This window comes from Arthrobacter sp. zg-Y916 (genome assembly GCF_020907385.1).
GTDB lineage: Bacteria > Actinomycetota > Actinomycetes > Actinomycetales > Micrococcaceae > Arthrobacter_B > Arthrobacter_B caoxuetaonis.
In genome coordinates this window covers 115,199-339,408 of the sequence record NZ_JAJJOD010000001.1, presented here as the reverse complement: position 1 = coordinate 339,408, position 224,210 = coordinate 115,199, and the positions used below count along the sequence as shown (strand labels likewise).

Here is a 224,210-nt window from a genome sequence, read left to right as displayed (position 1 = left end):
AGATCGGCCAGGTGAACTCAATGATGGCGCTCTGCAGGACCTGGCCGCCGAAGAACAGCGGGGCTGCTGCGGAGAGTGCCGCCAGGCCCAATCCGCCGCCAAGCAGCATGCCTGCGCTGACGGGGGTGGCTTCGGCCAGTTCGAAGCGGCCGCCGGCAAGGTATCGGATGGTCAGCGCCAGGCCTGCCATCAGGCCGCCGGCAAAACCGCCGCCCGGTGAGTTGTGGCCTGCGATGAGCAGGTAGATGGAGAAGATAATCACCGAGTGGAACAACAGCCGGGTGACGACTTCAAAGATGATGGAACGGCGCTCGGGAGCCAGCGTGCGGCCGGCCACCAGCCACGCTTCGCGGGCCACGGAGGAGAACTTCCGGGCCAGGGCCAGGGTGGCAGCTTCCCGCTCGGAAGAGGCAAAGTGTTCACGCCCGCGGTCCACGGAACCGGTGGCTACCTCGTCGGCACGGCGGCGTTTGTCGCCGCGGCCGCGGACGAAGATCAGGGAGGCAACGCCGGTGGCGGCCATGGCCAGGACGGAGATTTCGCCGAAGGTATCCCAGGCGCGGATGTCCACCAGCGTCACGTTGACGATGTTCAGGCCGCCGCCGCCCTTGTAGGCGAGTTCGGGATAGGACAGGGAGATGGGTTCGGCCACCCGGGATGCCATCGCCGTCATGGCGAAGACCACCATGGCAGCGCCGAAGGCTATGCCCAGTCCGGCCCGCAGCAGGCGCTGGCCGGTGGGTTCGCGCTTCCAGAGCCGGGCCGGCAGGGACCGCAGCGCCAGCACAAAGGCCACCAGCACGATGGTCTCCACCAGCATCTGGGTCAGGGCGAGGTCCGGCGCACCCTGCAGCGCAAAGAGCAGGGCAATGCCGTAGCCGCTGACGCTGACCATCAGCACGGCCAGGAAGCGCTTGTTGGCGCGGGCTGCACCGACGGCGCCGATCACCACGGCTGCACCGATCACGGCCTGCAGCGGGGAATCGAACCAATGGAACTGTTCCGGAATCGGCGCGTTCCGGAGGAGGACGGCGCACAGCGGCGTCACAATCGCCATGCTCAGGATGACAAAGAGGTAGAAGGTCAGTGAACCGCGCTGCGTGCGTCCGGTGACCCAGACCGCGACGTCGTCCAGGATGCCGATCAGGCCGCGGTAGGACCGCTCGGCGTCGAGCGGGCTGGCCATGCGGGCCTGGAGTTTCTCCACCCGGGTGCGCTGGAAGAACAGCAGGGTTCCGGCCGCGATCGTCAGCGCCGTCAGGCCCAGCGCAAGGGTAAAGCCGTGCCAGAGCGCCAGGTGCGTGGCTTCGCCTTCCAGCGGGTACAGGTCCGCGTACGGGGTGATGATCGTGTCCAGCGGCTTCGGCCACAGGCCAAAGAAGACGGTGGCGGCAGCAAGGATGGCGGGCGGGGCGAGGAACGGCCACGGAATCGCTTTGAACGCCGTCGGCTTGCAGGATTCCTTGGACGCGAAGCCGCCCCAGACGAACCGGCAGCTGTACGCGAAGGTCAGGATGGCGCCGGCCACGACGCCAATCAGCAGCACGATCGCCGTGGGCGTGCCCTGCTTTTCGGCAAAGTGGACGTAGGTCTCGTAGACCGATTCCTTCGCCACGAATCCGAGCAGCGGCGGCAGGCCGGCCATGGAGGCAGCGCCGATCGCGGCGACAACGGCCAGCAGCGGGGCTGAGCGTCCGACGCCGGACAGCTTGCGGATGTCGCGGGTGCCTGCCTGGTGGTCGATGATCCCCACTACCAGGAACAACGTGGCCTTGAAGAAGCCATGTGCCACCAGCAGGCCCAGACCCGCCAGCGCCGCTTCCCGGTTGCCCAGTCCCACCACAAGGGTCAGGAAACCGAGCTGGCTGACAGTTCCGTAGGCCAGCATCAGCTTGAGGTCGTGCTGCCGCAGCGCACGCCAGCCGCCCAGGAGCAGGGTCGCCAGGCCAAGGATGGAGACGACGGCAGACCAGTACATGGTGTCCGAGAACCCCGGAGCCAGGCGTGCCACCAGGTAGATGCCGGCCTTCACCATGGCCGCGGCGTGCAGGTACGCGCTGACCGGGGTCGGGGCAGCCATGGCGGCCGGAAGCCAGAAATGGAAGGGGAACAGGGCCGACTTGGAAACTGCGCCAAGGAGCAGCAGGACCACAGCGATGTCGACAATCACGCCGCTCGCAGCCAGCTGCGGTGCCTGCGCCATGATCTCGGAGATCCGGTAGGTGCCGGCCGCCGAGCCGAGCATGATCATGCCTACGAGCATGGCCAGCCCGCCGAACGTCGTAACAATCAGTGCCTGCAGGGCTGCACGGCGGGCCGAGAGGCGGTGCGCCGCATAGCCGATCAGCAGGTAGGAGAGGATGGTGGTCAGTTCCCAGAAGATGAACAGCAGGATCAGGTCATCAGCTGTGACCAGACCGAACATGGCCGCGGCGAAGGCCAGCAGCTGGGCGCCGAAGCTGCCCATCTTCGGATCTTCGGGACGGAAGTACCGGGCGCAGTAGAACAGCACCAGCGAACCGACGCCCAGGATAAGGATGGAGAGGACGGCTGAGAGCGCGTCCATGCGGAAAGCCAGCTCCACCCGGAGATCGGGAATCCAGGGGATGATGACCGACGGCGGCGCGTTGGGAGCGCCGGAAGCGAGGGTCTGGTCCGCCCCGGTATAGCGGGTGAACGTTGCCATCAGCCACAGGAACGCCGGTGCGGGAACCGCGGCCAGGATGTAAAAGGCGGACCTGCCGAACCACCGGAAGAATAACGGCGCCACCAATGCCACCGTAAACAAGACGGTGAGCACAAGTAGCACGTAGATCTCCCGGGTTCTCTTGGGGTTTGCAGGTCAGAACACAGCTTTAGTTATCAACGTTGCGGGCGAAGGGTCCTGTTTATTCTACCCATGGCATACGCCCTCAGCCCATTCGGGGGTGTGTCATGGTTACGCCTTTCGACCGCGTCTGTCCGTCTCACACCGCCTTGGCGGGCTAGCATCTGGACCATGGCATCAACGACCGTACACACCACACCGGGGCATCCCGGTCCCTCTGCCCGCCTTCGACGGCGGGAGGTTTGGGCCTGGGCCTCATGGGACTGGGGATCGGCAGCCTTCAACGCTGTGATGACGACCTTCGTCTTTACCGTGTACCTGACGTCGGACCCGTTCGGCGGCGAAGATCACGCGTCGGCAGTCCTGGGCACAGGCCTTGCCGTCGCGGGCATCGTGGTGGCTGTCCTTGCTCCGGTGACCGGGCAGCGCTCCGACGCCGGCGGACGGCGGAAGCTGTGGCTGGGACTCAACACCCTTGCTGTGTGTGTGGCGACAGGACTGTGCTTCTTCGTCTACCCGAGTGAAAACTTCCTGCTCGTTGGCGTGGCCCTCATCGCCCTGGCCAACGTCTTCTTCGAATTCGCGAACGTGAACTACTTCGCCATGCTCAAGCAGGTGTCCACACCGGCCACGATTGGCAAGGTCAGCGGCTTCGGATGGGCCATGGGGTACGTAGGCGGCATCGCCGCGCTGGCCCTGGTCCTGGTCGGCTTCATCAATCCGGACATCGGATGGTTTGGCGTCACGTCCGAGAACGGCCAGAACGTCCGGGCCGTCGCCGTGTTCTCGGCTGTGTGGTTCCTGCTGTTCTCCCTGCCGATCTTCTTCACCGTGCCGGAGGTGCCCCGCACCAAGGCCGCCAAGATTGGGTTCATCGCGTCCTACGGACTGCTCTTCCGCCGGATCAAGGCCATCTACAAGACCAGCCCCCACACGATTTTCTTCCTCCTAGCCTCGGCCGTTTTCCGTGACGGGCTGGCAGCGGTATTCACCTTCGGCGGCGTCATCGCGTCCGGAACGTTCGGCTGGGAACTGCCCCAGGTCATCATGTTCGCCATCTTCGGCAACATCGTGGCCGCGGCCGGTTCCTTTGCGGGCGGTTTCCTGGATGACCGCATTGGTCCCAAACCGGTGATCGTCGGTTCCCTGACCGGCCTCCTGCTGGCCGGATCCGCCATCGCCGTGCTGGGCCCGGACGATGTCAGCATGTTCGGACTCGACTGGACCGGCGACACCACGTTCTGGATCTTCGGACTGGCCCTGTGCCTGTTCGTTGGCCCGGCGCAGTCGGCGTCCCGGGCGTTCCTGGCACGGCTGGCCCCCGACGGCGAGGAGGGCGAACTCTTTGGCCTCTACGCCACCACGGGCAGGGCAGTGAGCTTCCTGGCGCCCTCGCTCTTTGCGCTGTTCATCACCATCTTCGGGGCGCAGCGGTACGGCATCATCGGAATCCTGCTGGTCCTGCTGCTGGGCCTGCTGGCACTGCTGCCGGTCCGCGCCCCGGGCCGCACGCCGAAAGCGGTGGTTCCGGAGGTCTAAGTCCTATTCCAGCTGCGAAACCCACTGCCTGACGACGTCGGTGAAGTCCTCCAGTCCCGCGTCCGCCGCAGCGCGGCTGGGGAAGGTAATGACTCCGCGGTTCCGTCCGGCCCAGCGGAGCACCTTCCGCGGATCGGCCACGGTGATCTCGCGGTGCTCAGGCTTGGGTTTGGCTCCCGTGTGCAAAACGACCTGCACGGCCTGGGGCCGATTGAGGTTGAACGTGGCGAAGTCGTCGCGCAGGAAGAAGTTCGGCGAATGCCATTTGACGTTTTCCCGGATCCGCGGGTCCACGGACAGGATAGCTTCGCGCAGCTTCTGGACCGACGAGCGCATCGGGTGGTTCAGGGAAGCCAGATAGTCCGTCAGTGCGGATGGTTCGGCGGGTTCCATGCGCCCAATCTGGCACCGTGCAGGGCAGGTGTCCACAGTAGGAGCGGCCAGGGACGGTGCAGGCCTTCAGATGCTGGTGCGGTGGAAGTTCAGGTGGCTGCGCGACGCCGTCGGGCCCGCTGGCCCTGGCCCCGTCAGAGTTATTCGTCAGGCAGTGTTTCGGCCTCCGCTGAGGTCCAGTGTCTGCCCGGTCATGTAGCTGCATTCGGGAGAGAGCAGCCAGGCTGCCAAGGCCGCGAATTCCGCCGGGTACCCCACCCTGCGCATTGGCACCCTGTTGAGCAGCGCCGCATTGCGTTCGGGGCTCAGGTCCTTTAGCAGCGGCGTCGCGAACATCGAGGGCGCAACACAGTTGATGGAGATGCCTGCGGAGGCGGTTTCCTTGGCCGCCGACTTGGCCAGGGCGATCAGGCCCGCTTTGGAGACGGAATAGGCCGACATGTTCTCGTTTCCTTCCCTCCCTGCGATCGAAGCCAGCATGGCGATCCGGCCGTATCCGGCGGCGTGCATGTGAGGGATCACCGCCTGCAGCCCGTAAAAGCAGCCCGTCAGGTTGATCTCCAGTGTGCGGTTCCATCCCTCGAGAGGCACGTCCTTCACCGGCACTTCCGGGCCCTGGACTCCGTGGCAGAAAAGGGCGCCGTCCAGCCGGCCGAACCGGTTCATGGCGTGCCGGATCACCCGCTCCCACTGGTCCGGGTCCGTGACATCCAGCCCGAGGAACTCTCCAGTGTCAGGCGGACCCCCGGCCGGTGCGGTGACATCCGTGGCCACGACGCACGCTCCCTCGGCCCGCAGCCTGGCGGCCGCCTCTGATCCCAGCCCTCCCCCGGCACCGGTCACCAGGACAACCCTGCCGGCGAAGCGGCCAGGCCATATCTGCAGCTGGCCCGGCGGGGCCACCTGCTCCGGAATCATGCTGTGTCTCCGCAGAGGTGGCGGGCTGCGGCATAGGCGCGGGTAACGGCAGATCCCAGCGTCGCCCCGCCGCCCGGATAGTGGTTGCGGAAAATCCCGGCTGCTGCATTGCCCGCCGCGTACAGGCCTGTGATGGGACCGCCGTCCCAACCCAGAACCTGTCCCTGCTGATTCACAGCCAGCCCGCCGGAGGTTCCCAGCATCCCTGCGTGCACGGGAACTGCATAGAACGGAGGCCTGTCCAGGGGGGAAAGGCAGGGGTTGGGCAGGTTCGACTGGTCACCCAGGTGCCGGTCCTGTTCGCTTGCCCCGCGGCCGTACAGGGTATCGGTGCCCTTCCGGGCATCACTGTTGAAGAACAGCACCGTTTCCGCCAGCCCGGCGGCGTCGATTCCTGTCTTTTCCGCCAGTTCCTGCAGGCTGGACGACTCGTTCATCCAGTCCTGCGCCACACCCGGCACAGAACCTGCCACCGGGTACTTCGCGTGGAAATCCGCGTCGAAGACGAGCCACGCCGGATTGTTTTGCTGGCGCGTGCTCTCCGGATCGGTATTGGCGAAGACGCGCGCGGCGTCGTGGTAGTTCAGCGCTTCGTTGACGAAGCGCCGGCCGGCGGCATTGACGGTGATGGAGCCCGGCAGCGTCATTTCCACGTTCGCCATCCGCCCCGTGGGCCGGCCGTCGTACCGCGCGCCCGGCGGAGTTATCACCGGGACTCCCCACATCGCCGTCATATCCCGGACGGCGGCACCGGCAGCGAGTGCCAGTTCCAGTCCGTCGCCCTCATTTGAAGGGGCACCGATCGGCGTGACCGGCAATGGAAGGAAAGCTGCGCGCATGTCCGCGTTGAACTCGAACCCGCCGGAGGCCACGACGACGGCACCGGCCCGGATTGTCTCCGTCCGGCCGGCAATCTCCACGTTCCATCCGCTGCCGGAACGGGACAGGCCCGTCACCGGCGCCTGGACCGCAAGGCGCACTCCCAGATCAATCGCGGTGGCGGCCAGGGACCCTGCCAGGGCCCCGCCCATGGTGCGGATGCCTTCATCGGCACGGCTGCGCAGCAGCTGCGGGTCCGGTGCCCGGCCGTTGAGGTTGTCCCGTTCAATCATGGTGAGCAGCGGAAAGTAAGTTGACGGCCGCAGCATCGCTGCAAGCCCCGGGTGGTCTTCGTCGGAGAACGGCAGGTTATCCAGGCTGCGGCCTCCGGCTGCGGCGCCGTCCCATTCCAGGTGGTAGTCCGGACGGGCCAGCGGAGCCAGACGCACACGGGTGTGGCGGTCCAGGAACCCAATGACGTCCGCTGCGGTCTCAACGAACCACTCAATGTCTTCCGTCGGCATGGCGTGGCCGGCCGCTGCCCGCAGATAGCTGATGCCCGCCGCCCGGGAATCCTCGAATCCTGCGCTCATTGATAAATGGTTGTTGGGCGCCCAGATGACGCCGCCGCCTGCAGAAGTAGTCCCGCCCAGCAGGGCTGCCTTCTCCAGCACCAGCACGGAGGCACCGCCGTGGGCAGCCCGGACAGCGGAGGTAAGGCCCGCGGCACCGGAACCCATCACCACGACGTCGTAGGAGGTTGCCAGGTCGGCTGCGTTCGCGGTGACAGGAGCTTCCATACGTCCCATAAGTCAGTTCTCCGTCCGTGAGCCGGCGTGTACACCGGGCTGGGCCGCGGGCTCACGGACGGGCATGCTGATGACGATCTTTCCTGCACCCTGGGCCGGATCAAGCATGGTTTCGAAGGCTTCCTGGATTGCGGCCAGTTCGAAGCTATGGGTGATCAGCTTTTCGGCCAGGTCCTGATGCCGGTTGAGGGCAGCCAGGGCCGCGGGGATGAGGTTGACGCTGTTCCTGCTGCCGAGGATGTCCAGTTCCTTGAACGGGACCGTCCGCATGGACAGTGCCGCTGTTGCAGTGGAGATGCCCACCTGGACAATGCGCGCCGTAGGTGCTGCAAGGGAAAGCGCGTTCTCGAACGACGCCGGCGCACCGGTTGCTTCGATGAGCAGGGTGGGGCCGGACATCCGGCACCAGGATTCGAGCTCCTTGCGCTGAGCGGCATCCGGAAAGGGGCCGGAGCCAGCCAGCAGCGTACCCACTGCTCCGAATTCCCGGGACATTTCGAGCTTGGACGGAACAAGGTCAGAAGTAAGAACGTTGACGCCCAGCTCGGTCAGGAAGAGCGTCGTCAGCAGCCCGATTGGCCCGCAGCCGAATACCAGGGCCGTCTCCCCTGCCTCTGGCCTGCCGCGGTTCACAGCCTGCATGGCAATGGATCCCGGCTCGCCCAGCACCGCCAGCCGCAGCGGCATGCCCTCAGGAACGGGGTGAAGCTTCGATACTGGAACGCTGATGACCTCAGCCAGGGCGCCGTCTTCGTAGCAGCCCAGGCAGGAGATGGATTCGCAGACGTTCGGGCGCCCGCCGAGGCACGGCCCGCACGTGCCGCAGTACACCATGGGGCTGACCGCTACCGCGTTCCCCACCTCCAGCCCCGGGCCGGCCGCCTGGTCAATGGCTTCGATCCGCCCGGTGAACTCGTGTCCCTGGACCAGAGGCAGTTCCGTCGGATAGTCGTCGTCCCAGATGTGCAGGTCGGTCCCGCACAGGGCCACCTGGTGTACCCGGACCAGCGCGTGCCCCGGCATAAGCGCCGGTGGGTCCTCGTCCCGCAGCTCGATCGTCCGCCGGCTGACAGTATGGGCTCGCAGCATGCCCGGCCCTATCCCTGGGCGCCCGCCGGGACCTGAAGCTTGTCCCTTCCGAAAAAGATGTTCCACTGGCTGATCGTGCGCTCCGTAATCAGTCCGGCCTGGGCAAACGGGTCGCCGTCCATCACCGCAGCTGCCTCAGCCTCGTCGGGCGCCTGGATCACCAGGAGGGCACCGGTGCCTGCATCCAGCGGTCCGCTGACCAGCAGCCTGCCCGAGTCGAACAGTGCCTGCAGGAACTCGACATGGTTCGGACGAACGGCGTCACGCTGAACCGCGGATTCGACTGAGTAGGTGTAGGTGACGGCATATGTGTTCATGGCTGGAACTCCTGGGAATCTGTTGATGGTGTGCTGGCACTGACCGGGACGGGGGTCCCGTCGTCTTCGTAAACTATGGCCCCGGCAAGGTCGCGTCCCGCGACGTAGCCGGAGGTGAGGGCGGGGCCGAGGTTGATGCCGCCGGCGGGATAGTGCCCGCCCATCACGCTGGCCTGGTCGTTGCCCGCTGCGTAGAGGCCCTTGATGGGTGTCCCGGCTTCGGTAAGCACTCGGGCGGAAGTGTCCACGGCCAGGCCGGCGAAGGTACCGAAACTGCCCGGCACCACCCTTACTGCGTAGAAGGGGCCCCGCTCCAAGGGGGCGAGCGTGGGGTTTGGGCGGGTTTTCGGATCTCCCCCGGAACGGTTGAACGGAGTTTCACCGCGTCCGAACTCAGGATCGACGCCCCGGCGGGCGTTTTTGTTGAACTCCGCCACCGTCTTGGCCAGGGCATCAGGGTCAATGCCGCATTTAGCCGCCAGCTCCTGGAGCGTCCTGCCCCGGACGAGGTAACCGCTGCGCAGGTAAGGGAACAACGGCACGGGCAGCGGCTTGGCCATGCCAAGCGGGTATCGGCGCACGAAGCGTGAATCGGCTATCTGCCAGGACTGGACGGTTTCGCCCTCATCGGCCGCCTTGATCATCGCGTCGACGTAGTCCCAGTAACCGTTCGCCTCATTGACGAACCGCTTCCCAGAAGCCAGCACCCCAATGCTGCCGGGTTTGGCACGGTCCATGATGTGCGGGAACACACCCTGCTTGCCGTTGGGATACTTGACCAGGGAGACCGGGCACCAGGCCGCCGGTGAAGCAACCTCGGTTATGAACCGTGCACCGGCATCCAGCGCCAGGTCCAGGCCCGAGCCGTCTGCCTCCGGGGGTGCCAGCGTCCAGTGTTCAACCCCGGTAGGGGTTTTGGGGAAGAGCTTGGCGCGGTACGCGGTGTTGCTGGGAAACCCTCCTGTTGCAAGGACGACACCCCGGCGGGCAGTGATCGTGTAGCTGCCGTCCGGGCCGCCTACCCGGAGGCCGGTAACCCCGCCGGCGCTGTCCGTCAGCAGTTTTTCCGCGGTCGTGGCGACGCGGATGTCCACCCCAAGGTCGTCCGCGGATTTGAGGAGCCGGGCGGTCAGCGCCGTCCCGTTGACCAGCTGCATGTTCCTGCGGTGCAGGGCGAGGCCCGCCAGGTGGGCCGTCACCCGCTTTGCCGCATGGAGCAGGCCGGCGGGGTTGCCGCGGGACGCCGAGAGAAACCTGGTCAGGTCCGGACCGGCCATGATCCCCATACCCAGGAAGCTGGTCGCGTAAAGCTGGTGCCGCATCCTGGCGCGCAGCTCAGGCTTCACGTTCCGGGCGTTGAAGGGTGCCGGAGCGACAGAGCGGTGTCCGGTGCCCGCTCCGGGCACCGATCCGTAAATGTCATTGATCCGGGTGCCCGGCGTGAACTGGAGCGAGGTGCGGTTATGGAAAAAGCCCACCATGTGCGGCGCCGCCTCCAGAAACGCGTCGATCCGCTCGGCGTCGTAGTCCTTTCCCAGGACGTTGCGCAGGTAGGTGCGGAATTCTTCGCGGTCCTCCTGGACGCCGTCGGCCTTCGCCAAAGGGTTGCCCGGGGCCCATGCCCAGCCGCCGGAATGGGAGGTGGCGCCCCCGATGACCTCTGCCCGCTCCACCACCACCACCTTCAGTCCGTGGTAGGCGCTGGTGACTGCGGCGGACATTCCGCCTGCGCCGGACCCGACGACGACGACGTCTGCTTCGGTGTCCCTGCTAACTGTGGTGCTCATCTGTTATTCCGTTCGTTCCGTGGGTGTGCAGTTCCGGGTGTTCGGAGCACCCGGACAAGGGTGGCGGCTCAGGGAAGGCCCGGGCGGATGCCCTCAGTCGCCCGGCGGAGGCGATCACCGAGTCAGCCGCCTGCTTCAGACGGTTCGCCCAGGCCTGTTCACCGAGGCGGGCGAGAGCTGAATCGGAAGGGGTTTCCACACTCACCGGGGTCCCTTCGGGCAGCGCGGCGATCATTTCCGCGAGCCGGAATCCGCCTTCTCCGGGTACCTGGCGCTCGGACCGGGATTCGAGCACGAGGCCGTCCCGGTCGGCCGGGGCGTCCACCGGACCGTCGCACAGCTGCAGCAGCGGGACCAGCCCGCCATACGTTTGGAGTTCCGCGTCTGTGGTGCCCACCCTGCTGAGGTGCAGTGTGTCGGCCACGATCCTGCAGCCGGAGTCCCGTGCCAGTTCCGCGGCCAGCGGGAGTGAATTCACTGATTGATAGGAGATAACTTCCAGGGTGGGAACGATGCCGAAGTCAGCGCCGTCCTTCACCATCTGCGCGAGGATCCCGGCCAGCTGCCCGTGATCCGTGAGCGACGCGGCCACCGTGAGGGTGGCAGCTCGCAGCGCCTCCCCCGCTTCCATCATCTGGAGCCAGGCGGACCGCTGGTCACTGCCGTCGAGCAGCAGGAACTCAATGTCCCGGATGCCCACCCCCGTCTCCTCGACGGCGAGCATTGTTTCACGGAACATCGGCGACCCCGGGGCAAGGTCGTACGCCCGCTCCGCGGCCGTCACCTGTCGCACCCGGGCGCCGACGAAGTCGAAACCAGCGGCAGCTGCGATCCGCACCAGCCGCGGAGGTTCGGTACGGAGCAGGGACAGCTGGGCAAGACCAATCTTCGGTGTGTGGGTTGTCATTTGTTCGCTCGAATCTCAGGTCGGACTTCTGCGGGCGGAGATGGCTCGTTAGTCTCGGCGGCCGTGCCGGAACGTGCCGGAGGAACCGCCACCCCGGCGGGGAACGGCGCAAACCGGACCGGCTGCCCGGTGCGGGCGGACTCGTAGACCGCCAGCAGGATGCGGAGGGCATTCGTACCATCCCGGCCGGTAACAGCAGGGATGCCCCCGCCCCTCACTGCGTCCACGAAGTCCTCGATCTGTGCCCGGTGATGCGGGATCAGCGCTTCGTTGATGGCCGCCAGGTCCACGTTGGCCCCCGCGGTGATGCGGGCAGGCGCTTCAGCCGCGGATGCCCCGTCTGCGGCGATGGTGAGGCGCCCGTCCGTGCCTTCAGGGAATTCGCTGAGTTCAGCCGTCGCCCCGGTCGAACCCGTGATACGGATTTGCACCCCGAGCGACGGGCTGGCGGCGGTGGAAGCGTTCAGCGTGGCCAGCGCTCCGCTGGTGAACTTCAGGACAGCGCTTGCTGAGTCCTCGACCTCGATATAGTCCCCGTGCTTGAAGGTGTTGACCGCTCCGTAGACTTCCGCCACCTCCCCCAGATACCACTGCAGCAGGTCGATGTAGTGGATCGCCTGCGTCATCAGCACACCGCCGCCGTCGTTCGCCCAGGTTCCGCGCCACGCGTCTGCACGGTAATACTCAGGGTCCCTCTGCAGGAGTACCGAAACCTGGCCCATCACCGGCCGGCCCAGGGTGCCGTCATCGATGGCTGCCCGGAGAGCGGCCGCTGCCGGCCAGAACCGACGCTGGAAAAGCACGCCCAGTGCAACGCCGTGGTTCTCGCAGGCCTCAACCATGTTCCGGGCAGCGGCGAGATCCACCGAGATTGGCTTCTCGCACAGCACGTGCACGCCGGCTGCCGCAGCCTGCAGGACAACTGCTTCATGCGTCGGATGCGGAGTGCAGACCGAAATGATGTCCAGTCCGAGGTCCAGGAGTGCCGCTGCCGAGTCCACCGCGTGGGGTATCTGCCAGGTTGCGGCGGTCTGCCGTGCACGGGCGGTGTCGACGTCGCAGACCCCCACAACCTCCGTTCCCTCAATTGCGGCGTAGGCCTCAATGTGGTTGCGGCTGATGTTGCCGCAGCCCACGATTCCGACGCGCAGGCGGGGTGCTTGTGTACGTGCCGTGTCAGTCATCGTCCTCTTTCGGGGGGGGGTAGTTACCGCACGGCAGGTGCAAGGAGCCGGGCGAGGTGTGAACGCATCCTTGTCCTCACCGGCTCAATGCCCGTGAGGAGTGCGAAGGTGTCTGCTGCCTGTTCTACGAGCATGGTCGTGCCGTCGACCACAGGGCAGCCCCGCTGTGATGCTTCAGCCAACAGCGCTGTCCTCACCGGACGGTAGACGACGTCCGCCACCCAGTGACCGGGCCTGAGCCACGCTGTGTCAAAGGGCGTACCGGGAATGTGCTCCATCCCGATCGGCGTAGCGTTGACCACCCCGTCGGCAGTGCTGACCCACTCGCGGGCCAGTTCTTCGCCGCCGGCTTGGATGCTGGTACCGCTCCGTGCCGGGTAAGCCAGCTGCAGCGCAGCCTTCAGCTGTTCCCGCCGTTCCGGAACCGGATCAATGATCCTCAGATTCTGCACGCCAAAATCCAGCAGCGCAGCTGCAACAGCAGACCCTGCGCCCCCGGCGCCAAAGAGGGCTGCGGTTTGGTGCCGGGGGCCGGCGGGGAGCACGCGGCGGAGCCCGGCGAGGAAGCCGCTGCGGTCTGTGTTGTAACCGGTCAGCCCGGCCTCCGACACCACGATCGTATTTACGGCGCCGAGGACGGCGGCGTCAGGAGCAATTGAATCCAGGCAGGGCAGGATGGCCTGCTTGTGGGGATAGGTGACGTTGAAACCCGTAAACCCTTCGTGCAGTGCTTCCTTCAGCACCTCCGCCAGATCCACTGCGGCAATGCCGGAGAGGTCAAGGCGCTCATAGCTGTAACCGGACAAGCCCAGTGCCCTGGCTTCTTCCTCATGGATCAGCGGGGAGAGAGACGTTGCCAAGCCGTTGCCAATTAGCCCAATCCGCAGCGGGCCGCTGCCAGTGCTCACTGCTGCTTTATCGCTTCGCGCTCGGCCCGTGTCAGCCCCAGCTGGGCAGTGGGGATCCGGTAGGTTTCCGGACCCGTGGCAAAAGCAACCGCAGCGATCACCGTGAATCCGAAGCACATAAGCGCCACGGGCATCCAGTTGGTGAGGTCACCGGCGGTCATGAGGGTGCCGATCGCCGGGGTGAAACCTGAAACCAGCAGTCCGAGCATAAGGCCGATCGCCATGCCGGAGTAACGCACCTTTGCGGGGAACTGTTCCGGGAAGGAGGCCATGTACGAACCGTTTGGCGCGGCATACAGGCCACCCATGAGGATGATTGAGGAGATAAATATCAGAGTGACGTTGCCGGTGCTGATGGCGTTGAAGAACGCGAACATCATGGCGCCTGCGCCCAGGGCGCCGCCGATGAACACCGGTTTGCGGCCGATCTTATCCGCCAGCAATCCGTACAGCGGCTGGGTCAGGACGGCGGAGAAATTCGCAACTGCAATAACCGTGAGCATGGTGGTGCGTTCAATGCCGTTGTGCTCCACTGCGTAGGCCAGCGCGAAGACGTTGACGATGGTGTTGATCATGGCAAATGTCGATGAGAACATCACACGGATCACAGCGGCCCAGTGGTATTTGAAGAGCTCCACCAGCGGAACCTTGGCCACCTGGTTGGACTCTTTGGTTTCCTCGAAGACCTCCGGCTCTTCCAAATGGCGCCGGATCCAGAAGGCCACCCCTGTCAGGAAAATACTGATCCAGAACGGGATCCGCCACCCCCAGGTCAGCAGCTGCTCATCCGGCAGCGAAGCTACGGGAATGAATACCAGGGTGGCCAGCACAATTCCGAACATGATGCCGCTCATGGTGAAGCTGGCAAAGAAGGAACGGCGGTGGTCGGGCGCGTGCTCCATGGACAGGGACGCGGCACCCGGCGATTCCCCGCCGGCGGACAGGCCCTGCAGCAGCCTCAGGACCACGAGTGCCAGCGGCGCCAGCAACCCTGCCTGGTCATAGGTGGGCAGGCAGCCGATCAGGAACGTCGAGATTCCCATCAGCAGAAGGCAGGCCATCAGAGTGGAACGGCGGCCAAATTTATCCCCGAGGTGTCCCCAGATGACGGCACCCAAGGGCCGTGCCACGTACGCGACGCCCAGCGTGGAGATGGAAAGCAGTACGGAGTTCCCCTCCGATGAAAAGAACACGTGGGAGAAGACAAGTGCGGCTGCTGAACCATAGATGAAGAAGTCGTAGTACTCAAGTGTGCTCCCCAGGAAACCTGAGAGCGCGGCACGGCGGGCCTGCGGCGTAGCTTTCCCGGCAACTACCGGAGCGGTGGAAGAAGTGGCAGTCATGATGATCCTTTCTCCCCCGACGGAGGAACATCATCCAGTGTGATCCACCACACTTATTATGTCTACGACCTAATTACACATAGACTATGTAGTCTTTTTACATGATTGGAGAAGCGGTCGGCAGCACTGTTTCACTGAGCTCCAGGACAGCATCACGCGCCTTGGAACCCGGGCGGATCGACCAGGCAAGCCCGTGGTTCATGTACTGGGGTTTGCCCGCCAAAGGAACGTAGACGGCACCCGGCGGCAGCATGGAGGCCACCCCCTCCGTTAGCACCGCAACGCCGATCCCGGCGGCCACGAGCATCATGACCATGTACGGATCCGTGATGGCCTGCGCCGCCTTGGGATAAAAGCCCGCCTCTGAACAGGCGCGCATGGTGCCCTCATACAGGACCGATCCAGCACTGCGGGGAGGCAGGATAAAGGATTCGTCAGCGAGCGCCGCCAGGTCAACGGCTTCCATTCCGGCCAGCCGATGCCCCTCAGGCAGAATCACTCCGAACGGTTCCTGCGCCAGCAGGCGGGCGTTGATGCGGGAGGAATCCACCGGCAGCCCAACGAAGGCGAGGTCCAGCGTGCCCGATTCCAGCTGCTGGACCGCATCCTGGGTCATCACCCGGCCTACCAGCGTCAATGCAATTTCCGGATAGGCCTGCTGTACCGCTCGCGCCAGCGGCGGCAATGAGAAATGGTTCAGGACCCCGGTAAATCCCAGGGTGAGGTTTCCGTAAACCTCACCCTGTGGCAGCTTGACGGCCTTGGCAGCGACGTCCAGCTGCGCCAGCACCTCACGGGCGTAGGGCAGCAGGGCATGGCCCGGCGCGGTTAACTCCACCGAGCGGGTGCTGCGGTGGAACAGCTCAACACCCAGCGAACGTTCGAGCTTGCGTATGGTCTGGCTCAGCGGAGACTGCGCCATGCGCAGCCGGACCGCTGCATTGCCGAAGTGGAGCTCCTCTGCAACAGCTACGAATGCTTCCAGCCAACGGATTTCCACGAATACTCAAACCTAACGCTAAACGGTCCCGGATTCCTTCACCCTACCCAGTGACCCTGCCCCAGCGGCCGCGTGGCGGGCAGCTGCCCATCCGAACGTCAGGGCAGAACCAACCTGCACGCCGGCACCGGGGTACTCCGAACCCATCACCGAGGCAGCATCATTTCCGACGGCATAGAGACCGGCCACCGGGTTTCCCTGGGAATCAAGGGCCTGCCCGTTGCCGTCCGTCAGGATCCCGTAGGCGGTAGCGAGGGGCGTCGGCACTACTGCCATGGCATAGAACGGAGGCTTTTCGACGGGACCGATGTTCGGGTTGGGTCCGTGCTCAGGGTCCCCTGCCGCCCTGCCAAAAGCCAGTTCACCCTTATGGAATTCTTCATCCACGCCGGTGGCTGCGAAGCCGTTGTACCGCTTGACGGTCGCTTCAAGGCCCGCCGGGTCGACGCCGATCCGTCCGGCGAGGCCGGCAAGGGTGTCCGCTTCATACAAGTACCCGTCCTTCACATACCTCTTCAGCGCGGCCCGGGGCAGGTGGGGCATCGTAATCATGCCCAGTCCGTACTTGCCGAGGGTCCGTGAGTCCACCACCAGCCACGCGGGAATGGCGTTGCTTCCAGGAGACGCAAACATCGCCCGCACAAAGCGGTGATAGGAGCAGGACTCGTCAGTGAACCGCCTGCCGTCGGCTCCCACAGCAATCACGCCCGGCCTGGCACGGTCCCAGATATGCGGGAAGACCACCCTGGATCCGTCGGCGCGGCGGCCGATCGAACTGGGGAACCACAATGCATTTTCCCCGTTGTCACGGCCAAGTGCGGCCCCTGCGGCCTCGGCAAGGGCAAGGGTGTCTCCGGTGGCTCCTTCCCCGGCCCGCGAGTACTGCGGGGTTGGTTCGGGCATCAGCTCAGCACGCATCCGTGTGCTGTGGGCAAAACCGCCGCCCGCAAGCACGACCCCGCGCCGTGCCCGGATCCGAAGGCGCCTGCCTTCGTGCGTTACAAGAGCACCTGCGGCGCGGTTGTCCTGAACGATCAGCTCGCCGGTGTGCGCACCAAACCGGAATTCAACCCCGCGCCGGCGTGATTCATAAAACAGCCTGGCCACCAGGCCGTTGCCCATCACCAGCCGGGTGCCCCGGGGACGCGTGACGCGGTCCCGTGCCCACCCGGCACCAAGCCTGGCTGCAAGGGCGACTGCTTTGGCCCGCTCTGCCAGCGAACCATTAAAGAGCTTGAGCAGGGCGGCAACCTCTGCACGCCGGAGCATGAGGGTTCCGCCCATCAGCGCGAACTCCGGCACCGGTGGACGGACGCGACGAAAATCAGACTTATCCAGCAGCCGGCCGTCGAAAGGATCGGGCTCCAGCGCACGGCCGGTAGCACCCGCCTCGGGCAGCTCGGAGTGGTAGTCCACTACCGCGGGAGAATGCCGGAAGGTCACTCCCAGCTGCTGAAACTCTTCCAGCATCCGGGGCGCCGCCTCCAAATAGGCCAGCCAGCCGTCGCGGGGAGCCTTGTCTGCGACGACGGCGTCCAGATAGCGCACAGCACGCTCCTGGTCATCAAGGATTCCCATCTGCTGCTGGAACCGGTTGTTCGGCACCCAGCAGGTCCCGGCGGAGTAAGCGGTGGTGCCGCCCAGGTACTCGGTTTTTTCAAGGACCAGAACCGATGCGCCCTCGGCTGCTGCAGTCAGCGCTGCGGACAAACCGCCCGCCCCGGACCCCAAGACCAGGAGGTCGACTTCCTGGTCCCAATGTTCTGCTGAGGTGGACGGTTCCATGGTTCTCCTTCGAGCACGCCGCAGCGTGCGTCGCCTGCGCTCTGTTGTCCCAGTATGAGCGCGAAACCATGTAGCGTCCATGACTAATTAGGTCATGGATTATGTGAAGTTCGAAAATAATCCGGAACGAGCGGAGTTCCGGCGCACCTGCCTGCTAGATGCTGGTGCGGTGGAAGTTCAGGTGGCTGCGTGACGCCGTCGGGCCCCGCTGGCCCTGATAGCGGTTGCCGTAGGCGCCGGTTCCGTAGGCATACTCGGCGGGCGATGTGAGCTTGAAGAAGCAGAGCTGGCCGATCTTCGACCCGGGCCAGAGCTTGATCGGCAGGGTAGCCATGTTCGAGAGTTCGAGGGTCACGTGGCCGGAAAAGCCCGGGTCGATGAAGCCGGCCGTGGAGTGTGTCAGCAGCCCGAGCCGCCCCAGGGACGACTTGCCCTCCAGCCGTGCCGCGACGTCGTCGGGCAGCGTGACGGATTCGTACGTGGATCCCAGCACAAACTCACCCGGGTGCAGGATGAACGGCTCGTCCGGAGCCACTTCCACCAGGCGGGTCAGGTCCGGCTGGTCCAGGGACGGATCAATGTGCGCGTACTTGTGGTTGTCGAACAGCCGGAAGTACCGGTCAATCCGGACATCCACGCTGGAGGGCTGGACCATTGCGGGGTCGTAGGGGTCCAGGACGATCCGCTCGTCAGCAATTTCGGCTCGAATGTCGCGGTCAGATATCAGCACCTTCTAAAAATAGCGCATCGTCAGCGCTGTCCAATTTCGGTCCGCACCGCGTAAAGCTCAGGGAAAAACGTGAGGTCCAGTGCACGTTTCAGGAACCCCGCCCCCGAGGAGCCGCCGGTCCCGCGTTTCATGCCGATGGTGCGCTGCACGGTGAGCAGGTGCCGGAAGCGCCAGAGCTGGAAATTGTCTTCCAGGTCAACGAGTTCCTCACATGCCTCGTAGATGTCCCAGTTCTCGGCGGGATTCTCGTAGACGTGCCGGAAGACCTGCATCAGGGATTCGTCAAAGACATGCGCCTGGGTGACGTCCCGTTCGAGCAGGTCCGGCGCGAGCGTGTAACCCATCCGGTGAAGGGCGCGGATGAACTCGTCGTAGATGCTGGTCTGCCCGAGCAGCTCCTCCAGCAGCGCCTGTGCCTGCGGATCCGCCGCAAAGACCTCGATCATGCCGGCGTTCTTGTTGCCCAGCAGGAACTCCACGGCGCGGTACTGATAGGACTGGAAACCGGAGGACGCGCCGAGATCCCCGCGGAACTCCGCGTATTCCGACGGCGTCAGGGTGGCCAGGACCGACCACTGTTCGGTCAGCGAGCGCTGGATGTGCTTGATCCGGGCAATGCCCTTCATGGCTGCACGCAGGTCGTCAGCCATCAGCCGTGCCCGGACGGCCCGCAGTTCGTGCAGCACCAGTTTCAGCCACAGCTCCGAGGTCTGGTGCTGGATGATGAAGAGCATTTCGTCGTGGTGCTCCGGCTTGCTGACCGGATGCTGGGCTGCGAGCAGGTCCTCAAGTCCCAGATAGGATCCATAGCTCATCTTCTGGCTGAAGTCCCGCTCGATTTCGGGTTCCAGGTCGCGGGTGTTCTTGTCCATGAATTCACGGTAGCTTCAGGCTCCCGGGATCTGCTTCTGCGCCACGGCAGGGCTGTGGAAGACTGGCCGTTTATGCAACCGACCCTCCAAGGAGGCCCCATGGATCACGAAGCCGATAACGAATCCACCGAATCCAACGACGCCGCGAGCAGCACGCCGGAAGCCGGCAGTTCCGGAGCGGCAGGCACCCTGGAGCCCTCCACCGGCCTGGAACAGGCTATCCAGGAAGGCCAGGAGGGCAAGATCAGCAACCAGGACGTTATTACGGCGATCTGGAACTCCGACCTTTTGAGCGTCGGGCGCCTGACGGTCGAAGACGACCCCGCCAGCTTCCAGGCACTGGTCCTCCAGTCCCCCGAAGGAGCTGCACCGGTGGCCGCCACGTTTACGGATGCGCAGCGCATCCCGCAGCGCATCCGGGACGCCGCCCCCATCATGGTCAAGGCCTCCGGGGAAGCCACCCTCCGCAGCATCGCCCCGGGGTACGGGCTTGCCATCAACCCTGGCAACTCGCTGGGACTGGAACTCGGGCCCGAAGGCGTAGAGGCCGTCGTGGCGGCCTTCGGCGGCCAGGCACGTCCCCAAAGCGGGGAAACCGCAGCGGAATAGCACACCAAACCGGCAAAACCGCAGATTTCCGGTGCTTTTTGTTTCCTTATGGACAAGCGTCAGCGGTTTTGCCGGTACTGCCTTGCAGTGTCGGTAGCGGGGTCTAGTCTGGGGAAACTCACTACAGATGGAGGGCTGTAAGGTGACCCGCACAGTAGATCCACTCAGAGATTCCGCCAAGCATGTCTACCGGCATGTCCACCGCCATGTTCATGAAGGTCCCGCTGGACACTGCTCCATAGTGCCGCCCTACCTGCTTTCGCGCATTGCGGAGCGGCCGGACCGCATGGCTGGGGCCGCCGTGGCCGCACGCCGGACCCTGCTTGAATTTGATGCAGTCGCTGAAGCCGGCCAGCTGGGCCGCTCCGCCCCCGCACCCGGTTCAGGTACCGCACTCACGCCCAAGCTGCGCCGCACGGTCTTCGACGCCCAGCAGCGCCAGGGCCTTCCCGGGGTCCCGGTCCGGGCGGAGGGCGCTCCGCCCACATCAGACCCGGCGGCCGACGAAGCCTACGACGGGCTGGGAGCTACCTACGCACTCTTCAGCGATGTGTACGGCCGTTCCTCGCTTGACGGCGCCGGGCAGCCGCTGCAGGCCACCGTGCATTACGGGATCGACTACGACAACGCTTTCTGGAACGGTGCGCAGATTGTCCTTGGCGACGGCGACGGAGAGGTCTTCGAACGGTTCAGCAAATCCCTGACGGTCATCGGCCACGAACTGGCCCACGGGATCATCCAGTACACGGCTAAGCTCATTTACCAGGGACAGGCCGGGGCTTTGAACGAATCGGTCTCGGACGTTTTTGGTGCCTTGACGGAGCAGTATTTCCTGCGCCAGACGGCGTCCGGGGCGTCCTGGATCATCGGTGAGGGGCTGTTCACTCCCGAGGTCAACGGACGCGGCCTGCGTTCCATGTCGGAGCCGGGATCCGCCTACGACGACGACGTGCTCGGCAAGGACCCGCAGCCCGCCGACATGACGGGATATGTGGAGACCACGTCCGACAACGGCGGCGTGCACCTGAATTCGGGCATCCCGAACCGGGCCTTCTATCTCACGGCAGCCGGGCTCGGCGGTTACGCCTGGGAACGGGCAGGCCAGATCTGGTACGACACGATTACCGAGCCGAATTTTCCGGCCGACTGCACCTTCAGTCTCTTTGCCGCAGCCACCATCACCGCCGCGGAAAAGCGTTACGGAGCCGGAACCGAAGAAAGTTCTGCTGTGCAGGCAGCATGGCGAGAGGTTAATGTCATGGTATGAGACTGGTTGTGGTGCGTACGGGCGGGCTTGCTGGCATGCGGCGTACCTGGAGCAGTGAGGTGAGTTCCGAGGAAGCCGAGGAACGCTGGCTTCCTCTGCTGCAGGACCCGCCCGAATCCCACGAGGACGGCAATGACCGGTTCACGTACGAAATCAGTGTCGGCAAGAAGGCCGTCACCATCCCGGAACAGTCCCTTCAGGGGAGCTGGCGGGAACTGGTCGACCGCGCCCGTGAGGGATCCCGCCAGACGCGCCGCCGGGCCTAGGCCCCCGACCCGCTGGATTTCTACCGCCGCCGTGTTACTGCCGGCGCGTCGGCGTGAACGCCATTTGCGCCCATGATGCAAATGGCATGTAAAGTAGTTTCCTGTGCCGGTGCTCCACCGGCCATGCGGGCGTAGCTCAATGGTAGAGCGCTAGCTTCCCAAGCTCGATACGCGGGTTCGATTCCCGTCGCCCGCTCCAATGCAACCGCCTTCCGGCCTGTGACCGGGGCGTACACTTGGACACGCTATGAACCGGAAAATGTTTAAGTCCAAGATCCACCGTGCCACCGTTACCCATTCGAATCTCCATTACGTCGGCTCCGTCACCGTGGACCTGGACCTTCTGGAAGCCGCTGACATTCTTCCCGGCGAACTCGTCTCAATCGTCGATGTGAACAACGGTTCCCGGCTGGAGACCTACACCATCGCCGGCGAACGCGGTTCCGGTGTCATCGGAATCAACGGCGCCGCAGCCCACCTGGTCGACGTCGGCGATCTGGTTATCCTCATTACCTATGCCGATATGACCACAGAGGAAGCGCTTTCCTACACCCCCGCCGTCGTTCACGTTGACGAAGCGAACCGCATCCTCAAGCTCGGCACTGATCCGGCAGAGGCAGTGACCGCCGGAACGGCACGGCCTCCGCTGTCCGTTCCCGCACTCTAAGGCCCCCTCCCGCCGCCCTCCCGACCGGGATTTCCCGACTCTCCCCACCTCGAAAAAACAAGGGCGTCTTCCGCCGCCACTAGTCGTTCTGCCTGTTTCCCCGCCCAACTGTGGCGCAATACGCGCCAAGGGCTTAGGGTCGATCGAAAGGTTGCTGAGCTTTCAGCCTTTCGCGGAAAATCACTCTGTCCGTGCCTACGACGAGGTGGAGGCATACACCAATGCCAAGAGACGCAAGACTTCCCGGCAGGGCCCGCAGGAAGAAGTTCGCAGCCGCGGGGTTCGCCGCTGCGGTGGCCGCCACCGTGCTGGCCGGCTGCAGCTCAGACGCCGGGGCCACACCGACCTTGACCTGGTATATCAACCCTGATGACGGTGGACAGGCAGAACTTGCCAAGCGGTGTACTGATGCCTCCGGAGGCAAGTACACCATCGAGACCTCCCTGCTCCCTAATGATGCCGCTTCACAGCGCGAACAGCTGGCCCGGCGCCTGGCAGCCGGTGATACGAGCATGGACATCATGAGCCTGGACCCGCCAAACGTGCCGGAGTACGCCGAACCGGGATACCTCGCTCCCATACCTGATGATGTCCGCGAACGCACCACGGCCAACGTCGTGGAAGGCGCCCTTGCCGGCGCGACGTGGAAAGACGAAGTGGTTGCGGTGCCGTTCTGGGCCAACACGCAGATCCTCTGGTACCGCAAGTCCGTAGCTGAGGCTGCCGGACTGGACATGAGCCAGCCGGTGACATGGGACCAGCTGATCGAGGCAGTCAGCAGCCAGGACAAGTACTTGAGCGTGCAGGGCGCCCGCGCCGAGTCCATGACTGTGTGGGTAAACGCCCTAGTCGAATCCGCCGGCGGGCACATCGTGGAAAACCCGGACGCCCCGGCAGACGAAATCCAAATGGGACTGGACTCCGAGGCCGGTACACAGGCCGCTGAGATCGTGTCGACCATCGGCAAGGAAGGGCTGGGCGGCCCCGGACTTCCGACCCAAACCGAGAACTTCTCAATGATCCAGTTCCAAGGGGACAAGGGTGCGTTCATGGTGAACTACCCCTTCGTCTGGCCTGCAACCAATGCCGCTGTTGAGGAAGGCACCCTGCCGGCAACCCTGATTGATGACATTGGCTGGGCGCTTTACCCCCAGGTCAACGCCGGTGAGGATACTGCACCCCCGCTGGGCGGCATCGATCTTGGTGTTGGTTCCAAGAGCAAGAACCCGGATCTGGCCTTCGAGGCCATCGAGTGCATCGTCAGCCCCGAGAACCAGGCATACTACTTCGCAACCAACGGCAATCCGCCCTCCAACCCTGACGCCTACAACGACCCCGAGGTCATTGACACGTTCCCCATGGCGGGAACCATCCGCGAATCGCTGGAGCTGTCGAAACCCCGCCCGCAGACTCCGTACTACAACGAAATCTCCACCGGCATCCAGCAAACCTGGACGCCGCCGCAGGATGTCGATCCGGAGACCACCCCGGAAACGAGCCAGCAGTTCATTCTTGAGGTCCTGAAGGGAGAGAGGCTGCTATGAGTACGTCTGTCGAGACACGTGCCTCCGCTGGCGGCAGTCCCAAGCCGCGAAAGGCAGGGCTCAGCGACCGCGCCAAGGCCGAACGCAGGCTGGGCTTCTGGCTTGCGGGCCCCGCGTTCATCATCATGCTGGCTGTCACGGCGTACCCAATCCTCCTGGCCCTCTGGGATTCTCTGTTCAAGTACCGGCTCACCGCGCCGGATGACCGGGAGTTTGTCTTCCTCAGCAACTACGTCACTATCCTGACCGACGAAGTCTTCTGGAGGGACCTGGGCGTAACTCTCCTCATTACCGTTGTCACGGTCGTCATCGAGCTGGTTCTCGGTTTCGCCCTCGCCATGGTTATGAACAGCGCTTTGAAAGCGGTCCGGGGCTGGCTCCGGACCGCAATCCTGGTTCCCTACGGCATCATTACCGTGGTTTCGGCTTTCGCCTGGTTCTACGCTTTCGATATCAACTCCGGTTACGTGAACCACTGGTTCGGCTGGGTACCCGGGATTAGCCCCGACCTGAACTGGTTTGCCGATTTCGGCACCGCCATCACGGTGATCATGGCTTCTGAAATCTGGAAGACGACGCCGTTCATCTCGCTGCTGCTGCTGGCCGGCCTGGCACAGGTTCCCGGTGAGCTGACCGAGGCAGCCGAAGTCGACGGCGCCACCTGGTGGCAGCGGTTCAGCAGGGTGATCGTGCCAAACATGAAGGCGGCCATCATGGTGGCAGTCCTTTTCCGTGCACTGGATGCGTTCCGCATCTTCGACAATGTCTACATCATGACCAGAGGCGCCTACGGCACGGAGACCTTGTCGCTGCTCGCGTACCGGACCTCCATCACCCGGCTGGAGATCGGTATGGGCTCAGCGGTTTCCGTACTGCTCTTCCTCTGCGTGATCCTCATATGTTTCGTAGCAATAAAACTCTTCAAGGTGGACCTGACCGGCGCACGAGGGGGCAATTAAATGAAGTCGTCACCGATCCGCAGGCGCGTCACATGGACCATCATTTCAATTGTCGTGATCATTTACGCGTTGTTTCCGGTCGCCTCAATTTTCGCGACGTCGTTCAAGCTTCCCAGTGACCTGACCTCGGGGTCCTTCCTCCCCACCAACTGGTCCACGGTGAATTACGAACAGATCCTGGTCGGGGACGCCCAGGAACTCTTCCTCTCCGCCCTCCGCAACTCGATCGGCATCTCGCTGATCGCCACCGTGATCGCCGTGGTGCTTGCCACCCTCTGTGCCTACGCAATCGCCCGGCTGGATTTCCCCGGCAAACGGCTGGTGCTGACAACTGCCCTGGGTGTTTCCATCTTCCCGGTGATCTCGATCGTGACCCCGTTGTTCAACCTGTGGCGCAACATCGGCCTGTACGACACCTGGCCGGGGCTCATCATCCCGTACCTCTCCCTGACCCTGCCGATTTCGATTTGGACGCTGGCGGCGTTCTTCCGGCAGATTCCTTGGGAGCTGGAGCAGGCAGCACAGGTGGACGGAGCCACCACCTGGCAGGCGTTCCGCAAGGCAATCGTTCCGCTTGCAGCCCCCGGCGTCTTCACGACGGCGATCATTGCCTTCTTCATCGCGTGGAACGACTTCGTCTATGGCATTTCCCTAACCTCGACCTCAGCTGCCCGCCCCGTGCCGGCAGCCCTGGCTTTCTTTACCGGAGCATCCCAGTTCGAAGCGCCGACTGGAGCAATTTCCGCAGCCGCGATCATTGTGACCATCCCGGTCGTTGTACTTGTACTGCTGTTCCAGCGACAGATCGTTTCCGGACTAACCCAGGGCGCCGTCAAGGGCTAGCCCCAGACGCACGGTACTAGAAAAGGAGCCATGAGCATGGCATCGATTACGCTCAAGAACCTCGTCAAGAAGTACGGCGACGGTTTCCCAGCCGTCAATGACATCAGCCTGGACATCGCGGACGGGGAGTTCATCATTCTCGTTGGTCCGTCCGGCTGCGGAAAGTCGACGCTGCTGCGGATGATTGTGGGGCTGGAAGACATTACCTCCGGCGACCTGCTGATCAACGGCGAGCGCGTCAACGACAAGGCACCCAGGGACCGGAACCTGGCCATGGTGTTCCAGAACTATGCCCTGTATCCGCACCTCACGGTCTTTGAGAATATCGCCTTCCCGCTCCGTCTGAACAAGGGCAAGTACAGCGATGAGCAGGTCAAGAAGCTGGTGAACGATGCAGCCGCCACGCTGGAGCTGACCGAACACCTCGACCGCAAGCCTGCGAACCTCTCCGGCGGCCAGCGGCAGCGTGTGGCCATGGGACGTGCGATTGTCCGCCAGGCCGACGCTTTCCTGTTCGATGAGCCGCTCTCCAACCTGGACGCCAAGCTCCGCGGACAAATGCGTTCCGAAATTTCCCAGATGCAGCGCAGGCTGGGCGTCACCAGTGTCTACGTCACACACGACCAGACGGAAGCCATGACACTCGGAGACAGGGTGGCCGTCTTGAAGAAGGGCATCCTTCAGCAGGTCGCCTCCCCGCGGGAACTTTACGAGCAGCCGGTTAACCTGTTTGTCGCAGGCTTCATCGGATCGCCTTCGATGAACTTCCTCCCGGCGACCTTCAAGGACGGCAACATCCTCGAAACTGCAGTCGGCGATATCCGCATCCCCGAAGACAAGGCGGCCAAGGCCGCAGGCAAAAAGGTCGTTCTGGTGGGGATCCGGCCTGAATTCTTCGAAGACGCCTCCCTGGTCGAAGAACACAAGAAAGCCCACGGCTCCACCTTCACGGCACCCATCACGCACACCGAGTGGCTGGGCAACGAACAATACGGCTACATCCACTTCGACCCGACCCCGGAGGTCCGTGAGCTGCTGGACAACCTGGCCAGGGACATGGACGCCGACGAGCTGCGGCCGCAGGTCGTTGTCACCCTCGATGCGGCCAGCCGGGTGCGTGGCGGACGGGACGCTGAACTGTGGCTGGATACCCGGCGAATCCACCTCTTCGACCCCGAGTCCGGCGAGAACCTCACCCGCGATCCGGAAGCGGGCGCGGAATTGACTGAAGAGGCCAACGAGCGGCGTGCCGAGGAGATTGCCATGGCTCACGACCATCAGGAGGCCGCCGCAACCACGTCTGAGTAGCAGGATGGGTGCCCCGGAGGAACACGGGCGCACCCGCCAGATCGGCGTGCACGCCTACTGCGGGTAACGTAAGAGCGTGCAGGGAACATCACCGGTAATCAAAGCCGTCGCCACATGGCTGACGGCTCTCATGCTCACTATCGCGGCCGCCGTCGTCGTTATTTGGCTTGTCAACGCCAAGGTTTACGGCCCGGGCAAGCAGGTGGAGGACTACCTGCAGGCCCTGCAGGACGGCGATGGAGCCCGCGCGCTGGGCCTGCTGAACGCCGAAGTCCCTGAGGCGAATGCCGCGCTGCTGGATGGAGAGGCCCTGCGTGCTTCAACGGACGGGCTCGAAGTGCTGGAGATCACCGAGGCCGGCACAACGGTGGACGACCGCACGAACGTCGAGGTCACGTACCGCCTGGATGGCATCGAAGAGCGGTCGACCTTTGAACTGGAGAAGACCGGCAGCCGGTGGATGTTCTTCGACCAGTGGAGTTTCCGCCCCGACTCGCTGCCCAGCGTCAGGATTACGGCGGCCAACCAGAATGAGGCAGTCCTCAACGGCACACCCGTCGTGCTGCCGGAGGGCACCAACACCTTCGCTGCCTTCTACCCGTCGCGCGTTGCCGCCTCGTTTAGCAGCGGCTACTTCGAGGCTCCTGAGCAGAGCGGCGTCCTGACCACTGCATCTGGGGCACTGGACCTGACGCTCCAGAGCCAGGCCACCCCCGAACTGGTCGACGCCGTCGACGCTCGGGTACGCGAGTTCCTGGACAACTGCGCCGGCGAGCAAAACCGGCTGGCGCCTCCGGGATGTCCCTTCTACCACCTCACCGACAACCGGGTGGAGCCGCCTATCACGTGGGAAATCGTAGAGTACCCCACAGTGGAGATCTCGCCCGCGGAGGGTCACTGGGGCCTGGCACCCCTGAATGGGATTGCCCGCGTCACGGCAACCCAGACCGATCTTTTCTCCGGTGCCCAAAGTCCCCTGGTGGAGGACAAGGAGTTCTCCTTCGGAGCCCGGCTGTCCGTCACGGACGGCGGGATCAGCCTCACCGCCGTGATCGAATAGCTCCGCCGGCTCCTAGTCCAGGCCGGCTGCTAGTCCAGGCCGCGCAGGTCCAGCGTTAGTTCCGTTTCGCCGCCGGGCTGCAGAACGACGGGGATTCCCCAGTCCTGCTGGTACAGGTGGCAGGCAGCGTGGTCAGGGATCTCTCCCCCGGGTTCGCCGTCGCACGCCGCGGCACGGGCGGTAATGTGCAGGACGCCTTCGGGAACAGTGTCCGAGAGCACCAGCTCACGGACCAGCCCGACGGCGGTCCCGCCTCCGGAAACCAGGAGCTCCTCCGGAGAGGAAGAGATCTTCAGCTGCGTGGGGTCTCCCCAGCGGTCGTCGAGCTTCTGCCCCTTCGGAGCAGAGAATCGGATGGTGAGCCCCAGCGGCCCGGCAGCGATGGCTGTCTTGGGCCGCTGTGTCTGGCGGGCGCCTTCATCCACGGACTGCGCTTCCTTGGGGATGGGCAGGCGGATGAGCTGGTGCTGGTTAGCCTCTACAACGATCAGGAGCGGCTCGCCGGCGGTTGAGTCGATAAGGACCCCGGAAGGTTCCGCCAGGCCGCGTGCGAGCGTCGAGACGGCTTGTGCAGCCGGGTCGTAGCGCCGCACTGCTCCGTTGTAGGTGTCGGCGATGGCTATGGAACCGTCCGGAAGGACTGCCACGCCCAGGGGGTGCTGCAGCCTCGCCTCGGCGGCAGCACCGTCGCGGTAGCCGAAATCGAACAGTCCCGCACCGACGGCGGTTTCCACCGTGACAACCGGCTTGTCCCCGGAAACGTCGAAGGCCAGCTTCCGCAGGGCGGAGGTCTCGGAGTCTGCCACCCAGATGTTTCCATCCGCATCCTGCGCCAACCCCGAAGACTGGGCGAACCAGGCTGCGTCTGCGGCGCCGTCGAGCAGGCCTTCCAGCCCGGTTCCAGCGAGGATGGAGAGCGCGCCAGTCGCGGGGTCGAAGGCGAAGATCTGGTGTGTGCCGGCCATCGCAACGACAGCCTGGCCCAACGCGGTGGACCACAAGACGTCCCACGGCGAGGACAGGGAGGTGCCCAGCGGATCGGTACCGAGATCCGTGGAAACGGGTGCGGACTGGTTCTCGGCATCGAGCAGGCGCTGCACGCCGTTGCCGGCCAGGGTCGTGACGGCGCCGGTGGCTAGGTTGACGCCGCGCAGCCGGTGGTTGACGGTGTCCGCCACGATGACGTCGTACTCCAGGGTCTCAGCGACCGCTGCCGGAAGTACGGCCAGGCCCTGCGGTTCGTTGAAGCGTGCGGTCCCGGCGTCACCGTCGCGCCAGCCCTTGGTGCCGTCACCGATCACGCGGCGGACGGTGGCGAGGTCGGCTTCAAGTTCAACGAGCCGGTGATGCCCGGTGTCCGCCACCAGGAAGGTGCCCTCGGGCAGGGCAACTGCCTTGCCCGGGAAACGCAGGTCTCCCGACGTCGCCTCCGCGGGCACGTACGGTCCGTCGCCGCGGTGCAGCGTACCCTTCTCCTCATGCTCGGCCACCAGTTCGGCGACAAGCGACTCAAGGCCGGCAGCATGGCCCTCCCCGGACAGGTGCGCGACGATGTAGCCCTCAGGGTCGATGACGACCAGCGTCGGCCAGGCACGCGCTGTGTAGGCCTGCCAGGTCTCCAGCTCCGGGTCATCCAGCACCGGGTGGTGGATCTCGTAGCGTTCGACGGCGGCGGCCAGCGCCACCGGATCAGCTTCGTGCTCGAACTTGGGCGAGTGCACCCCGACCGTCACGAGGACGTCGGAGTACTTGGCTTCAAGCGGGCGGAGCTCGTCCAGGACATGCAGGCAGTTGATGCAGCAGAAGGTCCAGAAATCCAGCAGGACAATCTTTCCCCGGAGATCTTCGAGACCCAGCTGCCTGCCACCCGTGTTCAACCAGTTGCGGCCCACAAGCTCGGAGGCCCGGACGCGGTATCCGGCGCGCACCGTTTCAGTCATCTAACGTTCTCCTTGGTCTGACTTTGCATCGCGTTCGGCCAGCTGGGCGAACATATTGTTGTAAGCCGTAAGTTCAGCATCATTATTCCGCTCGGCCGCACGGTCTTTGCGTTTTGTTTCACGTGCATCCGTGCGTGACCACTGCAGGGCCACGCCAATGGCCACCAGGACGGTGGGAATTTCGCCGATGCCCCACATGATGGATCCGCCCAGCTGCTGGTCCTGAAGCGCGCTGAGGCCCCACTCCCGGCCCATGTTCCCGAAGTAGGAAGCCTGGATCAGGGAGGTCTGCCCCATCACCGCGACGCCAAAGAAAGCATGGAACGCCATGGTGGCCAGCAGGATGACCAGCCGCAGCGGGTAGGGCGCCCGGGTGGGCAGCGGATCGATGCCGATCATGGTCAGGATAAAGATGTAGCCGGTGAGCAGGAAGTGCAGCACCATCAGTTCGTGGCCCACATGCTCGCGGAGGGCAAAACCGAACAGGTCGGAGTAGTAGAAGATCACGATCGAACCGGCGAAGTTCACCGCCGCAAAGATTGGGTTGGTGATGACCTTCGAATAGCGCGAGTGCACGCCGATCAGGATCCATTCGCGCAGGCCCCGGCTCCCGTCCCCGCGCGGGGTGAGTGCCTTGAGCGCCAGCGTCAGAGGCGCACCGAGCACCAGGAAGAGCGGCACCACCATGGTCAGTGCCATGTGTCCGAGCATGTGGGTGGAGAACAGCACCATGCCGTAGACGGCCGGCGCCCCGGAGGTCACGTAGGTCAGGGCGATCAGGCCCACAAACCAGGACAGTGTCCGGACAACCGGCCATTTGTCGCCGCGCCGCCGGAGCTTGCGCAGCCCCAGGATGTAGGCGGCACCGATGGTCACCACGATGGCAACCCACAGCCAGTCGAAGCGCCATTCCGTGAGGTAGCGCTCGGGGGTCAGCTCCGGAGGAAGGTCGTAGCCGGTGATGATCCGGGCGGGAGAGGCATTTGGCGGCAGCTCTTCGGGCCGCGGCGGAGCAGTACGGGCCAAGGCTGCGGCCACGCCGGAAATTGCTGCCATGATGAGCAGCTCCACCCCGATGAACTGCCACAGGACCCGCTTGGCTCCCAGGGGTCCGGCTGAGGCGGCAGCGCCCTTGCTGCCGGGCTCGGAGAGCCGGGGAATGAGCCACCGGCGGTGGAGGACTCCGAAGATGCCCAGCACCAGCGTGGCAGCGACCTTGAACAGGACCAGCGCGCCCCAGCGGGAGTTCAGCTGGTCCAGCGACGTGATCCGCAGCGAAGCATTAACGATGCCGGACGCCGCCACGAGCACGAACCCGAAGCCGGCAAGCGCGGAGAACCGCCTCAGCACCGTTTCGGTGATGTCGCCCAGGTTCTTGGAGATCACGGCCAGGACGATGATGCCGCCGATCCAGAGACACACGCCGAGCAGGTGGAGTCCGATGGAGTTCACGGCCGCACTGTGGTCATCGCCGCCGGCGGCGTGGCCGACCAGTGCCATGGGCAGCAGCCCGCCGACGGCCAGCGCCGTCGTCAGCGCCAGCCCGGTCAGGGAGCGCACTCCGAACGTCAGCGTGGTGACGACTGCGGCAATAATGCTGACCGCCAGCCAAGCCCGGCCGGTGGAGAAGTCAGTGAGGAAGGATGCGAGCCCTTCCGTATAGGAAGGTGCGGGGCTGAGCGGCAGCCCGGAGACATCAGAGTAGGTGAACAGCATCACCGCGATGGCGGCGAGGGTCCACACTGCCGCTGCGACGGACGCGAGGGACAGCGCCTGGGTGAAGGCAGGATGTTCCGGGCGTGTCTCCCGCTCCCCTTTGCCGCGCCGTGCGCCGGTGTGTTTGGGCAGGATAAAGACTGCGAACACGAGGGACCCGATGACGGCAGCCACCGCCCCGTTTTGAACGGCCTTGGCGATCGGAAGACCCCAGCGGGTCAGCGCACCGGGATCGGAGAGCTGTGAGGCTGCGGCTGCACCGGTGAAAAGCAGGGCGACGCCGAGCGCCAGGATCATGACAGCGATGCCGGCAGCTACCCAACCGCTGCGGACCGGGCTTCCCGTTCCGTCCGCGGCACCGGAGGAGCGGTCCGGCAGGGTGTTCTGGGTCTTGGCAGAGTTTGGCACGCTACCTATTCTCTACCCGCCGCAAATAATGGACCAACTCCCGCTCCGCCCCGGCGCATCCCGGACATCCCGGAATGCGTCCCGGCGCAGACAAACGGAGGGCCGGTGCCAATGGCACCGGCCCTCCGCTGAAATGCGAAAGTACTACTTCTTGGCGACAGCAGCCTTCAGCTTCGAGCCAGCCGTCAGCTTGACGCTGTGGCCGGCCGGGATCTGGAGGGTTTCGCCGGTCTGCGGGTTGCGGCCCTGGCGAGCGGCGCGGTCGGTGCGCTCAACAGCGAGCCAGCCCGGGATGGTGATCTTCTCGCCGTTGGCAACGGAAGTGGCGAAGATGTCGAAGACAGCATCGAGCACGCCGTTGACGGCGGTCTGGCTGTTGCCGGACTTCTCTGCGACAGCGGCAACAAGTTCACTGCGGTTCATAGCCAATTTATGTCCTCCTGGACTCAGGTGTTTAGCGCGAGCGGTTCACGGATGCGAAACCGCCTCTGTTCGAAAACTTACCAGCTACGACACCCATCGCAGGGAGAAAACCGCGGGTTTTCGGGCTTTTTTCGGGATTTTTCGGCCAGAAGGGCAACTTTGGGCGGCTCACTTGGCCCGACAAACGCAAAAAGGGCGGCAACCGGGAAGGTTGCCGCCCTTTTCAGGCGTGGAAAGCAGTGCTTACCAGCTGGACTTCTTGATGCCGGGCAGTTCGCCGGCGTGAGCCATATTGCGGAAACGCACGCGGGAGATACCGAACTTCTGGAGGGTACCCCGGGGGCGGCCGTCGATCTGGTCGCGGTTGCGCAGGCGGACCGGGGAAGCGTTGCGGGGCAGCTTCTGCAGGCCGAGGCGTGCAGCTTCCCGCGCTTCGTCGGTCGCGTTGGGATCGACCAGGGTCTTCTTCAGTTCGAGGCGCTTGGCAGCGTAGCGCTCAACAACAACCTTGCGCTGCTCGTTGCGGGCAATCTTGGACTTCTTTGCCATTCTTAGCGCTCCTCACGGAATTCGACGTGCTGGCGGATCTTCGGGTCGTACTTCTTCAGGACCATGCGGTCCGGGTCGTTACGACGGTTCTTGCGGGTCACGTAGGTGTACCCGGTGCCGGCGGTCGACTTGAGCTTGATGATCGGACGAACGTCCTTATCCTTAGCCACTAGAGCTTCACACCCTTCGCGAGGAGTTCGGTGACGACTGCGTCAATGCCGCGGACGTCGATCGTCTTGATGCCGCGGGCCGAAACCTGCAGCGTCACGTTACGGCGCAGGGACGGAACCCAGTAGCGCTTCTTCTGAATATTCGGGTCGAACCGGCGCTTGTTGCGACGGTGCGAGTGCGAAATGCTGTGACCAAAGCCGGGAACAGCTCCGGTTACCTGGCAGTAAGCTGCCATGATCTCTCCTCCAGTTGTAGTAAATATGACGGTCCTCAGAAAACAAGCACCAGGCGATGCCGCCATGGCACCTGCAATAAAGAGCGTCCCGCCACCAGTTTTGACACCGTTATTACTGCGACTTTCCGGAGGTTGACCTGGCGGGGTGAGATCCAGCCGAAGTGCCTCGCCGCGGGGAAGACGGTGAAGTTCGGGCAGCCATAGCAGTAATCCGCTGTGACAGCCTTCAATTCTAGGTTTATACGGGCGGCCACGCAAATGCCCTGGTCCGTACCCTTGCGGGGCCAAACCAGATCATGGGCGCGGCTTAACGCCTTCCTATCCTAGACGTTTCGCGCCCCTGATCCAAACCGGGGCAGGGACCATTCTCAGTCCGAGGGCTTCTCCAGCGCACCTGCCGAAGTGACGACGGCAATCCCCGTCTCCGGGTCCTCTTCCGCGCCGTCCAAATTGGTGGCGCCACCAATGACGGCCCCCGAATCCACGACCATGTTCCGCAGCCGGGCACCGCTGCTGACGTGCACGCCGTCGAGCAGGACACACCCGTGCACCTCGGCACCGGCCTCAATCCGGCAGTCGGGCCCGACGACGGACCGGGACACAGTGCCTTCCACCCGTGAGCCGGGGGCCAGGAGGCTGGTCTCCACGCTGGCAGCGGCTCCGACGAAGGCAGGAAGCCGGCGGGGAGTCGCGGTGAGGATCGGCCACGCCGGATCGTCGAAGACCATGCCGTGCCCGTCCAGCAGGTCCATGTGGGCCTGGTGGTAGCTTTGCGGCGTTCCCATGTCCCGCCAGTACCCGGGCAGCCGGTGCTCCACGACCTTTTGTGTTTCCACGAGGTACGGAAGCAGCTGGTCTCCGTAGTCCTCCAGCTGCCCGTCCCGTTCGACCAGCTCATCCAGGCTGCGCAGCAGCACTTCGGCGTCGTAGAGGAAGATCTCCGCCGCGATCAGATCGCTCTTGGGATTCTCCGGCTTGTACTGGAACCCGGTGACCACACCGCCGCTGGTTTCCACCACACCATGCTCAGTGGGATCATGGCGGATCTGGTGTGTCACCACTGTCAGGGCCGCATCCGCTTCGGTGTGGGTTGCCACGACGTCCCGGTAGTCCAGCCGGTAGAGATGGTCGGCGCTTAGCACCAGGACCAGGTCCGGGTTGTACTCGCGGATGTAGTCCGCCTGGCGGTAGAGGGCGTCGGCATTGCCCTCCGCGAAGCCTTCACCCTCCGATCCCTGGTACGGAGGCAGCACCCGCATCCCGCCGTTGGTCCTGTCCAGGTCCCACGGCCTGCCGCTGACCAGATGGTCATTCAGCGACTTGGGTTCGTACTGTTCCACGATCCAGACATCGGGAAACCCGGAATTGTGCAGGTTGGAGAGCGGGATGTCGATTAGCCGGTAGGATCCGCCGACCGGCATGGCGGGCTTGGCGCGGGTCTCAGTGAGGCTGCCGAGCCGGCCGCCGGAACCTCCGGCAAGGATGATGGTCAGTATCCTGGGCTGGCGCATTCAGGCTCCTTCGGTCGGGGCGCCCGGACGAGCCGCGGCGGGGTCGAGCAGGGTCAGGATTTTGTTGCCGACCCGGGCGAGGTCGGCCACGTCTTGATCGTCCAGGACATCGAACACAGCCTTCCGGACGGATTCCACATGCCCGGGCGCCAGGTCCACGAGGGCGGCCATGCCTTCGTCGGTGATCGCCGCCGTCGTGACCCGTGCGTCCGTGGTTGACGGGGACCGGCGCATCCAGCCCCGCTGTTCCAGTTTCTTCACCACATGCGAGAGCCTTGAGAGCGAGGCATTCGAATAGGCTGCCAGTTCGCTCATGGCCAGCTGCCGGTCCGGAGACTCCGAGGTCATGGCGAGCACGTGGTAGTCGAACAGGGTGATCCGCGCCCGGCGGAACAGGTCCGCGTCAAGGGTCCCCGGCAGCCGGGTGGCGACGGCGTAAAGCGCCAGCCATGCCTGCCGCTCTTCGGGAGTGAGCCAGCGGACGGAATCAGACTGCGGTTCGGTCATGGGCGCAATTCTCTCACGATGCTTGAGCCTTCAAGCCGGTCCCCCGGGGACAGATGCGGTTCGTCTCGGCGGAAACGAACCTCAGCTGTCCCCTCGGCGGCTGGGGACAGGGTCAGCGCACCGGTTCCGGATCGCCCGCCGGGTCCGGAGCCTGGTCGAACGGGAGGGCGTCCAGATCGAGCAGCGGATTCTCGTCCTGGGTCTCCACGAGTTCCCGGGCTTCCGCTTCCGTGGCGACGCTCGGCATGGAGCCCGGCATGGGCCGGTTCGCCGATTCCTTCATGATGCCGACGGCGACCGCTCCGATGGCCGACGTGGCCATCAGGTAGTACGCGGGCATCATGTCGTCGCCGCTGATTTCGATCAGGCCCTGCATGATCAGGGGTGCCGTGCCGCCGAAGATCGCCACGGCGAAGTTGTACGCGATACCCATCGCTCCATAGCGGCTGGCGGTGGGGAACAGGGCCGGAAGCGACGACGCCAGGTTAGCCACGTAGAACGTGACCGGGACAGCCAGCAGCGCCAGGCCAAGCAGGGTCGTCCAAATGGGTCCCTGGTCGATCAGCAGGAACGACGGGATGGCAAAGACAATGGTTGTTCCCGCTCCCATCCACAACACAGGACGGCGTCCGATCCGGTCCGAGAGACGTCCGGTCAGCGGAATGCACAGGGCCATGGCGACCAGCACGGGGATAGTCAGGAGGGTTCCGTGCACCGGGTCGTATCCCTTGGAATCCGTCAGGTACGACGGCATGTAGGAGGTCAGCGCGTAGCCGACGGTGTTGGCTGCGGCCACCAGGACCATGGCCAGCACGATAGGCCGCCAGTAGGCGCGGAAGATCCCGAAGGTGCCCAGTGCGGCGGCGTCCTTGTCCGCCTCTTTCCCCGCGGCGGAAGCAGCCTGCTCCTCTTGGGCATCGAGGGTGGCCTGGAACGCCGGCGATTCTTCAATCTTGAGACGGAAGTAAATGGCGATGGCCCCCAGCGGACCAGCAATGAGGAACGGGATGCGCCAGCCCCATTCGAGCATCGTTTCTTCGCTCAGGGTCAGCTGCAGCGTGGAAACGGTCAGGGCGCCCAGCGCGAATCCCATATAGCTGCCCAGGTCCAGGATGCTGGCGAGGAACCCGCGCCGCTTATCCGGCGCGTACTCCGAGACGAATGTGGTGGCGCCGGCATACTCGCCGCCGGTGCTGAAGCCCTGCAGCAGCTTCATGACGACCAGCAGCACGGGTGCGGCCATGCCGATCTGCGCGTAACCGGGCAGCAGGCCGATGGCAAAGGTTGAGGCGGCCATCAGGATCAGCGTTGCGGCGAGGGTCTTTTGGCGGCCCACACGGTCACCGATGCGGCCGAAGATCACACCGCCCAGTGGGCGGGCGAGGAACGTGGCAGCGAAGACGCCAAGGCTGAACAGCAGCTGCGACGCCGGGTCCGCGTCAGAAAGGAAGACGGCTCCCATGGTGACGGCCAGGTAGCCGTAAACACCAATATCGAACCATTCCATGGTGTTTCCGACTACGGTTCCGCCGACGGCCTTTTTCATCATTGAATGGTCGACGACGTTTACGTCTTCAACTTTCAGGCGGCGCTTCGTCAGTGGTTTACGCCTCGGCTTGCCGTGCGCCGACGGCGTTCCAGGCGCTGCCGTACCGGGCGGTGCAGCGCTGTGATCAGGTGCTTCTTGCGGCATTTGGGCCTTCTTCTCTAGAGGTCATCTGCTGTGGGCAATTGCATCCGATGCCAGGACTGGGCCCCGGCAGACCAACAAGTCTAGAAAAGAAGGACTGAAACTCCGAATCATAAGGGAGCTTATGGGGGGAATTGGGAAATGCGGAGCCCGCCCTTTCCCTGCAAATCCAGGGAAAGGTACTTTAGTGTGAAACCGGTCACATGTCCGGTCCGGGTGCCGCCGCTCCCCGCGGTTTAGGTCTCTGGAGTGATCTGCACCGGTGCGGGATACCTGGCGCTGAGGTTGTCCCCGGATGACACGCCCCGGAGCCTGCGTCCCACCCACGGACCGAGGTATTCCCGTGCCCAGCGGGCGTCATGCTTCAGCCGCTGGATCCGGTCACGTGCAGGAAGGGTATCCAGCTCCGGCACGTCCAGTCCGTCGCTGGCCCGGAGGACCTCAAGGACCTTCTTCGCCGTGAGGATGTGCCCAGCCGGAGACATGTGGAGGCGGTCCACGTCCCAGTACCTTTCGTCCTGCAGCACCTTCATGCGCCAGTAGTCCACCAGGATTGCCCCGTGGGCGTCCGCTGCCTCACGCACCAGCTCGTTGTACAGGGCCGTCCGCCCCCTGGTCCGGCCGAAGATCGGAGACTGGCCGGAATCGAAGCCGGTGAAGACGAGCACGGCGGCGCCTCCGGAACGAAGGCGTCCTATGGCGCTGTCATATGCCTGGACGATCGCGTCGATGTCGACCTTGGGCCGAAGGATGTCGTTGCCGCCCGCATAGATGCTCACCAAGGACGGTTCCAGCGCCAGGGCCGGTTCGATCTGCTCATCGATGACCTGCCGCAGCTTTTTTCCGCGGATAGCCAGGTTGGCATAGCTCCAGCCCGGATCCGCAAGCGTCAGCTGTTCAGCCACACGGTCCGCCCACCCCCGGACCCCGTTGGGCCGGGAGGGATCCCAGTCACCCACGCCTTCGGTAAAGGAATCGCCAAGTGCCACATATAGCCCGTTGTTAGTCACCAGCCCAGCCTACAAGCCGCTGCGCCCCGGGTTTTCGCCCGGGATGCCGCATCGCAGTTTAGACTCGGAGCCGGAACACTCCCGTCAATCGAAGGGCATCATGTCCAGCCACCCCGAGGCAGAAACGGCCCAGGCCCCATCAGCCGCTCTGCGCCGCGCCGCCGTCGTCATCAATCCCACGAAGAAGACCGAGGTGGATATCCGCGCCCTGGTGGAGCAAACCTGCCGTGATGAAGGCTGGGCGGAGCCGCTGTGGCTGGAAACCGAGGAAGACGACCCCGGGCACGGCATGGCCCGCCAGGCAATGGCGGAGGGGGCCGACGTCGTCATCGCCGCCGGAGGCGACGGCACCGTGCGCTGCGTGGCAGCCGAACTTGCCGGCACTGACACTCCCCTGGGCCTGCTTCCGATGGGCACCGGCAACCTGCTGGCACGCAACCTGGACGTCCCGGTCGATGATCCGGCCGGTGCCATCCGGACCGCGCTGACCGGGACCGAACGCCGGATCGACGTCGTCCATGTCAACGTTGACAAAGCCGTGGACAGCGACATCTTCCTGGTCATGGCCGGGCTGGGTTATGACGCCGTGATGATGGGAGACACCAACACCGCGTTGAAGGACCGCGTGGGATGGCTCGCCTACGTGGACGCGGGGATCCGCAACCTTCCGGGCAAGCCGGTGAAGACAATGATCTCCATTGACGGCGGCAAGCCTTTTGCCCGCCGGCTCCGCAGCATCATGGGCGGCAACTGCGGCAAGATCATGGGCGGCCTGGAGGTTTTTCCCGGGGCACGGATTGACGACGGGCTGCTCGACATCATGACCATGGCGCCCAAGGGCAGCTTCGGCTGGCTCTCCGTGGTTGCCGGACTCCTGCGCCGCGGAAAGGGGCGTGGAACAGCAGTCGAATACTTCCAGTGCAAGAGCGCCGAGATCTGGGCCGATGTTCCGCAGGACTTCGAGATGGACGGCGACCATCTGGGCAACGCGACCCATCTGGCGCTGCGCGTCGACCCGCGGGCACTGCGCATCCGCATGCCCTATGGCAAGAAGGACCCGGCTATCCTGACGAACCCCACGCCGTAACGGCTCGTCCCGTCCTCGGGTGGAAAGAGAGCACGGGAAAGAAAAGGAGCGCGGAGTTTCCCGAACTCCGCGCTCTTATCGCTCGTGCCGCAGCTCCCGGTGTCAGAGCCAGGCCATGGGATCCACGAACTCGCCGTGGATCATCACCTCGAAATGCAGGTGCGGACCGGTCGAGTTCCCGGTGCTTCCGATGCCGCCGATCACCTGCGCTTCATCCACCCACTGCCCGGGCTCCACCCAGATGTCGTTGAGGTGGTTGTAGGTCGTCTGGACGCCGTCTCCGTGGTCCACGACAATCCGCAGTCCACCGCCGCCGGTGGTGTGCCACCCGGCTTCCGTAACCGTGCCTCCGCGGGCAGATTTCACGGGGGTTCCGGTGACGCCGCTGAAGTCCGTACCGGTATGCCATTCCTGGCCGTAGCCGGTCATGGGATTGATCCTCCAGCCGAAGGGCGAGGTAACGATCAGCTCATCCACGGGCACGGGCTGCTTTTGGGGAGCCTCGCCTTCCACGGGTGCCGTCGAGCCGACCCCTTCGCCCTGTTCTCCGTTACCCCCGCCCTCGCCGGAGGACGGTTCCTCGGCCGGGACGGTGCTCACCAGCTGGCGCTCCACTGCCCCTTCCGGCGCAGTGACGACGGCTGCCTCCGCCACTCCGAAAACCATGCCGCTGAGCAGCAGGGAAGCGCCCGCGCCCAGGGCGGCCGTCTTTTGGGTCGGGGAGTCAATGTTGTTGGCTTTTACCCGCAGTTCCTCCGCCCGCCGCACAACGTCAGCCCAAAGGCTGTCCCAGACAGGGCGGACGTGCTTCCCCTTTGCCCGGGAATGGGCCACGGCGTCTTCAAGTCTCCGGCGGACAGAGTCAGCGAGGTTCCGAACGGTCTCGTTGACGTGCAAAGTCATTCAGTTCTCCACTGTGAATAGGCAACAGTTCTGTCGGTGCTTTGCTGCTGGAGAAGGGTGCGTCTATTGCGCTGCATACGAGTGACTTCATCCAGTTTAAGCGACAGGCTATTGACAGTGGGGGTTTAGTGTGAGAGTCAACAGAGGCAGGTGTTCCGGCTTACGTCCGGGATGCGGCGACACGGGCCACAAGGGCACCGGCCGCTATGGCCGGGCCACAACGGCACACTCCCCCCAACGGCACACGCCAGCAGAGACCGTCTGGTTTTGACCTGTTCCGGTCGTTCAGGTCAGGACAGCTCGGCGCGGCCCTGCCTCCAATAACCCATGAACGCCACCTGCTTGCGGTCGATTCCGGCGTCCTTGACCAGATAGCGCCGCAGGCCGCGGACAACCGCTGCTTCTCCGGCGATCCAGGCGTAGAACGGCAGGGCACCGGCAGGCGTATTGGGGCTCGGCGAATTCTCGAGTACCTCAGGTGCCAGCCGTGCAGGCGTCTCCCACAGGATGGCCGAATCGATGTCCACGTCCTCAGGTTCGAGTCCGCGGCCCGGGACCGCAGACGCCTGCGGGGCGCCGTCCGTTCCGCCGACACTCAGGTACCCGGGGACGGCAACGGCTTCCCTCACTGCTGTGTCGAGGAGCTCACCGTGCGGCCTGGTGCCGCGCGGGAGCCAGCTGACCTGGACCTTCGATGCGGTCCGGAGCGGCTGGATATCCGCGCCGTCCGGAACCTCGAGCAGCGCGTGGCCGGTGATGTCCTCAGGGAGATTTTCCAGGATCGAGGCAATGGCCGGCACAGCTGTCTCATCACCGGCCAGCAGCACGTGCTGGGCCAGTCCGGGCCGCCATTCGATCCCGCCGTAGGACTCAGCCGTGATGCAGTGCACGGCATGGGGGCCGATAACTGTCACACGGTCACCCGGCTTCGCGGCTGCCGCCCAGGAGGACGCCGGCCCTCCAACCCCCGCTTCGTCGAAATGCAGGACGAAGTCGACGTCGATCTGGGGGTCGGCTGCAGCGCACCGCGAGGCGCGGACCGTGTACGTCCGCATCGAGCCGCGCCGGCGGGGGTCCATGGCGAGCCAGCGCTGGTACCAGCCGGCGTCGTCGCAGCCGAATTCGGGCAGGTCCTGCCGTGTCCCGTCCTCCGCCAGCGGAGGAATGACGACTTTGATCCGCAGATCGTCGGCCGGTCCCTGCACGCCAAATTCCCGAAGGCATTCCCCGCCAAAGGTGATGCGCTGGAAGTTGGCGCTGATCCGCTGGACGGCACGGACCTCGACGTCGAAGGCCATGACCGCTGCATTCGCACCCTGGCGGCGGGGACGGACAGCGGTGCTGCCGTGGCTGGGACGGGTAACGCTCATGAAGCTGCCTCCAGGGGATTGCGGGTTGCCGGGCGTAAATCGTGCGGATTGGGCAGGTAACCGGCAGCCGGTGCCTTCGGAGCCGGTTCGCGGTACCGAAGGGAGTGGTGCCTGCCTACAGGGACCACCATGGGCGTGCCGGACACCGGGTCAGGAATGACCGAGGCTTCCAGCCCGAAAACGTTTCTAACCAGGTCGGCAGTGACGATGTCGGCCGGGTTGCCCTGCGCCGCGATCGTTCCATCCTTCATGGCGATGAGATGGTCTGCGTAGCGGGCGGCCAGGTTGAGGTCGTGCAGCACGATCACCACGGTGGTGCCGGCCCGCCTGTTCAAGTCCGTCACGACGTCCAGGACTTCGATTTGGTGCGTGACGTCAAGGAATGTTGTCGGCTCGTCAAGCAGGAGGATGTCCGTCTGCTGGGCCAGCGCCATGGCAATCCAGACCCGCTGGCGCTGCCCGCCGGACAATTCGTCCACGTTCCGGCCCGCCAGCCCGAGCGTTCCGGTGGCTTCGAGCGCTGCCGCAACGGCGTCGTCGTCTTCCTTGCTCCACTGCCGGAACCATCCCTGGTGCGGATAGCGGCCGCGGCCGACGAGGTCCGTAACCGTGATGCCCTCCGGGGCGTTGGGGGTCTGCGGCAGCAGGCCCACGGTGCGGGCAACTTCCTTGGTGGGAATCGTGCCGATATCGCGGCCGTTGAGGTGGACGACGCCGGAGGCGGGCTTGAGCAGGCGCGCGAGGCCGCGCAGCAGCGTCGACTTGCCGCAGGCATTGGCACCGACGATCACCGTGATCTGACCGGGCGGCAGTTCGACGGTCAGTCCGTCGACCACCAGCCGGTCCCCATAGGAGAGCACCAGGTCCTGTGCTCCCAGCTTGTTCTGCATTTTTAGCCTCCTCGGCCAACACGGTTGGAGCTGACCAGCAGCCACAGCAGGAAGGGTGCGCCCAGCGCACCGGTGATCACGCCCACGGGGAGGACGGTCCCCGGGATGAGGTTGTGGCCCGCGAAGTCTGCGGCCAGGAGGATCACGGCTCCGGTCAGCCCGGCGGCTGCCAGCGAAGCCCTGCCGCCGATGAGCCGGCGGGAGATCGGTCCGGCCAGGAACGCCACGAAGGCCACCGGGCCAGCTGCCGCGGTGGCTGCGGCGGCAAGGGCAACACCGGTGAAGAGCAGTCCGGCGCGGGTGCGTTCCACGGGCAGACCGAGCCCGGCGGCAAAGTCGTCGCCGAGTTCCAGGACCCGCAGGCGCCTGCCGAGCAGGGCAGCAGCCGGCAGCAGCACCACAAGGGCAAGCGCAACGATGCCGGCGCGTTCCCATGTAGCGGAGTTCAGCGAACCGGTCAGCCAGACCAGTGACTCAGCTGCGGTGCGTACATCGGTGCGGGTCAGCAGGAAGTTCACAACAGCTTGGAGCACAGCGGCGAACCCGATGCCGATCAGGACCAGCCGGGCCCCGGATGCGCCTCCGCTCCGGGTCAGCAGGTGCAGGGCCAGCGCAATGGCGGCGGCACCCAGCAGGGCGGCCAGCGAGACCGCTCCCCCGGTGGCGCCGAACGCCACCATGGCCGTCACCGCCGCGGCGGAGGCGCCGTAGCTGATGCCGATGATGTCCGGGCTGGCCAGCGGATTGCGCAGCATGGTCTGGAACAGGTGCCCCGAGACGCCGAATGCGGCGCCGATCAGGACGGCGGTCACGGCGCGCGGCAGCTTGCTTTCCAGCACGATGAAGGAAGCTCCGGGAATCCTCTCACCGCCCAGGATCCGCAGGAAGTCCGGGATGGTGACGGTGTAGCTGCCCAGCAGGACGCTGACGAAGAACAGCACCACGACGGCGCCGGCAAGGGCGGCGAGGACGGTGTTGCGGCGGCGTCCCGTGTGCCGGCGGGTGCGGCGGACCAGGTCGGCCCCTTCGCGGCGCTCCTCGGCGAGGACTGCGGGGTTCACAGTTCCGCCAGCTTCCGCCGCCGGATGATGGCAATGAAGACGGGGGCCCCGATGACCGCGGTCATGATGCCGACCGGGATTTCACCGGGAGGCAGGACCAGGCGGCCAACGACGTCGGAAACCAGCAGCAGCACCGGTGCCAGCACAGCCGAGAGCACGAGGATCCACCGGTAGTCGGGACCAACCAGGCCGCGGACCAGGTGCGGGATGACCAGGCCAAGGAAGGCAATGGGCCCTGCGGCGGCCGTTGCCGCGCCGCAGAGCAGGACCACGCCGACGGCCATGATGCCGCGTGAGGCATTGACTCGCTGGCCCAGGCCGCGTGCTACATCGTCGCCCAGGCTCAGTCCGTTGAGCGCCCGTCCGGACGCCAGCAGGATCACGGCACCGGCGGCAAGGAAGGGAGTCAGCGGAACGAGCACGTCCCAGCCGCGGCCGGAAACCGTGCCGACCTGCCAGAAGCGGAAGGTATCCAGGGTCTGCCGGCTGGTCACGAGGATCGCGGAGAGCAAACTGGTGAGTCCGGCGGTCAGGGCTGCACCCGCCAGCGCCAGTTTCACCGGGGTGGCACCTTCCCTGCCCAGCGCGGCGACGGAGTACACCACCAGGGCTGCCAGTGCCGTGCCGGCCAGCGCGAACCAGACATACCCGGTAAAAGAGGTGACGCCAAAAACGTAGATCGCGGTAACGACGGCGAAGGCAGCCCCTGCGTTCAGGCCCATGATGCCGGGGTCTGCCAGTGGATTGCGGGTCATCCCCTGCAGTGCGGTGCCCGCGAGCCCCAGCGCAGCGCCGACGAGCAGCGCCATGACGGTGCGCGGGAGTCGGCTCAGCACCACGGCATGGTCTCCGTTCGCTGCGTCCGGGCTGGTCAGTGCCTGCCAGACGGTGTCCAGGGACAGCGGCCGGGCGCCCAGGGCAACGGAGGCGAAGCACGCCAGGACCAGGACGAAGACACCGGCTGCAAGGAGTGCTGCGGGGCTGACCCGCCTGCTGTTTCGTGCCGGGGGCGCAGGAACGCTGACGGAGGTGCGGCTGACTGCCGTTGAGGTCACGGCGGCACCTCCTGGGGCGTGTGGAATCGGGCTAAAGTAAGGCTAGCCTACGGTGGGACATATTAAGAAACACTTGTATGCCGTATTAGCCCCGAAGACCTTCCGCTTGCCTACGCGGCCCCGTGGCCCGGGGTGACTTCCTCACCGGGACGAACCGGCCCCGGGGCGGTGCCGTTCCCGAAAGGGCGGCCGCCGAGCTCCTCGCGGCCGTGCGGCGTCAGCCAGACGGAGTTATCGGGTCCCGCCGGGACGATCTTCGTCGGATTGATGTCCTCATGCACGATGTAGTAGTGCTGCTTGATCTGCACGAAGTCCACGGTGTCGCCGAAGCCGGGCGTCTGGAACAGGTCCCTGGCATACCCCCACAGGGCGGGCATCTCGGTGAGCTTGTTCCGGTTGCACTTGAAGTGTCCGTGGTAGACGGCATCGAAGCGGACCAGCGTGGTAAACAGCCGGACATCGGCTTCGGTTATGGTGTCCCCCACCAGGTAGCGCTGCTTGGACAGGCGCTCTTCCAGCCAGTCCATGGCAGTCCACAGCCGCTCGTAGGCGGCGTCGTACGCTTCCTGCGAGCCGGCGAAACCGCAGCGGTAGACGCCGTTGTTCACCTCGGTGAAGACCCGCTTGTTGGTTTCGCGCATCTCCTCAAGGTGCTCGGCCGGCCACAGGTCCGGGGCGCCGTCACGGTGGAACTCGGTCCACTCGCTGCTGAAGTCCTCGGTGATCTGCGGGAAGTTGTTGGTGACGACGGCGCCGGTCGGGATATCAACGATGGCCGGAACGGTGATGCCCCGTGAGTACCCGGGAGTCCGGCGGAAGAAGGCTTCCTGCAGCCGCTCGATGCCGAGCACCGGGTCCTTGCCGTCCGGATCCAGGTCGAAAGTCCAGCTGCGCGAATCGTGGGTGGGGCCGGGCGTGCCGAGGGAGATGGCGTCTTCGAGGCCGAGGAGGCGGCGCACAATGATGGTGCGGTTCGCCCAGGGGCACGCGCGGGCTGCGATCAGCCGGTAGCGTCCAGCTTCGACCGGGTACCCGTCACGGCCGTCGCGGGTAATGCGCGTTTCGATGTAGTTGGTGTCCCGGGTGTACTCCTGCCCGCCGGACACGTAGGAGCCCTTGGTGCTGTAGTCGGCGCCGGTTTCAGCCTTCTGGGTTACATCCGCCATGATCGTTCCGTCCTCAAGCCGTGTGGTCGTCCTTCCACCCTAGCGCCCTGCCCGCGGCCGCTGCTTCGGCGGTAGAGTCGTGGACCAGACCCAAAACAGCACGCTGAGCTTGTGGAAGAAGGGAACTCTCCCGATGCGCGTAGCCGTCCTCGGAGCAACCGGAAATGTAGGCACCGCCGTCCTGCGCCGCCTGCAGGCCGCCCGCACGGAGCGGGGTGACGGATTGGAGATCGTCGGCGTCGCGCGCCGTACTCCGCTGCAGGCAACCGGTCCATACGAAGGCGTCGAGTGGCACAGCATCGATGTCGCTTCCAAAACCGGACGCGATGAACTGGCTGAGGCCCTGGCCGGCGTCGATTCGGTGGTCCATCTTGTCTGGGCCATCCAGCCCAACCGTGACGAAGCCGAACTGCACCGGATCAACGTCCGGGGCACGGAGAACATGCTCTCCGCCGTTGCCGAGGCGGGCGTGCACCAGGTGGTCTGCGCCTCCTCCGTCGGAGCCTACTCCCCCGCCCCGAAGGACAGGCTCACCGATGAGAGCTGGCCTGCGCGCGGCATTGCCACCTCGCATTACAGCCGGCACAAGGGCGAGCAGGAGGAGCTGCTCGACGAATTTGAGCGGCAGTACCCGGAGATCCGCGTTGCCCGGCTGCGCCCGGGCCTGATCTTCCAGTCCGACGCCGGCAGCGAGATTGGCCGCTACTTCCTGGGTCCGCTGATTCCGCGGTCCATCCTCAACAAGCTGAGCCTGCCGCTGATCCCGCTTCCGGAAGAGTTCTCCTTCCAGATAGTCCACGCCGACGACATTGCCGATGCGTACTGGCGCGTCATCGACCAGCGGGCTGAAGGTGCCTTCAACATTGCCGCGGATCCGGTCATCACCCCCGAACTCCTCGCGGGCATGCTCGGGGCGCGGCGGATCATCAATGTCCCGGTGCGCGTGATCCGGGCCTTGGTGGGAATCACCTGGGCAGCCGGGCTGCAGGCCACGGATCCGGGCTGGATCGACATGGCAGCGGGCGCTCCGCTGATGGATACCAGCCGGGCACGGGATCTCCTTGGCTGGGAGCCCAAGCGGTCTTCGCTGCGGGCCTTTCAGGATGTCCTGGACGGACTCAGTGAGCAGGCCGGGGTTCCGGCCTCACCGCTGCTGGGCCCCGGGAGGTAGCAGCGGCGCCTTCCGTCCTTCTCCGGCGGTCAAGGACGGGAGGCTGCACTACAGCTCGTCGTCGAAATCCTTGCCCGCATGCTGCTGGCGAAGCTCGCGTCCCTTTTCGACGTCTTTCACTTCCTGTTCGGCACGCTTGTCGATCTGGCGTGTGTCGCGCGGCGGCAGCTGGATGGAGTGCTCCGCCTGGATGCCGGCCTGGAGCTCCCGGCCGCGTTCCACCTCGGCGTCGAACTCCGCGCCGAACAGCAACGAAATGTTGGCGAGCCAGATCCACAGCAGGAGCACGATCACGCCGCCGATCGCTCCGTAGGTTGCGTTGTAGCTGCCGAAGTTTCCTACGTAGAACGCGAAGCCCAGCGTGGAAATAGCCAGGACGACCAGGGCCAGGAAGCCGCCCATGCTCATCCAGCGGAACTTGGGCTGCTTCACGTTAGGGGTGGCGTAGTACAGAAGCGCGATGAGCACGACCGCGAAGATGACCATCACCGGCCATTTGGCGATGTTCCAGACGAGCACGGCTTCGCTGCCCATTCCGATGAAGTTGCCGATCGTCTCCGCTACCGGACCGCTCACCACCAGCATGATCAGCAGGCTGGCCGCCAGGAGGATCATGATCAGGGTTACGAGCAGCTGCAGCGGGCGCAGCTTCCAGATCGGGCGCCCCTCTTCGACCTCGTAGATCCGGTTCATGGACCGGCCGAAAGCACCAACGTAACCGGACGCGGACCACAGGGCGCCGGCAATGCCGACGAAGAGCGCCAGGCCCGCACCCCGGGAAGAAGTCAGCTGCTCGATCGGGCCCTTCAGCACTTCCACGGCTTCCTCCGGGGCGAAACCGCCCAGGTACTCCAGCATCGCGTCGGTGGTGGTCTCTGCCTGGCCCACCAGCCCGAGGATCGAGACCATGGCCAGCAGCCCCGGGAAAAGGGACAGGACTGTGTAATAGGTCAGCGCCGCAGCCAGGTCGGTGCACTGGTCCTTGGAGAACTCGCGCACGGTCTTGCGGAAGATGAACTTCCAGCTGGGCTTGGTGACCTCGGTCGGATTGTCCGGCTTGGACGCCGTACTCAGTGATCCGCCCTCCTGGCGGTCCGCGTCGTTGTCCTGCTGAGCCATGGGCCCTCCTGGCTGGTTGAATCCCGGATGTCCATCGTATTGCTAAGCAGGCTTACGTCCAACCCGGCCCGCCGGGTCACCAGGACTTGTAATAGTCCTCCAGCTGCGCTTCTTCTTCCGGTGTCAGCGCGCCGCCGTGGTCCATGTCGGGGGAATCCTCGATGGCCTTGCGGGAGTAGTTCACGTACAGATCGTCATCATCCCGCCGCGAGCCGGTGAGCGGCACGAAGTACTGCCGGCCCTCAAACAACCCCAGCGCCACCGTGATCCAGGCCGGCTGGCCCGTGGCGCGGTCCAGGTGGACGTTGCCCACCAGGCCCAGCCGCTCGCCGTCCTTCGCCCAAACGTTCGAGCCCTGCAATTCGTGGATCACGTACTGGTCGGCCATGGTCCTGGTTCCTTCCATCGTGGTGCGTGGCTTCTGCTCGTCCGGCGCCTTGGCGGGCGGCGGAGTGGATATCATTCCAGCCTGAATGCCCCCCGGCTTGTCAACACCTAGCGTTCCACCCGCTCGTCGCGGTCCTCCCACGCCTCCTGCCCGGGGCCGGCAAAGCTGCGGTTCCGTTCCACGGCGTCGATACTGCCAGTGAACAGCTGCGATGTGCTGGTATCTTCCGGGGCTCCGCTGCGGCGGCGCCGCCGCTGGTGTCCGGAAAGCTCCCGCACGCCGCCCTCCAGCGCCTCGAAGCGCTGGCGCGGAAGGGCGGCCGGATGGTTCTGCTGCAGGAAGGAAACCATTGATTCCCGCACCAGGCAGCGCAGGTCGAACAGCGTTCCGCTGTCCGGCGCGGAAACCAGGATCCGGACCCGGACCAGCCCCTTGATGGCGTCGGTGATCTGCAGCACCCCGGTCCGTCCGTCCCACAGGTCCGTCCCGGCCAGGACACGCTTGAGCTCGGAGCGGAGTTCTCCGATTGGCGCATCCCAGTCCAGATCGAGTTCCACGGTGCCCAGGATCGCCGACTGCGTGCGCGTCCAGTTTTCGAAGGGGGTCGACGTGAAGTAGGTCGAGGGCAGGATGAGCCGGCGGTCATCCCAGATATGCACCACGACGTAGGTCATGGTGATTTCTTCGATGGTCCCCCACTGGCCTTCCACGACCACCACGTCATCCACCCGGATAGCGTCGGTGAAGGCAAGCTGCAGGCCTGCGAAGACGTTGCCGAGGGTGCTCTGCACTGCAAGGCCGGCAACGATTGAGAGGAGACCGGCGGAGGCCAGCAGGCCGGCACCGAGCGCGCGGACTTCCTCGATGGTGAGCAGGACGCACGCGACGGCAACGGTGATGACCAGCGCGACGGCGACGCGGCGGCCCAGGATCACCTGGGTCTTCAGGCGGCGCACGCGGCGGTTGTCCTTGGTGTCAGTGTCGTACTTGGTCAGGATGATCGCCTCGACGATCAGCAGGGTGACGACGGCGAGCCACGCCAGGGCAGCGATCAGCCCGATCACCAGCACGTAATCCACCGTCTTGTACCAGGACTCTGCCCGTGCGGTGGCGCCGAGGGCGATCCGGGTACCGATCAGTGCCAGGACCAAACGCAGCGGGTTCCGCCCGAGGGCAGTCACATCCCGGATATGGGGGACTTTGCGGAACAGCCGCGTTGCAGAGCCGCGGACAATCCGAGCCGCGATCAGCGCGGCGGCCACTGCAATGACGACGGCGATCAGCGGGCGAATCGGTTCAAGGGCGTCGAAGAATTCCTGCATGGAGCCGATCATGGCAAACCTCCCCGGGGTCCTGTCCAATTCTGTGATCTGGGTCTTTAACGCCGAAGTGCCCCTCCGGTACGGCGTGGAGGGGCACTTGGAAACGTGCAGCGGCCTACTTGACCTGTGCTGCAGCCTCCCCGAGCAGGGGAACGAAGTTATCCAGGGCGTAGGGGATGCTCAGCACGTTGGCTGCCGAGATGGACAGCGTCAGCGTGTTGTCAGAATCAGCGACAAGCCCTCCGTTTTTGAGCGCAGGAATCTGGCTCAGCAGCGGATCGGCGGTGATGGCTTCCTTGGCGGCGTCATCGGCAACCCAGCTCACGAAGAGGTCCGCCTCCAGCTCATTGGCGCGCTCCGGCGACCAGGTCAGGTAGAAGGCATCCTCAGGGGCGTTTTCATCCACGATCGGCGCCTGGACCATGCCCAGCTCCTTCAGGAACTTGGGCCGGTTATCACCCGAGGTGTAGATGGAAATCTGGTCGGCACCGGCGGTCGTGTCCAAGTTGCCGTAAATGAAGCTGGTCCCGGCGAGATCGGGGTACTCGGCGGCCTTGTCGGCAATCGCCTTTTCGGTGTCCTCCACCAGCTGGGCTGCTTCGTCGCTCTTGCCGAGCGCTTTCCCGATCATCGCTGCCGAATCCTGCCAGGACGTGTAGTACGGCGTCTCGGGGTAGGCGACGACGGGCGCAATCGCAGTGAGCTTCTCGTACTCTTCTTCGGTGATGCCTGAGTATGCGGCCAGGATCACGTCCGGAGTGGTGGCAGCGATCTCGTCGAAGTTGATGCCGTCGGTCTCGGAGTACTGGACGGGTGCGTCTTCAGAGCCAATGGGAGCGCCGAGCTCCTCGAGCGCGTCGTCGATCCACGGCGTCGTGCCGTTTTCATTCCCGCCCCACTCGTACAGCGGCATGCCAACGGGCACGACGCCGAGTGCCAGGGCCGTGTCCGTGTTCACCCAGGAAACGGTTGCCACGCGCTCCGGAGCGGATTCGATGGTCGTTTCACCGAAAGCGTGCTCGATGGTGACCGGGAACTGGTCACTGGAGCCGGCGGTGCTTTCGGTGCCCGTCTCCGACGTGGAACCGGTGGAGCAGGCAGACAGGGACAGCACGGCGACGGCGGCGGCGGCCGCCAAGCTGCGCATGCGGGACAGGGCCATTTGGGCTCCTTGATGTTGCAGTATTGGACGGGAAGTGCCGGACTTTTTCCCGGCAAAGTAAGGCTAACCTACGGGCGCCCTAAATACGCAACGCAGATGTGCCCTAATCCACGTATGACGTCTGCCATGGCGTGCTGGTCAGCGGCGGGACCGGGCCAGGCGCCGCAGGTCGGTGGCCGGGTCGGCGAGTTCGAGCGGATCCACGGGTGTGCCAAGCGCAATCAGGCGGCGTGCGGCGCGAAGGGCCTGGCCGGCGTCGATCCCTGCAGCGCCGGCCAGTGCGCCGGCCGGTGAGATCTGGAAGACAACGTAACCCGGGCCGGGGATTCCGCGGCGCACGGTTGTGCCTTTCCCGTTCAGGCTGCCCACGGCTTCAGCGTGCACACCATAGCGGTCGGTCCAGAACCACGGCACGGCATCAGCTTCCGGCTCCTGCCCCAGGATGCCTGCGGCGGCAGCCTGGCCCGAACGGACGGCCGCATCCCAGTGCTCGTTCCTGCGTTCCGGCATTCCGGCAGTCGTCCGGCGGACAGCGTCCCCGGCGGCGAAAACGCGCGGATGGCTGGTGCGGCCGCGGGCGTCGACGAGCACGCCGCCGTCTACCCTGATCCCGGCGGCCTCGGCGAGCGCAGTATCGGGTTCCATGCCGACGGCGGCAAGGACAGCGTCGGCCGCTGTCAGCGACCCGTCGTCCATGAGCACGGCCAGGCCCTCGTCCTCTTCCACGACGTCCACGGGGAGTCCTGTCCGGGTTTCGACCCCGGCGGCGGCATGCATTCCATGCAGGTGTGCGGCCAGTTCAGGGCCGAATGCCGGCACCAGCGGAACGGGCACCGGATCGATCAGCACGACGGCGGAACCCAGGGACACGGCGGTGGAGGCCACTTCCGCGCCGATCAGTCCTGCGCCGATGACGGCCAGCCGCTTGCCGGGGCCGAGCGTGGCCCGGAGGGCATCGGCGTCGTCCCGGTTACGCAGCGTTTGGACCAGCGAGGCGCCGGGGAAAAGCGGCTTGCGCGCTGTGCCTCCGGTGGCGAGCAGCAGGGCGTCGGCGTGCAGCAGGCCGCCTCCGGCCAAAGTGACGGTGCCGCTGTCCGGGGCAATCCGCTCGGCCGTGCCTGCAGTGATGCGCACGGAGTTCTCCTGGAACCAGTCCGGCCCGGCGAGGGCAAGGGCACCGCGGTCCAGGCTGCCGGCAAGGTACGCCTTGCTGAGCGGGGGCCTGTCGTAGGCCTCCCCCGATGGATCGATGAGGTCAATCGTCCCGTCAAAGCCCCGGCGGCGCAGTTCCGCGGCAGCGCTGAACCCAGCAGGGCCGGCGCCGATAATCAGCACGGACCGGGCGGCACCGGAACCCGAAGTGAAGTCCTCCACCGCTAGGAACCGGCGGGAGCGTCACCCGGGTGCAGGATGACGTCTCCATCAACGACTTCCACCCGGTGCGCCACCGCGTTCACGGTGGCCGGAAGGCACAGCGCCTGCCCCGTCTTGAGGCAGAAGCGGGCCGAATGCACCGGGCATTCCACCTCGCCGTCTTCAATCCAGCCTTCGGCCAGCGAAGCCTCTTCATGGGTGCAGGTGTCATTCAGGGCGTAGAAGTTGCCGTCGTCGCTGTGGAAGACGGCGATGTCGTCTGCCGTCCCCGCAACACGTGCGTCGACGGTAACTGCCTCGCCCTCACCGATTTCGTCTGCTGCCGCTACCCGGATGCCTTCACTCATGGATTCAACGTTACCGCGCAGCCGTGCACCTGCCGGCCGGCGGATTTCCTAGGAGGCTCCGGCCGTCCCGGCGATGCCGTACTGGCGGTTGCTCTCGAGTTCGGTGATCAGCATGATCAGTTCCTTCCGCAGGGCTGGACGGAGCTCGGCGGTGAGGCTTTGGCCCTCCAGCTTGATCGCGTTATCCAGAGCCACGCGGCCGCGCTCAGAGATCTCCACAGCGCGGCGGGGAGCATCTCCGGCCCCGTCGCCAAGTTCCTTCACGAGCCCCTGTTCGCGCATGCTCACGAGCGTCGTACCCAGTGTCTGCGCCGTAACGCGCAATCTTCGGGCCAGCTCCGCCCGCCGCATCGGCCCCGCATCGCGCAGGACCTTCAGCGCTGTGACACGCTCCTGGGTCAACCCCATGGCGCGCAGGCTGTTATCCATTTCGCGGCGCAGCATCCTCGCCGCCGTGGACAACAAGCGGATGGCTTCCCAGTCCCCCTCGTTCTGCATTTCCCTGGTCCCCCTGAGATAGCTTTACTTTGGCGTCTGAATACTCAGTATACTTACAATCCAAACCGCCACCGGGGGGAAGGTGTCAACCCTGGGGTCTGTTAGGGCTGGTGAAGCGTGCAAATGCCCGCTGTGCCTCGAAATCTCCAGCGATATCCACCCGGGCGTTTTTCCTGCGCCCCAGAGTGTGGAGGACCAGTTCAACGATCCCGCCGGAGACCGTCACGTACTTCTCTCCTGACCGGACCCGTGCCTGTTCCCCTGTTGGCAGTTCCAGGACGACGCCGACGGGGCTGCGCAGATAAAGGAGCTTAGCCATCACGGGAAGCCGGCGCCGCAGCTCGGCTTCCTCTCCGCGCGGCAGTTCACGGGGCGGAACGTCCCCGGCGCCGCGGCGGATGTCTTCGTGGTGCACCACGTATTCGATGAGGTTGGCTGCATCCCCGCCCCAGCCCACCGGCGACCAGGCCGCCGGTCCGGCCGCGAAGCGGTCAACCAGTGCACGGTACCCGGCGTCGGTGCGTGCTTCTTCGGCCAGGACCCCCAGTGCCTTCTCCCGGCCCGGAGGATCGCGCCGGAGGATATCCCCGACGAGCTTCCAGGGTTCCTGGTCCCGCAGGACCAGGTGGGCCAGCAGCCGCGAGACGTTCCATCCCCCGCACAGGGTGGGCGCGTCCGGGTCGGTGCCGTGAAGCGTCTGCACGAGTGCCTGCCGTTCGGTCTCCATCCAAGCCATGCCGGGTACCCTACCCGTTTCGGCGGCTGCGTCCACCCGCAGCTGAGTCTGCACTGCGTTCCGCTGCGCTGCGTTCCGCGGACGGCGCCGCTCCGGCGCCGGAAAGGTGTTTCATCCCGGCGTACTCCGGTTCTTCCGCTTCCCCTTTACCGGCCAGTAGGAACGCGTAGCATGGTCGGCACAGCCAGCCGAGGCTGCAGGGGGAGCGGCCCTGACCTAGGGGAAACACATGAGTTCCACGAACTTGCAGGATGCCCAAAACACCGGAGAAGACGATTCAGTCCGCAGGCTGCGTGAACGCAGCGTGAGTGAAAAGGACGCGCGCGACGTCGCCGAAGCGTCCCGGATTACCGATGAGGCACGGCCGAGTTTCGCCAAGGGAATCTACATGGGCGATTTCGACCTCTCCCTGATCCGCCCGCATCCGCCCCTCCCTCCCGCCGAGGTGGAGCGGGCTGAAAAGTTCCTGGCGGACCTGACCGCCTACTGCACCACCATGGACGGCCAGCTCATTGAACAAACCGGCGTCATTCCGGATGACTACCTCGCGGGACTCGCCGAGCTGGGCGTCTTCGGGATCAAGATCCCGCAAAAGTACGGCGGGCTGGGCCTTTCACTGCTCTACTACGGGCGCGCCCTGATGATCCTGGGCAGCGTCCATCCCAGTCTCGGCGCTCTCGTTTCTGCGGATCTTTCCATCGGTGTTCCGGAACCGGTGAAGGTTTTCGGCACTGAGGAACAGCGCCGGGAGTACCTGCCGCGCTGCGCCGCCGGCGCCATCACCGCCTTCCTGCTCACTGAGCCCGACGTCGGTTCGGACCCGGCGAGGATGCGCACCACGGCGGTGCCCTCGGAAGACGGCAGCGAATATGTGCTGGACGGTGTGAAGCTCTGGACCACCAACGGCGTGATCGCTGAACTGGTGGTAGTCATGGCGGCGGTCCCGCCGCACGACGGCCAGAAGGGCGGCATCAGCGCCTTCATCGTGGAAATGGATGCTCCGGGAATCACCGTAGAGAACCGCAACAACTTCATGGGCCTGCGCGGCATTGAAAACGGTGTCACCCGGCTGCGCGGCGTGCGGGTCCCGGCCGCGAACCGGGTGGGCAGGGAGGGCCAGGGACTGAAGATCGCCCTGACGACGCTGAACACCGGGCGGCTTTCCATCCCGGCCATGTGTACTGCAGGAGCCAAATGGTCACTGAAGATCGCCCGCGGCTGGTCCGGCGCCCGCGAGCAGTGGGGCCGGCCCATTGGCAGGCATGAGGCCGTGGGCAAGAAACTGGCCTTCATCGCCGCCACCACGTTCGCCCTGGAGGCGGTGTTCGAGCTCTCGGCGGAAATGGCCGACGCCGGAACCAAGGACATCCGCATTGAAGCAGCGCTGGCGAAGCTGTGGGCCAGCGAAATGGCCTACAACATTGCCGATGAGCTGGTCCAGGTCCGCGGCGGACGCGGGTTCGAGACAGCGGCCTCCCTCGCTGCCCGCGGCGAACGTGCCGTAGCGGCCGAGCAGCAGCTGCGCGACCAGCGCATCAACCGCGTCTTCGAAGGTTCCACGGAGATCATGCACCTGCTGATTGCCCGGGAAGCAGTGGACGCCCACCTGAAAGCCGCCGGCGACCTGGCCGTCGCGGACGCATCCCTGACCAGCAAGGTGAAGGCAGGCGCCAAAGCCAGCGGCTTCTATGGCAAGTGGCTGCCCACCCTGGCCGTCGGCCACGGCAACGTGCCGACGTCGTACGCCGACTTCGGGCCGTTGGCCAAGCACCTGCGCTTTGCCGAGCGCGCCTCCCGGAGGCTCGCCCGCTCCACCTTCTACGGCATGGCACGCTGGCAGGCCGGGCTGGAACACCACCAGGCGTTCCTCGGACGGATCGTGGACATCGGTGCGGAACTGTTCGCCATGTCCGCGTCCTGCATGAGGGCCGAGACCATCCGGCAGAATGATCCGGCTGAAGGCGCCTCAGCCTACGAGCTGGCAGACACCTTCTGCACCCAGTCCCGGGTGCGGGTGGACGCCCTGTTCACCGAACTCTGGAACAACTCGGATCCCGAGGACCACCGGCTGTCCAAGAAGGTCCTCGACGGAAACTACACGTGGCTGGAAGAAGGCGTGCTGGACCAATCCGAGGGCACCGGCCCCTGGATCTCGACCACGGCCACGGACGGCACTCCGAAGGAGAACCTGCACCGGAACTACCGGTAGCCTCCTGCGGTCCTCCCCTGCCCCGAATCGCCGGGTCCGGGGAGGAAGGCGCAGTGGAATTCTCAGACCTGACCGCCCTGCAGGTCTACACCCCAGTGGAGTTTGAACGCCGCTGCACCGTGAGGGGTAATCGTGAGGCCCCGGCTCCTGGCGGCGGGCCTGACCCACTCGCGGGTGAGGGCGTGGCCGGCCAGCAGCGCACCCAGGCGCCCGGCAACGTGGGGGCGTCTTTCCGTCCAGTCGGGACAGGAACGGCACAGCGGACGCCTGCTCGGCTGGTCGCTGAGCAGCACGATTCCCAAGGAAGCCAGCCCATCCATGCCGGTTTCCGTAACCCAGAGGCTTCCCTCCTCAGCGGACAACCAGAGCATTGCCGTCATCGAGTCCGTGAGGGCGACTCCCAGGCGCCCGGCGAGGTGGTCATAGCAGAGGCGGGCCTGGGCGAGCCGACGCGCATCAGTGCTCTGCCGGTAGGAGACAACGGGTGTCTCGGCGCATAAAGTGCCCAGATGCTCCAAGGCCTGGGCAACTGCAGGGTCCTTCACCCGGTAGAACCGCTGGCGGCCCCTCGAAGCGGCAGAGACCAATCCTGCGTCGACCAGTATTCTGAGATGCTCGCTGGCGGTTGAGGGGCTGACGCGGGCGGCCGCAGCAAGCTCAGAGGCAGGACGACTGCTCCCGTCCATCAGCAGATTCAGTATCGTTGACCGCGCCGCCGCGGAAAGCGCGTGTCCCAGCGCCGTGAAATCCCTGCCCACGGCATCACTGTACGTCCGGCATTCTTCGGCGTATACCGAACAGTTGCGGCAGTACGGTCCATCCATGACACAGCACACATACAGTGCCCACATTGCATGGAACGGAACGACAGCCGGAGGCTATCGTTCCTACTCCCGAGACCACTCTGCCGCTGCTCCGCCTGCTGCACAGGAACTTCGCCTCAGCGCCGACCCTGTTTTCCGGGGAGATCAGGAATTGCTCAATCCTGAACAGCTTCTGACCGCAGCAGCGAGTTCCTGTCTGCTTCTGTCCTTCCTGGCGCTGGCCAGTCGGACCGGGCTCGATATCCGCTCCTACGAGGACAGGGCGGCTTCCGTCCTGGACACCGGCACCGAACCAGTTCGGATGACGGAAGTTGTCCTGAGCCCTACCATCCGGGTCCCGGCAGGAACGGACCACAAGAGTGTGCGGACCGCCCTCGAACAGGCACACCGCGGGTGCTACATCGGGAACACCCTAAATTGCCGGGTTCGGTTGCAGCCCACGGTGGCCGAAGCATGAATAGCCCGCGGGACATCGGTCTCACCCTGCCGAACCGACCGGGAGCACTGGGAGAGTTCGGCGAGGTGCTCGGCCGCGCTGGAGTGAGCCTTGAGGGCGGCGGTGTGTTCACCCACCATGGGTCTGGCGTCGCCCATTTCCTGGTCAATGATGCGGCTACGGCCCAGGCAGCACTGGAATCCGCCGGGATGGGGCAGGTGACCGTCAGCCCCGTCGTTACGGTGAAGCTGGATCAGGGCACGCCCGGACAGCTTGGAGCACTGGCCAAACAGCTCGGAGACTGCGGGGTCAACATTCTGGTCCAATACAGTGACCATGCAAACAGGCTCGTCCTTGTGCCGGAACCTGGCCACTACGGCACCGCATGCCGGCTTGCCCAGGAATGGGCGGCAGAAAGGGCCCAGGCACCAGGCTGCCTGCCCCGGACGGGCTCCGGGGCAGGCAGTTCGTCGGGTTGACTGCTCAGCGGTTCGAGGCGTGCGGTGCTCCGATGCCGGGATCAATCTGGGACGGCCCGGAGGCCGACGGGCGCACATCGAAGTCAAAGATCGACGTCGGGATGTACACCGTGGAACATGAGTTCGGGATGTCCACGACGCCGGAAAGCCGGCCCTCGATCGGTGCGGCTCCGAGCAGCAGGTACGCCTGCTCCGGGCTGTAGCCGAACTTGGTCAGGTAGTCGATCGCATGCAGGCAGGCCCGCTGGTAGGACAGGTGCGAATCGAGGTACCGCTGCTCGCCGTCGAGCGTCACCGAGGTGCCGGAAAACGCTATCCACTCGCTGAACTGCGGGTCCACGTTGCCCGGCATGAAGATCGCATTCTCGTGGACGCCGTACGTGTCCATCCCGCCCTTGATGATGTCCACGCGCAGGTCGATGAACCCGCCCATCTCGATGGCACCGCAGAAGGTGATCTCGCCGTCGCCCTGGGAGAAGTGCAGGTCCCCCACGGACAGGTTGGCGCCGTCCACGAAGACCGGATAAAAGATCCGGGATCCCTTGGAGAGGTTCTTGATGTCCTGGTTGCCGCCGTTCTCCCGCGGAGGTGCGGTGCGCGCAGCTTCGCCGCCCACCCGGGCCCAGTCATCCCGTGGCACACCGCCCAGTACGGCATGTTCAGCTTCAGGCGGCAGCGCGAGCGGCGGGACCCGCTGGGGATCGGTGGCGATCAGGTCTCCCTCGCGCTTGTTCCACTTCGCGAGCAGGGCGGCCGACGGCGCGGTGCCCATCAGGCCCGGGTGGATCAGGCCGGTAAAGGAGACGCCGGGAACGTGGCGGGAGGTTGCGGTCTGGCCGTTGAAGTCCCAGATCGCCTTGTAGGCGTCCGGGAACTGATCAGTGAGGAACCCGCCGCCGTTCTCTTTTGCGAAGATCCCGGTGTAGCCCCAGCCCTGCCCTGCCAGCGGACCGGAGTCCTCCTGCGGAATCGGCCCGACATCCAGGATGTCCACCACCAGCAGGTCTCCGGGTTTGGCTCCTTCCACACCGAAGGGTCCGCTGAGTTTGTGTACGGTAAGCAGCGGTGCGTTCAGGATGTCCTCGGCGGAATCGTCGTTGACGATCGCACCGTCGAACCATTCCCGGCAGTCAACGCGGAAGGACTCCCCGGGCTTTACCACCGCCACCGGCGGGATTTCCGGGTGCCACCGGTTATGGCCCGGTTTTTCCTGGTCCTCGAACTTTTTCGAAGAATCCAGCGGGAAGACGACTTTCGGCATAATTTCTCCTTCGAGGGGATACTGCGTCCTTAGTCAGACATATGGAGCCGAACAGGTCCGGGAGCTAGTCAGGCCTGGGGAGCTTTTGGTGCAGCGGATTGGAGGTTGTCCCGCTGCTTCGGCGGGGCCATGCCCCGGGCGAAGTCACCACTGCTGGTTCAGCGGCAGTGCGTGCGGTGCCTTCGATCAGCTTGTAGGCACTCGACGAGGCCCTGGAAAGGTACGGTGCGGTGATGAGCCGCTTCGACGCCCCGCCGCAGTCCGGGCAGGGGACTTCATCGCGAACCTGCTGCATGGGTGAGTGGAGCTCGAAATCGCTGCAGTGGGAACAGCGGTAGGCGTAGAGCGGCATGGTGGGCCTCCCCTGGCTGGGTCCAGTGGCGCCATCGCCGCTGAGGTTGTGCTCGACCCTAATGACACGCTGTCTTGGGCGTCAATGGAACGTGGGTGCTTTGACCCGTCCGGATCCGGTGCTTCCGGCCACCGTATGCCTTGACACGCCAGCGGGCCCTGGACCAGACTCACCCCAGCCAGACGGCTGCCAGTTGGGAGGGACCTTCGTGAACAGCTCCGCCGGACATCAGTCCGGCCGCCTCCGCCGGCTGGAAGGCCGCACCGCCGTCGTAACCGGAGCAAGCCGCGGTATTGGCCTTGCCATTGCCCGGCGCTTCGTGGACGAAGGTGCCCGCGTGCTCCTGACCGCCCGCGAGGAGCCTCCCTCCTGGACGCGGCTGCGGGTTTCCCGGAGGGGACGGTCCTGACTGCCGCGGGGAACTCAGCAGATCCGATCCATCAGCGCGAGGTCCTCGACCTGGTGGCCCGGGAGTTCGGCCGGCTGGATGTCCTCGTGAACAATGCGGGCACTAATCCGGTCTACGGTCCGCTGCTGGACCTGGACCTGGATGCGGCGCGGAAGATCATGGAAGTGAATGTCCTGGCTGCCCTGGGCTGGGTGCAGGCGGCCTGCCGGCATCCCCGGGCCGGTTTCCTGGACGGAGGCGGGTCGGTGATCAATATGTCCTCCGTGAGCGCCCAAACACCAGCCAAGGGCATCGCCTGGTACTGGATCAGCAAGGCCGCGCTGGAGCAGCTCACCCGTTCCCTCGCCGTCGAACTCGCACCGGCGGTGCGCGTGAACGCGCTGGCACCCGCCGTCGTCAGGACCCGCTTCTCCCGGGCCCTTTATGAGGGCCGAGAGGAGAAGGTTGCCCGGTCCTATCCCCTGGGCCGGCTGGGCAGCCCGGAAGATGTCGCGGCCGGAGCAGCCTTCCTCGCGTCCGACGACGCCGCCTGGGTCACCGGGCAGATCCTTACGTTCGACGGCGGGCTCCTGGTCGCCGGCGGCTCGGCCTGAGCCTGCCGGCGATGCCTACGGAACTACAACCGCTCGGCCCACAAGCTGGTTGCTCTTCAGCTTCTCGTAGGCCGCCGGAGCATCCTCGAGGGAGAAGACTTCGGTGTGCACGTTGAGGCCTTCGTCGCGGGCCAGGTCCAGCACTTCGAACAGCTCAGTCCGCGAGCCCCAGTAGGGAGCACGGATGGAGGTCTCCCACGAGGCTGTCGCGGTGAGGCCCACCTTCAGCGTGCCGGAGCCGACTCCCACCAGTACCTGGTCACCCTGCGACCGGACCATCGCCTGGCCCATGTCCAGCGTTGCCTGGTTCGTCACGAAGTCGAAGACGGCGTCCACCCCCAGCCCCCGGGTGAGGTCCTTGATGATGTCCACCGTCCCGTGTTCGGACGGGAAGGCGTACTGGGCGCCCACAGAGGTCGCCAGGTCCAGCTTCGCCGGGTCGATGTCCAGGGCGACGACGGTCGCCGCGGTGAGCGAGCGGAGGATCTGGATCGCCACGTGCCCCAGGCCGCCCACTCCGATGACGACTGCGGTGGAACCCGAGGGCAGCTTTTCCAGGGATCCCTTGATCGCGTGGTAGGGAGTCAGGCCTGCGTCCGTCAGGGAGACGTTCTGAACCGGGTCCAGGTCGCCGAGCGGAACCAGGTGCCGGGCGCTGTCCACAATGATGTACTCGGCCATGGCTCCGGGGGCACCGAGCCCGGGAGGGGCAATGCCGTATTTGGCTGCATTCCGGCAGTAGTTTTCCCGGCCCGAGGAGCATTCGTAGCAGAGACCGCAGCCCCAGGGCCCGTAGATGGCCATCGACTGTCCTTCTTCGATGTGCTTCACGCCCTCGCCGATCATGTCCACCGTTCCGGCGCCTTCATGGCCCAGCGTCAGGGGCAGCCCGTAGATGTACTGGTCCTCAGGCAGGGACATGATGTATTCGTCCGAATGACACACCCCGGCCGCGGTCACCTTCAAGCGGATCTGCCCGGGTCCGGGCTCCGGAGTGTCGATCTCCACGATTTCCGGGGCGGAGCCGATGCTGCGGTACTGAAGAGCCTTCATGGCGTACTCCTATCTCCGCGCAGGCAGACCCCGCCCGCACGGGTGAATGGATTTGCCCTTCAAGCGTTGCACCGATCCCCGGATTACACAGCCCGCGGCGCCTGCTGGAGCGCCGCGGGCTGTGCATTCCTTCAGCCGAAGAGTGCTGCGGCCTTGGTAAGCGTCTGGAAAACACCGTAGGCCAGCGGGATGCCTACCAGCAGCCAGCTGATGGTCAGTTGAACCTTGCTCATCGGTTTCCTTCCTGTGGGGCAGCCTCGGGCTGCTGCTCGTCTGCGGGCGCATCCGATTCTGCGGCCCGTGCCTTGCCCGTGGACTCGTGGTATTTGTCGGCCACTGGTTTGACCAGCAGGTTGGCGATGAAGCCGATGATGAGCAGTCCCACCATGGTTAGCAGTGCAGGCTGATAGGCCTCGGCTGTCAGTTCACCTGGTGTTCCCTGCGCATCGAGGAATGAATTCACGATCAGCGGTCCGGCTATTCCGGCCGCGGACCACGCGGTAAGGAGCCGGCCGTGGATGGCCCCCACCTGGAACGTCCCGAAAAGGTCCCGCAGGTAGGCCGGAACGGTAGCGAATCCTCCTCCGTAGAAGGAGAGGATCACGAAGGCCAGCAGCACGTACAGGATGGTGGACGTGGATCCGAAGAGCGCCAGCAGCACGTAGCAGACAGCGCCCACCCCGAGGTAGACCATGTAGATCCGTTTGCGGCCGATGACGTCGGAGGTGGAGGACCACACGAACCGGCCGCCCATGTTGCCGATGGAGAGCAGTCCAACGAAGCCGCCGGCCACCGCAGCGGTGACCAGGGAGGCGCCGTCGGGCTGGCGGAAGAAATCCTGGATCATCGGCGCCGCTTGTTCCAGAATGCCGATGCCCGCCGTGACATTGCAGAACAGCACGATCCAGACCAGCCAGAACTGCTTCGTCTTGATGGCGTTCGACGCCGACACGTTGGCCGTGGTGACCAGCGGCTTCTTTGCCACTGTGGCCGGGTCGAAACCCTTCGGCTTCCAGTCGTCCGCGGGGACCCTGATAGTCCATGCCCCGTAGAGCATATAGACCAGGTAGACAACGCCGAGCGTGAGAAAAAGCTTGCCGACGGCGTCGCCGCTGGCCACCCATCCGGGGGATCCGGAGTCCGGATCGTAGAAGGCCAGCAGAGCCGATGAGACGGGGCTGGCGATCAGTGCACCGCCGCCGAAGCCCATGATTGCCATGCCTGTGGCGAGGCCCGGCCGGTCAGGAAACCACTTGATCAGTGTGGAGACCGGCGAGATATAACCGATGCCCAGCCCGATGCCGCCGAGGAATCCGTAGCCCACGTAGACGAGCCAGAGCTGCTGGGTAAAGATACCCAGTGCCCCGACCATAAAGCCGCCGGACCAGAAGACTGCCGAGACGAACATGGCTTTGCGGGGACCGTTCCGGTCGACCCAGGTACCCATGATGGCTGCCGAGAGGCCCAGCATCACGATTGCGACGGAGAAGATCACGCCGATCTGCGTGAGGCTGGCATCGAAGTACTCCACCAATGCGGTCTTGTACACGCTGGTGGCGTAAGCCTGGCCGATGCAGAGATGAACGGCCAGCGCTGCCGGAGGGATCAACCATCGGTTGAACCCCGGCGGGGCGATGATGCGGTCACGGTCCAGCCAGCTCATATTGCACTCCCAGTTTCACCCAGCACGTCAATTGGCTGGCCGGTGCCGCCAGGGCGGCACCGGCCTGTGCGCCCCAGCATGGTGCATTCCGTTCCGCCGGGAGTATCCGACACGCCGCCTGACGTCAGATCACACTCGTGCGGGAACTGCAACCTACCGGCCGGTAACTATTTTTCCGAAACCCTTGCGTTGTTACCGAAGAGTAAGTTAGATGTAACCGACATCACATTCCTACCCGTCGGTAACCCCTGCAGAAGACACCACATGACGCAGGGCAGACCTGGACGGCGCACCAAGAAGGCGGGGGCCAGCACGGCACTGCCCGCAGTCCGAGCGGTCTCAAGACCGAAGTTGAACCAGAAAAGGGATATTCAATGACGAGTTCCACGTCCGGCCGGTCCACTAACCGGCCGCACACCATTCTGACCGGCCTCTTGGCCCTGTTCCTGGTCTTGTTGCTGACCTTCTTTGTGCTCTTTACGAACCAGGTCTCCAACGGTGCTGCCCAGCTGTCCGAAGGAGCGGAGCGCGCCTCTGCCGGTGCCGGCGACCTGAAGGACGGCGCTGCTGCTGCGAAGGAGGGTGCCGACAAGGTTGCTGCCGGCAGCGCGAAGCTTGACGACGGCGCTGACACCCTGGCCAAGGGCATCGGCACCGCCAAGACCGGCGCCACGTCACTGAACGAGGGCGCGGCCACCCTGAACGACGGCGCCGCTGCCGCTTCTGAGGGTGCCAACAAGCTCGCCACCGGTGCTACGAATGCCTACACCGGCGCATCGACGCTCACCAACGGTGCGTTCTCCGCTTCGGAGGGTGCGAACAAGCTGGCTGAGGGTGCCGAGCGCCTGTCCCAGGGCATGACCCAGCTCAACGATCCGGCGACCGGCGTTCCCTACCTCGCCGGCGGCGCCCAGACTCTCGCTGCCGGCACCGACCGTGCAGTAAAGGGAACCCAGGACCTTGAGGCTGGAGCACTCCGCCTGAAGAACGGCGCTCTGGAACTTCAGGCAGGCGTGGACCAGCTCGCAGACAAGGATCTGGGCGCTCCCGCTTTGGCTAAGGGAGCCGCGGACGTGAGCGACGGCGTCAAAGCGGTCCGCGCTGCTTCTGGGCCCCTCACTGTTGGTGCAACGGAACTCAAGGCTGGTGCCGACGGCCTGACCGCCGGTGCGGCGGAACTGACGCCTGGTTTGACCAGTTTCGCCACAGGTGCCGCTGGTGTTGGCAAAGCACTCGATCTGACCGCTGGTGCGTCCAAGCGAGCCGTTGACGAACTCACCGCAATTAGCGGGCAAGCCGGGACCCTCTCCGATGCGGATGTGAACGCCGCAATTGATCGTGCCTTGGCAAACGTTCGTGCGGTGCAGGCCGCATCACTGGCAGTCTCGCCCACTGCCGCGGCACTCGCGGAGGGCAACACTAAGCTCCAGCCGGGGATTACGGGCTTCGTAGCAGGAGCGAGCGGCTTTGCCACAGGAGCACGCGGATTCTCTGACGGTGCGAGTACCCTGGCGGGGTCGCTTCCAGTACTTGAAGCAGGTGCCGAAAAGGTTGCCGCTGGCGCAGCCGAGGTCAACGGCGGTATCCAGCAGGTCAAGATCGGCATCGACAAGGGTGAGGGTACGCCGCTCAAGCCAGGGCTCGTGCCGGGTGCGACCAAACTGCACGCCGGAACACAGGAGCTCGCGGCAGGGTCGAAGGAACTCCAGGGCGGCGCTTACCAGGTCGCCGGAGGTACCAACAAGGTGAAGGCTGGCGTAAGCGAACTTGCCGCCGGTATCGAAACTCTCCGCAACGGCGCCTACAGCCTCTCCGAAGGCAACGCGAAGCTCGCCAACGGTGCAGGAACCCTCACCACCGGCCTCGGCACGCTGGAAGCCGGCGCCTACTCGCTCTCCGAGGGCAACGCCAAGCTGGCCGACGGCTCCGGCCGCCTGCTCTCCGGTTCGGATTCGCTGAATGAAGGCATGCTCAAGCTGGACGACGGTGCCAAGACGCTCAAGGACGGCACCACCACGCTGAAGACCGGCGCGGCGGACCTGGCTGAAGGCAACGGCAAGCTGGCCGACGGCACCGTCACGCTCGCCGACGGCAACGGTGAAATCTCCGCCGGCGCCGGAACCATGCTGGAACGCACCTCCGCCATGACACCGGGAGAAATCCTCACCTCCCCGGCCATCCTGGCGGTCCTGATCCCGGTGGTCCTGCTGCTGATCCCGCTGGCCCTGTTGATCTCGGCCCGCAGCCGCCGCTCGCAGCACTAAGAGCGGCGCGGACAGAGCGCCCCACCGACGATGAAAGGCCGGCACCGCAGCCCCAGGGGGCGGTGCCGGCCTTTCTATTTGTCCACGGGACCTGGGGGGTCTGCACCCGGGGACAAACCAGACTAAAATTCACGTCATGCATCACCACGACGACGCACCCCCGCCGCAGGACCCGGACGCATTCTGGGACGGCTTCTACCGCGAGAAGGACCAGGTTTGGAGCGGTAACCCCAATGCCCTGTTTGTCCGGGAAATCGAGAACCTGAATCCGGGCACGGCCTTGGAGCTCGGCTGCGGCGAAGGAGCCGATGCCGTCTGGCTGGCGAGACAGGGCTGGCAGGTTACCGGTATGGACATCTCCTCCGTGGCACTGGAACGCGCTGCTTCCCACGCCCGGGACGCCGGCGTCGGCGATTTGGTCACCTGGATCCAGGCCGACCTCGCGGACTGGGCCCTAAATACTCCGGAATCCGGCCCCGGCTACGATCTGGTCTGCGCCCAGTACCTGCACTCCCCCGCCGAACTGCCCCGGGACGCCATCCTGCAGCGCGCCGTGGCCGCAGTGGCACCCCGCGGACGCCTGCTCGTCGTCGGGCACCAGGACTTTCCGCCGTGGGGCCGCCATCCGGCCCCCGATCCGGCGCTGCCGACGGCAATCGAACTCGCCGCGGCCCTGGGACTTGACGCTCTGGGCTGGGAGATTGAAACGGCCGAGGCCATCCCGCGCACTGTGGAGGGGCCGGAAGGACAGCAGGCAGTCGTGCACGACAACGTGCTGCTGGCCCGCCGCGGGGTCTGAAACCCCGGCCTACATCTCCGCGACGGTAAACGGCCGGGGCAGCAGGGACAGCGATACTGCGCCGGAATTGGTTATCTGCGATCCGGTAACCAGGAAGGATGACGGCAGGCACCCGTCTTCGAACAGGCGTTTACCTGAGCCAACCACCACCGGGAAGATCAGCAGCCGGTATTCGTCCACGAGCCCAGCGGCATAGAGGGCCTGGGCCAGCTTATGGCTGCCGTGCACCTGCAGTTCTCCATGCCCCTGGTCCTTGAGCTCGGCCACGGCCCGCACCACATCCCCGGAGATCACCGTGGTGTTGCGCCAGCTGGGCTCGGTGACCGTGCTGGATACCAGGTACTTGGGCAGGTGGTTCAGTGCCTCGGCAACAACATCGGTCGGGTCCTCGACCGGTTCCCAGTACGGCTGCATCATCTGATACGTCGAACGTCCGAGCAGCAGCGCATCGGCCTGCCGGAACCAGCCGGTAACGACTTCTTCCATACCTTCGTCCGCCATCGGAACCAGCCATCCGCCGCGGTCGAACCCGTTGGACCGGTCTTCATCCGCCCCGCCGGGCCCCTGCATAACGCCGTCCATGCTCAGGAAGGAATTGACGGTCAGCCTCACGACGGACACCTCCGCACCTGAAAACGCCGGTCACCGCTGGTTGCGGTCTGTCTAGGCTCGGTCAGCTGCAGCGGGCAGTCAAGGGTTAGTCAGGCAGCCCAGGCGTGAGGTGCCGGCCGGCGTGCCCCGGGAAGGGCGACGTTGGCCCGCCATTCGGCAATCCACTCCGGCAGCACCAGGTCTTCCGGCGGCCGCCGGCCGGCGGCAGCGAAGATTTCCTCATTCGTGACCGGCCCCTTCTTTGAGACCATGCGGGTGGCGATGACGGCGCTGGCGTAGATCTCGCCGTCGGCAACCATGCGCTGCTCGAAGTAGATCGCCCGCTCGTCGAAACCGACGATCTTCGTTTCGATGCTGTACCGCTGCCACGGCCCCAGCGACTTGCGGAAGCTGATGGTCTCGTTGCTGACCACGGGCCCCCAGCCCTGGCGCCGCATCTCCGCCCAGAAGCCGCTGCGGATCATCAGGTCGAACCGGCCCAGGTCCATGAGGGAGAGGTACATGCCATTGTTGACGTGGTTGGCGAAGTCCAGATCGGTAGGCAGGACCCGCATGGGCAGCGACGAAGTATCGAAAATGTCCAGCCGCGGCCTGCGGCGGCGTGCGGTCAACAGGAGCAGCAGGGTGCGAAAGATCAGGTGCATGCCGTTATATTACCCGTCAGTAACATAGCTGCCTAGGGTGCACTCGCCGTGAAGTTCGCCGCTGGGTCCACTTGAGGGCCAGCTACCCGTTACATGGAGCCGTTGCGGTGCTATGAATCTGGGCATGAGTGAGCAATTCAAAGTTGGCGACCGGGTGCGGTGGAACTCGCGCACGGGTTCCGTCACGGGGGAAATCACTGAGGTTCACACCGCTGATTTCGAGTTCATGGGACGCCGGCGGCTGTGTTCGGAGGATGAGCCGCAGTACAAGGTGCGCAGTGACGCCACCGATCTGCACGCTGTTCACCGTGCAGATGCGTTGAAACGGCTCGGCTGAACCGAAAACGCGACGGCGGCCGCCCGGGTGGGCGACCGCCGTCGTACGTTTGCTGCCTGGGCTATTAAGGCGTTAGCGGCGGGAGGCGTCCCGCTCGCGGAGCTTTGCCAGGACGTGCTCTTCTGCGTCAGGGCCGGGCTTGATGCCGCCGGGGATCCGGAAGAACATCGCCAGGCCGATGACCCACCAGAGACCGAACAGCAGCCATGGCTGGATGCCCAGGGCCGCAGGCATGCCGGGCATGTAGAGGCTGAACAGCGCGGTGCCCAGAATGGCAGCCGCGATGCCGATGGCGATTCCGCCCTTGCCCTTGCCTCCGACGCGCAGCGGCCGGTCCATTTCGGGTTCGCGCTTGCGCAGAATCAGGAAGGACACAGCAACCAGAGTGTAGGCGAGGACGATGCTCGGGGCACCGGAGTCCACCAGCCAGCCGAGCATCTGCGCACCGCCGAAGGGAGCCAGGACACTGAGTCCGCCGATGAACAGCAGGGCGTTGTGCGGCGTGTGGTACTTCGGATGCAGGCGGCCGAACCAGGCCGGAAGCATGCCCGAGCGTGCCAGCGAATACATCAATCGCGAGGCACCCATGAGCAGGGAGTTCCAAGACGTCAGGATGCCTGCGATGCCGCCGGCGATCAGGACCTTGGCCATCAAATCGGAGTTGAACATGGCGCCGACGGCGTCGGCTGTGGCGATGTCTGTGCCGGCCAGGTCACCCGCGGACATGGCGGAGGACGTCGTGAGGATGACCATCACGTACCAAATGGTCGCGAGGATGACGGCAATGACCACGAGGCGGCCGATCTGCCGTGCGGGGATGTTTACTTCCTCGGCGGACTGCGGAATGACGTCGAAGCCGATGAACAGGAACGGCACCACGACCAGCACGGCAAAGAAACCGTTCATGCCCCCGGTGAACCAGGGATCCATGTTCGCGGCGCTGCCGCCGGTGAAGGATCCGGCGATCATGACCAGCCCGATGGCCAGCAGGAACAGCACGACGAACGTCTGCACGATGCCGGCTTCCTTTACGCCCCGGATATTGATCCAGGTAATGGCGACGGCGGCCACTGCACCGACCAGCGCCCAGGTCAGGTGCACCTCGAAGCCGGCAACTGTCCAGAGGGGAATCTGGCTGAGGTTGGGGAAGATGTACTGCACCGTGCGCGGCAGCGCCACCGCTTCGAAGGCCACGATCGTGACGTAACCGCCGATGATGGCCCACGAGCCGATGAAGGACGTGCGTGGACCCATGGCCCGCAGGATGTAATTGTGCTCCCCGCCTGCCTTGGGCATGGCTGCGCACAGTTCGGCGTAGGTCAGGCCCACGATCGCCATGATGGCACCGCCGGTGAGCATGGCCAGGATCGCTCCGCCGGTCCCTGCATTGGAGAGCCAGTCTCCCGTGAGGACAACCCAGCCGAAGCCGATCATGGCGCCGAACCCCAGCGCCAGCACGTCGATGCGGCCCAGGACCTTCTTGAGTGAGGGTTCGGTTCCGGTTTCTGCTGCGGACACGCCGACACCCCCTTTCTGTAGAGCTGTGCCACTAAGGGCACCGAAACGAAATTGCCCACTTACGTTACTGGTGTGGTCCGGCCACACCTAATGTTTCACTCCGTTAGGGGGTGGGGGCGTAACGCGCTATACGTCTTCGGGTTCCATTGCCGTGCCGCCGTGCCGCCCGCGGTCCACTGCAGAAGAACCGGATCAGTCCACCGTATAGATTTCCAGCCGCACCTCATTCGGGAGGCGGATACCAGTGCCGATCAGTATCCGGCTGGAGAGCCATGCCCAGGCACCGGAGTCGGGCGCTTCAATCTTCGGGGTACAGCGGAAATAGATTCTCTCCGGGGCTACAGCCTCACCGCGCAGCAGGGCGGCAATATCCTCCTCGCTGCCCGAGCGCAGTCCGAAGTTGTTCACGTAGAGACGTTCGCCGTCGTCCGTTTCTATGGCGTATTTGGCTTCCAGCTCGGTGAGCGTGGAGGTGCGCAGGAGCTGGAAATCAGCGCCGACGGGGAGAACAGTGCCTCGCAGTGCTGGGCCTTCCACCTTTCCTCCGAGGATGGGGATGATGCGCCGCAGTCCGGCTGCAGTTTGGCCAACCTCGACGGGTTCGCCCACTTCAACGGAAACAGTGGCCAGATACGAAAGAGCAGGAGCGGCGGGAGACATGTCCATGAGGCTATCGCGTGCAGCCGCAGCTGCGCGATGACTCTTTTCCCAACATCAGAGGCCGGTTTTATACCGTTGACCTTCTCAACTATTGCTCTGATAGTTAGTCCATGGATGCCTGCCGGCTGCAGGCTCAGGCCACGCTGCAATGGAGGAGCAATGAGTCCCACGGTTACGCATACCGGAACATCCGGAGTCAGCACCGGCAAGCGGCGGCGCGATCTCGTTGCCGTCAATATCGGCAACACCCTTGAATGGTTCGACTGGAACATCTATGCGATCTTCGCGCCGTTCTTTGCCGCGCAGTTCTTCAAAACGGATAATCCAGTTTCAGCTCTCCTCTCCACACTTGCCATTTTTGCCGTCGGCTTCCTCATGCGGCCCATTGGCGGCTGGCTCTTTGGACGAATCGCTGATGAAAGAGGCCGGCGCTTTAGCCTGACGCTCGCCATTGCCCTGGCTGCCCTCGGCAGCCTCGTGATTGCCGTAGCACCGAATTTCGATGCCATTGGGGTCTTTGCTTCCATTCTTCTTTTGCTTGCCCGGCTGGTTCAGGGCCTTTCCCACGGCGGTGAAACCGGCTCAGCATTCACCTACCTCGCTGAAGTCGCACCGGAAGGGCGGCGCGGTCTCTGGGCTTCCAGCCCGTGGATCGGCGTTGGGATCGGTTCCATGCTGGCCACCGGCCTGGGTGCCGTCCTCACCGCCGTGCTTTCGGAAGAGGACATGGCCAGCTACGGATGGCGCATACCCTTCGCAATCGGTGCGCTGCTGGGCCTCTACGCCATCTACATCCGCCGCACCATGAGCGAGTCCTCCGTCTATGAAGCCAACTCCGCATCCAAGACCGATCATGAGACCGGCATCCGCTGGACCCTCAGGCAGCTCGCAGCCAACCGCCGCGGCACCCTGCAGATTGTGGGACTGACCATCAGCGGCGTAGTGGCCTTCTACACCTGGTTCATTTTTGCCCCCGGTTATGCGGTGTCCGTGCACGGCATGGATCCGACGTCGGCACTGGTTGCAGGACTCTGCGGGCAGGCGGTGTTCCTGCTGGCTATTCCGCTTATGGGCGCAGCGTCGGACCGCTGGGGACGTCGTCCGGTCCTGCTGGTCTTCAGCATCGGCTTTATCGTCGCCGCCATTCCGTTGGAGTTTGGCCTGGGCTCCAGCCCGTTCTCACTGTTCGGAACCGTCGCTATGGCTTCCATCCTCCTGGCCGCGAACTGCGCCCCGCTGGGTGCGGTGTTCGCCGAACTGGTTCCTACCCGGCTGCGGGCAACCCTGATCGGCATTGCCTACGCGACCTCCGCCGCGATCTTCGGAGGCACGGCCCCCTACCTGAATACGTGGCTCTCGAGCATCGGCCTGCATGTGATATTTGTTGTCTACATCATGGTCCTTTGCGCCGTCAGCACGGTGGTGATCCTGACTATGCCCGAGACCCGGAACCGCCGCCTGGACTAGCTAATGGTCCCGGCCGGGCCACCGGGCCCCAGTTTCCAGGCGGTACCGATGAGCCAGTTCACCCTTCGCCAGCTGCGCTACTTCTGTGCCATCGCTTCCACCGGAAGCATCAGTGCTGCTGCCGCCAGGGAACATGTGTCCCGGTCGGCCATGGCAGCTGCCCTGGACGAGCTGGAGCGGATCCTGAAATCGCAGCTGTGCACCCGGCACAAATCCCACGGAGTGGTGCTGACTGCCAGCGGACAGTACGTGTTTGAACAGGCGCTTTCACTTCTCCGGTCGGCGGACAACCTCGAGGCGACGGCCGGTGCGCGTGAACTGGCGGGTCCACTCGCCGTCGGCTGCTATCCGTCCTTGGCCCCCACGATCCTGCCGCAGCTGGTGAAGCTGTTCGAACGGCTGCACCCGGAGGTGGAACTGAGCATTCATCCCACCGACCAGGAGACCCTGCTGCAGCAGCTCAAAGCCGGAGACCTGGAACTGGCGATCATGTACAACATGCATCTGGACCGCAGGGTGGAAACCGCATGGCTGTATGACACCGCAATGCATGTGATCCTTGCTGCCGGGCATCCGCTCGCTGACTGCGACGTCGTAAGGGCCAAGGATCTGGAAAACGAACCCCTGATCCTGCTCGACGCGCCGCCCAGTGCTGACGACATCCTGTCCTACTTCACGGCCCAGGGCCTCTCCCCCACCATCCGGCACCGGACCCGCCACTTCGAACTGGCCCGCTCGCTGGTGGCACAGGGACTGGGTTACTCACTGTTCATCCAGCGCCCGCGGAACCCTTCAAGCTACGAAGGCCTGCCGGTCCTGGCCCGCGCACTGGACCCGCAGCCCCACCTGGAAAGGGTATCCGTTGTCTGGCCGGCAGGACGGACGTTGTCTGCCAAAGCCCTGCGGTTCATCGAGCTGGCGCAGCAGAACGTTGCCTCCTACGCTCCCGAAGCCCTGTATCCCAGCCCTCGTTAGCACTGTTGCTGGTGTGACCACAGAGGGCCACACCAGCAACGAGGGTTGGGAAGGCGTGCGGGCCAAGCCCCGAAAACTACGTCAGCCGGTTGAATGCCAGCTGTGCCAGGGCCGCGGCCTGGTCAGCCAGGACCGAATCGTCGAAGAGCACCCGCGGCGAGTGGTTCCAGGCAGCGGTGGCGGGATCAACGTCCGGCGGAGTCGCCCCCAGGAACAGGAACGTGCCGGGGATCTTCTGCAGCACCAGGGAAAAGTCCTCCGAGCCCATCAGCGGATCACGGGACTGGATCACGCGTTCTTCGCCGAAGAGCTCGCGCAGCTCCCGCATGGCTTCAAACGTTCGGGAGGGATCGTTCTCGGTCATCGGATAGAGGATCTCGAAGCTGACCTCCGCGGTGCAGCCATGGGCGGCCGCGATGCCGTCGGCTAGCGCCTTGGTCTCGATAATCAGCCGATCCACCGATTCCGCCGAGAGCGTGCGCACACTGGCGCCCAGGCTCGCGCTGTCGGGGATGACGTTGATGGCGCGGCCGGCCTCCAGCTGGGTCACAGTCAGGACGATCGGATCGAAGACAGAGAACTTCCGGGTGGCCATGACCTGCAGGGCAGCTGCAATCTCGACCAGGGCCGGAACGGGATCAAGCGCGTTGTGCGGCTGGGAGCCGTGCCCGCCGGAGCCGTGGACGGTAATCCGCAGCTCGTTGGCTCCTGCCATCAGGGTGTTGGGCTTGGTGCGGAAAACACCGAGCGGACCGGGACGGACATGGATGCCGTAGGCCGCCACGGGGCGCTCCCCTGCGGCCTCGAGGACGCCCTCGTCTATCATCAGGCCGGCACCGCCGTCGCCCTCTTCTCCCGGCTGGAACATAAAGACGACGCTCCCGGAGATGTCCCGCTGCTGCGCGGCAAGCAGCCTCGCTGCTCCGACCAGGCCGGCCACGTGCAGGTCATGCCCGCAGGCGTGCATCGCGCCGTTTGTGGAGGCGTACTCGAGGTCGGTCAGTTCTTCGACCGGCAGGGCGTCCATGTCTCCGCGCAGCAGGACAGCGGGTCCGTCCTCGCCGCCGCGCAGCACTGCCGTTACTGAGCTCAGCGACTTGCCGGTGGTGATCTCCAACCCCAGGCCGTCCAGGGCGTCCAGGATCTTCGCCTGGGTCCGCGGCAGATGGAGGCCAACCTCGGGTTCCCGGTGGATGTCCCGCCGAAGGGACACCAGCCCCGGCAGCAGCGCCTGTCCTTCGGAAGCAAACATGTCCATCCTTACGGTTCGTCCGGCCGTGCGTTTCAGGGGATCTCCCCCTGAGGAAGTAAACCACCCCGTGAACACAAACACACTTGCCACAAGGCACGGAGCCTGCCATGGGCCGTCAATTCCCAACCCCCGGGTTCCCCCGTAAGGCGGATCCGCTGCGGCCGTCCCGAATTTAGACTGTTGGCCATGATCGAAACGCAGGCGTCTGGCACAGACACGGCCGGCCCGGCTTCGCAGGAGCAGGAAACGACGGTGCCCGGGCCAACCCTCAGGGGACCTGCCGGCAGACTGCGCAGTTTCCGGCTCAGTCTCCCCTGGAACTCGGAAGACGACTGGGAACGCCCCGCACCCGGCCCCGAGGGGTACCGCCGCGACGTGATCGGTGTGCTCATCGCACTGTTCCTCAGTGCGGTGATGCTCGAATTCATGCGGGGATTCGCTTTTGGCGAAGGTGATTCCGCGAGTCCCTGGGTCCAGCACCTGGTGCAGGCGTCTATTTTCGTGTTTTTGGTTTTTCGCCGCCGCTTCCCCGTTACGGTGATGCTGCTCAGTTCCGCCACATTCGTCATAGTCGGCATCACCATGCCGCCGATCAGCCAGACGCTGGGCTTCCAGGCGGCCTACTTCGCGTCCCTCTACAGTGCCGTGGCGTGGGCGCGGAACCGGCGGGCCCTCTGGCTCGCGGTCACCGTGGTGGTCGCCGCCATGTTCCTGTGGATCGTTCTGGGCTTCACCCTCTCCAGCAGCTACGACGAAATCCTGAAGACGTTCAACATTGAGTCCAATGACCCCGTGGGACTGTTCCCGCCGCTGACTTCCTACGTGCTCTACTCGTTTATGCTCAACGCGGCCTATTTCGGCGGAGCAATCATGTTCGGCTGGAACTCCTGGCGCAGCGCCCACCAGCGCGAACAGCTGGCCGAACAGGCCGTCCAGCTCGAAGCCCAGGCAGCGGATCTAGCCCGCAAAGCCGTCATCGAAGAACGTCTGCGCATCGCACGGGAACTGCACGACGTCGTCGCGCACCACATCTCCGTGATCGGCATCCAGGCCGGAGCAGCCCGCCGGGTATTGGAGAAGAAGCCCGACGCCGCCGCCGGTGCGCTGCAGACGATCGAGTCCTCCAGCCGCGATGCCGTGGCGGAGATGCGGTCCCTGCTCGGTGTCCTGCGCTCTTCCGACGCGGAGCCGGACGGCCCGGACGGAGCCGCCCACCGCCGGCCGGAGCCCGGATTGGACGAGCTTCCGGGCCTGATTGCGGACTACCGCAGCAACGGCCTGGACGTGAAGTTCCAACGGGCCGAGCACGAACCCGGTGCGCTGGGCAATCTCTCCGCCCCGCTTGCCCTCTCGATTTACCGCACCATCCAGGAGTCCCTGGCGAACGTGCGGCGCCATTCGACGGCCGGGGGCGCCGTCGTGGTCCTGCGCACCGGCGGCACACCGGCAGGCGCCGATCATGCCGCCCAGCGCTGGGTGGAAGTGGAAACGGTCGACGACGGCCGTCCACGCCACGGCACCAGCGGCACAGGCTACGGACTGCGCGGGATCCGCGAGCGCGCAGCGCTCCACGGCGGACTGACGGACATTGGTTCGCGCGACGGCGGCGGGTGGCGGGTACGCGTCCGTTTTCCGCTGCGCTGAGAGCGGCTGGTGCATGTGTGACACCCGTTCCGCTGATGCCGATAGTTTTAGAGGGGGGCGGCAACGGGCTGCCGAGAGAACTGTGAAGGATATCCATGGAACCGATCCGTTTGCTGCTCGCTGACGACCAGGCGCTGGTACGGGCAGGCTTCGCCATGATGCTCTCGGTCGAAGAGGAAATCGAGGTGGTCGGCGAAGTCGCCAACGGGCAGGAAGCAGTCGACTTCGCCGCAGCCCACCCCGTGGACATCATCCTCATGGACGTCCAGATGCCCGTACTCGACGGCATCCGGGCGACGGAACAAATCGTGGGCGCCGGCCGCGCCAAGGTCATCATCCTGACAACGTTCGAACGCGATGACTATCTCTTCGACGCCATCCGCGCCGGGGCGAGCGGCTTCCTGCTCAAGAATGCCGACCCTGACGACCTCGTGGATGCCGTGCACGCTGTGGCCGGGGGCCACGCGCTGCTGGCGCCGGAAGTGACCGTGCGGGTCATCGAACGGTTCGCCCGCCACCTTGATGCGGAACAGCAACCCTCCAGCATTCCGGTGCCGCAGGCCGCCGCTGTCCAGCACCCTGATCCGGAACAGCAGAAACTGCTGGCATCCCTGACTGCCCGCGAGCGCGAGGTCCTGGAACTCGTGGCCACCGGGCTGAGCAACGCCGAAATCGCGTCCCGCATGTTCGTCGCAGAGGCGACCGTCAAGACCCACGTATCGAACCTCTTGGGCAAGATCCAGGTCAGGGACAGGGTCCAGGCCGTGGTCTTCGCGTACGAGTCCGGGCTCATTCTTGCGGGTGACACCGGCCGCGGAGCCTCGGACTGATCTTCACCCGCACGGCCGATCCGGCGAACCGGGGACTTTCCTAGGATTATGGGAAGCAGTCATCCCAACTCTTCCGGTCCGCCGGGCAAAGGAGCAGTCCCCCATGCTGCAGGTCCGCAGTCTCACCCGCCGGTTCGGTGAGAAAACCGCCGTCGACGCGGTGACGTTCGATATCCCCTCCGGCCAGATGACGGGGTTCGTCGGTGCCAACGGTGCCGGCAAGACGACCACGATGCGCATGATCATGGGCGTCCTCAAGGCGACGTCCGGCGACGTCCTGCTCGACGGCGAGCCGCTGACCGCTCAGGCCCGCTCCACCTTCGGCTACATGCCGGAGGAGCGCGGCCTCTACCCCAAGCAGCCGATCCTGGACCAGCTGGTCTATCTTGGCCAGCTGCACCGGATGAGCCAGGCGGACGCCAAAAAGGGTGCCATTGACCTGCTGGACCGCTTCGGGCTGGCCGGAAGGACCAAGGACAAGCTGGAATCGCTGTCCCTGGGCAACCAGCAGCGTGTGCAGATTGCTGCTTCCCTGCTGCACAAGCCCAGCGTCCTGATCCTGGATGAGCCCTTCTCCGGCCTGGACCCTGTCGCCGTCGATTCCATGGTGGAACTGCTGCGGGAGCGCACCTCCGCCGGCGTGCCCGTGCTCTTCTCCAGCCATCAGCTGGACCTCGTGGACCGGCTCTGCGACAACATGGTGGTGCTGCAGCAGGGCAAGGTCATCGCTTCCGGCACCGGAGACGACCTGCGGGCCAAAGCGGTCAACCGGCACCGCCTCACCGTTTTCCCGGATGCAGGCTGGGTCCGGGACGAACCCGGCGTGCGGGTCCTCGACGTCGCCGGCCCCACCGCCGTCCTGGAGTTCGACGACGTCGACGCGCGGCAGCGCGTGCTGGCCGCTGCCCTTACCCGCGGCTCCGTGGAGGAGTTCGCCCCCATCCGACCGTCCCTGAGCGAAATCTACCGTGAGGTCACCGCAGCATGAGCACCGTTTCCCGGCCTACCCCGGCGTGGGCCATCGTCACCCTCCGTGAGGTCACCGTCAAGGCCAAGGACCGCAGCTACCTGATCTCCACCCTGGTCACGCTGGTGCTGATTGTCGGCGTCGTGGTCTTCAACGCTTACATGAGCACCAAGGCGGACGATTACACGGTTGCCGTCAATGATTCCGCCGGCACTGCCGTCGTGGACCTGGCCCACGAAGCGGGGCAGGCCGACGGCGGGAATACCAGCTATGAGGCACGCTCCGCTGATTCGGCGGAGCAGGCCGAAGAGCTGGTCCGTTCGGGGGAGGCTGACGCGGCGCTCATCCTCAGTGATGACGGCACCTGGACCCTGACCGGCAACGAGGAGCTTTCCGGCGGACTCCAGCAGGGAGTAGCCGAGGCCCTGCGTGCCTACACCCTGGGCAACAATGCCGGCCAGGCCGGGACCACGCCGGAAGCCCTGCTGGAAGGCAGCGAGTTCGAGACGGCGCTGCTCAACGGCAATGCCGAGAATCAGTTCCTGGCCCAGTTCACCGGCTATGTTTTCGGGTTCCTCTTTTATATGGCCGCGATTGTGTTCGGCATGGCGATCGCCACCTCCGTGCTGGAAGAAAAGCAGAACCGGGTGGTGGAGATCCTTGCGACGGCGATTCCGATCCGGCAGCTGCTCTACGGCAAGGTTGCCGGCAACACTGTCCTGGCCATGATCCAGCTGGCGCTGTACGCCGGCGCGGCCCTGCTTGCCCTGACCTTTACCGGGACGGCAGATTCGGTGAGCACGATCATTCCGGCGTCGGGCTGGTTCCTGGTCTTCTTCCTGGTCGGCTTCCTGATCCTGGCTTCCCTGTGGGCCATGATCGGCTCCATGGCCTCACGCTCCGAGGACCTCAACAACAGCTCCGGTCCGGTGCTTACCGTGATCATCGTCGCCTTGTTCGCGGGCCTGTTTGCCAAAGGCCAGCTGCTGGTTCTCGCATCCTTTGTTCCGGTGCTCTCCACCGTTGCGATGCCGGTGCGGATGCTCAGCGGCGAAGTTCCCCTGTGGCAGACATTTGCATCGCTGGCCATCGCGCTGGCCGCTGCATATGCGCTTCTGCGGTTCGGCGAGAAGATCTACCGGCGGGCCGTCATGCAGGGCGGCGGGGCCCTGACCCTGCGCAAGGCCATGAAGCTGGAGCAGTAGCCGCTCGCAGACCACCGAGATTGCAGAAACTGCCCGTGAGAGCTCACGGGCAGTTTCTGCTGTCTGGGGGAAAGGCTCAGGCGTGCGCCGGCGAGTGGGCGGCCGGCAGGCGTGCGGTCGCGTGTGAGATCTCAGCGTGTGAGATCTCAGCGCGTGATGTCTAAGCAGACCCCTGAGGATAGAGCTCATCGAGCAGGGCAAGTCCACGTTCGGCCCAGGCGACTTCGGATTCAGCCCGCGAAGTCAGTCCCTCATACGTGAACCGTTTGAAGGCCGACACCTTCCCGTGGTCTTCTTCGGGTACGGTCGCCAGGCGGCGGTTGAGCATGTCCGAGGATCCGCCGTCGATCTCCTGGATTTTCTGCCGCCACTGCAGGAGAAGGGCACCGTAGTGCTCAATGTGGGCTTCAAGCTGCCGGCGGGCAGAATCGGGTTCAGCCCATTCCAAATAGGCAGCTTTCAAGTGCATGGGGTCCCGTTCCCGGGGGTAGTCCAGCTGGCTGTTGACCCAGGTCCGGAAGGCATCACGTCCGGCATCCGTGACGTGGTACTGCCGTTTGCGCCCCTTGGAGCCCCACCGGACTTCTTCTCCCTCCAGCAGTCCGTCCCGTTCCATCCGGCGAAGTTCGGGGTAGATCTGGGAGTCCGGGGCATGCCAGACGTACCCGACCGAGGACTGGAACTGCTTGTACAGGTCGTAACCAGTCATTGGCTCGACGTTCAGCAGTGCCAGCAGCGCGTATCGAAGGCTCACTGGTGCCTTTCCGGAGAAGAATCCTTGCCCGCACCACTATAGGCATAGCTAGTGGGCCGGCTCTTGGCTGGACCGGCCGTTTAGCTGGAGGGCGTCGGGGAATTGCCGCTGTCTTGCCGGATATGCCCTAAAGGGCATCTGTGATACGTCTTACGGTGAAGCAACAATGCCGTACCCGAAGAAGCATGAAATCGCCTGTTCGTATAGATTGAACTGAGCATTCCGCATAACGGAGTGGTCGGTGAGTCACCGAATTACCTTGAGGGGACCCCGCCCTCAACCGAGAGGCTGCATATGAGCGTCAGTGAAGACAGAACGGACATCCTCAGCGGGCTGACAAGCCAGCTGCCGGATCGTGACCCGGAAGAAACCGCGGAATGGATTGAATCCCTCGACGAGCTGATCCGCTCGCAGGGTACAGAGCGTGCGCAGTTCATCATGCGCTCCCTGCTCCAGCGGGCAGGTTCCCGCTCCGTCGGCGTCCCCATGGTGACCACCACCGACTACGTCAACACCATCCCCGTTGACCAGGAACCTGAGTTCCCGGGAGACGAGGAAATCGAACGCCGCTACCGCGCCTGGCTGCGCTGGAATGCCGCGATCATGGTGCACCGCGCCCAGCGACCCGGCATCGGCGTCGGCGGCCACATCTCCACTTACGCAGGTGCTGCCACCCTGTACGAAGTGGGCATGAACCACTTCTTCCGCGGCAAGGACCACCCCGGCGGCGGCGACCAGATCTTTTTCCAGGGCCACGCCTCCCCCGGTGTGTACGCCCGCGCCTTCCTTGAAGGCCGCCTGAGCGAGGAAGACCTCGACGGCTTCCGCCAGGAGAAGTCCCGCGAGGGACACGCCCTGTCCTCGTACCCGCACCCGCGTTCCATGCCGGACTTCTGGGAATTCCCGACCGTGTCCATGGGCATTGGCCCCATGAACGCGATCTACCAGGCACAGTCCAACCGCTACCTGGAAAACCGCGGCCTGAAGGACACCTCAGACCAGCATGTCTGGGCGTTCCTTGGCGACGGCGAAATGGACGAGCCGGAATCGCGCGGCCTGCTGCAGCTTGCCGCCAATGACAAGCTCGACAACCTGACCTTCGTGGTGAACTGCAACCTGCAGCGCCTCGACGGTCCGGTGCGCGGCAACGGCAAGATCATGCAGGAGCTCGAAGCCTTCTTCCGCGGCGCCGGCTGGAACGTCATCAAGGTTGTCTGGGGCCGCGAGTGGGACTCGCTGCTCGAGAAGGACAACGACGGCGCACTCGTGGACATCATGAACTCCACGCTCGACGGCGATTACCAGACCTACAAGGCCGAGTCCGGCGGATTCGTCCGCGAGCACTTCTTCGGCAAGACCCCGCAGACCAAGGACATGGTTGCCGATCTCTCGGACCAGGACATCTGGAACCTGAAGCGCGGCGGCCACGACTACCGCAAGGTCTACGCCGCCTACAAGGCCGCCACTGAGTTCAAGGGCAAGCCGACCGTCATCCTGGCGCACACCGTCAAGGGCTACGGCCTGGGCACGCACTTCGAGGGCCGCAACGCGACCCATCAGATGAAGAAGCTGACGCTGGAGGACCTCAAGGCCTTCCGCGACCACCTTCGGATTCCGATCAGCGATGAGCAGCTTGAAGCCGACCCCTACCAGCCGCCGTACTACCACCCGGGTGCCGACGCACCGGAGATCAAGTACCTGCTGGAACGCCGCAGGGAACTCGGCGGCAACGTCCCGGAACGCCGCGAGAAGCACGCACCGGTGAAGCTGCCGGACGAGTCCGCCTACGAAGTCGCCAACCGCGGTTCGGGCAAGCAGATGGCCGCCACCACCATGGCGTTCGTCCGCCTGCTCAAGGACCTCATGCGGGACAAGGAGTTCGGCAAGCGGATTGTGCCGATCATCCCGGACGAGGCCCGCACCTTCGGCATGGACTCGTTCTTCCCGACGGCGAAGATCTACAACCCCAAGGGCCAGAACTATCTGTCCGTGGACCGGGACCTCGTCCTGGCCTACAAGGAGTCCCCGCAGGGCCAGATTGTGCACGTCGGCATCAACGAGGCCGGTTCCATCGCTGCGTTCACCGCTGCCGGTTCGGCCTACGCCACCCACGGCGAACCGCTGATCCCGGTCTACGTGTTCTACTCGATGTTCGGTTTCCAGCGCACCGCCGACTACATCTGGGCAGCTGCTGACCAGATGGCCCGCGGCTTCCTAATCTCCGCGACTGCCGGCCGCACCACCCTGACGGGCGAAGGCCTGCAGCACGCCGACGGGCACTCGCCGATCCTGGCCTCGACCAACCCCGCGGTGAAGACTTACGATCCGGCCTACGGCTACGAGATCGGGCACATCATGCGCCGCGGCCTCGAGGAGATGTACGGCGAAGGCTCCGAGGACCGGAACCTGATCTACAACATCATGGTTTACAACGAGCCGATCCTGCAGCCCAAGGCTCCGGAGAACCTCGACGTGGAAGGTGTCCTCAAGGGCATTTACCGTGTCTCGGCGTCGGACGCCCAAGGGCCGAAGGCCCAGCTGCTGGCTTCCGGCGTCGCGGTTCCGTGGGCCCTCGAAGCCCAGAAGCTGCTCGCTGACGACTGGGGAGTTTCGGCTGATGTCTGGTCGGTGACGTCCTGGAACGAGCTGCGCCGTGACGGTTTGGCTGCCGAGGAAGAAGCCTTCCTGAACCCCGGCTCCGAGCCCCGCGTGCCGTTCGTGACGCAGCAGCTTGCCGGTGCCGAAGGCCCGATCGTGGCGTCCACGGACTACATGAAGGCTGTTCCGGACCAGATCCGCCAGTTCCTGCCGAACGACTTCGCCACCCTGGGTGCGGATGACTTCGGTTTCGCGGACACCCGGGCCGCAGCACGCCGTTACTTCAAGATCGACAGCCACTCCATGGTGGTCCGCACCCTGCAGCTGCTCGCCAAGCGCGGCGAGGTGGATGCTGACGCACCGCGTATGGCGCTGGAGAAGTACGACCTGCTGAACGTCAACGCAGGGACCAGCGGCAATGCGGGCGGCGACGCCTAACCGCTGACCAGCTAAGTAAGGGCCGGAAACCGTGCGCGGTTCCGGCCCTTACTTGTTTCAGCGTGCCTGGTTTAAGCGTGCTGCAGGCTCAGGCGTGCTGCAGCGCCAGATCCCCGGAGATCTCCCGTGCAGCAGCCTGGAGCAGCGGAACAGCCCGTTCACCGAAGGCCTCATCAACACGGGAGACCGGGCCGGAGACGGAGATGGCAGTCGGTGTAGGGGCATCCGGAACCGCAGCAGCGAAGCAGCGGACTCCGAGTTCCTGTTCCTGCTCATCAATGGCGTAGCCGAGTTCACGGATGATGGCCAGGTCGGCGAGCAGGCCTTCGATGCTGGGAATGCTGGCCGGCGTGGCTGCGGGCAGGCCGGTCCGGGCCACGATGCCGCGCACCTGCTCATCGGTGAGCTGCGCCAGGATGGCCTTCCCGACGCCGGTCGCATGGCTGTGGGCGCGGCGTCCCACTTCCGTGAAGGTCCGCATGGAGTGCCGGGACGGAGCCTGGGCGATGTAGAGCACCTGGTCCGAGTCGAGTACTGCCATGTTGGCTGTTTCCCCGACTTCGTCCGCCAATTTCCGCAACACAGGTGTCGCCAGCGCTCCGAGCTGCTTTCCGGCGCCCTCGCCGAGCCTGATGAGCCGGGGGCCAAGGACATAGCGCCGGGTCGGCAGCTGCCGGGCGTAGCCCAGCTTTACCAAGGTGCGCAGCAGGCGGTGAATCGTCGGGAGCGGAAGGCCTGCCGTTGCAGCCAGCTCGCTCAGCGTCGCGGATCCTCCGGCGTCAGTGATCAATTCCAGCAGTTCGAACACGCGCTCGACGGACTGCACACCGCCTCCGGCGCTTCGCTCGGCCATCTCGTTGGATCCTTCCGGGGCGGTTCGAACTCAGAAGTGGTTTTGTTATCGTCATGCGGAAAAGCAGTTTCGGATTCCCCACCGTAACCGCGGTTGGGAGGGAAGACCAGCTATTTCTTCCCCTGGATCACAATCCGAACAAATCTCTTGTCATTCCATATGGCAAACAATATTATCCATAATACGGAAATCGTTCGGCTGGGAGGTAGAGAAAATGGCAGTTCCCGGCCCAGGCAATTCGATGACCTTCCGCGTCCACGTGCCCTCGGATTTCAGTGCCGCCAGTGACCTGGCCGCGGCGGTCGGCCACGCCGGAGCCGCCCTGACCGGACTGGACGTCGTGGAATCAAGCAACCGCGTCCTGCACATCGACCTTACCTGCAACACCATTGATGACGCCCACGCCGCACTTGTGAGCGAGCAGCTCGAAGCCCTAAGCGGCGTCACGGTCGAGAGCGTCACCGACGGCACCTTCGCGATGCACCTTGGCGGCAAGATCGCCGTCGCGCCTACCGTACCGCTGGATAACCGTGACGATCTCGCCCGTGCCTACACTCCCGGCGTCGCCCGCGTGTGCAATGCCATTGCCGCCGATCCAGCCGAGGCCCGCCGGCTGACCATCAAGGGCAACACGGTTGCCGTGGTCACGGACGGTTCCGCGGTGCTGGGGCTGGGCAACATTGGTCCGGCTGCTGCCCTGCCGGTCATGGAGGGCAAGGCGGCGCTGTTCAAGCAGTTCGGCGGGGTGGATGCCTGGCCGGTCTGCCTGGACACGCAGGACACGGAGGAGATCATCCGGACCGTCCAGGCCATCGCTCCGACCTATGGGGGCATCAACCTGGAGGACATCGCTGCGCCGCGCTGCTTCGAGATCGAACGCAGGCTGCGCGAAGACCTGGATATTCCTGTGTTCCACGATGATCAGCACGGTACCGCGGTTGTGGTGCTGGCGGCCCTGACGAATGCCCTGCGCGTAGTGGATAAGCCGCTGGATGAAGTGCGGATCGTGGTTTCCGGAGTGGGCGCGGCGGGATCGGCGATCATCCGCCTGCTCCTGGCCGACGGTGCCGCACGGATTATCGCCTTCGGCCGGGAAGGGGTCCTCCGCTCTGCTGATGAGCAGCCCGATCCCACCCGTGCCTGGCTCGCGGCCAACACGAACCATGACCAGTTTGCCGGGAGCCTGTCCGAAGCCCTTGCCGGTGCTGATGTCTTTATCGGGGTCAGTGCACCCAATATCCTCAGCGAGGCTGATATCGCCTCGATGGCTCCGGACGCCGTCGTTTTTGCGTTGGCCAACCCCGATCCGGAAGTGGATCCGGCCGCCGCTGCACGCCATGCCGCCGTCGTTGCCACCGGGCGAAGCGACTTTCCGAACCAGATCAACAATGTCCTGGTGTTCCCGGGCTTGTTCCGCGGGCTGCTCGACGCCGGCGCCTCCGAGATCACCACGCCCATGCTGGTAGCGGCTGCGCGTGCGATTGCGGAGCGTGTTTCTCCGGAGGAACTCTCTGCTGCGTACATCGTGCCCAGCGTGTTCGACCCGATGGTTGCTCCGTCCGTGGCCTCCGCTGTGGAGTCTGAGGCCCTTTCAGAAGGAAATCGATGAACCCGCCCGATACCGCGAAACTCGCCCTGAGTGCGGAGGATTACGCACGAATCGGAGAGTCGCTTCGCGCCACAGATGAACTGCTGGCCGCTGGCTATCCCGGCGATGACGGCTCCCGCCAACCGGTGCATACCGTGTATGTTCCGGCGGATAAGTTCACGCCGGCCCTGGCATCCGAATGGGGACAGCAGGCCCTGGCGGCAGCGGATGCGCAGGGCGGCCTCGAACGCCTGGCGTCCTGGCTTGATCTGGAGAACCCCGGTGTCCTTGCGGGCCTTGTGGAGGCGAAGCTGGCCTCGGAACCCATCGAAGACCTGCGCCTGGACTTCGAAGACGGCTACGGCTCACGTCCCGACGACGAGGAAGACGCCCACGCCGTGGCGGCCGGAACCAACGTGGCATGTGCTGTCGCTGCCGGGACCGCTCCTCCCTTCATCGGCATCCGCTTCAAGTGCTTCGAGGCTGCGACCCGGGACCGCGGCCTGCGGACCCTGGACCTGTTTCTCGGGTCCTTGCTGGACTCGACGGCGAACCGGACCCTGCCTGACGGCCTGGTGCTCACGCTTCCCAAGGTGAGCACGGTGGCGCAGGTGCAGGCCATGGCCTACGCCTGCGAGCGGCTTGAGGACGCGCATGGCCTTCCCTCCGGACGGCTGCGCTTTGAAGTGCAGATGGAGACGCCGCAGCTGATCCTCGGGGCCGACGGCACGGTTCCGGTTGCTGCCGTGCTGCATGCTGCCGGCGGTCGGGTCAGCGGGCTGCATTACGGCACGTATGACTACAGCGCCTCGCTCGGCATAGCCGCAGCGCATCAGTCCATGGAACACCCGGCTGCGGATTACGCGAAGGCTGTCATGCAGGTGGCGGCTGCAGGTACCGGTGTCCGGCTCTCTGATGGCTCAACCAACATCCTTCCCATCGGCGACCCGGAAAACGTTGACCGGGCCTGGGCCCTGCATGCCCGGCTGGTCGCCCGGTCGCTGGCTGCCGGTTACTACCAGGGCTGGGACCTCCACGCAGCGCAGCTGCCTACCCGGTTCCTTGCCACCTACGATTTCTACCGCAGCGGATTCGCGGCAGCTGCTTTCCGGCTGCGGAACTACGTCCACCGGCTCGAGAGCACAATCCTGGACGAACCTGCCACAGCCCGGGCGCTGGCCCGCTACATCCACCGTGGCCTGGCCTGCGGTGCCGTGACCGCAGCAGAAGTCGCCGATGCAGCCGGGGTTTCCACGGAAGACCTGGCTGCCCTTGCCCACCCGAACGCCCCCAAGAGAACCGGATCCTGAGTGAACACCTACTACGCACCCGAGGCCGGACTTCCGGCACAAACCGCACTGCTTTCGGACCGCGCCGTCGTCACAGAGGCCTACACGGTGATCCCGCGCGGCGTGCTCCGGGACATCGTCACGAGCGTCCTTCCGGACTGGGACGGTACCCGCGCCTGGACTTTGAACCGGCCGGTTGCCGGAGGTGCCACCACATTCGCGCAGTACCTGATGGAGGTCGCGCCGGGCGGAGGTTCACGCAAACCCGAACCGCAGGAAACCGTGGAGTCGTTTGTGTTCGTGCTCGACGGCGGTCCGCTCACCGTGACGATCGACGGCGAGCGGCACGAATTGACGCCCGGCGGCTTCGCCTACCTTCCGCCGAAGATAATCTGGACTGTTGCCAACGAAGGCACCGAACCGGCGCGGTTCCAGTGGATCCGGAAAGCCTACGAACCTCTGGCGGGGCACCTGCCCAAGGTCGTCGTCGGGCACGAAAGCGACCTTGAACCGGCGGGGATGCCCGGCACGGATAACAAGTGGCGCACCACGCGGATGCTTCCGGTGGACGACCTTGCCTACGACATGCACGTCAACGTCGTGACGTTCGAACCCGGCGCCTCGATCCCGTTTGCCGAAACCCACGTCATGGAACACGGCCTCTACGTCCTGGAGGGCAAGGCCGTGTACCGGCTGAACGAGGACTGGGTGGAGGTCCAGGAGGGCGATTACATGTCCCTGCGGGCGTTCTGTCCGCAGGCCTGTTACGCCGGGGGCCCGTCGAATTTCAGATATCTGCTGTACAAGGACGTAAACCGTCAGATCATGCTCTGAGCACGCCCATGAGCGATAGTCCCCTGGCTGCTGTACCTGGTACATGCTGGACCGTGAATTGTTCGATCATGCTGACGGATCTGCCTCTGCTGGAGCGTACGGCCGCAGCAGCTGCCGCCGGGTTCGAGGCGGTCGAATTCTGGTGGCCGTTCGATTCGGCTGTTCCGGACGATCTTGAGGTCGATGCGTTCCTGCGCTCGCTGAATGAGGCCGGGGTCCGGTTGACCGGATTGAACTTCTTTGCCGGGAACATGCCTGCCGGTGAGCGGGGTGTACTGTCGTCGCCGTCCCGCAGCCAGGAGTTCCGGGCCAGCCTGGAAACGGCCGTCGGGATCGCGAGGCTGACCGGATGCCGGGGCTTCAACGCGCTCTACGGGCTTCGCGAGGACGGCGTTCCGCTGGCCGAGCAGGACGAGACGGCGGTGGAGAACCTGATGATCGCTGCCGACGCCGTCGCTCACTTGGGCGGCACGGTCCTCCTGGAACCGCTTAGCGGTGCTCCGGGGTACCCGCTGCTGACGGCGTCGGACTGTTTTGCTGTCATCGACCGTGTGCGGAATGGCGGGATGCCGAACATTGCCCTGCTGGCCGATTTCTACCACCTGGCGGTGAATGGGGTGAATGTGCCGGCGCTGATTGCGTCGCATGCTGCGGAGTTTGGCCACATCCAGATCGCTGACGCCCCGGGACGAGGAGTGCCGGGAAGCGGGAACCTTCCGCTGGCCCAGTGGGTTGCCGAGTCTGTGGCCGCGGGTTACACGGGGTTGGTTAGCTTGGAATACCAGAGTCTGGCGGCTGATGCCTTTGGCTGGCTGCAACTGCCGGGTGCAGAAACTAAGGAGTGCGACGTATGACCCACGCTGATTTCGATCTGGTCGTGCGCGGCCGGAAGATTTACGCCGCTGCCGGGACTGGTGCCTGGGAGATCGGCGTCCGCGGGGGCACCGTGTCCGCCGTCGTGCCCCTGGGGACGGGGCTGAGCGGAGCGCGGGAGATTGAGCTCGCTGATGACGAGGTTCTGCTGCCCGGCTTGGTGGACACGCATGTGCATGTGAATGAACCCGGCCGGACGGAATGGGAGGGGTTCGCGTCGGCCACTCGGGCTGCTGCTGCCGGCGGCGTCACGACGATCATCGATATGCCGCTGAATTCGATTCCTCCCACCGTGTCGGTGGAAGCTCTCCACGCCAAGCAGGAAGCGGCGGCTGGCCAGGCTTTTGTGGATGTGGGGTTTTGGGGTGGTGCCGTTCCGGGCAACACTGCTGACCTGCGTCCGCTGCATGATGCCGGCGTCTTCGGATTCAAATGCTTCCTGGTTCATTCGGGGGTGGATGAGTTCCCTCACCTGGAGCCGGCGGAGATGGAGAAGGACCTTGCGGAGCTGGCGTCTTTTGACTCGCTGCTAATCGTGCACGCGGAAGACCCGGCCGTGATTGAGGCCGCACCGGAACCGTCTGGAAGGGACTATGCAGGGTTCCTGGCTTCCCGGCCGCCGTCTGCGGAGAACAATGCGATCGCACAGGTCATTGAAGCGGCGCGGCGGACACGGGGACGTGCGCACATTCTGCACCTGTCCTCTGCCGAAGCCCTGCCTATGATCGCGGAGGCCAAGCGCGACGGAGTCCGGCTGACCGTGGAGACCTGCCCGCATTACCTGACACTGCTGGCGGAGGACATCCCCGACGGAGCGACAGCGTTCAAGTGCTGCCCTCCGATTCGGGAGGACGCCAACCGGGAGCAGCTGTGGCAAGGGCTGCTTGACGGGACCATCGATCTCATCGTCTCAGACCACTCCCCCAGCACCCTGGACCTGAAGGACCTGGAAGCCGGCAATTTCGGTGTGGCCTGGGGAGGGGTCTCTTCGCTTCAACTGGGACTGTCCCTGATCTGGACGGAGGCACAGCGTAGAGACATTGAGTTGGAAAAGGTCCTGGAGTGGATGAGCCACCGACCGGCTGAACTGGCACGGCTGGGACGAAAGGGCCGGATTGAGGTGGGTGCTGACGCCGACTTCGCCGTGTTTGCTCCAGAAAGGACCTTCGTCGTCGACGCAACCAGACTGCACCACAAAAATCCCATCACTCCCTACGCCGGCAAGGAACTGTCAGGCATTGTTCAGCAGACGTTCCTGAGGGGTGTAGAGATCAGCCCCGCACCAAACCGTGACACTGAGGTACCGCCAACAGGTCGTCTGCTGCGACGTGACTGAGCGACGTCAGTTCACCGAAACGTAATCCGAGCCACCTATCCTGCCCGGGTTTCCGGCCCTTCCCCGGCCGCAGGATAGGTCGGCCGCCCATAGTCCAGTACAGGTTTGACCTGGTAGGTGCGACCAAGAGTCGATCTCCACTTCAAGACCCCGGGAACCGGCTGGTCGGCCGACCAGAATCCCAGTGTCTTGTATCTGTGGTGCTTCGGGCACAGGTTGGCCAGATTTCCGTGCTCGGTCGGACCGCCATGGGACCACGGGATCGTGTGGTCGATTTCGGTCCGCGGCGTACTGACCGAACATCCCGGAAAGCGGCATGTGCCATCCCGCGCCTGCAGCCAGCGTTTGAGTCCGGCGGGAACCCGGCGACGCCGGCCCACTGCCAGGATCTCCCCGGTAGCCGGATCCTGGACCAGCCCTGTCCAGTGGAGCGCTTGTCTTGCCAATCTCCGGGCAGCCTCTGAGCTGATCGGGCCGTAGCCGTTTAGTTCGGCAACTTTGTCGTCGCCGCCAAAGAGCGTGTCCGCGGGGATCAGCACCATGATTTCGGCGGCGATTCCGGGGACTTCATGAACCGTGTCCCCGTTGCCCGCAACCTGCGGCACGGCCGGATCGTCGGGACCTGCTCCAAGCATTAGGGAGCTGAAGATGTCTGCGCGCAGTTGGTCCACGGTTCGCGTGTCCCCTGCCTGTTGCTGCCCCCGAGCAGCCGCCGTCAGCTTCGAGAGGATTGCCTGTCCTGTCTCCGCTGCCACAAAAGCAGTGAACTGGCCCATACCGTCGGGAAGAGGGTCAAAGCCCACTCTGCGTTTCTCCAAGGCGGCACGGTGACGCTCAATCATGGTCTCCGGCCAGCGCCGTTCCCTGAGCCGCCGAGCCGCACGCATCAGGTGGGCGCAGGTCTGTCCCTCCGCCAAAGCCAGCAGCTCGGACTGGAACCCCCGCCGTTCCTCCTCCGGGACACTGTCAGCCTGGTCGATAACTGCCTGCGCGTGCCGGTAGCTGATACTGCCGTGGGAAAGGCTCGCCAGTGTCTCCGGATACCGGTCGCACAGTGCTTCCGAATCGCTGACCAAATGCATCGCCGTCATATGCGGCAACCGCAGCACGGAACCAGCCTCGGCTGCAGTCAGCGACATGGCCATCACCGGATCAGGCTTCTGCAGCATCTCCTCAACCTCACGGTTGATGAGTTCCTCCATGCGGTGCACCACCCTGGCTTGCAGCGCCTGGGCCCAGGCAGTCAGCGACGCAACCGCCTCCAGCATTTCGACGGCTTCGGCAGCATCAAGGGCGTCAACATCCGAAACGGTCAAGGACCCGCTGAAGCGTCTGGAGATTCCTTCCGCCAGAGTGAAGTCGTTGAGCAGACCTCGCCCGGACATGGCCGAAGCGGCATCTGTCCGAACTCCTTCTGAAGCACCCCTTTTTTCCATAGGCCCAAAAGTGCCAGCCCTGCTAAAGGGAACGTCCTTCCGCAGGCCCCTTTGTGGAAAACATCTGGCACGAACCGCCACGTGGCGACGTTGTGGATAATCCTCAGGGAACCGGCCCGGCCTGCACCCGCAACCCGCGCAGCGGCAACCGCCGCAGGTCAGCCTCGACCGTCCGGCCATCCACGGTAACGACCATGTACGTGCAGAACGGCTGCCTGCGCCGGTCTGTGGGTGAACCTGGATTCAGCAGCCGCAGGCCGCCCGGCGCGGCGGTATCCCACGGAATGTGGCTGTGCCCGAAGACCAGCAGGTCTGTCCCGGGATAGGCCTCAGCCATGCGCGCTTCACGCCCGCGGGCGGCGCCTGTCTCATGTACGACGGCGATTCTCACGTCCTCGACGACGGCGCGGGCGACTTCGGGGAGCCTGGCACGCAGGCCCGGCCCGTCATTGTTTCCCCAGCAGGCCAGCAGCGCGCGGGACCGGTCCTCGAGCTCGTCCAGCAGATCCTCGTTCACCCAGTCGCCGGCATGTACCACCAGGTCTGCAGCTTCAACCGCGGCCCAGACCTCGTCCGGCAGGGCTTTGGCCCGCAACGGCAGGTGGGTGTCTGCAAGCAGCAGCAGGCTCGTTGTCATGTTGGCGTTCCTCCCCAACGGCGTATCGGCCGGCGCATCGGCGGGCGGCCGATGCGCCGGCCGCTGACCTGGCCCCTGACTAAGCAGCGTACCCGGGAAGCGGTGCCTGCCGGCGCCCGGCGCCGGCGGCAACGGCAACGGCAACGGCGGCAGTCATCACGGGGCAGCGACGGGCCCGCGCGTCACCGTACCTCCCCAGGCACTCCCTTCGCCATGCGCGCAAACAGGCCAGGGGGCCATCCGGTAGCCGCTCGGAAATCCCGGGAGAAGTGGGACTGATCGGTGTACCCGAGCCGCGTGGAAAGATCTGCAAGGGACCCTCCGTTCCTGAGCTGCTCCCCTGCTTCCTGCAGCCGCCGCTGCCGGATCAGCCAGCGTGGACTCACACCGAGGAAGCCGGAACACAGCCGCTGGAGTTTTCGCTCCGGCAAATCAAGCGCTTCACAAAGATCGGCAACGGAAGCAATCAGCGGATCCTCCACCATGGAGACCACCCTGCCGGCGAGGACTGCACCGTCATCCGGGTGGCCAAGTGACGCAACCCGCCCTTCCACGACGTCCTGTGCCGCTCGATGTGCATCCGCACTTCGGGGGTCGGCCTGCATGAGATTCCGTATCTCCTCCGCAAGGCCGTGAAGGAGCGCTATCTCCGAGAGATCCGCGTGTCCGTCGGTTATCGCCGAAACATCGCGGCCCAGCAAGCGCCGTCCAACGCCGGGACGGAACATCACCCCAAACGCCCAGCCGTCGCCGCGGAGCACCTGCCGTGCCGCAACGCTGGCCGGTCCGACCAGACGTGCGTACGAATCCGTAATGCTCAGCAAACACACCGGGTGGGTGAGGACCCGCTGCTCACGAAACCCGGACTCAGGAACCGACCACACGGGAATCCAGAAAACCTGAAGCCAGTTCCGGAGGGAAGCGGAGGGGTCACGGCGGTAGATCGTAACGGAACCGTCCTCCGGGTCATTGAGGTGTCCCCTGCTGATTTCGTCCACGGCTTCACCTGCCCTCCACACTGACGGATTCGTACAAGACAGGCAGCGGGGCGCGGCCCTAGCCTCAGATAACCCAAACCTGGCGGAAATGACAAGGAGAAGAATATGACGGAAGCACTGCGAATGTGGCGTGAACGGGCAGACCCATTTACCGCCGTCGTGATGGCAGCCGCTGACTGGGACGCGCCGACACCCTGCGCCCAGTGGCGGGCACGGGACATCGTGGCACACATAGTGTCGACGGAGCGGGAGTTCCTGGAGCAGCATAATCTCCTGGGAGGCGATGCCGCAGCGGACACCGGGCCGGTCCGGCAATGGACCAAACACGAGAAAACGGTGGCCGGCCTGCTGGCAGATCCCGACGTCGCCCGCCGGAGTTTCGCGGGCTACTTCGGCCCCAGCACCATCGGGGAAACCCTTGCGGGGTTTTACGGCGGCGATCTTCTGGTGCACCGGTGGGACCTTGCCGTGTCCCAGGGACTGGATGCGCTGCTGACCGAAAAGGACCTCAATGACATCGGGGCAGCCATGGACGGGTTCGGCGACCTTGCCTACGCGCCCGGCCTCTTTGACCGGCCGGTGGACGTTCCCGACGGAGCGGACCTGGAACAACGGGTGCTGGCGCGAACGGGCAGGACGGTCCCGTTCATCGCCGTCGAATGAGCCGTTGAATGAGCCGCCCTTAACCAGCCGCCGGATCAGCCGGATCAGCTAGCCGGCATGCTCCCGCCGCAGGTCGGCCTTCCGGATCTTTCCGCTGGCCGTCCGCGGGAAATCCGGCACGATTTCAACCGTCTTGGGGATCTTGTACCTGGCCACTCGTCCGTCCAGGTGCGCCGGAACCTCAGCAGGGTCAAGGGCGTACCCGTCACGCAGGGTGATGATGGCCTTTGGCACTTCGCCCCACTTCTCGTCGGGTATCCCAATCACAGCCACACCGCTGACAGCCTCGAGTTCGCTGATGATCTGCTCCACCTCGGCCGGATAAATGTTCTCCCCGCCGGAAATGATCATGTCCTTGAGCCGGTCGGAGATGAAGAGGAAGCCGTCGCCGTCGAAATAGCCCATATCGCCGGAACGGAACCAGGACCCGTCGGTGAAGGATTCCTCCGTGGCCTCAGGCCGGTTCCAATAGGACTTGATGACGTTCGGCCCGCTGATCTGGACCTCGCCGACCTCTCCCGCAGCGGCAACCGCGCCATCAGGACGCGTGACCCGAACCGACGTGAAAAAGTGCGGGATTCCGGCGGAGCCGGCCTTCTCCCGGGAGCGCGACGGCGGCAGGGCAGTCGCTCCGGGAGCCGTTTCGGTCATGCCGTAGCCGTTGGAGAATCCGAGACCCCGTTCTTCGTAGGCGTCGATCACCCGCAGCGGAACGGCGGAACCGCCGCAGGTCAGTTTGCGCAGCGAGCTGATGTCGCGCTTGGGCCAGTCCGGATGTTCACACAGCAACTGGTAGGTGGTGGGCACACCGCTGATAAAGGTGGCGCGGTACTTTTCGATCAGCTCCAGCGTCCGGCCCGGTTCAAACCGGGTTTCCAGAATGACGGTTGCACCCTTGAGCAGGTTGGGAAGAACCCCCATGTCCAGCGAGGCAACATGGAAGAGCGGCGAGATCATGAGCGCCACGTCGTCCCCGGCGACGTCGTAATCCACCAGCACGTTGAAGCAGTTCCAGGCGAGATTGGCGTGTGTCAGCAGCGCACCCTTGGGTCGTCCAGTTGTCCCTGAGGTGTAGAGGATGATGGCGCCGTCCTCAAGCGAGACTTCAGCGTCAGCAAACGGGGCATCAGTGGAGAAGCAGTCCTCGTACGCCTGGACCGGCAGGCTGCCGGCCTCCGCGGAGGCCGCACCGCTGCCGTCATCCACGAGCAGGCGGAGTTCGACGCCGGTCTCCCGGGCGCCGCGGACCGCAAGTTCGTCCAGGGCCAGGGTATTCACCAGGATGATGCTCCCGGAGTCCTGCAGCGCGTACTGGATCTCCGGTGGGGCCAGCCTGGTATTAAGCGGAACAAACACTGCCCCAAGAGATCCGGCAGCGAAGAAGGTCTCCAAGAACGCCGGGTGGTTGTCGCCCAGGAAAGCGACCCTGGATCCGTGTTCCACGCCGTTGGCTCGGAGCACGGAAGCCAGCCGGTTGATCCGGGCGTCCAACTCGGCGTAGGAAATGCTGCTGTCCCGGAAAATCAGTGCAGTCTTGGATCCAGACTTAACCCGCTGGCGGTGGATCCATGAGCCCAGGCCCTGGTTCTGCATTGCTCGAAATCCTTCATCGGTGGGTGAGTTGCCGGAGGTAGTGCCGGGGCCAGCCGGAGGAAGCAGGCCCCGGCACGGCTCTATTCGACCGTCATGGAGCCCAGGTCAGGGGCCTTTTCGACGAACTTGTACTTGAGCATCAGTTCGCCCATGTCGGTGAGCTCTTCAGTGCGAAGTTCGGCCTCGTACTGCTCCATCTTGAGGTTCGCGGCAACTTCGGGAGGCATGGTCATGAAGTCGGGCAGGGTTGCCTTGACGTCGTCGATGTTCTCCTCCGCCTGGACCAGGAGTTCCTCCATGGCGTCCTTGAACTTGGCCACGGTTTCCGGGTTTTCAGACGCATACTTGCCGGAGGTGAAGGACACCATGGTGGGCATTCCGGGAACGGCTTCCTGGTTGGAGTAGCCGACCAGGACGTTGTCCGGGTTGGAGAGTGCCTTGCTCAGGAACGGCTCGGGAAGCCAGACGGCATCTGTGTTGCCCAGCTCGAGCTGCGCTTCCATGTCCGCGAACGGCATTTCGGAGAAGTTGATGGCGCTGGGATCGGCACCGGCCAGTGAGGCGGCTTCCATGATGGTCAGGTCGCCCTGGGTGTTGATGGCGTTGACCGTGGCGGTCTTGCCCTCCAGGTCGGCAAAGGAGGTGATGCCGGAGTCTGCCCGGGCGACCACGCCGTTGATGTCCTCCCCCTCCGCGTAGGAGTTGGAGTAACCCGTGACGATCTTCATGTCCAGGCCCTTGTCCTTGGCCACCATCACTGTCAGCGGGTTGCCTACGGCGAAGTTCATGCTGCCGGTGGAGACGGCCGGAAGCATCGCCGCGCCTCCCTGGCCCGTCTCGAGCGTGACGTCGAGTCCGTGCTTCTCGAAGACGCCTTCCTCGATGCCGTAGTGCATGGCAGCCGACGGCGCGATCGCCAGGACACCGACTACTACCTTCTCGAGTTCACCGCTTCCGGCGGACTCGGAAGCGGCAGGTGATCCGGACTCGCTGCCGGACAGGCTGCCGCCGCCGCAGCCTGCCAGTGCCAGCGTCGCAACGGCGCCGAGCGCAAATACCTTCGCGGACCGGCGGGTAATGAAGTGCCTCATAACTTTCCTCTTCCTTGAGGGGAGAAACGGATACTGCGGTGATGGTGCTTGGTACAGCTTTTCCTTCCCGGCCCGCGGAGGGAGCCGGAAGTCAGGGACGCCAGGGGAATCAGGCGTAGAAACGGGCCAGGAATTCAGCGACGACGGCGGGACGTTCCTCGCCTTCGATCTCGATGGTGTTGGACGTCTTGATCTGCACGCCGCCCTTCACCTCGGTGACCTCTGCGATCACAGAGTGCAGCCGGACCTTGGAGCCCACCTTCACCGGGTTCGTGAACCGGACCCGGTCCAGGCCGTAGTTGACCTTGGTCTTCACGCCGTCCACGTCGAACAGGGCGCTCCACAGCGGAATGATCAGGGACAGGGTCAGGAACCCGTGGGCAATCGGAGCTCCGAAGGGCCCGTCCTTGGCCTTTTCCGGATCGGTGTGGATCCACTGATGGTCATCGGTCGCGTCGGCAAAGGTGTTGATCTGGTCCTGGGTGATCTCGATGTAATCGGTGTAGCCCAGGTCCTTGCCGACCAGTGAGGGAAGTTCTTCGAGGGTGACAACGGTAGCGCTCATAGGGTTTTCCTGTTTCTTCGTCGTAGCTAGTTGGAAGCGGTCTGCGGCTGGAGCTCTTCGGGCAGCGGCGGGAACTTCTCCCCCACACTCTGCTGCTGTCCGGCGAACGGGAACGCCGACGCAAGATCCGCATAAGACCAGCCGCCGTCACGGTACTCAGTGGCCACAGCCTCAGGATGGGACCACAGCTGCAAACGGTCCCCGCCCACACCAATCGCCTGGCCAGTGATCCCGGCAGCTTCCTCCGACGCCAGGAACGCCACCAGCCCGGCAACATCCTCCGCCGTACCAAAACCCAGGTCCTTGCGGAAGAAATCAGGCATCGCCTCACCGCGCTCGTCCGCTTCCACGGACGGGACCGTCTTCGTCATCGCCGTCGCGGCCACCGGAATCACCGCATTGGCAGTCACACCGGCCTTCTTCATCTCCATCGCCCAGGTCCGCACCATGCCCACGATCCCGGCCTTCGCCGCAGCGTAGTTGGTCTGTCCGAAGTTTCCTTGTGTTCCTTGAAGTAGGCGTAGGCCTCCCGCACACAGGTGAACGTCCCGCGCAGGTGCACGTTGATCACCAGGTCAAAGTCCTCATCGGTCATCTTCAGCAGCGACTTATCGCGCAGTACCCCGGCATTGGTCACCAGGATGTCCAGGCCGCCGAAGTTCTCCACCGCAGCATCCACCAGGGCCTTCGCCGTCTCGGTGGACCCCACCGGGGCAACAACGGCCACGGCACGCCCGCCGTCGGCCGTGATCACCGCGACTGCCTCTTCAGCCACAGAAGCATCGACGTCGTTCACCACCACAGCCGCACCCTGCCGGGCCAGCTCCCGGGCGTAAGCGAGGCCCAGCCCCCGCCCGCTGCCGGTAACAATCGCGACTTTGCCGTCCAGGGACATGATGACTCCTCATTATTGTGTCCTACCTCACACCATAACAACCGAGATGATTGAGAATGTCAACAGTTGTGATTGGGCGTACTCTGGACCCATGACTCAGACCGCCCGACAGGACAACGCTGCCGCAGCTACCGCTCCCGAGACCGGGATTGAACGGCTGTATTCCTCCGAACTGGCGAATGAAACGGAGTTCCTGGCCGCCCGGGCCCGCTCTGTGGGTTCGCGGCGTGCGAACGAGGATCTGGCCGCCCTGGACCTCAAAGTGCGTTCGTATTCGGTGCTCTCCCTGGCCTGCAGCGGATTGAAACCCTCGCAGCGCGAACTGGCCGAGTTCCTCTTCCTGGACCCGAGCCAGATCGTGGCCCTGGTGGACGCACTGGAGAAGCGCGGCGCAGTGAAACGCAAGGCCGATCCGCGGGACCGCCGGTCCAACATCATCACACCGACTGCCGCAGGCAAGCGCCTCTATGCGGAGGCGGCGGCAATTGTCCAGAATGCAGGAAACAGTGCCCTCGGGGCCCTCTCCCCCGCCGAAAGGGACCAGCTCCGGTCCCTGCTTCGCCGGGTGGCCTTCGCTGACCAGCAGCCCGCTTAGCTCCTGCTCCGGCTAACGCGGGCCGGCAGGCACCCCGCGCCGGCCGGCCCGTAACCGGTCACCCGGCCGGAGGCGATCCCCGCAGTGACTCGTTCATGACCTCGGCGAGGGAACGGAACCGCTGATTTCCGGCAAGGTCTTCCAGCAGGACAGGCGCCCCGTCCGGGCCGGCCAGCGGAATCCGCCAGTTCGGATATTCATTTGATGTCCCCGGCTGGTTCTGGATGCGGGATTCCCCCACGGCATCGACAAGGCCGACGCCGATGAGCACTGACGGCGTCTCGGCGATAAAGCGGTGCAGCGCTTCGACAGTCTCTTGTTCTCCCGCCTCTTCGGAGAGCAGTCCGTGTTCCTTGACCAGGTCCAGGATTGCCGACGTCGCTTCCCGGTCCAGGGCGCGTTCTTCCTCCAGCGGGCGGTTCAGCAGCCCCAGGGAGTCCCTCAGCCTGACATGCTCTCCGGCAAGGTAGCCGGCGGCAGGCGGAAGGTCATGGGTCCCGATCGTGGCGAGTGCCCCCGCGCGGTAGTCCGCAGGCTGGCGCGGCCCGTCAGCGGTGTGCTCAAACCAGAGGATCGACGTTCCCAGGACACCCCGTTCGGCAAGGTATTCCTGGACCCAGGGCTCGAAGACCCCAAGGTCCTCACCGATCACGACAGCCCCGGCGCGCTGCGCTTCGAGGGCCAGGATTCCGACGAGCGCCTCGTGGTCGTAGTACACGTACGCGCCGTGGCCCGGTGCCTCGCCGCGCGGGATCCACCAGAGCCGGAACAGGCCGAGGATATGGTCCACGCGGACTCCGCCTGCATGCCGCAGGACGGTGCGGAGCATGTCCCGGTAGGCCCCGTAACCGCTTTCAGCCAGCCGGTCCGGGTCCCAGGGCGGCTGGCTCCAATCCTGCCCCACCTGGTTGAACATGTCCGGCGGTGCCCCCACCGAAACCTCGGGAACCAGCACATCCCGCAGGGTCCAGGCATCCGCACCGCCGGGATGGACACCAACTGCCAAGTCGTGCACGATTCCGATGCCCATGCCGGCTCTCCTGGCCGCACGCTGCGCGTATTCAAGCTGCTCGTCGCAGATCCACTGGAGCCACTGGTAGAACCGTATCTCCGCGGAAAGTTCAACCGCCTTCGCCCGGGCATAGTCGCTGTGCAGCCCTGCTTCCCATTCCGGGGCCCCCGCCGGGGCCTGCGCGGCGAGGGCACACCACAGGGCGAAACTCTCCAGTCCGGCGCCTTCGCCGCTGACAAAGGCCTGGAACTGCTGCTCGCGCGAGGGGCTGCGCGGCACCTGGTACACCTCTCGCAGGCTCTGGAGTTTGGCCGCAAAGGCGGTGTCCCGGTCAAGCAGCCTGGCGTCATGGTTCAGCGCCTGCTGGCCGGCGGCCCGGGCTTCGATTCCGGCGCGGGTCGCGGACGGAAGATAGCTGTACTCCGGGATAGCCTCCACCCTGATGTAGAGCGGGTTGAAGAACCGCCGCGTTGCGGGAAGATAGGGCGAGTCCTCGACATGAGGCACCGGTTCCGCCGCATGGAGCGGATTGATCAGAACGAATCCGGCACCCGCTTCGCCGGAGATGGCGGAAAGATCGGCCAGGTCCGCCAAGTCACCGACCGCCCAGGAACGTTCGGAGCGGACTGAATACAGCTGGGCCATAATTCCCCAGCTCCGTTCCTGTCCTCCGTGTCCGGGACCGGGCAGCCGATCCGGTGTAACCACCAGCACGGAGTCGGCCTGCACGCCGCCGGCATCAACGTGCAGCCGGTGCCAGCCCAGCGGAAGCTCCGCCGGCAGCGCCAGCTGCGTGCGCTGGATTTCGGTTCCGTCGACGACGGCGGATTCCTCCGGCTCGCCGGGCCAGGAAAGCTGCGCCGTGCCCCCGTCCTCAAGGTCGATCCATGCCCGCACCGTGCTTCCCGGTGGCAGGTGGACGGCCACGGATACGGAGTGTCCCTCCCGTGCCACCACTGTCGGAGGCAGGACCCTGCGCCAGGGCCCGGCCAGGGCCTCGCGCAGCGATTCCTCAGCCTGCGCCGGGGTATCCGCTGGAGCTCCCCGTGCCGCGAGGATCGTCCGCAGGGTTGTGTCCGAAACATCCTGCCGCCCGCCGTTCCAGCCGGTGAACGTCGTCGCCACCCGCTTGGCTTGCGCGAGCTGTTCCAGGACGGCGCGGCCGGCGGATGTCCCACCGGTAACTTCACTAACGGCGTTCATGCGGTCTCCACAGTCATGTCTGCCAATGTAGGCGTTTGCGGTTCATCCCAACAGGCCAGCGGACGGTCAGCGGGATCTCCCGGAGGACGGTGGAAATCAGGGCCGCTTTTCCACCAGCCGCCAGACATCCTGGTATTCGGAATGGTCGGCATAGGGAGCAGCCAAAGCTGCCAGGGCCAGCGTGGTCCATTCCAGTTCGTCTGCGTAGGCACGGCTGCCGTCCTCCGTGTCCTGAAGCATCCTGGACAGGGCATTGCGGCGTGCACCGCCGATGATGTCGATCAGCATCAGTTTCGCTTCGCATTCCCGCAGGAGCCGTTCCTCATACCAGCGGTCCGAGAGCGAAATCTCGGAACCGCCCAGCAGCTTGCGGGACTCCGCGGCGTCTTCGTGAAAGCGCGTCAGCAGGAAATCCACGATGTCCATGGCCCAGACTTTACCCTTCGGACAACCCTGCGTCAGGGGGTGGATAACGCTTTGGGAATATTTGGGGGCAGTTGATCCGTTGACATAACTAGGCCCCCTTAGGAACTGTCCAGGAGTACAAGCTTGCCCTCAGCCACCCCGTCCCCATCTACCCCCAATACCTTTGCCCGCCGCATCCGCAATGTCAGTTCGATCCACCGCGGAGACCATGTTGAAGTCCGCAGCGGCGGCCACGTCTACTATCGGGGAGAGGTGCGGGATACAGCCCCGGGGCTGGCTACGTTGTGGCTGCGCGACGAAGAGTCCGGAGCACACACGGCGGTAAGCACCGAAGATTACACCATCTGGCGGACCCTCGCCTAAAGCCGTTCCCTGCCCCGGAACGGGCGCTGCTACCAGTCGATCAGCGCGCCTGCGCTGATGTTGATCGTTGCTGCCGTCACGCTCGCTGCCATGTCCGACGCCGCGAAGACCGCCGCATTGCCGACGTCCTCGAGCGTCGCGGCGCGGCCCAGCATCGTGGCGTCCTGAATCGCGGAGGCAATGTCCTCCCGCCCCTGAAGGTCCGCCGGCAGCGACTCCGGTATGCCGCCGGAACGCAGGGTCACCACACGGATGCCGTGCGGTCCCAGTTCGACGGCGAGCTGGCGGCGCATTGCCTCAATCGCTTCCAGGGCTGTGATCAGGCCGCCCAGGTACTGCCCCGCGCTCTGGGTTCCTGATCCGCCGAAGGCCAGGAGAACGCCGGAGCCCTGTTCCATCATGTGCCGGGCAGCAGCCTGGGCCGTGGTGAGGGTTGCCTGGACGGCGGTGGACACCGGTCGCAGATAGTCCTCCACATACATGGCGGCCATCGGAGTTCCCTGAACATCACCGTGCTGGATGACGTTGACGGAGATATCCAGGCTTCCGGCGCTGGAGGCGACGTCGTCGGCGTGCGCGTTGACCGCCTCCTGGTTCAACGCGTCCAGGACGGCGGTTTCCGCCAGGCCGCCGGCCTCCCGGATCTGCTCCGCGACGGCCTGCAGCGGTTCGGCGTGCCTGCCGGCCAGGAAAACCCGTGCACCTTCACGCGCGAAGGCCCGGCCGACCGCACCGCCGATCGAGCCGCCGCCGCCGTAAATGATTGCATTCCTGCCGTTGAGCAGCATGAGGTGTCCTTTGCCCGAACCTGTGCGGGCCACCATCATGGCACCGGTCCGGCGGCGGGACCAGCGTCCCTCCGCCAACCGCGGCCGGCGATGCTGCTAAAGAGCCAGCGTCCACGCGACGTCTTCGGCAGACACATCCTCCAGCCGCCCCGGCATCCATACCGGAGCGTCCCGGTCAATCAGCCGGGCCCGGACTCCTTCACGGAAATCCGGCCGGCTGATCATCCGGTCCGCCATGGTCAGGTCCCGGGCCAGCACCTTCTCCAGCACAGGGTCCTGCGCTGCCGCGCGCAGCCCGGCCAGGGCAACGGCCAGGGAGAAAGGTGCCATACCCCGGATCGCTTTCGCAGCTTCGGCAGCTGCCGGTGCCTCATGGCCGTCCAGGCGTTCGAGAATGAGCTGCAGGTCAGTTCCGGCATAGCATTCGTCGATCCATTCCTGCTCCGCTGCCAGCGGCGCTTCGGGCGGCTCGACGGCGAAACCCGCCACCACGGCGGCGGCGTCGGAAGGCGATTCCTCCAGTTCGGCTGCCAGCGCCCGAAGTGAGCGGGAGGGGACGTAGTAGTCCGCAAAACCGCACAGGATGGCATCAGCCCCGGTCATGGTGCCGGCGGTCAGGGCCAGATGCGTGCCCAGTTCGCCGGGCGCCTGGGCCAGGAGCAGTGCCCCGGCGCAGTCCGGGCTGAAACCGATCCGCACTTCCGGCATGGCCGCCTGGGTCCGTTCGGTGACGATCCGGATGCCCGCATGGCCGGACACGCCGACGCCGCCGCCCATCACGACGCCGTCCATCACAGCGACGTATGGCTTCGGGAAGGACGCTACCGTGGCGTTGAGGGCATATTCCGCGCTCCAAAACTCCATTGCTTCGGCGTCTGTTCCGGCGGCAATGGCACGGATGTCCCCGCCGGCGCACAAGCCGCGGTCACCGGCACCCATGAGCAGGACGGCGCGGACGGCGTCGTCCGCTGCCCAGTCCTGCAGCACCCGGTCCATGGCCTTCACCATGTCCACGTTCATTGCGTTCAAGGCCCGCGGCCGGTTCAGGCGGATGGTTCCCAGGCCACCGGAAATCCACGCGAGAAGTTCTTCGGTAGCGTGGGCGGAAGACCGGGGCAAAGTGGCGGGGGGTGTTAAATCCATGATGTTTAGCATCCCAAAGAATCCGGCCCGGCCCCAACTCCGCAGAGTCCTCCCCGCAACAGCGAACCGGCTGCAGGCGGGCAGCCTGCAGCCGGTTCACCAGGGATTCCTACCAGCGGACCTTACGTTCCCGCGGGCCCTGGCGGCCGTTGGCGTGGTTCGGTTTGCCTCCTTTGCCAAGGCTCTGCCAGCCCGGCAGGTTCGCCTCCTCCGCGGACTTGGCGGAAGCCAGGCGGCGCAGGCCTTCCTCACTGAGCCTGCGGGCGGCTGCGGGCGCGATGTTGACCTGCAGTTCCGGATCGGCGGACATCTGGTTGGACACTTCAGTAGGTTTCTTGATCGGCTTCGTCATGGTTTTTAGCTCCAGATCTTCTGAGGCTTGCCGGGGCCGGGCTGTGCCCTTCCGGGCGCGCTGAGGCGTTGCGCCACCAGCGGTTTTCGAGGTGCAGACGGAAGGACTCGGAGGCCGCAGCCTCAACAAGCTGTGTACTGTGCGGTCTGCTTAGAGCGATGCGGACCGGCGGGGGGAAACCCAGGGCTTCCCGGCCGGCGCGCAGTTCGCTACTCGAAAATGAGCATGTCCATGCCGAGGACCGTAACAGCCGAGGGCAGCGAAGACCAGAGGAAGCACAAAACCCGTTCCGGCGCTGGGCACATTCCGGCGCTGGGCACATTCCGGCTTAGGGCACATTTCGGCTTAGGGCACCCCGGGGGTCACATCGGCGATAGGGCTCGGCGTACCGAAGCGGTGCGCCGTGATGCTGATGGCCTGTTCGTGCAGGAACGGCAGCAGTTCCACCCGCCCCGACTCGGTCACGGGCTGGTCATACACCGCGACGTCGGGACGGCCTCCAACAGCAGCGGCGACGGCAAGCCGGTTCCCTCCGAGCAGCCGGATGCGGGCCGGCAGCCCGCCGTCGAACCCCGTTCCGGAGCCCAGCCGGGCGAGCCAGCCGGCGTCGTCCTCCACACTCACCCTGTAGCCGCGGCCCGCAAGCAGTGCGCAGATCCCCGAAGGCAGCGGGAACGGAACCGAGATTGTCACCGGTGCGCCCGCGCGAAGGCCTGCAGACAGCACGCGCAGCAGGCCCGCCTCCGGCTCTCCCTCCGCAAGCCGGACATGGACGGCGACCGGAAGGTAGCGCAGCAGGTTCCGCTCCGCGAGCAGGCCGGAGACGTCACGGACCTCGCCGTACCCGGCACGCCAGGCGGCTTCGTCACTGGCCGCCGAGCGGGCCAGGAAATCCATCTCTGCCGCGGAGTAGCTTCCGCAGAGGTCCGCTTCGGCGAGCAGGGCAACCGCGTCCTGTCCTGGTTGTGCGTCCGCTGTGGAGGGGCGGGATGTCCAGCCGCCCAGGCCCAGCAGGTAATTGGGTCCACCGGCCTTGGTGCCTGCGCCTACAGAGGACTTCTTCCAGCCGCCGAAAGGCTGCCGCCGCACAATCGCCCCGGTGATTCCCCGGTTCACGTACAGGTTTCCGGCCTGCACCTTCCCGGTCCAGAAGCGGATTTCCTCCGGATCCAGTGAATGCAGTCCTGCCGTCAAGCCGTACTCCACCTGGCTCTGCAGTTTCACGGCTTCCTCGAGGGTCGATGCCCGCATGACTCCAAGCACGGGTCCGAAATACTCGGTGAGGTGGAACTCGGAGCCCGGGCGGACCCCGGCCCGGATCCCGGGGCTCCAGAGCCGGCCTTCGACGTCGAGTTTCTGCGGCTGAAGGACCCAGGACTCCCCCGCGCCCAGTTCCGTCAGGCCGCGCAGCAGTTTGCCCGTTGCCGGCTCGACCACCGGGCCCATCTGAGTTTCAGGATCCTCCGGACGCCCCACCACCAGTGATTGCACAGCGTCCAGGAGCTGGTGGTGGAAACGCCGGGATTCAGCCACGGAACCCACCAGGATCACCAGCGAGGCAGCCGAACACTTCTGCCCGGCGTGCCCGAAGGCAGACGCGGCGACGTCCCGGGCAGCGAGGTCAAAGTCGGCGCTGGGAGTCACCACAATGGCGTTCTTGCCCGAGGTCTCTGCCAGCAGCTGCAGTTCGGGGCGGAAGGACCGGAAGAGTTCAGCGGTCTCATAGGCTCCCGTGAGGATGACGCGGTCCACCAGCGGGTGGGAGATGAGCTGGCGGCCAAGCTCAGACTCCCCCAGCTGCACGAACCGCAGGACGTCCCGGGGCACACCGGCCTCCCAGAGCGTTTCGGCCAGCACTGCCCCGCAGCGGCTGGCCGGACCGGCAGGCTTCAGCACCACGGCCGAACCGGCGGCCAGCGCCGCGAGGGTGGAGCCGGCCGGGATTGCGACCGGGAAGTTCCAGGGCGGGGTAACCACGGTAAGGCGGGACGGGTGGAAGACCGCACCGTCGACGTCGTCGAGCTCCTCGGCACGCGCGGCGTACCAGCGTGCGAAGTCGATGGCCTCGGATACCTCGGGGTCACCTTGGTCCAGCGTCTTGCCGGCCTCCGCAGCCATGACTTCCAGCAGCTGGGCGCGCCGGGTTTCCAGTCCTTCGGCGGCCCGGCGGAGGACAGCTGCACGGCCGCTGCCGCCCAGAGCGGCCCATCCGGCCTGTGCCGCGGCAGCTCCAGCCAGGATCTCCTCGAGTTCCTCCTCGCTTTCGATCCGGGCCGCGGCCAGAGGCAGCAGCCCGAGCTCGGAGCCTGGAACCCGGGCCAGGATTTCCCTCCCCCACATCCGGTTGGCCGGAAGGGAGGGGTCCGTGTCCGGGGTGTTCTCGAATCCTTCTTCCGCCGGGACGGGCGGCAGGGTGCGGTCCTGACGGCGGTTCGGTTCCGGGACCGAGCTGTCCAGCGCGTCCAGGGAGGAGAGGAAACGCTGCCGTTCCCGCTCAAACAGAGCGTCATCGGAGGCGAGGTCGAACACGGCGGACATGAAGTTCTCACTGCTGGCCCCCTCCTCGAGCCGGCGCACCAGGTAGGCGATGGCGACGTCGAACTCTGCCGGGTGCACCACCGGGGTGTAGAGGAGCAGGTGCCCGACGTCTGCCTTGACCACCTCGGCCTGGGCGGCTGCCATGCCCAGGAGCATCTCGACGTCGATACCTTCCCGCACCCCGCGGCGTCCGGCCAGCAGCCAGGCGTAGGCGATGTCGAAGAGGTTGTGTCCGGCAACTCCGAGCCGGACGCTGGCAATCCGTTCGGGCTGCAGGGCGTAGTCCAGGACACGCTTGTAGTTGGTATCCGTTTCCTGCTTGCTGCCCCACGTGGCAAGGGGCCAGCCGTGCAGCGAGGCCTCAACGGCTTCCATCGGGAGGTTGGCCCCCTTGACCAGCCGCACCTTGATTCCGGCGCCGCCGCCGGCACGGCGTTCGGCGGCGAAAGCCTGGAGCCGCTGCATGGCGCCGAGGGCGTCCGGCAGGTACGCCTGGAGCACCAAACCGGCTTCGAGCCGGTGGAACTCGGGACGGGCGAGCAGCTCCATGAACACCGCCATGGTCAGCTCCAGGTCCTTGTACTCCTCCATGTCCAGGTTGATGAACTTGGGCCGGGCAGCGCCGGCCGCGAGCCGATAGAGGGGCGTGAGTGTCTCGACGACGTCGGCAACGGCCTCGTCGAAGGCCCAGGGCGCATGCGGTGCAACGGTGGAGGAAACCTTGATCGAGACGTAGTCCACGTCCTCGCGTTCGAGCAGGCGCCGGGTTCCCTCAAGCCGGCGTGCCGCTTCCGTGCGGCCAAGCACCGCTTCACCCAGGAGGTTCATGTTCAGGCGGACACCATCGCGGCGGATGTGCCTGATGCTCTTTCCCAGCCGGGCATCGGTTGCATCGATGATCAGGTGCCCGACCATTCGCCTCAGCACCGCCCGGGCGGCGGGGACGACGACGCCGGGCAGCACCGGCGCCAGGACTCCGCCGGTACGGACGGCTGCGCGCATATACCAGGGCAGGAAGTCCGGGACCTTCGGTGCCAGCGCGGCAAGGTTCCGGGCTGCAACCGTGAGGTCTTCGGGACGCACGACCCCGTCCACGAATCCGACCGTGAATTCGAGTCCTCCCGGGTCCTTCAGGATTCCTGCGAGCTGGGCTGCGGAGGCATCCACGCGGATGGTGGATGCCTCCGAGAGCCAGCGGCGGACCAGCTGGACTGATTCCTCTGCCAGATCAGCCGAGCGTGCGTCGGAAGCGTTTCCGGCGTCGCTGCCGGGAGATGACGAAATAGCGTGGGTCATACCCCCAGTATTGAAGCCATGGCCCTGTTCCGGAAGGGGTTGGACTCCCACCTGCGGTTATACCGGCCGGGGTGGGAGCCGGGACATACCCTCGGTTATGCCTGCGGGTAGGCTGCGTACTGCTGCTGGGCTCCGGCGTCGAAGCGTGCGCCTTCGGGCTTGCTGGGCAGGATCGCGAAGACCAGGATGATGAGGCCACCCACAAACGGCACCAGCCCCAGGAGTGCCATCCAGCCCGAGAAGCCGCCGTCATGCAGGCGGCGGACCAGGATGGCAATGCCGGGAACCAGGACGGCGAGTGAGAAGGCCAGCAGCAGCAGTGCCGCAATGATGCCGAGACCTGTCGGTTCTCCATAGGAATTTACGCCGAGGTTCACGATGACGCCGAGTGCGGTGTAGACCACGAAGTTGAACAGCATGTACCACCAGTATTCGCTGCGGCTAGCACGGCCGGAAAAGGTGGCGTATTTCTTGAAGAACCGCTTGATGGCTTCACCGAAGCTGGCGCCGTAGAGCGGCTGGGACAGGTCCGCCGGTCCAGGCTGGGCCGGGGCATACGGGTTGTGGGCATACGGGTTGTGGGCAGACTGATGAGACATGATTCCCCCCTGGGTAGTACGCAGCGCTAAGTCTGCTTAGGACTTTGACCAAGGGAGCTTATCCCAAATCCTCCAATGCGTCGACTTGGCGGGCATCATTCCCGCAGGTCAGAGCAGGATTTCATGGGGACGCATGGGGTTCTGGCCGGGACAGGAAAAGACCCCGCAGCCTGGTCAGCTGCGGGGTCTGTTCCTGTTCCTGTTCCTGTTCCTTGGAGCCTGGCCCCTAAAAGGCCGGATCGGGAATCAGCGCGAGCCGCCTGACCCGGAATCGCGGCCCGATCCGGAACCGCCCGATCCGGAACCGCCCGATCCTGAGTCGTGGCCGGATCCGGAGCTGTGGTGTCCGGAATCGTGGCCTGATCCCGTGGACATGTTGCGCTTGGAGGCATCATCCACTTCGGTGTCGATCTTCTCCTTCTGCACTTCTTCGCTCACGGTTTCCGACCCGCTTACGGTTTCGGTGCCCAGCCGGATGCGCTCCACCGGTTCGGTGTGTTTCTCGACAACAGGCTCCTCGCTGTGCAGGGTGACTTCGTACTCATCCTCGCGCAGCTCCGGACCGCGCATCGCCGCTTCCCGGTTGGCGTCAGTGATCGGCTCACGCTCGATCACGACCTCTTCGTGGCTCACCGGCACTTCGGTGGTTACGTTTTCCGTCACCGTGTACTTGCGCAGCCGGGCCTTGCCGGTCTCGCGGCGCTGGGTGCCGACGTCGAGCCGCTCTTCCGAGCGGGTCATTGCATCGTCCACATTCGAACCGCTGCGCTCCGAAAGGTTCGAAGTACCGGTGCCCGAGCCGCTGCCCATTCCGGACCCGCTTCCCGAGCCCATACCTGAGCCGGACCCCATGCCCGACGAGTGTCCTTCCGTGCCCGAAATGGTGTCCGTTTCGGACTCGATCAGGGTGTCCGTTCCCCCGCCCGCTTCCATCGAGTCAGTGCCGGAGCTGCCGTCGTCGTACGTAAAGCCGTAGTAACGGTAGAGAGTGACTTCCTCCTCGGCGCTGATGGAGCCGTCGCTTTCGATTTGGGGAGCGTTCTTCACTTCTTCCTTGGAGTAGGGCACCAGCACATCCATGCCCTCCACGGTTGCCTCACTGAGGGGGACAAAGGTCTCGTTGGAACCGAACAGCCCGGTGTTTACCGTCACCCAGGCGGGCTCGTTCGTCTGGTCATCGAGGTAGAACGTTCCCACGGATCCGATTTTGTCTCCGTTGGGACCGAGCACGTTTCCCGAAGAGGCCATGAGTCCTTCGACTTGCTGATTGCTGATCATCGTGTTGTTCTCCTTCGGCAGCGAATGTACGCCGGGAACCCCCGGCGCTTGGAATTCACGATCAGTTTCAGCCACGTCCACCCCTGCCGCTTCCGCCCGCAGCGGCCTGGTTACCGGGTCATCGGTGCATGTCCATGGCTTTGTCGCGGCCTTCGTGATCGGGCCGGGCCTGCACTACCAAGCCTACTTATTATTCCACTGCCTGTGTATAGGCCCGTCAAGATGAACCCCGCACGGCAAAGGGACGGCCACCATGCGGCGGCCGTCCCTGTAGCGTTTTTCCAGGCTGGAGCTGGAGTGCTTAGATGGTGCCCTCCAGCGAGTCTCGGACCTGCTTGCGCAGCACCTTCCCCAGCATCGACTTGGGCAGCTCCTCGATCGCCACGATGCGGCGGGGAACCTTGTAGGGCGTGAGCCGTTCACGGCAGAAGGCACGCAGTGCCTGTTCGTCCAATTCGGTGTCCGGCTGCATCACGACGGCGGCGACCACCTGCTCGCCGCTGGCGCCCCGCTGCAGGCCCACCACGGCGACGTCGGAGACGTCCTGGTTGCTGCGGATGACTTCCTCGACTTCGGAGGGAGACACATTGAACCCTCCAGTGATGATGAGCTCCTTGCGGCGGTCCACCACCTTCACAAAACCGTCTTCATCCACCGTGACGATGTCCCCGGTGCGCAGCCACCCGTCCTCGGTCAGGACTTCTTCGGTTTCCTCGGGATTGTTCCAGTAACCGGAGAACACCTGCGGCCCGCTGATCAGCAGTTCGCCGGGCTCGCCGGTCGGTACGTCCCGGGAAACATCGTCCGGATCTGCCACCCGCATGCGCGTGCTGGGGAACGGCACGCCGATGGTTCCGTTGCGGCGGCTCTCCGCGAAGGGATTGCCCAGGGCCACCGGGGAGGACTCGGTCAGCCCGTAGCCTTCCACCAGCAGTCCGCCGGAGACCTCTTCCCACAGCTCAACAGTCTTTGAAGAGAGGGTCATAGCCCCGGAAATCGCGTAGCGGATGGTGGAGATGTCAATGCCGCGCTTCTTGGACTCGATGGCCACCTTTTCGTAGATCGGCGGCACGGCACAGAAAACGGTGGGCTTGGATTTCTTCGCCGCATCCAGGACCAAGTCGACGTCGAACTTCGGGAACAGCACCAGCCGGGAACCCGTGAGCATGGCAAACGTCAGGTACAGGGTCAGGCCAAAGGCGTGGAACATGGGCAGCACGCCGTAGATGACCTCCTCCCCTTCCTTGGCTCCGTGCATCCAGGCCTGCCCCTGCAGGGCGTTGGCGCGCAGGTTGTAGTGGCTGAGCATCACGCCCTTGGGCATGCCGGTAGTTCCCGAGGTGTACTGCAGGGCGGCGAGGTCGTTGACCGTCGGCTTGGGGTGCAGCGGGTCGATCGGATCGTTGGCGAGCAGCTTTTCCCAGGGGATGGTGTGCTCGGTCTTGGTGGTGAGGCCCGCACGGGTCCGGCGGATCGAGGGAATCGGCAGGCGCAGGCCAATACGCTTCAGCCGCGGCATGGCCTTGGTGATGTCCACGGCGATGATGTTGGGAACCGTGACGTCGTCGGGGAAGTCCTGGATTTTCTCGACGGCCTTGTCCCAGACAATCGCGACCTGCGCGCCGTGGTTCTCGAACTGGTGGCGCAGCTCGCGCTCGGTGTACAGCGGGTTGTGTCCGACGACGACGCCGCCCAGCCGCAGGACCGCATAGAACGCGACGAGGTACTGGGGACAGTTGGGCAGGATGATCGCGACCCGGTGTCCGTGGCGGACCCCGAGCTTCCGCAGGCCTTCCGCTGCACGGTTGATCTGGTCGCCCAGCTGCTCGTACGTGGTCTCGGCGCCGAAGAACTCCAGGGCTACCTTGGGGCCGAACCGGGCGACGGCGTCTTCCACCATTGCGGTCAGCGATTCCGTCGGCAGTTCGATTTCTGCCGGCACGCCGGGCTGGTAGTGCCTAACCCACAGCGGTTCCTGGGCAGCGGTCATGTGAAGGAGCTCCTTAGTTCGGTACTTTCCGACTATATTCCAGTTCGCGCATAGGCGGAGAAAACTCCCGCTGATGGGTGGGCCGGAGCTACGCTTCTGCGGCGAGCGCCCCGAGATAGGCGGCCAGTGTCCGGGGAGCGGAGACGGGTGCTGCAGCCTCAACCACGGCGTTGTAGTTCGTATTGGTGTTCACGTCATAGGTCAGCAGCCGGCCGTCCGCGGCCTCGATGAATTCAATGCCGCACACCTCCAGGTCCATCCGGCGGGCGAACTCCTCATAGGCGGCGATGATGGGGTGGTCGAATCCCTCCCGCAGGCTGAAGAGCTGGGTGTCGGGCTCCGGCGCGATCGATGCCCCCGGCGGCATGATCGGCCTGCCGGTGGAGGGGTCGATCGCACAGGCATCGGCAGGGCACAGCTGGAAGCCTCCGCGGGCGGTGTCTGCCTGGATGGCGTAGACGAACTTCCCTCCGACCAGCTCTACCCGGCTGATGAACGGTTCCGCCGCCTGGATGAACTCCTGCACCAGCGTGATGCCGTCGGCCGGTTCCTCGAACTCCTCCGAGGCCACGTAGTCGGCCAGCTCACCGTGGGATTCGAACTTGCGGACGCCCAGGCCCTTGCCGCCCTGGTTGTGCTTCAGGATGAACGGCACCGGGAATTCCTTGGCGGCAGCGAGGATCTGGCTGCGGCCGATCGCCGCTACAGTGCGGGGCGTCTCAATGCCTGCGGCACGCAGGGCGGTGAGCTGGTCCACCTTGCTCATTTCCAGCTCCAGGACACGCCGGCCGTTGACCGTACGGCGGCCGTGGGCTTCCAGCCAGGCCAGCACCGCGCGGGCGTAGTCCTTGGAGAGACCGTGTCCGCGGGTGTGGGATGAGGCGCTGATCCGTGACCAGAAGATTCCCTCCGGAGGTGCGGCATCAAGGTCCAGGACGCCGTCCGTCAGCAGCCATTCGTGCACCTCGACTCCCTCAGCCTCGAATGCCTTGGCGAAGGGCGGGAACCACTCGGGATTCTCGTGCAGGGCGTATACGGGCAGTGCCATGGTGAGACCTTTCAACAGCGTTGGAGCGTGCTTGGAAGCCTACTGGAAAACCAGGTGTACCCGCCTCTTAGCGCCCGCGGCCGGCGATCCTGGCTACCAGCGCCTGGGGTCCCCTGCTGCCGATCGCGGCCAGGACCCGGTAACGGGTTGACGGCACGGATACGCCCTTCCCGGCGAACGCGTCCTTGAGTCCCTCGCGCACCACGCGGTCTGCGTCAAGCCACATCCAGGTCGGATAGAGAGTCTTGTCCATGTCCATCCGCTGATGGAATTCGGTATGCACGAAACCGGGGCAGACCGCCGTTACCGTGATCCCGCGGGAGTTGTAGTGCAGGTTGGCCCAGCGGCTGAAGTTAATGACCCAGGACTTTGCAGCACTGTACGTACCGCGCGGAATGAATCCGGCCACGGAGGCGACGTTGATGATCCGGCCGCCGCCCCGGCTCAGCATCGAATTGACCGCAGCGTGGCTGAGCAGCAGGGGTGCGGTGACCAGCACGTTCAAATGGTCGAGCTCCGCCTGGGCCGGGTTGGCATGGAAGTCGTTCTTGAGTCCGTAGCCGGCGTTGTTGACTAGGAGCGCGACGTCGGGCTGCGCCACCCTGGCAGCCACGGCGTCCACCCCCTGCGTGGTGGACAGGTCCGCGGGAAGCACGGATGCCTCCACTTTGTAGCGGGATGCGAGTTCGCCCGCCTTGGCTTCCAGCCGCTCCTTATCCCGGGCGGTGAGCACAACGTTGTAGCCGCGCTCAGCCAACTGGCGTGCGAATTCAGCACCCAGGCCCGAGGTTGCACCGGTAATTACTGCCGTTTCAGTCATGGGGCCAGCCTGCTACGCCGCAGTGCCCTTTGCAACGCACCGCTCCGGCACCGGAACTCATTGCCGCTGCCCCTCCGCCGTCCTACCGTGGAAGGAACGGCCCCGCTCCCCGGGCGCCACCTCAGGCAGGAGGCCAACAGGGCAGGAGCACCTGTGAATGAGAGGCCAGTGCACCCCTTTCCCTATTCCGACCGGTCCGAAGCCGGGCGGGTGCTTGGCGCTGCGCTGAGGAAGTACCGTGGCACCCCCGGGCTGCTGGTCCTCGGCCTGCCGCGCGGCGGTGTTCCGGTAGCTGCGGAAGTGGCAACCGCACTGGAAGCAGCGCTTGACGTGGTCGTGGTTCGGAAAGTGGGCCATCCCCGGCAGGCGGAACTTGCGGCGGGCGCGGTGGCTGAGGCGGCGGGCGAGAGCGTTGCCGTCTGGAACGACGACGTCGTCCGGCACTGGCTGGACACGGAACCGGCGAGCGCCCAGGCGGAACTGGACGCCGTTGCCGCTGCGGAACGGGCAGAGCTGCTTCGCCGGTCCGAAAATTACCGGCCCCGGCTGCCGCCGCAGCAGGTCTCCGGCAAGACGGTCCTTGTGGTCGACGACGGGCTCGCCACCGGGGCGACCATGCGTGCTGCACTGGCCGCGGTTCGAGGACTGGACCCGGCGTGGCTGGTGGCCGCCGCACCCATGAGCTGCGGCCCCGCTTCCCTGGCGGCCTGGCCCGCAGACGACGTCGTGGTGCCCTGGGATAACAGCCGGCTCGCCTCGGTGGGTCAGGCTTACCGGGTCTTTGGCCAGACCAGCGATGCGGAGGTGCGGAAGACACTGGGGCTGAACTGAGCGGCTGAACTGAGCGGCTGAACTGAGTCTTGTGCCAACGGTGGTCGACGCAGGTATTCCTTTTCCAGCGGCACCGAGGCGTCCTCCCCACTGGTTTGGTGCTCACCGCCGGAGGATAATCCAAAGAGCTTGGGGACGGATTCCGAGATCTCGGGAGGCAGGACCATGTCCATGACCCACGGAAGCGCTTACGGCTGGGGAGGACTCTCCCTCGACACCAGCGAGCTCTCCTCACGGACCATATCGGCGGTGCGGACCGGCTTCGGCATAGCAGGCGGTGTTGCACTCGTCATCGGACTGCTGATCCTCTTTTGGCCCCAGGCCACACTGTCCGTCATCGCCTTTTTCTTTGGCCTGTACTTCCTCATTTCGGGCATAGTGCGCGTCGTCAGCGGAATCACCGCCCCCATGTCATCCGGCCTGCGGGTACTGAACATCATTTTGGGTGTGCTGCTCTTCATCCTCGGCATCGCTGCCATCCGGAATCCGCTGTCCTCACTCGAGGTGCTTGGCATGGTGGTGGGAATTGCGTGGATCATCGAGGGGATCATGGCGCTGACGGAGATCGAAACCGGAGGGTCGCGCTGGTACGCCATAACCTTCGGGGTGCTGAGCATCATTGCCGGAGTCGTGGTGCTGTTCCTGCCGGTCGAGTCCCTGGCCGCACTGGTCATCTTCGGTGGAATCTTCCTGGTCGTGCTGGGAATCGTGCAGCTGGTGCGGGCCATCACCTTCGGCCGCGGCAGCGTGCGCGCCGCCTAGCGGCAACTCTTCCGGGAACCAGGCTCGACCGGACACACCGTAACATCAGCCCCGGAAACCTCATCAGCCGCATGGTCCACGCATACTTCTGGGATGGCTCCTACAACCGCCGGCCGAAGGCGTCTCCGGATTCTCGCTGCCGCGCTGCTGGCCCTGACCGCCGCTGGAAGCGGCGCTGTGCAGGCTTCCCCGGCTGCACAGCTGCCTTCAGCACCAGCTCCTGCGCATGTCACCGGGCAGGACGTCGGGCAGTGGCTGGACGGTCTAGTGCCCGGTGCCCTCGATTCGACGGGAATTCCGGGCGCTGTCATTTCCGTGGTCGCGGGGGACGAGGTCATCGCCGCCCGGGGCTACGGTCAGGCGCAGACCGGCACCCCGGGGAAGGCAGCGGCTGCCGAAGACACGCTCTTCCGGATCGCTTCAGTGTCCAAGACCATCACCGCCACGGCGGTGATGCAGCTGGTCGAGCGCGGCGAGTTGAATCTTGACACAGGCATCTCCGCGTACCTGGACTTCGATCTGCCGCAGCCCAAGGGCGAGGTGACCCTTCGGCATCTGCTGACGCATACCGCCGGCTTCGAGGAGCGTATCCGCGGGCTCGTCTCCCCGGATGCTGCTCCGCCGCTGCGGGACACCGTGGCCATCGATCCCCCGGCACAGGTATTCCGGCCCGGCACGGTGCCCGCATACTCCAATTACGGCAATGCCCTGGCCGGTTACATCGTCGAACGTACTGCTGACCAGCCGTTCGCAGACTACGTTGAGCAGCACATCTTTGACCCCCTGGATATGGACTCCACCAGCTTCGCGCAGCCGCTGCCGCCGCACCTGGCTGACCGTTTGGCCTTCGGATATCCGGATGAAGCCGGACCGCCCCTCCCCTTTGAGTACGTGGCCGCGGCTCCCGCAGGTGCCGCCTCGGGAACGGCCACCGACATGGGCCGATTTATGCTGGCTCTCCTGGGCGCTGGACCACAGCCTGAACGGGTGCTGCACCCTGCGACCCTGGCACAGATGCTCTCGCCCGGACTCACGGATGGGGACAGCCTGGAACCGCGTATGACCCTGGGGTTTTTCGACCACAGCCGCAGCGGCCACCGCGCCCTGGGCCACGACGGCGACAGCCAGGTCTTTCACACCGCCATGCGGCTGTATCCCGACGCCGGTCTGGGCATCTTTGTCGCCTTCAACGGGAATGGCCGTTCGCCCAGCGATCCAACTGCTCTGCGGCAGGCCCTGACGGAAGGTTTCGCTGACCGCTATCTGCCCGGCGGCCCCGGCGGTTTGGAGAACTCAGGAACTGTTCCCTCCGAGGGCACGGACACGCCTTCCCCTGCCTCCGGTGACGCCTTCCATCGGGCTGAAACAATAGCCGGCGTCTACCAGCAATCCCGGGCTCCGTTCAGCTCCTTTGCCGGGCTGATCAGCCTGACGGGCCAGACTGTGTTGACTGCCCAGCCGGACGGCACCCTGCTCGCTTCCCCGGACCCCGCTGGCTTTGCTCCGGCAGTGTACGAAGAAATAGGGCCCTGGGTGTGGCGGCAGGCTGATGGCCAGGAGATCCTGGCTGCCCATGCGCCGGACGGCCGTGTCGAGGCCATAAGGTTCAGCTCCGCTTTCGCGCTTCTTCCGGTAGCCGCGTGGCAGGACGCCAGGGTGGTACTTCCGCTGCTCACCGGTTGCCTGGGGGTTTTGGCGCTGACTGTCATCGCCTGGCCGCTCCGCTATGCCCTCCATCGCCGGCACCGCATTCCCGGCGCTTCGCCTCGGCGTCTTAGCGGCATTCTGACCGGGGCTGGTGTAGGAGCAGGGCTGGCCGCTGCAGCCGGCTGGATAGCCGTCCTGGTCTCCATAGCGTCTTACCGGGACGTTCCGGACGCTCCGCTGCGTGTCCTGCAGCTGCTCCAGGCCATGGCCCTGGCGGCAGTAGTTCCGGCCGGTGCCTGGGTCATCGAGGCCATCCGTCTCCGTCCCGGGGCAGCCGCTCTCGCCGGCCGCGTCCTTATCCTGCTGGCATTGGCCGGCTGGGGGTGGTTCGCGCTGTCCTTCGGGTTGTTGGCCGCCGACGTGAGTTACTAGTGCCTTCAGGCAACGTCCAGCGGCCTCACAGCAGCTGTTAACACGGACCTAACCTGCAGGCGCTGCCCCCTGTAACACGCCGGCTCCTACTCTTGGAGGGCGGCGCGCTTCCACCGGACGGACACCTGGGAACGCGGCTGCACAGGTCTCGTGTAAACACCAGTTCCCGACCAGCCCATGCGGCTGGTCCGTCCCGGAATGGAGCCGCACATGGACTCTGGAAACACCGCCTGGCTGCTCGCCAGCGCCGCGCTCGTCTGCCTGATGATTCCCGGAATTGCCTTCTTCTACGGCGGAATGGTGGGGTCGCGGCGGATCCTGAACATGATGATGATGTGTTTCGGCAGCGCGAGCCTGGTTGCCATCCTCTGGGTGCTTTTCGGATACTCCGCGGCTTTCGGCAACTCGCTCGGCTCCCTGGGCCTGCTGGGGAACCCGGTGGAGTTCTTCGGACTGGAGCAGCTTCTCACCGAAGATCCGGCGGCTGCGCTTCCGGGAGCCCTCTTTGCCGTCTTCCAGCTGATGTTCGCCTGCGTCACTACTGCCCTGGTGGCAGGGGCAGCAGCGGGCCGGATGAAGTTCGGGGCCTGGATGGTTTTCGCCGGTCTCTGGGCTGCACTGGTCTACTTTCCGGTCGCGCACTGGGTCTTCGCCTTCGACAATGAGGACGGCACCGTGGTGGGCGGGTGGATCGCCAACACGCTCGGAGCCATTGACTTCGCCGGCGGTACCGCCGTCCATATGAACGCAGGTGTTGCGGCACTGGCGCTGGCGCTGGTCCTGGGCCGGAGCCGGGGCTGGCCGCAGGTGGTCAGCCGGCCGCACAACCGTCCACTCGTGATCCTGGGCGCCAGCCTGCTGTGGGTGGGGTGGTACGGCTTCAACGCCGGCTCCGCCCTAAGCGCAGGACACACTGCCGCCGTCGTCTTCCTGAATACGGCCGTGGCTGCTGCCGCCGGCCTGCTGGGGTGGGCCCTCATGGAGCGGCTGCGCCTTGGCCGGTCCTCCACCCTGGGTGCTGCCTCCGGGCTGATCGCCGGGCTCGTGGCCATCACTCCGGCCTGCGGGGCCGTCAGTCCGCTCGGAGCCGTGTCCATCGGCGCCATCGCCGGGCTGGTCTGTTCCCTCGCCATCGAGTGGAAGTTCCGCCTGGGATATGACGATTCCCTCGACGTCGTGGGCGTGCACCTGGTGGGCGGCATCATCGGCACCCTCCTGATCGGCTTCTTCGCCACGGATGCCGCCCCGAACGGGGTCAGTGGAGTCTTCTACGGCGGCGGATGGAGCCAGCTGGGGATCCAGGCGGTTGCGACCGTCGCGGTGCTGGCCTACTCCTTCATCCTGACCTGGGCGATTGCCAAGGCCCTGGACCTGGTGATGGGCCTTCGCGTTCCGGAGGAACATGAGCTGAAGGGCATCGACCTTGCGGCCCATTCGGAATCGGCGTACTTCAACGATGACGAGCCGGCGGAACTGGGGGCACCTGCACGCCAATAGCCCGCAGCTGGTAAAGATGTTGAACATAACGTCCCCTGCCCGGGGGACGTGATGTTCAACATCTTTCCGCTGCCGCGGACACAATCGTCAGGAAGCGCAAAGATGTTGAACATAACCGGCGAAAACGGAAAGCTGGGGAGCTCCCAGCTTCTTCGACAAAGGAAACCGACATGGCCACGATCGACCTGAATGCCGACGTCGGGGAATCTTTTGGCCGCTGGTCCCTTGGGGATGACATGGCAATGATCGGCGCCGTTTCCAGTGTGAACGTCGCCTGCGGTTTTCACGCGGGGGACGCCGGCACCATGTACGCAGCCTGCATCGCTGCCGCCGGGGCCGGGACCGCCGTCGGCGCCCATCCCGGCTACCGCGACCTCTCGGGTTTCGGACGGCGTGCCCTGGACGTGGAGCCGGCTGAGCTGACCGGAGAGATCATCTACCAGATCGGTGCGCTGCAGTCCCTGGCCCTGGCGGCCGGGACGAGGGTCAGCTACGTCAAGCCGCACGGCGCCCTCTACAACACCATCGCCGTGGACCCGCGCCAGGCCGGCGCCGTGATCGACGCGGTCGGCGCAGTGGACCCCGGCCTGCCGCTGGTGGTCCTCCCGGGCTCCGTGGTTGAACGTCTGGCCGCCGAGGCCGGATTGCGCACCATTGCCGAAGTGTTTGCGGACCGCGCCTACAACCCTGACGGCACGCTGGTCTCCAGGACGGTTCCCGGAGCCGTGCTCCAAGACCTCGGCGAAATCACCGACCATGTCCTGCGGCTCGCGCTGGACGGCAAGATCCAGGCCGTGGACGGCACCGTCATCGATGTCGCTGCCGAGAGCATCTGCGTCCACGGTGACACCCCCGGCGCGGTAGCCATGGGCCGGGCTGTCCGGGTTGCCCTGGAAGAAAACGGCGTCGATGTTGCCAGCTTCATCTGAACCCGGGATCTCCCACCCGGTCCTGTTCGTGCGGCGGGCCGGGGAACGGGCCCTGCTGGTGGAGCTCGCCGGACCCGCAGGGGCCGCTGCCTTGCACTCCCGCCTGCAGGCAGACCCGCTTCCCGGGCAGACCGGGCTTGTTCCGGCGGCCTGCACCGTGCTGGTCCGCCTGGCGACCCCGGCGCACGCCCGGCAGGCGGCAGGCCTGCTTGCCGAGCTGGAGCTCCGTGCCGCCGACCGTGCCGGCCAGGCGGGGCTGGTGGAACTGGACACCGTGTACGACGGCGAGGACCTGGCTGAGGTTGCCCGCCTCACCGGCCTCGGGTCCGCCGATGCCGTCGCCGAGGCACACAGCGCCGCCGTCTGGACCGCTGCCTTCTGCGGGTTCGCTCCGGGCTTCGCGTACCTGACCGGAGGCGACCCGCGGCTGGACGTCCCCCGGCGGGCCGAGCCGCGAACCGCCGTCCCGGCCGGAGCCGTTGCACTTGCCGGCGCTTACTCCGCCGCGTACCCCGGCTCGTCCCCGGGCGGTTGGCAGCTGATTGGCCGGACGTCGGCGCCGCTGTGGGATCTTGACCGTGAGCAACCCGCCCTGATCAGTCCGGGAGCGACGGTACGGTTCCGGCCGGTGCGCGAGCAGCTTGCCCTCCGGCAGCGCCCTGCCGCAGCCCTGCACACGGCAGCTGCGCCCATATCCGGGGAACGCACCATACCGGGGGAACACACCGTCGCCGGGACTCCCGGCCCGCCGCCCGCCGCCGTCGTTCTTGATCCGGGCCTGCAATCCACCATCCAGGACCTGGGCAGGCCCGGCTACAGCCATGTTGGCGTCGGCCGCTCCGGCGCTGCCGACCGCTCCGCCCTGGTCCGCGCGAACCGGATGGTGGGCAATCCTGCCGGAGCCGCCGGCCTGGAAGTCCTGTTCGGCGGGCTGCGGCTCCGGGCAGAGCGGGATCTGGTCGTTGCCGCCACCGGAGCCTCAACTCCACTGGCACTGCAGGCCGCTGACAGGCCGGAGCGTCCGGCTCCGTTCGATGCTCCCTTCCTGCTGCGGGCTGACGAGGTCCTTTCGCTGGGCCCGCCGGCCGCCGGGCTGCGCACTTACCTCGCCGTCCGCGGCGGCCTGGCCGGAGAGCCGGTGCTGGGCAGCCAGTCGACGGACACACTGGCGGGCCTGGGACCGGAGCCACTCACGGCAGGACGCGGACTCGGTGTGGGGCCGGAACCCGGAACCGCCGTCGGCCTGCCCGAGCCCGCTCCGCCGCTGCCGGGGACGGAGGCCGGGACGGAGGCCGGGACGGAGGCCGGGACGGAGGCCGGGGCGGGGACGGAGACGGACGTCCAGCTGCGCTACATTCCCGGGCCGCGTGAGGACTGGTTCGACGCCGCAGGACTGGACGGGTTCGCCTCCCGGACCTGGACGGCGGCGCAGGACTCGAACCGCGTCGGCATCCGATTCTCCGGTGAGCCGCTGACCGGGCGGCGTTCCGGGGAACTGGAGAGCGAAGCTGTGCTGCCCGGCGCGGTCCAGGTCCCTCCCTCGGGCCTGCCGATCCTCTTCCTTGCCGATGCTCCGGTGACGGGCGGGTATCCCGTGATCGGCGTCGTCGTGCAGGCGGACCTGGACCTGGCTGCCCAGCTTCGGCCGGGCACGTCGGTGCGGTTCACCCCTGTCCTTCCTCCTGAGGAGCTACGGGGCTAGGTCTTCCTCCTGGCCCAGGTAGGTCTCAAGAAGCTCGCGGGCGTGCTGCGTGGCGGGCCCCTCCTTCACCAGTGCGTCCATCATCGACTGGCCCTGTTCCTTTCCTCCGGGGAACGGGGGCAGCAGGGGAACGTCCGGATCGGACATCACTTCGATCAGCACCGGCCGGTCCGCGTCCAGCGCCGCATCCCACGCGGCCCCGATCTTCGCGGGATCATCCACCCGGATCCCCTGCAGGCCGAGCAGCTCGGCGTACCGCGCGTAGGAGAAGTCCGGCAGCGCCTGGCTCTGGTCGAACCGGGGATCCCCTTCCATCTCACGCTGTTCCCAGGTGACCTCGGCGAGTTCGCCGTTATTGAGCACCATCACCACGAAGCGCGGATCCGCCCAGTCCGGCCACAGCCTGCTGACAGTGATCAGCTCCGCCACACCGGCCATTTGCATGGCACCGTCACCGGACAGTGCAATGACCGGACGCTCCGGGTCTGCCAGTTTCGCCGCCAGCCCGTACGGGATGGAGCAGCCCATGCTGGCAAGGGTGCTGGAGAGGTGTGCCGGGACTCCCGCGGGAAGGCGCAGCTGCCGCGCGTACCAGTACACAACGCTGCCGACGTCGACGGCCACCTGCGCGTTGCCGGGCAGCCGGCCGCTGAGCTCACGCACGGCGAGTTCCGGGTTCACCGGCCGGGCGGGGGTTCCGGCGCGCTCGGCCGCGAGCCGGTGCCAGTCCTGGACAGCCCCTTCGACCCGGGTCCGCCACGCTGATTCCGGGCGTGGCTCCACCAGCGGCAGCAGCGACTCAAGGCTGGCGGCCGCCTCTCCCGTGACCGCGGCTTCCACCGGATACCGGTTGCCGATCGCCGCAGCGTCGATGTCGATCTGGACGGCCCGCGCGGCCCCGGGCGGCGGATAGAACTCCGTCCACGGGTCATTCGAGCCCACGATCAGCAGGGTGTCGCACTCCCCCATCACGACGCCGCTGGCGCTGGTGCCCAGATGCCCCATCACGCCTGCGGCCAGCGGATGCGACTCATCGACATAGGGCTTCCCCATCAGGGACGTGGTGATGCCGGCGCCGATTTTCTCTGCCAGTGCCTTGACCTGCGGCCAGGCTTCGCGCGCACCCTGACCGACCAGGAAGGCGACCCGGGCGCCGTCGTTGATCACCGCTGCTGCGGCTTCCAGGTCTGCCTGCCCCGGCACCAGGTTGGGCGGGCTCCAGACGGGAGCGGTGGTGATGATGCCGTGTTCGTGCTCCAGCTCCGGCGCAGGCGCCTGCTGGACATCATGCGGGATGATGACGACGGCGGGTCCCCGGTCCGCGAGCGCGGACTTGAACGCCCGGTCCAGCACCAGCGGTATCTGCTCGGGACTGTTGACCTGCTGGCGGAACGACGACGCGACGTCGCGGGTGAGGTTCAGCAGGTCGATTTCCTGCATGTACGCAGAGCCCAGGACCGTCCGGGACTGCTGGCCGATGATGGCGACCACGGGAACGCTGTCCATCTTTGCGTCATAGAGCCCGTTGAGCAGGTGCACGGCACCGGGGCCCTGGGTGGAGAGCATGACGCCCACCCCGCCGGTGTACTTGGCGTGCCCAACAGCCATGAAAGCGGCGTTTTCCTCATGCCGCACCTGCACGAACCGCGGTGCCCCTGCGCGCCGGAGGGCCCCAAGGACCGTGTTGATTCCGTCTCCGCTGTAGCCGAAGATGCGCTGCACCCCCCAGGCCTGGAGCCGGTCAACAATGACATCAGCGACGAGCCGTTCTCCCATGGAAGCCTCCTGCAATCAGCATGCTTACGGTTAGGCACCACTATTCCATTGAGTCCTGCGGCGTAAAAGCCCGGACGCCCCCGCGGCTAGTCACAGTGAGTGGCACCCGTCACATGTGGCTTACTCTGGAGGCACTGCCCAATCCGGAACCATGACACCTGCCTGGAGGTGCCGGCCATGCCTGTTTCCACACCGCTGACCCACGGCGGACCAGTTCACCGTGCCCCTGCCGGAGACTGCCGCACCAGCCGCTTCTCCACAGCCCAGGCACCACTGGCTCAGCGGCTGGACCTCTGGGAGGAGTACAACGAGCAGGCCCTCTTCGGACTGCGGTGCAGCACGCTCTCCGAGCGGAGCCTGCTGGCCACCCAGACGAACCTCGAGCTGCCCCGGATCCGCCTGACCCACATCAGCGGCAACGACCATGTGATCGAACGGGCACCGGAGAACATCCGCAGGAATCCAGTGGACGCGGTAATGCTCTGCCTGCTGCTCGAAGGGAAGGCATTTTTCTACCACGATGCCGGGTGTGAGACCCTGACCGCCGGCGAAGCCGTTGTCTACGACGCCAACCGTCCCTTTATGTACGGTTTTTCCACGGACATGCGGCAGGTCATCGTGGAGGTCCCCCGCGCTGTCCTGCGGGAACTGGAGGTCCGCGAAGACTATTTCAAGCCCCGCGTGCTGCACATCGCAGGTTCTCCCGCCGCCACGCACGCTGCGGCCACCGCCACCGCGGTGCTCGGTGCCTTCCGGAACCCGGTCGCGGATTCCGCCGAACTCGAAACGAATGTCCTGGAGCTGTTTTCCCTCGTCACGGGCGATCCCGGAGCGGCGCCGTCCCTGGCCTATCTGGCCGCCGCACGCGACTACATCCGGGCCAATCTGGGCAGCCCGGACCTGTCGCTGGCACGGGTGGCACGAGCCGTCGGCATCAGCGAACGGCACCTGACCCGGGTCTTCACTGACGCTGGAACCACACCGGCGAAGTACGTTTTGGAAAGCCGGCTGGCCCGTGCCCGTGAGCTCCTGGCGGTTCCCGGCCTCGCCGCCGCATCCATCACCGAAGTGGCGGCTTCGGTCGGGTTCGTCTCCGCCGCGCACTTCTCCCGCACTTTCCGCCACCAGTACGGCTGCACACCCCGGGAAGCGCGGCAGTTTCCCCCGGCCTCCCCCGATGCCGGGCCAGCCTAGCTGCCACACCGGGATGGTCCCGGCTACCGGGAAACCTGCCGAAGCCGGCGCCCTTGCCGGTTCCGGACATCGGCTTGCCTGATCCGGACAATGCCTTCAGCCGAAGCCTGAGCCGCGGACACAGTGGGATCTACATCACACCCAGTGTCATTCCGAAAGGCTCCCGACACCATGAAAACCTCTTCCCGCCACCTGCTGGGACTGCTCGCAGTTCCCGCGCTGGCTCTTTCCCTCGCCGCCTGCGGCGGCTCCGGCGACGCCGCTTCCACCTCCGAAGCCACGGCCGGTTCCGCTGCAGTGGATACTGCGGCCCTTGAGACCATGCTCGCCGACTTCCAGAAGCCCCTCGAAGAAGAGGTGCCCACGGAATCAGCTCCCATCGCCAAGGGGAAGAGCATCGTCGTGATCCCCTGCACCTATTCGTCCGAGGCCTGTGCCCGCGGTGCGGATGCAGCTATGGAAGCTGCCGGTTCCCTCGGCTGGGAGACCCGCATGATCGACCCCGCCGGCAACCCGGAAAAGGCACGCCAGGCGGTCGAGCAGGCAATCCAGCTCGACGCTGACGGCATTATTTTCACCGCGGCAGTCGGCGACCAGATCGAAGGCGCCCTGCAGCAGGCCCGCGACGCCGGGATCTTCCTGGTCAACAGCATGTCCCCGGCCGATGACCGCTTCGACGTCGAAGTTGTCCCGGACGAAGACGTCTCCGGCAAGATGATGGCCGCCGCCATTGCCAACGACAGCAACGGAGAGGCCAAGATCCTCGTCACCACGGATCCGGCTTTCCCCTCCATCACCGCCCGGACCGAGGCGTTCACCAAGTGGCTTCCCGAGCTCTGCCCGGGCTGCGAGATCGTTGAAACCCTCGAGACCCAGATGTCCCAGCTGCAGTCGGGCCTGCCGCCGCAGATCCAGGCGACCCTGACGGCGAACCCGAACATCAACTACATCTGGACCCACACCGGAGCTGCTGTGGTCTCAAGCCAGGCAACCGTGGCACGCAGTGCCAACGGCGACACGATCAAAATGGTTTCCTACGACGGCAACTCTGCCAACCTGGCGCTGATCAAGGACGGCAAGAGCCAGTTTGCCGACGTCATCAAGCCCATGGAACACACCGGCTACCTCTCCGTGCACGAGATGAACAAGCTGTTCGCCAACGGTGCCAGCGGCCACCAGATCATCGAGATGCCCAAGCGCCTGGTTGTGGCAGACACGCTGCCCGAACTCCCGTGGACCGGTGACTCCGACTGGAAGTCATCCTTCACCAAGATGTGGGAGAACGCGGGATAGATCCCGCGGCACCCACCGCGGCCGGCCCTTTCCGGGGCCGGCCGCACCCATTCACCCCCTCCCCGACTTCCAGGAGCATCCATGGAGCAGCCCGTTGCCCTGAGCATCCGCGGCATCAGCAAGACCTTCACGGGACAACTGGCCCTCGACGACGTCAGCCTGGACATACCGGCCGGTGCCATCACGGCGCTGCTGGGCATGAACGGTTCCGGCAAGTCGACGCTGATCAAGATCCTTGCCGGCGTCTACACGCCTGACCCGGGCGGATCACTGTCGGTCCGGAACCAGGACCTGGCGCTGCCGCTTACACCCGGTGCCGCCCACGCGGCCGGGCTCCGCTTCCTGCACCAGGACCTGGGGCTCGTGGATGCCCTGACGATCGCGGATAACTTCGCCCTGTCCGACGGCTTCTTTGCCCGCAGCTCCCTGTCCCGCGTGAAACTGCGCAGGGAGCACGCCCATGTGGCATCCACCCTGGAACTCCTCGGCATTGACGAGCATCCCGGACGGCTCGTCGGGGATCTTTCCCCCTCCGTCCGCACGATGGTCGGCATCGCGCGCGCCTTCCAGCACCGCTCCGGGAATGAAGCAGGGGACGACGCCGGCACCGGCGGCGCCGACGTCGATGCGCTTCGCCGCAACATCCTGATCCTGGACGAACCTACGGCTTCGCTGCCCGCCCACGAGGCTGACCGGGTGCTGGCGCTGCTGGACATGCTGCGCAGCCATGGCGGAACCGCCGTCTATGTGAGCCACCGGATCGAGGAAGTGCGGCGAATCGCGGACCACGTTGCCGTGCTGCGCGACGGACGGCTGGTTGCCCAGGAGCCTTTGGGCGAGCGCGACGCCGCAGCGATCGTCTCGCTGGTCATTGGCCGCGAGCTTGAAGCGCCCGCAATCCGTCCGGCGGAAGAACGCGAAGGCGCCGTGCTGCTGCGTACCCGTGGCCTGAGCGGACCGCGGCTGGACGGAGTGGACCTGGACGTCCGTGCCGGGGAAATCCTGGGTATTACCGGCCTCGTGGGCTGCGGCCGCAGCGAACTGGTGCGGCTCCTCGCAGGCGTGCAGCAGCCGTCGGCGGGAACCATGACAGTGGCGGGCAAGCCCTATGCTCCCGGCTCTGCAGCCGCTGCCATCACGGCCGGCGTCGCCTGCGTCCCGCAAAACCGCCGGCGGGACGGCGTTGTCCTGGACCTGGGCGTCGGGGAGAACCTGACGCTGGGACGGCTGGGCAGTTATACCCGCGGACCGATAATCAACCGTGCCGCCGAGAAGGCCGCAGCGCAGGACCTTGCCAAGCGCTTCCTGGTCAAGACAGCATCCCTGGCCGCCCCGGTCCGCAGCCTCTCCGGCGGAAACCAGCAGAAGGTCGTCGTCGCGCGAGCCGCCAGCGGCTCTCCGCTGATGCTGCTGCTGGATGAACCGTCCCAGGGCGTGGATGCCCTGGCCCGCCAGGAGATCAGCCGGCTCCTGAAGGAACTTGCCGACGAAGGGGTGGCAGTCCTGGTCGCAAGCACCGACTATGACGATTTCGTCGGCCTGGCCGACCGCGTCGTCGTCCTGGACCGCGGGCGCATTGCCGCCGAACTCTCCGGCAGCGACATCACCGAAGACGCGGTCGCCCTGGCCTGCCAGACAGGCGCCCCGGCGTGATGGCCGCCCTTCCTCCTACCCACGAACATTCCTCCAAGGAGCCCCTACAGTGAACCTCCGCTTCAGCCCCGGCGCCCTGATGAAGAACTACGGCATCGTGGTCTTCCTCGTCCTGATGATCGTTGTATTCTCGGCGCTCATGCCCGATACCTTCGCAACGTCGGGCAACTTCCGCCAGATCCTGGCCGACCAGGCGGTGCCCGGCATCCTGGCGCTCGCCGTGATCCTGCCCTTGGCAGCCGGTGAATTCGACCTGTCCGTGGGGGCCAACCTGGGCATCTGCACCATTACCGGCATAGTGCTCGCCGGGAACGGCCTGCCGCTGCCCCTGATCATGCTCGCCACCCTGGCCCTGGGCATGCTCATCGGTGCCATTAATGCCTTCATGACGATTGTCGTAGGAGTCAATGCCTTCATTGCGACGCTGGGCATGGCCACCATCCTCGCCGGCCTGAACCTGCTGCTGACCAATTCCACGCTCATCACCCACTCCTCCGACGCGTTCTCCGCGCTGACCGGTATCCGGCTTCCGGGCGGCCTGCAGGTTGTCATCTTCTATTTCCTGGCCGCGGCACTGGCGCTCTGGTTCATCCTGGAACGCACTCCGTTTGGGCGGTACCTGCGGGCGACCGGCATGGGCCGTGACGCCGCCGAACTCTCCGGCGTACGCACCAAGCGCTACCTGGCTGCCGCTTTCATTGGCGCCGGCCTGCTCGGCGGACTCGCCGGAACGCTGCAGGCTTCCCGCGCCGGCAACGCGACACCGGACCTCGGACCGGAGTTCCTGCTGCCGGCCTACGCGGCTGCCTTCCTCGGAGCCACTGCCATCCGGGCGGGCTACTTCAACGTGTGGGGAACCGTGGCGGGCGTGTACCTGCTGGCAGTCGGTGCCAACGGCCTCGTGATTCTCGGTGCCAAAACCTGGGTTACCAACGTCTTCAACGGTGTCGCCCTGCTCATCGCCGTCTCTGCCGCCACACTGGTGCAGCGCCGTAAAACCCGGGCCGTACGCCCTGCTCCGGCAGCACCGGCTACACCGTCTGCTGAAACCAGCGAGGCCCCGCAAAGCACAGGAACCACAGCCTAAGCCCCGACCCCGAACAGGCACCGGACAAAGAGTACAGGCCCTCCGCATCCGGTTGGCCTCCAGCATCCATCGTTTTGACCCCTTCCCCTTCCGAATTTAGGAGCAGCAATGACCCTCCTCGCCACTTCCATCTGGCACGGCAAGATCTACACCGATTCCTGGACCGCCGGGTCCGCAGGCGTCCTTGATGCCATCGAACCCGCCACCGGCAACGTCCTCGGGTCGGTGGGCGCCGCCAACCGTGCCGACGCGCTCAGTGCGGCTTCCCGGGCAGCTGCCGCCCAGCAGGAATGGGCAAAGAAAAAGCCGGAAGAACGCGCTGCCGTGCTCCGGCGGGCGGGGTTGCTTTTCGAAGACCACGCCGAGGAAATCCAGGGCTGGATCATCCGCGAAACGGGTGCCATCGCCGCCAAGGCCGGACTGGAAACCCACATCGCCGCGAACGAATGCTACGAAGCCGCTGCCCTTCCGGCGCACCCTGCCGGAGACGTCCTGACCAGCAACGAAGAGCGCTGGTCCTTCGCCCGGCGCCGGGCAGCCGGCGTCGTCTCGGTCATTTCCCCGTTCAACTTTCCGCTGATCCTCTCCATCCGGTCCGTGGCCCCGGCTCTGGCCCTGGGCAACGCCGTGCTGCTGAAACCCGACCCCCGCACGAGCATCTCCGGCGGCGTCTCGATCATGCGGGTATTTGAAGAAGCCGGCCTGCCGGCAGGCCTGCTGCAGCTCCTCCCTGGCGGTGCCGACGTCGGCCAGGCACTGGTTGAGGCACCCGAAGTGCGGATTGTCTCCTTCACCGGCTCGACGGCGGCCGGCCGCAAGGTCGGTGAAACGGCCGGGCGGCTGCTCAAGCGTGCGCACCTGGAACTCGGCGGGAACAACGCCCTGATCGTCCTCCCGGGCGCGGACCTGGACTTGGCGGCGTCGGCCGGAGCCTTCGGTTCCTTCATGCACCAGGGCCAGATCTGCATGACCACCGGACGCCATCTGGTCCACGAATCGCTGCTCGAAGAGTACGTTGAGCGGCTCAGCGCCAAGGCCAAGGCCCTTCCCATCGGGGATCCGTGCACCGGGCAGGTGGCCCTGGGCCCGATCATCGACGAGCGGCAGCGGGACAACATCGACCGCTTGGTCCGGGCTGCGAAGGACGCCGGCGCCGAGGTTACTGCCGGCGGAACCTACGAGAACCTCTTCTACCAGCCCACTGTGCTGACCGGCGTGACTCCGGACAACCCCGCCTGGACGGAGGAGATCTTCGGACCGGTGGCTCCGGTGATGGGTTTCTCCACCATCGACGAAGCCATCGAGCTGGCCAATGCCTCAGAGTACGGTCTTTCCGTAGGCGTGCTGGGTGACGTGGGAATGGCGATGGAGGTCGCCGACCGGGTGGTATCCGGCAAGGTCCACATCAACGAGCAGACCGTCTCCGACGAGGCCAACTCACCGTTCGGAGGAATGGGCGCTTCCGGTACCGGTTCCCGCTTCGGCGGCGCAGCTGCGAACATCGAGGCCTTTACCGAGACGCAGTGGCTGACCATGCGCCCGGAAATCGCCAGCTACCCGTTCTAGCGGCCAGCTGGGGAACAGTCCCGCTGCGCCGGCATCTGCCGGCTCAGCGGGGCTTGACCGGGTGTCCGCTGATGATGGAAACCCGGTTGAAGGCGTTCATCGTGACGATTGCCCAGCTCAGGACCGAAAACTGCTCGGGGCTCAGCAGGGCCTGGTACTTCTCGAAGATTTCCCCGCGCTGCTCCCCGTCGGGCAGGTGCGTCAGCGCTTCAGCCAGTCCCAGGGCGGCACGTTCTGTGTCGTCGAAAACCGCGGTGTCCCGCCAGGCGGGCAGGACGGCGAGGCGCTGCGGAGTCTCACCTTCTTCCAGTGCCTGGCGGGTATGCAGGTCCAGGCAATAGGCGCAGCCGTTGAGCTGGGAGACGCGGAGGTTGACGAGTTCCATCACGATCCGGCCGAGCCCGGCTTCCGCTGCCGCGGCCCGTACGGCAGCCGCGGTGGAGGCGAGCGCCGAATAGACCGCGCGGTGCTGCTTGTCGATGAATACCTTTGTACCGCTCATGCCGTACCCGCCTCCGCACGTTCCGCATCCGCACGTTCCGCATCCGCCGCAGCCTGGGGCCAGTCCACGATCTCCTCGTATTCAGGATGCCGCTTGAGCCATTTCGCAATAAAGGGGCACAGCGGAATAATCCGCAGGCCGGCATCGCGTACGTGCTCGATCGCGTAGCGCGCGAGTTCGCCCGCCAGCCCCAACCCCGCGTAGGCCTCGGACACCTCGGTGTGGGTAAAGACCCGGCGGCCCTCCCGGTTCCGGTAGGCCGCGAACCCGGCAACCACACCGCCGTCGTCGTCGATGATTTCGTAGCGCTGCTGCGCGGGATTGTCCTGGAGATGCATGGAGTGCCTTTCGGTTAGCTGCGCGGACTCGGTTAGCTGCGCGGGCGGAGCCGGACGCCGGGCAGGACCGGCGCGGGAAGCGGGGGCAGGGGATCGTTGGGAACCACGGAGAACCGGGTGGCCGGTTCAGCGCCGGGATGCGCCTCGGCACCGATGTGCTGCTGCCAATCGCGGCGGTACTGCACGATTTCCTCATGGCTGCGGCCAATGAAGTTCCACCACATGACGATGGTCTCGCCCAGCGGCTCCCCGCCGATCAGGACAGCACGCACCGGACTGCCCGGCGGGGCCGTGATCCGCAGCGCCGCAGCTCCCGGGGCACGGTACGCCAGCTCACCGGGCGCGACGGCGGTGCCCTGGAACTCCAGATCCGTCCCGTCTGCCAGTACCCCGTATTCGAAGCGCGGATCGGCCTCGAGTTCCAGTGTGGTTCCGGGTTCCAGCAGCAGCTCGGCACCGACGATGGGCGAATGCATGCGCACCGGGGAGGACGATCCGGCCAGGTCCCCCACGAAGACGCGCAGCTGCCAGCCGGGGCCGGTCACAGGCTCCGGGGCATAGTGTTCAAACCGCGGTTCCGTTCCGCGGGCCCGGTCCGGAAGGGCAATCCAGAGCTGGACGCCGTGCAGGACCCCAGTGGCCGGCGTGGAGACTTCGGAGTGCGCAATCCCGCGTCCGGCAGTCATCAGGTTGACTTCCCCGGGGCGGACCATGGCGTGCGCTCCGGCGCTGTCACGGTGTTCGATTTCCCCGGTGAACAGCCAGCTGACTGTCTGCAGGCCTGTGTGCGGGTGCGGCGGCACCACCATCCCGCCGGTTCGTGCGACGTCGTCCGGCCCATAATGATCCACGAAGCACCAGGCGCCGATCAGGCTCCGGCTGCGCTGCGGCAGTGTGCGGCGCACGGGCATGGCGCGGGGGCCGCCCAGCGGCACATCCCGGGGAACATGGATTTCGACGCCGGGCCCTGCGGGACGAGCCGCACATTCCACCTCTGCCGGTGCACTCTCGACGTTGCTCATGATGTCCATTCCCTTCGGCCGCCTGCGCCAAGGCTACATGCATATGCATCTATTTACAGCAGTGCCCGGCAAACTCTGCCCCATTTGCCACATCGCGCCAGTCTGGACGGGTGCATCCTAACGCCCGGGCTGCCCGGAACCTATGCTCGATCCATGGCAAAAGTCATCTATTACGTGGCGTCATCACTGGATGGCTACATTGCCACCGAAGACAACCAGCTCGACTGGCTGCTGGGATTCGGCTTCGAATCGTTCCAGGACCACTACGACCGCTTCATGGCCGGCGTTGGGGCGATCGTCATGGGATCCGAAACCTATGACTGGATCCGCGCCGAGCAGCCGGACGCCTGGGACTACGGGAGGCTTCCGTGCCTTGTCCTGACGCACCGGGAGCTTGTTGCGCCCGCTGAAACCGGCGTCAGCTTCGTTCAGGGCAACATTCAGCCCGTCCTGGAGCTGGCCACGGCCCTGGCCGGCGGAGGGAACGTATGGGTGGTGGGCGGAGGAAATGTCGCCGCACAGTTTGCCGACGCCGGACTGCTGGACGAGCTCTGGATCACCTATATGCCTGTTGCGCTGGGACGGGGCCGGCCCCTGCTGCCGGTCGCGGCTCCCACCGGGCGGATGCGCCTGATCGGGACAACGCAGTTCAACGGCGGAGCGGCAGAACTTCGGTTTGCGGCCGGCTAGCCAACCGGATACTCAGGCGGCTTGGTTTTCCTGCGTGTCGCAGCCGCTGGTTTGCCTGTCGGGCGGACGTGATGCCGGTACAGTTCACTTTTGCACCACTTCCCCACACGCTGCTCCAGTACAAAGGCCGCCGCCCTCATGACGACTGACGTTTCGACGCGCAATAATGTCCAGATTCTTGGCAACGCAGCGGGTCCGGTGGTGATGTTTGCCCACGGTTTCGGATGCGACCAGGGCATGTGGCACCGGATGATTCCGTACTTCACGGACCAGTTCCGGGTAGTGGTGTTCGACCACGTGGGTTCCGGCGGCTCGGACCTGAACGCCTATGACCCGGCCAAGTACGCCACCTTGGACGGATATGTCAGCGACCTGCTCGAAATCTGCGACGTTCTCGACCTGCAGGACGTGACCTTCGTGGGGCACAGCGTCGGCGCGATGATGGCGGTGGCAGCAGCAGCCTCCGAGCCTTCGCGCTTTTCCCGGCTCGTCCTCGTGGCTTCCTCGCCCAGCTACATGGACCGCCCCGGCGACGGGTATACGGGAGGCTTTTCCGAGGCGGATATCGACGAACTGCTTGTCTCCCTCGATTCGAACTACATTGTGTGGGCAGCGGCCATGGCGCCGATGATCATGGGCAACCCGGACAGCCCCGAACTGCACAGCGAACTCGAAGGCAGCTTCTGCCGCCTCGATCCGGCTGTTGCCCGGGGGTTCGCCCGGGTCTCCTTCCGTTCCGATGTCCGTGACCAGCTGGCTGAGGTGCAGGTTCCCACCCTGATCCTGCAGTGCTCCAATGACCTGCTGGCACCTCCGCACATCGGCGCCTATACCCGGGAAAGGATGCCGGCGAGCACGTTGGTCCAGCTGAAAGCGACCGGCCATCTGCCCCATGTAAGCGCGCCGGACGAGACCGCCGAGGCCATTCTGGCCTACCTGTCTCCGCGCCCTCTTTTCCCGGTTCCAGCAGCGTGACCACCCCCTTCCAAGGCCCCGCGTTGAGCGCACCCGCGGTGGACCTGGACTATCGGGAGCTGTTCCACCACTCGCCGTCGGGCTACCTCGTGACCCTCGAGGACGGGACGATCGTCGAGGCCAACGACACATTCGCCCGGTGGATCGGCCGCTCCCGCAGCGAGCTGCTCGGAACCAGCCTGCTGGCCCTGCTCCCTGTTGGGGACCGGATCGTGTATTCCACGCATGCGCTGCCGCAGCTCGGCGTCGGCCATTCGCTGGCCGAACTTGCCGTGGATTTCATCAACGCGGACGGAGCCCGCCTGCCTGCCCTGCTCTCGGCTGCCCGCAAGCCCGCTGAGGGATCCCGTCCGGCCCTCGACCGCATTGTGGTCTTCAACGCCCATGAGCGCCGCCTCTACGAACGCGAGCTTGTCGGAGCCCTTCATACTGCGGAAAAGGCCGAGGCGGCCCGGGCCAGCGCAGAAGCAGACGTGCAGGAAAAGCAGCAGGCGCTGCGCGAAAAGGACCGCGTCCTCCAGGAGAGCCTGGCCGAGAGCCGGCGCAAGGAGTCGCTGCTGCAAACGGTGCTGGACACGGTGGAGGTTGGCGTCTCCGTTGTCGATGAGGACGGCTTCGTGGTCCTCACCAATTCCCGGCAGCGCTTCATCCACCGCCGCGCCCTGCCGCCGGGCCTCACCGAAGCCAATGAGTGCGAACTGCTCATCTTCGGGCCGGACCGCGTCACCCCGCTGCCGCCGGAACAGCGTCCCGTCCGGCGAGCAGTGGCGGGCCAGTCCTTTTCCGACCAGCTGGTGTGGTTTGGCGCCGGGGACCAGCAGCGTGCGTTCAGTGTTACGGCTCGTTCCGTGCAGCGCCAAGGCGGATTCTGCGGCTCCGTCCTCGCCTTCAGCGACGTCACCGGACTGGTCAACGCCGTCGCGGCCAAAGAAGACTTCGTGGCCAACGTCTCGCACGAGCTGCGTACGCCGCTCACCTCGATCATGGGCTACCTCGATCTGGCACTGGAAGACGAAGCGGAGATTCCGGCACACGTCGCGTCATCCCTGAGGGTCGCGCTGCGCAATTCGGAAAAGCTGCTAGAACTGGTCTCTGACCTGCTTTCGGCCGCGGCGGGACCCAGCAGCATTGAACAGCGTCCTGCCGACCTGGCCGAGCTCCTGCGCGGCGCCATGACCTCCGCGGCCCCCAGGGCCGAAATCAACAAGGTCAAGCTCATTGCCGACTTCCCGTCCAGCATGCCCGTTGTCCTGGATCCGCAGCGAATCGGCCAGGTCATCGACAACCTCCTCTCCAACGCCGTGAAATATTCGCCCGACGGCGGCCGCGTCACGGTGAGCGCGTGGGCTTCGAGCGGGAGCGTTTCGTTCCAAGTTTCGGATACCGGCATCGGGATGAACACTGCCGAGCAGTCTGAGGTCTTTACCAAGTTCTTCCGCTCGGGGACGAGCCGCAAGGCCGCCATTCCCGGCATCGGGCTTGGCCTGGTCATCAGCAAGAACATTGTGGAGGCGCACCGCGGCACCATCACGCTTCGGAGCGCTGCGGGCCAGGGAACAGTTTTCACGGTGCGTCTTCCCGCACCTCCGGCTGCCGGCGCGTGATTTTGTGGCCTCCGAGTGCATGTGAAAACATCAACAAAGGGCCCCTTGGCAGCGGTCCCGAGTCCTGCCACGGACTGAATCGTGAGGTAGGGACCCGCTTGCGGCGTTCGCTGGAGAGAACTGGTAGCTGAATGGACGGCATTTCTACAGCCCGGAGGGTATTCCGAAGGCTTGGCTCCTTCTCCCTTGTGGGCACCATTGCCTTCCTCGTGGACATCGGACTCTTCAACCTGCTCGTGGCCACGGTCCTCGATGACAATCCCATTTCAGCCAAAATTGTCTCCGTGGTGGTCGCCACCACTATCTCGTGGCTGGGCAGCCGCTACCTCACGTTCCGCCGGACGCGGGGCCGGAGCGTGCGTTCAGAAACCATCCTGTTTGCGCTGACGAACCTCGTGGGCCTTGGTATCGCCACCGGCTGCCTGTTCGTCTCCCACTATCTGCTCGGCTTCACCAGCCAGTTCGCCGACAATATTTCCGGCAACGTCGTCGGCGTCCTCCTCGGCAACGTTTTCCGTTACTTCGCCTACCGGTACATCGTGTTTACCGAGCCCAAGGGCAAGGCGGACAGTCCCGCACCGGAGAACGCGGAGCTGTCCCGCTAGCCTCACATAGCCGGCGGTTCAGGCGCCGCGGGTGCCTGGCCGGGCTCGGGCGGCACTGCTGGCGCGGACGGCGCCTGGGCCGGTTCTGAGCTCAGCACCGCCACCTCATACCGTGCCAGCCCTGCCGTCTCTCCGCCGTCGGCCACGAACTCGGCACCGGTGGAGAAACTGGACTCATCGCTGGCGAGGAACAGGACCAGGCCGGCAATCTCCTCCGGCTCACCCCTGCGGTGCAGCGCCACATGTTCCTGCCCTCCTTCCAGCCCCTCGGTCATGGGCGTCCGCACCGCACCCGGATGGACCGAGTTGACCCGGATGCCGTAGGGACCTAGGTCAATCGCAACAGACTTGGTAAGGCCGCGCACGCCGTACTTGGTGGCGGTGTAACCGGGAAGATCCTTGTAGCCCTGAAGTCCCGCTGTGGAGGAAATGTTGATGATGGAAGCACCGGCCGAACGCTTCATCGGTTCCACCACCGCCTTGATGCCCAGGAACACCCCGGTCAGGTTGACCGCGATGATGGTGTTCCACTGCTCCAGGGTGTAGTCCTCAATGCTGCCGAAGTTCGCGATCCCGGCGTTGTTGACCAGGACATCCACTCCGCCAAACCGCTCCTCGGCCTCACGGACAGCCGCTGCCCAGTCCTGTGGGCTGGTGACGTCCAGATGCACGAATACGGCAGCATCCCCCAGGGAGTCAGCCAGAGCCCGGCCCTCGTCGTCAAGCACGTCTCCAATGACCACCCGGGCGCCTTCGCCGGCGAGGCGGCGGACCACCGCGCCTCCAATCCCGCGCGATCCTCCGCTGACCAGAACCGTCTTGCCGCTGACCCGTCCCATAATGCCTCCTTGGTGCGGCTGCAGGTGCCTGGAGCTCCTGGTCGACAGCCGTGACTGCCCATCCAACTACCCCTCGCGAAGGAAGTCACGGTTTTGGGCCTTGGCGGCAGAACCGGCACGCGGCCACGGAGGGCTTAAAAAGACTGTGCCCCGGCCTTTCGAGACGGGGCACAGCCAAGTGGAGATGGGGGGAATCGAACCCCCGTCCGACGCCGACGAGCCAGGACTTCTCCGGGCGCAGCCTGCTGCGGATTTTCTCGGCCCCGGCCATCGCGCAGGCGCGTGGCTGATCCGGGCCCAGCCGTTCAAAAAGTCCCGGACACCTGAACGGCAGCAGTGTCCGGCAGTGGCTTCCTTAACGACGCCAGCATCCGGAACGGAAGCGTTTCCGAAGCTGACGGACTCACTCTGGCCTAGGCGGCGAGAGCGAAGTCAGTGCGCATAGGTTTGGCACTTATTGGTTTACAGGGGGCGTTAGCGAGATAACCCTGCGTCCTCGGCCCGCTTCTCCTCGCGCGACAAACATCGTCGATACCGATCATCCCCGTATTCAGTTACACCCCCATTAACCCACCGGCACCCCGGAACATTCCAGCCCCTGCGCAAAGATGGTGCCCATGCAGATTCTTGAACGCAGCCTCGACGGCCTCGCTGCCGTTGCCAGCCGGTTGGCCACCGGCGGAGAACGGCGCATCCTGGGCATCGCAGGCCCTCCCGGGGCCGGAAAATCCACCCTCGCGGAAGCACTGTCGGCGGCGCTGGGACCGGATACCGCCGTCGTCGTTGCCATGGACGGTTTCCACTTGGCGAACCGGGTGCTGGACATGCTGGGGTACCGGGAACGCAAGGGGGCGCCGGAAACGTTCGACGACGGCGGCTATGCGGCGCTGCTGCGCCGGCTGCGGCTGCAGGGACCGGGCGAGCCCATCATCTACGCCCCGGAGTTTCGCCGTGACCTGGAAGAACCGGTCGGGTCCGCAGTGCCGGTGCGCTGCGATGTTCCGCTTCTCATCACGGAGGGCAACTACCTCCTGCTGCCCACCCGAGCGTGGCCGCAGGCACGATCCCAGCTCGACACCGTCTGGTACGAGGAACTGGAGGAGGCCGAACGGATCCGGCGGCTGACGGACCGGCATGCGGCGTACGGAAAATCTCCGGCGGACGCTGCTGCCTGGGCGGCCGGCAGCGACCAGGCCAATGCGGAACTCGTGGCCGCGTACGCGTCGAAGGCCGACGCCGTCGTGCGGCTGGTTCCCTAGCGTTACGCCGGTATTACCCGGGACCGGTTCCGCCGGGCAGCGGATTTGGAAACCCGGACCGGGAGGGTTTGGGTGGGAGCATGTCCTGGATATTCTTCCGCCGTGCGGCCCAGCTGCTTGCCGGTCTCTTTTGCTACGGTTTCTCGATCGGCATGATGATCCGTGCCGGACTGGGAGTCTCCCCGTGGGATGTCCTGGGGCAGGGCACCAGCCTGCAGACCGGCATCGCTTTCGGGCTGGTCACCAACCTCATCGGGCTGGCCGTACTGCTGTTGTGGATTCCGCTGCGCCAGAAACCCGGGCCCGGCACCGTGCTCAACGTGCTGCTCGTCGGTCCCAGCGCCGAGGTGGGCCTGGCGGTCGTAAGCGAACCCTCCGGGATATGGGGCCAAATCCTGCTGTTTACCGCGGGCCTGGTGCTGCTGGCCGTAGCTACCGGACTGTATATCGGTGCCCGCATGGGGCCGGGACCCCGTGACGGGCTTATGACCGGGCTCCATGCCCGCTTCGGCTGGCCCATCTGGGCCGTGCGCACCGGCATTGAAGTGAGCGTGCTGGCTGCCGGGTGGGCGCTGGGCGGCACTGTCGGCCTGGGCACCGTGGCTTTCGCACTGATGATCGGCCCCATGGTCAACCGAACCATGCCGTTCTTCCATATTCCGGTCCGGACAGCTTCCGCCTAATGCCCCCTCGTCTGCAACGGGACGGCTACAGCAAGCGGAAGCGTTCCGCAGGGGTGCACCGCGGCCCGGCGTCCGCCGTACTCGGCTCCACGCAGTTCCATCCGCAACGGATCCCCGGCCTGCCGCCAATCCCCCACGAGGAGCCGGCCCGCTGCCAGCTGCGGATCGGCCGACACCACAACACGGCCAACGCGGTTCACCAGGGACGCTTCCGGGTGCACTCGACGCAGGTCCGGGAGCAGCGCTTCCTCCAGTGACTCGACGAAGACATCGGCACCCACGACCCCCACCACGCGCCCTCCGACGATCACCGGCGACGTCAGGGTCACGGTGTACTCATCGGTGCAGATGAAGTCCACGTAGGGACCGGTCACATGGCTGAGGCCGGTTTCCACGGGTACGGTGAACCATTCCCGCCGGGAGTAGGCTTCTCCCATGCTTTCCAGCGACGAGAGCAGCTGGTTCTCCTTGCTCCGAACCTGCCACCACGCCATATGCCAGGGCGCGTCGCTCACCGCCCCGTGTGCGGCCACGAAACCGCCGCCGGCCAGCGGATAGTCCTCCCGCCCCAGCAGGACGGCGCTCAGGGGCTCGACGGCAGCGTCCACTTCGCGGCGCGAGGGTGCTGCAGAGGAGTCGCTGAACAGGGCCTCCAGCGGGGGCTTCCATAATTCCAGAACGTCCAGCAGGTCCTGGAAAAACGTGCCCACGTCCACGGGCTGCGCTGCCGTTGACGGTTGGGAATCACTGCGGGAAATGCTCATGCTTTCCTCCTTGCGGGTGCGGGGGTAGGGGCTCCGCCGTAGTGAGGCCGGCGGAGTGCAGGCGGGTGTGTTCATCGATAAGCCAGGCCACGGAGGCCTGGACGTATTGGCGCACCAGCAAGCGTGCCGCCGAAGGATCGGCCCCGGCGACGGCGGAGCAGATCCCCCGGCAGAGGCTAACCATGGCGGAATCGAAGGAAGGGTCCGCGTGGGCAAGACCCAGCAGTGATCCGTAATCAGTGTGGAGGCGCACGTATTCACGTGTCAGTCGGGCTGACTGGCTAAGTGCCGCCAGCTCGAGGAAGAAATCGCCCACGGCACGGTTGCCGCTAGTGGGTGCTTCCAGCACGTTCCTGAGCGCCTCGACGTCCTCATTCTCGGCGGTCTCAGCGGCGAGCTCCGCCGCCGTGGCCGCGATAGCCGCATAGTGGATGGCCAGATCACGCAGTTCCACGCGGCTCATCGAGGTGAGCCGGCGCCGGACGAGGGCCGAACGGTCGCCGGAGGGCAGCGTAACAAAAGTGCCCCCTTCGCGTCCCCGCCTGGTTTCCACCAGGCCCCTGGAGCGCAGCCCGGCGAGGGCTTCGCGGGCTGTCACGGTGGCAACGCCCATCGAAGCGGCAAGTTCCAGCTCCGATGGCAAGCGGTCCCCATCGAGCAGCGCGCCGGCAGAAATCCCCTGAACTATGCGCTCCTCCACCCGGCTGGCCTTTCCGGCATCGCCGAGCGGAGCGAAAACGGCGGTGAGGAGACGCTTCTGCGGATGAGTGGTGTGGGGCATGTTCACGATCTTCCCAGCTTGGCGGAGCGGACGGCGCCAGGGCAGCGGGCCGCGCATCCGTAACAAGAAATTTACTTGAAGTGACGCAAATTACATATAACATCTGGTTTCATAGCTTTACTACCTGACGCGCTTCGGCGCTTCCAGCTGAAGTGAAAGGACCACCCCGTGCGAGCCAGTGCAGCACCCATCTCCCCCGCCGAGGAACAGGCTGCCTCCGGCAACGCCATCAGCCTCTCCGCGGTGACGAAGAGCTTCGGTGATTTCACCGCAGTCAAGGACCTGGATCTGGACATCCGCTCCGGCGAGTTCTTCTCCCTGCTGGGTCCTTCCGGTTCCGGCAAGACGACGGTGCTGCGCATGGTGGCCGGATTCGAGCCCGTTACCAGCGGCACCATCCAGCTGCACGGCACCGACGTCACTGCCAAGGCGCCGTTTGAACGCGACGTCAACACGGTGTTCCAGGACTACGCGCTCTTCCCGCACCTGACCGTCGCCCAGAACGTGGGCTACGGCCTCAAGCTGCGCAAGACGCCCAGGGCCGAGCGTGAACGGCGCGTTGCCGAGGCCCTGGAGATGGTCCGGCTGCCGCACGTCGCCGGACGGCTGCCCTCCCAGCTCTCGGGCGGACAAAGGCAGCGCATCGCCTTGGCCCGTGCCTTGATCCTGCGCCCGCAGGTGCTGCTGCTCGACGAGCCGCTCGGAGCCCTGGACAAGCAGCTGCGTGAGCAGATGCAGATTGAGCTGAAGCAGATCCAGCGCGAAGTGGGAATCACCTTTATCTTCGTCACCCACGATCAGGAAGAGGCACTCACTCTCTCGGACCGGATCGCAGTCTTCAATGACGGCGGAATCGAGCAGGTGGGAACCCCTGAAGACCTCTACGAACGGCCCGCCACCCGCTTCGTCGCCACCTTCCTCGGCAGCACCAACCTGGTGGAGGGGGAACTCTCCCGCAAACTCACGGGCGTCGACGGCTTGGTCAGCATCCGGCCCGAGCGCATTCACCTCGCCGCTCCCGGCGCCACACTGCCTGATGGCTTCTCGTCGGTCCCGGCGGTCATCGAGGAAATCGTCTACACCGGCCCCACCACGCGCTACGTCGCCCTCACGGACACGGGCGACCGGCTGATCGTTCAGGAGCAGAACGATTCCCGTGCCACCCAGGCCTCCCGCGGCGACACCGTCGAACTCCAGTGGCCGTCCCGCTTCAACTTCCACGTTTCCTGACCGTCCACTCGCCCGAACCCGCCAGCCACCACCGGCCCAGCTACACCGCACCCACTATGAAAGGCTCTCCCATGAAGATCACCAAGGCACTGCCGCTGGCAGCGCTCGCTTCGCTCTCGCTGGTCCTGGCCGGCTGCGGCGGCGGCGCCGCGTCTGACACGTCCTCCACCGGAATCCAGGTTCCTGACCTCCCCATGGCCACCGAAGTCGGCGAAAGTGAAGGCCAGGTGAACATCATCGCCTGGGCTGGCTTCGTGGAAGACGGCTCCACCAACCCCGATGCAGACTGGGTTTCAGCGTTCGAGGAAGAGACCAAGTGCGAGGTCAACCGCAAGGTCGGCGCCACCTCGGACGAAATGGTCCAGCTGATGCGCAGCGGCGAATACGACCTCGTATCCGCGTCCGGCGACGCGTCGCTCCGCCTGATCGCCGGCGGCGACGTCGCCCCGATCAACACCGAGCTGATCCCGAACTTCGGCAACCTCGTCGAGGGACTGAAGGGCCAGGTCTATGACACCCTGAACGGCCAGAGCTACGGTGTCCCGATCGGCCGCGGCGCCAACGTGCTGATGTACAACACCGAACACGTCACGGATGCCCCCGATTCCTGGGCACCGCTGTGGGAAGAAGACAGCGAACTCGCCGGCAAGACCATGGCCTACGATTCCCCGATCTATATCGCCGACGCCGCCGTCTACCTGATGGCGACCCAGCCTGATCTCGGCATCACCAACCCCTACGCCCTCGACGCCGACCAGCTGGCTGCCGCCGTCGAACTGCTAAAGACGCAGAACGGGATGGTCGGCGAATACTGGAACGATGCGCTCAAGGCCGTCAGCTCCATTTCCTCCGGCACCACTCACATGGGCACCGGCTGGCAGGTCATCGTGAACCTGGCGCAGGGCGACGGCGGCACTGTTGAGTCCGTACTGCCCAAGGAAGGCGCCACCGGATGGTCCGACACCTGGATGATCGCCGCCGAGTCAAAGAACCCGAACTGCGCCTACAAGTGGATGGACTACGCATCCTCCGCCGAGGTGAATGCCCAGATCTCGCAGAACTTCGGCATGGCCCCGGCCAACGCCCTGGCCTGCGAAGGGTCGGAAGCCAATGCAGCCCACTGCGAGACCTTCCACGCCACCGACGAGGAGTACTACAAGCAGGTCTGGATGTGGACCACTCCGGTTGAGCAGTGCGTTGACGGCCGAACGGACGTGACCTGCACCAACTACCAGGAATGGACCAAGGCCTGGACTGAGATCAAAGGCTAGTTCCACCCCGAAATGACCGCTGGTGGGCGACGGAGAAAACTTCGCCGCCCACCAGCTCCACTGCTCCACCCTTCCGCCGCGCACCGCGGCTCTACGTCCCCGCAGGCCCGGCCCAAGAGGAGAATCGGCGGCATCCCGCCGGAAAAGCGCCATGGCAGTAATCCAAGAAACCCCGCCCACGCCCACCGCGCCGGTGCACCCCCGCAACAGCCTGGGCGACCGGCTCTCCCGCATGCTCTACGCCCGGCCCAAGGCCCGGCTCACCGGCCTGCTCCTGCTCCCGCTAGGCTGGCTCGGCGTGCTGTACATCGGCTCCCTGGTCCTGCTTTTCATCACCGCGTTCTGGACCACGGATAGCTTTACGTCCAAGGTCATTCCGGCGTTCACGCTGGAAAACTTCATCGAGATCATCACGGTCCCGGCCTATCAGCAGACCGCCCTTCGAACCATCGGAATCGCTCTGGCTGTCACCGTCCTGTGTGCCGCTTTGGCCCTGCCGCTGGGGCTGTACATGGCCAAGGTTGCTTCCCCGAAAATGCGGGCGGCCCTGGCCATCGGCATCACGCTTCCGCTCTGGGCCGGCTACCTGGTGAAGGTCTTTTCCTGGCGCATTACCTTCTCTTCCGGCGGCCCCCTGGACTGGCTGCTCGCGCCGCTGGGCATGACGGGACCCGGTTACGGAACGGCAGCACTGATCATCACCCTGGCATACCTGTGGTTCCCCTACATGGCAGTGCCGGTCTACAACGCGTTCCGGCAGATCCCCGACAGCCTTTTCGACGCGTCCTCGGACCTGGGCGCCAAGGCCTGGTCCACTGTCTGGACGGTAGCGGTTCCGCTGCTCAAGCCGGCCTTCGTGGCCGGGTCCATCTTCACCTTCTCGCTGAGCCTGGGCGACTACATCGCCGCCCAGTTCGTCGGCGGCAAGACGCAGGTGATCGGAACCGTGATCGCCTCGAACATCAACCTCAACCCGCCGCTCGCCGCAGCCTTCGGCACCGTGCCGATCATCGTCGTCGTGCTTTACCTGTTCCTGGCCCGCAAGTCCGGCGCCCTGAAGCAACTGTAGGAGACTGCCATGAGGCTTTCAGCTTCCGCCAAGATCACCCTGCGCGTTTTCGCGGGGCTGGTGATGGCCGCGATCTACCTGCCGCTGCTGCTGGTCATCGCCAACTCGTTCAACGCCACTACCTCCGGCGCTTTCCCCATCAAGGAGTTCACCACCCGCTGGTGGGTGGCTGCCTGGCACAACGAAGGCGTCCGGGAGGCACTGTGGACTTCGCTCAAGGTGGCATCGGTCGCCACCGTGATCGCCCTGCTGCTGGGTTCAATGGTGGCATTTGCGCTCTCCCGTTATGACTTCTTCGGGAAGAACACCATCAACCTGCTGGTGGTGCTGCCCATCGCGCTGCCCGGCATCGTCACCGGCGTCGCCCTGAACAACACGTTCAAGACCGTGCTGGAGCCGCTGGGCATCGGGCTGGGGCTGTTCTCCGTGATCGTGGGCCACGCGACGTTCTGCATTGTGATGGTGTTCAACAACGTGCAGGCCCGGCTGGGGCGGATGAACCGCGGCCTGGAAGAGGCAGCGATGGACATGGGCGCCAACGTGGTCAAGACCTTCTTCGGCGTCACGTTCCCGGGCTTCCGCTCCGCGTTCGTAGCCGGCGGCCTGCTCGCCTTTGCGCTCAGCTTCGACGAGGTGGTGGTCACCACCTTCACCGCACCGCCGGGCACCGAAACCCTGCCGATCTGGATCTTCAACAACATGGCCCGACCCAACCAGGCACCGGTGGTCAACGTGATCGCCGCCGTGCTGATCGTGGCATCGATGATCCCGGTCTACCTCTCCCAGAGGCTCACCGGGGACGACAAGAAGTAGCGCGGCTCAGCGGGCGGCGGCGCACTCCGGAAGCAGTTCCGCCATCCGTTCATCGCTCAGCCGTGACAGGGCGGTGAGCAGCGTGGTGATCCGTTCCCGCTCGGCCTTGGTGAACCGGCTGGAGTCCAGGATGTCGCTGACCCACAGTCCGTCCATCGCCAGGCGGATGACGACGCCGATGATTCCGGCCGGATCCCGCGGGCCCAGGTTCGCTTCATCCAGCCGCCGGTTCAGGTACAGCAGGGACTCGGCAAGGTTCGGACGGCTGACCGCCGTTTCCAGCAGGGCGGCTTGGTCCATCGAGCTGTTGGCCCGGACGTCGGAAAAAGCCTGGATGTAGGCCCGTTCCTGGGCGCCCACCGGGTCCGGGTCCGCATCGGCCAGGTCTCCCAGCCGGTGAACCAGACCAACGATCATTTCCTCGACGTCCTGCTCAATCTCGGTAATGGACGCTCCAGCGGCGAACATTGCACTCTCTTTTCTTTGCTTTGGTGCCTCTGCCTCCCGGCACTGACTCCGGCAGGGTGACCGGCCAGTCTAGCCCGTTTCGCGGGACTTTTCAGCTTTGCCCAGCCCGGCTGAACAGCCCGCAGCCACAACCCCGAAAGCCGGTATCGTTTGCCCATGCCCATCGACATCCGTCCTGCGACCGTCTTTGAGGACACCGCCGCCGTCCTTGGTCCGAAGAATCCCGACGCCAATGCATGCTGGTGCCTGAGCTACCGGCTCCTGCCGAAGGAAAACCGGGACCTCCAGCGCACCGCCAGAGGCGAACGAGTCCGCGGGCTGGTCCAGGAGGATCCGGCTCCCGGTGTCCTTGCCTACGACGACGGCGTTCCGGCCGGGTGGGCGGGAATCCACCCCCGCGCGGACACCTCTTTCGCGGCGACCCGGAAGATCCCGCACCTGGACGAAACGCCTGTGTGGTCCCTGTGGTGTGTTCGGGTCCGTCCCGGGCACCGTGGAAAGGGCATCTCCCACGCGCTGGTCAACGGTGCGGTGGAGTTCGCCAGGAGCCACGGCGCTCCGGCAGTAGAGGCCTACCCGGTGGACAACCGGGGAGCGAAGGTTGATCTGACCATGGCCTACGTGGGCACCCGGTCCCTCTTCGAAGCGGCTGGCTTCACCATGGCAGCGACGACGGATTCAGTCCTCAACGGATTCCCGCGGGTGCTCATGCGACTGGACCTTACGCCCTGACATCACCCCGGCGCCGCGGCGTAGACTTCCCGCACCGCCTGTGAGAGGAAGCCAGCCATGAGCAATCCGCACCAGCCCGCGTGGTGGACCAGCGCCGTCGTCTACCAGATCTATCCACGCAGCTTCGCGGATGGAACCGGGGACGGCATTGGTGACCTCAGGGGCATCCTGGCGCATGTGGACTATCTGCAGGATCTCGGCGTGGACGTCATCTGGCTCTCCCCCGTCCATGAATCACCGCAGCGGGACAACGGCTATGACATCTCCAACTACCGGCGGATCGACCGCCTCTTTGGCACCGAAGAGGACTTCGACGAACTGCTGGGGCAGCTGCACGTCCGCGGCATGAAGCTGGTGATGGACCTGGTCGTCAACCACACCTCAAGCGAACACCCTGCGTTCAAGGAAGCGCGGTCCTCCCGTGAGAACCCGCTCCGGGACTACTTCTGGTGGCGGGATGCGCGCCCGGGTTTCGAGCCGGGGGAACCCGGGGCCGAACCGAACAACTGGGGAGCGCACTTCGGCGGATCGGCCTGGACCTTCGAACCCGCGACCCAGCAGTACTACCTGCACCTGTTCACCCCGCACCAGCCGGACCTGAACTGGGAGAACCCGAAGGTGCGGCACGAGGTGTACGAGACGATGCGCTGGTGGCTGGACCGCGGGGTGGACGGCTTCCGGATGGACGTCATCAACTTCATCTCAAAGGACCTCGCCCTGCCGGACGGCCTGATGGAACGGGGCAGCATCTGGGGCGACGGATCGCCCTATTTCACGAATGGCCCCCGCATCCACGAATTCCTCCAGGAAATGCGCCGCGAGGTTTTCGGCGGGCGTGACGGCGATTTCCTCACCGTGGGTGAAACCCCGGGAGCCACTGTGGACCAGGCGCTGCTGTACACGGATCCGTACCGAGCGGAGCTGGACATGGTGTTCCAGTTTGAACATGTAAGCCTGGACCAGGACCCGGGACGCAAGTGGAACTACCGTCCGCTGAGCCTGCCGGACCTGAAGACGTCCTGGAACCGGTGGCAGCGCGGGCTGGCCGACAGGGGCTGGAACAGCCTGTACCTCAGCAACCATGACCAGCCCCGGCACGTCTCGCGCTTTGGCAACGACGGCGCCTACCGCTACGAATCTGCCACCTTGTGGGCCACCCTGCTGCATCTGCAGCGCGGCACGCCCTACGTGTACCAGGGCGAGGAAATCGGCATGACCAACGCCGGGTTCACCTCGATCGACCAGTACCGCGACGTCGAATCGCTCAACTTCTACGCTGAGGCCACGGCCGGGGGAATGAGTTCCGAGGATGCGCTGGAGGCGCTGCGGGCAATGAGCAGGGACAACCCGCGCACCCCCATGCAGTGGACCGCCGGACCCAACGCAGGCTTCAGCGACGGTGAGCCCTGGATACAGGTCAATCCAAACTACGTGGACGTCAACGCCGAATCGGACCGGGCAGCCGGGAAGTCGGTGTTCGGCTACTACCGCAGCCTTATCCAGCTCCGCCACACCCAGGACGTGGTGGCCCTGGGCGACTTCCATATGGAAGCCCCTGAACACCCGCACCTGTTTGCCTTCCGCCGCCGGCTGGATGAAACGGAATGGCTCGTCGTCGCCAATGTCTCCGACGCGGATCTGGAACTGCCCCTTGGAATGGCCTCCTCCGGCCCGCTGATCCTGGGAAATTACGCCGACGCCGGGGACCCGGAGGTGCTCCGCCCGTGGGAAGCCCGTGTGCTGGACGCTTCCTCGACCGAGAGCTGGGTTGGCTAGAAGCCCTCAGAACCCACCCGATGAACCATTGACAATATCAACAATTATTGGTCGAATGTGACGTGCGCCACCTGATCATCCGGGTTTTATCGCACGATAATAGGCCACACATTTTATGGCGTCCGCAGTATTAAGTGTTGCCCAGTTACCGGTGCCGGACATTGTCGTTCGTCATCGCCAGTCAAGACGCGACTAGAGGAGTCAGAGCTGACTATGAACAAGAACATCAAGGCCATGGCCGCACTGGCCGCCGCCGGCATCATGCTCACTGCCTGCGGCGCCAGCCCCAATGCCAGGTCTGAAGGCAACAGCTCGGCTGACTCAGCCGGCGACGGCCCTCAGTCCCTCGTATTCGCCGTTGTGCCGACGGATGACAGCAAAGAGCTGGAGAACAGTTTCAAGCCCATCGTGGCCGCAATTGAGAAGGAAACCGGGCTTCCCACCAGCATCGAGGCTGTGAGCAGCAACGCCGGCGTCATCGAGGCCCAGGCGGCTCAGCGGGTGGACGTGGCCACCTACGGAGCGTTTTCCTATTACCTCGCTCAGGATGTCGCAGATATAACCCCCGTGGCGATGGACCAGCGGACCCCCGAGGCAGGATCAGGCGCGGTGCAGTCCCTTGGCGTCGTAGCCGCAGGCTCCGGCATCAAAACCCTCGAGGATGTCCAGGGCAAGGACGTCTGCTTCACGGACCCTGCCTCCAGCACGGGATATTTGGCGGCAGCAGCCGGTTTGATCGGCATCGGGCTGGACCCAAAGACGGACATCAACCCGATTTTCGCGGGATCACATGATGTCGCCGTGACCCAGATGCTCGCCGGGGACTGCGAGGTAGCCTTCGTAGCGGGCACCTTCATCACGGACATCCTCCCGGCACGCGGGGTCATCAAGGACGGCGATGTGGAGACGCTTTGGACATCCCCTGACATTCCCGCAACCCCGATGGTCATTGGCAACTGGCTGCCGGAGGAACTCCAGAAAAAGATCACGGATGCCGTACTGAAGTACAACGCCGTAACGGCCGCCGAGGCAGGCCTTTGCCCGGAGGACCAGCGCGAGGCCCATCCCTCCTGGGGCGATGACTATGCCGGGAAAATGGCCTGCGAGTGGGGCGGCACAGGAGCCTTCGCTTTCGAACCAGCCACCGATGATGACTTCGCAACAATCCGCGAGATCTGCGACACCACGCAGGCTGAAGTCTGCCGCAACGAGTAAGAGGCGAAGAACATGAGCACCGCCCATCCAACCCAAGACTCAGGACAGCCAGCTGTGACAAACGGTTCGCCCACGGCATCCAGCCTGCTCCTGCAGGACCTTGGAATGAGCTTTGGAGCCAAAACAGTGCTCAAGGGCATAAACCTGGACGTGAAGCCTGGACAGTTCGTGGCCCTCGTGGGGCCCTCCGGTGCCGGCAAATCAACGCTGCTGCGCTTGATTAATGGAAGCCATAGACCGACCGAAGGAACCGTGAATGTTCTCGGCGTGAATCCTGGAACGTGCGGGCGCAAGAATCTGCAGAAGCTGCGGACACAGGTGGGGTTTGTTTTCCAGCAATTTGGCCTGGTAGGGCGCCTCAGTGCCATGGAGAACGTGCTGATGGGTGCCCTCGGATCGTTGAGGATGCCCAGGTACGGCATCTCCACATATCCAGCAGCACTGAGGGAGAAGGCTGTTTCGAACCTGGAAAGGGTTGGGTTGGCGGATCATCGTTTCCAGCGGTGCGACACCCTTTCGGGTGGCCAGCAGCAGCGGGTTGCGATCGCTCGGACGCTTATGCAGGATGCCCGAATCGTCCTGGCCGATGAACCAGTGGCGTCGTTGGATCCCAGTGCTTCTCTCTCTGTCCTGAACACCTTGAAGAAAGTAAGCGCTGAGGACGGGTTTACTGTCGTCTGTTCCCTGCACCAGGTGGACCTGGCTCTCCAGGTATCTGACCGGGTGGTCGCAGTCCGAGACGGGTCACTGATCCTGGATACTCCCACGAGGGAGACGTCGGAAGCCTCACTCCGGGGAATATACGAAAAGGCGAAGGGCGCCGGTTCATGAGCCCGTCGGCGGAACGCACAGATCCCGCCGTCCACCCTGCGGCCGGCAACAGTGACAGTGCCAGTGGCAGTAACCGCGGGAATATGCCAAAGGTGAAGGCTCCGCTCCTGCTTTCCGGCCGGCCGCGGGTTTCTGCCGCGACTCTCGGCATCCCGTTGGCCTATCTGGCGGTTACCCTTTTCGGAATCTGGTGGATTGATATCCGTCCCGCCGCCGTGGCAGCGGGACTCGGCGATATTGCCCGGCTGCTGGAAAGGATGGTCCCCCCGACCACCGGCCCGCTGCCGGACCTGCTCACGTTGACGCTAGAGACCCTGTGGATCGCAGTGGCGGGGACAGGCTTGGCGGCAATAGCTTCCGTATTCCTCGCGGCTGCGGCGTCCCGGCACTTCACCGGCCCGCGGGTACTGAGATGGCTCGCCCAGGCAATCATCATCGTCACGAGGGCAATTCCCTCTCTCATATTCGCCATCATTTTTGTGCGCATTTTTGGCCTGGGACCATTGGCCGGCGCGCTGGCTATCGCGTTTCATTCCGTAGGCATGATCGGCAAAATGATGTCCGATGTCTTTGAGGAACAGGTCCCTGCGCCCCGTGAAGCAATCGCGGCGGTTGGAGCCAATCGCATGCAGAACTTCGTATCCACCACCCTGACGCGTGCCCTCCCGGCCGTCACCTCCCTGGTGATCTACCGGCTGGACATCAATGTCCGGGCCTCAGCCGTCCTCGGCCTGGTGGGGGCGGGCGGAATCGGCGTTGCGCTGCAGACGGCCATTGGCTCGCTCAACTACCGCAGGGCAGCGGGCATCATCCTGGTGATCATTGCCCTTCTCCTCATCTTGGAGCTGGTTGCCTACCTCGTACAGCGGGCGGTTGCCGAACATGCTGACGAACACACACAGTCCCAGCTTTTCGTGCCCGGACCTGCTGCGGCTACCCCCGGCTGGAACCGCGCACGGATCCTGCGCACCGGCGGAACAGCGGCAGTCGCATGCTTGTTCCTCTATTCTTTGAGCCAGTTGTCACTAAATCCCGCCCGGCTGGGACAAGCGTGGAACAACGCCACGGCCCTGTTGTCCGGATTCGTCCCGCCCATGGTCACCCGTGACATCCTTCTAGGCATTTTCGAGAGCGTCATCATGGCGTTCACGGCCACTTTCTTCGGGGTGGTTATTGGTCTGGTCATAGCCGTTTTGTCCACCCGGCATCTGGTTCGGTTCGCGCCGCTGGCTTTTGTCCTGCGCGGCCTTGTTGTCTTTATGCGAGGCATCCCCGACATTATCTACGCGCTGATATTCGTCGCAGCCCTGGGCCTCGGACCCTTCGCAGGATTCCTTGCCCTGACGATCTCGTGCACGGCCCTGGCATCCAAGTTCTTCACCGACTCATTGCAAAACGTAGACCCGGCACCCATCAGGGCGCTGGAAGCCACCGGGGCAAACCGGCTCCAGGTTTTCGTCAGCGGGGTGTGGCCCCAGTTTGTGCCGAGCTTCATTGGCAACAGCCTCTTCACGTCTGACCTCGCCCTGCGTGAGTCAGCCGTGCTCGGCATTGTTGGAGCAGGCGGGGTGGGTTTCCTGCTGGACGAATCCGTGGCAACCCTCCACTACCAGCAGACCGCCGGGATCCTCATTGGACTCGTCGTCGTGGTGGTCGCATTGGAATCCGTGGCCCGTTGGGCCCGCAGAAAGGTTATCTGAAATGGGTCAGTGCCCCTATGGTTTCGCTGCCTCCGGTGAGCGTCCCACACGCACCGGTGCGCCGGACGGAACGCGGCCTTCTGAGTGGTCGCCCGCGTTGGATGAGAGCTTCGGGAGCGCCCACCGAGACTATGCAGAACTCCGGCAGACTAATCCGTTTCCCTGGAGTGAAGATTTCGGAGGTTTTTGGTCCGCTACAACCTACGAAGACATTGTTCGCATCACGCAGGATGATGACCTGTTCATCACCTCTGTGCAGAACGTCGTGCCCCACGTTCCGCGTTCCTCCCGCCGACCTCCGCTGCACTTCGATCCGCCGGAGCACACGGCCTACCGCGAAGCCATCGATCCGGTACTGCGCCGCTCGATCGTACGCTCACATGAGGCCGTTTTCCGGGCCAGTGCCACCGAACTGGTACAGGGGCTGCTGGCAAAAGACAGCGACGCCGACGGTGTCCGCGATTTCGCAGCACCTTTCGTCATGGACTGTTTCGCGTCCTTCCTTGGTGTCCCTGCCTCGTTGACTCGGCACATCAGGGATATTGGGGTGCGTTATTCCTTTGCCATTCAGGACATGGACGAGGCCGTCATCGGCGAATGCAGTGCGGAGCTGTACCGGATTGCCGAAGCCGTTTACCGGGAACGGCTGGCCGCCGGTGCTGACTCAGCACAGGACCTCGTTACCAGTCTTCACGAGGCTGCACTCAACCCGGACAATCACATCACTGAGAAGACCGCGATCGCCACGATCCGGCAGATGATCGTGGCGGGCATGGGTGCTCCACAGGCAGTGCTCGGCAGCTGCCTGGTGCATCTGGCGCAGGACCAGGACCTGCAGCAGCACCTGCGGCAGAATCCAGCAGATCTGCCGGCCGCCATCGAGGAATTCCTCCGGCTTCACGCCCCCTACCGGGTTTTTGCCCGGACGGCGAAACGGGACACGGTGGTACACGGACGCACGGTCCGGGAGGCAGAACCCGTGGCCCTTTTGTTCCCTTCCGGCAACAGGGATGAGACGGTATTCCCCGAGCCGGACAAATTTGTGCTGCGTCGGCCAAACAACTCCCATTTGGCTTTTGGCAGGGGCGCCCACAAGTGCCCGGCGGCCACTCTGGGCAGATTGGAGCTGCTTGTAGCCCTGGAAGTACTGCTGGAACGCACCGAGCGTTTTGAGCTTGCCGGCGATGTCGCAATGATGAACTGGCTTGAATACGGACCCCGCGCCGTCCCGCTGCACCTGGTTGGAAGAACGGCTGCGGGTGCGTCCCGCGCGCTCAATCCGGGCATCGGGCAATGACAGAATCGACCCATGCCTACGCCCACTCTGCCGCGTTTTCAGTCCGGCGCACGCCCACAGCAGCTGCTGGCCGTACTGCTGGGCGACTACTGGCATACCCGCAGCGAGCCGATCCCCTCCGCCGCCCTCGTGGACTTGCTGCAGGTCTTTGGTGTGACTGCCAGCGGGGCACGCGCGGCCGTCCAAAGACTGGCACAGCGCGGTTTCCTGGTCGGGACAAAAGCCGGACGGCAGACTTCCTACGCCGTGTCGCCCATGAGCCGGGACCGGGTCAACACACATGTCCGCGCACTGTTCATGAGCCACCTGCCCCAGGCCTGGGACGGGTCTTGGACCTTGGTTGGATATTCTCTCCCCGAGGACGCGAAAGGAACCCGGAGGGTTCTGCGCGATCAACTGCGGCAGCTCGGATTTGGCAATCTCTACGATGCCCTTTGGGTGCGCCCGGGCAACCACCTGGAGTCTGTGGACAACCTCAGGACGCATCTGGCGGGGCTGCTGAGTCCGGATCAGCTAACGGTATTCACCGGTGCCCGGCTCCCGGGCGGGGAAGGGCTGGATGCTGTCCGGGCGGCGTTTGGTTTGCCGGCACTGGCCACAGGCTACGCGGACTTTATAGAACGCTGGGAGCCGTTTGCCGCCGCTCTGAAAACTGGAGCAGACGTTGCCCTGCACGCCGATCCGGGCTCAGGGCTCCGCCCGGGGGACGCGGTCCTCCAGCTTCGGACCTCGATTATGGCCGACTGGCGCACCCTGCGCAGAGAGGACCCCTGCCTCCCCCACGAACTACTTGGCCGGGACTTTCCCATGCACCGCGCCGTGGCAATTTGTTCGGCCCTGTACGACGCTCTGGGCCCGGCAGCGGAATCAGGTTTCCGCAGGATCCTGCGCGCACATGATGAGTCGTTGGCCGCTCTGGCCACACATCACACATTTGAGGCATCAGCCTCGCTGCTTCGCTCGAAGGACTGAGCCCCCCCTTCGAATTCCACCCGTGCCGCCTTTCGGCGCATAGCGCACCACGGACAGGAACTCCCATGCCACACGTAAAACGCCCATCGAAACTTGCCTCCAAGGTGCGGCCGTCGGTTCTTTCCGCCGCACTTATCGTTGCCGCTGTCACCGCTGCATCGGCGGCGATTGCCCCTGCTCACGCGGTTCCTGTCTCGGAGAAGCGGGCTGCCGCAGCGTTCGAGGAACCGGCTTCAGAGGTGCGGGGTACCCTTCCCGGCGGCGGACGCTATGTCCTGCACGAACCCGCACGGTGGAACGGAACGGTCCTGATGTGGAATCCCGGGTACGGCGGAGCACCCGAAGCTTCTGCTGCCCCCAATCCCACCGTCCGAGGGTGGCTGCTGTCCAATGGATATGCACTCGCCGGCAGCACTGCCGCAGCTGGCGGCTGGGGAGTTGAGGGGCTCATCGGCAATCAGCCCGCGCTCCTCGACGCGGTGGAGTCCGAACTGGGCAAGCCCGAGTTCGTGGTTTCCTGGGGTTCATCCATGGGCGGGCTGACTTCAGTCGCGAATATGGAGGCTTATCCACAGATGTTCGACGCCGCCCTGCCTCTGTGTGGCTCCGTTGCCGGTGCGATTCCCATGCTGAACGGAAGCCTGGACGGTGCCTTTGTCCTGAAGATGCTTCTTGCGCCAGGCGACAACCGGTTGGAGTTGGTAGATGTTCAGGACGAACCAACCCGCCAGGCTGCCTTTCGTGAAGTGCTGGACGAGGCACAGGCAACGCCCGCGGGAAGGGCGCGAATTGCCTTGGCTGCGGCCGTCGCCCAACTTCCCTCCTGGACCCAGGCGGGCACCCCGGAGCCTTCGCCCCGTGACTATGCTGCACAGCAGGAACAGCTTTACGCAGCCTTCATGTTCGGAGTGATCTCACCGAGGCAGCCCCTGGAAGAACGTGCCGGCGGCAACTTCTCATGGAACACCGGGGTCGATTATGCCCGCTCGCTGGACCAGTCCGGCCAGGCAAAGATGGTCCGTTCCCTCTACGCAGAGGCAGGGATTTCCCTGGCCAACGACCTCAAGACTGTCAATACCGCAGGGCGGGTCAGCGCGGATCCTGTTGCCGTGGCCTACATGCAGGCCAATGCCACGCCCCTCGGGGATATTGACGGCCCCGTGCTTTCTCTCCACGAGACCGGAGACACCGCCCCAACCGTGACCCAGGCGGGGACATATGCCGAGCGGGTGCGGCGAAACGGGGACAACGCCTTCCTGCGGCAGGCTTTCGTCGACAGGCCGGGACACTGCAATTTTGCGGATGCTGAAATCGCGGCGATGGTCACCACCCTGCAGCAGCGGCTGGACTCCGGCCGTTGGGCCAGCCTGGCGCATCCAGCCACACTCAACCGCCTTGCTGACCGGATCGCGAAGGAAGACAACCTCGGCAGGGGTGGTTCCTTCTCGTCATTCCAGCCGCCCCGGATGCTGCGTCCGGAACGTGCCGAAGGCAACTAAGGCTGCGGGGGAACCTGCCGGATTCGTTGTGCTGGCGGAGGGGGCGGCTAGGCTCAGACGAAAGAAAGCCGCAGTGAAAGGAAGCACATATGCCCCGCACCGCCCCCACCATTCCGCTCCGCAACGGGCTGGAACTGCCCGCACTGGGCATGGGCACCTGGCCCATGGACGACGCACAGACGGCCGACGCCGTTGCCACAGCCGTTGAGGCAGGTTACAGGCTCTTCGACACGGCAGAAAACTACGGCAACGAGGCCGGTGTGGGAGAGGGCATCCGGCGCAGCGGGATCGCCCGGAGCGAGGTAGTTATCACCACAAAGTTCAACAAGCGGTGGCACTCCCGGGAGGGCGTCCGCGAGGCATTTTCCGCGTCGGCCCAGCGGCTTGGCACCGAGTACGTCGACCTGCTCATGGTGCATTGGCCCAACCCGGACCAGGATCAGTTCGTCGAGGCCGTCCAGGGTATTGCCGACCTGCTCGCCGAGGGAATGGTGCGCGGCATCGGGGTTTCGAACTTCAAGCCGGCACACCTCCAGCGTCTCGCCGACGCCGGGGTCCTTCCCGACCTGAACCAGATCCAGGTGGACCCGCGCCACATCCGTCAATCGTCCCGGCAGGCCAACAGCCGGCTGGGGATTGTCACCGAATCGTGGAGCCCGCTGGGAAGGGACGGCGGCCTGCTGAAGGACCCGTCCGTCACCGCGCTCGCCGCGAAGTACGAACGCACACCAGGGCAGATTGTCCTCCGCTGGCACGTGCAGCAGGGCCTGGTGCCCATTCCGAAGGCATCCTCCCGGGCACACCTGGAAGAAAACCTGGCGGTCTTCGATTTCGCCTTGGAAGAAGCCGAGATAGCGGACCTCTCCGCACTGGATACCGGGGAGGACGGGATCCTGGACTCAGACAGCTTCGGCCACTGAGCGGCCCTGCGGCGGCGAGGCTTTGCCGGCGGCGGGCAGGCTGTTAGCGTCGGGGCATGTCCCGCAGCCCCCTGCTCCGTGCCCTGACCAGCCGCGCCCCAAAGACCGGCCGCCCGCGCCGGGCCGCCGCCGTCGTCCTGGGGCTCTTCCTGGCCTTCGCCGGCACCAGCCATCTCACTTTCGCGCGGGAGGAGTTCCAGGCCCAGGTTCCCGGCTGGGTGCCGATGGACAAGGACCTGGTGGTGATCCTTTCCGGTATCGCCGAAATCGGCCTGGGGGCTGCGCTCACCGCGCTGCCGAGCCGCCGGGTACCAGTGGGGCTGGCCGCCGCAGCGTTCTTCATCGCCATCTTCCCGGGCAACGTCTCGCAGTACGTGACGCAGACGGACGGATTCGGGCTGGACACCGACCAGAAGCGGCTCGTCCGGCTCTTTTTCCAGCCGCTGCTGGTTATCTGGGCTCTGTGGTCCACCGGCGAGTGGCAGGCCCTGCGCACTGCACTCCGCCGGAAGTAGCCGGGCGCGTGCGCGGCCCCAGTGGTCGAACTTGATGCCCGCCACAGCATCATGTGCGCAACACCACGGCTTTGCCTGCGCGGTATGTGATGGGGGTTATGCAAAGCGACCCCCGGGTTCCCTAGCCTTTTAAGTGGGAGTGGGGGTTGGCGCGCCCTTGCACGCCGCCGAAATCCCCCACTCATGACCATCGAAAGGAGGACCTATGTTCCAGACAAGGTCCACGCGTGGAACCACCAAGCGGACAACAGCCCTCCTCACGGGCATCGCAATCGCTTCTGCCCTCGTGGCGGGCGGCGTCTCCGCCGTTGAAATGAGCTTTGAGACTGCTCCGTCCCTGGGCGCTGCTGTCGAAGCAGCTCCGGCCTCAGCCTAGGCTCCGGCCCGGCTGAATCCCGAAGTCCCGCAGATGAATTGTCTGCGGGACTTTCAGCTCTCCGGGTGCAGTGGAAGAATCGCGGCAAGCCAAGGAACTGTATACCAAGGAACTGCACAGCACGGCGGTACAACGTCCAGGAGCTGATCGCATGGCTGGGACCCAACGCAAGCCCACGGGACCGGATTACGGCAACGTCCCCGTCATCGCGTCCGGCGTTATCGCAGCATTCGTTGCCATTACGACGGCGGTGGTTTCCACGGGCGGGGCAGAGAACGAATTCCGCTGGCAGCTCGGCCTCGCTGCCGGATGCATTGCCTTCATCGTTTGCCTTGCCACGTTCTCGCTGATGATCCTCGCTGGCAAACCCAATCCTGATTCCATGGGCCACGGATCGGGCGTCAACCGCCGGTTCGGTGCCGAACCGGATGCCCGGGAAAGGGACCAGGAGGAGCCGGGCAAAGATTGAGCGGCCGGGTTACCGGCCGCTCAATCTTTGCCCGGGGTGTTAGTTCCGGCCGCGGCGGCGGTTAGCAGCAGCCACACCCAATCCACCCAGGGCGATCAGCCCCGCTCCCATGGCTAGGAATCCGCCGGTGAACTCTGCTCCAGTGGACGGAAGCCGTTTCTTGGCCGGAGCAGGCTTGGACGTTGCCGTGTAGGTGTTGACTACCCGAAGTTCCGAACCAGCCGCGGCCGCAATGGTCACCGGGTCAGGCACCGTGGTGCTCACTTCCAGCCCCGTGGTAACTCCGGTTGCTGTTTCCGTCACCGCGCACTCGGATCCGGGTACCAGGTTCCCGTAGGTGGATGTCACCTCACCCGTGGCGCCGGCAGGGACCGTCACCGTTTCATCCAGGACCGTCTCGCCGTCCACCGTGCAGATGACGTTCAGTACGACTTCGCCCTGCTGGCCCGCTGCGGCACCTGCGATCTGCTTCGTGACCACAAGGGTTCCAGGATTGAAGAAGTAGGTATTTGTCACCGCCACTGCAACTCCGGACCCAGCCTCGATCGTCACGGGATCCGGCAGCACGGTTCTGACGCCAATGGTTTCCGTGGCACCGTTTTGTGTTTCCGTTACGGCGCATTCAGCGCCCACAGGCAGATCCGCGTACTCAGTCGATACGGTCCCCGTTGACTGTTCGGGAATGGTGAACGGTTCATCCAGGACCGTTTCACCGTCCAGGATGCAGACGGTTCGCAGCTGGACCTCCTCCTGGTTTCCTGCGGCTTCGCCGTCGATCACCTTGCTAACTGAGATTGCACCGGGGGCGAAGGTGTAGGTGTTGATCACCGTGGCTTCGACCTCGCCTCCGGCCGGAACGGTGAACGGATCCGAAAGGTCCGTTTCCACCAGGATGGCCGGGGTGCTGCCATCCTCCAGCTCGGTCACGGCACAGGCTGCTCCGGCCGGTACGTTCAGATAGCGGCCGAAGACCGGGGAGGTCACCTGCGCCGGCCCCTGGAAGGTCTCCTCGAAAACGGTGGCTCCGTCCAAGGTGCAGGTGACTTGAATTTCGACAGCCTCCTGGCTGCCGGCAGCCGGCCCCTCAAAGTTCTTGTACACCGTGATGATGCCGGGTTTCTCCGTGTAGGTGTTCGTTACGGTGGCGGTCCCCGTTCCTCCGGGCGCAATGACGACGGAATCCGGAAGGTCCACCTCTACCGCGATCTGTTCGGTCTCGCCCGTCAACGACTCGGTGACGGCGCATTCGCTGCCGGCCGGAATATCACCGAAGGTTTCTGTTGTCGGATCCGTGGTCCCGGCCGCAATGGTAATGGAGGTGCTGAAGGTGGTCTCGTCGTCGAGCCGGCAGAGGATATCCACCTGCACTTCGCCCTGCTGCCCCGCAAAGGCCCCCGCAATGACCTTACTGACGGTCAGGGACCCGGGATTCTCCGAATAGGTATTCGTGACCGTCACCTCGACGCCGCCCTCGACAGGGATGATGACGGTAGCCCCCGCCGGATCGAATACCGTCTCGACGCCGATCTCCGTACTCGATCCGTTCGCTGTCTCGGTGACTACGCAGCTGGTGCCCGCGATCAGTCCGGGGTATTCCTCCGGGTCCGTCTCGGTCGCCCCGGCCGGGATGGTGATTGTTGTGCTCAGTGTGGAGCCTCCGGTGCAGACCACGCTGAGTGTCACTTCGCCCTGCTGGCCGGCCGCGGCGCCCTCGATGAGCTTGCGGACGGCCAGGACACCGGTCCTGAACGTGTAAGTGTTGGTGACGGCCGCTTCGACGCTGCCGGCGGCCGGAACGGTGAAGGTTCCCGTTCCAATGGTCTCCACCGCGATGGTGCCGGTCTCTCCGCTGCTGGTTTCCGTGACGACGCAGCTGGTGCCTGCTGGCAGGTCCCCGTACTCAGTGGGGGTGACTTCTGTGGCGTTGGCCGGAATGTTGATCGTTTCATTGACCACCTCGGTTTCACCGGACGTGCAAACCACAGTGATGACCACTTCGTCCTGGGCGCCGGCTGCCTCACCGGCGATGGTCTTGGTTACCGCCAGGGTGCCCGGGAGAAAGGTGTAGGTGTTGGCGACGGTGGCGGTTGCGGTTGTCCCGGCAGTGATGGCTACCGGGTCGGGCGGGACCGTGGTCACCGCTACGGTTTCCGTCTCGCCGTTCGTGGGCTCAGTGATGGTGCAGGTGGAGCCCACGGGAATCTCGTTAAATGTCTGGCTGGTGGGTTCCGTGGTGCCTTCATCGATATTGAACGTGAACTGGTAGCCCGGTCCGCAATCGATGTTTATGACAACTGCGCCCTGGCTGCCGGCGGCCTCGCCGGCAATGGTCTTGGTGACTGCCAGGGATCCGACCTCGAAGAACGACGCCGATGCGTTGGCGTTGGAGGTCAGGGTCCGGGTGGCGGCCAGGATGAGCTTCTGCGCCTGGGTGGTTCCGGGGGTGGCGTTGTCGTAGAGATACACGTTGCCGGTGGGGACTGTCACCGCCGCCTGGGCAAGGATGTCCGCAGGTCCGGTGTTCCCGGCGTCGCTGCGCACCCACACCTGTGTACCGGAAGTGACAGGATTGGTGAGCGGCACCGTTCCGGCGGCGTCTGCGTAGAGAGTGAAACCGTCCGCGGTGCTGACGGTGATATCAGCACCTTCCTGGGCGGTAACCGTGTACGGCCCGGCGACCCCGTTGACGGAGGCTTCCGCAGTGGCGGGGGTGATGGAGATATCCGGTGCGGGCGGTTCGGCCTGCGGCCCGGCAGCGATCGTCTCGTTGACGACCTGCGCGACCAGCGGATAAATGGGGTCAGTACGCCGCACAACGTAGCCGTCGGTGAAGAACCAGATGGCAGCCTGGACCGCCGCTGCACGGCGGTTGTTGTCCTGTGCTGCCGGCAGGTTACTGGAGGGATAGTACGTGTTCAGGATGCGTTCGACGTAGCCGATATTGGGAACGTTGGCCTCAGTCCAGGTCCCGTTCTCGTACCCGATCCCTACCCGTGTGCTGGTACGCAAATCGATGCAGTACATCTGCGCACTTGTAGTGCCCTGGGCATCCTGGGTGTTGATGATTCCGGCAAAATCAACGTTTTCGGTGGTGTACCCCTGGGGGACCGACGTCGGATAGGACGTGATTGGCCAGGTTGCCCCTACCGGCGGCAGTGCTCCGTTCACCGCGCGCCCGTCGCCCAGCGCCGTAATGACTATGTCCGTCCTGTCCGTGATTCCGACCGGGTCGTTCCGCACTGGCTGGTCCAGGCGCGCGTGGACCGGGCCGGCGAAAGGAAGAAGCAGCAGCAGGGCGAGGACAAACCCTACAAGGCCCCTCATCCTCAGGCGCGAATGGGTTGCTCTCCGGCGGGCAGGAAACTTCTGGGTATTCATATTTCCCCTCAGGTGCGAGATCAGGCGGTGCGTCCCGCGTGACACGGGACTGCTGCAACCACCCCTGGCCGCCGAGGCTAATCCCCGGTTCGGCCGGCCACCAGAGGGGACGGCTGATCCCACTCTCCTAAGTCCGAATAACCCTCCGCTCACCCCACACGCTGCTGATTACCCCACGGAGCGGGAGACATGCCGCAGCCAGCGCGCCACCGTTGCGAGTTCCTCCGCGGTGAAGCCCTCAGTGATCAGGTCGTTGAGCTCGGTGATGGCTTCCCGGATGTCCGCCATGGCGGCCTCACCCGACGGGCCAAGGGCAACCCGGATGGTCCGCCGGTCAGCCGGGTCGGGCTTCCGGATGACCAGCCCGGATTGCTCCATCCGTGCCAGCAGGCCGGAGGTGCCTGCGGCTGATCCGTGAATCGCTGCGGCAACTTCGCCGGTAGTCGCCTCGGGCGCTGCAGCGACGTGGAACAGTACCCCGGCCGCGGGAGCGCTTATGCCGCGTTTACGTCCGCGGTTGCTGATCCAGCGGGCCAGGCGGCGCTCCGCTTCCAGGGTGAGGAAAACCAGCCGGGGCGGCTCACCGCCGTCGGGGTTCATGACCGGGACTTCCCGGCCCGGGCAGCCAGCCAGGCCGCTGCGTCGGGCCACAGCACGGCACCGGGACCACGGCGGAAATAACCCATGTGCCCGATTGCCCCCACGCCGGCATCTGCCGGAGAGTAGGTCCTGGTCTCAACCTTGGCGTTCACCAGCTGCCGGGCAATCACGCCGATCTGCGCCGGCGTGGCCCAGGGATCGTCGTCGAGCCCTATGCACAGCACACTGGTCCGCACCCGTGCCGTCCGTTCCCGGGCATGCATGGTGGGGTCGTCAAAGAAGTAGCCCGGCGTGCGGGACCATTTGCTCCACTCCAGCATCGCGGCGGCCGGCATGTCCTCGCCCAATCCCATCCTGCGTCCGGGAACGTACCCCAGGACCCGGGCCGCGCCGGGTCCCAGCACGCGCAGGATCAGTTCCACCCGGGCGCGCTCGGCACGGTCCGGGATGGAACGGGAGACCCCTGCATGAGAGGCCACCGTGATGAAGCCGCGGAGGTCCGCGCCGCCGTTGCCCAGCGCGAGCGCGTGCCCGCCCAGACTGTGTCCCACCGCAACGTGCGGCAGTTCCGGAAAGCGTTCCCGCAGCCAGGCGGCAGCGGCGGGGACGTCGTCGTCCATCCAATCGCGCATGCGGAGGCCCCGGTTGTCCCTGGCCTTACCGGACTCACCGGTGCCCCGGTAGTCGTAGGACAGGACGGCGAATCCTTCGGCTGCCAGGTACTGCGCGAATCCGTTGTACAGCCGCTGTGGAACGGCGGTGGCCGGATGGACGGCGACGGCGGCCCGGGGAACTCCTTCGAGGGGAAAGTGCAGCGTCCCGCTGATCGTGCCGCCGGCCCCCACGGCGATCATCGCCTGTTCCGTCCGGACGTCCCGGACATCAATATTTCGCATGCGAAATAACCTACACGGGACCCGGCGCGAGCACCATAGGAGCGCTTCAAGAGCTTCACTTGGCAGCCATACACTCGTCGGACGATTAGCGAATAGTAACGTTGCGTAATTCGCCCGTGCTTAGGCTAGGCTAACCATGCCGCGGTTGTCCGCGACAATTGCCACTTAAGCACCGCCTGTCCCAGTCGGGACCCGCATTCAAGGAGTACCTCGTGCGCTTTCCCCTGCCCAAAAAGGCCCTGGCCGTTGCTGCTGCCGCGGCAGTAGCCCTTACCGTCAGCTCCTGCAGCGGCTCCGCCGAGGCCGAGTCCACGGGCAGCCCGGCAGCCTCCGCTGAGTGGCCGCGGACTATCACGCACGAAGCCGGCGAGACCGTCATTGAAGCCAAACCGGAGAGCATCGCCTCCACGTCCCTGTCCGTCACCGGCACCCTCTTGGCCATCGACGCCCCGGTCACTGCCACGTCCGTGAGCAAGGCCCGCGGCGGCACCGCCGACGAAAACGGTTTCTTCTCCCAGTGGGCCGACGTCGCCGTCGAACGCGGTGTGGAGCCGCTCTACACGATCGGCGAACTGGACCTTGAAGCCGTCATCGCCGAAGCCCCGGACCTGATTGTTGTTTCCACCTCCGGCGCCGATTCCGTGCTGGACCAGTACGATGCCCTGAGCGAGATCGCACCCACCATTGTGGTCAACTACGGCGACCAGACCTGGCAGGACCTGGCCGTGGAGCTGGGCGAGGCCACGGGGCTGGAAGACAAAGCTGCCTCCGTAGTGGAAGAGTTTGATGCCTCAGTTGCCGCCGCCGCTGAGAACCTGGCCATCGAAGAAGGCACCACAGCCTCGATCGTCAGCTACAACGCCGGCGACGTCTCCCCCGTGGGCAAGGGCACCGGCCCGCACTCCCAGCTGCTGACCGCCCTGGGTTTCACCGTGGCTGAACCGGATGAGCAGTACGACACCTCCACGCAGAAGCGTGAAGACTTCGCCTTCACGTCATACGAAGGCCTCTCTGCCTCTGTGACCGGCGACTACACCTTCCTGATCAGCTCCACCGAGAAGACGGTGGAAGAGTTCACCGCCGATCCGACTCTGTCGAACCTGCCGTCCGTCCAGTCCGGCCAGGTCTACTCCATGGGACCCGAATCCTTCCGCCTGGATTACTTCAGCGCCAGTGACATCGTGGACTGGTTCAACACGTCCTTCACGGCGAAGTAGCCCCCACCCGGCTAACCGGCAAAAGAAACGCAGCACGTGTTCCAAACACCGCGCACGCAGCACCGGCAGGCAAGCACCTGGGCCCTCGGCCTGGCCCTGCTGGTGCTGCTGGCGTTCGCCAGCTTCGCCTCCGGGTCCCGGACCATCCCGCTGGCGGACACGTGGGCTGCGCTCACCGCCTTCGATCCGACCCGCGACACCCACCTGCTGGTTCGTGAGCTCCGCCTGCCCCGCACCTTCCTGGCCATCACGGTCGGCGCGGCCCTGGGCCTGGCCGGCGCCCTGATGCAGGCGCTGACCCGCAATCCGCTTGCCGAACCCGGTCTGCTGGGCGTCAACGCCGGCGCCGCCTTCGCGGTGGCCATTGGACTGGGCTTCTTCAATATGAGGTCCCCGTATGAGTACATGTGGCTGGGCTTCGCGGGTGCAGCGGCCACCTCGGTACTGGTTTACCTGCTGGGACGTGCGCACGACGCCGGGACGAATCCGGTGCGCCTGGTACTGGCCGGGGCGGGGCTGTCAGTCATGCTGGGCGCGGGAACGAAAATCATCCTGATCGGCGGTCCGGATGAAACCATCACGGCTTACGCTGCCTGGGCCTCCGGCTCGCTGCAGGGCCGCGGGTACGACGTGCTTCCCTGGGTGCTGGGTGCCTGCCTGATCGCCGTACTGGCAGCCCTGCCGCTCTCCCAGAGCCTGGACTCCCTGTCCCTCGGGACGGACCTGGGCAGGACCTTGGGAGTCCGGATCCGCACCACCTGGGTCCTCGGGGCCCTCGCCATCCTCGTCCTGGCCGGCGCTGCCACCGCTGCGGCCGGCCCCATCGCCTTTCTCGGGCTGGCCGCTCCGCACATTGCCCGGATGATCACAGGACCCAGCCACCGTCGGCTGCTGCCGCTGTCCATGCTCTTCGGCGCCCTGCTGCTCCTCTTCGCGGACATCACCGGGCGCCTCGTGGCCGCGCCGGCGGAGATCGGCGCCGGAGTCATGAGCGCTCTGGTTGGCGCTCCCTTCTTTATTGCCCTGGCCCGCCGGCGGAGGCTGGCAAAGCTGTGAGAATCTCCAAAACCGCTCCGACCCGCACCCTTTCCCTGGGCCCGGTGCGGCTCCGCTACCGCCGCCGGACCCTCGTGACCGGCGTCATCCTCGCCGCAGCCGCTGCCGCACTCGGCATTGCGGGCATGCAGACCGGTACGATCGCCCTGGCCTTCGGCGACGTGTTCGGTGCAATCTTCGGCCAGGGCGAGGACAAAACCCTGAAGGTGGTGCAGAAGATCCGGCTGCCCCGCACCGTCACCGCCCTGGGTGTCGGAGCGTGCCTCGGCGCCGCCGGTGCCACCTTCCAGTCCATCTCCCGCAACGCGCTGGGCTCTCCGGACATCATCGGGTTCACCACCGGTGCGGCCACCGGGGCGGTGGCGCAGATCGTGCTGTTCGACGCCGGACCCGGCGCTACCGCACTCGCCGCGGTAGCGGGCGGCCTGCTGGCTGCCGGAATTGTCTACCTGCTCTCGCTGAGCGGCGGCGTCACCGGCGGCTACCGCCTGGTCCTGATCGGCATCGGAGTCGGCGCCATGCTCGCCGCCGTGAACACCATCCTGCTGGCCAAGGGCGACTCCGACCTCGCCGCGGAAGCCCACCTGTGGCTTTCCGGCTCCCTGGCTGCACGCAACTGGGGGCACGCGGTGCCGGTGCTTGTCGCCGTCGCGCTCCTGCTCCCGGTGCTGCTGGTGCTGTCCCGGAGCCTGAACCAGATGGAGATGGGCGACGACGCCGCACGCGCCCTGGGGATCCGCACCGAACGTACCCGCATCCTGGCCATGGCCGCCGCTGTGGGACTCACGGCCGTGGCGACTGCGGCCGCCGGGCCAATTGTCTTTGTGGCTCTCGCCGCTCCGCAGCTCGCATCCCGGCTCACGCGCTCTCCCGGCGTCCATATCGGCACAGGGGCCTTGATGGGTGCCGTCCTGGTAGCCGGATCAGACCTTCTCTCGCAGCGCCTTCCCATTCAGGCAGCGGTGCCAATCGGGCTGATGACAGGCTTGGTTGGCGGCGTGTACCTGCTCTGGCTCCTGACCCGCAGCAAGCAGGTCTGACCATGTCCACCAAGGAGAATCCCATGGAAGACGTCCTCTCCGGCCGCGGCCTCACCATCGGCTACGAAGGCCGAACGGTCTCCGAACACCTGGATGTGAGGATCCCGCCCGGCTCCTTCACGGCCATCATCGGACCGAATGCCTGCGGCAAGTCGACGCTGCTCCGTGCCTTGTCCCGGCTGCTGAAGCCCGCGGCCGGACATGTGTTCCTGCAGGGGAAGGACATCGAGTCCTACCCAACCCGGGAAGTGGCCCGCCGGCTGGCCCTGCTGCCGCAGAGTTCGACGGCACCGGACGGCATCACCGTGGCCGATCTGGTGGCCCGCGGGCGCTTCCCGCACCAGTCCCTGCTGCGCCAGTGGTCCGACGCTGACCAGAAAGCCGTTTACGCGGCGATGGAAGCCACGGGAGTGCAGGACCTGGCTGACCGCACGGTGGGCGAGCTTTCGGGCGGACAGCGCCAGCGGGTCTGGCTGGCACTGGTCCTGGCGCAGGACACCCCCGTGCTGCTGCTGGATGAACCGACCACCTTCCTGGACATTTCCCATCAGCTGGAGGTCCTGCGGCTGTGCCGCACCCTGCACCGGACCGGCAATTACACGCTGGTAACCGTACTGCATGAGCTCGGCATGGCCTTCCGCTTTGCCGACCACGTGATCGCCATGAAGGACGGACGGATCGTGGCCCAGGGCACCCCGGTGGAGATCGCCACCCCGGAACTCATGAAGGAGATCTACGGGATCGACGCGGTGGTCATTTCCGATCCGGCAACGGGAGGACCACTGGTTGTGCCCATGGAACCCGGATACCCGGACACCTCAGCAACCCGCAGCGCAGCGGGTGTTCCAGCATCGCTTACCGAAGGAGCCAGCGCATGAGCGGCCATGTACTCACCGTCGAACGCGTCGAAGACGTGACACCTCGTATGCGGAGGGTCCACTTCGGCGGCCCCGGCGTTGCCGGCTACGTGAACGCCGGCGCCCATCTTCCCAACGTCAAGCTCTATTTTCCTGTCCCGGGCCAGCCCCTTGACCTTCCCGAACGCGGTGAGCGCGGCTGGGTGTGGAAACCGGGCCAGCGTGAACGGGTACGCACTTACACCGTCCGCAGCCTGGCGGACGATGCCTCCACGATGAGCGTGGACTTTGTCCGGCACAGCGGAACTTCCGTTGCCGCTTCCTGGGCCGAGTCCGCGGCGCCCGGCGACCAGATTGCTGCCCTCGCCGGCGGTGGCGTGGTGGTGGGCGAAGCTGACTGGGTATTGCTCGCCGGTGACGAAACGGCCCTGCCTGCGATCGCCGGCACGCTGGAACGTTTTGGCCCGCAGCAGCGCGGACTGGCCCTCATTGAGGTGGCGGGACCGGAGGAGGAACAGGACCTTGCTGCTCCCCAGGGTGTGGAGCTGCGCTGGCTGCACCGGCGCGGAGCAGCTCCGGGGACCACCACCCTGCTGTCGGATGCACTGGCTGCGGTGGAGTTCCCCGCCGCTGAGCTGGCCGCCGGGCAGGTGGAGGTGTGGGTGTCGGCGGAATCCGCCGTCGTCCGCTTCGCCCGCAGCCACCTGAAGGAATGCGCTTTCCCGCGGCGGCAGCAACTGATTATCGGCTACTGGAACCGCGGAATCGACGAAGTAACCTACGGCCGGGCTACCGACCATGACCGGGTGGACGGGGAACTGGATACTGTCCTTCCGGGCCAGGCAGAACCCCGCCGCCACCACGCACCCGCCAATGGCCATTAGCCCTGCAGCCGCGGTGGAACGGGACTTCCCTGCCCCGAGGGAGCCCGTCCCCCAGCCCCCTGCCCGCATCCGTGTCCTGACGGGTTACTTCCGCACGCACTGGGAAACCCTCTCTGCACCGGAGCAGCAGCAGCTTCAGGCAGGCTGGGACACTCGCGCGCTGCCACTTATTGAAGACGACCCCGACGGCGACCCGGACGTCCGTGCCGTCACGTTCCTCTACCGGAACTCCGCGGCAGCCGCGGTGATCCTGTCTGCAAACGCGATGGTGCATCCCGACACACTCGGCGCCTGCGAGTTCGAGGCCCTGCCCGACGGACTCTGGGCGCTCACCTGGCAAATGCCGGCTTCCTGGGAAGCGAGCTACCGGATTACTGTGCACACCGGAACGGGCACCCCGCCCTGGCGTACAGCCGCGGACCGACGCGGAGTTCGCCTGGCTGCCGATGCCGGAGGACCGGACCCCCGGAACTCGGTGCTGTCCACCGGCATGTCAGGAGCGGCAACGTCGGTGCTGCGGCTGCCCGCCGCGCCGCCCGCCCCCTGGCTGGCCACGCCCGTTCCAGCTGCTTCCGCCGGCACCAGCATCATGGGTGACGACAGTGCCGCGGGTCTGCTTCCACAGGGCCGCTGCTGGGCCGGCGGCAGGACCTCCGGTCCGCGGCATGTCCTGGGCGACTTTGTGCGAAGTTTGGAACTGCGCCGTGTCCGCGACCGGCATACCGGACGGATGCGCAACGTCTGGCTCTACCGTCCGCGCGTGCCCCTGGCCGCGCCAACCCCGCTGCTCGTGCTGCATGACGGACAGGTGTGGGCAAAATACCAAAACCTCGCCGGCACGCTGGACGCGGCGATCGACGCGGGCATCCTGCCCCCGCTGCACGTCGCCATGGTGGACTCCGTGGATGTGCCCACCCGCTCGCGCGAACTCTCCGGTCCGACGGGGAGCGTGGACTTCGCCGCTTGTGATCTCATCCCTGAACTGCGCCGATCCCTGCACCTCTCGCCGGACCCGCTGCACACAGTCATCTCGGGCGCCAGCTACGGAGGACTGGCTGCCTTGTGGCAGGTGGCACGTTTCCCGGGGACGGCGGCCACGGCCCTGGCCCAGTCACCGTCGCTGTGGCGGTATGACCTGGACCAGCCTCTGCTGGAGGCAGCCGGCAGGATCCGGGTGCGCCTGCAGGCCGGGTGTTATGAGCCGAGCATCCATGCACCGGCCCGGGCACTCCACGCCGCCCTGGCGGAAAGCGGAGTGGATACGGACTTCCGGTCCGTTACGGGCGGCCATGACTGGGCCTGGTGGCATCCCTGGCTGATCCGCGGCCTCGCGGCAGTCCTGGCGGATTGAGAGCCAGGGGCAGGTCCGCTACGGGGCGTCTTCGGGGTACTCCGGGCCTGAGTCGCGCGGATAGTCTTCCTCGCCGTCGGGCGCACCGCCGTCGCGCGCCTGCTCCAGCCGGTCAGCCTCGGAGCCGCCGGGGAACAGCGGATCTCCGTGCGGCTGGACTTCCTCTGCAGCTCCGCTGTCCTCAGCGGGGTCCGGCTCTGCCGGCAGCTGCTGCTCCAGGGTGTCTTCCTCGTTCGCTTCGGGAATTGCCGGACCGTCATGTGACATGGCCATGTGCCCATTCTCCTTCGCAGCTTCGGGTTCGTTGCCGGACAGCATGCTAGGTGCCGCCTACCGGTATTGGCTGGATTAACAGCGTAGATCATCAGCCTTCTTACCTGCCGCTGAAATATTGCCGGAGTAAATAGGAAGCCTAGTATTCCGCTGGGCTAGACTTGTGCGCATGCCTGAAACCGCGAACCCTACAGGTGCAGGCTACTGGTACAGCCAGGCACCTGAGACCGCCGGCGGCGTCGACGTACTCAACGCCCTCCGCGCCTACCGCGCAGCCGAAGCCGCCATGCGTCGCCGCACCCGCGATTCGATGCGCATGAACGAGACGGACCTCCTGGCCATCCGCTTTGTCATGCAGGCCCGCCAAGCCGGCCATTCCATCGGCCCCAAGGACCTGTCCCGTGTCCTGAACATCTCCACGGCATCCACCACGGCCCTCATTGACCGCTTGCAGAAGGGCGGATACCTGGTCCGGCGGCCACATCCTACGGACCGGCGCGCCTTGGAGATCATTCCAACAGAGAACGCAGACCATGAGGTGCGTGAAACCCTTGGCAAAATGCACCGAAAAATGCTGGACACCGCCGAATCACTGACCCCTGAGGAGGCAGCAACCATTACCCGATTCCTGCAGGAAATGACCCGGGTACTGGAGGACGACAGGTAGGATAGGTCTCCAAACTGTACAAGGCAGGCAACTTGGTTTATAAATAGCCTGTCTAGCTAGTTGCTAGCCTACCTATCGAAGGATGCAGTCCTATGACCGTCATAGATCCACAGCAGGAGCCTTCTTACCCTGCCCCGGACGAAGACGCCCTCTCCACCCTCGCCATGGCTGCCTCCAACCTGGAGGCACAGCAGTGGGCAGTGGACCGGGCCGAACAGGTTCTTACCGACCTCGTGCAGTCCGCCGTCAGCGAGGGCCTTGAGACGGGGAGTATCGCCGCCGTTGCCGGCCTGACTACCGAACAGGTCGAGAAAATGTCAGCTGAGGGCTCCACACCCAACCCGTAAGCATCCAGCTGCGCAGTATCCACGCAACCGTCATAAAACACGCCAGCTACACCAATGCCCTTGACCGCGCTAACGTGACTTGGAGCACAGAGTCGACGGGCGGGGGATAAGAGTGACGGTTTCGAACCGGGCGAGGTCCACGCCTCCCGTACGCGTGGGCCTGGCCCTCACCGGAGTCCTGCTCATCGGGATCAACCTGCGGGTCGCGTTCGTTTCGGTAGGGCCGCTGCTCGCAGATATTGGCCGTGAATTCGACTTCAGCAGCGCACAATCCGGGCTCCTCACCGGATTGCCCCTTGTCGCCTTTGCGCTGTTTTCCCCACTCGCTCCGGCAATTGCGCTCCGGACCGGGCTGGACCGCGCCCTGTGGCTCTCACTGGCCCTTCTGGCTGCCGGCACCGTCTTCCGGTCCATGCCGGTTCCCACCGCACTCTGGACCGGCACCGTCCTGGTCGGCATCGCCATTGCCTTCCTCAACGTGCTGCTTCCCTCCCTGATCAAGCGTGATTTCCCCGGGAAGGTCAGCCAGCTCACGGGCCTCTACATTGCTGCCCAAAGCCTCGTCACTGCCCTGGGCGCCGCCGTCGTCGTTCCTGTTTCCCTGATCCCCGGTTCCGGCTGGCGCCTGGCGCTGGGCCTCTGGGCCGGGCTGGCGCTGATCGCCATGGCCATACTTCTCCCGGGCCTGAAACGCGGAACGAACGACGGCGGCGCATCCGGATCCGCTGCAAATGAACCGTCCGCGCCGGTGCGGTTCCGCTCCCCCTGGAAGACGCTGCTTGGCTGGCAGGTGACCCTGTTCATGGGCTTTCAGTCCGTGGGGTTCTTTGTGGTGACCACCTGGCTGCCCAGCATCGAACGGGACCAGGGCATTTCTGAGACCGTTTCCGGACTGCACGTCTCCGCGTTCCTGGTGGTAGGCACCGTGTCATCCCTGCTGACCGGCGCGGTCCTCGGGCGTTTTGCCGACCAGCGCCTGCTGGGCATGGTGGGCAGCCTGCTGGCCATGGCCGGTTTCCTGGGGCTGCTGGCCGCACCCGGACTGTCCCTGGCGTGGGTGGTTGTGAGCGCTTCGGGCTGCGGCAGCATGATTGTGACGGCCCTGTCCCTGTTCAGCCTGCGTACTACCAACCATGTCCAAGCGGCAGCGCTCTCCGGCATGGCACAGTCTGTGGGCTACGCAATCGGAGCCGCGGGGCCGGTGCTCTTTGGCTTCCTGTATGACCTCACCGGTGACTGGACCGTTCCGCTGGCGGCCAGCGCCGGCATTATGGGGCTGGCCTGCGCCATGGCGTTCCTCGCCGGCCGCGACCGGGTTCTTCCCGAGCAGCCCCGGCAGCGGCCCGCTGCGCCGGCCGGACCCTAGGTCCGCTCGTAGCGCCAGTCGCTGCCGCGCATCACCAGGCGATGCCGGTTCCCGGGCTGCCCGGCATCATCGGCGGGGTACTCTTCATCGCCGTGCCAGGCAATGACGGCGTCCGGTTCGTACCCGTCCAGCAGGCGGCTGCTGAAGGTCTGCGGTACGGCGGCCGCAGCGTGCTCAAGTACGGCCGCAACGTCCTGGAACTGCTGCAGCAACGTCAGCGTGACGAAGGTCGGAGCCACCAGGAGCATCTTGCCCCCGCGGTGCAGCTGGAGGGCATCGGCCGGCGTCAGCCAGGCGTAATCGATCAGCTCGCCGGGGTTCAGCCTGATATCACCTGCCGGCGCCGGCGCCAGGAAGAACCATGTGCGCAGTCGTTTGGGTGCCTGCAGCGGCGGCACCCAGCAGGAAAGTTCCACCAGCGAATCCGGCGCCAGCACCAGGCCGGTCTCCTCAACGGTCTCCCGCACTCCGGCGATCCTCGCGGCGGGCAGGTCCGCTTCCGGGCTCCGCGGCTCGGCCTGCAGGTCCGGCGGCACGGATCCGGCGGCGTCGTAGTCCTCCGGATCCACCCGGCCGCCGGGGAAAACCCAGGCACCGGCAAACGTGCCCGTGTGCCGCGGCCGTTCCAGCAGGAGGACTTCCAACCCTGACTTCCCGTCCCGAAGCAGCACCACGGTTGCGGCTGTCCCTACCAGTGTCATAGCTCCCCTGTTCCAAAGTTGTTGCTCCTTGGATCGTAGCGAACCCGGGCCTGCCGCCTTGCCCCGGGGCAGCAGCAGGACTTTGATGGACTCCCAGGAGGCACAGTCATGGACCCAGCCGGAAGCAAACCCAAGTACGACGTTAAAAAGGCAGAGCGGGAACTGTACGCACCCGGGCGGACCTTCACGCTGGTCGAGGTTCCCACCCAGCAGTTCCTGGCCGTGGACGGCCACGGAAACCCCAACACCTCCCCGGAATATGCCGCTGCACTGGAGGCGCTCTACTCAGTGGGCTACACGCTGAAGTTCTCGGTTCGCCGCAGGACCGGGCAGGACGCAGTGGTCGGCCCATTGGAAGGGTTGTGGCGCGCGGATAACCCGGAGGTCTTTGTACAGGGAAACAAGGACTCCTGGGACTGGACCATGCTGATCAGCCAGCCGGAGTGGATCAGCCAGGAGATGGCCGCCGAAGCCGCCGCCGAGGTCCGGGTTAAGAAAGGGCTGGATACGGGAAAAATCCGTTGGCTGGAACTGGAGGAAGGCCTCTCCGTGCAGGTCCTGCACGTCGGCTCCTACGACGACGAGGCACCGGTCCTGGCGCGGCTGCACCATGAATTCATGCCCTCAAACCAGCTGGACTTCAATGGCGACCATCACGAGATCTACCTCAGCGATCCGCGGCGCACCGCCCCCGAGAAGCTGAAAACCATCTTGCGCCAGCCCGTTCGCCGCAAATAAAACAATCTACCTATTGCAATGTTGTGCGTGACACACCATAGTGTGAGTCATGGACCAAGAACTGCTGGGTGGACATCTCCAGGAACTGCGCCGAGGAACCGTGGTGCTGGCCTGCCTCTCCATCCTTAAACAACCCGGCTACGGCTACGGCCTGCTCGAAGCACTGGAACGGGCCGGTTTCGGCGTGGAAGCCAATACGCTCTACCCGCTGCTGCGCCGCCTTGAAAAACAGGGACTGCTGACCAGTTCCTGGGATACCGAAGAGGCACGTCCGCGGAAGTTCTACACCACCAGCGAGCACGGCATCGAGCTGCTTCAGGCCCTGTTGAAGGACTGGGAAGCCCTGCATGCCTCCATCCGCCAGCTCAACGAAGGACAACCATCATGAGTACCCTCACTGACCGTTATGTCTTTGCGGCGCTGCGCTCAATCCCTGAGGGGCAGCGCGGCGACATCGAACGCGAACTGCGCGGCTCCATCACCGACGACGTCGAAGCGCGGGTGGAGGGCGGACAGGCACCTGCCGACGCCGAAACCGCGGTTCTCACCGAACTCGGGGATCCGGCCCGCCTTGCCGCGCAGTACAGCGGCCGGCCGCTGTACCTGATCGGACCGGACCTGTTCCTGGACTGGTGGCGGCTGCTCAAGACCCTGGCCATCATCATCACTCCGTTTTCCTTCGTAGGCTCGGTCGTGGTGCGAATGGCCCTTGAGCCCGGCGACCCCGCCGGGGCCTTCGGAGCAGCGATCAGCACCGCGATCAACGTCCTGGTGCACCTGGGTTTCTGGGTGACGCTGGTCTTCGCGATCATCCAGTTCAACGGCACCCGCCGGAAGGATCTGGGGCTGCAGCCGTGGTCGCCCGCCATGCTCCCCCAGGTTCCGCGGAAGTCCCAGGTGTCCCTCGGCGACACCATCACCACGGTGGTCTTCATCGCGTTCTTTATCGGCCTGCTCCTCTGGCAGCGGATCGGTTCGATGCTGTACCTGAACGGTGAACCGGTGCTGGTCCTGCAGGAAAGCCTCTGGAGTTTCTGGCTTCCGTACGTGATCATCCTGCTGGTCATCGAGGCGGGCTTCACCGTCGTGCTGTACCTGGCCGGGCGGTGGACGTATGCCTTCGCGGTGGTCAACACGGTCCTGGCGCTGGCGTTCATGGTGCCCGTACTCTGGCTGCTGGCCACGGAACAGGTCTTCGACTGGGCGTTCCTTGCCAACGTGGACTGGGCGCCGGATGCCTCCGCCTGGATCGCCGGCATCACGGCCGCGCTGGTCCTGTTTATCAGCCTATGGGACATCGGCGACGGCTTCCTTAAGGCCTGGAAGTCCAGCCGGCCGGCGCCGGTTCCTGCTGGCGTCCGGTAGTTAAACCACGACGGCGCCGCCCGGGAATAAGTCCCGGGCGGCGCCGTCGTTCTATCTGCGTTTTGTCAGGAACGCCGGCGCTGCAGCCACGGCTGCAGCAGGCCGGTGACCCAGGGCAGCACCCAGTAGGCCATGATCGGGGTGAGGATCGCCGTCGTGATGAAGACGCGAAGCGGCATCAGGACTTCGTCCCAGCCGGGAACGGCGACGGCAACCAGCCAGGTGAAAGCCAGGTTTACCGGGAAGAAGCCCAGCCAGATGGCCACGGCCTGCTTCCAGCGCGGCGGCTTTACCGGAGCTTGAAGGTCAGTGGTGGACGACGGCGCGTCGAACCAGCCTTCGATGCCGGTGCGGCGGGTGACGGTGCGGTCTTCCACCATGTCCCGGCCCCGTTCGAGCCAGGACCGGCGTGGTTCGGAGTGCTCCCACGCGTCCAGCGCAGCGGCGTCGGAGAAGCGGTAGAGCATGTGCCATTCATCGGAGGTGGCGGAGGCGCGGACCCATCCGGAGCCAAGGAACCCGGGCCAGGTGTTGGCGAGGTTGACGCCCTCCTGGACCCAGTGGGTGGCCTCGGACACACGGCGGGGATCGACCCGCCGGGTGATGGAGACCGTCACCGCCTCCGGCCCCCGGGCCGGAAGGGTGTCAGTGTGCTGTGATGTCATGCTTTCCAGTATCGGGTCGGGGGTTCGGCGGGGACGAATCGGCGTTTCAGGCCAGCAGCGAGGCGGCTTGTTCGGCGAGCAGCACCAAGGACAGGCACACCATGATGATGCCGCTGCCCAGGGTGACGGCGCGGGCGCCGGCGGGCCGCGAACGCAGCAGCCGGCGGGCGGCCAGGGATACACACGTGTAGACGACGATGGACACGGCAAAGTGGGACAACCCCAGGACCAGTGTCTGCAGCGGCACGGCGAGGGCGGCGCCGGGGTCGACGAACTGCGGGATCAGGGCCAGGTACAGCAGCAGCGCTTTGGGGTTGGTGCCGCTGGTTCCGAGGCCCTTCAGGAAGTCCCGCCGGGTGTCGGAGCGCGGCGGCGCCGGCCGGGTCAGGAGTGCCACACTGCCTTCCGCCGTAACCGGAGCGGGAGCTGCTCCACCGGGAGCGGGCGCCGTCGTCGTGTCCGCCGTGAATCCGGCCGAGCGCCAGGTTCGGATGGTGGCAACCCCGAGCCACAACAGATAGGCCGCACCCAAAAGGGTCAGGCCGGTCAGCAGCTGCGGCGTCGCCGCGATGACGGCGGCCAGCCCGGCCACGATCAGGGCGGTGTGGAAAAGATAGCCAGCGCAGAGTCCCGCGACGGCCGGGGCGACCCGGCGGGCCCGCAGCCCTGACGAGATGCAGTAGGCCCAGTCAGCGCCCGGCGTCATGGCCAAGGTAACAGAGACGGCCGCGAAGCCTGCGAGCTGCTGAAATTCCATGAGCTCCAGCCTAGGGATCCGGCCGCGAAAAGTGCTGACCCATAAATACCTCCATCAGCACCGTAAAGATAAGATTCTTGCGTGACCGATGCCATTGACCGGGAAATTTTGCGCCTTCTCCAAAAGGACGGGCGAATGTCTGCCACCGCGCTGGCGGCCGAAGTGGGCCTGACCGTGGCTCCGTGCCACCGGCGCATCAAGGAACTCGAACGCCGGGGCGTGCTGACCGGCTACCGTGCCGTCGTGGATCCGGCCGCTGTTGGGCTCGGCTTCCAGGCGCTGGTGTTCGTCACGCTCCGGGACCGGGCCCACATGCTCGCGTTCGAAGAGGAGGTGGGCCGCAGCGGGCAGATCGTGGCGGCGGACCGTCTCTTTGGCAACCCCGACTTCCTGCTGAAGGTCGTCGCCGCCGACCTCCAGGCCTACCAGCAGTTCTATGACGAAGTCCTGGTCGAGCTGCCCGGTGTGGAAAAACTGACCAGCACGATCGTGATGAAGACGCTGAAGGAAGAAGGGGCCCTTCCGCTGTGATTCCCGGCCGCTGCCGGGCGTAGATTGGAACGCATGCCACTGGAGTCCGAAGAACTAACCGTCAATGTAGGGGACGGCACCGTCTCCGCTGCCTATGCGCGGCCATCCGATGCCTGGGCGTCCATGGTGGTGGCGCACGGAGCCGGCTCCGGCATGGAGCATCCCTTCCTGACCGGCTTTACCGATGCAATGAACGACGGCGGCGTGGCCACCTGGCGCTTCAACTTCCCCTACCGGGAAGCAGGGAAGAAGTTCCCGGACCGCGCACCGGCAGCGATTGCGGCCTGGCGTGCAGTGATGTTCGCGGCCGAAGACAACGCGGGCGGTGTCCCCGTCTGGGCCTGCGGGAAGTCCTTCGGCGGGCGGATGGCGTCCATGGCCGTGGCCGAGGGTATGCAGGCCGCCGGACTCGTGTTCCTCGGCTACCCGCTGCACCCGCCGGGCAAGCCGGACAAGCTGCGCGACGAGCACATGTACGGGCTGACCCTGCCCATGCTGTTCCTGCAGGGCACCCGCGATCCGTTTGCCCTCCCGGGTGAGCTGGAACCGGTGGCCGAAAGGATCGGGCCGAACGCCGTCGTCGAGCGTATCGAAGGCGGAAACCACACGTTCGAGGTGGCCGGGAACAAGCGGCCGCAGGATGTGATCGGGGCGTCTCTGGCGGCGCCGGTGCTGGAGTTCCTGCGGGCGCACACGCCTGGGCGCTAGTTCCCGCGGCGGGGCGCGAGCTGCGCCGCCTGGCGCAAACCTTCGGGGAGATAACGTCCCCTGCTGGGCGTCCGCCCAAACCTTCGGGGAGATAACGTCCCCTGCTGGGCGTCCGCCCAAACCTTCGGGGAGATAACGTCCCCTGGGGCGCTCCGAAAGAACGTTTACTCCCCGCGGGTTCGTCAAGCAGGGTGCTAAAGAACGTCAGCTCCCCGAAGGTTGCACGAGTATTCCCGAACTGCCGGTATCCTGCCATGGTGAAAAACAGTGACACCAGGCCGCAGGCGGACAGTGCGCCGACGGGGCCCAAGGCGTTCGTAGTACCCGAAGGCTGGACCCGCTCCCCTCACCGCAATACCAGCAAGTACGCCATGGAGGTGGCCTATGGCCGGCACGCATGGCGCGGAATCTACCTGAACGACGGCGCCGGCAACGGCTACTTCGCCCCGGGGTGGAATGGGGTGCGGCTGGCGCGGAATATGCGCGTGGTGCAGCGTGTGACTGGTGCCCTGACCATTTTGTCCCTCCTGGTCTTCGGTGGCTGGACCGTAAAGACGGTACTCGACAACAGGGAGTACTACCGGCTCTCCGCTGAGGGGGTCCAGGTCCAGGCCCTGGTGCAATCGGTTTCGACCGAGACATCGACGCGGCACCCCAGAAACAGCGACCGGTCCTACACAACCAAGACAGCAGCTGTTGTCAGCTATTCGGTGGGCGGGGGTTCATTCTCGGGGACGGTGGAACACCGGTCCCACTCAAAAGACGGATATCCCGAACCTGAATGGCAGCCTGGGGAACTGGTGGAGCTGTATGCCGATCCGGCTGCTCCCGAGAAAATCGTGGTTCTCAGCCCGTACCTTGAAGATCGGACCAGCCCCGTCAACGGCGCCACGTGGTTCTTGATGATCGCAGGCTTGGCGATATCGGCTGTTCCTGCGGCCATTTACTTCGTTGCCCGCAGCAGCCGGCGCAAGGCTGAAGCACTCTAGTCCGTCGCCGGCCTGGCGGAACGCAGGTTTTGACGGAACTGCGGTGTCCTGCCACGATCAGTCTGGGCATTCGCCGTCGTCAACACGCCCATCCGCTGTATGCGCCGCAGGATCCTGCGGCCCCTGTCCAGGAGGAATCTTTGTCGCCACATCCCGCTTTGCAGGCTGTTCTCTGGGATATGGACGGCACGCTCGTGGACACCGAACCGTATTGGTTCGCCGCCGAGAAGGAGCTGATGGCCCGGTTCGGTGTTCGCTGGAGCGATGAGCAGGCCATGGAACTGGTAGGCAATGCCCTGCCCGATTCAGCCCGTGCACTGCAGGCGGCGGGCGCTGACCTGGGCATCCGCGAGATCCTCGATGAGCTGCTGAAGAGCGTGGTCCGCGCGGTCCAGCAGAAGACTCCGTGGCGGCCGGGTGCCCGTGAGATGCTTGCCGATCTCCACTCCGAAGGGATTCCCTGCGCCATGGTCACCATGAGCGAGACCCTGCTGGCCCGCGTCGTCGCCGACCAGCTGCCCGAGGGCACTTTCCGGTTCCTTGTCACCGGGGAGATGGTCTCCCTGGGCAAGCCCGATCCGGAGCCCTACCTGCTGGCGGCGAAGCTGATGGGCGAAGAGCTCGGGGCATCCGTGGACCTGGACCGCGTGGTCGCGGTGGAGGATTCGCTTCCCGGCGTCGCCTCGGCCAAGGCATCGGGCGCTGTGACGCTCACCGTTCCGAACGCCGTCGAGGTGCCGGAGCAGCCTGGCATTACGCGCTGGGAGACCCTGGCCGGCCGCACCGTTGCTGATCTGCAGGCGCTGGTTGTGGAGCGAAACGCAACTTTCGCGTAGTTTTTAGTTACGGTCCCTGAGACCCGAGGACTTACGGCGATTACAAGGCCCACATAGGATTTGTAGGTTATTTTCGCTGCTATTCCCACCCAAGGACACCGGAATTATGTGATCGTACTGCAGTTCCGTACTCGACCCGCACCCTTGGCAACGACCTCCGTCTCGCGTCCATACCAGCACCTTCAAATCGTCCGGTATGTATTCTCGACGCGTAGTTCCTCTGGGAGCAGAGCCCATCGCGACCACCGTCTGGGCCCTTTCCAGGTGTTGCCTTTTTCGGCGTTCTTTCATTTCTACCAGGGCATACACTTCATCGGGGTTCAATCTGTCAGTTTCCCAAAAGAATTCGTTCCTGTAGTGCCAGTAGCGCCTGTCTCCGATCCGGGCAACCAGCATGGGGTACCGCATTTGCCTGTCCTGATGATCACGGAATTCTTGAGCTGAGATCTTTCTCAGTTCATAGACCCTTCGGCCAATTGTGAGTAAGGCTGGTCCATTCGCCGTCCAAAAACCACGTCGGTGACCAAACGCGACGTTTTCAGCTTTCCACAGCATTCTCATTACCCCATGATCATTGGCCGCCGAAACTTGTGACAGCGAATTGTTGTGACCACGCTATCGGTTCGGCTCCTATCCTCGGTGTGATTCACCGTCATGTCTTCAAAGCGTTATGTGCAGTGTTTTCGTTTGCGGTCAGCCCGCCTCCCAGCCCTGAAAGGCTAGTACGGCGTGTGTTGGTGCAGGGCAAGCTTCCACTCGCCGTCCTCCTTCGCATACACACTGCTCGGCAAGGCCGTGTAAGGAATGCCCTCCCGGTCGGCCCGCACCTTGTAGGTGAGGACGCCGACGTCGTTCCCCAGGTAGTTCTCCAGCGGATCGATGATCTCGAACGCCGACCAGGGCGGCCCGCCCATCGAATCGATGATCTGCTGGCGGTCCGTGATCCGCAGGCCGTTGGTCAGCATAACTACGGGCTCCCGGGCCAGCACCCGGGCATAGAACGCGGTTGCCGCCGCCGGCCCGGTGGACAGCGCGTGCCAGCCGGCCGTCTCCAGTTCCACAAGTTCGTTTGCCATGGTCCGGCACTGTAGTCCGGGTCAGCGGGAGGAAACAGGGGCGGCCGGAATATCCGCAGTGCACCGGACGCTAACACCAACGTGAAGAAGATTGGATTCCTTTCCTTTGGCCACTATCAGGACGTTCCGGGGTCGCTGACGCCGACGGCCGGTGACGCGCTGCTGCAGGCCATCGACCTGGCGGTCGCGGCCGAGGAGGTCGGCGCTGACGGAGCGTTTGTGCGCGTGCACCATTTCGCCCCGCAGCAGGCCTCGCCGTTCCCGCTGCTCGCCGCGATGGCTGCTCGCACGTCCCGGATCGATCTGGGCACCGGCGTGATCGACATGCGCTATGAAAATCCCTTGTATATGGCGGAGGAGGCCGCGGCAACGGATCTGATCAGCGGCGGCAGGCTGCAGCTCGGCATCAGCCGGGGATCCCCCGAGCCTGCGCTGCGCGGCGCTGAGTCGTTCGGCTATGTACCCGGCGAGGGACAGACCGACGCCGATATGGCCCGGCACCACACCGATGTTTTCCGCGCGGCCATCACCGGCCGCGGCATGGCGCCCGCCAACCCGGAGATGACCGGGCACCGCGGACTGCTGCCCATCGAGCCCCAGTCCCCAGGCCTCAGCGAACGCATCTGGTGGGGTTCAGGCACCCGGGCAACGGCTAAGTGGACCGGCGAGCAGGGCATGAACCTGATGAGCTCCACCCTGCTGACCGAGGACACCGGCGTCCCCTTCGATGAGCTGCAGGCCGAGCAGATTCACGTCTACAAGGAAGCGTGGAAGGCTGCCGGCCATCCCGGGCAGGGCAAGGTCTCCGTGAGCCGGAGCATCATTCCCCTGGTTTCCGACGCCGACCGCCGCTACTTCGGTGTCCGCGCCCAGGTTGAAGGACGGGACCAGGTGGGCCGGCTGGAAGGCGGACTGGCCCGGTTCGGCCGCAGCTATGTGGGCGAACCGGACGTCATCGCCAAGGAACTGGCCGCCGACGCCGCTGTCCAGTTGGCGGACACCGTGCTGGTCACGGTGCCGAACCAGCTGGGCGTGGACTACAACGCGGCGCTGCTGGAGAACATCGTCAAGCTCGTGGCTCCCGACGCCGGGTGGCGGTAGCCCGGGGGTTTATTCAGTGGCTCCCGTGACGGCGGCCGCGATCACTGCACCGGCGCTGTCTTCGACACCACCGTTCAGGCGGATTGCGTTGATCTGCTCGAGCGGTGCGGCCAGCGGTACCGTGCGCGGTTGATTATCGCAGGTCAGAGTGAAGGGGTCGATGCCGCTCCATGAGGACTCTGCGCGCACCATGGCGCCGAAGCTGGCTTCACCGCCGCCGAAACAGGCCACACTGATGCCCTCGATGCGAGCCTCCGCCGGATAGCTCAGAGTCACTCCGTCAAATGGCACTTCCTCGCTCTGTGTGGCGCGCCAAGTACCGGCACCGAGGGAGCTCTGACTCGTCGCGGCAGTCTCGATGAAGGCGTCCGCCTGGGCCTGGGCTGTATCCCAGTCGGGTTCGGCTGGTGAGGCGCAGGACGCCAGACCGATCGAGAGCGTGGCAGGAATGACGAGCAGGGATCGGCGTCGGTGCATGGCGGTGATCGTAACACCAGCTGTCCCAGCGATCTCAGCGCGCCGCGCCCCGGCGTCGTCATCCCCATCGAGAGGCCAGTTACGGCTCCTCTGAGCCCTCAAACGGGCCATAAGTGGCCTCTCGGCGGAGGAAGAGGGGGCTACTTCTTCCGGCCGAAAACCAGGGACGCGAGCGCGGTCGCCGCAGTGACGGTGTAGACCGACGGCCAGGCGCCCATCTTCTTGGCGAGGGGATGCGAGAGCCCAAAGGCTGCCACATAGGTGGTGGTGAGGGCGACGGCGGTGCCGGTGCCGGCGTCGCGCTTCCAGAGTGCAAACGCAGCTGCGCCCGCAACGGCGAGGACGGCTCCCCCGAGCTGCCGGTTGCCGGTGTCGCGGGCAGTCTTGTAGCCGCCGATCAGGCCGGCGGACGTGATGAGCGGGGTCAGCAAAGATGCCACGATTTCTCCTTGGGTTGGACTCCTTCCAGCCTAACCCCGCCCATCGAGAGGCCAGTTACGGCTCGTTTCAGTGCTGAAAAGAGCCGTAACTGGCCTCTCGGCGGTTGGGGCGGCGGTTGGGGTCAGGCGAGGGGAGAGTGCGGCAAATTCCGTTTGGGACCCTACCTATCAGCGGCAGCTCGGCGTTTACTGGAGGGCACCAAGAACCGAACCACAAGGGAGTGGAGATGGCTGATTCTGCACAGGCAGATCTGGACCGGGGTGTGGAAGCCTGGCTTGCCGCATTCAATTCCGCGCTTCAGGACCGCAATGCCGCGGGGGCGGCAGATCTGTTCGAAGAAGACGGACTCTGGCGGGACTTCGTCTCCTTCACCTGGAACCTGAAAACCCTCGACGGACGGCAGCAGATCGCCGAAATGCTGGAAGCTGTCCTTGACGATGTGCAGCCCACCGGCTGGACCCTGGCCGAACCCGCGACGGGAGACGACGGTGTCACCGAAGCATGGATTACGTTCGAGACCGCACCCTCCCGCGGCTGGGGACACCTGCGGCTGCGCGACGGCAAGGCCTGGACCCTGCTCACCACTATGCAGGAGCTGAAGGGCTTCGAAGAGCAGAAAGGCGCCAACCGGCCCAAGGGCGTGGAACACACCATCGAGCGCGGGCGAAAGTCCTGGCTCGAGCAGAAACAGGAGCACCAGGCCCGGCTGGGCTATGAGGATCAGCCGTACTGCGTGATCGTGGGCGGAGGGCAGGGCGGCATCGGCCTGGCCGCGCGGCTGCGGCGGCTGAACGTGCCCACCATCGTGATCGAGCGGAATGAGAGCGCCGGCGATTCGTGGCGCAAGCGGTACAAGTCCCTCGCCCTGCACGACCCGGTCTGGTACGACCACCTGCCCTATCTCAAGTTTCCCGATGACTGGCCGGTGTTCGCTCCCAAGGACAAGATCGGAGACTGGCTGGAGCACTACACCGCGATCATGGAGCTGGACTACTGGTCCGGCACCGAGTGCCTGGGCGCCGCATATGACGACGACGCCGGCAGCTGGGAACTGCGGGTCCGCCGGCGTGGTGAAGAGGTCACGCTCCGTCCGCAGCAGCTGGTATTCGCGCTCGGAGTCTCCGGCTACCCCAATGTGCCGGAGTTCGACGGCGCCAAGGCCTTCCTCGGCGAGCAGTACCACTCCTCGCAGTACCCCGGCGGCGGAGACCAGGCCGGGAAGAAGGCCCTGATCGTCGGTTCGAACAACTCGGCCCACGACATCGCCGCCGATCTCTGGGAACACGGTGCGGACGTCACCATGCTGCAGCGCTCCTCCACTCATATCGTCCGAAGCGATTCGCTGATGGAGTTCGCGCTCGGGGACCTCTACTCCGAGCGGGCGCTGGCCGCCGGCACGACCACCGAAAAAGCGGACATGCTCTTCGCCTCGCTCCCCTACCGGATCCTGCCCGACGCCCAGATCCCGATCTACGACACCATTGCCGAGCACGACGCCGAATTCTATGACCAGCTCCGCGCGGCGGGGTTCGACCTCGATTTCGGTGAAGATGGTTCCGGCCTGTTCCTGAAGTATCTGCGCCGTGGCTCCGGCTACTACATCGATGTCGGCGCCTCCCAGCTGATCATCGACGGGCGGGTGAAGCTGAAGCAGGGCCAGGTCGCCAAGCTCACCGGCAGCGGTGCGGTGCTCGATGACGGGACGGAACTGGACGCGGACATCATCATCTACGCCACCGGGTACGGGTCAATGAACAACTGGCTGGCGGACCTGATCTCCCCGGAGGTTGCCGACCAGGTAGGCAAGTGCTGGGGCTACGGCTCCGGCACCACCAAGGATCCGGGCCCATGGGAGGGCGAGCTGCGCAACATGTGGAAACCGACCAACGTGGAGAACCTCTGGATCCACGGCGGAAACCTGCACCAGAGCCGGCACTACTCAACCTTCCTGGCGCTGCAGCTCAAGGCGCGGATGGAGGGGCTGCCAACTCCGGTGTACGGACTGCAGGAGGTACACCACACGCGCTGACCCCCACCCTCCCATCGAGAGGCCAGTTACGGCTCGTTTCAGCGCTGAGAAGAGCCGTAACTGGCCTCTCGGCGGGTGGCGGGGGCGGGGGACGGGGGAGGTGACCACGCCCTACGGTCCCAGACGACGCAGCCGGTACTCCAGCTTGGCGCGGCGGGTGCCGTCGTCGTCCATGAAGTGCGTGCGGTCCACGTACTGGGTGCCGAAGCGGTGCAGCAGCACGTCGTCGGCCGCGCGCACATGCCCGGGCGGGAAACGGTACTCGATCCGGCGTGCGGCGAAGGCCCAGTCCGCCGTCTTGAACAAGGCGTAGGCCAGCGGAACGGTATCCACCCCATTGGCCCGCAGCACGTCAACCAGCCATTCATACTGTTCAGCGCGGCTGCGCGGATTCTGCGGCAGCTCATGCTCCAGGATGCCCCGGACCGCAGCAGCGGTGAGCTCCAGTGAAGGTTCCGTGGCTGCCTGCACCGATTCGCGTTCGTCGAGCGCTTTTTGGGCGGTGACCACCTCGTTGATGGTGTCGAACTCGCGGTCAGCCAACTCGATCAGCCCGGACGCCAGCGTGAAGGCCCGGTTGACCTCTGGAGGCACCTCGCCGCCGTTCTTGTAGCGGATGTCGTGCTCGAACTCAGCCCAGGCATGCTGCAGGATGGTGCGCAGCTGCACCTCAAACCGCTGGCCGGCAAACGCGTCGCACCCCGGCGGCGGCCGGCGGGCCGGAACGGCGAGGACCAGGTGCTGGCCGGAATAGCCGAACTCTCCGCGGGAGCGCTGCTCGCTGGCTTTGTCGACGTGGCCGAGCTGGTCAAAGGCTCCGGCGAGCGCCCCAATCGCGCTGCTGATGTCCGATTCGAGGAACAGGATGACCCGCAGCCCGATGATGTCATCAATGTCCTGCATCCCGCCCGGGTACTTCGGCGCACCGTCTGGCAGCAGCCGGGACAGCTTGGTGTTCAGGGAGCCGTGGCCCTTCACCCGGTGCTGGATGTCGTGGTAATTCAGCCCGTCATCCCCGAGCCGCGCGACGACGGCGGAGTGGATGGCGGACTCAGCTGCCTCAAACTGCGGACGCACGGCTTGGAAGGCCTGGGTCCATTGCTCAACCTGGTCGCTGTGGACCGGCGGAATCTGCACGTTTTCTCCTTGCCGGGTTGCGGGGCCGCCCACCGCGGATGCGGCGGCCGTCTCTCCGGTAAAGGTACGACGCCGAACCCACCCCACCAGTGTTTGTCCGGTTCCGGCCAAAGACAACACCTGCCCGCGGACCCGCGGCCCGGCGGTGCCGGTTGGACCCGGGCTATGGTTCCGGAAAAGCGTTGAAAGCCGCGCCCGGCAGGCGAAGAATTGGCAGAGCATGATTCCCAGCCTTCCCGTCCCCGGTCCGGACGGCCTGGTGTATTCGAGGCGGAGGAACCCATGACCCAGACTCCAGCTCCTGATGCAGCGCCCAACGCCGTCGCCTGGCCCCAGCCCGCGGACAGCCTTTACCCGGCCCTGGCGGATACTCTCAGCGGATCCCTCACCCTGTTCGGTGACGACGGCTACGATGCCCAGCGCCGGGTCTGGAACGGGATGATCGATGTGCTGCCTGCCGCCGTGGTGCGTGCCGCGAATACCGAGGATGTTGCAGCTGTCCTCGCCTTTGCCCAAGCCACCGGGCTTCCGCTGGCGGTCCGCGGCGGCGGCCATAATGTGGCCGGGAACGGCACGGTCGACGGCGGCATAGTGCTCGACCTGGGCGATCTGCGGGGCGTCGAGGTCGATCCGGCAGCGGGCACGGCGACCGTCGGAGGCGGCGCCACCCTGTCCGACGTCGACTCGGCGACCGTACCGCTGGGCCTGGCCGTTCCGCTGGGGGTGGTCTCGGGAACCGGCGTCGCGGGCCTGACCCTGGGCGGCGGCGTCGGGTGGATGACCCGGTCGCACGGGCTCAGCGTGGATAACCTGCTGGGCGCCGACGTCGTGCTCGCGGACGGGACCACGGTCCATGCCTCCGCAGAGGAAAACCCTGAACTCTTCTGGGGCCTGCGCGGCGGAGGCGGGAACTTCGGCGTCGTCACGTCCTTGACGTTCCGGGCGTGGCCGCTGCCCGAAAGCGTCTACAGCGGGAACCTGATCTATCTTGGCGACCGGTTCGAGAATGCCCTGCATGCCTTCTCCGCGTGGAGCGCCGATGTGCCCGATCAGCTCACCACGATCGTGTCCTTCCTGGTTCCGCCCGCGGAGTGGGAGCAGGGCGATGATCCGATCATGGCGGTCGGCTTCGCCTGGGCGGGTGAGGACCAGGCGGAAGCGGAGGCCGTCATCGACCGGCTGCGGGCCCTGGCCGCCCCGGATGCCGAACTGGTGCAGCAGACGCCGTGGCTGGACTGGCAGTCCGCGGTGGACGGCGTGTTCCCGCACGGATCCCGTGCCTACTGGAAGAACACGTCCTTCAACTCCCTGGACCCCGCTCTCATCGACGTGCTGGCCCGCCGTGCGCGGGAACAGTCCTGGCGCGGCACCGGGTTCGACCTGCACCACATGGGCGGTGCGTTTGGCCGGATACCGGAGGACGCGACGTCGTTCCCGGTCCGCGACGCCCGCTACTGGCTCAACATCTACGGCTATTGGAATGATCAGGCCGACGACGAGCACCACACGGCGTTCGTGCGGGGACTCTCAGCAGACATGGAACCGCATGCCGGCGGCGGGCAGTACGTGAACTTCATGGGGGCCGAAGACCCGCTCCAGGCTGCGCCGGGGGTCTATTCCGGCGACAAGCTGGCGCGGCTCAGGGCTTTGAAGCAGTCCGTAGACCCGGGCAACCTGTTTCGCCGCAACCACAACATTGCGCCGGGTACTGCGTGAGCACCGCGGCAAGCCGCGCGCGCTCTCAGTTCAGTTCAGTTCAGCGCCAGTAGTTGTTGGCGGCCGCGATGGTGGCAAACTCGATGGCCACCACCTGCGATGAGGCGATCAGTTCCTCCGGGTCCGTCGAATACACGTCACGGCCCGCCTTAAGGACGTTCTCGTCGGGCTGGATGGCGTAAATGCTGTGCAGGGCCATATCCAGCGCCAGCTTGCGCCCCTCCTCCGGCGTCGCGGTGATAAGGGAATTACCCGGGATCAGTTCCATGCTGCACCTGGTTTCTGTTGGTTGCTGTACTTGGCTCCTTGATCCACGATCCCAGTACCGGCGGACGGCCGGTAGCCCAGGGGGCGGTTCCCCGCCCCTGCGGCCTCAGGCCACCGGGCCGGGCCGGGGCTCAGGCCTCCGGCGTGCTACCGCCGGCGGTGCGGTAGCTCCAGAGTTCGGCGCTGACGCCGACCGGCTTCTGCCGCTCCTTGTCCGCTCCCTCGCCGTGTCCGTGGCCGTGGCCGAAGTTCTTGGATGCGACCCAGTCCTGGAAGGCCTTCTCATCCCGCCAGCGGGTCAGAACCAGCCACGTGGTCCGGTCATCCGTGGGCTGGAGCAGTTCGAAGCCTTCAAATCCGTCCTGGTTGTCGACTGCGCCGGCGCGGGCCGCGAAACGGTGGGCCAGCTCGTCGCCGGAGTCGGCGGGGACAGTGATTGCATTGATTTTGATGATGCTCATAGCCCCATTATCTCCATGGCGTCCTTGCAACTCCGATGCGGCGGTGGCACTAAGCTCGGATTCATGAGAACGGATTTCGACCCCGCAGCCATGGGCGGCCGCAGCTTCTACCGGCTGCTGACCTCGGTTGTGGTGCCGCGGCCCATCGCCTGGGTTTCCACGCGTTCGGCTGACGGTGTGGACAACCTGGCCCCGCACTCCTTCTTCACGATCGCCTCGGTCAACCCTCCCGTGGTGTCTTTCACCTCCGTGGGCGAGAAGGACTCGCTGCGCAACATCCGCGAAACTGGCGAGTTCGTCATCAGCCTCGCACCGGAGAACCTTTTCGAAGCCATCAACGCCACCGGCACCGGCTTCGCCGCGGACATCAGCGAGTTCGACGCCGCCGGGATCGCCCGGGAGCCCAGCTCCACTGTGCGTCCGCCCAGGGTTGCCGGATCGCCGGTGGCCCTGGAGTGCAGGCTGCACGAGATCCATCCCGTAGGAGACTGCTTTGTTGTGTACGGGGAGATCACGTGCGCCGCAGTCCAGACCGATACCCTCGACGACGACTCCCATCCCAGGATCGAAAAGCTCAGGCCGCTCTCCCGCCTCGGGCTGAACGAGTGGGGCACCGTCGGCGACGTCCGGGACATCACGCGTATTCGCCCCGAGGAGTGGCCCGGGCACTACCGGGGCGCCTAACAGCTCGGCGGCACGGGATTCCCGGATTTGCTACCTTGGAATCAGGGCCCGCACACCCGGCCCCCGGACGACGGTTCAGTACCCGGCACGCGACAAGACTGGCCAAAGGAGCTAGCCATGTCATGGGTTGTCCTCATAGCCTCCGGAATGCTTGAAGCCGTCTGGGCTACAGCACTGGGGAAGTCGAACAACTTCAAGAAACCCCTCCCCACCCTCGTTTTCGCCCTGGCACTGACCGCCAGCATGGCCGGCCTGGCGTGGGCGATGCTCAGCATCCCGGTGGGCACCGCGTATGCCGTGTGGGTGGGAATCGGCGCCGTGCTCACGGCCGGTTATGCCATGGTCTTCGGCGGCGAGAAAGCCACCGTCATCAAGGTGGTGCTGCTGATGGGAATCGTCGGATGCGTTGTTGGCCTGAAGCTGGTGGCATAGCCATGGCCTGGATCATCCTTCTGCTCAGCGCCGCCCTCGAAGCCGTTTGGGCCACCGCACTCGAGGCTTCCAACGGGTTCACCGTCCTGGCGCCGTCGATCATCTTTGCCGTGGCGGCCTCCCTGTCCATGGCCGGCCTCGGCTACGCCATGAAGCACATTCCCATCAGCACCGCCTATGCCGTCTGGACCGGTTTGGGGGCGGTGCTCACCGTGGCCTGGGCCATGTTCACCGGCACGGAGGAACCCGGCGTGCTGAAGGTCCTGTTCCTGGCCGGAATCATCGGCTGCGTGATCGGCCTGAAGTTCGTGGACAAGCCCGCGCCTGAACCCGCCGGAAAGTCACACGACTCCTGAGCCGGACCCTGCCCGGTTGTTATCCACGTGCCGCATGACCAGGGCTGCGGCGATCAGGGCCGCCGAGAATGACAGGCAGGCTCCCGGAGCCAGCAACACGATCTGCGTCAGGGTGACGAAAAACCCGTTCCCGCCGTTGTAGGTGAGCGCGCCGAAGCTGGCCATGAACGGGTTGGTCAGGAGCGCGATCAGAATTCCAGCCGCGCCGACGGCGATGCCCGCCCAAAGCGTCTTCCGGTACATGCCCACTGCGGCGGCTTCTGCCATGATTCCCCCTGAGATAGCTGCTGGCTGTTGGGGTTCACCTAAACAGGCATCAGCGGACGGGGCAAGCTTTGCGCGGTTGTGTGGGAACCCCGACCCGCCCCGGGGCCGCGGGCAGTTCCCTGCACTTTGGGGCATCCCTTCCGCTTTGGGACATTCCTGCGCGGCATCACAGCAGGAATGTCCCAAAGTGGCGGGGATGTCCCAAAACGCCGTCGTTACTCGCGGGAAGGGTGTGACCCCCCGGTAACACCCGTCACAACCGGTGGGAATCCACGCCGGAACCCCCGCCGGAACCCCCGGCGCCGCCGAGCGCCCGAGCGGCCTAGCGGCGCGCAGCCTCGGGGAGGCTGGTGCCCGTCTCGATGAAGCGCTGGTGGAAGGCGAGGGACTCGTCGAGCAGGTGCGGCGTGTGCTTGCCGACGCTCTCGCGGCTGGCCCGGTCGAAATAGTCCTGCAGCAGCGGCTGGAAGTCCGGGTGGGCGCACTTCTCGATGATCGTCCGGGCACGCTGCTTCGGGGAAAGCCCGCGCAGGTCCGCCAGGCCGCGTTCGGTGATGATCAGCATGGTGTCGTGCTCGGTGTGGTCCACGTGGCTGGCCATCGGCACGATTCCGGAGATCTTCCCGCCCTTGGCCGTACTCGGGGACATAAACGCGGAGAGGAAACCGTTGCGGGCAAAGTCTCCGGAGCCGCCGATGCCGTTCATCATGGCGGTGCCGCCCACGTGGGTGGAATTCACGTTGCCGTAGATGTCCGCTTCGATCATGCCGTTCATGGCGATGCAGCCCAGCCGGCGGATCAGTTCCGGATGGTTGGAGATTTCCTGGGTCCGCAGGATGATCCGCTTGCGGTAGAAGTCGATGTTGGAGTTGAACTCCTCAATGCCCGCCGGGCTCAGCGAGAAGGAGGTGGCCGACGCCACCCGGATCACGCCGTCGCGGATCAGCTCCAGCATGCCGTCCTGGATCACCTCGGTATAGGCGGTGAGTCCGGTGTAACCGGCGCCGGAGAGGCCTGCCAGCACGGCGTTGGCGATGTTGCCGACGCCGGACTGCAGCGGCAGGAGCTTGTTGGTCAGCCGTCCGGCCTTGATCTCGGATTCGAAGAAGTCCAGCAGGTGCCCGGCGATCATCTGCGAGGTTTCATCCGGCGCAGCGAAGGGTGTCATCCGGTCCGGGGCGTCCGTTTCGACGACGGCGATCACCTTTTCCGGATCCAGGCGCAGGTAGGGCTCACCAATCCTGTCGTCCGGGTTGACCAGCATGATCGGCTTCCGGTGCGGGGGCAGCGCTGTGCCGTAGTAAACGTCGTGCATCCCATCCATCGCGGCAGGCTGCTGCATGTTGACCTCGAGGATGATCTTGTCCGCCTGCTCGATCCAGGTCTTGTTGTTGCCCACCGAGGAGGAGGGGATGAGGCTGCCGTCCTCGTTGATCCCGACGACCTCGATAACGGCCAGGTCGATGTGTCCGTAGAACCCGAACCAGGTGTACTGGGCTACGTGCCCGAGGTGGATGTCGATGTACTCGAGTTCGCCGTCGTTGATCCGCTTCCGCAGGGTGGGATCCGACTGGTACGGCAGGCGAAGTTCCATGCCGCCGGCCTGGGCGAGCACGCCGTCGAGCTCCGGGGCGGTGGAGGCGCCGGTGAGCACCTTGATCTGGAAGTCCTCGCCGCGGGCGTGCGCTTCTTCCATCTGGGCGGCCAGGGCACCCGGCACAGCCTTGGGATAGCCGGCTCCGGTGAAGCCGCTCATCGCCACCGTCATCCCCGGTTTGATCATCGCGGCTGCCTGCTCGGCAGTCATCACAAGTTTGGAGAGTCCCGGGTGGGAAATACGGTCGCGCATTAATGGCCTTTCACAGAACGAATCCATCAACCCTAACCGCAGGTGAGCCGAACCTCACACTCCGCCCCTCCGCCAGCGGAGCCCTCCCTGCGGCCGAAGTTGGCGCAGGGGCTTCCGGGTATGCCCGGAGAAGACGATACTTCTCCACATCATTGCGTTCCAGGCATTCCACGCACTCCAGGAGCCGATATGTCAGTGGACGACAGAGGAACCTCGATTTTCCGGCGCAAGCCCATCGAAGAAACCGAAGACGAAGTTTCCGGCTCCAAGCTTTTCAAGAGCCTGGGGCTGTGGCAGCTGACAGCGATCGGTGTCGGCGGCATCATCGGCATCGGCATCTTCACCTTGGCAGGGCTGGTCGCCAACGGAGGGCCCGACGCCGAGGGCGTGGGTCCTGCGGTCCTGATCTCCTTCCTGATCGCCGGACTGGCGAGCGCGGCCGCAGCGCTCTCCTACGCCGAGTTCGCCGGCATGGTCCCGCGCGCAGGGTCGGCCTACACCTACGGCTACGTTGCCTTGGGTGAGGTCATCGGCTGGTTCATCGGCTGGGACCTGCTGCTGGAGTACACGGCGATCGTCGCCGTCGTCGCTATTGGCATTTCCGGGTACTTCACGGAGTTCATGGCCGGGATCGGTTTGGATGTCCCGGTCTGGATGCAGGGAACGGGCGACGTCGTGGAGGGCGGCCTGGTAAACCTGCCGGCACTGATCGTGTGCCTGTTCATCACCTTTATCCTGAGCCGCGGCACCAAGACGTTCGGCCGGTTTGAACTGGTGGCAGTGGGATTGAAGGTGCTGCTGATCCTCTTCATCATCGGGATGGGCATCTTCTTCGTGAACACCGACAACTACACGCCGTTCCTTCCCAACGGTTTCGGCGTGGTGTTCACCGGAGCGGCAACGGTCTTTTTCGCCGTCTTCGGTTACGACGCCATGAGCACCGCCGCCGAAGAGGCGAAAGACGGCAAGAAGCATATGCCCAAAGCCATCCTGCTCTCCCTCGGCGTCGCGATGGTCCTCTACATCCTCGCCACCCTGGTCCTCACGGGAATGCAGAACTACACCGAGATCAGCCCGACGGCGGGATTCGCCTCCGCGTTCCAGAACGTGGGCCTGCCGGTTATCGCCACCGTGATTTCCGCTTTCGCGGTGCTCTCCATCCTGACCGTGATGCTGACCTTCCTGCTCGGTGTCACCCGGGTCTGGTTCTCCATGAGCCGCGACGGGCTGCTGCCGCGGTGGTTCTCCGGGACGGACTCCCGCGGCACCCCGCAGCGGGTCACCTGGATTGCCGGCGGAGTCTCCGCAGTGCTGGCCGGCTTCTTCCCGATCCGGGCGGTTGCGGACCTGACCAACATCGGCATCCTGGCGGCCTTCGTGGTGGTCTGTGTGGCGGTGATCGTGCTGCGGCGCACCCAGCCGGACGCTCCGCGGGAGTTCCGCCTCCCCCTGATGCCCTGGATTCCGGCGTTCGGTGTGCTTGCCTCCGGGTTCCTGATGCTGCAGCTGCACTGGGAAACCTGGCTGCGATTCGGCATCTGGCTGGTGATCGGGCTGATCATCTACTGGTTCTACGGCCGGAAGCATTCGCTGCTGAACCCGGACAGCCCGCGGCACTCACCACGGGACCCCAGCCCTGCCCCGCCGGCCCCTGAGCCCGACGCCGCCGGCTAGGGTGCGGACAGCGGCTTCAGCGCCCGGCCGGACGATCCCGCCCGGCGGTAGGCGAGGCCTATTCCGACGCAGGCAAGATAGAAGCCGCCGATCGCCAGCCACCCGCCCAGGAAACCGCCGGAGAATTCCAGCAGCAGCCCCATGGCCAGCGGACCGGCCGCGAACCCGGCGTACATTCCCAGCGACACGGCACCGGAGGCGGCCCCGACCCTCTGTTGGGGTACTTCACGGAGCACCCCGGCCATCACCACCACGTTCACGCCCAGGACCGACGCTCCGTGGAAGAGCACTCCGGCCCACAGCAGCAGCGGATTCCCCGTCTGTCCGGCAGCCAGCAGCAGTCCCGCACCTACAATCGCTCCGCCGGCAAGGATGAGCAGGAGCGTGGAGGCCCGGACTCCCTCGGCCATCCGCCGTCCCCACAGCACGCGGGATGCCACACCTACGACGCCGGCAGCTGCCGCGGCCACTCCGCCCATCACCAGGGAGAAGCCCAGCTCACGCTGCGCGAACAGCGGAAGGTAGACGTTGGTGGCCTGCATCCCCGCACCGGAAAACAGCGCGAAAGCGGCCAGCAGCCAGACAGTGGCCGGGAACCTGCGGTCCACCGGTCCACGCTCGGCCTTGGGCGTGGAGGGCACTCTGGGTTCCGGCGGCAGCCGGGTCCAGGAATAGGCGAGCAGCAGCGCCAGCACGACGGCGGCACCGGCTGCGGCACCGCGCCAGCCAGCCACCAGGGCAGCGGCGGGGAAGAACAGGCTGGAGAAGAGCTGGCTCGCCTGCACGCCGGATTGTTTGATACCCATCCATCCGGGCCTCTTGGCAGGCTCCACGGCGTGGCTGATGACCCGGTTGGTCGTGGGATTGGAAATCGCCTGTGCCGGGCCCGACAGCAGCACGGCCGCAAGCAGCCAGAGGTAGTTTCCCGAGACCGCCATCAGGACCAGGGCAAGGGCGGTGCCGCCGAAAATGATGGCCAGCTGGGACCGGGCCGAAATGCGGTCACTCAGCCGGCCCAGGGACATCGAGGACAGGGCTGCGCTGGCAAAACAGGTGGAGGCAAGCAGTCCGAACTGGGTCTCACTGATGCCGAGGTCCGCCATGATGAGCGTGCTGGTGGCGGACAGCCCGTAGTTCATCACCGGCCCGGCACCCATGGCGCAGACCAGCACAAACAACAAACCCGGACCTGACGTGGAGCGCAAAATAATCCCTTCGTGAAACGACACAAACCATTGTTGCTTGTGTTAGCCAGAGTTACGTGCAAGAGGGACTAATATCAGCCTTAGGGTCCATCCATCATTGGACCCGCTTAGCTGGGGGAGATCCAAATGGGCAGTGAGTCTCAGGCGAGCGTGCCTTCCGCGCGCCGCCGCTCCGTGATGCTCTTTCGCCGTGCACGTACCGTCCTGGTGGCCGTAGGCGTGTTCTGGCTCTGGATGCTGTTCTTCAGTGCCTCCGCAGTCGCGTCCCTCTTCGACCGCCCCTTTTACGCCATGATGGCCCTGTACGCGCTGGGCGCGCTGACACTGATTTCGCTCCTCGTCGCTCCGGTGGCGCTGTCCTACCTGCTGATGAACCGCCCGCCCAAACCGGCGTCCTCCGCCGCGCGGCCGTCCGGCCCCGCACGCCTGGCACTGCTGGTGGAGCAGCTGCGCTCCGGAGTAGCTGCCCGTTCGATTCGACCCCAGCGACCGGCTGGACCTGCGCGGCCAGCTGGACCTGTGCAGCCGGGTGCGCCTGCGCGTTCGGGTGCGCCGGCGCGGCCCGAAACGGGTCCGCGGACCCACGAACCCCACCGCTCCGTCCGCTCCGACCTGGCACCGGTCATCAAAATGATTCCCCGCAGGGTCAAGGACAGCGGCTCTGCCCTTGGCAGCCGCGCCGCCGCCAAGTGGCGGGACCTGGCTTCCTAGCCAGCCGCAACCCGGCGCCGTCGGCTGAGGCAGTTCCGGCAGTTTCCGCAGGTCCCGGCAGACGGACCAGGCAGCATTGTCAGTGCCGTCCTCCACAGTGGAGTGCATGAGTCTCACTGCCCGGCCGATGCCTTCCCCGACCCACGAGCGCCCGCGCGTCTCCCACGCTCCGTACCGGCGCGAGCCGTACGTCCGCTGCCGTGCCGGCGCGCTGTCCGTGGACGGCAAAGCCGTCGCCTGGACCCGGACCCATGTGCTGGTGCACTGGATTGACGACGACGGCCAGGCGCACAACCGCTGGGTGCCGGCCGCCGCCGTCGTGCGCATCCTGCGGGACGAGTCCGCCTGGCGTGATCCCTACGATGACTTTGGGTTCTACTATGCCGACACTTCAGTGCAGCCGGGGGCCGCAGCCGCCTAGGTTATTGACACAGGAACCGCCGCCGGAGCTCAGTGGAATACCGGCGTGCACCTGCGCCACAGGAACCCAGGGGACGGATCAGCTGTATGGACTTCCACGAACTCATTGAAGCCGCGGGCGCCCTGGTGGATCTGGCCGGGGTTGCGGCGATTGTGGCCGGCGCCGTGGTGGCCACCGTGATTGCCGCCCGCGGTCTTCTGGCGCGGCGCGCCGATGTCTACGAGATGTACCGCCAGCAGCTCGGCCGGGCGATCCTGCTGGGTCTGGAACTGCTGGTGGCGGCGGACATCATCCGCACCGTGGCCGTCACTCCCACCTTCGAGTCCCTGGGGGTGCTGGCCGTGATCGTTCTGATCCGTACATTCCTGAGCTATTCCCTCCAGCTGGAAGTCACCGGGAAGCTGCCATGGCAGCAGCCGGTTCCCGAAAAGCCCTCACCAGCACGATGACCGCAACCAGCAGGGTCGCGATGCCGAACGGGTTGGCCAATGCTGCGGAGTATCCCAGGACGTCGTTTCCGGCAACGGCCGAAAACACCGATCCGCTGCCGTCCTCGCCAAAGTCCGGGACGAAGAAACCGAAGGCTCCCGCCAGGACGTAGTTGCCCAGCAGCAGGAACGAAGTTTTCAGCGGCGCACCGAACGGCCGGCGTGCCGCTGCGTTGACCGTGATCCGTATCGCCGCGGTCAACATCAGAATCGCCAGGACCGGGCCTGCCGTCACGGCGAAAATGGGAACCAGGTGCCCGTCCACCCCGAAGGCCATGCGCCCCGCGGTAATCCACAGCGGAATCACCAGGGCCATGGGAATACTTACGGCGGCCATGACGGCGCACAGAACGCGGGCGGGGGAAGAAGGGGGTTGCATACTTCAACTCTAGGTTCGCGGCCCCACCTCAGCGGACGGGATGAGCACGGCGGCAAGGAAGTCATCTTCAGGGATGATGCGGCCCCCTGGTGCGGCTCCCTAGGATGAAAGGCATACGGGCCCGGCCCGGCTACTGTTCAGGCCTGTACACCCCCCACAACGTTGTCCTCCTGCTTCATCGGCGCTGCCTTTATAGACACCCCCTTTGGAGCACCGCCGTCATTCGACACCGACCGAAAGCGTCCCGGTACCGCCATGCCCGTCGAGGTCCTCATGTGGATTCCAGCAGCCGCACTGCTGCTCCTGCTCATCGTGACCCTGACAATCGGCGCGCTCATCAGCCTGTGGCACACCGACGGGGTCACCGGCCCCAGGAGAGCCTTCTGGTGCACCGGGATCCTGCTGTTCCCGGTTGCAGGTGCCCTGGTCTGGCTTGCCGCACTCCACCGCAGCAGCAGAGGCGGTGTACCCGAGGCTGCCGGCTCGCAGGAGCTTCGGCCCAGGGAGCCCACGGAAAGCGGCTAGGGGAACCGATTTCATGCAGTGAGCTGGGCAACTTCATGCAGTGAACTGGGCAACTTCATGCAGTGAGCTGGGCAACGAATGGCTGACGTGTTCCCCACTCCTGACAAATAGTCTTAGGCGACCCGAACTCGCGGTGCTACGTTGGCAATATGCTCGATAAGGCAGCGACCGCCGACGCTGCGGCCAACCCCGTCATCACCAGGAAAGGCCCCCGCCTCCCCTGGCTGCTCGGCCCCGCACTGGTGGCCGGCGTCGCCTACCTGGATCCCGGCAATGTAGCCAGCAACATGACCGCCGGAGCCCGTTTTGGCTATCTGCTTGTCTGGGTGGTCATCGCCGGAAACACCATGGCCTGGCTCGTGCAGTACCTCTCGGCAAAGCTGGGCCTGGCTACCGGACGCAGCCTGCCCGAGCTGGTGGGGATCCGCCTGAAGTCCAACGCCGGCCGGCGGCTGTACTGGCTGCAGGCCGAACTCGTTGCCATGGCAACCGACGTCGCGGAGGTGATCGGCGGCGCCGTCGCACTGTGGCTCCTCTTCGACCTTCCGCTGCTGCTGGGCGGGCTGATCACCGGTGCCGTATCGATGACTGTCCTGACGCTGCAGGGCAGCGGCCGGCACCGCGGCTTCGAGTACGTCATTGTTTCCATGATGGTGATCATTGCCGTCGGCTTCACCGCCGGAGTCTTCATTGCTCCGCCGGACCCGGGCGCCGTCGCAACTGGCCTGCTGCCCCGGTTCGAGGGTTCAGAGTCTGTGCTGCTCGCGGCATCAATCCTGGGCGCCACCGTCATGCCGCATGCCATCTACGCCCACTCCGCCCTGACGCGGGACCGTTTTCCGGAACGGACCCAGGGCATCACCACGACGACGCTGATCCGCGCCACCCGCTGGGACGTAACGATCGCCCTGGTGGTCGCCGGAACAGTGAACCTTGCCATCCTGCTGCTGGCAGCCACCTCGCTGCAGGGAGTGGACGGGACAGACACACTCGACGGTGCCCATGCGGCCATCGAGACCGCACTCGGCGGGGGCATCGCCTTCCTCTTCGCGATCGGGCTGCTGGCCTCCGGGCTGGCGTCGACCTCAGTCGGTGCCTACGCCGGTGCCGAGATCATGCAGGGCCTGCTTCGCATCCGCATCCCCATGCTGCTGCGGCGCCTTATTACGCTCCTGCCGGCCCTGGCCATCCTCGCAGCCGGCATTGATCCGACCTGGGCGCTGGTGCTGAGCCAGGTAGTGCTGTCCTTCGGCATTCCGTTTGCCCTGGTGCCCCTGCTCTGGCTCACGTCCCGCGCGGATCTGATGGGTGAACACCGCAACCGGTGGTGGACCACCGTCCTGGGCGTCGTCGTCGTCGGCCTGCTCATCACCCTGAACGTTGCACTGCTGTTCCTGACCTTCACCGGAGCCGGTTAGCTTCAGTCCAGCGTTCCCGTGCAGTAGCTGGTCGAGCCGCTCGCCAGGGCCCCGAAAGCCGCTCGGCTAGGCCCGGACCCGTCCGCGGATCCGGATAGCTGCCACCAGCGTGAACACCACGGTCATGGCGGCGAGCACGAAGATCACATATCCAGTGCCCACCTGCCAGTCCCCTACCTGTGCCGTGATGCCAAAGACGCTCTGCAGCTCCTCAATGGCTGCTGGCTGGTCCCCGGTCATGGCAGGAAGGGTCTCCGCGGTCATTTCCTGGCGGACCAGCATGGAGGACTGCAGGAACGGCAGCGCACTCACGAATTCCCGCACACCCTCCGGGAAGTTGCCCACCGGAATATAGGAACCGGCGATGAAGCCCAGCACGGTGCCGACAATGGTCGACAGGGCCGAGTACGCGCCGGCGGTTCGAATGAAGGAGACCGCAAAGGCGCTCAGCGCGGAGAATGCGAAGCAGGACAGCGCCAGGTACCCGCAGATCCGCAGCAGCGGAACGGCGCCGATGGTGACGCCGCTGACCACGAACAGGTAGACGAGGCTGACGATCAGCACGACGGCGGTCATGATCATCGAAATCATCACCGCGGAGAGCAAATAGCCCAGGATCAGCTTCTCCCGCCGGATCGGCGAGACCAGGAAGTCCTGGAAGCGTCCGGAGCCGGAGTCCTCCACGAACACAACCATGGCGCCCAGCGCCGTCGTAATGGTGGTGATGCCCAGGATGCCGGCGAACATCCAGCTGTCCACGAACCCGCGGATCTCGTCCTCGGTGGCCTGCGGAAAGGACTCGCCCAGCCCTTCGGTCTGCAGGTTGCCCAGGAACAGTGTGTAGAGCAGGAAGACGACCAGCGCGGAGACGAGGGAGAAGAACACGCCCAGCCGGTCGCGGAAGAACAGCCGCAGGTTCCGGGTGGTGATGTCCAGGACGACGTTCATCGTTGGGTTCCTTCCGGTGCTGCGGTGTCTGCCGGGACTTCCCTGCCGGTCAGGGCCAGGAACACGTCGTCCATGGTGCCGTGGCGGAACTCGAAGTCCAGGACGTCGTCGCCGTGCCGTTCCAGGATGCGGCGGGCGGTGTCTGCGGTTTCGACGCCGATGCGCACCGCCGCGCTGTCCCCGTCCTTGAGCTGCCCGCCCAGTTCCAGGACCAGTGCGTCGAGGCCGGGCCGGTTGCGGGTGGTCACGGTGAGGATGCTGCTGGAGTACTCCGACCGCAGCTGGGCCGGGGTGCCGTCGGCGATGATCCTGCCGGCGTCGATGATGCAGACCCGGTCCGCTTCCTCGGTTTCCTCCATGTAGTGCGTGGTGAGGAAGACCGTGAGCCCGTGCGCATCCCGCAAATCGTGGATGGTTTTCCAGACGATCGCCCGGCTGGCCGGATCCAGGCCCGCCGTGGGCTCGTCCAGGAAGATGATCGGCGGGGCGTGAAGCAGTGCCCTGGCAATGTCCACCCGGCGGCGCTGCCCGCCCGAATAGGTCCCGTAGCGGCGGTCAATGAACTCCCCCAGCTGAACGAGTTCTGCCAATTCGTTGATCCGCGCCTCGTTCTTCGCTGAGTCCGGGGAGTAGAAGCGTGCGCGGACGCGCAGGTTCTCGCGGCCGGTGAGCAGCGGGTCCAGGACAGAGTCTTGGAAAACGACCCCGATGTCCCGCCGCACGCGGTCCCCGGCCGTGCGCACGTTGTGTCCGGAGACCTCCGCCGATCCGGCATCAAAGGGATTGACCGTGGTCAGGCATCCGATGGTCGTGGACTTTCCCGCGCCGTTAGTGCCCAGGAACGCGAAGACACTGCCTGCTTCGACATCGAAACTGATGTCGTCGACGGCAGTCTTCGGCCCATATTTTTTCGTCAAGCCCCGTACCGAGATGGCAGGCTGGTTCGCCGTCACCGTGCTCCTTTTGAAAGTCGTCCGCAGAATCCCGGCGGACGGGAGCAGCAGAAAGCCCCCTGACCGGAAAGACTATCCGACCAGGGGGCCCTGCGTCCTGACGTGGAGTTTTTTGAATCCAGCCGGCTGGGCTACGGGGTGGCGCCGGGGCTCGGCGTCACGGCTCCCCCTGCTTCAGGCGCCGGAGACGCGGCGGGTTCTGCCGTTTCGACAGCAGGCGGCGGTGCTGCCGGGGGCGTGGGCGTCGCCTTCGTCGGACGCGGCACGGCAGTAGCCGACGGCTTCGGTGCAGTCTCCTCGTCCTCTTCTGCCTCTTCCGACTCGGAGGGGGACGGGCTCGGGCTGGGGTTGACCAGCAGGTTGCCCGGCGGGTTTGCGAACGGTTCACCCGGGTAGAGGCTGCCTGCCTGCTGCATGAACTTTGCCCAGGACGGAGCCGCGATCAGTGAGCCGTCAATTTCCGGGTAGAGGCGTCCGCCGATCTGCAGGCCGGACAGGGATTCGGTTCCGGCCTTCCAGTTGCCGATCCAGCTGGCCGTGGCCATGCCGGAGTTGTAGCCGATGAACCAGGTCTGCGAGCGGGAGTCGTTGGTTCCGGTCTTGCCTGCCATCGGCTGGAAGCCGTAGTTCAGGAGGGAGCCGGAACCGGACTTCATGACTTCCTGCGTCGCATAGTTCACGCCGCGTGCGGTTTCCTTGCTGATGACCTGCTCGCACTCGGGTTCGGGGACGTCATAGGTCTTGCCGCGCACATCGGTGACTTCCACCAGCGCGCGGGGTTCGCACACGTTGCCCTCTGCCGCGAAGCCGGCGAAGGCCTGGGCCATCGCCATCGGGGAAACGTCCTCCACGCCACCGATGAGGGCGGAGGGCTTCACTGAAAGCGGCTCTTCCTGACCGGAGGCGCTCTTGCCGTTGTGGACGCCCATCGATTCGGCAATCTCCATGATGCGGCACAGGTCCAGCTGCTTGGCGGTGGAGAAGGTGATGGTGTTCAGGGACTGCGCCAGCCCGTGGAGCACTGTGGCGTCGCCGTAGTTGGTGTCGCCGTAGTTCTGCGGAGTCCAACCCTCCGCCTCCCCGATCGGGTAGGCGCCGCCGTCGAGGCAGCTGGCCGTCCAGCGGTCGCCCTGCGGATACGTCTTCTTGCGGCCATCGAGCTGCGTGCCGAGCGACTTGCCCGCATCCACCCAGGCGGCCACGGTAAACGGCTTGAACGTTGACCCGGGCTGGAAGCCTCCGATGCCGCCCAGGCTCTTCGTGGGGTCGCCGTCCTGGTACTGGTCGACGTTGAAGTTCAGCATCGAGTCGCCCGGGTTCTCACCCGGGGTGAAGCGGGTGTTCTGGGCCATGGAGAGGATGTTGCCGGTACCGGGCTGCAGGCTGATCATCGAGTGCCCCACCTGGCCGGCCGTAGTGTCCGGGTTGGCGGTTTCGTTGACGGCATCCTGGGCAGCCTGCTGGACAGCGGGGTCCAGCGTCGTCTTGATCGTCAGGCCGGAACGGTACAGCACGGAACTGCGTTCCTCCGGGGTGTCCCCGAACTCTTCGCTGTTCAGGACCAGGTGTTCCACGTAGGAGCAGAAGTACGGCGCCTGTTCGGCGGCTACGCAACCGTTCAGGGTCGGGGTGATGTTGAGGTCCATCCCGGTGGCGATCGCGGCGTCGTACTGCGCCTGATCGATCTTGCCGTGCTCCAGCATGGTGCCCAACACGAGGTTCCGGCGTTCCAGCGCCGCCTCAGGGTATACCTGGGGATCGTAGGCGCTCGGACCCTTGACCAAGCCTGCGAGCAGGGCGCTCTGCTCGATGTTCAGGTCCTTGGCATCGACGTTGAACAGATACTTGGCTGCGGCTTGAACGCCGTAGGTGTCACCGGTGAAGGAAACAATGTTCAAATATCCCTCAAGGATCTCTTCCTTGCTCATCTCGTTTTCCACGGCGATGGCCAGGCGGACTTCGCGGACCTTGTCCGAAATGTTCTTGCTGCCGTTGAGGACCGCTTCTTCGCCGCGTTCCCTGGCCCCGTTGGCCAGCACGTTAGTGACGAACTGCTGCGTGATGGTCGAGGCTCCGCGGTTCGTTCCGGAGGACACGTTGCTGGCAATGGCGCCAAAAATACCCTGCACGTCTACGCCGCCGTGCTCGTAGTAGCGGTAGTCCTCAACGGAGAGCAGCGCATCGACCATGTGCGGAGAGATCTGGTCGAGCGTAACCGGCTGGCGGTTCTCTTCATACAGGGTGGCGATCAGCGAATCGTCAGACGCGAGGATCCGGGTGGGCTGGGCCAAAGTGGCACGCTCCAGGTCCGCGGGCAGTCCGTCGAAGAACGTGATTGAGGCCGAAGCAGCGGATCCGGCGCCTGCCGCCATGGGAACGAACAGCCCCGCGGTCAGCACGCCGCAGAGCACGCTGACTCCCAAAAAGGTGAGCAGGCGTCCGAAGGTGGTTGCCGTGGTGAACACGGGAGGTTTACGTGCAGCCATGATATGGGAGCATAACCCAGCATCCTAGGAATCCCGCGCTGATGGCGGCCCGATTACTGGACGGTAACGTTGCGCCTGAGCGCTTGTGGAGGATAATTCGGCACCAGCAGGAGTGACAGGTCTCATGTTTTTCAGTGCCGTTTTCAGGCCATGGACCCTCCCAGGAACTAATCTTCAGCACCCCATCCCAGCGGCGGTCTGCCACTGCTAGACTCCTGCACACTGGATGCCCGGACCACCCCGGCCGAGGAGAATCATGGCTCGATTACTCCACGATCTGCGCCGCCTGCGGAAGTCCGCGGGCGGGCGGCTCAGGACACCGCCGCCAACGCGCGGCAACCATGAAGAAATCCATGCACGGCTGAGTGCTGCCATGAGTTCCGCCCAGGCTACGGGCCGAATGCTGGACGAGCAGGAACGGGTCGCAACCGAGGCAGCAGCGCACTTCGCCTCTGTGGCTGAGGCCTACCGGCTGCGCCATGAAGCAGTGGAGACGGTTATGTCCGGAACCTCAGAGCCATCCACCTCAGTCCTTACCCTCGCTGGAACAGCCCGCAGGATGCACAGCCTCGCCCACGACAGGCAGGAACTCGCTGCATCACACCTGGACGACGTGCGTTCCCGCAGGGAACGGGTCCAGGAGCTGATTTCCGATCTGGTCAAGGCGCAGGCCCAGCTCCGTCTAGCCGTCACTGTTGAACAGAGCAAGGCAAGGCTGGACGGATTGGGCGGACCTCCAGCTGCCCTCCCCGGGCCCTCCAGCTCATTCGATGAAGAACTCCGTGAGGCCACCCGGCTGGCGCGGGAAGCAGAAGCCCTGGCAGAACTGAAAGGCGGATGGGCATGAGTTCAGAGTCCAGCGTTCGTGTAGGTGTTCCGTTCACCCCGCCCCGGTCGTATTCCGAGAAGGCCGTCAGCCGCATGGTTTTTGTGGCTGCGGCCTTCGTCATTTTTGGTGGCTTCAACGTGATCGCCGTCCTCCTTGCCGCCTTGCTGATTGTCTACCCTCTGCTCATCGTGCGGGAGCGGCTGATACTTCGCCCCCGCAGGGAGGAAACCGAGACAGCGGCACTGAACGACGCCGTCGCACAGTATTTCCCGGACGCTCCCAAGGTGCAGCGCGAGCAGTGGCGGGCACTGATGACCGCTCGCAAGGGCAAGGCGTTCCGTTTCCGGGACGACGTCGGCGGCGAAGTTCGCATGGTCCGGACCGGCCGTGCCGCCCTTGCCGGGCACACTGCCATGGCCGGCCAGCCGATGCGGCCGCACAGCGCCAGGCGCACCGAGATCGAGGTGACCTGCCGCTACGGGGATGTGGGCCTGGCCGATTTCGATACCGTCATGACGGCGTCGGGCCGCGACCCCAACATTGCCCGGGCGATCGCGGAAGTCCGCCGCGGTTACCGCCAGGGGCGGGACTCGGCTTAGGGCGGGATGTGGGGAGCCAAGCTGCGGGGCCGCCGGACGCCGGGTGCCAGCGGCGCGGGACTGCCGGACGGCCGGTGCCGGCCGCGAAGGGCTGGACGGCGGGTGCCGGCGGCGAAGGGCTGCGATTCACGAGGAGCCGCCACATGGAAAAGGCCCGCTTGAGGGCGGGCCTTTTTGGGTGTGGAGCTTAGGGGAATCGAACCCCTGACCTTTTCATTGCGAACGAAACGCTCTACCAACTGAGCTAAAGCCCCGGGTCCTGCATCGTGCCGGATGACCGGCCTTGTTAGGCTACGCCGATTCTAGGCACGCGAACAGTCTGCGGGCAAAATGCAGGCGTCCGGTTGAGGCCCGCTGGTGGCGTGGCTAGGCTCGCACAACGCACGGCCGGGTTCCGCCGCGTTCCCGGCTACCTGTCGTCGAACACCTAAGGAGCAGAAGATGAGCCTGATCAAAGACATGCTGACTTCCCACCCGGCCGGGAACTCGAATGTAGACATGGATGCACTCGCCGCCTGCATCGAAACTTGTTTTGACTGTGTCCAGACCTGTACAGCCTGTGCCGATGCCTGCCTGAGCGAGGACATGCTCGGCGATATGGTCAGCTGCATCCGGGCCGACCTGGACTGTGCAGAAATCTGTTCGACCACCGGCCGGGTCCTGGCCCGTGCCGGCATGGGCTATGCCTCGGCTGCGGACCTCGTCCGGGCCTGCGCCGCTGCCTGCCGCCGCTGCGCGGAGGAGTGCGAGCAGCATGCGTCCGCCCATGACCACTGCCGCATCTGTGCCGAGGCCTGCCACCGCTGCGCCGCCGCCTGCGATGCCCTGCTCCTGACGATTGGCTCCTAGCTGGCGTTTGGTGTGGTTCCGGCTGGCCCGCCAGGAAGCTCCTTCCGGCGGATGCCACGGCGGCTGGGGCCAGGACGGCGGGCGGCCTTGGCCTGGGACCAACCGGCCGAGAGTTCATTCTTTGCCTGAAAGGTGTACTGCCCTGAGGACCTCCCTATGCCAAAACAGCTCTTCCGTGAGCTTTCCCAGCCCTCGTTACCCCTGTAACCCTGTGTGACCCCATTGGCCACTCCCGTAACGAGGTGTGGGAAACCACGCAGCGCCGACCCGGGATTCGCTGCGTTTTGTCGGAATCGCTGCATCTTGGGACTGGGTTCGCTGCACTGTGGGAAAAAACCACCGACCTGGGACAAGATTTACTGCAGTTTGGGAAGAACTCGTCGCGGAGGGAGTTTCCGCGTACTGCGCCACGCAGCATTTTCCCTACACGGCCGAAAAGTCCCGGAACGCAGCAAAACCAGCGGGACGCCACGGGCTCCGGGGGCACAACGCCTCCGGTTGAGGTCCCGGGCGCCGGCGGGTCCAGACGGGCACAACGCCTCCGGTTGAGGTCACGGGCTCCGGGGGCACAACGCCTCCGGTTGAGGTCCCGGGCGCCGGCGGGTCCAGACGGGCACAACGCCTCCGGTTGAGGTCACGGGCTCCGGGGGCGCAACGCCTCCGGTTGAGGTCCCGGGCGCCGGCGGGTCCAGACGGGCACAACGCCTCCGGTTGAGGTCCCGGGCGCCGGCGGGCGCCGGGCGCCGGGTGCCGGGTGCCGGCGGGCGCCGGGTGGCGCCCGGTCCCGGGTGCCACCGATGGTCCTGCCCGGCGGGGGCAGAGTGGATCCGGCAAGGCAAGAACGCTCCGGGCTGCGGCGCAGCGGAACCCGCACCCGCACCCCCAACCCGCACCCCCAACCCGCACCCCGCACCCACACCCGCCGCACCCGCACCCGCACCCGCACCCGCACCCGCACCCGCACCCCAACAGCTAACCCCGCGAGCGCAGCACCCGCCCGATAATCCAGACAATCGGCGTGGCCACGCCCAGCAGGGCGATCGGGTTCGGACGGAACACCGCCGGACCGCCGTCACGCCCGGCATACACCCCGAGCGGCAGCACCAGGCCCCCGCCGCCTCCGCCGCCGTCACCGTCGGCATCTCCCCCGCCGCCGAACCCGGCCTGCACCAGCGCCACCGGCACCAGGGTTTCCCCGCCCACCTGCACCGGCTCGCCGTAGGCCCGCTGGACGGACACCGAGCGGAAGGATTCGGCCAGCTTCTCCACGATATTCACGAGGCACCGCCGCCCGAAGCCAGCATCCCGCGGATGTACGCAGCCTGTCCGGCGTGCTCCAGGCAGTCCGCCAGCGAACTGACCAGCCGGACGCCGAGGGTGACGGGCGGATCCCAGGACGTATCCACCACGCGGTCCAGGTCGGACGGGCCAAGCCCCGAGACAAACGCGATGGTCCGGGCGCTGACGGCGTCGTAATATCCCTGGAGCACTTCGCCGGACTGCACCCGGACCCTGGCAACTTCCTCGGAAGTGTGCCCGTACCCTGTGTCCTCGACTGCGAGCGGAAGACCCACACGATCCGCCCAGCCTTCGGCGGTCCACACCTGCTGGTGTCCCGCGACGTCGGAGACCTGGGCGTCCTCAACCCTGGCCAGGTGCCAGATGAGCCAGGCAATCGAGTTGCCGTCGGGGTACGGCCGGTGGTTCAGCTGGTCCGCGTCCAGCCCGGTGAGCACCCGGTTCACGGTTTGCGGCAGCCGCCCAAAGGCGTCAACTAGCAGGTCGCTGGCTTCCATAAGGTCTCCCCTGTCATCGACGGATCACGACGGCGTCCGCCGCCGCAGGTGGGCCTGCCCGCCATGGTGCCATCCCGCGCAGCCTGCCGAAAGGGGAAGGGTCCGCCGGCTTCTGTGCGGCAGCCTGAAAGAAAAGACCGGTGCCCGGTTACAGGCGATGGACCCGGTCCTAAACTGGCCGAATGGAGTGGATCGATGAACGTCCCGCCTGGCTTCCGCCCATCCCTCCTCCGCATCGGGGCCGGGCCCGGATCGTGGCGGGGATGCTGCTGGTTTCCGCCGTAATGCTCACGGTCCTGGTCACTGCTTTTCTGGGCGGGACTATCTCCATGTATCTCTGGTGGCCGCTGGCCGGCGGCCTGTTCCTCCTCGCATCCGGGCTGCTGAGCCGGCGCCGTTACCCCTGAAAACCCGTGCCGCGCAGAAAGTTCGGTGACCCGAACTTGTTTCACGCGCCTTGCCGAAGTTATGTTTCAGGCATGAAGACGACGACGTTTCCGCCCCGACTGCGACGCCTGGCCACCGGCGCTGCCCTCCTGATCGTCCTCTCAGCCTGTTCCGGTTCCGCGGACGCTGATGGCAGCAGCGACAGCAGTGCCGGCGCGGAAGACAAACCCGTAGTCCTGACCACCTTCACTGTGCTCGCAGACCTGGCCTCGAACGTGGCAGGGGAACACCTGAGCGTCGAGTCGATCACGAAGGCGGGCGCCGAAATCCACGGCTACGAGCCAACCCCGGGAGACATCCGCCGCGCGTCCAACGCCGACCTCATCCTGGATAACGGCATGTTCCTGGAAGCCTGGTTCGAGCAGTTCACCGCAGACCTGGACGTTCGCCGCGTCATGGTCAGCGAGGGCGTGGAGCCAATCAGCATCGCGGAAGACGCCTACGAAGGACTGCCGAATCCGCACGCCTGGATGTCCCCGCTCAACGCGCAGGCCTACGTGGACAACATGGCCGATGCCTTCGCCGAGCTCGACCCGGAGAACGCCGACGCTTTCCGGGCCAATGCCGCGGCCTACAAGGAAGAACTCCAGGACGTCCACGACCAGCTGGTGACCGGGCTCGGGGCGCTGCCGGAAAACCAGCGGGCGCTGGTCACCTGCGAGGGCGCGTTCTCCTATCTGGCGCGCGACGCCGGACTCACTGAACGCTACATCTGGGCCGTCAATGCCGAACGGCAGGCCACCCCGCAGCAGATCACCGCGACGATCGAATTCGTCAGGGAAAACAATGTGCCGGCAGTCTTCTGCGAGTCCACGGTCTCCGACGCTCCCATGCAGCAGGTCGTCGAAGCCACGGACACGGAGTTCGGCGGCGTGCTCTATGTCGATTCCCTCTCCGAAGAAGGCGGCCCCGTGCCCACGTACCTCGACCTGATCCGCCACGACACTGAAACCATTCTCGCGGGCCTGACGGGGGCGGACGCACAATGAGCACCTGGGCCCTGGAACTGGACTCGGTGACGGTCAGGTACGACGACGTCACGGCCCTCGACGAGGTCAGCCTCGCGGTGGCGCCCGGGCGGGTCTGCGGCCTGATCGGCATGAACGGCTCCGGCAAGTCGACCCTCTTCAAGTCCCTGATGGGCCTTGTGAAGCCGGTCTCCGGAACAATCCGGATCAGCGGACTGCCTCCCGCCAAGGCCCGCAAATCCGGGCTGGTTACCTACGTTCCGCAGAGCGAGGAAGTCGACTGGTCGTTTCCGCTCAGCGTGCGGGATGTGGTGATGACCGGCCGCTACGGCCATATGGGCCCCGCCCGCCGTCCCCGTCCGGCGGACCGCAACGCCGTTTCCGAGGCACTGGAACGGGTGGAACTTACTGACGTGGCGGACCGGCAGATCGGACGGCTCTCCGGCGGCCAGAAGAAACGCGCCTTCGTAGCCCGCGGCATCGCCCAGGGCGCGTCGATGATGTTGCTTGATGAGCCGTTCGCCGGCGTCGACAAGCGCTCCGAGGCGACCATCACCGCACTGCTGCGGGAGCTGGCCTCAGCCGGAAGGACCATCCTGGTCTCCACCCATGACCTGCATGCCCTGCCCCAGCTCGCTGACGAGGCGGCCCTGCTGATGCGGCGCGTCCTGGCGCACGGCAGCCCGCAGGAAGTGCTGCGTCCCGAACAGCTGGCGCGCGCCTTCGGCCTGGACATGCCCGACGGCGGCACACCGGCCAGCGCGCCCGAAGTTGCCGGCCTCCCGGAAGGCGCCCGGCCATGATCGAGCTGCTCACCGAACCCCTCGCCTACGACTTCATGGTCCGCGCCCTGGCCACCGCCGTCATTGCCTCGGTGGTCTGTGGTGTCCTCTCCTGCTGGCTCGTCCTGATCGGCTGGTCGCTGATGGGCGACGCCGTCTCCCATGCCGTGCTGCCCGGCGTCGTCCTCGCGTACCTGGTGGGAGCGCCTTTCGCCCTGGGCGCAGTGGTTTTCGGGTTCCTGGCTGTCGGGCTGATCGGCCTCGTCCGGGACACCAGCCGGGTGAAGGAGGACGCGGCGATCGGAATCGTGTTCACCACGCTGTTCGCCGCCGGCCTCGTGCTGATCTCCGTGACCCCCAGCCACACGGACCTGAACCACATCATCTTCGGCAACCTGCTCGGCGTCAGCTCCGCGGACCTGCTGCAGGTCGCCGTCCTCGCCGCGCTGACCCTGGGCGTCCTGCTCTTCAAGCGGCGCGACTTCACCCTCTACGCCTTCGACCGGACCCATGCCCACGCCGTCGGGCTCAATCCCCGGCTGCTCGGAGCGGCACTGCTGGGCCTGCTGGCGCTGACCGCCGTCGTCGCGCTTCAGGCCGTTGGCGTGATCCTGGTGGTGGCCATGCTGATCATCCCCGGCGCGGCGGCATACCTGCTGACCGACAGGTTTTCCGCCATGCTCTGGATCGCACCCGCAATTGCGGCGGGCTGTGCCGTCTCGGGCGTCTACGCGAGCTACTACCTGGACACTGCGACGGGCCCCATGGTGGTGCTCGCCCAGGGCGCCGTATTCACCCTGGCCTACCTCTTTAGCCCACGTCAGGGCGTTCTTGGACGCGGACTTGCCGCACGCCGCCGGGTCCGCGCCGCACGGCAAACCCCTATGATTGGCGCATGACTTCTGCTGCGTCGCCGGGTTCCGGATCCCAGTCCCAGACCCTCTCCCGCGGCATCCAGGCGCTGGAACTGCTGGCTGAGGCCGAAACTCCGCTGAGCATTGCCGACCTGTCGGTGGGCCTGGGCGTGCACCGCTCCATCGCGTACCGGATCCTGCGGACGCTCGAAGCGCATTCGCTCGTAATGCGCGACGACGCCGGCCGGGTTTCCGCTGCGCCCGGACTCGCCGCGCTGGCCCGGGGTGTGTCCCGCGACCTCCAGTCTGCTTCCCTGCCGGAACTCACCGTCCTGGCAAACGAGCTCGCCATGACTGCGTTCATCGCGGTCTGGGACCAGCACGACTGCGTCACCCTGGTCACCGTCGAGCCCCGGCACAGCCGCACCGCGCTCGTCCAGCGCCCCGGCACCCGGCACTCGTTCACCGCCGGTGCGCCGGGCATCGCCATCCAGTCCGCCGTCTCGGAGGAGCACTGGAACCGGCTCGCTCCCGGACAGCCCTACCGCGAGGAAGCGAAGCTGGCCCGCCAGCGCGGCTACGCGACCAGCCACAGCGAAGTCATCGAGGGGGTCGGGTCCGTCGCGGTTCCGGTCCAGGTTCCCGGCCAGCTGCCGGCGTCGCTGTCCGTGGTGTACTTCGGTCCCGGCAAGGACGATGCCGGCATCGGCGCCCGGCTCATTGAAAGTGTCCGCCAGATCGAGGCGCAGCTGCACTAGGGCCCGCGTTCCGGGGGAAAACTCCGGAGCCTGCGCGGTTAGGCAAGGTTTCTCTTGCTGGCAACCGGCGCCAAAGGAGCCTAAAACGAAAGCATGGCCCTTAACCGTGTGTCCTTTCAGAAGGCAGTCCGGACCTATCCGGTGGTGGCGTCGACAGTAGTGGTACTCGCCGCCGTCCTCATGCTGTGGGGGGCCGGTGCCGCAGGCCCCGCGCAGTGGATCGCCAGCCTGTACACGCTGGGAATCGTGGCGGTGACCGGCGTCGGGATGGTCCGTGACATCAAGCGCGGCCACTACGGCCTGGATATCCTGGCTGTCATCGCTATGCTGGCCACCGTCGCCGTGGGTGAGTACCTTGCTTCGCTGATCATCGTCCTGATGCTCTCCGGAGGAGAGGCACTGGAGGACTACGCCGCCGGGCGGGCCAAGGGAGAACTCGACGCACTGCTGGACCGCGCGCCGCAGATCGCGCACCGGCTGCCCGACGACGCTGACACCGGCGGAACACCGAAGCCGGGGCGCACCGAGCTGCCTGAGGACATTCCCGCCACCGAGGTCTGCGTGGGCGAGACCCTGCTCATCAAACCCTCCGAAGTGGTCCCCGTTGACGGCGTGCTGCTCTCAGCAGCCGCGTCCTTCGACGAGTCGTCCCTGACCGGTGAGTCCATTCCGGTTGCCCGCACCGCGGGAGAAGCGGTGATGAGCGGTTCGGTCAACGGCACGCAGGCGGTCCGGATCCGGGCCACCGCGACGACGGCGGACAGCCAGTACCAGCGGATCGTCGCCCTGGTCCGGGACGCTGCGGCGTCCAGGGCTCCGGTGGTCCGGCTCGCGGACCGGTTCGCGATTCCCTTCACTCTTGTCTCCCTGCTGATCGCAGGAATTGCCTGGGCGGTTTCCGGCGACCCGGTGCGGTTCGCTGAAGTGCTGGTCCTGGCCACGCCCTGCCCGCTGCTGATTGCCGCGCCGGTCGCCTTCATGGGCGGCATGAGCCGTTCGGCACGGCACGGCATCATCGTCAAGGGCGGCGCCACGCTGGAACAGCTCGCCACCGCCAGGACCGCGGCCTTCGACAAGACCGGCACCCTGACGTACGGCCGCCCGGAACTGGTGTCCGTGAATGCGCAGCCGGGTTTCAGCGAGGATGAGCTGCTGGGGCTGGCTGCGTCCGCGGAGCAGTACTCCTCCCACGTCCTGGCCGCCTCCGTGCTGGCCGCTGCGGAGGAGCGCGGCCTGCCCGTTTCCCCGGCGGACACCGCACAGGAAGTGGCAACCAACGGCGTCGAGGCCCTCATTCACGGCCAAACCGTCCGGGTGGGCAAGCGCCGGTTCATTGAGGAAGTGGACCCGTCTGCCGGAAGCGTGGACCTCTCCCCCGGCCAGATGGTGGTCTACCTCAGCGTGGACGGCCGGTTTGCCGGCAGCCTGATCCTCAGCGACACCGCCCGCCCGAACGCTGCCGCCACCCTGGCCCGGCTGCGCAGCCTGGGCATCCGCGAAACCGTGATGCTGACCGGAGACGGACAGGCGACTGCCAACAGCATCGCCGCCGCCGTCGGCATCTCCGATGTGCACGCGGAGCTGCTGCCGGAGGACAAGGTCAACGCCGTAGCCGCCCTCGAGCTGCGGCCGGTCATCATGGTGGGCGACGGCGTCAACGATGCCCCGGTGCTGGCGGCGGCCGACGTCGGAATCGCCATGGGTGCGCGCGGTTCGACCGCGGCCAGTGAGTCTGCGGACGCAGTGATCGTTGCCGATGACATCTCCAAGGTCGCCACGGCCATGGACATCAGCAAGCGGACCCTGCGGGTAGCGCTGGGCAGCATCTGGCTGGGCATTGCCCTGAGCCTGGTCCTGATGCTGGTGGCCGCCTTCGGGTTCATCCCGGCCGTTGCCGGTGCCCTAACCCAGGAACTGGTGGACCTGGCCACCATCCTGAACGCCCTGCGGGCACTGCACGGCAAAACCCTGTTCCGGCGTGCGGGCAAACCCGCTACGGTGGCTTCAGCGCCGATCCCCGGGTCCGTCTAGCAGGGCCTTTCCCCGGCGCCGACGGCAGCCAAAGGAGGCTGAAAGCGTGAGCACACCCAATCGGCCGGTGGCCTAGTTCAGTGCAGCCGACGACGGCGGCGCTCTCCCTCCGCGGACTGCATAAGGCTTTCGGCGCGAAAGTCTCGGTGGACCGCGTGAGCCTGGACGTTCCGGCCGGAGCCTTCTACGGGATCGTCGGGCCCAACGGAGCAGGCAAGACGACGCTCCTGTCCATGGCTGTGGGCCTGCTCCGCCCCGATGCCGGAACCTCCGCTGTGCTGGGTACCGATGTTTGGAGCGACAGCGTGCAGGCCAAGCGGGACCTGGGAGTCCTGCCCGATTCCCTCGCGATGCCCGAGTTCCTCACCGGCCGGGAAGTCCTGACGTTCATGGGCCGGCTGCGCGGGCTGGCCCCGGACACGGTGGATGCCCGGACCCAGGAACTGCTGGCCGTGATGGACCTGCTGGGCGAGGAGCGCACGCTCGTGGTGGACTATTCCACCGGCATGCGCAAGAAGATCGGGCTTGCCACTGCTCTGCTGCACAACCCGCGGGTATTGGTCCTCGACGAGCCTTTCGAAGCGGTGGATCCTGTGTCCTCGCTGGTCCTGCGGCGGATCCTGACACGGTACGTGGCGAGGGGCGGCGCCGTGGTGCTCTCCAGCCATGTGATGCCGTTGGTCGAACAGCTCTGCGACTCGGTGGCGGTGATGTCGCAGGGCACCATTGTTGCCAGCGGACCGCTGGACCTGGTCCGCGGGAACGGAACCCTGGAAGAGGCTTTCACCGGCCTGGTCGAGAGCGGAGCTGGCAGTTCCGAAGGGCTGCCGTGGTTGGGGAACTGATCCGGATGCGGCTGGCGCTGGCCCGCAACGCGGCGGCTGCCGGTGGCGGTGCCGTTTGGAAATGGTGCGGGGTCGTCGTGGGCGGGGCCCTGGCCGTGGGGGTGGTGGTCCTCGCGGCGCTGCCGCTGCAACCGGCGTCGCTGGTTCCCGATCTGCTCGGCGTTGCCTATCTCAGCTGGCTGATCGGCTGGCTGGTGGGACCGGTGCTCTCCCCCGCGCCGCTGCTGCGGCCGTCCTACCTGGCAATGCTCCCGCTGCAGCGGCGCAGGCTAGCGGCCGGGCTCCTGGTCGCCGGGTTCTTCGGTCTGTCCAGCGCCGTGACCGGGGTGCTTTTCACCAGCCTGGTGGTCTATGCCGTTCGCCTGGGAGTGTTTCCCGCGCTCCTGTCCCTGCCGCTGGCCGCACTCCAGATGTGCCTGCTGGTGCTGATGTCCCGGGTAGCCTACGTGGTCTTTGGCCGGCTGGCCCGGGCCCGCAGCGGGGCGGCACTGAACGGGCTGCTGCTCGCCGTCGTGCTGGTGCTGACCCAATCGGGCTGGATGCTGTTCGTCGGGCTGGCCGCTTCCGGCCTGCTGGAGCAGGGCTTTCCGGCGGGCATATCAGCGGCCCTGCGGTGGGCGCCGTCGGGGTGGGCCCTCGCCGCGGTGGAATCGGCGGGCGCGGGAAACTGGGCACAGACGGTGGCCGCTGTCACGGGGATGCTGGTCCTGGGCGCGGTCCTGCTGATCCTGTGGAGCACCACCCTGGGCGAGGCCCGCGGCGCCCGGGCGCTGGTCCGCGGTTCCGCCGGCCGCCGCACACCGCGCAGCATGATCCTGCCGGCCGCAGCCGTGCTGCAGAAGGAACTGCGCAGCTGGGTCCGTGATCCGTCCCGGCTGGCAGCCGTGACCACCCCGCTGGCATGGGGCCTGCTCACCGCTGTGCTGCCGCTGACCTACGGGTCGGCTGACCTGCTGCCCTGGGCCGGGACGCTTATTGCGGTCATGGGCGCGAGCATGTGCGCCAACCTGTACGGCTTCGACGGCACCGGGGTGTGGCTGGCCCTGCAAAGCGGCACTGAACGGGCGGACGTGCGGGGCCGGCAGTGGGCGTACCTGGCCCTGTTTGGTCCCGTGTCGCTGCTGGCCACCGTTGCCGGTACGGCCTGGTCCGGGCTGGACTGGGCGTGGCCGTGGGCGCTGGCGGGGGTGGCAGGAGCGGTTGGCGGGGGTGCCGGGCTGATCGCCTGGACCTCCGTGGCAGCGCCCGTTCCAGGACCCGATGCCACCGATCGGGCCGAGAACCCGGTGGAGGGAACGGAGGGCGTTGGGCCGGCATTCGCCGTGTTCTTCGCGGCGTTCGTCCCTCCGCTGCCGGGGTTGGCGGTTGTGCTGGCGGGAACGCTGACGGGATCGGCTGCACTGCAGTGGGCCGGGGTGCTGGCTGGTGCGTCCACCGGGGTCCTGCTGGCCTGGGGGCTGGGCCGGCTGGCTGCCGCCCGGCTTGTCCGGACCGGCCCGGAACTCCTGCAGCTGATGCGTACCCGGCATGCCGCACCGGCCAAAACCGCCGGCCCTACCCAGGAGCCGGAACTCACCGGGCGGGAAAGCACACTGGTACTTCTTGGCTGGATTGCCGGGCCGGCATTGCGCAGGGACTGGTTCCGGCGGTTCTCAAGCTGACCGGCAACACCGACGTGCGTGTCTGGTTCCTGGCCATGTACTTGCCGGAACCGTGGGGCTGGCTCACCAGCATCGGCATGATGCTGCTTGGCGCAGCGCTGACCCGGATGGCACTTCAGGTGCGGAGGCGTGCTGCGGGAAATGCAGTGCCCGAAGCCGCCCCGGCCGTCCAGGGCAGCGGCTGACAGGTCAGGGTTGCAGCCCGGCAAGCAAACTGTTGGGCCCCGGACCCTTGTCGGTTTCCAGGATGTACTGGATGGGGATGGCGCCGGTTGCGGCCACGCCCTTGAACACACGCACGCGGTGGCGGATGTCCCCTTCCAACCCGTCCCCGCGGACCAGGCGGGAGAAAATCGGAGCAGCCACGGAGGTGCTGCCGGTCTTCTCACACCAGATGATGTACATGCCATAGAGGTCCGCGGCGGGAAGTACGGCACTGTCATCGAGGTCCCGGACGGTGCATTCGTCGAGGAATTGGCGAACCTGCTGCTTGTGGATGTCCATGATTCTCAGCTCTGAAGGTTGTGCGTGGGTGATGCGTTGGGGCCCGGGAATGGATCGAGTGCCGCTGCGCCCTGGGCGGGTCATCATGCGCGGACGGAGGAATCGGCGGTGGGCAGCTGCACAGGGGCTGGTAGCTGGAAGCCAGGAATGGTCTACACCGTAGACGCTAGCTGTAGACTGCCTACTAAGCAACCTTACGGATAGAGTTCCGGTGTGCTCTTTCCCCTCAACGGAACGGATTGTCCATGCCAGCTCCGCCGCGGATCCCGTCCAGTCCAGGGAACAAAAAGCCCCGGCTGAACCGCGATTTGGTGCTCAGCACCGCCCTGAAGCTGGTGGACTCGATCGGACTGGACTCTCTGAGCATGCGCCGGCTGGGCCAGGAGCTGAACTGCGACCCGATGGCTCTCTACCGCTACGCCGCCAACCGGGCAGAGCTGCTCGACGGAGTCACCGAACTGGTCCTGAACGAACTGGCCATTGACCCGGACGCCTCGGACTGGCAGCGTCAGCTGCGAGCCACCGCCCATGATGTACGGCAGCTGGCGCTCCGCCACCCCAATGCCGTGCCGCTTCTGGTCACCCGGCCGCTCTCCACCCCGCTGGGGCTGCGGCCGCTGGGAATGCTGCGGCCGCTGGAGCTGATCGTGGCGCTGCTGATCCGGGCCGGCTTTGCACCGGCGGATGCACTGCACGCCTACCGGACCTATTACGGATTCCTCTACGGCCACATTCTCAACGAACTCCAGGAACTCGTTGTGAACCCGGAGGAAGAGGACCCGGTACTGCGCCTTGGCCTCTACCGGCTCCCGTCGAAGGATTTCCCCCACCTCCGGTCCCTGGCGCCGGTCCTGGCAGAGTATGACGGCGCTGCCGAGCTTGATGAAGGGCTGGATATCCTGCTCACGGGGCTGGCCCAGAAACTCGGCGGCGGGCCCCGGCCCGGGAACGATACGACCAGCTAAGGAGGTTTCCGGCAATGACACGGGAGAAGAAGTCATTAAGGCTGCGTATTGCAGCGTTGCGTTACCGTTTCGCGGAGTCGCTGTTCCTGTTCCCGGCGCTGCTGATGCTTGCCGGCATTGCCCTGGCCGTAGGCGCAGCGGCACTGGACCGCGCCGTCGGGCACGATGCCCGGATACCACTGACGCTGGCCATGAGCAGCAACGCTGCCACCTGGCTGTTGGCCACCGTCGCCGGGGCGATGATCACCACGGTTGGCGTGGTCTTTTCGCTCACGGTGGTCAGCCTGCAGCTGGCCAGCGGCCAGTTCTCCCCGAGGGTCATGCGGTCCTTCATCCGGGACCGCCTGAGCCAGGGCGTCATCGGCCTGCTGGTGGGGACCTTCTTCTACTGCATCCTCATTCTGCCGAGCCTGAGCGGAGACCCCTCAGCTGACGCTCCCCGGATCTCACTGACGCTCGCCGTTGTCCTGACCCTGGTGACGGTGGTGGGCATTATTGCCCACCTGGACCATCTTTCGCGCGGCCTCCAGGTGGGCAACCTGGCCCGTGCCATCGCCGCGGAAGGCGGCCGCGTTGCGGCCGGACTCGGCGAGGCCCCGTCCGGCCTGCAGCCGGCCGACCCGCGGGACTTCCACCCGCCTGCCGACGCCGCCGTCATCCCCAGCCCGGTCAGCGGCTGGGTGAGCCAGGCGGACAGCTCCCGGCTGCTCCGCTCCGTGCCGGCGGGCACCACAGTCCGCCTGGAAACCCGCATCGGCGCCTATATTCACGCGGATGAGCCGCTATTCACCGTCTGGCCGGCACCTCCGGAACACTGCCGGGAGGAACTGGCCGGCGCGATCGAAGTGGCGGAGGCGCGCACCATGCTGCAGGATGCGGATTTCGCGATCCGGCAGCTGGTGGATATCGGCCTGCGGGCCCTGAGCTCGGCCATCAACGATCCGACCACCGCGGTGGAAATCACCCTGCGGCTGGGGAGTCTGCTGCGCCGGATCCTGACCACTGACCTGGCTCCCGAAGCACTCAAAGATGACTCCGGGCGGGTGCTGGTCCAGCCCTGGAACCTGGATCATGAGGAGTACGTCGACCACGCGTTTGACCAGCTGCGCCAGTCCTGCCTGGACCAGCCGGAGGTGGCGTCTGCGCTGCTTCGGGTGCTGCGGATGCTGATCACTCATGTGAATGACAACGGGCACCCCGAACGCGCGGCAGCCCTGCACCGGCAGATGAACCTGCTCCTGGAATCCCTGCGCGCCCACCCCGGTCTCAACCCGGAGGACCTTCGACGGCTGGAATCGCTGTCCTCGGATGAAACGGATCCGGCCGACCACAGCCGGTAGCTCCCTGTTATCAGGACGAGGAGCTGACTGTGGCCGGCCAGCACCAAGCCGGCTAGGAAACCGGAGCCAGCTCCGGGTAGTCGGTGTAGCCGGCGGCGCCGTCGGTGTAGAAGGTGGCGTAGTCACACGCATTCAGCGGGTGGTCTTCCTGCCAGCGGCGCGCAAGGTCCGGATTGGCGAGCGCAGGGCGGCCGACGACGACGGCGTCAGCCAGGTCCTCTTCGAGCAGGGCGAGCGCGGACTCACGGGTGGTTTCCACGCCGAAGCCGGTGTTCAGCAGCACCGGTCCGGCGAAGCGGCGGCGCAGCTCCTGGACCAGGGCATCGGCCGGGTCCTTGTGCAGGATGCTGAGGTACGCCGGCTTCAGCAGTGCTATGCCGTCCACCAGGGCCGTGTAAGTGGCCAGCACGTCCTCGCGGTCAGTTTCCAGCACGTCCTGGATGTTGTGTTCCGGGGAGATACGGATGCCGGTGCGCTCTGCACCGACGGCTTCGACTACGGCCCGGAAGGCCTCGAGGACAAAGCGGGCCCGGTTTTCCGGGGATCCGCCATAGGAATCAGTGCGGGTGTTGGAGACGGGTGAGAGGAATTCATGCAGTAGGTAACCGTTGGCGCCGTGCAGCTCAACGCCGTCGAACCCTGCCTTGATGGCGTTAGCGGCAGCGGACGCGAATTCCTGGGCGACGCCGGGCAGCTCAGCTTCGGTCAGGGCATGCGGCACCGGATAGGGCTGCTTTCCGTCGTACGTGTGTGCTTCACCGGAGAGCGCGATGGCGCTGGGAGCTACCGGCTGGCGGCCGCTGACGTTCTCATGGCCGACGCGGCCGGAGTGCATGAGCTGGGCGACGATCCGCCCGCCGGCTTCATGCACGGCGTCGGTGACGCGCTTCCAGCCGGCGACGTGTTCCTCGGTGACCAGGCCGGGCATCCGGGTGTTGCCCTGACCGGTGAAGGACGGGTAAATGCCTTCGCTGACAATCAGGCCGAGCGAGGCGCGCTGGCGGTAATAATCCACCATGATGTCGGTGGGGACGCCGTCGAGGTTGGCGCGCATGCGGGTCAGCGGGGCCATAACAAGCCGGTTGGGCAGTTCCATGGTGCCGACGGCCAGCGGGGTAAACAGGTTCACTAGGACGGGTGCTTTCTCTCGATCGCATCAGGGCAGGGGTTGTCCCGACGTTCGTACACCCAGCAACAACCCGCAGCCCGGCCGCAGATATTCCGTCAGCGCGGCAAGATCACACCCCCCGCGAGGTGGAGCCGGCCGTGACCGATCCGGGCCCGGTACTTGAGCCCGCCGGCTGCGGTTCAGGGGCAATGAAGAAGTTGTCGCGGAACAGCCCGGACGGATCCCAGGCCGCCTTCAGCGCCTGCAGCCTGCGCAGGTGACCGGGCGGGAAAGCGCGGGCCACGACGTCGGGCCCGGTGTCCGTTTCGAAACTAAGGTACATGCCTTCCATCAGGGGAAGGAGGTTGCGCCAGAGCTGCTGCACGTCGTCGGACCGGCCTCCCAACAGGGAGATCAGGAAGTTGGCTTCCCGCCATCCGAAGGCCGTCGAGTCGGCCGGATAACTGCCCACCGCTCCCCCGGCCGAACGGACGCTGAGGAAGAAGGGCCGGTCAGCGGCCATGATTCCCGCCAGGCCACGCGTCACATCGGCGTCCAGGTGGCGGACCAGGCCGGAATGGCCGTGCGGCTCGCCTCTGCCGGACTGCCCCTCGCCTGTCAGCGGCACCTCCATCAAGGCCGCGTAAGGCACCATCTGAACCAGCTGATCGGCCAGCGGCGCCAGCCCGGTGAAAGGCTGCAGCTGCTCAAGTACGGCGTCCGGATCGCTGGAATCCACCACGATCACAGCCTGGACCGCTGACGGCCTGCCGGCCCCGGCGAGCCCCACCATCAGTGATCCGGTGACAATGGGATCCGCTGCCTCAATCGTGCTCCCCCACCCCTCCAGGAACGCCGCGACGTCATCGGGAGTAAACACGAGCATCGCGAAACCCACCTGAGCGGCTACCGGGTGGGCCTCGAACTCAAAGGAGACGACGGCGCCAAAGTTCGCGCCCGCGCCGCGCACAGCCCAGAACAGATCACTGTTTTCCTCCGCGCTGGCGTGCACCAGGGCCCCGTCTGCGGTGACAACGTCCACGGAGCGCAGGTAGTCGATGGTCAGGCCGCGTTCGCGGGCGAACCAGCCGAACCCGGCCGTTGTGGCAAGACCTCCGACACCGACTCCGCCGTAGTCCCCGGAGGTGACCGCCAGTCCCCGGGGGGCCAGTGCCTTTGCCACTTCGCCCCAGCGAGCGCCCGGCCCCACCTGGACCCGGTTGCCGTCACGGACGGTGATGGAATTCAGCGCATCGAGCGCCAGCACGATTCCGCCGGTGTTCAGCGACCTGCCTGAGAGCCCGTGCCCGGCACTGAAGATTCCGAACGGAACATCCCGGTGGCGGGCGGCGAAGCGCACCGCGTCCTGCACCTCGGCTGGATTCTCGGGACGGACGACGACGCCGGGCCTGGCACCGCGAAAGTAGCTGGACGTATAGCGGGCGTATCCCGGATCACCCGGCAGCAGTGTCCGGGCAGCCAGTGCTTCCGGGATCGACTCACCCTGGAACGTCCGAGCCGGTACCGGTTCAACAAGAGTGGAACCCGGCACCGTATTCGAGATCTCCCCCGGAGCTGGGCTGCCGGCACGGGCCCGGGCTATCCGCGTCTGCGCCACCCTGTCACGGACCCGGGGCGCGGTGGTTTCGGCAAACCGCCGCAGCTCCTCCGGGTCATCGGAGGCGAGAATGAACACGCTCATGCCGTGCCCGGTTGCCAGTTCTGCCAGGTCTTCCGCGGAGGACTGCGGTGTCACGTTCAGCAAGCGGGTAATCTGCCGCGGGTCCCGCCCTGCCTTGCGGGCGGATTCGTCGATGACCTGGTTGCCGCGGTCGACGTCGCCGGGTTTCAGCCAGGGCAGGCTCGGCAGCCAACCGTCGCCCTTCCGGCCGATGATTCGCTGCATCCTGGGCTTCTGCGCTCCCAGCCAGATCGGGATGTTATGCGCCGGTGCCGGCCCCCGCTTCGCACCGTCCACCCGGTGGAACTGGCCGTCCACGCGTAAACGTTCCGGGTTTTCGGAGTCCCAGATTCCCCGGATGATATCCAGCGCCTCCTCCAGTCCGGAGACTGCATTCCCCGCGGTCAGCTGCGGCGCTCCCATTGCTGCCATGGGTTCGAGGTAGGCGCCGGCGCCGAGGCCAAGTTCCACCCGTCCGCCGCTGAGCCGGTCAAGGCTTGCCAAGGAGCGGGCCAGCACCGCTGGCTGCCGCAGCGGCAGATTCAGCACGTTCCCCGAGACATGGATGCGCGAGGTTCTGGCGGCGACCCAGGACAGCAGGGTCCAGGTGTCCAGGAACTGCGGCTGGTAGGGGTGGTCCTGGAAGGTGACCAGGTCCAGTCCCAGCTCCTCGCTGAGCAGGGCCAGGTCGACTGGAAACTGCGGCGCGGACGCCAGCGGGGTGATGAAGCTGCCGAAACGCAGCGGATGCAGGTAATCAGGCATGCCTTCAGCATCTGCTCACCCCGAACCGTTGACAACCACCGCATAAGCGACTTACTTTTCGTAAGTGACTTCAAAAAATAAGCCAGCCCCGCCGTTCCGCATCGATGATGAGCAATGCATGCGGCTAACCACTGTCATGGAGATTGTTGGGCGGCGCTGGGTGGGCGGCATCCTGCTGGCCGTGGGCACGGGCGCCGAGCGGTTTACGGAGATCCAGAACCGGGTCCAGGGATTGTCCGCGCGGATGCTCACCCTCCGGCTCCGTGAACTTGAGGGCTACGGACTCGTGGAGCGCATCGTTGAACCCACCGTGCCGGTCAGCATCCGCTATCACCTCACGGGCCGCGGCATCGATCTGCTGCGGGCCCTGCAGCCAATAGGCCAGTACTCGCGCCGCTGGGAAGAGGCTTCGGGAGAGGAAACGGCTGCCTCCTAGACTCCGGATATCGCCAGGACGAGGGCGATGCCCGGGTCCTCGGACGCGTGCACCTGCGCCTGGTCCACCGGGTTCCGGCCGATGTCAGCGGGGACGCCGTCGAGCGGCACCGATTCCACTGGTCCCTCCGCGACGTTCCCCAGCGTCTCCGCAGTGAAGGGGCCGCCGAAGCCGCCCACGGCCAGCACCGGGCTACTTCCCGCTGAACACAGGGAACTTGCCGGACTTGCCGTAGTCGGTCACCCGCATGCCGTACAGGGCGTCCATGTCTTCAGCTGAAATGGTGAAGTCCACGTCCGCGTTGGTCCGCATGTGGTCCGGGTTGGTGGTCTTCGGTAGCGGAACGGTTCCCAGCTGGACGGCGTAGCGGATGCACAGCTGCGCAACGGAAACCGAATACCGCACAGCGATCGCGGCCACTTCCTCGTTTCGCAGGATCTCCCCGTGCGCGATGGGTGAATAGGCCTCCACCAACAGGTTGGTATCGGTACAGAAATCCAGCAGTTCAGTCGGGGTGTTGCCGACGTGGAGCAGGATCTGGTTGACCGACGGCGCCACGGTGCAGGCGTCCAGGATGTTCTCCAGGTCCGCCTGTTCGAAGTTGGAGACGCCGATGGACCGGAGCTTGCCCGCGTCGTGCGCTTCCTCAAGGGCACGCCAGGCTTCCCGGTTGCCTTCCGCGTAGGAGCCGCCGCGCCAGTCATTCCAGGGTTGCGGGCTGTGGATGAGCATCAGGTCCAGATAGTCCAGGCCCATTGTTTCCAGCGAGCCGTCGATAGCGGCCACCGCACCGGAATAGTCCTTGATTTCTGCGGCGAGTTTGCTGGAGACAAAGAGGTCCTCCCTGGGCACTCCGCTGGACCGTACGCCCTCGCCGACGCCGCGCTCGTTGCCGTAGGCCTGGGCGGTGTCGATGTTGCGGTAGCCAATGCTGATGGCTTCCCCCACAGCCTGGGCGGCGCTGCCGTCTTCGATGAACCAGGTACCGAACCCCAGTTTGGGGATCGGCAGCCCGTTGGCCAGGGTGAAAGTCTCGTCCAGGATCATCGTCCTGCTCCTTACGGGATCGAATCATTCGTCTCCGCCATCGTCCCGCTGCGCTGTGGCCAGCGAAATGGCGCGCGGAAAGTCGTCCACTGGAACCGGGTATCAAGGACGGCCACGACGCAGCGTATGCCCTCACACCTAAAGAGGTTGCCCCCTCCTGGCCCCGCGGCCGACGGATGTCCGTCGGAACGGGTCCCTTTGTAAACCAGTGGGGAGATAACGCCGTTATGAGCCCTCACAGCAAATCCTTTGTGCAGTTAACGCCGTTATGGGACCCGCTAAACGACGTCAGCTCCCCAAAAGATTAAGTTCCGGGATCGGCCCCCGGCTGCTGGTACCGCTGAAGGAGAATCCAAGTGCTGCCCGCCGAAACCGCGCCCGACTAGAACCGCCGCTCAGCCACGTTCACCCGGGCGGCGCCGTCGAGCGCTGCTTTCAGCTGTTCCACCGGTGTGGCACCGGGCGCGGCGTCGGCCATCTTTTCGTCGGGGACGTTTGGGTCCTCGAAGTACAGGCGGCCGTAGGCAGTGGTCTCGGGCTCGAACCGCCAGCTGTCAGCCAGGGTCCCGGCGTCGACGGTATCGAAGCCCAGCTGGTCGATGATCCGGGCGGCCTCAGTCTTGGCCTGCTCATCGTCACCGGCGATCGGCAGGGCGGAGCGGTCCGCAGCACCGCTGGGGCGGGCCAGGGCAGGGATCTGCGCGGCCAGGATGTTGTTGAAAACCTTCACGGTGCGGGCACCGGTGAGCCGCTGCATCAGCTCGCTGGTGGTGACGGAGTTGTCAAGGAGTCCGTCGATGCTGCCGTCGCGGAAGGGGTAGTAGTTGCTGCTGTCCAGGACAATCTTGTCTTTCAGGAGTCCCTCCGGAAGGTCCTTCACCGCCTTGAGCGGAATGGCGAGCACGACGGCGTCGCCCGCGTTGGCTGCCTCCTCCACCGTCCCGGCCCGGGCCAGCGGGCCGAGCTCGGCAACCAGGTCCGTGAGTGTCTCGGGCCCGCGCGAGTTGGCGATGACCACGTTCATGTCCGCCGCAACCGCAAGCCGAGCGACGGCAGATCCAATGTGTCCGCTTCCGATGATTCCCAGTGTCGCCATGAGTGCATCCCTTCGGTGGTTGTGCTGTGTGGTCTCAGGCGGCGGAAGCCGCGGCGCCGGCAAGTTCGCTCAGCTGCGCGGCAGTCAGCCGGGCGCCGAACGCGGGTCCGCCCGGCTGCAGGAACCCGGTGCCGGCCAGGGAGTCCACGCAGACAGGGTCGTAGCCTATGCGGTCCACCAACGCGGAGACCAGAGCGACGGCGCCAGGCTGGTTCCCGGCTACGGCAAGGCCCCGCCGCTCCGGGTGCCCGGCCGGACGGCGGTCCGGTTCCAGGTGGTGGTAGCCGGTGTGGCTGAAGGTCTTCACGACGGCGGCACCGGGGAACATGTCCTGCACCACCTCGGAAGACGGCCGGTCCCCCGCTCGGAACGCCGGGATTTGGCCGTCCACCGGCGGCCAGTAGTTCATGGTGTCCACCACCACGCGGCCGGCCAGCAGGGCAGGATCAATGGTGTGCAGCCGGTGCAGCGGCAGCGCAAGGATCACCAGGTCTGCTTCCGCGACGGCGTCGTGCGTCCATTTCGGCTCGGCACCCGGGGTCACGAAGTCGATCATCAGCTCCAGCCGGGCGGGATCGCCGGAGGCGGAGACGGAAACCCGGTAGCCGGCGTCGAGCAGTGAACGGGCAACGGCAGTGCCCGCCTTGCCCGCGCCGATCACGGCAACGTGGAGGGTTTCCGGAGCGGGGTCGACCGTGGGCAGCAGGGACTCTGTGGCCGGATGAAGGGTCATGACATCGGTAACGCAGCCTTTCCCGGGGTCATTCCCGCAGCAAGGCACGCCAAAGTATTAGTCCTCCCGTCTTTACAGCACCCGCCAGCGGGGTGACCATGAGCGCAGGGCCAGCTGTGCTTCCTGACAGATAGACGGACCTCGCCGTAGTCAGGATCAGAAGCGTCGCAGATGCGTTCATATGCAGATACCTGAAAGGCAACGCAATGAGACTTCCTCCAACTCCACGGCGGGCGTTCTCCATAGTCCTGGCCGCCATTCTCCTGGTCCTGGCCGCAGGGACGGGCGCATTCGCTTCCTCCCCGGCTTCGGCCCCGCAGTCGCTGCCGGCTGCACCATATGGGGAGAACGACGGGTCAGGTCCACAGTTCTACAGCGGATTGGCCGTCGATGTCCGGGATGACGTATCCGGGGACGTGTACGTGTCCGCCCAGAGGATCACCATCTCCGGAAACGTCACGGGCGACATCATCGCAGCCGGCCAGACGATCGACATCACCGGAAATGTTGACGGTAACGTACGTCTCGCCGGGCAGGATGTGACCATCAGCGGGGAGATTTCGCGCAGCGGCACCATCTTCGCTTCGACGGTGGATATTACCGACAGCGGTTCCCTCGGAGATGATCTTGTGGGTGCCGCGGGTGACATCGACATAGCCGGCGCGGTGGGCCGAGATGTGCAGGTTGGTGTTGGAGACCTCACCATCGACGGGACGGTTGGAGGCAATCTCACCTACACCTCCAACGACGACGCCAGCATCGCCGACGGCGCGGTCAGCGGCACCGTGGAGCGCATCACTCCGCAGGAATCCGACGAGCCAACGCAGGGAGAACTGTTCGTCGGCTGGTTGCTTGGCCTGCTCTACGCTCTGGTTGCGTTGAGCCTCATCACCGTCCTCGCGGGATGGCTTTTCCCCCGTTTGCTGCACCACGTCACCGACCGTCTTGTGCCGCACCCCTGGAAGGCGCTGCTTGTAGGCTTCGTGGCCTCGATCGTCGTCCCGTTTGCAGTCCTGCTTCTGCTGTTCACGTTCGTCGGCGCGCCCCTTGCGCTGGCAATCCTGCTGGTCTGGATTACGCTGACGCTCGCAACCTTCGTGTTCGGCGCCTACTACATTGGCCGGCTGCTGTTCCGCGGCAACCAGCATCCCGTGGTTAAGGCGCTCGTCGGCGGAGTGATCCTCATCGTCGCGCTGCATATTCCGTGGCTGAACATTCTGGTCTGGCTGGCCATGGTGTTCTTTGGCCTGGGTGCACAGCTCCTGGCGATCTACGACCGGCGGCCGTGGCGCCGGGTAAGCGCACCGTCGCGGGATGCCTACGGGCCGGGCTCGGGTCCGGAAAACGGGCCCGGGTACGACGGCGGACAGCCCCCGCCGCCCCCGGTGCAGCCGCCGCCCCCGGTGCAGCCGCCGCCCCCGGTGCAGTAATACGCGGCCGGGGGCAGCCAGCCCTAGCCCTCCAGGTCGTAAACCATGGCGGGATCGCGTTCCAGGATCCGGTCCCGCATCTCGGCCTTCAGCACTTCCAGGTGAGCCAGCTCAGCTTCGGTCTTGTCCGGCTTCGCGCCCAGCTCAATGAACTCGTCAGCAACAATGCCGTCGTCGCGCAGCACGCAGGTGACCGTTGCGTTCCCGGCGCTGATCTCGAAGACATAGCGGGCCAGGGTATTGCCGCGTTCGGGCCGGGCCAGTTCCGGCACCACTTCGAAGCGCTCCCCCGTCACGGCCCGGGTGACCAGTTCGATCGCATCCCGGCCGCCGGGTCCGGGGAAGGCAGTGCGGATGCGGATCTGCCGGCGTTCGACGCGGCCGCCGGCGCGGGCTGCCAGTTCCGGCAGGGCACGGCCGAGGACGGCGAAGGCGTGGGCCACTCCTCCCGGAAAGCCCGGGCCGTGGTACCGCA

General features: G+C 65.5%; 220 protein-coding genes, 2 tRNA genes, 1 other RNA gene, 1 pseudogene and 1 riboswitch (2 of these 225 running past the window's edge). Of the genes and pseudogenes, 113 read left to right on the top strand and 111 right to left on the bottom strand.

Features of this window, described 5'->3' with window-relative positions; all coding sequences use genetic code 11:
- Nucleotides 1-2,809: the 5' portion of a Na+/H+ antiporter subunit A gene (locus tag LOC59_RS01610; protein ID WP_229970374.1), read on the bottom strand. Its footprint begins 197 nt before the window's first position; only the first 2,809 of its 3,006 coding nucleotides appear in the window; its start codon is at nt 2,807-2,809; the stop codon falls past the left edge of the window.
- A 189-nt stretch (nt 2,810-2,998) separates the two neighbouring features.
- On the opposite strand from LOC59_RS01610, the gene LOC59_RS01605 reads away from it, so the two are divergent.
- A complete protein-coding gene (locus tag LOC59_RS01605; protein ID WP_229970372.1) occupies nt 2,999-4,366 on the top strand; it encodes an MFS transporter in 1,368 nt (455 codons plus the stop codon).
- Between the two features lie 3 nt (nt 4,367-4,369).
- Here the strand turns inward: LOC59_RS01605 and LOC59_RS01600 are convergent, their stop codons facing one another.
- The 14 genes from LOC59_RS01600 to LOC59_RS01535 form a co-directional block, all read right to left on the bottom strand.
- On the bottom strand, nt 4,370-4,759 hold the full coding sequence (locus LOC59_RS01600) for a DUF1801 domain-containing protein (protein ID WP_227894017.1): 390 nt from the start codon (nt 4,757-4,759) through the stop codon (nt 4,370-4,372).
- Nucleotides 4,760-4,906: 147 nt separating this feature from the next.
- On the bottom strand, nt 4,907-5,677 hold the full coding sequence (locus LOC59_RS01595; RefSeq protein ID WP_229970370.1) for an SDR family NAD(P)-dependent oxidoreductase: 771 nt from the start codon (nt 5,675-5,677) through the stop codon (nt 4,907-4,909).
- On the bottom strand, nt 5,674-7,305 hold the full coding sequence (locus tag LOC59_RS01590; RefSeq protein ID WP_229970368.1) for an FAD-dependent oxidoreductase: 1,632 nt from the start codon (nt 7,303-7,305) through the stop codon (nt 5,674-5,676). Before LOC59_RS01590 ends, LOC59_RS01595 begins: the two co-directional genes overlap by 4 nt.
- A gap of 3 nt (nt 7,306-7,308) precedes the next feature.
- Nucleotides 7,309-8,394 (bottom strand): alcohol dehydrogenase catalytic domain-containing protein, encoded by a 1,086-nt coding sequence (locus tag LOC59_RS01585; protein ID WP_229970366.1) that lies wholly within the window; start codon nt 8,392-8,394, stop codon nt 7,309-7,311.
- A gap of 8 nt (nt 8,395-8,402) precedes the next feature.
- Entirely contained in the window at nt 8,403-8,711 is a 309-nt protein-coding gene (locus LOC59_RS01580) for a YciI family protein (RefSeq protein WP_229970364.1), read from the bottom strand.
- Complete coding sequence (locus LOC59_RS01575; protein WP_229970363.1) at nt 8,708-10,498, bottom strand: FAD-dependent oxidoreductase; 1,791 nt, start codon at nt 10,496-10,498, stop codon at nt 8,708-8,710. The genes LOC59_RS01580 and LOC59_RS01575 overlap by 4 nt, the downstream gene beginning before the upstream one ends.
- Nucleotides 10,482-11,405 carry a sugar phosphate isomerase/epimerase family protein gene (locus tag LOC59_RS01570; RefSeq protein ID WP_229970361.1) on the bottom strand — a complete coding sequence of 308 codons (924 nt, stop codon included), beginning with the start codon at nt 11,403-11,405 and terminating at the stop codon, nt 10,482-10,484. The genes LOC59_RS01575 and LOC59_RS01570 overlap by 17 nt, the downstream gene beginning before the upstream one ends.
- Nucleotides 11,402-12,589 carry a Gfo/Idh/MocA family protein gene (locus LOC59_RS01565; protein ID WP_229970359.1) on the bottom strand — a complete coding sequence of 396 codons (1,188 nt, stop codon included), beginning with the start codon at nt 12,587-12,589 and terminating at the stop codon, nt 11,402-11,404. Before LOC59_RS01565 ends, LOC59_RS01570 begins: the two co-directional genes overlap by 4 nt.
- Before the next feature lie 23 nt (nt 12,590-12,612).
- On the bottom strand, nt 12,613-13,497 hold the full coding sequence (locus tag LOC59_RS01560; protein ID WP_229970357.1) for a shikimate dehydrogenase: 885 nt from the start codon (nt 13,495-13,497) through the stop codon (nt 12,613-12,615).
- The gene (locus LOC59_RS01555) at nt 13,494-14,840 is read right to left on the bottom strand and encodes an MFS transporter (protein WP_227894008.1); all 1,347 of its coding nucleotides are present in this window, start codon (nt 14,838-14,840) and stop codon (nt 13,494-13,496) included. The genes LOC59_RS01560 and LOC59_RS01555 overlap by 4 nt, the downstream gene beginning before the upstream one ends.
- Nucleotides 14,841-14,937: 97 nt before the next feature.
- Nucleotides 14,938-15,840 (bottom strand): LysR family transcriptional regulator, encoded by a 903-nt coding sequence (locus LOC59_RS01550; protein WP_229970355.1) that lies wholly within the window; start codon nt 15,838-15,840, stop codon nt 14,938-14,940.
- 18 nt (nt 15,841-15,858) lie between these two features.
- On the bottom strand, nt 15,859-17,625 hold the full coding sequence (locus tag LOC59_RS01545; protein WP_229970353.1) for an FAD-dependent oxidoreductase: 1,767 nt from the start codon (nt 17,623-17,625) through the stop codon (nt 15,859-15,861).
- 154 nt (nt 17,626-17,779) lie between these two features.
- Nucleotides 17,780-18,355, bottom strand: coding sequence for a dCTP deaminase (dcd, locus tag LOC59_RS01540; protein ID WP_227894005.1), 576 nt, complete (start codon nt 18,353-18,355; stop codon nt 17,780-17,782).
- A gap of 20 nt (nt 18,356-18,375) precedes the next feature.
- Nucleotides 18,376-19,227: a tryptophan 2,3-dioxygenase gene (locus tag LOC59_RS01535; protein WP_229970351.1), complete on the bottom strand. Its 852-nt coding sequence runs from the start codon at nt 19,225-19,227 to the stop codon at nt 18,376-18,378.
- Nucleotides 19,228-19,326: 99 nt separating this feature from the next.
- Here LOC59_RS01535 and LOC59_RS01530 point away from each other — a divergent pair, with 99 nt between their 5' ends.
- The 10 genes from LOC59_RS01530 to LOC59_RS01485 all read left to right on the top strand — a co-directional run bounded on the left by LOC59_RS01530 (nt 19,327) and on the right by LOC59_RS01485 (nt 27,750).
- Nucleotides 19,327-19,836: an SseB family protein gene (locus LOC59_RS01530; RefSeq protein WP_229970348.1), complete on the top strand. Its 510-nt coding sequence runs from the start codon at nt 19,327-19,329 to the stop codon at nt 19,834-19,836.
- Nucleotides 19,837-20,122: 286 nt separating this feature from the next.
- Nucleotides 20,123-21,103: a M4 family metallopeptidase gene (locus LOC59_RS01525; protein WP_229970846.1), complete on the top strand. Its 981-nt coding sequence runs from the start codon at nt 20,123-20,125 to the stop codon at nt 21,101-21,103.
- Nucleotides 21,100-21,369, top strand: a complete 270-nt coding sequence (locus tag LOC59_RS01520; RefSeq protein WP_229970346.1) for a protealysin inhibitor emfourin — start codon at nt 21,100-21,102, stop codon at nt 21,367-21,369. Before LOC59_RS01525 ends, LOC59_RS01520 begins: the two co-directional genes overlap by 4 nt.
- A gap of 125 nt (nt 21,370-21,494) precedes the next feature.
- Nucleotides 21,495-21,568, top strand: a tRNA-Gly gene (locus LOC59_RS01515).
- Nucleotides 21,569-21,616: 48 nt separating this feature from the next.
- Entirely contained in the window at nt 21,617-22,036 is a 420-nt protein-coding gene (gene panD / locus LOC59_RS01510; RefSeq protein WP_227894001.1) for an aspartate 1-decarboxylase, read from the top strand.
- A 221-nt stretch (nt 22,037-22,257) separates the two neighbouring features.
- Entirely contained in the window at nt 22,258-23,580 is a 1,323-nt protein-coding gene (locus tag LOC59_RS01505; RefSeq protein ID WP_229970344.1) for an extracellular solute-binding protein, read from the top strand.
- Nucleotides 23,577-24,539: a carbohydrate ABC transporter permease gene (locus LOC59_RS01500; protein ID WP_229970342.1), complete on the top strand. Its 963-nt coding sequence runs from the start codon at nt 23,577-23,579 to the stop codon at nt 24,537-24,539. Before LOC59_RS01505 ends, LOC59_RS01500 begins: the two co-directional genes overlap by 4 nt.
- Nucleotides 24,540-25,382, top strand: coding sequence for a carbohydrate ABC transporter permease (locus LOC59_RS01495; RefSeq protein ID WP_229970340.1), 843 nt, complete (start codon nt 24,540-24,542; stop codon nt 25,380-25,382).
- Between the two features lie 36 nt (nt 25,383-25,418).
- Nucleotides 25,419-26,690 carry an ABC transporter ATP-binding protein gene (locus LOC59_RS01490; RefSeq protein WP_227894563.1) on the top strand — a complete coding sequence of 424 codons (1,272 nt, stop codon included), beginning with the start codon at nt 25,419-25,421 and terminating at the stop codon, nt 26,688-26,690.
- Nucleotides 26,691-26,766: 76 nt separating this feature from the next.
- Nucleotides 26,767-27,750: a hypothetical protein gene (locus tag LOC59_RS01485; RefSeq protein ID WP_227893997.1), complete on the top strand. Its 984-nt coding sequence runs from the start codon at nt 26,767-26,769 to the stop codon at nt 27,748-27,750.
- A gap of 29 nt (nt 27,751-27,779) precedes the next feature.
- On the opposite strand, the gene LOC59_RS01480 is transcribed toward LOC59_RS01485, so the two are convergent.
- From LOC59_RS01480 to LOC59_RS01435, 10 genes are all read right to left on the bottom strand, one after another.
- Entirely contained in the window at nt 27,780-29,690 is a 1,911-nt protein-coding gene (locus tag LOC59_RS01480; protein ID WP_229970338.1) for an NHL domain-containing thioredoxin family protein, read from the bottom strand.
- On the bottom strand, nt 29,691-31,814 hold the full coding sequence (locus tag LOC59_RS01475; protein ID WP_442860560.1) for a cytochrome c oxidase assembly protein: 2,124 nt from the start codon (nt 31,812-31,814) through the stop codon (nt 29,691-29,693).
- Between the two features lie 144 nt (nt 31,815-31,958).
- Nucleotides 31,959-32,243 (bottom strand): HU family DNA-binding protein, encoded by a 285-nt coding sequence (locus LOC59_RS01470; protein WP_227893995.1) that lies wholly within the window; start codon nt 32,241-32,243, stop codon nt 31,959-31,961.
- A 237-nt stretch (nt 32,244-32,480) separates the two neighbouring features.
- Nucleotides 32,481-32,786 (bottom strand): 30S ribosomal protein S14, encoded by a 306-nt coding sequence (gene rpsN, locus LOC59_RS01465; protein WP_227893994.1) that lies wholly within the window; start codon nt 32,784-32,786, stop codon nt 32,481-32,483.
- A gap of 2 nt (nt 32,787-32,788) precedes the next feature.
- Nucleotides 32,789-32,956, bottom strand: coding sequence for a 50S ribosomal protein L33 (gene rpmG / locus LOC59_RS01460; protein ID WP_013602737.1), 168 nt, complete (start codon nt 32,954-32,956; stop codon nt 32,789-32,791).
- Entirely contained in the window at nt 32,956-33,192 is a 237-nt protein-coding gene (gene rpmB, locus LOC59_RS01455; protein WP_055239037.1) for a 50S ribosomal protein L28, read from the bottom strand. The genes rpmG and rpmB overlap by 1 nt, the downstream gene beginning before the upstream one ends.
- A 368-nt stretch (nt 33,193-33,560) precedes the next feature.
- On the bottom strand, nt 33,561-34,703 hold the full coding sequence (locus tag LOC59_RS01450; protein ID WP_229970336.1) for a glucose-1-phosphate adenylyltransferase family protein: 1,143 nt from the start codon (nt 34,701-34,703) through the stop codon (nt 33,561-33,563).
- Entirely contained in the window at nt 34,704-35,210 is a 507-nt protein-coding gene (locus LOC59_RS01445) for a MarR family winged helix-turn-helix transcriptional regulator (RefSeq protein WP_227893992.1), read from the bottom strand.
- Between the two features lie 112 nt (nt 35,211-35,322).
- Nucleotides 35,323-36,903 (bottom strand): MFS transporter, encoded by a 1,581-nt coding sequence (locus tag LOC59_RS01440; RefSeq protein ID WP_229970333.1) that lies wholly within the window; start codon nt 36,901-36,903, stop codon nt 35,323-35,325.
- Nucleotides 36,904-37,136: 233 nt separating this feature from the next.
- Nucleotides 37,137-37,910: an SGNH/GDSL hydrolase family protein gene (locus tag LOC59_RS01435; protein WP_227893990.1), complete on the bottom strand. Its 774-nt coding sequence runs from the start codon at nt 37,908-37,910 to the stop codon at nt 37,137-37,139.
- A gap of 100 nt (nt 37,911-38,010) precedes the next feature.
- Between LOC59_RS01435 and LOC59_RS01430 the strand changes: the two genes are divergently transcribed.
- Nucleotides 38,011-38,997, top strand: coding sequence for a diacylglycerol/lipid kinase family protein (locus LOC59_RS01430; RefSeq protein ID WP_229970331.1), 987 nt, complete (start codon nt 38,011-38,013; stop codon nt 38,995-38,997).
- Nucleotides 38,998-39,099: 102 nt separating this feature from the next.
- On the opposite strand, the gene LOC59_RS01425 is transcribed toward LOC59_RS01430, so the two are convergent.
- The 6 genes from LOC59_RS01425 to LOC59_RS01400 form a co-directional block, all read right to left on the bottom strand.
- Nucleotides 39,100-39,900: a M23 family metallopeptidase gene (locus LOC59_RS01425; RefSeq protein ID WP_227893988.1), complete on the bottom strand. Its 801-nt coding sequence runs from the start codon at nt 39,898-39,900 to the stop codon at nt 39,100-39,102.
- Between the two features lie 290 nt (nt 39,901-40,190).
- Nucleotides 40,191-41,270, bottom strand: a complete 1,080-nt coding sequence (locus tag LOC59_RS01420; protein ID WP_442860558.1) for a siderophore-interacting protein — start codon at nt 41,268-41,270, stop codon at nt 40,191-40,193.
- A complete protein-coding gene (locus LOC59_RS01415) occupies nt 41,267-42,160 on the bottom strand; it encodes an ABC transporter ATP-binding protein (RefSeq protein WP_229970329.1) in 894 nt (297 codons plus the stop codon). The genes LOC59_RS01420 and LOC59_RS01415 overlap by 4 nt, the downstream gene beginning before the upstream one ends.
- A gap of 2 nt (nt 42,161-42,162) precedes the next feature.
- On the bottom strand, nt 42,163-43,104 hold the full coding sequence (locus LOC59_RS01410; RefSeq protein WP_227915728.1) for a FecCD family ABC transporter permease: 942 nt from the start codon (nt 43,102-43,104) through the stop codon (nt 42,163-42,165).
- Nucleotides 43,105-43,217: 113 nt separating this feature from the next.
- The gene (locus tag LOC59_RS01405; RefSeq protein ID WP_229970327.1) at nt 43,218-44,276 is read right to left on the bottom strand and encodes a FecCD family ABC transporter permease; all 1,059 of its coding nucleotides are present in this window, start codon (nt 44,274-44,276) and stop codon (nt 43,218-43,220) included.
- 110 nt (nt 44,277-44,386) lie between these two features.
- Nucleotides 44,387-45,442 carry a glutathione S-transferase family protein gene (locus tag LOC59_RS01400; protein ID WP_229970325.1) on the bottom strand — a complete coding sequence of 352 codons (1,056 nt, stop codon included), beginning with the start codon at nt 45,440-45,442 and terminating at the stop codon, nt 44,387-44,389.
- A 133-nt stretch (nt 45,443-45,575) separates the two neighbouring features.
- On the opposite strand from LOC59_RS01400, the gene LOC59_RS01395 reads away from it, so the two are divergent.
- Nucleotides 45,576-46,613: an NAD-dependent epimerase/dehydratase family protein gene (locus LOC59_RS01395; RefSeq protein WP_229970324.1), complete on the top strand. Its 1,038-nt coding sequence runs from the start codon at nt 45,576-45,578 to the stop codon at nt 46,611-46,613.
- A 48-nt stretch (nt 46,614-46,661) separates the two neighbouring features.
- Here the strand turns inward: LOC59_RS01395 and LOC59_RS01390 are convergent, their stop codons facing one another.
- The 8 genes from LOC59_RS01390 to LOC59_RS01355 all read right to left on the bottom strand — a co-directional run bounded on the left by LOC59_RS01390 (nt 46,662) and on the right by LOC59_RS01355 (nt 53,559).
- Nucleotides 46,662-47,732, bottom strand: coding sequence for a YihY/virulence factor BrkB family protein (locus tag LOC59_RS01390; RefSeq protein ID WP_229970322.1), 1,071 nt, complete (start codon nt 47,730-47,732; stop codon nt 46,662-46,664).
- Nucleotides 47,733-47,808: 76 nt separating this feature from the next.
- Nucleotides 47,809-48,195, bottom strand: coding sequence for a PRC-barrel domain-containing protein (locus tag LOC59_RS01385; protein ID WP_229970320.1), 387 nt, complete (start codon nt 48,193-48,195; stop codon nt 47,809-47,811).
- Between the two features lie 32 nt (nt 48,196-48,227).
- Nucleotides 48,228-49,454 carry a mechanosensitive ion channel family protein gene (locus tag LOC59_RS01380; protein ID WP_229970318.1) on the bottom strand — a complete coding sequence of 409 codons (1,227 nt, stop codon included), beginning with the start codon at nt 49,452-49,454 and terminating at the stop codon, nt 48,228-48,230.
- 103 nt (nt 49,455-49,557) lie between these two features.
- A complete protein-coding gene (locus LOC59_RS01375; protein WP_229970316.1) occupies nt 49,558-50,604 on the bottom strand; it encodes an iron-siderophore ABC transporter substrate-binding protein in 1,047 nt (348 codons plus the stop codon).
- 138 nt (nt 50,605-50,742) lie between these two features.
- Entirely contained in the window at nt 50,743-51,978 is a 1,236-nt protein-coding gene (locus LOC59_RS01370; RefSeq protein WP_229970314.1) for an NAD(P)/FAD-dependent oxidoreductase, read from the bottom strand.
- 2 nt (nt 51,979-51,980) lie between these two features.
- Nucleotides 51,981-52,325, bottom strand: coding sequence for a bifunctional 3-phenylpropionate/cinnamic acid dioxygenase ferredoxin subunit (locus LOC59_RS01365; RefSeq protein ID WP_229970312.1), 345 nt, complete (start codon nt 52,323-52,325; stop codon nt 51,981-51,983).
- A 48-nt stretch (nt 52,326-52,373) separates the two neighbouring features.
- Nucleotides 52,374-52,823 (bottom strand): MarR family transcriptional regulator, encoded by a 450-nt coding sequence (locus LOC59_RS01360; protein ID WP_229970310.1) that lies wholly within the window; start codon nt 52,821-52,823, stop codon nt 52,374-52,376.
- 85 nt (nt 52,824-52,908) lie between these two features.
- The gene (locus tag LOC59_RS01355; RefSeq protein WP_229970308.1) at nt 52,909-53,559 is read right to left on the bottom strand and encodes a TIGR03085 family metal-binding protein; all 651 of its coding nucleotides are present in this window, start codon (nt 53,557-53,559) and stop codon (nt 52,909-52,911) included.
- 229 nt (nt 53,560-53,788) lie between these two features.
- Between LOC59_RS01355 and LOC59_RS01350 the strand changes: the two genes are divergently transcribed.
- Entirely contained in the window at nt 53,789-55,768 is a 1,980-nt protein-coding gene (locus LOC59_RS01350) for an acyl-CoA dehydrogenase family protein (RefSeq protein ID WP_229970306.1), read from the top strand.
- A gap of 62 nt (nt 55,769-55,830) precedes the next feature.
- On the opposite strand, the gene LOC59_RS01345 is transcribed toward LOC59_RS01350, so the two are convergent.
- Complete coding sequence (locus tag LOC59_RS01345; RefSeq protein ID WP_229970304.1) at nt 55,831-56,526, bottom strand: ArsR/SmtB family transcription factor; 696 nt, start codon at nt 56,524-56,526, stop codon at nt 55,831-55,833.
- 64 nt (nt 56,527-56,590) lie between these two features.
- Here LOC59_RS01345 and LOC59_RS16830 point away from each other — a divergent pair, with 64 nt between their 5' ends.
- On the top strand, nt 56,591-57,049 hold the full coding sequence (locus tag LOC59_RS16830; protein ID WP_227893974.1) for an OsmC family protein: 459 nt from the start codon (nt 56,591-56,593) through the stop codon (nt 57,047-57,049).
- On the top strand, nt 57,046-57,507 hold the full coding sequence (locus LOC59_RS01340) for a hypothetical protein (protein WP_229970302.1): 462 nt from the start codon (nt 57,046-57,048) through the stop codon (nt 57,505-57,507). Before LOC59_RS16830 ends, LOC59_RS01340 begins: the two co-directional genes overlap by 4 nt.
- Nucleotides 57,508-57,511: 4 nt before the next feature.
- Here the strand turns inward: LOC59_RS01340 and fmdA are convergent, their stop codons facing one another.
- Together fmdA and LOC59_RS01330 are read right to left on the bottom strand one after the other, a co-directional pair.
- Nucleotides 57,512-58,768, bottom strand: coding sequence for a formamidase (fmdA, locus tag LOC59_RS01335; protein WP_229970300.1), 1,257 nt, complete (start codon nt 58,766-58,768; stop codon nt 57,512-57,514).
- Between the two features lie 64 nt (nt 58,769-58,832).
- Nucleotides 58,833-59,120: an FmdB family zinc ribbon protein gene (locus LOC59_RS01330; RefSeq protein ID WP_227893971.1), complete on the bottom strand. Its 288-nt coding sequence runs from the start codon at nt 59,118-59,120 to the stop codon at nt 58,833-58,835.
- Between the two features lie 208 nt (nt 59,121-59,328).
- On the opposite strand from LOC59_RS01330, the gene LOC59_RS16725 reads away from it, so the two are divergent.
- Nucleotides 59,329-59,529, top strand: a complete 201-nt coding sequence (locus tag LOC59_RS16725; protein WP_331460384.1) for an SDR family NAD(P)-dependent oxidoreductase — start codon at nt 59,329-59,331, stop codon at nt 59,527-59,529.
- Nucleotides 59,490-60,122 carry an SDR family oxidoreductase gene (locus LOC59_RS01325; protein WP_331460400.1) on the top strand — a complete coding sequence of 211 codons (633 nt, stop codon included), beginning with the start codon at nt 59,490-59,492 and terminating at the stop codon, nt 60,120-60,122. The genes LOC59_RS16725 and LOC59_RS01325 overlap by 40 nt, the downstream gene beginning before the upstream one ends.
- A 15-nt stretch (nt 60,123-60,137) precedes the next feature.
- On the opposite strand, the gene LOC59_RS01320 is transcribed toward LOC59_RS01325, so the two are convergent.
- From LOC59_RS01320 to LOC59_RS01315, 3 genes are all read right to left on the bottom strand, one after another.
- On the bottom strand, nt 60,138-61,175 hold the full coding sequence (locus LOC59_RS01320; RefSeq protein WP_227893969.1) for an NAD(P)-dependent alcohol dehydrogenase: 1,038 nt from the start codon (nt 61,173-61,175) through the stop codon (nt 60,138-60,140).
- 131 nt (nt 61,176-61,306) lie between these two features.
- Nucleotides 61,307-61,408: an MFS transporter small subunit gene (locus tag LOC59_RS16825; RefSeq protein WP_423720916.1), complete on the bottom strand. Its 102-nt coding sequence runs from the start codon at nt 61,406-61,408 to the stop codon at nt 61,307-61,309.
- Nucleotides 61,405-62,838, bottom strand: coding sequence for an OFA family MFS transporter (locus tag LOC59_RS01315; RefSeq protein ID WP_229970298.1), 1,434 nt, complete (start codon nt 62,836-62,838; stop codon nt 61,405-61,407). The genes LOC59_RS16825 and LOC59_RS01315 overlap by 4 nt, the downstream gene beginning before the upstream one ends.
- Nucleotides 62,839-63,212: 374 nt before the next feature.
- Here LOC59_RS01315 and LOC59_RS01310 point away from each other — a divergent pair, with 374 nt between their 5' ends.
- Nucleotides 63,213-65,102 carry a hypothetical protein gene (locus LOC59_RS01310; protein WP_229970296.1) on the top strand — a complete coding sequence of 630 codons (1,890 nt, stop codon included), beginning with the start codon at nt 63,213-63,215 and terminating at the stop codon, nt 65,100-65,102.
- A 136-nt stretch (nt 65,103-65,238) separates the two neighbouring features.
- Nucleotides 65,239-65,901, top strand: coding sequence for a class I SAM-dependent methyltransferase (locus LOC59_RS01305; protein ID WP_227915669.1), 663 nt, complete (start codon nt 65,239-65,241; stop codon nt 65,899-65,901).
- A gap of 9 nt (nt 65,902-65,910) precedes the next feature.
- Here the strand turns inward: LOC59_RS01305 and LOC59_RS01300 are convergent, their stop codons facing one another.
- Both LOC59_RS01300 and LOC59_RS01295 read right to left on the bottom strand, forming a co-directional pair.
- Nucleotides 65,911-66,522 (bottom strand): dihydrofolate reductase family protein, encoded by a 612-nt coding sequence (locus LOC59_RS01300; protein WP_229970294.1) that lies wholly within the window; start codon nt 66,520-66,522, stop codon nt 65,911-65,913.
- Nucleotides 66,523-66,602: 80 nt separating this feature from the next.
- A complete protein-coding gene (locus LOC59_RS01295) occupies nt 66,603-67,157 on the bottom strand; it encodes a thioesterase family protein (RefSeq protein WP_229970292.1) in 555 nt (184 codons plus the stop codon).
- A 124-nt stretch (nt 67,158-67,281) separates the two neighbouring features.
- Here LOC59_RS01295 and LOC59_RS01290 point away from each other — a divergent pair, with 124 nt between their 5' ends.
- A complete protein-coding gene (locus LOC59_RS01290; RefSeq protein ID WP_227893963.1) occupies nt 67,282-67,494 on the top strand; it encodes a DUF2945 domain-containing protein in 213 nt (70 codons plus the stop codon).
- A gap of 72 nt (nt 67,495-67,566) precedes the next feature.
- Here the strand turns inward: LOC59_RS01290 and LOC59_RS01285 are convergent, their stop codons facing one another.
- The gene (locus LOC59_RS01285; protein WP_331460383.1) at nt 67,567-69,012 is read right to left on the bottom strand and encodes an APC family permease; all 1,446 of its coding nucleotides are present in this window, start codon (nt 69,010-69,012) and stop codon (nt 67,567-67,569) included.
- 192 nt (nt 69,013-69,204) lie between these two features.
- On the bottom strand, nt 69,205-69,672 hold the full coding sequence (locus tag LOC59_RS01280; protein WP_227893961.1) for a DUF3237 domain-containing protein: 468 nt from the start codon (nt 69,670-69,672) through the stop codon (nt 69,205-69,207).
- A 159-nt stretch (nt 69,673-69,831) separates the two neighbouring features.
- On the opposite strand from LOC59_RS01280, the gene LOC59_RS01275 reads away from it, so the two are divergent.
- The gene (locus tag LOC59_RS01275; protein WP_229970290.1) at nt 69,832-71,139 is read left to right on the top strand and encodes an MFS transporter; all 1,308 of its coding nucleotides are present in this window, start codon (nt 69,832-69,834) and stop codon (nt 71,137-71,139) included.
- A 48-nt stretch (nt 71,140-71,187) separates the two neighbouring features.
- Nucleotides 71,188-72,114, top strand: coding sequence for a LysR substrate-binding domain-containing protein (locus tag LOC59_RS01270; RefSeq protein ID WP_227893959.1), 927 nt, complete (start codon nt 71,188-71,190; stop codon nt 72,112-72,114).
- A gap of 76 nt (nt 72,115-72,190) precedes the next feature.
- Here the strand turns inward: LOC59_RS01270 and LOC59_RS01265 are convergent, their stop codons facing one another.
- The gene (locus tag LOC59_RS01265) at nt 72,191-73,372 is read right to left on the bottom strand and encodes a M20 metallopeptidase family protein (RefSeq protein ID WP_423720910.1); all 1,182 of its coding nucleotides are present in this window, start codon (nt 73,370-73,372) and stop codon (nt 72,191-72,193) included.
- Nucleotides 73,373-73,552: 180 nt separating this feature from the next.
- Between LOC59_RS01265 and LOC59_RS01260 the strand changes: the two genes are divergently transcribed.
- From LOC59_RS01260 to LOC59_RS01245, 4 genes are all read left to right on the top strand, one after another.
- The gene (locus tag LOC59_RS01260; RefSeq protein ID WP_229970288.1) at nt 73,553-75,010 is read left to right on the top strand and encodes a sensor histidine kinase; all 1,458 of its coding nucleotides are present in this window, start codon (nt 73,553-73,555) and stop codon (nt 75,008-75,010) included.
- 95 nt (nt 75,011-75,105) lie between these two features.
- Nucleotides 75,106-75,840 (top strand): response regulator, encoded by a 735-nt coding sequence (locus LOC59_RS01255; RefSeq protein ID WP_229970286.1) that lies wholly within the window; start codon nt 75,106-75,108, stop codon nt 75,838-75,840.
- 103 nt (nt 75,841-75,943) lie between these two features.
- Nucleotides 75,944-76,828 carry an ABC transporter ATP-binding protein gene (locus LOC59_RS01250; RefSeq protein WP_227893955.1) on the top strand — a complete coding sequence of 295 codons (885 nt, stop codon included), beginning with the start codon at nt 75,944-75,946 and terminating at the stop codon, nt 76,826-76,828.
- Nucleotides 76,825-78,012, top strand: coding sequence for an ABC transporter permease (locus LOC59_RS01245; RefSeq protein WP_229970284.1), 1,188 nt, complete (start codon nt 76,825-76,827; stop codon nt 78,010-78,012). The genes LOC59_RS01250 and LOC59_RS01245 overlap by 4 nt, the downstream gene beginning before the upstream one ends.
- A gap of 160 nt (nt 78,013-78,172) precedes the next feature.
- On the opposite strand, the gene LOC59_RS01240 is transcribed toward LOC59_RS01245, so the two are convergent.
- A complete protein-coding gene (locus LOC59_RS01240; RefSeq protein ID WP_229970282.1) occupies nt 78,173-78,766 on the bottom strand; it encodes a helix-turn-helix transcriptional regulator in 594 nt (197 codons plus the stop codon).
- Nucleotides 78,767-79,060: 294 nt separating this feature from the next.
- Here LOC59_RS01240 and aceE point away from each other — a divergent pair, with 294 nt between their 5' ends.
- Nucleotides 79,061-81,802 (top strand): pyruvate dehydrogenase (acetyl-transferring), homodimeric type, encoded by a 2,742-nt coding sequence (gene aceE, locus LOC59_RS01235; RefSeq protein ID WP_227893952.1) that lies wholly within the window; start codon nt 79,061-79,063, stop codon nt 81,800-81,802.
- Nucleotides 81,803-81,890: 88 nt separating this feature from the next.
- Here the strand turns inward: aceE and LOC59_RS01230 are convergent, their stop codons facing one another.
- Nucleotides 81,891-82,655, bottom strand: coding sequence for an IclR family transcriptional regulator (locus LOC59_RS01230; protein ID WP_229970280.1), 765 nt, complete (start codon nt 82,653-82,655; stop codon nt 81,891-81,893).
- 214 nt (nt 82,656-82,869) lie between these two features.
- Between LOC59_RS01230 and LOC59_RS01225 the strand changes: the two genes are divergently transcribed.
- The 5 genes from LOC59_RS01225 to allB all read left to right on the top strand — a co-directional run bounded on the left by LOC59_RS01225 (nt 82,870) and on the right by allB (nt 88,575).
- Complete coding sequence (locus LOC59_RS01225) at nt 82,870-84,264, top strand: NAD(P)-dependent malic enzyme (RefSeq protein WP_227915686.1); 1,395 nt, start codon at nt 82,870-82,872, stop codon at nt 84,262-84,264.
- Entirely contained in the window at nt 84,261-85,553 is a 1,293-nt protein-coding gene (locus LOC59_RS01220) for a DUF6986 family protein (protein ID WP_229970278.1), read from the top strand. Before LOC59_RS01225 ends, LOC59_RS01220 begins: the two co-directional genes overlap by 4 nt.
- Entirely contained in the window at nt 85,554-86,366 is an 813-nt protein-coding gene (locus LOC59_RS01215) for a bifunctional allantoicase/(S)-ureidoglycine aminohydrolase (RefSeq protein ID WP_229970276.1), read from the top strand.
- A gap of 68 nt (nt 86,367-86,434) precedes the next feature.
- Nucleotides 86,435-87,220 carry a hydroxypyruvate isomerase family protein gene (locus tag LOC59_RS01210; protein ID WP_229970273.1) on the top strand — a complete coding sequence of 262 codons (786 nt, stop codon included), beginning with the start codon at nt 86,435-86,437 and terminating at the stop codon, nt 87,218-87,220.
- Nucleotides 87,217-88,575, top strand: a complete 1,359-nt coding sequence (gene allB / locus LOC59_RS01205; protein ID WP_227915691.1) for an allantoinase AllB — start codon at nt 87,217-87,219, stop codon at nt 88,573-88,575. Before LOC59_RS01210 ends, allB begins: the two co-directional genes overlap by 4 nt.
- 35 nt (nt 88,576-88,610) lie before the next feature.
- Here allB and LOC59_RS01200 read toward each other — a convergent pair whose 3' ends face one another.
- The 3 genes from LOC59_RS01200 to LOC59_RS16720 all read right to left on the bottom strand — a co-directional run bounded on the left by LOC59_RS01200 (nt 88,611) and on the right by LOC59_RS16720 (nt 91,646).
- On the bottom strand, nt 88,611-89,960 hold the full coding sequence (locus tag LOC59_RS01200; RefSeq protein WP_229970270.1) for an HNH endonuclease signature motif containing protein: 1,350 nt from the start codon (nt 89,958-89,960) through the stop codon (nt 88,611-88,613).
- A 154-nt stretch (nt 89,961-90,114) separates the two neighbouring features.
- Nucleotides 90,115-90,648: a metallophosphoesterase family protein gene (locus LOC59_RS01195; RefSeq protein ID WP_227893944.1), complete on the bottom strand. Its 534-nt coding sequence runs from the start codon at nt 90,646-90,648 to the stop codon at nt 90,115-90,117.
- 182 nt (nt 90,649-90,830) lie between these two features.
- On the bottom strand, nt 90,831-91,646 hold the full coding sequence (locus tag LOC59_RS16720) for a helix-turn-helix domain-containing protein (RefSeq protein WP_229970267.1): 816 nt from the start codon (nt 91,644-91,646) through the stop codon (nt 90,831-90,833).
- 105 nt (nt 91,647-91,751) lie between these two features.
- Between LOC59_RS16720 and LOC59_RS01185 the strand changes: the two genes are divergently transcribed.
- Nucleotides 91,752-92,309 (top strand): maleylpyruvate isomerase N-terminal domain-containing protein, encoded by a 558-nt coding sequence (locus tag LOC59_RS01185; protein WP_229970264.1) that lies wholly within the window; start codon nt 91,752-91,754, stop codon nt 92,307-92,309.
- Nucleotides 92,310-92,357: 48 nt separating this feature from the next.
- On the opposite strand, the gene LOC59_RS01180 is transcribed toward LOC59_RS01185, so the two are convergent.
- The 4 genes and pseudogenes from LOC59_RS01180 to LOC59_RS01165 all read right to left on the bottom strand — a co-directional run bounded on the left by LOC59_RS01180 (nt 92,358) and on the right by LOC59_RS01165 (nt 96,453).
- Complete coding sequence (locus LOC59_RS01180; RefSeq protein ID WP_229970262.1) at nt 92,358-93,902, bottom strand: acyl-CoA synthetase; 1,545 nt, start codon at nt 93,900-93,902, stop codon at nt 92,358-92,360.
- Nucleotides 93,903-93,982: 80 nt separating this feature from the next.
- Nucleotides 93,983-94,993: an ABC transporter substrate-binding protein gene (locus tag LOC59_RS01175; protein WP_227893940.1), complete on the bottom strand. Its 1,011-nt coding sequence runs from the start codon at nt 94,991-94,993 to the stop codon at nt 93,983-93,985.
- Between the two features lie 109 nt (nt 94,994-95,102).
- On the bottom strand, nt 95,103-95,558 hold the full coding sequence (locus tag LOC59_RS01170) for a MaoC family dehydratase (RefSeq protein WP_227893939.1): 456 nt from the start codon (nt 95,556-95,558) through the stop codon (nt 95,103-95,105).
- A 26-nt stretch (nt 95,559-95,584) separates the two neighbouring features.
- A pseudogene (locus LOC59_RS01165) lies at nt 95,585-96,453 on the bottom strand (SDR family NAD(P)-dependent oxidoreductase).
- A 91-nt stretch (nt 96,454-96,544) separates the two neighbouring features.
- Between LOC59_RS01165 and LOC59_RS01160 the strand changes: the two are divergent.
- Nucleotides 96,545-97,048, top strand: coding sequence for a MarR family winged helix-turn-helix transcriptional regulator (locus tag LOC59_RS01160; RefSeq protein ID WP_229970259.1), 504 nt, complete (start codon nt 96,545-96,547; stop codon nt 97,046-97,048).
- Nucleotides 97,049-97,106: 58 nt separating this feature from the next.
- On the opposite strand, the gene malQ is transcribed toward LOC59_RS01160, so the two are convergent.
- Together malQ and LOC59_RS01150 are read right to left on the bottom strand one after the other, a co-directional pair.
- Nucleotides 97,107-99,263: a 4-alpha-glucanotransferase gene (gene malQ / locus LOC59_RS01155; protein WP_229970255.1), complete on the bottom strand. Its 2,157-nt coding sequence runs from the start codon at nt 99,261-99,263 to the stop codon at nt 97,107-97,109.
- A 96-nt stretch (nt 99,264-99,359) separates the two neighbouring features.
- On the bottom strand, nt 99,360-99,689 hold the full coding sequence (locus LOC59_RS01150; protein ID WP_227895821.1) for a DUF6221 family protein: 330 nt from the start codon (nt 99,687-99,689) through the stop codon (nt 99,360-99,362).
- Between the two features lie 123 nt (nt 99,690-99,812).
- Between LOC59_RS01150 and LOC59_RS01145 the strand changes: the two genes are divergently transcribed.
- Nucleotides 99,813-100,052, top strand: coding sequence for a hypothetical protein (locus tag LOC59_RS01145; RefSeq protein WP_227895822.1), 240 nt, complete (start codon nt 99,813-99,815; stop codon nt 100,050-100,052).
- Nucleotides 100,053-100,081: 29 nt separating this feature from the next.
- On the opposite strand, the gene LOC59_RS01140 is transcribed toward LOC59_RS01145, so the two are convergent.
- The 9 genes from LOC59_RS01140 to LOC59_RS01100 all read right to left on the bottom strand — a co-directional run bounded on the left by LOC59_RS01140 (nt 100,082) and on the right by LOC59_RS01100 (nt 111,904).
- Nucleotides 100,082-100,918 (bottom strand): SDR family NAD(P)-dependent oxidoreductase, encoded by an 837-nt coding sequence (locus tag LOC59_RS01140; RefSeq protein WP_229970252.1) that lies wholly within the window; start codon nt 100,916-100,918, stop codon nt 100,082-100,084.
- Between the two features lie 18 nt (nt 100,919-100,936).
- Entirely contained in the window at nt 100,937-101,983 is a 1,047-nt protein-coding gene (locus tag LOC59_RS01135; RefSeq protein ID WP_229970249.1) for a 3-hydroxyisobutyryl-CoA hydrolase, read from the bottom strand.
- A gap of 109 nt (nt 101,984-102,092) precedes the next feature.
- Nucleotides 102,093-102,335 carry a hypothetical protein gene (locus LOC59_RS01130; protein WP_227895825.1) on the bottom strand — a complete coding sequence of 81 codons (243 nt, stop codon included), beginning with the start codon at nt 102,333-102,335 and terminating at the stop codon, nt 102,093-102,095.
- Nucleotides 102,336-102,680: 345 nt separating this feature from the next.
- Nucleotides 102,681-106,169, bottom strand: coding sequence for a proline dehydrogenase family protein (locus LOC59_RS01125; protein WP_229970246.1), 3,489 nt, complete (start codon nt 106,167-106,169; stop codon nt 102,681-102,683).
- Between the two features lie 95 nt (nt 106,170-106,264).
- On the bottom strand, nt 106,265-106,768 hold the full coding sequence (locus tag LOC59_RS01120) for a DUF805 domain-containing protein (RefSeq protein ID WP_227895827.1): 504 nt from the start codon (nt 106,766-106,768) through the stop codon (nt 106,265-106,267).
- 246 nt (nt 106,769-107,014) lie between these two features.
- The gene (locus LOC59_RS01115; protein WP_331460382.1) at nt 107,015-108,121 is read right to left on the bottom strand and encodes a YsnF/AvaK domain-containing protein; all 1,107 of its coding nucleotides are present in this window, start codon (nt 108,119-108,121) and stop codon (nt 107,015-107,017) included.
- 226 nt (nt 108,122-108,347) lie between these two features.
- Nucleotides 108,348-110,036, bottom strand: coding sequence for a long-chain-fatty-acid--CoA ligase (locus LOC59_RS01110; protein ID WP_229970243.1), 1,689 nt, complete (start codon nt 110,034-110,036; stop codon nt 108,348-108,350).
- A gap of 88 nt (nt 110,037-110,124) precedes the next feature.
- Nucleotides 110,125-111,084 carry an ATP-grasp domain-containing protein gene (locus tag LOC59_RS01105; RefSeq protein WP_227895829.1) on the bottom strand — a complete coding sequence of 320 codons (960 nt, stop codon included), beginning with the start codon at nt 111,082-111,084 and terminating at the stop codon, nt 110,125-110,127.
- Nucleotides 111,085-111,151: 67 nt separating this feature from the next.
- Nucleotides 111,152-111,904 carry an SDR family NAD(P)-dependent oxidoreductase gene (locus LOC59_RS01100; RefSeq protein WP_227916743.1) on the bottom strand — a complete coding sequence of 251 codons (753 nt, stop codon included), beginning with the start codon at nt 111,902-111,904 and terminating at the stop codon, nt 111,152-111,154.
- Between the two features lie 153 nt (nt 111,905-112,057).
- Between LOC59_RS01100 and LOC59_RS01095 the strand changes: the two genes are divergently transcribed.
- The 6 genes from LOC59_RS01095 (at nt 112,058) to LOC59_RS01070 (ending at nt 119,704) form a co-directional block, all read left to right on the top strand.
- Nucleotides 112,058-112,735: a phosphoribosyltransferase gene (locus LOC59_RS01095; RefSeq protein WP_229970240.1), complete on the top strand. Its 678-nt coding sequence runs from the start codon at nt 112,058-112,060 to the stop codon at nt 112,733-112,735.
- Nucleotides 112,736-112,906: 171 nt separating this feature from the next.
- Nucleotides 112,907-113,497: an HdeD family acid-resistance protein gene (locus LOC59_RS01090; RefSeq protein WP_227895832.1), complete on the top strand. Its 591-nt coding sequence runs from the start codon at nt 112,907-112,909 to the stop codon at nt 113,495-113,497.
- A gap of 93 nt (nt 113,498-113,590) precedes the next feature.
- Nucleotides 113,591-115,576: a serine hydrolase domain-containing protein gene (locus tag LOC59_RS01085; RefSeq protein WP_229970237.1), complete on the top strand. Its 1,986-nt coding sequence runs from the start codon at nt 113,591-113,593 to the stop codon at nt 115,574-115,576.
- 210 nt (nt 115,577-115,786) lie between these two features.
- Nucleotides 115,787-117,073: an ammonium transporter gene (locus LOC59_RS01080; RefSeq protein WP_229970234.1), complete on the top strand. Its 1,287-nt coding sequence runs from the start codon at nt 115,787-115,789 to the stop codon at nt 117,071-117,073.
- A 170-nt stretch (nt 117,074-117,243) separates the two neighbouring features.
- Nucleotides 117,244-118,002, top strand: coding sequence for a LamB/YcsF family protein (locus LOC59_RS01075; protein ID WP_229970231.1), 759 nt, complete (start codon nt 117,244-117,246; stop codon nt 118,000-118,002).
- Nucleotides 117,983-119,704, top strand: a complete 1,722-nt coding sequence (locus LOC59_RS01070; RefSeq protein WP_229970228.1) for a 5-oxoprolinase/urea amidolyase family protein — start codon at nt 117,983-117,985, stop codon at nt 119,702-119,704. Before LOC59_RS01075 ends, LOC59_RS01070 begins: the two co-directional genes overlap by 20 nt.
- Here the strand turns inward: LOC59_RS01070 and LOC59_RS01065 are convergent.
- The gene (locus tag LOC59_RS01065) at nt 119,693-121,480 is read right to left on the bottom strand and encodes a thiamine pyrophosphate-requiring protein (RefSeq protein ID WP_227916746.1); all 1,788 of its coding nucleotides are present in this window, start codon (nt 121,478-121,480) and stop codon (nt 119,693-119,695) included. The genes LOC59_RS01070 and LOC59_RS01065 overlap by 12 nt on opposite strands.
- A 177-nt stretch (nt 121,481-121,657) precedes the next feature.
- Between LOC59_RS01065 and LOC59_RS01060 the strand changes: the two genes are divergently transcribed.
- The 5 genes from LOC59_RS01060 to LOC59_RS01040 all read left to right on the top strand — a co-directional run bounded on the left by LOC59_RS01060 (nt 121,658) and on the right by LOC59_RS01040 (nt 128,273).
- Nucleotides 121,658-122,674: an AraC family transcriptional regulator gene (locus LOC59_RS01060; RefSeq protein ID WP_227895838.1), complete on the top strand. Its 1,017-nt coding sequence runs from the start codon at nt 121,658-121,660 to the stop codon at nt 122,672-122,674.
- Between the two features lie 171 nt (nt 122,675-122,845).
- Nucleotides 122,846-123,967: a sugar ABC transporter substrate-binding protein gene (locus LOC59_RS01055; RefSeq protein ID WP_227895839.1), complete on the top strand. Its 1,122-nt coding sequence runs from the start codon at nt 122,846-122,848 to the stop codon at nt 123,965-123,967.
- 81 nt (nt 123,968-124,048) lie between these two features.
- Nucleotides 124,049-125,620: a sugar ABC transporter ATP-binding protein gene (locus tag LOC59_RS01050; RefSeq protein ID WP_227895840.1), complete on the top strand. Its 1,572-nt coding sequence runs from the start codon at nt 124,049-124,051 to the stop codon at nt 125,618-125,620.
- 49 nt (nt 125,621-125,669) lie between these two features.
- Nucleotides 125,670-126,707: an ABC transporter permease gene (locus LOC59_RS01045; RefSeq protein ID WP_229970225.1), complete on the top strand. Its 1,038-nt coding sequence runs from the start codon at nt 125,670-125,672 to the stop codon at nt 126,705-126,707.
- A 108-nt stretch (nt 126,708-126,815) separates the two neighbouring features.
- Complete coding sequence (locus LOC59_RS01040; protein WP_229970223.1) at nt 126,816-128,273, top strand: benzaldehyde dehydrogenase; 1,458 nt, start codon at nt 126,816-126,818, stop codon at nt 128,271-128,273.
- Between the two features lie 43 nt (nt 128,274-128,316).
- On the opposite strand, the gene LOC59_RS01035 is transcribed toward LOC59_RS01040, so the two are convergent.
- The 3 genes from LOC59_RS01035 to LOC59_RS01025 are packed head-to-tail and all read right to left on the bottom strand — an operon-like array spanning nt 128,317 to nt 130,135.
- Nucleotides 128,317-128,775, bottom strand: coding sequence for a carboxymuconolactone decarboxylase family protein (locus tag LOC59_RS01035; RefSeq protein WP_227895843.1), 459 nt, complete (start codon nt 128,773-128,775; stop codon nt 128,317-128,319).
- A complete protein-coding gene (locus LOC59_RS01030) occupies nt 128,772-129,113 on the bottom strand; it encodes a GNAT family N-acetyltransferase (RefSeq protein ID WP_229970221.1) in 342 nt (113 codons plus the stop codon). Before LOC59_RS01030 ends, LOC59_RS01035 begins: the two co-directional genes overlap by 4 nt.
- Before the next feature lie 32 nt (nt 129,114-129,145).
- A complete protein-coding gene (locus tag LOC59_RS01025; protein WP_229970219.1) occupies nt 129,146-130,135 on the bottom strand; it encodes a pirin family protein in 990 nt (329 codons plus the stop codon).
- 153 nt (nt 130,136-130,288) lie between these two features.
- Here LOC59_RS01025 and LOC59_RS01020 point away from each other — a divergent pair, with 153 nt between their 5' ends.
- The 4 genes from LOC59_RS01020 (at nt 130,289) to LOC59_RS01005 (ending at nt 134,009) form a co-directional block, all read left to right on the top strand.
- A complete protein-coding gene (locus LOC59_RS01020) occupies nt 130,289-130,825 on the top strand; it encodes a dihydrofolate reductase family protein (RefSeq protein ID WP_227895846.1) in 537 nt (178 codons plus the stop codon).
- A 138-nt stretch (nt 130,826-130,963) separates the two neighbouring features.
- Nucleotides 130,964-131,800 carry an alpha/beta fold hydrolase gene (locus LOC59_RS01015; protein ID WP_227895847.1) on the top strand — a complete coding sequence of 279 codons (837 nt, stop codon included), beginning with the start codon at nt 130,964-130,966 and terminating at the stop codon, nt 131,798-131,800.
- A gap of 23 nt (nt 131,801-131,823) precedes the next feature.
- Entirely contained in the window at nt 131,824-133,404 is a 1,581-nt protein-coding gene (locus tag LOC59_RS01010) for a sensor histidine kinase (protein ID WP_229970217.1), read from the top strand.
- Between the two features lie 131 nt (nt 133,405-133,535).
- Entirely contained in the window at nt 133,536-134,009 is a 474-nt protein-coding gene (locus tag LOC59_RS01005; protein ID WP_227895849.1) for a GtrA family protein, read from the top strand.
- Nucleotides 134,010-134,011: 2 nt separating this feature from the next.
- Here the strand turns inward: LOC59_RS01005 and LOC59_RS01000 are convergent, their stop codons facing one another.
- Both LOC59_RS01000 and ssrA read right to left on the bottom strand, forming a co-directional pair.
- Complete coding sequence (locus tag LOC59_RS01000) at nt 134,012-134,848, bottom strand: glucose 1-dehydrogenase (RefSeq protein WP_227895850.1); 837 nt, start codon at nt 134,846-134,848, stop codon at nt 134,012-134,014.
- 176 nt (nt 134,849-135,024) lie between these two features.
- Nucleotides 135,025-135,394: a transfer-messenger RNA gene (gene ssrA / locus LOC59_RS00995) on the bottom strand.
- Nucleotides 135,395-135,465: 71 nt separating this feature from the next.
- Here ssrA and LOC59_RS00990 point away from each other — a divergent pair.
- Together LOC59_RS00990 and yczE are read left to right on the top strand one after the other, a co-directional pair.
- Nucleotides 135,466-136,107 carry a nucleoside/nucleotide kinase family protein gene (locus LOC59_RS00990; protein ID WP_229970215.1) on the top strand — a complete coding sequence of 214 codons (642 nt, stop codon included), beginning with the start codon at nt 135,466-135,468 and terminating at the stop codon, nt 136,105-136,107.
- Nucleotides 136,108-136,187: 80 nt separating this feature from the next.
- Nucleotides 136,188-136,790 (top strand): membrane protein YczE, encoded by a 603-nt coding sequence (yczE, locus tag LOC59_RS00985; RefSeq protein WP_227916748.1) that lies wholly within the window; start codon nt 136,188-136,190, stop codon nt 136,788-136,790.
- Here yczE and LOC59_RS00980 read toward each other — a convergent pair.
- Nucleotides 136,787-137,554 (bottom strand): PDC sensor domain-containing protein, encoded by a 768-nt coding sequence (locus LOC59_RS00980; protein WP_227916749.1) that lies wholly within the window; start codon nt 137,552-137,554, stop codon nt 136,787-136,789. The genes yczE and LOC59_RS00980 overlap by 4 nt on opposite strands.
- Nucleotides 137,535-138,335, bottom strand: a complete 801-nt coding sequence (locus LOC59_RS00975; RefSeq protein WP_227916750.1) for a FadR/GntR family transcriptional regulator — start codon at nt 138,333-138,335, stop codon at nt 137,535-137,537. Before LOC59_RS00975 ends, LOC59_RS00980 begins: the two co-directional genes overlap by 20 nt.
- Before the next feature lie 168 nt (nt 138,336-138,503).
- Here LOC59_RS00975 and LOC59_RS00970 point away from each other — a divergent pair, with 168 nt between their 5' ends.
- From LOC59_RS00970 to LOC59_RS00955, 4 genes are all read left to right on the top strand, one after another.
- On the top strand, nt 138,504-139,565 hold the full coding sequence (locus tag LOC59_RS00970; RefSeq protein WP_227916751.1) for an ABC transporter ATP-binding protein: 1,062 nt from the start codon (nt 138,504-138,506) through the stop codon (nt 139,563-139,565).
- A gap of 71 nt (nt 139,566-139,636) precedes the next feature.
- Nucleotides 139,637-140,836, top strand: coding sequence for an extracellular solute-binding protein (locus LOC59_RS00965; RefSeq protein WP_227916752.1), 1,200 nt, complete (start codon nt 139,637-139,639; stop codon nt 140,834-140,836).
- A gap of 151 nt (nt 140,837-140,987) precedes the next feature.
- Nucleotides 140,988-141,905 carry an ABC transporter permease gene (locus LOC59_RS00960; RefSeq protein WP_227916753.1) on the top strand — a complete coding sequence of 306 codons (918 nt, stop codon included), beginning with the start codon at nt 140,988-140,990 and terminating at the stop codon, nt 141,903-141,905.
- Nucleotides 141,906-141,914: 9 nt separating this feature from the next.
- Nucleotides 141,915-142,718 (top strand): ABC transporter permease, encoded by an 804-nt coding sequence (locus LOC59_RS00955; RefSeq protein WP_227916754.1) that lies wholly within the window; start codon nt 141,915-141,917, stop codon nt 142,716-142,718.
- Between the two features lie 6 nt (nt 142,719-142,724).
- On the opposite strand, the gene LOC59_RS00950 is transcribed toward LOC59_RS00955, so the two are convergent.
- Nucleotides 142,725-143,186, bottom strand: a complete 462-nt coding sequence (locus tag LOC59_RS00950; protein ID WP_227895853.1) for a TetR family transcriptional regulator — start codon at nt 143,184-143,186, stop codon at nt 142,725-142,727.
- A gap of 156 nt (nt 143,187-143,342) precedes the next feature.
- Here LOC59_RS00950 and LOC59_RS00945 point away from each other — a divergent pair, with 156 nt between their 5' ends.
- From LOC59_RS00945 to LOC59_RS00890, 12 genes are all read left to right on the top strand, one after another.
- The gene (locus LOC59_RS00945) at nt 143,343-143,918 is read left to right on the top strand and encodes a GNAT family N-acetyltransferase (protein WP_227916755.1); all 576 of its coding nucleotides are present in this window, start codon (nt 143,343-143,345) and stop codon (nt 143,916-143,918) included.
- Between the two features lie 57 nt (nt 143,919-143,975).
- Nucleotides 143,976-145,694, top strand: a complete 1,719-nt coding sequence (locus tag LOC59_RS00940; protein WP_227895855.1) for an alpha-glucosidase — start codon at nt 143,976-143,978, stop codon at nt 145,692-145,694.
- Between the two features lie 213 nt (nt 145,695-145,907).
- Nucleotides 145,908-146,909, top strand: coding sequence for a phosphate/phosphite/phosphonate ABC transporter substrate-binding protein (locus LOC59_RS00935; protein WP_227895856.1), 1,002 nt, complete (start codon nt 145,908-145,910; stop codon nt 146,907-146,909).
- 54 nt (nt 146,910-146,963) lie between these two features.
- Nucleotides 146,964-147,740, top strand: a complete 777-nt coding sequence (gene phnC, locus LOC59_RS00930; protein WP_227916756.1) for a phosphonate ABC transporter ATP-binding protein — start codon at nt 146,964-146,966, stop codon at nt 147,738-147,740.
- Between the two features lie 83 nt (nt 147,741-147,823).
- On the top strand, nt 147,824-149,440 hold the full coding sequence (gene phnE, locus LOC59_RS00925; RefSeq protein ID WP_227916757.1) for a phosphonate ABC transporter, permease protein PhnE: 1,617 nt from the start codon (nt 147,824-147,826) through the stop codon (nt 149,438-149,440).
- A 1-nt stretch (nt 149,441) separates the two neighbouring features.
- Nucleotides 149,442-150,737 (top strand): cytochrome P450, encoded by a 1,296-nt coding sequence (locus LOC59_RS00920; protein WP_227916758.1) that lies wholly within the window; start codon nt 149,442-149,444, stop codon nt 150,735-150,737.
- A 12-nt stretch (nt 150,738-150,749) separates the two neighbouring features.
- Nucleotides 150,750-151,709, top strand: a complete 960-nt coding sequence (locus tag LOC59_RS00915; RefSeq protein ID WP_227916759.1) for a PaaX family transcriptional regulator — start codon at nt 150,750-150,752, stop codon at nt 151,707-151,709.
- A gap of 65 nt (nt 151,710-151,774) precedes the next feature.
- The gene (locus LOC59_RS00910) at nt 151,775-153,208 is read left to right on the top strand and encodes a hypothetical protein (RefSeq protein WP_229970213.1); all 1,434 of its coding nucleotides are present in this window, start codon (nt 151,775-151,777) and stop codon (nt 153,206-153,208) included.
- Between the two features lie 89 nt (nt 153,209-153,297).
- Complete coding sequence (locus LOC59_RS00905) at nt 153,298-154,128, top strand: aldo/keto reductase (protein WP_227916761.1); 831 nt, start codon at nt 153,298-153,300, stop codon at nt 154,126-154,128.
- 56 nt (nt 154,129-154,184) lie between these two features.
- Nucleotides 154,185-154,643 carry a DoxX family protein gene (locus LOC59_RS00900; RefSeq protein WP_227916762.1) on the top strand — a complete coding sequence of 153 codons (459 nt, stop codon included), beginning with the start codon at nt 154,185-154,187 and terminating at the stop codon, nt 154,641-154,643.
- 205 nt (nt 154,644-154,848) lie between these two features.
- Nucleotides 154,849-155,019: a hypothetical protein gene (locus tag LOC59_RS00895; protein WP_227895864.1), complete on the top strand. Its 171-nt coding sequence runs from the start codon at nt 154,849-154,851 to the stop codon at nt 155,017-155,019.
- 151 nt (nt 155,020-155,170) lie between these two features.
- Nucleotides 155,171-155,488: a hypothetical protein gene (locus LOC59_RS00890; RefSeq protein ID WP_227895865.1), complete on the top strand. Its 318-nt coding sequence runs from the start codon at nt 155,171-155,173 to the stop codon at nt 155,486-155,488.
- A gap of 39 nt (nt 155,489-155,527) precedes the next feature.
- Here LOC59_RS00890 and LOC59_RS00885 read toward each other — a convergent pair whose 3' ends face one another.
- The 3 genes from LOC59_RS00885 to LOC59_RS00875 form a co-directional block, all read right to left on the bottom strand.
- The gene (locus tag LOC59_RS00885) at nt 155,528-158,812 is read right to left on the bottom strand and encodes a DUF5979 domain-containing protein (RefSeq protein ID WP_229970211.1); all 3,285 of its coding nucleotides are present in this window, start codon (nt 158,810-158,812) and stop codon (nt 155,528-155,530) included.
- 222 nt (nt 158,813-159,034) lie between these two features.
- On the bottom strand, nt 159,035-159,466 hold the full coding sequence (locus LOC59_RS00880) for a MarR family winged helix-turn-helix transcriptional regulator (RefSeq protein WP_227895867.1): 432 nt from the start codon (nt 159,464-159,466) through the stop codon (nt 159,035-159,037).
- Entirely contained in the window at nt 159,463-160,362 is a 900-nt protein-coding gene (locus tag LOC59_RS00875; RefSeq protein ID WP_227916764.1) for an alpha/beta hydrolase family protein, read from the bottom strand. The genes LOC59_RS00880 and LOC59_RS00875 overlap by 4 nt, the downstream gene beginning before the upstream one ends.
- A 212-nt stretch (nt 160,363-160,574) precedes the next feature.
- On the opposite strand from LOC59_RS00875, the gene fepB reads away from it, so the two are divergent.
- Genes fepB through LOC59_RS00845 form a run of 6 tightly spaced genes read left to right on the top strand, consistent with a single transcriptional unit; the run spans nt 160,575 to nt 166,767 of the window.
- On the top strand, nt 160,575-161,579 hold the full coding sequence (gene fepB / locus LOC59_RS00870; protein ID WP_229970210.1) for a Fe2+-enterobactin ABC transporter substrate-binding protein: 1,005 nt from the start codon (nt 160,575-160,577) through the stop codon (nt 161,577-161,579).
- A gap of 36 nt (nt 161,580-161,615) precedes the next feature.
- Nucleotides 161,616-162,635, top strand: coding sequence for a FecCD family ABC transporter permease (locus tag LOC59_RS00865; protein ID WP_227916766.1), 1,020 nt, complete (start codon nt 161,616-161,618; stop codon nt 162,633-162,635).
- Nucleotides 162,632-163,675, top strand: coding sequence for a FecCD family ABC transporter permease (locus tag LOC59_RS00860; RefSeq protein ID WP_227895871.1), 1,044 nt, complete (start codon nt 162,632-162,634; stop codon nt 163,673-163,675). The genes LOC59_RS00865 and LOC59_RS00860 overlap by 4 nt, the downstream gene beginning before the upstream one ends.
- A 2-nt stretch (nt 163,676-163,677) precedes the next feature.
- Nucleotides 163,678-164,553, top strand: coding sequence for an ABC transporter ATP-binding protein (locus LOC59_RS00855; RefSeq protein ID WP_227916767.1), 876 nt, complete (start codon nt 163,678-163,680; stop codon nt 164,551-164,553).
- On the top strand, nt 164,550-165,416 hold the full coding sequence (locus tag LOC59_RS00850; RefSeq protein ID WP_229970208.1) for a siderophore-interacting protein: 867 nt from the start codon (nt 164,550-164,552) through the stop codon (nt 165,414-165,416). The genes LOC59_RS00855 and LOC59_RS00850 overlap by 4 nt, the downstream gene beginning before the upstream one ends.
- On the top strand, nt 165,406-166,767 hold the full coding sequence (locus tag LOC59_RS00845) for an enterochelin esterase domain-containing protein (protein ID WP_227916769.1): 1,362 nt from the start codon (nt 165,406-165,408) through the stop codon (nt 166,765-166,767). Before LOC59_RS00850 ends, LOC59_RS00845 begins: the two co-directional genes overlap by 11 nt.
- 18 nt (nt 166,768-166,785) lie before the next feature.
- Here the strand turns inward: LOC59_RS00845 and LOC59_RS00840 are convergent, their stop codons facing one another.
- The gene (locus LOC59_RS00840) at nt 166,786-167,040 is read right to left on the bottom strand and encodes a hypothetical protein (protein ID WP_227895875.1); all 255 of its coding nucleotides are present in this window, start codon (nt 167,038-167,040) and stop codon (nt 166,786-166,788) included.
- A 169-nt stretch (nt 167,041-167,209) separates the two neighbouring features.
- On the opposite strand from LOC59_RS00840, the gene LOC59_RS00835 reads away from it, so the two are divergent.
- The 3 genes from LOC59_RS00835 (at nt 167,210) to LOC59_RS00825 (ending at nt 169,420) form a co-directional block, all read left to right on the top strand.
- Nucleotides 167,210-167,707, top strand: coding sequence for a MarR family winged helix-turn-helix transcriptional regulator (locus tag LOC59_RS00835; RefSeq protein ID WP_227895876.1), 498 nt, complete (start codon nt 167,210-167,212; stop codon nt 167,705-167,707).
- 92 nt (nt 167,708-167,799) lie between these two features.
- A complete protein-coding gene (locus LOC59_RS00830; RefSeq protein WP_227895877.1) occupies nt 167,800-168,054 on the top strand; it encodes a hypothetical protein in 255 nt (84 codons plus the stop codon).
- A gap of 112 nt (nt 168,055-168,166) precedes the next feature.
- Nucleotides 168,167-169,420 carry an MFS transporter gene (locus LOC59_RS00825; protein ID WP_229970207.1) on the top strand — a complete coding sequence of 418 codons (1,254 nt, stop codon included), beginning with the start codon at nt 168,167-168,169 and terminating at the stop codon, nt 169,418-169,420.
- Here LOC59_RS00825 and LOC59_RS00820 read toward each other — a convergent pair.
- Nucleotides 169,417-170,121, bottom strand: a complete 705-nt coding sequence (locus LOC59_RS00820; protein WP_229970205.1) for an NUDIX hydrolase — start codon at nt 170,119-170,121, stop codon at nt 169,417-169,419. The two genes, LOC59_RS00825 and LOC59_RS00820, sit on opposite strands and share 4 nt — an antisense overlap.
- A 108-nt stretch (nt 170,122-170,229) precedes the next feature.
- On the opposite strand from LOC59_RS00820, the gene LOC59_RS00815 reads away from it, so the two are divergent.
- From LOC59_RS00815 to LOC59_RS00805, 3 genes are read left to right on the top strand one after another with little or no spacing between them, the layout of a single operon-like run.
- Entirely contained in the window at nt 170,230-170,859 is a 630-nt protein-coding gene (locus LOC59_RS00815; protein ID WP_227895880.1) for a GyrI-like domain-containing protein, read from the top strand.
- 49 nt (nt 170,860-170,908) lie between these two features.
- Entirely contained in the window at nt 170,909-171,247 is a 339-nt protein-coding gene (locus LOC59_RS00810) for a PadR family transcriptional regulator (protein WP_227895881.1), read from the top strand.
- Complete coding sequence (locus tag LOC59_RS00805; RefSeq protein ID WP_229970203.1) at nt 171,244-172,224, top strand: permease prefix domain 1-containing protein; 981 nt, start codon at nt 171,244-171,246, stop codon at nt 172,222-172,224. The genes LOC59_RS00810 and LOC59_RS00805 overlap by 4 nt, the downstream gene beginning before the upstream one ends.
- 65 nt (nt 172,225-172,289) lie before the next feature.
- Here the strand turns inward: LOC59_RS00805 and LOC59_RS00800 are convergent, their stop codons facing one another.
- Both LOC59_RS00800 and LOC59_RS00795 read right to left on the bottom strand, forming a co-directional pair.
- Complete coding sequence (locus LOC59_RS00800; RefSeq protein WP_227916774.1) at nt 172,290-172,889, bottom strand: antibiotic biosynthesis monooxygenase; 600 nt, start codon at nt 172,887-172,889, stop codon at nt 172,290-172,292.
- A gap of 46 nt (nt 172,890-172,935) precedes the next feature.
- A complete protein-coding gene (locus tag LOC59_RS00795) occupies nt 172,936-173,646 on the bottom strand; it encodes a LysE family translocator (protein ID WP_227916775.1) in 711 nt (236 codons plus the stop codon).
- 81 nt (nt 173,647-173,727) lie between these two features.
- Here LOC59_RS00795 and LOC59_RS00790 point away from each other — a divergent pair, with 81 nt between their 5' ends.
- From LOC59_RS00790 to LOC59_RS00775, 4 genes are all read left to right on the top strand, one after another.
- The gene (locus LOC59_RS00790; protein WP_227895885.1) at nt 173,728-174,177 is read left to right on the top strand and encodes an Lrp/AsnC family transcriptional regulator; all 450 of its coding nucleotides are present in this window, start codon (nt 173,728-173,730) and stop codon (nt 174,175-174,177) included.
- 33 nt (nt 174,178-174,210) lie between these two features.
- A complete protein-coding gene (locus LOC59_RS00785) occupies nt 174,211-174,885 on the top strand; it encodes an alpha/beta hydrolase family protein (protein WP_229970202.1) in 675 nt (224 codons plus the stop codon).
- Between the two features lie 257 nt (nt 174,886-175,142).
- The gene (locus LOC59_RS00780) at nt 175,143-175,874 is read left to right on the top strand and encodes a DUF3592 domain-containing protein (protein WP_227916777.1); all 732 of its coding nucleotides are present in this window, start codon (nt 175,143-175,145) and stop codon (nt 175,872-175,874) included.
- Nucleotides 175,875-176,014: 140 nt separating this feature from the next.
- Entirely contained in the window at nt 176,015-176,710 is a 696-nt protein-coding gene (locus tag LOC59_RS00775) for an HAD family hydrolase (protein WP_229970200.1), read from the top strand.
- 3 nt (nt 176,711-176,713) lie between these two features.
- Here LOC59_RS00775 and LOC59_RS16820 read toward each other — a convergent pair whose 3' ends face one another.
- Together LOC59_RS16820 and LOC59_RS00770 are read right to left on the bottom strand one after the other, a co-directional pair.
- Nucleotides 176,714-176,947 (bottom strand): HNH endonuclease, encoded by a 234-nt coding sequence (locus LOC59_RS16820; RefSeq protein WP_442860565.1) that lies wholly within the window; start codon nt 176,945-176,947, stop codon nt 176,714-176,716.
- A 482-nt stretch (nt 176,948-177,429) separates the two neighbouring features.
- Complete coding sequence (locus LOC59_RS00770) at nt 177,430-177,786, bottom strand: nuclear transport factor 2 family protein (RefSeq protein ID WP_229970199.1); 357 nt, start codon at nt 177,784-177,786, stop codon at nt 177,430-177,432.
- An 81-nt stretch (nt 177,787-177,867) separates the two neighbouring features.
- Between LOC59_RS00770 and LOC59_RS00765 the strand changes: the two genes are divergently transcribed.
- Nucleotides 177,868-178,887 carry an LLM class flavin-dependent oxidoreductase gene (locus LOC59_RS00765; RefSeq protein WP_229970197.1) on the top strand — a complete coding sequence of 340 codons (1,020 nt, stop codon included), beginning with the start codon at nt 177,868-177,870 and terminating at the stop codon, nt 178,885-178,887.
- Between the two features lie 9 nt (nt 178,888-178,896).
- Here the strand turns inward: LOC59_RS00765 and LOC59_RS00760 are convergent, their stop codons facing one another.
- Together LOC59_RS00760 and LOC59_RS00755 are read right to left on the bottom strand one after the other, a co-directional pair.
- Nucleotides 178,897-179,364, bottom strand: coding sequence for a hypothetical protein (locus tag LOC59_RS00760; RefSeq protein WP_229970195.1), 468 nt, complete (start codon nt 179,362-179,364; stop codon nt 178,897-178,899).
- A 140-nt stretch (nt 179,365-179,504) separates the two neighbouring features.
- Nucleotides 179,505-179,804, bottom strand: coding sequence for a hypothetical protein (locus LOC59_RS00755; RefSeq protein WP_227895897.1), 300 nt, complete (start codon nt 179,802-179,804; stop codon nt 179,505-179,507).
- A gap of 227 nt (nt 179,805-180,031) precedes the next feature.
- On the opposite strand from LOC59_RS00755, the gene LOC59_RS00750 reads away from it, so the two are divergent.
- Complete coding sequence (locus tag LOC59_RS00750) at nt 180,032-181,834, top strand: NAD(P)/FAD-dependent oxidoreductase (RefSeq protein WP_229970193.1); 1,803 nt, start codon at nt 180,032-180,034, stop codon at nt 181,832-181,834.
- Between the two features lie 111 nt (nt 181,835-181,945).
- On the opposite strand, the gene LOC59_RS00745 is transcribed toward LOC59_RS00750, so the two are convergent.
- Nucleotides 181,946-182,971, bottom strand: coding sequence for a GTP pyrophosphokinase (locus LOC59_RS00745; RefSeq protein WP_227895899.1), 1,026 nt, complete (start codon nt 182,969-182,971; stop codon nt 181,946-181,948).
- 282 nt (nt 182,972-183,253) lie between these two features.
- On the opposite strand from LOC59_RS00745, the gene LOC59_RS00740 reads away from it, so the two are divergent.
- Entirely contained in the window at nt 183,254-184,687 is a 1,434-nt protein-coding gene (locus tag LOC59_RS00740; RefSeq protein ID WP_229970190.1) for an FAD-binding oxidoreductase, read from the top strand.
- 40 nt (nt 184,688-184,727) lie between these two features.
- On the opposite strand, the gene LOC59_RS00735 is transcribed toward LOC59_RS00740, so the two are convergent.
- Together LOC59_RS00735 and LOC59_RS00730 are read right to left on the bottom strand one after the other, a co-directional pair.
- Nucleotides 184,728-184,955 carry a hexameric tyrosine-coordinated heme protein gene (locus tag LOC59_RS00735; RefSeq protein ID WP_227895901.1) on the bottom strand — a complete coding sequence of 76 codons (228 nt, stop codon included), beginning with the start codon at nt 184,953-184,955 and terminating at the stop codon, nt 184,728-184,730.
- A gap of 130 nt (nt 184,956-185,085) precedes the next feature.
- Nucleotides 185,086-185,415, bottom strand: coding sequence for an antibiotic biosynthesis monooxygenase family protein (locus LOC59_RS00730; RefSeq protein ID WP_227895902.1), 330 nt, complete (start codon nt 185,413-185,415; stop codon nt 185,086-185,088).
- A 63-nt stretch (nt 185,416-185,478) separates the two neighbouring features.
- Between LOC59_RS00730 and LOC59_RS00725 the strand changes: the two genes are divergently transcribed.
- From LOC59_RS00725 to LOC59_RS00715, 3 genes are all read left to right on the top strand, one after another.
- The gene (locus tag LOC59_RS00725) at nt 185,479-186,099 is read left to right on the top strand and encodes a flavin reductase family protein (protein WP_227916784.1); all 621 of its coding nucleotides are present in this window, start codon (nt 185,479-185,481) and stop codon (nt 186,097-186,099) included.
- Nucleotides 186,100-186,140: 41 nt separating this feature from the next.
- A riboswitch (guanidine-III (ykkC-III) riboswitch) is annotated at nt 186,141-186,206 on the top strand.
- 10 nt (nt 186,207-186,216) lie between these two features.
- Nucleotides 186,217-186,531, top strand: coding sequence for a DMT family transporter (locus LOC59_RS00720; RefSeq protein WP_227895904.1), 315 nt, complete (start codon nt 186,217-186,219; stop codon nt 186,529-186,531).
- A 2-nt stretch (nt 186,532-186,533) separates the two neighbouring features.
- Entirely contained in the window at nt 186,534-186,887 is a 354-nt protein-coding gene (locus LOC59_RS00715) for a DMT family transporter (RefSeq protein WP_229970187.1), read from the top strand.
- Here the strand turns inward: LOC59_RS00715 and LOC59_RS00710 are convergent.
- Together LOC59_RS00710 and LOC59_RS00705 are read right to left on the bottom strand one after the other, a co-directional pair.
- Entirely contained in the window at nt 186,873-187,154 is a 282-nt protein-coding gene (locus tag LOC59_RS00710) for a hypothetical protein (protein WP_227895906.1), read from the bottom strand. The two genes, LOC59_RS00715 and LOC59_RS00710, sit on opposite strands and share 15 nt — an antisense overlap.
- 322 nt (nt 187,155-187,476) lie before the next feature.
- The gene (locus LOC59_RS00705) at nt 187,477-189,003 is read right to left on the bottom strand and encodes an acetyl-CoA hydrolase/transferase family protein (protein WP_227895907.1); all 1,527 of its coding nucleotides are present in this window, start codon (nt 189,001-189,003) and stop codon (nt 187,477-187,479) included.
- Between the two features lie 189 nt (nt 189,004-189,192).
- Between LOC59_RS00705 and LOC59_RS00700 the strand changes: the two genes are divergently transcribed.
- Nucleotides 189,193-190,677, top strand: a complete 1,485-nt coding sequence (locus LOC59_RS00700; RefSeq protein ID WP_229970184.1) for an amino acid permease — start codon at nt 189,193-189,195, stop codon at nt 190,675-190,677.
- Here the strand turns inward: LOC59_RS00700 and LOC59_RS00695 are convergent.
- Entirely contained in the window at nt 190,674-191,882 is a 1,209-nt protein-coding gene (locus LOC59_RS00695; protein WP_229970182.1) for an MFS transporter, read from the bottom strand. The genes LOC59_RS00700 and LOC59_RS00695 overlap by 4 nt on opposite strands.
- A gap of 126 nt (nt 191,883-192,008) precedes the next feature.
- Between LOC59_RS00695 and LOC59_RS00690 the strand changes: the two genes are divergently transcribed.
- The 3 genes from LOC59_RS00690 (at nt 192,009) to LOC59_RS00680 (ending at nt 193,463) form a co-directional block, all read left to right on the top strand.
- Nucleotides 192,009-192,593 (top strand): hypothetical protein, encoded by a 585-nt coding sequence (locus LOC59_RS00690; protein WP_229970179.1) that lies wholly within the window; start codon nt 192,009-192,011, stop codon nt 192,591-192,593.
- A 106-nt stretch (nt 192,594-192,699) separates the two neighbouring features.
- Nucleotides 192,700-193,014 carry a hypothetical protein gene (locus LOC59_RS00685; protein WP_227895911.1) on the top strand — a complete coding sequence of 105 codons (315 nt, stop codon included), beginning with the start codon at nt 192,700-192,702 and terminating at the stop codon, nt 193,012-193,014.
- A gap of 86 nt (nt 193,015-193,100) precedes the next feature.
- Nucleotides 193,101-193,463 (top strand): DUF1622 domain-containing protein, encoded by a 363-nt coding sequence (locus tag LOC59_RS00680; protein WP_229970177.1) that lies wholly within the window; start codon nt 193,101-193,103, stop codon nt 193,461-193,463.
- Here LOC59_RS00680 and LOC59_RS00675 read toward each other — a convergent pair.
- Nucleotides 193,405-193,881 carry a hypothetical protein gene (locus LOC59_RS00675; RefSeq protein ID WP_227916791.1) on the bottom strand — a complete coding sequence of 159 codons (477 nt, stop codon included), beginning with the start codon at nt 193,879-193,881 and terminating at the stop codon, nt 193,405-193,407. The two genes, LOC59_RS00680 and LOC59_RS00675, sit on opposite strands and share 59 nt — an antisense overlap.
- A 255-nt stretch (nt 193,882-194,136) precedes the next feature.
- Here LOC59_RS00675 and LOC59_RS00670 point away from each other — a divergent pair, with 255 nt between their 5' ends.
- Both LOC59_RS00670 and LOC59_RS00665 read left to right on the top strand, forming a co-directional pair.
- Nucleotides 194,137-194,406, top strand: a complete 270-nt coding sequence (locus LOC59_RS00670) for a hypothetical protein (protein WP_229970174.1) — start codon at nt 194,137-194,139, stop codon at nt 194,404-194,406.
- 149 nt (nt 194,407-194,555) lie between these two features.
- Nucleotides 194,556-195,824 (top strand): Nramp family divalent metal transporter, encoded by a 1,269-nt coding sequence (locus tag LOC59_RS00665; RefSeq protein ID WP_227895915.1) that lies wholly within the window; start codon nt 194,556-194,558, stop codon nt 195,822-195,824.
- A 66-nt stretch (nt 195,825-195,890) separates the two neighbouring features.
- Here LOC59_RS00665 and LOC59_RS00660 read toward each other — a convergent pair whose 3' ends face one another.
- The 3 genes from LOC59_RS00660 to LOC59_RS00650 form a co-directional block, all read right to left on the bottom strand.
- Nucleotides 195,891-196,772 (bottom strand): ABC transporter permease, encoded by an 882-nt coding sequence (locus LOC59_RS00660; protein ID WP_227895916.1) that lies wholly within the window; start codon nt 196,770-196,772, stop codon nt 195,891-195,893.
- On the bottom strand, nt 196,769-197,689 hold the full coding sequence (locus LOC59_RS00655; RefSeq protein WP_229970171.1) for an ABC transporter ATP-binding protein: 921 nt from the start codon (nt 197,687-197,689) through the stop codon (nt 196,769-196,771). The genes LOC59_RS00660 and LOC59_RS00655 overlap by 4 nt, the downstream gene beginning before the upstream one ends.
- Nucleotides 197,690-197,856: 167 nt before the next feature.
- The gene (locus tag LOC59_RS00650; RefSeq protein ID WP_229970169.1) at nt 197,857-200,211 is read right to left on the bottom strand and encodes a transglycosylase domain-containing protein; all 2,355 of its coding nucleotides are present in this window, start codon (nt 200,209-200,211) and stop codon (nt 197,857-197,859) included.
- Between the two features lie 256 nt (nt 200,212-200,467).
- On the opposite strand from LOC59_RS00650, the gene LOC59_RS00645 reads away from it, so the two are divergent.
- Together LOC59_RS00645 and LOC59_RS00640 are read left to right on the top strand one after the other, a co-directional pair.
- On the top strand, nt 200,468-201,058 hold the full coding sequence (locus tag LOC59_RS00645) for a hypothetical protein (RefSeq protein WP_227895919.1): 591 nt from the start codon (nt 200,468-200,470) through the stop codon (nt 201,056-201,058).
- A complete protein-coding gene (locus LOC59_RS00640; RefSeq protein ID WP_227916796.1) occupies nt 201,055-201,639 on the top strand; it encodes a hypothetical protein in 585 nt (194 codons plus the stop codon). The genes LOC59_RS00645 and LOC59_RS00640 overlap by 4 nt, the downstream gene beginning before the upstream one ends.
- Before the next feature lie 181 nt (nt 201,640-201,820).
- Here LOC59_RS00640 and LOC59_RS00635 read toward each other — a convergent pair.
- Nucleotides 201,821-201,893, bottom strand: a tRNA-Ala gene (locus tag LOC59_RS00635).
- A gap of 187 nt (nt 201,894-202,080) precedes the next feature.
- Here LOC59_RS00635 and LOC59_RS00630 point away from each other — a divergent pair.
- Nucleotides 202,081-202,488, top strand: coding sequence for a four-helix bundle copper-binding protein (locus tag LOC59_RS00630; protein WP_229970166.1), 408 nt, complete (start codon nt 202,081-202,083; stop codon nt 202,486-202,488).
- 972 nt (nt 202,489-203,460) lie between these two features.
- On the opposite strand, the gene LOC59_RS00625 is transcribed toward LOC59_RS00630, so the two are convergent.
- Nucleotides 203,461-203,766 (bottom strand): hypothetical protein, encoded by a 306-nt coding sequence (locus tag LOC59_RS00625; protein ID WP_227916798.1) that lies wholly within the window; start codon nt 203,764-203,766, stop codon nt 203,461-203,463.
- Nucleotides 203,763-204,284: a mycothiol transferase gene (locus tag LOC59_RS00620; RefSeq protein WP_227895923.1), complete on the bottom strand. Its 522-nt coding sequence runs from the start codon at nt 204,282-204,284 to the stop codon at nt 203,763-203,765. Before LOC59_RS00620 ends, LOC59_RS00625 begins: the two co-directional genes overlap by 4 nt.
- A 182-nt stretch (nt 204,285-204,466) precedes the next feature.
- Here LOC59_RS00620 and LOC59_RS00615 point away from each other — a divergent pair, with 182 nt between their 5' ends.
- The 9 genes from LOC59_RS00615 to LOC59_RS00575 all read left to right on the top strand — a co-directional run bounded on the left by LOC59_RS00615 (nt 204,467) and on the right by LOC59_RS00575 (nt 212,815).
- Complete coding sequence (locus LOC59_RS00615) at nt 204,467-204,691, top strand: hypothetical protein (protein WP_229970163.1); 225 nt, start codon at nt 204,467-204,469, stop codon at nt 204,689-204,691.
- Between the two features lie 72 nt (nt 204,692-204,763).
- Nucleotides 204,764-205,720: a metal ABC transporter substrate-binding protein gene (locus LOC59_RS00610; RefSeq protein WP_229970161.1), complete on the top strand. Its 957-nt coding sequence runs from the start codon at nt 204,764-204,766 to the stop codon at nt 205,718-205,720.
- A complete protein-coding gene (locus tag LOC59_RS00605; RefSeq protein WP_229970158.1) occupies nt 205,717-206,502 on the top strand; it encodes a metal ABC transporter ATP-binding protein in 786 nt (261 codons plus the stop codon). The genes LOC59_RS00610 and LOC59_RS00605 overlap by 4 nt, the downstream gene beginning before the upstream one ends.
- Nucleotides 206,499-207,380: a metal ABC transporter permease gene (locus LOC59_RS00600; RefSeq protein WP_229970155.1), complete on the top strand. Its 882-nt coding sequence runs from the start codon at nt 206,499-206,501 to the stop codon at nt 207,378-207,380. The genes LOC59_RS00605 and LOC59_RS00600 overlap by 4 nt, the downstream gene beginning before the upstream one ends.
- The gene (locus LOC59_RS00595; protein ID WP_229970151.1) at nt 207,377-208,093 is read left to right on the top strand and encodes an IclR family transcriptional regulator; all 717 of its coding nucleotides are present in this window, start codon (nt 207,377-207,379) and stop codon (nt 208,091-208,093) included. The genes LOC59_RS00600 and LOC59_RS00595 overlap by 4 nt, the downstream gene beginning before the upstream one ends.
- A 93-nt stretch (nt 208,094-208,186) precedes the next feature.
- Entirely contained in the window at nt 208,187-210,124 is a 1,938-nt protein-coding gene (locus LOC59_RS00590; protein ID WP_227916804.1) for a heavy metal translocating P-type ATPase, read from the top strand.
- Between the two features lie 80 nt (nt 210,125-210,204).
- Entirely contained in the window at nt 210,205-210,969 is a 765-nt protein-coding gene (locus LOC59_RS00585; RefSeq protein ID WP_227916805.1) for an ABC transporter ATP-binding protein, read from the top strand.
- Nucleotides 210,954-212,630 carry a hypothetical protein gene (locus tag LOC59_RS00580; RefSeq protein WP_229970148.1) on the top strand — a complete coding sequence of 559 codons (1,677 nt, stop codon included), beginning with the start codon at nt 210,954-210,956 and terminating at the stop codon, nt 212,628-212,630. The genes LOC59_RS00585 and LOC59_RS00580 overlap by 16 nt, the downstream gene beginning before the upstream one ends.
- A 35-nt stretch (nt 212,631-212,665) precedes the next feature.
- Nucleotides 212,666-212,815 (top strand): hypothetical protein, encoded by a 150-nt coding sequence (locus tag LOC59_RS00575; RefSeq protein WP_229970145.1) that lies wholly within the window; start codon nt 212,666-212,668, stop codon nt 212,813-212,815.
- Between the two features lie 4 nt (nt 212,816-212,819).
- On the opposite strand, the gene LOC59_RS00570 is transcribed toward LOC59_RS00575, so the two are convergent.
- Nucleotides 212,820-213,134: a winged helix-turn-helix domain-containing protein gene (locus LOC59_RS00570; RefSeq protein ID WP_227895932.1), complete on the bottom strand. Its 315-nt coding sequence runs from the start codon at nt 213,132-213,134 to the stop codon at nt 212,820-212,822.
- A 245-nt stretch (nt 213,135-213,379) separates the two neighbouring features.
- On the opposite strand from LOC59_RS00570, the gene LOC59_RS00565 reads away from it, so the two are divergent.
- Complete coding sequence (locus tag LOC59_RS00565) at nt 213,380-214,099, top strand: TetR/AcrR family transcriptional regulator C-terminal domain-containing protein (protein WP_227916807.1); 720 nt, start codon at nt 213,380-213,382, stop codon at nt 214,097-214,099.
- A 14-nt stretch (nt 214,100-214,113) separates the two neighbouring features.
- Nucleotides 214,114-215,439 (top strand): DUF2254 domain-containing protein, encoded by a 1,326-nt coding sequence (locus tag LOC59_RS00560; protein WP_227916808.1) that lies wholly within the window; start codon nt 214,114-214,116, stop codon nt 215,437-215,439.
- A gap of 52 nt (nt 215,440-215,491) precedes the next feature.
- Here the strand turns inward: LOC59_RS00560 and LOC59_RS00555 are convergent, their stop codons facing one another.
- Together LOC59_RS00555 and LOC59_RS00550 are read right to left on the bottom strand one after the other, a co-directional pair.
- Nucleotides 215,492-216,568 (bottom strand): alkene reductase, encoded by a 1,077-nt coding sequence (locus LOC59_RS00555; RefSeq protein ID WP_227916809.1) that lies wholly within the window; start codon nt 216,566-216,568, stop codon nt 215,492-215,494.
- Nucleotides 216,569-216,677: 109 nt separating this feature from the next.
- Nucleotides 216,678-218,993 (bottom strand): LLM class flavin-dependent oxidoreductase, encoded by a 2,316-nt coding sequence (locus tag LOC59_RS00550; RefSeq protein ID WP_229970143.1) that lies wholly within the window; start codon nt 218,991-218,993, stop codon nt 216,678-216,680.
- Between the two features lie 64 nt (nt 218,994-219,057).
- Here LOC59_RS00550 and LOC59_RS00545 point away from each other — a divergent pair, with 64 nt between their 5' ends.
- Nucleotides 219,058-219,429, top strand: a complete 372-nt coding sequence (locus LOC59_RS00545; protein ID WP_227916811.1) for a winged helix-turn-helix transcriptional regulator — start codon at nt 219,058-219,060, stop codon at nt 219,427-219,429.
- Here LOC59_RS00545 and LOC59_RS00540 read toward each other — a convergent pair.
- The 4 genes from LOC59_RS00540 to LOC59_RS00525 all read right to left on the bottom strand — a co-directional run bounded on the left by LOC59_RS00540 (nt 219,426) and on the right by LOC59_RS00525 (nt 222,305).
- On the bottom strand, nt 219,426-219,617 hold the full coding sequence (locus LOC59_RS00540) for a hypothetical protein (protein ID WP_227916812.1): 192 nt from the start codon (nt 219,615-219,617) through the stop codon (nt 219,426-219,428). The genes LOC59_RS00545 and LOC59_RS00540 overlap by 4 nt on opposite strands.
- A gap of 4 nt (nt 219,618-219,621) precedes the next feature.
- Complete coding sequence (locus LOC59_RS00535) at nt 219,622-220,476, bottom strand: aldo/keto reductase (RefSeq protein ID WP_229970141.1); 855 nt, start codon at nt 220,474-220,476, stop codon at nt 219,622-219,624.
- A 382-nt stretch (nt 220,477-220,858) separates the two neighbouring features.
- Nucleotides 220,859-221,572 (bottom strand): NADPH-dependent F420 reductase, encoded by a 714-nt coding sequence (locus tag LOC59_RS00530; RefSeq protein WP_227895935.1) that lies wholly within the window; start codon nt 221,570-221,572, stop codon nt 220,859-220,861.
- A gap of 34 nt (nt 221,573-221,606) precedes the next feature.
- Nucleotides 221,607-222,305, bottom strand: coding sequence for an NADPH-dependent F420 reductase (locus tag LOC59_RS00525; RefSeq protein WP_229970139.1), 699 nt, complete (start codon nt 222,303-222,305; stop codon nt 221,607-221,609).
- Between the two features lie 206 nt (nt 222,306-222,511).
- Between LOC59_RS00525 and LOC59_RS00520 the strand changes: the two genes are divergently transcribed.
- Nucleotides 222,512-223,735: a polymer-forming cytoskeletal protein gene (locus tag LOC59_RS00520; RefSeq protein WP_229970136.1), complete on the top strand. Its 1,224-nt coding sequence runs from the start codon at nt 222,512-222,514 to the stop codon at nt 223,733-223,735.
- Between the two features lie 23 nt (nt 223,736-223,758).
- On the opposite strand, the gene LOC59_RS00515 is transcribed toward LOC59_RS00520, so the two are convergent.
- Nucleotides 223,759-224,210: the 3' portion of a hypothetical protein gene (locus LOC59_RS00515; protein WP_227895938.1), read on the bottom strand. It continues 118 nt past the right edge of the window; the window shows 452 of its 570 coding nt (coding positions 119-570); its start codon lies beyond the right edge, outside the window; the stop codon is at nt 223,759-223,761.

Coding starts and splice junctions, on each gene's coding strand:
- LOC59_RS01060 (WP_227895838.1), top strand. CDS start 121,658: ATGCCTGTTTCCACACCGCTGACCCACGGCGGACCAGTTCACCGTGCC.
- LOC59_RS00800 (WP_227916774.1), bottom strand. CDS start 172,889: ATGACATCACAGCACACTGACACCCTTCCGGCCCGGGGGCCGGAGGCG.
- LOC59_RS01160 (WP_229970259.1), top strand. CDS start 96,545: ATGACTCAGACCGCCCGACAGGACAACGCTGCCGCAGCTACCGCTCCC.
- LOC59_RS00840 (WP_227895875.1), bottom strand. CDS start 167,040: ATGGCCATGTCACATGACGGTCCGGCAATTCCCGAAGCGAACGAGGAA.
- LOC59_RS01525 (WP_229970846.1), top strand. CDS start 20,123: ATGGCTGGGGCCGCCGTGGCCGCACGCCGGACCCTGCTTGAATTTGAT.
- LOC59_RS01385 (WP_229970320.1), bottom strand. CDS start 48,195: ATGATATCCACTCCGCCGCCCGCCAAGGCGCCGGACGAGCAGAAGCCA.
- LOC59_RS01565 (WP_229970359.1), bottom strand. CDS start 12,589: ATGACTGACACGGCACGTACACAAGCACCCCGCCTGCGCGTCGGAATC.
- LOC59_RS01395 (WP_229970324.1), top strand. CDS start 45,576: ATGCGCGTAGCCGTCCTCGGAGCAACCGGAAATGTAGGCACCGCCGTC.
- LOC59_RS00900 (WP_227916762.1), top strand. CDS start 154,185: ATGTCCCGCAGCCCCCTGCTCCGTGCCCTGACCAGCCGCGCCCCAAAG.
- LOC59_RS01105 (WP_227895829.1), bottom strand. CDS start 111,084: ATGGCACTGCCCGTATACGCCCTGCACGAGAATCCCGAGTGGTTCCCG.
- LOC59_RS01555 (WP_227894008.1), bottom strand. CDS start 14,840: ATGACTGCCACTTCTTCCACCGCTCCGGTAGTTGCCGGGAAAGCTACG.
- LOC59_RS01340 (WP_229970302.1), top strand. CDS start 57,046: ATGAATAGCCCGCGGGACATCGGTCTCACCCTGCCGAACCGACCGGGA.
- LOC59_RS00795 (WP_227916775.1), bottom strand. CDS start 173,646: ATGGAATTTCAGCAGCTCGCAGGCTTCGCGGCCGTCTCTGTTACCTTG.
- LOC59_RS00570 (WP_227895932.1), bottom strand. CDS start 213,134: ATGGACATCCACAAGCAGCAGGTTCGCCAATTCCTCGACGAATGCACC.
- LOC59_RS01125 (WP_229970246.1), bottom strand. CDS start 106,169: ATGACCCACGCTATTTCGTCATCTCCCGGCAGCGACGCCGGAAACGCT.
- LOC59_RS01020 (WP_227895846.1), top strand. CDS start 130,289: ATGGCAAAAGTCATCTATTACGTGGCGTCATCACTGGATGGCTACATT.
- LOC59_RS00760 (WP_229970195.1), bottom strand. CDS start 179,364: ATGCACCGACGCCGATCCCTGCTCGTCATTCCTGCCACGCTCTCGATC.
- LOC59_RS01000 (WP_227895850.1), bottom strand. CDS start 134,848: ATGGGACGGGTCAGCGGCAAGACGGTTCTGGTCAGCGGAGGATCGCGC.
- LOC59_RS01430 (WP_229970331.1), top strand. CDS start 38,011: ATGTCCAGCCACCCCGAGGCAGAAACGGCCCAGGCCCCATCAGCCGCT.
- LOC59_RS00675 (WP_227916791.1), bottom strand. CDS start 193,881: ATGCAACCCCCTTCTTCCCCCGCCCGCGTTCTGTGCGCCGTCATGGCC.
- LOC59_RS16825 (WP_423720916.1), bottom strand. CDS start 61,408: ATGAGCAAGGTTCAACTGACCATCAGCTGGCTGCTGGTAGGCATCCCG.
- LOC59_RS00615 (WP_229970163.1), top strand. CDS start 204,467: ATGGAGTGGATCGATGAACGTCCCGCCTGGCTTCCGCCCATCCCTCCT.
- LOC59_RS01265 (WP_423720910.1), bottom strand. CDS start 73,372: ATGGACATGTTTGCTTCCGAAGGACAGGCGCTGCTGCCGGGGCTGGTG.
- LOC59_RS00835 (WP_227895876.1), top strand. CDS start 167,210: ATGCCTGAAACCGCGAACCCTACAGGTGCAGGCTACTGGTACAGCCAG.
- LOC59_RS00680 (WP_229970177.1), top strand. CDS start 193,101: ATGGACTTCCACGAACTCATTGAAGCCGCGGGCGCCCTGGTGGATCTG.
- LOC59_RS01260 (WP_229970288.1), top strand. CDS start 73,553: ATGATCGAAACGCAGGCGTCTGGCACAGACACGGCCGGCCCGGCTTCG.
- LOC59_RS00880 (WP_227895867.1), bottom strand. CDS start 159,466: ATGAACCCCGACGGCGGTGAGCCGCCCCGGCTGGTTTTCCTCACCCTG.
- LOC59_RS00705 (WP_227895907.1), bottom strand. CDS start 189,003: ATGCGCGACCGTATTTCCCACCCGGGACTCTCCAAACTTGTGATGACT.
- LOC59_RS01380 (WP_229970318.1), bottom strand. CDS start 49,454: ATGATCGGCTCCATGCAGGAATTCTTCGACGCCCTTGAACCGATTCGC.
- LOC59_RS01055 (WP_227895839.1), top strand. CDS start 122,846: ATGAAAACCTCTTCCCGCCACCTGCTGGGACTGCTCGCAGTTCCCGCG.
- LOC59_RS00945 (WP_227916755.1), top strand. CDS start 143,343: ATGCCCATCGACATCCGTCCTGCGACCGTCTTTGAGGACACCGCCGCC.
- LOC59_RS01600 (WP_227894017.1), bottom strand. CDS start 4,759: ATGGAACCCGCCGAACCATCCGCACTGACGGACTATCTGGCTTCCCTG.
- LOC59_RS00690 (WP_229970179.1), top strand. CDS start 192,009: ATGGGCAGTGAGTCTCAGGCGAGCGTGCCTTCCGCGCGCCGCCGCTCC.
- LOC59_RS01120 (WP_227895827.1), bottom strand. CDS start 106,768: ATGTCTCATCAGTCTGCCCACAACCCGTATGCCCACAACCCGTATGCC.
- malQ (WP_229970255.1), bottom strand. CDS start 99,263: ATGAACGCCGTTAGTGAAGTTACCGGTGGGACATCCGCCGGCCGCGCC.
- LOC59_RS00715 (WP_229970187.1), top strand. CDS start 186,534: ATGGCCTGGATCATCCTTCTGCTCAGCGCCGCCCTCGAAGCCGTTTGG.
- LOC59_RS00855 (WP_227916767.1), top strand. CDS start 163,678: ATGTCCACCAAGGAGAATCCCATGGAAGACGTCCTCTCCGGCCGCGGC.
- LOC59_RS01575 (WP_229970363.1), bottom strand. CDS start 10,498: ATGAGCACCACAGTTAGCAGGGACACCGAAGCAGACGTCGTCGTCGTC.
- LOC59_RS00605 (WP_229970158.1), top strand. CDS start 205,717: ATGAGCACCTGGGCCCTGGAACTGGACTCGGTGACGGTCAGGTACGAC.
- LOC59_RS00645 (WP_227895919.1), top strand. CDS start 200,468: ATGGCTCGATTACTCCACGATCTGCGCCGCCTGCGGAAGTCCGCGGGC.
- LOC59_RS01450 (WP_229970336.1), bottom strand. CDS start 34,703: ATGCGCCAGCCCAGGATACTGACCATCATCCTTGCCGGAGGTTCCGGC.
- LOC59_RS01275 (WP_229970290.1), top strand. CDS start 69,832: ATGAGTCCCACGGTTACGCATACCGGAACATCCGGAGTCAGCACCGGC.
- LOC59_RS01225 (WP_227915686.1), top strand. CDS start 82,870: ATGGCAGTTCCCGGCCCAGGCAATTCGATGACCTTCCGCGTCCACGTG.
- LOC59_RS01310 (WP_229970296.1), top strand. CDS start 63,213: ATGACGAGTTCCACGTCCGGCCGGTCCACTAACCGGCCGCACACCATT.
- LOC59_RS01075 (WP_229970231.1), top strand. CDS start 117,244: ATGGCCACGATCGACCTGAATGCCGACGTCGGGGAATCTTTTGGCCGC.
- LOC59_RS00710 (WP_227895906.1), bottom strand. CDS start 187,154: ATGGCAGAAGCCGCCGCAGTGGGCATGTACCGGAAGACGCTTTGGGCG.
- LOC59_RS01305 (WP_227915669.1), top strand. CDS start 65,239: ATGCATCACCACGACGACGCACCCCCGCCGCAGGACCCGGACGCATTC.
- LOC59_RS00895 (WP_227895864.1), top strand. CDS start 154,849: ATGTTCCAGACAAGGTCCACGCGTGGAACCACCAAGCGGACAACAGCC.
- LOC59_RS01320 (WP_227893969.1), bottom strand. CDS start 61,175: ATGAAGGCTCTTCAGTACCGCAGCATCGGCTCCGCCCCGGAAATCGTG.
- LOC59_RS01025 (WP_229970219.1), bottom strand. CDS start 130,135: ATGAGCAACGTCGAGAGTGCACCGGCAGAGGTGGAATGTGCGGCTCGT.
- LOC59_RS01050 (WP_227895840.1), top strand. CDS start 124,049: ATGGAGCAGCCCGTTGCCCTGAGCATCCGCGGCATCAGCAAGACCTTC.
- LOC59_RS01280 (WP_227893961.1), bottom strand. CDS start 69,672: ATGTCTCCCGCCGCTCCTGCTCTTTCGTATCTGGCCACTGTTTCCGTT.
- LOC59_RS00620 (WP_227895923.1), bottom strand. CDS start 204,284: ATGGAAGCCAGCGACCTGCTAGTTGACGCCTTTGGGCGGCTGCCGCAA.
- LOC59_RS00650 (WP_229970169.1), bottom strand. CDS start 200,211: ATGGCTGCACGTAAACCTCCCGTGTTCACCACGGCAACCACCTTCGGA.
- LOC59_RS01495 (WP_229970340.1), top strand. CDS start 24,540: ATGAAGTCGTCACCGATCCGCAGGCGCGTCACATGGACCATCATTTCA.
- LOC59_RS00600 (WP_229970155.1), top strand. CDS start 206,499: ATGATCGAGCTGCTCACCGAACCCCTCGCCTACGACTTCATGGTCCGC.
- LOC59_RS00735 (WP_227895901.1), bottom strand. CDS start 184,955: ATGGAACTGATCCCGGGTAATTCCCTTATCACCGCGACGCCGGAGGAG.
- LOC59_RS00630 (WP_229970166.1), top strand. CDS start 202,081: ATGAGCCTGATCAAAGACATGCTGACTTCCCACCCGGCCGGGAACTCG.
- LOC59_RS00950 (WP_227895853.1), bottom strand. CDS start 143,186: ATGTTCGCCGCTGGAGCGTCCATTACCGAGATTGAGCAGGACGTCGAG.
- LOC59_RS01445 (WP_227893992.1), bottom strand. CDS start 35,210: ATGACCGAACCGCAGTCTGATTCCGTCCGCTGGCTCACTCCCGAAGAG.
- LOC59_RS00700 (WP_229970184.1), top strand. CDS start 189,193: ATGTCAGTGGACGACAGAGGAACCTCGATTTTCCGGCGCAAGCCCATC.
- fmdA (WP_229970300.1), bottom strand. CDS start 58,768: ATGCCGAAAGTCGTCTTCCCGCTGGATTCTTCGAAAAAGTTCGAGGAC.
- LOC59_RS00725 (WP_227916784.1), top strand. CDS start 185,479: ATGAGAACGGATTTCGACCCCGCAGCCATGGGCGGCCGCAGCTTCTAC.
- LOC59_RS01350 (WP_229970306.1), top strand. CDS start 53,789: ATGAGTTCCACGAACTTGCAGGATGCCCAAAACACCGGAGAAGACGAT.
- LOC59_RS01135 (WP_229970249.1), bottom strand. CDS start 101,983: ATGGATTTAACACCCCCCGCCACTTTGCCCCGGTCTTCCGCCCACGCT.
- LOC59_RS00820 (WP_229970205.1), bottom strand. CDS start 170,121: ATGACACTGGTAGGGACAGCCGCAACCGTGGTGCTGCTTCGGGACGGG.
- LOC59_RS01270 (WP_227893959.1), top strand. CDS start 71,188: ATGAGCCAGTTCACCCTTCGCCAGCTGCGCTACTTCTGTGCCATCGCT.
- allB (WP_227915691.1), top strand. CDS start 87,217: ATGACCCACGCTGATTTCGATCTGGTCGTGCGCGGCCGGAAGATTTAC.
- LOC59_RS01545 (WP_229970353.1), bottom strand. CDS start 17,625: ATGGAACCGTCCACCTCAGCAGAACATTGGGACCAGGAAGTCGACCTC.
- LOC59_RS01355 (WP_229970308.1), bottom strand. CDS start 53,559: ATGGCTTGGATGGAGACCGAACGGCAGGCACTCGTGCAGACGCTTCAC.
- LOC59_RS00595 (WP_229970151.1), top strand. CDS start 207,377: ATGACTTCTGCTGCGTCGCCGGGTTCCGGATCCCAGTCCCAGACCCTC.
- LOC59_RS01005 (WP_227895849.1), top strand. CDS start 133,536: ATGGACGGCATTTCTACAGCCCGGAGGGTATTCCGAAGGCTTGGCTCC.
- LOC59_RS01100 (WP_227916743.1), bottom strand. CDS start 111,904: ATGACTGAAACGGCAGTAATTACCGGTGCAACCTCGGGCCTGGGTGCT.
- LOC59_RS00940 (WP_227895855.1), top strand. CDS start 143,976: ATGAGCAATCCGCACCAGCCCGCGTGGTGGACCAGCGCCGTCGTCTAC.
- LOC59_RS01530 (WP_229970348.1), top strand. CDS start 19,327: ATGGATCACGAAGCCGATAACGAATCCACCGAATCCAACGACGCCGCG.
- LOC59_RS00575 (WP_229970145.1), top strand. CDS start 212,666: ATGTACTTGCCGGAACCGTGGGGCTGGCTCACCAGCATCGGCATGATG.
- LOC59_RS00975 (WP_227916750.1), bottom strand. CDS start 138,335: ATGCCCCACACCACTCATCCGCAGAAGCGTCTCCTCACCGCCGTTTTC.
- LOC59_RS00920 (WP_227916758.1), top strand. CDS start 149,442: ATGGGTCAGTGCCCCTATGGTTTCGCTGCCTCCGGTGAGCGTCCCACA.
- LOC59_RS01290 (WP_227893963.1), top strand. CDS start 67,282: ATGAGTGAGCAATTCAAAGTTGGCGACCGGGTGCGGTGGAACTCGCGC.
- LOC59_RS01030 (WP_229970221.1), bottom strand. CDS start 129,113: ATGCATCTCCAGGACAATCCCGCGCAGCAGCGCTACGAAATCATCGAC.
- LOC59_RS00565 (WP_227916807.1), top strand. CDS start 213,380: ATGCCAGCTCCGCCGCGGATCCCGTCCAGTCCAGGGAACAAAAAGCCC.
- LOC59_RS01330 (WP_227893971.1), bottom strand. CDS start 59,120: ATGCCGCTCTACGCCTACCGCTGTTCCCACTGCAGCGATTTCGAGCTC.
- LOC59_RS00785 (WP_229970202.1), top strand. CDS start 174,211: ATGCCACTGGAGTCCGAAGAACTAACCGTCAATGTAGGGGACGGCACC.
- LOC59_RS00815 (WP_227895880.1), top strand. CDS start 170,230: ATGGACCCAGCCGGAAGCAAACCCAAGTACGACGTTAAAAAGGCAGAG.
- LOC59_RS01295 (WP_229970292.1), bottom strand. CDS start 67,157: ATGCACCTGATCTTTCGCACCCTGCTGCTCCTGTTGACCGCACGCCGC.
- LOC59_RS01180 (WP_229970262.1), bottom strand. CDS start 93,902: ATGCAGAACCAGGGCCTGGGCTCATGGATCCACCGCCAGCGGGTTAAG.
- LOC59_RS01400 (WP_229970325.1), bottom strand. CDS start 45,442: ATGGCGGATGTAACCCAGAAGGCTGAAACCGGCGCCGACTACAGCACC.
- LOC59_RS16820 (WP_442860565.1), bottom strand. CDS start 176,947: ATGGGCTCTGCTCCCAGAGGAACTACGCGTCGAGAATACATACCGGAC.
- LOC59_RS00670 (WP_229970174.1), top strand. CDS start 194,137: ATGCCCGTCGAGGTCCTCATGTGGATTCCAGCAGCCGCACTGCTGCTC.
- LOC59_RS01085 (WP_229970237.1), top strand. CDS start 113,591: ATGGCTCCTACAACCGCCGGCCGAAGGCGTCTCCGGATTCTCGCTGCC.
- LOC59_RS01065 (WP_227916746.1), bottom strand. CDS start 121,480: ATGGGAGAACGGCTCGTCGCTGATGTCATTGTTGACCGGCTCCAGGCC.
- LOC59_RS00805 (WP_229970203.1), top strand. CDS start 171,244: ATGAGTACCCTCACTGACCGTTATGTCTTTGCGGCGCTGCGCTCAATC.
- LOC59_RS01490 (WP_227894563.1), top strand. CDS start 25,419: ATGGCATCGATTACGCTCAAGAACCTCGTCAAGAAGTACGGCGACGGT.
- LOC59_RS01570 (WP_229970361.1), bottom strand. CDS start 11,405: ATGACAACCCACACACCGAAGATTGGTCTTGCCCAGCTGTCCCTGCTC.
- LOC59_RS00610 (WP_229970161.1), top strand. CDS start 204,764: ATGAAGACGACGACGTTTCCGCCCCGACTGCGACGCCTGGCCACCGGC.
- LOC59_RS01175 (WP_227893940.1), bottom strand. CDS start 94,993: ATGAGGCACTTCATTACCCGCCGGTCCGCGAAGGTATTTGCGCTCGGC.
- LOC59_RS01500 (WP_229970342.1), top strand. CDS start 23,577: ATGAGTACGTCTGTCGAGACACGTGCCTCCGCTGGCGGCAGTCCCAAG.
- LOC59_RS00955 (WP_227916754.1), top strand. CDS start 141,915: ATGAGGCTTTCAGCTTCCGCCAAGATCACCCTGCGCGTTTTCGCGGGG.
- LOC59_RS00980 (WP_227916749.1), bottom strand. CDS start 137,554: ATGAGCATTTCCCGCAGTGATTCCCAACCGTCAACGGCAGCGCAGCCC.
- LOC59_RS00640 (WP_227916796.1), top strand. CDS start 201,055: ATGAGTTCAGAGTCCAGCGTTCGTGTAGGTGTTCCGTTCACCCCGCCC.
- LOC59_RS00905 (WP_227916761.1), top strand. CDS start 153,298: ATGCCCCGCACCGCCCCCACCATTCCGCTCCGCAACGGGCTGGAACTG.
- LOC59_RS01505 (WP_229970344.1), top strand. CDS start 22,258: ATGCCAAGAGACGCAAGACTTCCCGGCAGGGCCCGCAGGAAGAAGTTC.
- LOC59_RS00590 (WP_227916804.1), top strand. CDS start 208,187: ATGGCCCTTAACCGTGTGTCCTTTCAGAAGGCAGTCCGGACCTATCCG.
- LOC59_RS00525 (WP_229970139.1), bottom strand. CDS start 222,305: ATGACCCTTCATCCGGCCACAGAGTCCCTGCTGCCCACGGTCGACCCC.
- LOC59_RS01595 (WP_229970370.1), bottom strand. CDS start 5,677: ATGATTCCGGAGCAGGTGGCCCCGCCGGGCCAGCTGCAGATATGGCCT.
- LOC59_RS00740 (WP_229970190.1), top strand. CDS start 183,254: ATGACCCAGACTCCAGCTCCTGATGCAGCGCCCAACGCCGTCGCCTGG.
- LOC59_RS00660 (WP_227895916.1), bottom strand. CDS start 196,772: ATGAACGTCGTCCTGGACATCACCACCCGGAACCTGCGGCTGTTCTTC.
- LOC59_RS01110 (WP_229970243.1), bottom strand. CDS start 110,036: ATGACCGCTGCCCAGGAACCGCTGTGGGTTAGGCACTACCAGCCCGGC.
- LOC59_RS01415 (WP_229970329.1), bottom strand. CDS start 42,160: ATGCAGAACAAGCTGGGAGCACAGGACCTGGTGCTCTCCTATGGGGAC.
- LOC59_RS01185 (WP_229970264.1), top strand. CDS start 91,752: ATGACGGAAGCACTGCGAATGTGGCGTGAACGGGCAGACCCATTTACC.
- LOC59_RS01250 (WP_227893955.1), top strand. CDS start 75,944: ATGCTGCAGGTCCGCAGTCTCACCCGCCGGTTCGGTGAGAAAACCGCC.
- LOC59_RS01090 (WP_227895832.1), top strand. CDS start 112,907: ATGACCCACGGAAGCGCTTACGGCTGGGGAGGACTCTCCCTCGACACC.
- LOC59_RS00665 (WP_227895915.1), top strand. CDS start 194,556: ATGCTCGATAAGGCAGCGACCGCCGACGCTGCGGCCAACCCCGTCATC.
- LOC59_RS01130 (WP_227895825.1), bottom strand. CDS start 102,335: ATGACGAAGCCGATCAAGAAACCTACTGAAGTGTCCAACCAGATGTCC.
- LOC59_RS01580 (WP_229970364.1), bottom strand. CDS start 8,711: ATGAACACATATGCCGTCACCTACACCTACTCAGTCGAATCCGCGGTT.
- LOC59_RS00810 (WP_227895881.1), top strand. CDS start 170,909: ATGGACCAAGAACTGCTGGGTGGACATCTCCAGGAACTGCGCCGAGGA.
- LOC59_RS00850 (WP_229970208.1), top strand. CDS start 164,550: ATGAGCGGCCATGTACTCACCGTCGAACGCGTCGAAGACGTGACACCT.
- LOC59_RS00910 (WP_229970213.1), top strand. CDS start 151,775: ATGCCACACGTAAAACGCCCATCGAAACTTGCCTCCAAGGTGCGGCCG.
- LOC59_RS00830 (WP_227895877.1), top strand. CDS start 167,800: ATGACCGTCATAGATCCACAGCAGGAGCCTTCTTACCCTGCCCCGGAC.
- LOC59_RS01360 (WP_229970310.1), bottom strand. CDS start 52,823: ATGCAGAACGAGGGGGACTGGGAAGCCATCCGCTTGTTGTCCACGGCG.
- yczE (WP_227916748.1), top strand. CDS start 136,188: ATGTCCTGGATATTCTTCCGCCGTGCGGCCCAGCTGCTTGCCGGTCTC.
- LOC59_RS00935 (WP_227895856.1), top strand. CDS start 145,908: ATGAACAAGAACATCAAGGCCATGGCCGCACTGGCCGCCGCCGGCATC.
- LOC59_RS16830 (WP_227893974.1), top strand. CDS start 56,591: ATGACACAGCACACATACAGTGCCCACATTGCATGGAACGGAACGACA.
- LOC59_RS01230 (WP_229970280.1), bottom strand. CDS start 82,655: ATGGCCGAGCGAAGCGCCGGAGGCGGTGTGCAGTCCGTCGAGCGCGTG.
- rpsN (WP_227893994.1), bottom strand. CDS start 32,786: ATGGCAAAGAAGTCCAAGATTGCCCGCAACGAGCAGCGCAAGGTTGTT.
- phnE (WP_227916757.1), top strand. CDS start 147,824: ATGCCAAAGGTGAAGGCTCCGCTCCTGCTTTCCGGCCGGCCGCGGGTT.
- LOC59_RS01015 (WP_227895847.1), top strand. CDS start 130,964: ATGACGACTGACGTTTCGACGCGCAATAATGTCCAGATTCTTGGCAAC.
- LOC59_RS01590 (WP_229970368.1), bottom strand. CDS start 7,305: ATGGGACGTATGGAAGCTCCTGTCACCGCGAACGCAGCCGACCTGGCA.
- LOC59_RS01535 (WP_229970351.1), bottom strand. CDS start 19,227: ATGGACAAGAACACCCGCGACCTGGAACCCGAAATCGAGCGGGACTTC.
- LOC59_RS00890 (WP_227895865.1), top strand. CDS start 155,171: ATGGCTGGGACCCAACGCAAGCCCACGGGACCGGATTACGGCAACGTC.
- LOC59_RS01220 (WP_229970278.1), top strand. CDS start 84,261: ATGAACCCGCCCGATACCGCGAAACTCGCCCTGAGTGCGGAGGATTAC.
- LOC59_RS00550 (WP_229970143.1), bottom strand. CDS start 218,993: ATGCCTGATTACCTGCATCCGCTGCGTTTCGGCAGCTTCATCACCCCG.
- LOC59_RS01420 (WP_442860558.1), bottom strand. CDS start 41,270: ATGAGCGTTACCCGTCCCAGCCACGGCAGCACCGCTGTCCGTCCCCGC.
- LOC59_RS00530 (WP_227895935.1), bottom strand. CDS start 221,572: ATGGCGACACTGGGAATCATCGGAAGCGGACACATTGGATCTGCCGTC.
- LOC59_RS01195 (WP_227893944.1), bottom strand. CDS start 90,648: ATGACAACGAGCCTGCTGCTGCTTGCAGACACCCACCTGCCGTTGCGG.
- LOC59_RS00535 (WP_229970141.1), bottom strand. CDS start 220,476: ATGATCCTGGACGAGACTTTCACCCTGGCCAACGGGCTGCCGATCCCC.
- LOC59_RS01520 (WP_229970346.1), top strand. CDS start 21,100: ATGAGACTGGTTGTGGTGCGTACGGGCGGGCTTGCTGGCATGCGGCGT.
- LOC59_RS00750 (WP_229970193.1), top strand. CDS start 180,032: ATGGCTGATTCTGCACAGGCAGATCTGGACCGGGGTGTGGAAGCCTGG.
- LOC59_RS00885 (WP_229970211.1), bottom strand. CDS start 158,812: ATGAGGGGCCTTGTAGGGTTTGTCCTCGCCCTGCTGCTGCTTCTTCCT.
- LOC59_RS01040 (WP_229970223.1), top strand. CDS start 126,816: ATGACCCTCCTCGCCACTTCCATCTGGCACGGCAAGATCTACACCGAT.
- LOC59_RS00960 (WP_227916753.1), top strand. CDS start 140,988: ATGGCAGTAATCCAAGAAACCCCGCCCACGCCCACCGCGCCGGTGCAC.
- LOC59_RS01080 (WP_229970234.1), top strand. CDS start 115,787: ATGGACTCTGGAAACACCGCCTGGCTGCTCGCCAGCGCCGCGCTCGTC.
- LOC59_RS01480 (WP_229970338.1), bottom strand. CDS start 29,690: ATGACTGAAACGGTGCGCGCCGGATACCGCGTCCGGGCCTCCGAGCTT.
- LOC59_RS01035 (WP_227895843.1), bottom strand. CDS start 128,775: ATGAGCGGTACAAAGGTATTCATCGACAAGCAGCACCGCGCGGTCTAT.
- LOC59_RS00720 (WP_227895904.1), top strand. CDS start 186,217: ATGTCATGGGTTGTCCTCATAGCCTCCGGAATGCTTGAAGCCGTCTGG.
- aceE (WP_227893952.1), top strand. CDS start 79,061: ATGAGCGTCAGTGAAGACAGAACGGACATCCTCAGCGGGCTGACAAGC.
- LOC59_RS01425 (WP_227893988.1), bottom strand. CDS start 39,900: ATGACTTTGCACGTCAACGAGACCGTTCGGAACCTCGCTGACTCTGTC.
- LOC59_RS01585 (WP_229970366.1), bottom strand. CDS start 8,394: ATGCTGCGAGCCCATACTGTCAGCCGGCGGACGATCGAGCTGCGGGAC.
- LOC59_RS01375 (WP_229970316.1), bottom strand. CDS start 50,604: ATGGCCCTGTCCCGCATGCGCAGCTTGGCGGCCGCCGCCGCCGTCGCC.
- LOC59_RS01605 (WP_229970372.1), top strand. CDS start 2,999: ATGGCATCAACGACCGTACACACCACACCGGGGCATCCCGGTCCCTCT.
- LOC59_RS01365 (WP_229970312.1), bottom strand. CDS start 52,325: ATGAGTGAAGGCATCCGGGTAGCGGCAGCAGACGAAATCGGTGAGGGC.
- rpmB (WP_055239037.1), bottom strand. CDS start 33,192: ATGGCAGCTTACTGCCAGGTAACCGGAGCTGTTCCCGGCTTTGGTCAC.
- LOC59_RS00560 (WP_227916808.1), top strand. CDS start 214,114: ATGACACGGGAGAAGAAGTCATTAAGGCTGCGTATTGCAGCGTTGCGT.
- LOC59_RS00965 (WP_227916752.1), top strand. CDS start 139,637: ATGAAGATCACCAAGGCACTGCCGCTGGCAGCGCTCGCTTCGCTCTCG.
- LOC59_RS00770 (WP_229970199.1), bottom strand. CDS start 177,786: ATGGCAAACGAACTTGTGGAACTGGAGACGGCCGGCTGGCACGCGCTG.
- LOC59_RS01245 (WP_229970284.1), top strand. CDS start 76,825: ATGAGCACCGTTTCCCGGCCTACCCCGGCGTGGGCCATCGTCACCCTC.
- LOC59_RS00730 (WP_227895902.1), bottom strand. CDS start 185,415: ATGAGCATCATCAAAATCAATGCAATCACTGTCCCCGCCGACTCCGGC.
- LOC59_RS00520 (WP_229970136.1), top strand. CDS start 222,512: ATGAGACTTCCTCCAACTCCACGGCGGGCGTTCTCCATAGTCCTGGCC.
- LOC59_RS01210 (WP_229970273.1), top strand. CDS start 86,435: ATGCTGACGGATCTGCCTCTGCTGGAGCGTACGGCCGCAGCAGCTGCC.
- panD (WP_227894001.1), top strand. CDS start 21,617: ATGAACCGGAAAATGTTTAAGTCCAAGATCCACCGTGCCACCGTTACC.
- LOC59_RS01255 (WP_229970286.1), top strand. CDS start 75,106: ATGGAACCGATCCGTTTGCTGCTCGCTGACGACCAGGCGCTGGTACGG.
- LOC59_RS00685 (WP_227895911.1), top strand. CDS start 192,700: ATGAGTCTCACTGCCCGGCCGATGCCTTCCCCGACCCACGAGCGCCCG.
- LOC59_RS01315 (WP_229970298.1), bottom strand. CDS start 62,838: ATGAGCTGGCTGGACCGTGACCGCATCATCGCCCCGCCGGGGTTCAAC.
- LOC59_RS01150 (WP_227895821.1), bottom strand. CDS start 99,689: ATGGACATCGTGGATTTCCTGCTGACGCGCTTTCACGAAGACGCCGCG.
- LOC59_RS01070 (WP_229970228.1), top strand. CDS start 117,983: ATGTTGCCAGCTTCATCTGAACCCGGGATCTCCCACCCGGTCCTGTTC.
- LOC59_RS00990 (WP_229970215.1), top strand. CDS start 135,466: ATGCAGATTCTTGAACGCAGCCTCGACGGCCTCGCTGCCGTTGCCAGC.
- LOC59_RS00875 (WP_227916764.1), bottom strand. CDS start 160,362: ATGCGAAATATTGATGTCCGGGACGTCCGGACGGAACAGGCGATGATC.
- LOC59_RS01390 (WP_229970322.1), bottom strand. CDS start 47,732: ATGGCTCAGCAGGACAACGACGCGGACCGCCAGGAGGGCGGATCACTG.
- LOC59_RS00915 (WP_227916759.1), top strand. CDS start 150,750: ATGCCTACGCCCACTCTGCCGCGTTTTCAGTCCGGCGCACGCCCACAG.
- LOC59_RS00845 (WP_227916769.1), top strand. CDS start 165,406: ATGGCCATTAGCCCTGCAGCCGCGGTGGAACGGGACTTCCCTGCCCCG.
- LOC59_RS01200 (WP_229970270.1), bottom strand. CDS start 89,960: ATGTCCGGGCGAGGTCTGCTCAACGACTTCACTCTGGCGGAAGGAATC.
- LOC59_RS01170 (WP_227893939.1), bottom strand. CDS start 95,558: ATGAGCGCTACCGTTGTCACCCTCGAAGAACTTCCCTCACTGGTCGGC.
- LOC59_RS01440 (WP_229970333.1), bottom strand. CDS start 36,903: ATGCCGCAAGAAGCACCTGATCACAGCGCTGCACCGCCCGGTACGGCA.